This window comes from Paucibacter sp. M5-1, from assembly GCF_027498415.2.
Taxonomy (GTDB): Bacteria; Pseudomonadota; Gammaproteobacteria; order Burkholderiales; family Burkholderiaceae_C; genus Roseateles_E.
Map to the genome: position 1 here is coordinate 2025943 of NZ_JAPZLM020000001.1, position 222356 is coordinate 2248298.

Below are 222356 nucleotides of genomic sequence, written 5' to 3' on the forward strand. Positions count from 1 at the left end.
GCTTGATCATGCGCTCGCCATGCACTTCGAGGATGCGGCTGGAGGCGAAGCCGCCCATCAGCGCCTCGCGCACCTTGGCCGGGTCGGCACCGGCCTTGGAGGCGAACACCAGGGCCTCGCTGACCGCCGCGATATTCAGCGCGACGATGATCTGGTTGGCCACCTTGCAGGTCTGGCCCGCACCGGCGCCGCCGACCAGCGTGATGTTCTTGCCCATCAGCTCGAACAGCGGACGGATGCTGTCGAACACGGCCTGCTGGCCGCCGACCATGATGGTCAGCGTGCCGGCCTTGGCGCCGACCTCGCCGCCGGAGACCGGCGCGTCCAGCCAGGCGCAGCCGGCCGCCTCGATGCGGGCTGCGAAGTCCTTGGTCGCGATCGGGGCGATCGAGCTCATGTCGACGACGGTTTTACCGGCGCTCAATCCCTCGACCACGCCACCGGCGCCGAACAGCACCCGCTCGACATCGGGGGTGTCGGGCAGCATCGTGAAAATGATGTCGGCCGCGCGGGCCGCCTCGGCCGCGCTGGCGCAGACGGTGGCGCCGGTGGCCTTGACCTCCTCGCGCAGCTGGCTGCGGGTATGCACAAACAGCTGATGGCCACCGGCCGCCAGCCGCAGCGCCATCGGCGCGCCCATGATGCCCAGCCCGATGAAACCGATCTTCCTCTGACTCATGCCTTGTACCTTTCCGCCATTGACTGGGTGGACGCCCGCAGGGCGCCCAGATCACTGCCGACCGCCACAAAGGTGGCGCCCAGCTCCATATAACGCCGCGCGTCGGCCTCGACCGGCGCGAGGATGCCGCTGGGCTTGCCGGCCGCCTGGGCCGCCCGCAGGATGGCCTTGATCGCTTCCTGCACCGAGGGATGGTTGGCATTGCCCAGATGGCCCAGCGCCGCAGCCAGGTCCGAGGGGCCGACAAAGATGCTGTCCACGCCCTCGACTGCCGCGATCTCGGCGACGGCGGCCAGGCCGGCGCGGCTTTCGATCTGCACCATCACCGTGATATTTCGATTCACCTGGGCGAAGTAGTCGGGCACCGTGCCGTAGCGGTTGCTGCGCTGCGAGACCGAGACCCCGCGCACGCCCTCGGGCGGATAGCGGGTGGCGGCCACCGCCGCGAGCGCCTGCTCGACGCTGTCCACCATCGGGATCAGGAAGTTGTGGAAGCCGGCATCGAGCAGGCGCTTGATCAGCACCGTGTCGTTGAGCGGCGGCCGCACCACCGGGGCCGAGGGGCTGTCTTTGAGCGCCATCAGCTGCGGGATCAGGCTCAGCACATCGTTGGGCGCATGCTCGGCATCGAGCAGCAGCCAGTCGAAGCCGGCCACGCCCAGCACCTCGGTGGTGATGGGGCTGGCCAGCGAGCACCAGCAGCCGATCAGGCGCTCGCCGGCCAGCAGACGCTGGCGCAGGCTGTTGGGGAAATTGCGGTAGGGCGTGAGCATGGTCGTTCTCGCTTGCTGTGTCATCAATCCAGTTTCAGGCCGCTCTTGGCGACCACGGCGGCCCAGCTCTTGCGCTCGCGCGCGAAGAAGCCGGTGAATTCGGTCGGCGACATCGTGTGCACCTCGGCACCCTGCGAGGCCAGGCGGGCGCGCAGGTCCGGCGAGCGGATGATGCGTATCAGCTCGGCCGAAAGCTTGGCCAGCGCGGCCGGCGGCATGCCGGCGGGCACCAGAATGCCCTGCCAGGTGCCCGACTCGAAGCCGGTCGCGCCCTGCTCGGCCAGGGTCGGCACATTGGGCAGCAGCGGCACGCGGCTGGCCTTGGAGACGCCCAGCACCTTGAGCTTGCCGGCCTGCACCGAGGGCAGGGTCGCCAGCATGCCGTTCATCAAGACCTGGGTCTGGCCGGCAATCGTGTCGCCGATGGCCTGCGAGCCGCCCTTGTAGGGGATGTACTCCCATTTGGCGCCGGTGATCGCGGCGACCGCCATGCCGGCCACATGGGGGGCGCTGCCGACGGCGGTGACCGCGAAATCCATCTTGCTGGCCTTGGACAGCGCCACCAGCTCACCCAGATTGTTGGCCGGCACCGAGGGGTGGACCACCAGCATATGGGGCGAGTAGGCCAGCATCGCCGCGCCCTTCAGGTCCTTGCTCGGGTCGAAGCCCAGCTTGGTATAGACCGAGGGGCTGATTGCCAGCGCGGTCACATCGCACAGCAAGAGGGTGTGGCCGTCATTGGACTTGGCCACCGCGTCGGCGCCCAGATTGCCGCTGGCACCGGCGCGGTTTTCGACGATGACGGTCTGCTTCAGCGCCTCGCCCAGCGGCTGGCTGATCGCGCGGGCGATGATGTCCGAGGTGCCGCCGGGGGTGTAGGGCACGATGATGCGGACGGTGCGATTCGGCCAGTTTTTGGCCTGATCCTGGGCCTGGGCCAGGCCGGCGGCGAACAGACTCGCCAGCAGCGCGAGACGAAGAGATTTCTGGGTCATGCGGGTGTCTCCGGGGTGTTTGCTTCTGGTTCGGTCGATCAGCGCAGCAGGCAGGGCTTCTTCGGATCGAAGGCCCAGCCCGGAATCAGGTATTGCATCGCCATCGCGTCGTTGCGCGCCCCCAGGCCATGCTGCAGATAGAGGGCATGGGCGCGCTCCACGGCGGCCATATCGAGCTGCACGCCCAGGCCCGGCGTGCTCGGCACCCGCACCTCGCCGCCCTGGATCTGCAGCGGCTCAAGGGTCAGGCCTTGCCCGTCCTGCCAGATCCAGTGGGTGTCGATCGCGGTCAGCCGGCCCGGCGCGGCGGCCGCCGCCTGGGTGAACATGGCCAGCGAGATGTCGAAATGGTTGTTCGAGTGCGAGCCCCAGGTCAGGCCATGGTCGCGGCAGGTCTGGGCCACGCGCACCGCACCGCTGAGTGTCCAGAAATGCGGGTCGGCCAGCGGGATGTCGACCGCCTGCAAGGCAATCGCATGGGCCAGCTGGCGCCAGTCGGTGGCCACCATATTGGTGGCGGTCGGCAGTCCGGTGGCGCGGCGGAATTCGGCCATCACCTCGCGGCCCGAGAAACCGTCCTCGGCGCCGCAGGGGTCCTCGGCATAGGCCAGCACGCCGTGCAGATCGCGCAGCAGGCGCACGGCATCCTTCAGCAGCCAGCCGCCGTTCGGGTCCAGCGTGATGCGCGCCTCGGGGAAGCGGGCCTTCAGCGCTTGGATGGCCTCCACCTCGGCCTCGCCGGCCAGCACCCCGCCCTTGAGCTTGAAGTCGGCAAAGCCGTAGCGGGCCTGGGCCGCCTCGGCCTGGGCGACGATGGCCGAGGGCGTCAGCGCCATCTGGTGGCGCTGGTGCAGCCAGCCGCCGCCCGCATCCTCGCGCACATAGGGCAGATCGGTCTTGCCGGCATCGCCGACGAAGAAGAGATAGCCCAGCATCGCCACCGAGTCGCGCTGCTTGCCCTCGCCCAGCAGCTCGCACAGCGGCACCTCCAGATGCTGGCCCAGCAGGTCCAGCAGCGCGCACTCGACGGCGGTCAGCACATGGATGGTGGTGCGCAGATCGAAGGTCTGCAGCCCGCGGCCGCCCGCATCACGGTCGGCGAAGCGCTCGCGCACCTGGCCCAGCAGGGCCTGCCAGCGACCCAGCGGCTGGCCTATGGTCAGCGCCGCGGCCTCTTCCAGCGTCTGGCGAATCGCCTCGCCGCCGGGCACCTCGGCCACGCCGGTGTGGCCGGCGCTGTCCTCCAGCAGCAGCAGATTGCGGGTGAAGAAGGGGGCATGGGCGCCGCTGAGGTTCAGCAGCATGCCGTCGCGGCCGGCCACCGGGATGACGCGGGCGCTTTTGACGAGAGGGGTGCGGCTCATGGTTTGACTTGCTTGCTCAGTCTGCGGTGATCTTGCCGGTCTCGATGACGGTCTTCCAGCGTGCAAACTCGCTCTTCTGGAAGGCGGCGGCCTGCTCCGGCGTGTTGGCCACGGTCTCGATGCCGACCTCGGCCTGCTTCTGCTTCAGCGCCGCATCGTTCAGCGCCGCGACCAGGGCCTGGTGGATCTGGCCACGCAGCGGCGCCGGCAGGCCGCGCGGCGCGGCAATGCCCTGCCAGGAATAGACATCGGCGCCCTTGATGCCGGCCTCGCTCAGGGTCTGCACCTGGGGCAGCACGGTCGAGCGCTTGTCACCGGTGACGGCCAGCGCGCGCAGCTTGCCGCTCTGGATGTGCTGCAGCACCGCGTTGACATTCTGGAACGAGGCATCGACCTGGCCGCCCAGCAGATCGGTGATGGCCGGCGCGCCGCCCTTGTAGGGGATGTGGGAGCCGGAGGTGCCGGTCTGCTGCCAGAACAGCTCGGCGGTCAGATGGTCCGAGGAGCCGTTGCCCGAGGACGCAAAAGTCATTGCACCGGGCTTGGCCTTCAGCTGGGCGATCACATCGGCCATGCTCTTCAGCGGCGAGGCCGCCGGCACGACCAGCACATTGGGCGCCTGCACCGCGACGGTCAGCAGGTCGAGGTCCTTCAGTGCGTCGTACTGCACGGCCTTCAGCAGGTGCGGCGCGATCACATAAGGGCCCAGAGAAGCCACCAGCAAGGTGTAGCCATCGGGCGCGGCCCGCTTGACCATGGCCGAGCCGACGGTGCCGGTGGCGCCGGGCTTGTTGTCGACGACGACGGTCTGGCCCCAGCGCTCCTGCAGCTTGGCGGCCACCGCGCGGGCCAGGGTGTCGGTGGAACCACCGGGCGGGAACGGCACCAGCAGGGTCACAGACTTGTCCGGGAACGCAGCAGCCGTGCCCGCGAGGCCGGTGGCCAGCAGCAGGCCGGCGAGCCAGCGATGCAGGGTCGAAGGTGTCTTCATGCTTGTCTCCATGATTTAGTTGTACGTCATCATACAACTGACCTCTGGAAATTGCATGCGCGTTTGCCCGACACTGTCGTCCGGTCAGCGGTCTGCCGCGTTGGAGCGGCACAAATTGTCATCAGGGGGCACGGCAATGAGACAGGAACACAGGGCCTGGGCGAGGCTCGCCATCTTTTCCTTGATGGTCGGCCTGGGCACCGCAGCCCAGGCCCAGGTCTGGAAATGCAAGCAGCGCGATGGCGGTGTGAGCTTTTCCGATGTGCCGTGCCCGGGCGCCGGCGAGCCGGTCGAGCAGCGCCGGCTGCAAAGCAATGTGGCCGACGCCCCACGCCTGCCGCCGCCCGAGAACAAGCCCGCCGCCAGCGGCCCCGCCCAGCCCCCGGCCAATGACTGCCCGGGCGACCTGGAGCTGCGCAATATGGAGACCCGCGCCAACTCGACCAGCCTGGGCGACCGCGAGCGCGCCTTCATGCAGGACGAGATCCGCCGGGTGCGCCAATGCCGCAAGGGCCAGGGGCGCTACACCGCCGAGGACTGGGCGCTGAGCCGCCAGGCCCAGGAAGCGCAAAGCAGCTCAAACGCGGAAAAGGAGCGCCTGCGCGCCGAGGGCATGCACAGCGCGGCCGACCCGCTGGAAGGCGAGCGCATCGTCCGCCAGCGCGAGAGCGAGGCCCTGGCCGCACGCAACCAGGCGCGGATGGAGCGGCGCCGGGCGCTACAGCCACAGCCGCCGGTCACCCCGCCCTGCCCGGCCAAGCCGGGCTCAGGCCCGGTGGCGCCCTGCCGCTGAGCCAGGGCCACCCCGACGCGCCGTAAGGCGGAAGGGAAACTTTCCACACGGGGCGGGCCAGCGGCCCTCGCTGACAATCTGCCGCAATCCCATTGCCGCCCGATGATCGAGCCCGCCCCCGCTTTCGACGCCCACCGCCCCGACCCGAGCAGCGCCCTGCGGCCCTGGCTCAAGCGCTGGTCGCTGCAGCCTGATGGCCCGGCCTTCGCCACCCATTCCAGTGCCCTGCAGCCGGTGCTGCACCAGGGCCAGCCGGCCATGCTCAAGCGCGCCTACAACGCCGAGGAGCAGCACGGTGGGCGCCTGATGCAATGGTGGGACGGGCGCGGTGCCGCGCGCGTGCTCGAAGGCGACGAGCAAACCATCCTGCTGGAGCGCGCGACGGGCGCCGGGTCGCTGGCACGGATGGCGCAGGACGGCCGCGATGACGAGGCCTGCCTGATCCTCTGCGAAGCGGCCCGCCAGCTGCACAGCCATCGCGGCGAGCCGCCGCCGGGCCTGGTAGATCTGGCCGAATACTTCGTCTCACTGCGGCAGGCCGCCCAGCAGCACGGAGGCCTGTTCGAGCCGGCCTGGCAGATCGCCGCCCGCTTGCTGGCCGGCACTGATGACAAACAGCCGCTGCATGGCGATCTGCACCACGAGAACGTGCTGGACTTCGGCCCGCAGCGCGGCTGGCTGGCGATCGACCCGAAGCGGGTGATTGGCGCCCGTGGCTTCGACTACGCGACCCTGTTCGGCGACCCCCTGGATCTCGGCGCCGAGCTGCCCGGACGGCTGGGCCGCCGGCTCGCCGTCGTCGCGCCGGCCAGTGGCCTGCCGCCAGGCCTGCTGCTGCAATGGATTGCCGCCCAGCAAGGTCTGTCGGCAGCCTGGCATCTGGAGGACGACGAGCACACCGAGGCGCAACTGCCGCTGTCGGTGCTGTCTGCCGCGCTGGCCCTGGGGGCCACCGATCTTTGATCCCGCTTTCCGACCCTGCCATTCAAGGAACCCAGGCATGAGCACGAACGACAAGCCGCAAGGCGGCCCGGCCACTTACTTTCCGTCCATCGAGAAGAAATACGGCCAGCCGATCGCCCATTGGCTGAGCCTGGCCGAGGGCCTGAAGGGCATGAAGCATATGGAGATGGTCGCCTGGTTCAAGACCGAGCACGGCCTGGGCCATGGCCATGCCAACGCCATCGTGGCCTACCAGCTGGCGCGCAAGTAGGCGACTACTCGCCGCCGGCCGCCGCCAGCGCCGCCCGCCTTCGGCGCTCGCGGCTGTTGGCCAGATGGGTGCGCATCGCCGCGCGGGCGGCCTCGGGGTCCTGGGCGCTGATCGCGTCGAGGATGTGCTGGTGCTCGGCATTGACGCGCGTCAGATAGGCCAGGCGCTCGGCCGGGGCCACGCTGTCCAGGCCCGGCAGGCGTGCGCGCGGGATGCTGGGCGCACCCAGCGTGCCCATCAGCTGCTCGAAATGCGGGTTGCCGGTGGCGCGGGCGATCTCCAGATGGAACTGGAAATCGGCCGCCACCGCATCGCGCCCGGCCTCGGCGGCGGCGGCAAACGCGGCCAGCGCCTCCTGCATCGCGGCCAGCTGGGCCGCGCTGCGGCGCTGCGCGGCCAGCGCCGCCGCCTCGGTCTCGACGCCGATGCGCAGCTCCAGCACCGCGACCACGTCGGTGAGCGTGCCCATCTGATCGGGGGCGATGCGAAACGCCGCGCCCTCGCCCAGGCCCAGCACAAAGGTGCCGATGCCGTGCCGCGTCTCGACCAGGCCGGCGGCCTGCAGCTTGGAGATGGCCTCGCGCACCACGGTGCGGCTGACCTCGAACTCGGCCATGATGGCCGCCTCGGTGGGCAGCTTGTCGCCGGCATTGAGCCGGCCTTCGCGGATGCGATCGCCCAACGCCTCCACGAGGCCCAGGGCCAGGGTCTTGGGGCGCCGTCGGCCGGTGATGGCGTTCAAGTTCGGGCGCGCGCGGCCTTGGCCGGCGGGTCGAGCGGGAACTGCGTGCAGCCCAGCCGCGCCGAGATATCGCGGCTGGCACCTTGCAGCATCGCCACCACCTCGCCCTCCTTGGCCTCGTCGTAGCGGAAGGTCGGGAAGGAGACGCTCAGGCCCGCGATCGGCTGGTTCAGCCGGTCGAAGATGGGCACGCCCAGGCAGCGGATATGGTCGTCAAACTCCTCGCGGTCCTCGCCAAAGCCCTGGGCCTTGACGCGGTCCAGTTCGGCCTGGAAGGCGGCCGGCTCGACGATGGTCTTGTCGCGAAAGCGCTTGAACTCGGCGCCCTGCAGGATGCGCTCGCGGCGCTGCGGATGCTCCCAGGCCATCAGCACCTTGCCGATCGCGGTGCAGTGCAGCGGCGCACGCCGGCCGACGCGCGAATACATGCCCAGCATATGGCGCGAGTCGACCTTGTGGACATAGATGATCTCGCTGTCGATCAAGGTGCCCAGGTGGACCGTCTCGCCAGTGGCGTCGGCCAGCATCTGCATATGGTGCTTGGCCAGATCGATCAGCTCCGGATACTGCAGCGCCTTGGTGCCCAGCTCGAAGGCCTTCATCGTCAGGCCGTAACGCTCGCTGTCGGCCTCCTGGCGCACATAGCCCAGGGTCATCATGGTCTGCAGAAAACGGTAGACCGTGGCCTTGGGCATGGCCAGGCGCACCGACAGATCGGAGATGCCGGTCTCGCTGCGTTCGGACAAGGCCTGCAGGATGGCAAATACCTTGAGCACCGCCGCCACCGATTCGGGCTGCTGCTTGCCGTCGTTCAGATCGTCATCCATGCCGTGTTTCGCTTTGTTTGGTCTGGCGTTTCAATTGTGCTGGATTATCGCCGCGCCGGCCCCGGCACGAACCCGTGCCGCGACCGACTCGACCGGATCCAGCGGCCCGTGCAGACGCGGCTGCCAGCCGACATCGCCGCCCAGCTCGGCCCCGGCGGCGCGCAGCGCGGCGCCCAGGTCCAGCGGCCGGTCGTTGTGCAGCGAGTCGCGGTCGCTGAAGACCTGCCCCTTCAGCACCCGGGCCAGCCGCGCCGCCGGGATCTCCGCCGGGGTTTCCCAGACATTGCGCTCGCTGACGATGCGCGAGGCCAGGCCTATGCCTATCGAGTAGCCATAGGGGTAGTCGCCGTCGCTGCGGGCCACAAACAGATTGTTGTAGAGATGGACCTGGCCGTAGCGCACCCGCGGCGTGCGCTCCATCAGCGCCTCCCAGAAGTTGCGATGCAGGCTCACGCGCAGCCGGCCAGCGTCGCCCGTGTGCCTGTCGCTGCCGCCGATCAGGCTGGTCTTGTCGTGGCGCGAGAAATGGTTCCAGGACACGGTCACGAGGTCGGACTGCTGGGTGATGTCCAGCAGCCCGTCATGGTGCTGCAGGGGCCGGCCCAGCGCGACGCGGGCCTGGCGATCGGTGCGCGCCCCGTCGTCGAAGCTGCAATGGTCTATCCACACATGGGTGGCGCCGCGCAGCGCGACGGTGTCGTACTCCGAGTTCCATTCGCCGGCCGCGCCGTCGAGCGGATCCCAGGCCGGGAAGAAGTCGTAGGCATCGGCGAACTGCAGGCCGCGCAGGATGATGTTGTCCACCTTGTCCAGCAGCAGCATGCCGTTGGCAAAACCGGCGCCCGGCGCGGCGCCGACCAGGGTGGTGTTGGACGGGATGCGCAGCACGACGCGCTGGGCCTGGGCCCGCACCGAGCGCTGGCGCGCCTCCTCCAGCGGCCCCTCGGGCGGCTTGCGGCCCCAGACAGCCGGATCGTAGGCGCGCAGATAGGCTTCGAAGTCGAAGCCCGGATCGCGGTAGTCCTCGTAGCCCAGCGGCCGGCCGGCGGCGTCGCTGCTCAGATCGATGCGAGCCAGCAGGTAGATGATCTTGGGCCGTTGACCGGCCGCCAGCGCGGCCTCCAGCTCGGCGCGGCTGCGCACCCGGTAGACATCGGCCGGCGCGGCCGCAGCGCCGCCGGTGGTGCCGCCCTCGGCGGCCGCCCAGCCCTCGTCCAGCGCCAGGATCTCGCGCCCCCAGTCGCGCGGCGCGGCGCGGTTGCGGTACTCGGCCATGCGGTTCTGCGCGGCATCGAAGGGGCGGCGCGAAGTCGAGCGGGACCAGGGTGCCAGATGCGGCCCCAGCTCGCTGTCGCGTATCAGGGCCTGGCCGTTCGGCGAGATGCCGGCCTGCCAGGCGCCGTGCGCAACCCCATGGTCCCAGGCCCGGCCCAGCGAGATGCGACCCGCGCCGACGCCGGGTTCGGCGCGCAGCCGGCTGTCGATGATCAGGAAGCCATGGACCTGGCCCGGCGGCGTGCTGGGCGCCAAGACATGGCCGCCCTCGCCCGGCGCGCGGCGGCCGGCGCGGCTGAGGATCTCGCTGCGCGCGATCACCAGGCGGGCGTCGCCGAAGATGAAGTCCACATCGCCGGCGATCAGACTGTCGCTGACATGGATGCGGCCGCTGCCCGCCGCATAAAAAGTGTCCTGATGACCCAGCAGGCGCAGGCGCTGCAGCTGGATGCGGTCGCCCCGGGCCAGCAGCGCCACGGCCTGTGCACCGCCGGCCTCGCCAGCACCGGCCGGATAGCCCTGGCCCAGGCGCACCGCGTCCATCGCGTCGTTGGCAATCGTCAGATCGGCCAGCTGCAGATCGTCACCGAACAGCATCGCGCTGGCGCTGCCGGCCGTGCCGTAGCTGGCGCCTTCCTGGTGGGGCGTGCAGGTGTTGATCGCCTGGCCGGCCGGCTTGGGCTGGGCGTTGTAATGGCCGGCCACGATGACGGCACCCGGGTCGCCGTACAAGGTCAGCGGCACCTTGTCGCGCAGACAGACCTGCTCGCGGTAGCTGCCGGGCTTGAGCCGGATGTAGTGGCGCCGACCTTCGCGGGGCAAGGCGTCGAGCGCGGCCTGCAACGTGCGGTGCGTGCCGCTGCCGTCCGCAGCGACGATGAAGTCGGGCGTCCAGGCCCGGGGGTCAAGCGGCTGTGGCTGCCAGCCTTGCAGCCAGTCCTCGACGCGCAGCCGCGCCGCCTGGGCGTCATCGAGCTGGGGCCGCATCGACCCCTGGGCCTGCGCTGCCGCCCCCGCCACGGCCAGCAGCAAAGCAGCGAGCCGCTTCACAGATCGGCCAGGTAGAGCGCGGGCTCGCCCGCTTCCTTGTCGCAGCTGAACAGCACCTGCTTCTCATCGGGCGTGAAGCTCGGATGCGGATGGGTGACCTGGCGGCTGTCCTTGTAGACGTCCCAGCTGCTGTCGTGGCGCGCTATACGTCGAGTGCTAGGCCGGGTCGTGCCGGCCTTCAGGTCGAACAGGTGCAGATAAGGGTCGCCGCTCAGCATCTCGTTGCTGGCTGATGAATCACCGCTGGCCTTGCCGCAACCGTCACCGACGATCAGCGTGCCGTCATGGTTGCTCATCAGGTGTGAGCACTGCGGCATCGCGGTCAGCACCCGGTTCTCCAGCGTGACCGGGTCGAGGCTGCAGATCCAGCGCTCGGGCGAGCTGTGGTCGTAGGACACATAGATCATCGCGCTGCCGTCCGGCACCCAGAACTCGTGGGTACAGCTCTCGCCCTCGCTGTGTTCCTTGCCGCAGCGGCGGTTTGTGCCGTCCTCGTTGATGAACCACATGCGGGCATCGATCAGGTCATGCGGGCCCTCGTGGCAATAGGCCACCGTGTTGTCGTCGAAGGGGCGGTACTGCGGGTGGCCCAACCAGCCGCGCTGCTCGAGAATGATGCTGCGCTCGCCAGTCTTCAGGTCCACGCTGAAGAGCCGGCAGCGCGGCTGCTGATGGAACATCTCGTTGAACTTCTGCCAGGTGTTCAGCGGGAACCAGTCATCGGCATGGATCTCGATGCCGACCATCTTGGTACAGGCGCTGTTGCTGACCCAGGTGCCGTAGCCCACCCAGCCCGGCGGCACCGTGTAGACCACGGCCTCGCTCAGATCGTCCAGGGCCAGGCGGATCAGCTGGCGCTCGGCGCGCACGAAATAGAGGTAGCGGTCATCGGGCGACAGAAAGCCGCCAAAGGTGTTCTCGCCGGGCTGGTCGGTCAGCTGCGTGGCGACCTGCGATTGCAGGTCCAGCAGCTGGTAGTTCCATCTGGGTCCGGGGCCGCCAACATCATCGAAACCACCGGCAAACAGCAGCTTGCTGCCATCGTTGCTGAAGCATTTCTGATAGAAATAGTTGCGATGGCAGGTCACGTCCAGCGGCGTGAGCCGGGTCACCCGGGCGCCGGTGTCGGGATCCTGCTGGCTGACGAAGTTCAGCTGTCTTTCGGTGGCTTTCATCTCACTTGATCCGGTTGAGCAGGGCATTGCCCTCTTCGACCAGGCGCCGCGCGGCCTCCTGGTCTGTGGTCTTGCCATAGGCGACGGTCTCGAAAACCTCGCGCATGAATTTGTGGAAGCGCGCATGCTCGAACAGCTTGGAGGGCATCGGCACCCGGCCGGCCTGGCGTTGCGCCTTGACCTGCTCGTGGGCAGCCAGTTCCAGCGCCGGCAGCTTGCCGGCCTTCAGCAGCAGCTCGAAGCTGTTGGCGGCGGCCGGCACGCCGCGGCTGCGGCCCAGGATCTCGGCGGCCTCGGGGTCGGTCAGCAGGAAGTTGACGAAGCGCGCGGCCAGCTCGGGCTGCTTGCTGTTGCGGCCCACCGCATACATCAGCGTGGGCCGGCCGAACATGCCGCTATTGCCGGCGCCGGGCAGGGTCGGGAAGTCGCCCAGCACCAGCTTTTGCTGCTGGTTCAGGGTGCTGGCGCGCAGCGCGATCACCGAGTCCCAGGTGTAGTTGCCGGCCCAGTTGCCGAGCACCCAGTCCTGCTGCTGCTCGGTGGGCTTCTCGGCGCCGCCCAGGCTGGCGCGCAGCGGCAGCGGCACAGCCACATGCTCGGTGATCAGGCGGCGGTAGGTCTGCACCCATTCCAGCGCGGCGGCCGGGCTCATTGCGACGCGCGGCTGGCTTGGATCGACATAGGGCGTGCCATGCTTTTGCTGCACATAGCTCTGCGCCAGCAGCATCATGTCGTAGAGCTCGCCGTCCAGCGGATAGGCCTTGTCGCCGTACTTAGTCTTGAAGACGCGGCCGGCCGCGAACAGCTCGTCCCAGGTCTTGGGCACCGGCAGCCCGGCGCGCGCCAGCGCCGCCTCGTTCCACAACAGCACGCGGGCGCTGTAGGACACCGGCAAGGCATTGAGCTTGCCGGCCACCCGGCCCAGTTCCAGATCGGCGGCGTCGAACTGATGCAGGGCCAGCTGCGAGCGGTAGGCATCCAGATCGGTGAAGCCGTTGCCGCGCTTGGAGAACATGCCCAGCCAGGCCCAGTTGATCTGCATCACATCGGGCTCGGAGCGGCCGGCGATCTGGGTCGTCAGGCGCTCCAGATAGCCGTTGAAACCCATGTACTCGGCCTTGATCTTGAGGCCGGGGTGGCGGCGCTCGAAGGCGGCGATCGCCTTCAGCGTGGCCTCATGCCGGCCCGCGCCGCCCCACCAGGAAAAACGCAGCACGGTGGTGTCCTGGGCCCAGGCCGGCAGGGACAGCACCAGCGCGGCCGCGATGACAACAAGCTTTCTCATCGTCATGTCAGAGCAGCAGGTTGGCGCCGCTGGCGGCGTCGAAGAGATGGGCCTGGTTGAGCTGCAGCCAGAAGGCGTGGGCGGTGCCGCGCGTCTTCTCACCCAGGCCCCCCAGTTGATCGGCCGGCACGCGGGCCGTCATCGGCACCGTGCCGATATCGAAGTGCACGAACACCTCGCTGCCCATATGTTCCATGAAGCGCAGCGTGCTGGGCACCTCGACGCTGCCGGGTCGCGGCAGCGAGGACACATGCTCGGGCCGCAGGCCGAACTTGATGGCCGCGCCCTGGCCCCCGTTGCGCTGAACAAGTTTGGCCGCCTTGACCTCGGGCAGCGGCAAGACCTGGCCCCCGATCGCGATGGCCAAGCCGGCGCCCTGGCTCTGCAGGGTGGCATCGTGGATATTCATCTCGGGCGAGCCGATGAAGCTGGCGACAAAGGCATTGGCCGGGCGGTCGTACAGCGCGGTGGGTGTGTCGACCTGCTGGATCACGCCTTCCTTGAGCACGCAGATGCGCTCGCCCATGGTCATTGCCTCGACCTGGTCGTGGGTCACATAGATGGTGGTGGCCGGCTGGCCCGACTCGCGCAGCGTGCGGTGCAACTCGGTCAGCCGCACCCGCATCGCGGCGCGCAGCTTGGCGTCCAGATTGGACAGCGGCTCGTCGAACAGAAAGACCTCGGGCTTCTTGACGATGGCCCGGCCCACCGCCACGCGCTGGGCCTGGCCGCCGCTGAGCTGCTTGGGGTAGCGGTCCAGCAGGTGCTCCATCTCCAGCAGCTGGGCGGCATGGCGCACACGCTGGTCGAGCTCGGCCTTGGGCGTGCCGGCCAGCTTCAGGCCGAAGGCCAGGTTGTCGTAGACCTTCATATGCGGGTAGAGCGCATAGTTCTGGAACACCATCGCGATGCCGCGCTGCTTGGGTGCCAGCTCGTTGACCCGCTGCTCGCCAATCCGCAGCTCGCCGCCGCTGATGGTCTCCAGGCCGGCGATCATGCGCAGCAGAGTGCTCTTGGCGCAGCCGGAGGGACCGACAAAGACCATGAACTCGCCGTCGCGCACTTCCAGATCGACCCCGTGCACGGCCTTGAAGCCATTGGGGTAGACCTTCTCGATTTTCTTCAGGCTTAGCTGCGCCACTGTCGTCTCCGAATCATTTGTAGTTCTGTGTCAGCCCTTGACGCCGCTCGAGGTGGCGCCTTCGATGAAGTGCTTCTGCGCCGCAAAGAACACCAGCACCGAGGGAATCAGCGCGACGACCGAGATCGCGATGACGTTGGCCCATTCGACCTCCTCGGTCGCGCCTATGCTCATCTTCAGCGCCAGCGAAACCGGGTACTTCTCGACCGAGGCCAGATAGATCAACGGGCCCATGAAGTCGTTCATGGTCCAGATGAACTGGAACACGATGACCGAGATGATGGCGGGCTTGAGCAGCGGCACGATGATGTGCCAGAGCAACTGCCAGGCGTTGCAGCCGTCGATCTGGGCCGCCTCTTCCATATCGCGCGGGATGCCGCGCAGGAACTGCACCAGCAGGAAGACGAAGAAGGTGTCGGTGGCAAAGGCCGAAGGGATGATCAGCGGCAGATAGGAATCGAGCCAGCCGATCTCGCGGAACATCAGGTACTGCGGCAGCCGCAGCACGATCAGCGGCAGCATCATCGTGCCTATCATGATGGAGAACAGCAGCTTCTTGCCCCAGAACTCGAAGCGGGCAAAGGCATAGGCCACCAGCACGCAGGAGATCACGGTCACGATGATGCGGGGGATCGCGATCAAGAAGCTGTTCAGGAAGTAGGTCGCGAAGGTGTATTCGGTGCTGGTCTTCCAGCCCTTGGCATAGGCGCCGAAGTCCAGGCGGCTGGGCCAGAAGCCGGCCTCGGTGAAGATCTCGGCATTGCTCTTGAACGAGGCCCCGATCAGCCACAGCATCGGGTACAGCATCACGAAGGCCACCGCGATCAGCGCCACATAGCGCAGCCAGGGGTTGCCACGGTCGCGGGCGAGCGCTAGCGGCGCCGGGGCCAGCTTGCCGGCTCCGGGCAGGGGTTTGGCGTCGGCGCGGCTCATCGCTTGCTCTCCTTCTCGCCGGAGTAGAAGACCCAGTACTTGGAGCTCCAGAACGACAGTGCCGCCAGACCGCCGACCAGGGCGAACAGCACCCAGGAGAGCGCCGCGCCATAGCCCAGATTGAAGAAGCGGAAGCTCTGGTCGTAGATGTAGAGCGCCAGCACATAGGTCGAGTGCAGCGGGCCGCCCTCGGTGATCGCATAGGGGCCGTTGAACTCCTGGAAGGCGTGCACCATCTGCATGATCATGTTGAAGAAGATCACCGGCGTGATCAGCGGCACCGTGATCTTCCAGAACTGCTGGCTCTTGCTGGCGCCGTCGCATTCGGCCGCCTCGTACAGCGAGACCGAGACGTTCTGCAGCGCCGCCAGGAAGATCACCATGGCCGAGCCGAACTGCCAGGTGAACAGCAGCACGATGGTCCACATCGAGTAGTGCTCGTCGGCCAGCCAGGCGATAGGCTCGATGCCCAGCTTGATCAGCACCAGATTGACCAGGCCGTTCTTCGCGAAGATGAAGCGCCACAGCACCGCCACCGCGATCGAGCCGCCGAGGATGGAGGGGATGTAGAAGGCGGCGCGGAAGAAGTTGATGCCGCGCAGCTTGAAGTTCAGGACATGGGCGATGAACAGCGCGAAGCCCACGCGCAGCGGCACGGCCAGCAGCGCGAACAGCAGGGTCACGCCCAGCGATTTTCGAAACAGCGGATCGTCGCCGGCCAGCTCGCGGTAGTTCTGCAGCCCGACGAACTCGGGCGGGTCGATCAGGTCGTACTGCGTGAAGCTGAGCGCGAAGCTCATCACGAAGGGGAAGAGCTTGAACAAGAGCACGCCTAGCACGAATGGCAGGACGAACAGCAAGCCCAGCTTTTTGTTCTCATACATGCACCGAGTCTCCGGCGGTGACATTCAAACCTTGCTGCGACCGCTGGTCTTCGCCAGCAGAGCCCGCGGATCCGGCTTTGCCGGTCCGCTGGGCTCGCCCCCTGGAGGGGGTGGCGCGCAGCGCCTCGGGGGGGCCTTACCTTGCCAGCCAGCCGCCGTCGACGGCCACGGTGTAGCCGTTGACGTAATCGGACGCCTGCGAGGCCAGGAAGACCACCGGGCCGGCCAGATCATCCGGCACGCCCCAGCGCCCGGCCGGGATGCGATCAAGGATGGCGGCATTGCGGCCCTCGTCGGCGCGCAGCGCGGCGGTGTTGTTGGTGGCCATATAGCCGGGCGCGATCGCATTGACGTTGATGCGCTGCGAGGCCCATTCATTGGCCATCAGCCGCGTGATGCCCATCACGCCGCTCTTGCTGGCCGTGTACGAGGGCACGCGCACGCCGCCCTGGTAGGACAGCATCGAGGCCACATTGATGATCTTGCCGCCGCTGCCCTGGGCGATGTACTGGCGCGCCACGGCCTGCGAGAAGAAGAACACCGTCTTCAGGTTCAGGTCGATGACATCGTCCCAGTCTTTCTCGCTGAACTTGATCGCATCCTCGCGGCGGATGATGCCGGCGTTGTTGACCAGGATATCGACCCGCCCGCCAAAGCTCCTGGCCTCGCCGACCAGGCCTTCCAGACAGCTGATGTCGGACAGATTGGCACGCAGGTCGAGGAAGCGGCGACCCAGTGCCTGGACCTGCTCGCGGGTCTCGTCGGGTTCGGACACGTTGACGCCGACGATGTCGGCGCCGGCCTGGGCCAGCGCCCGGGCCATGCCCTGGCCCAAGCCGGTGTTGCAGCCGGTCACGATGGCGACGCGGCCTTGCAGATGGAAGTTGTCCAGAATCATGTGCTGTCTCGCTGATTTCTGACGCGCTGAACAGGCGTCTCGGCATGCCCCTGGGGGCTCAATGGCCGCTAGCCTAACGCAGCTCGGGACTTTCCCGGAATTATGGTTTCTATTTAGTGAACCGATGTTTCATTTATTTGCGTCAGCGCTATAGTAGCTGCAAATCGATGTTTCAGACATCACACCGCGCCCGGGCTTTCGGGTGGAGACAGCGGAGCCAAGAGATGAGCAGCAGTTACTTCGACAACGACGCCACGCCCTGGACCGAGCTGGGCGAGGGCATACGGCGCAAGATCGTCGGCCACACGCCGGAGCTGATGTCGGTGCTGGTGCAGTTCGACCGGGGCGCCATCGGCACCCCGCACGCCCATGACGCCCATGACCAGATCGCCTATGTGATCGCCGGCTCCTTCGAGGCCGAGGTGGCCGGGGTCAAGCGCATCCTGAAAGTCGGCGACGCTTTCATCGCCCCCCGCCTGCACACCCACGGCGTGGTGGCTCTTGAAGCCGGCAGCACCCTGCTGGACCAGTTCTCCCCCCGCCGCGAGGACTACCTCTAAGTCGCTCGAGGTTCAGCGGTCGCCGCACTGCAGCGCGCGGCCGCCCCGTCAAGAGGCGCCCTGCGCGCGCCGCTGTCATCCCATCTCAGACCGAGCTACGGGCACAGAACCCGCAGCGGTCGGTGAATGCCAAGCCGTGCCCTGCTCGCATCGGGCGAGCCGCGCCAAAAATCAATAGGAGACTAGACCATGCAAACCCGCCACAGGCTCAAGCAGCCGCGACTGTCCAAACTGGCCGCCTGCCTCTTGGGCTCCACCAGCCTGCTTGCCGCTGCCCAGAGCGCCGCGCCTGCCGCCCAGCCGCAGGCGATGGAGACCGTGGTCGTCACCGGCTTGCGCGCCTCGCTGGAGAGTGCCTTGCGTGCCAAGCGCGATGACAAGGGCATCGTCGATGTCATCAAGGCTGAAGACATCGCCAAGTTTCCCGACACCAATCTGGCCGAGTCGCTGCAGCGCGTGCCCGGCGTCGTGATCGATCGCGATGCCGGCGAGGGCCGCAGCATCACGGTGCGCGGCCTGGGCGCCGATTTCACCCGCGTGCGCATCAATGGCATCGAGGCGCTGGCCACTACCGGCGGCACCGACAGCTCGGGCGGTGCCAACCGCTCGCGCGGTTTCGACTTCAACGTCTTCGCCTCCGAACTCTTCAACAGCATCACGGTACGCAAGAGCGCCTCGGCCGATGTCGACGAGGGCTCGCTGGGCGCGACCGTGGATCTGCAGGCGGCGCGCCCCTTCGACTTCAAACCCGGCTTCACCGCGACCGGATCGGCCCAGGGGCGCTACAACGATATGTCCGGCAAGACCACGCCGCGCGTCGCGGGCCTGCTGTCCTATACCGACGAGAACCGTCGCTTCGGCCTGCTGATGTCGGTCGCCTACTCCGAGCGCAAGGTGCTGGAAGAAGGCTTCTCGACGGTGCGCTGGGCCAACGGTGTCAGCAGCCAGGGCCTGTTCGCCGCGGCCGGCTCCGACGCCGCCGCCTTGGCCGCGTCCAACAATGCCGCCAACTTCCACCCACGCCTGCCCCGCTACGGCCGGCTGACGCACGACCAGGACCGTCTCGGCGTCACCAGCGCGATACAGTTCCGGCCCGGCGAGAACACGCTGGTGTCCGCCGACATCATGTATGCCAAGCTGGAAGCGACGCGCCAGGAAGACTTCCTGCAGGCCATCTCCTTCAGCCGCACCGGCACCAACGGCAAGCCGCAGACCAGCGTGCTGGAAGCCAAGTACGACGCCTCGGGAGAGCTGGTGCGCGGCGTCTACAACGGGGTGGACATTCGCTCCGAGTCCCGTTTCGACCGCCTGTTCACCGAGTATGTGCAGCCGACCCTGAGCGTCGATCACGACTTCAGCGACACGCTGCGCCTGAGCGTCAAGATGGGCCAGAGCAAGAGCCGCTTCCGCAACCCGGTGCAGACCACCACCACACTGGACGCGAACAACGTCAATGGCTACACCATCGACTTCAGCGGCAACGACCGCCTGCCGGCCATCAGCTATCCGATCTCCGTCACCTCGCTGACACCCGGCGGCCTGGGTTTCGTCACCGCCGCTGCGGGCGCGGCCACGGTGCCCGGCACCCTGGTCAGCAGCGAGATACGCATCCGTCCGCTCGGCGCCACCAACCGCAGCGACAACGGCCAGGTCGACCTGAGCTGGGATCTGGTGCCCTCCCGCTACACCGCCAAGGCCGGCATCAGCTACAAGCGCTTCTCCTTCGACACCTTCGAGTTCCGTCGCACCAACGAGACGGTGATGTACGCGCCGCCCGCCGGTGTCAGCGCCAGCAGCCTGACCACCATGCTGACCGGCTTCGGCAAGGAGCTGGGCCTGCCCGCTGGCGTGCCGACCGCCTGGCTGATCCCCAACCTCAATGCCATCTCTGCGGCCTACGACATCTACTGCAACTGCCTGAAGAGCGGACCGGCCGGCGGCCCCGGCGACTTCCGCCTGACATCGATCACCAACGGCAGCGCGCGCGGCAACAACTTTGGCGCCACCGAGAAGGACGAGGGTGCCTACCTGATGATGGAGTTCAATGAGAAGGTCTCGAGCTTCCCGGTGCGGGGCAATGTCGGGGTCCGCTATGTGCGCACCGCGCAGACCGCCTCCGGCTACGACTCGGTGGGCGGCGGCACCCCGACCCAGGAATCGCAGAACTACAGCGATGTGCTGCCCTCGCTGAACCTGGCCGTCAACCTGTCCCGTGACGTGATACTGCGTGCGGCGGCGGCCAAGGTCATGGCCCGCCCTCGGCTGAATGACCTGAACCCCGGCATGTCGCTGAACACGGCCAACCAGACCATCACGGCGGGCAACCCCGGCCTCAAGCCCTACCGCGCCAAGACCCTGGACATCAACGGCGAGTGGTACTTCAGCCGCGACGGCTTCCTGGGCCTGGGCCTGTTCTACAAGGACATCGACACCTATATCCAGAGCCTGCGAGGCAGCGCCCGCTACGGCGATACCGGTCTGCCGCTCGCCTCGCTGCCCAACTCGCAATCGGCCGACACGGTCTACGCGATCACGACCCCGATCAATACCGAGGGCGGATCGCTGCAGGGCCTGGAGCTGAACTGGCAACAGCCCTTCAGCTTCCTGCCCGGCATTTGGCGCAATACCGGGATGCAGTTCAACTACACCTACGTCAAGTCGGATGTCACCTATCGCGACAGCGGGGCCAACAACGCCACCATCGTCGACGACCTGATCGGACTGTCACCGCGCTCGGCCAACCTGTCGCTGTACTACGACGACGGCCGCTTCAGCGCCCGCGTCTCCACGTCCTACCGATCCGCCTTCCTGACCCGGGTCCCCGGTCAGAACAACAACGATGTGGAAGGCACCAATGCCGCAGTGAACGTGGACCTCTCGCTCAACTACAAATGGGATGACCGCCTCACACTGACCTTCGAGGGTACCAATCTGAACAACCGGGCGAAGGACCAGTTCGTCAGCCGGGCCCGCAACAGCCCGGTGGTCTACAACATCACCGGCCGCGAGTTCCTGCTGGGCGCTCGCTACAAGTTCTGAGCCAGTGCCAAAACCGGGCCAGGCCCGGTTTTTTTTCGTCCCTGTTCAGGAGCGATACGCGATGAAGAGAACCGCTCTCGTCGGCCTGGCGATGTGCTGGCTGGCATCGATGGCCCAGGCCGAGGGCCTCCTGATCCTGGTCGGCGACTCGACGATGGCGCCGCGCAGCGGCTATGGGGACGCGTTGTGCGCCCGCTTCAAACCCGGGCTGCAATGCCTGAACCTGGCGCGCGGCGGCCGCAGCTCCGGCTCCTTCCGTGCCGAAGGCCTGTGGGAGCAGGTGCTGGAACTGCTGCGCGAGCCGGAGGGCCGGCGCAGCCATGTGCTGATCCAGTTCGGCCACAACGACCAGCCCGGCAAGCCCGGTCGCTCCACCGATCTGGTGCATGACTTCCCGGCCAACCTGGCCCGCTATGTCGACGAGGTGCGCGCCGCCGGTGCCACGCCGGTGTTGCTGACCCCGCTGACCCGGCGCAGCTTTCGCGGCCCCTGGCTGCATGACGACCTCGCGCCCTGGGCCGCCGCCACCCGGCGCGTGGCCGCCGACAAGCAGGTCGCGCTGCTGGACCTGCACGGGCTCAGCCGCGCGGCGGTCCAGGCCATGGGCGAGGCCGAGGCCGACACGCTGGCGATGGCGGCCAAGCCCGCGCCCGGTGCGCCCATCCACCCGGCGACCGCGGCCGAGCGCGCCGGCGCCGCCAATCCCGTGTTCGACCGCACCCATCTGGGCGACAAGGGGGCGCGGCTGTTCGCATCCATGGTCGCCCGGCAGCTGCAAGACCTGGCCCCCGAGCTGGGCGCGCAGCTGCTGCCCTGAGTTCTTCCCCACAACAAGCCGCTCGACGGCATCGGAGACAAAGCGCATGAGACCTCTTCTTCTGAAATGCCTGCTCGCCTGCTTGCTAGCACCGGGCGCCGCCCTGGCCCAGACCACCGTGACCGCGCTGCTCGACGGCCAGCCCAGCCTGCTCGGCTGGGACCAGGGCTACCAGAGCGGCGCCGGCAGCCATATCGCCACGCTCAGCGACAGCGAGCTGGAATACCTCAGCGCCGACAACGCGCTGGCCATCGATCTGTTCAGCAACGGCCTGATCCGCTTCTACGACAACAGCGGCAGCGGCAGCATGGCCGGCGCGACGCTGAGCCTGGACTTCGCCGGACTGGGCGCCGCGATCAGCGGCATCACACTCAGCGAGAGCAGCCAGCTCAGCAGCGGCACCGTCACCGCGACGCTGTTGGGGCTCAGCAGCGTCAGCATCAGCTTCGGCGACCTGGGCTTCACGCACGACGCCTACCCCACTTTCGAGCTGCAGCTGAGTCTGGCCCCGGTGCCGGAGCCGGCCAGCATCGCGCTGCTGGCCGCCGGCCTTGTCGGGCTGGCCGCACTGCGTCGCCGTCAGGGAGGCCAGGCATGAGCAAGAAGCACGTTCTCGCCCTGCTGCCGCTGCTATCCCTGTTCTCGGTGCTGCAGGCCGGCGCGGTTGACATGGCCCAGCAGGCCGCGCCCGCGGACGGCTGGGGCGCCGGCACCGTGGGCGGCGCTGCCGCAACACCCGAGCGCATCTACACGGTCAGCAGCCGCGCCGAGCTGCTGGCCGCGCTGGCCAATGGCGGCAATCTGGCCAAGATCATCAAGGTGGCCGGCACCATAGACATGAGCGAGGGCCGGCCTTTCAGCAACGCCGCCGATCAGAAGGCCCGCGCCCGCATCAAGCTGCCCAGCCACACCACCCTGGTCGGCGAGGGTCCGGGGGCCGGCTTTGTCAACGGCCATATCGACATCAGCGGCGTCAGCCAGGTGATCGTGCGCAATCTGCACATCGTCGCCCCCTGCGATGTGGCGCCCGTCTGGGATCCGAGCGACGGCGCCCTGGGCAACTGGAACTCGGCCTATGACGCAATCGCGATCACAACGGCCACCCAGGTCTGGATCGACCACAACACCATCACCGACGCACCGCTGACCGACGACCAGCTGCCCATAGAAAACGGCAAGCTCAGGCAATGCCATGACGGCGCGATCGACATCACCAAGGGCGCCGACCTAGTCACGCTGTCCTACAACCTCGTCAGCCAGCATGACAAGACCATGCTGATCGGCGGCTCCGACAGCCAGACCAGCGATGCCGGCAAGCTGCGCGTGACGATCGCCAACAATGTGTTCAGCGGCGTCAGCCAGCGCGTGCCGCGCGTGCGCTTCGGCCAGGTCCATCTGTTCAACAACGTCTTCACCGGCAGCAAGAGCGCCAGCCCCTACGCCCACAGCTACAGCGTCGGCATCGGCAAGGCCGCGCAAGTCCTGTCGCACAGCAATGTCTTCGTGATCGAGGGCGCGGCCGGCTGCGACGCGCTGGTCAGCCATCCCAGCGCCGACCGCAGCGGCGGCTTCAAGGACAGCGGCTCCACGCTCAACAACGCGGCGCTGGGCGCCTGCAGCGTGGCCAGCGCGCCGGTCGCCTGGGCGCCGCCCTACGCCTACAAGCCCCGGCCCGCGGTCCTCGCCAAGGCCAATGCGCTGGCCCAGGCCGGCGCCGGCAAGCTGACGACCCAGATCAGCGGCTCTGGCAATGTCGACGATGTGGCCGGCACCCAGGTCCCGGCAGCCCAGGAGACCGGCGTGCCCACCGACACCCGGCTCGCGCTGGCCTTCGATGCGCCGCCGCTGATCGGCAGCAGCGGCCTGATCCAGATCCGCCGCGCCAGCGACGATGCGCTGGTCGACAGCCTGGACCTCTCCACCGCCCCCTCGGCCGGCGACACCCAGACCCTGCTGGCGCGGACCAATCTGGAGATCGATGCGCTGGGCCTGGGCGCGATGCCCGAGAACCCGGCGCTGGCCCGCTGGGTCTGGTACCGGCCGCTCAGCGTGCAGGGCAGCAAGGCCCTGGTCAAGCTGCGCAGCGGCAAGCTGGACTTCAGCACCGCCTACTACGTGACCATGGACGCCGCCGTGCTGAGCGGCACGATCAAGGGCACGCCCTTTGCCGGCATAGCCAAGGCCGATGGCTGGCGCTTCACGACCCGCGCCGCGCCGAGCAGCTACACCCAGGTCCGCGTCGACGACGGCGGCAGCGCGGCCGACTTCCGCACGCTGCAGGGCGCGCTGAACTGGGTCATGAAACACTGCGCCACCGGCAGCCCGGCCGACTACGGCTGCAACACCGTGGCCACGCCCAAGACCATAGAGATCGCCAACGGCCACTATCCTGAATTGGCCGTGCTGCGGCGTGTCCACAACCTGAGCCTGGTCGGCGAGAGCCGCGAAGGCGTGGTGGTCGGCGAGGCCAATTTCGAGTCGCTCAACGCCGGCAGCGGCGCCAGCACTGCGACACCCGGCACGGCGCTGTCCAGCTCGGGCCGCACGGCAGGCCACCGCGTGCTGGGCGGCGGACGCTCGGTGCTGCTGGTCGAGAGCGCTGACCTGCTGAGCCTCATCAACTTCACGCTGAAGAACCCGCACGAGCGCAGCACGCTCTACGACAACCAGGCCGAGGCCCTGTACTTCAACACCAGCACGACGGCCGCTGCCGGCCGCCTGGTCGCCAAGCAGATGAACTTCATCAGCCAGCAGGACACCTTGCAGCTCAAGGGCTACAACTGGATCTACCAGTCCCTGGTCGAGGGCAATGTGGACTTCATCTGGGGCGGTGCGATGGCCAGCCTGTTCGAGGACAGCGAGATCCGCTCGGTGGCCGACCCCGCCAGCAACTCGCCCGGCTACATCCTGCAGGCCCGCGCCACCGCCGGAGACAAGGGCTTTGTGTTCCTGAACAGCCGCCTCACCGCCGGCCCCGGCGTCACACAAGCCTATCTGGCCCGCAGCGGCGGCACCGCGTCGAGCGCCTATGTCGACAATATCGCCTTCGTCAACAGCCGCATCGGCGCCCACATCCTGCCGATCGGCTGGTGTGTCGGCAGCGGCAGCAGCAAGACCGGCCAGGGCACGGGCGGCTGCGGCAGCAATCCGCCCCCCTGGGCCGGCGGCAGCGATGGCGGCGCGAGCGACACGGCGGGCTGGCGCGAGATCGGCAGCCTGGACCTGGATGGCGCGCCGCTGGACCTGAGCGCCAGACTGGGCAGCGCGACCGTCAAGCTCGGCGGCACCGACAAGACGGTGCTGCTGGCCAAGCAGTTGGGCAGCGACGCCGGCCTGAGCAGCCGCGCCGAGATCTTCCACAACTCCACCATCGCGACGGGCGCGCCGGGGGGGTGGGCGCCGCTGCCCTGAGTGGCTCTTGGCCGATGCGGGCCGGGCCTGTGGCGCAGCCAATTGCCGACCAGGCTGATCCGGCCGGTATGGCAGGGCTGGCCGGCCACGGTCACCAAGGGATCGCGGAATCAGTCATGCGGCGAGCGCCATCGATCGATCCTCATGGAATCCCCTAGAATTTCCGAAACAGTGTTTCGATATTCTATGAAGACACTTTCATTTCGGGCACAGGGCTGTCCCTGAAGCCGCATGAGGCCGCATGAACCCAGACGACAAGACGCCATCGACCTGGCTGCTGACCGGCGCCGCAGGCACCCTGGGCAGGGTGCTGCGCGCGCCGCTGGGCCGGGCCTGCCACCGGCTGCGGCTCAGCGACCGCCTGCCGCTGGCCGGCGGCCTGGCCGCGCATGAAGAGCAGCAGCCCTGCGACCTGGCCGACCGCGCTGCGGTGCAGGCCCTGCTGCAGGGTGTCGACGCCGTCGTGCACCTGGGCGGCGTCAGCGTCGAGAGCCCTTATGAGCAGATCGCGCCGGCCAATCTGGACGGGGTCTTCCATCTCTACGAGGCGGCCCGCCTGGCCGGCACGCGCCGCATCGTCTTCGCCAGCTCCAACCATGTGACCGGGGGCTACGAGCGCGGCGCCGCGCTGAGCCCTCAGGACCAGCCACGGCCGGACGGCTATTACGGCCTCAGCAAGCTGTTCGGCGAAGGCATGGCCCGGCTCTACTGGGACCGCTACGGCATCGAGTCGGTCTGCCTGCGCATAGGCACCGCAACGGCCGAGCCGCCCGACGCGCGCGCGCTGTCCACCTGGCTCAGCCATGCCGACCTGCAGCGCCTGGTGCTGGCGGCGCTGCGCGCGCCGGCGGTCGGCTGCCTGACGGTCTATGGCGTCTCGGCCAACCCCGAGCGCTGGTGGAGCGAGGACGGCTGGGCGCAGATCGGCTACCGCCCGCAGGACAGCGCCGAGGCCTGGCGCGCCAGCGTCGGCGCCATCGACTTCCCCGCCGGCACGCCGATGGCGCGGCTGCAGGGCGGCAGCTTTCTGGGCCTGGGCCCCTTTGAAACCCAGCGGGCCAAGCCATGACGCCCGAGCTCTGGTGGCAGGGCGACAGCCAGCTCGCCGAAAGCCCGCTGTGGTCGGCCGAGGCGGCGGCCTTCTTCTGGGTCGACATCAGCGGCCGGCGCCTGTGGCGCCACGACGGCTCGGCCGCAGCGGCACGCAGCTGGGCGCTGCCGCAGCAGATCGGCTGCATCGCGCTGCGCGAGGGCGGCGGGCTGATCGCGGCGCTGCAGGACGGCGTCTATGCGCTCGATCTCGACGACGGCGCTGCCGCCGGGCTGCGCCTGCTCGCCGCCGCGCCGCATGGGGCCGATATGCGCTTCAACGACGGCCGCTGCGACCGCCAGGGCCGCTTCTGGGTCGGCAGCCTGCATATGGCCGGCGGCACGGCCCGCGAAGCCAAGGGCCGCTTGGCGCGCCTGTCCGCGCCGGGCGAGGCAGGCCCCTGGCAACCGGCGCTGCGCGAGGATCTGCTGGTGGCCAATGGCCTGGGCTTCAGCCCCGACGGCGGCACGCTGTACTTCAGCGACTCGCATGCCTCGCAGGCCCGGGTCTGGGCCTGCGACTACGACAGCGAGACCGGCCGCGCCGGCGCGCCGCGCGACTTCATCACCGCGCTGCCGGCGGGCCGCCCCGATGGCGCGGCGGTCGACGCCGAGGGCGGCTACTGGATCTGCGCCAACGACGGCGCGGCGCTGCTGCGCTACACGCCGGCCGGCCGGCTGGACCGCCGCATCGCGCTGCCGGTGGCCAAGCCGACCATGTGCGCCTTCGGCGGGCCGGCGCTGGACCTGCTGGTGATCGCCTCGATGCGCCCCGAAGAGGGCGTCACGACAAACCCGCTGGACGGCGCGCTGTTTGCGCTGCACCCCGGCGTTCAAGGACTTCCGGAAACACCCCACCCCTGCACCGAGATCAAGGAGACAACACCATGAAACAGTACAAGCTGGCCAGCCTGGCCCTCGCCGCGCTCGCGCTGATGGGCAAGGACGCCGCCGCGATCGAGTTCCGCTCGGCCGATGTGCACAACGCCGACGACTACCCCACCGTGGCCGCCGTCAAGTACATGAGCGAGCTGCTGGCCCAGAAGAGCGGCGGCAAGCACAAGATCAAGGTCTTCAACAAGGGCGCGCTGGGCACCGAGAAGGAGACCATAGACCAGGTCAAGATCGGCGCGCTGGAGATGACACGCGTCAACATCAGCCCGATGAATGCGATCTGCGCCAAGACCCAGGTGCCGACCATGCCCTTTCTGTTCCGCTCGGTCGAACATATGCGCAAGAGCCTGGACGGCCCGGTCGGCGAGGAGATCCTGAAGAGCTGCGAGGCCCAGGGCTTTGTCGGCCTGGCCTTCTATGACAGCGGCGCCCGCTCGATCTACGGCCGCAAGCCGGTCAAGAGCGTCGCCGATGCCAAGGGCATGAAGATCCGCGTGCAGCAGAGCGATCTGTGGGTGGCCCTGGTCAGCGCGATGGGCGCGAACGCGACGCCGATGCCGATCGGCGAGGTCTATACCGGGCTGAAGACCGGGCTGATCGATGCGGCCGAGAACAATGTGCCCTCCTACGACGGCTTCAAGCACTACGAGGCGGTCAAGTACTACTCGAAGACCGAACATTCGATGGCGCCCGAGATGCTCTTGATGAGCAAGGCCGTGTTTGACAAGTTGCCCAAGGCCGACCAGGACCTGGTGCGCGCGGCGGCCAAGGAATCGGTGGCCTTCCAGCGCAAGAAGTGGGACGAGCAGGAGGCCAAGAGCCTGGCCGCGGTCAAGGCCGGCGGGGCCGAGATCGTCGAGGTCGACAAGGCCGGCTTCCAGGCCCAGATGGGCCCGGTCTACGCCAAGTTCATGACCACGCCGGATCTGCAGCGCCTGGTCAAGGCGGTGCAGGACACCCAGTGAGCCGCTTCACCAGGCTCTGCGCGGGCCTGTCCAAGCTGGCCCTGATGGCAGCGGTGGCGGGCCTGATCGCGGTGGTGCTGTGCGTGCAATTCCAGGTGGTGGGCCGCTATGTGTTCAACGACACCCCCACCTGGGCCGAGGCGCTGGCGATGCTCTTGATACTCTTCGTGACCGCCTTCGGCGTCGCGGTCGGGGTGCGCGACGCCGGCCATATCGGCCTGGAGTCGCTGGCGGCCCTGCTGCCCGAGAAGCTGCGGCACAAGCTGGAGCTGCTGATCCATGCGCTGGTCGCGCTGTTCGGCGCGCTGATGGCCAAGAGCGGCTGGCTCTGGGCCACGCTGAAGTGGAACGAGCGCAAGCCCATGCTCAATGTGCCCGAGGGCATCGACTATGTGCCCATCGTGATCGCCGGCGTGCTGATCGTGCTGTTTTCAATCGAACATATCGTCGCGCTGCTGAAGGGCGAGACTGTGGAGCCAGCGTGGAATTGACTGTTCTCGGGATTAGTTTCACGGTGCTGCTGCTGCTGGGCGTGCCGGTGGCCTTTGCGATAGGCCTGGCCTCGGTGGCCACCATCATCGCCGCCGGCCTGCCGGTGGCGGTGGTGTTCCAGAAGATGGTCGGCGGCATGCAGGTGTTCTCCTTCCTGGCCATCCCTTTCTTCGTCTTTGCCGGCGAGCTGATGCTGCACGGCGGCATCGCCGACCGCATCGTGCGCTTTGCCAACAGCCTGGTCGGCCATGTGCGCGGCGGTCTGGGCATGAGCAATGTGCTGGGCTGCACCTTGTTCGGCGGCGTGGCCGGCTCGCCGCTGGCCGATGTGTCGGCGATGGGCTCGGTGATGATCCCGCTGATGAAGAAGCAGGGCTATCACGCCGACTACGCGGTCAATGTGACCACCCACGCCTCGCTGGTCGGCGCGCTGATGCCTACCTCGCACAATCTGATCATCTTCACGCTGGCCACCGCCGGCATCGCGGCGGTCAGCGTGTTCGACCTGATCCTGGCGGCGCTGATCCCGGCCGTGCTGCTGACCCTCGCGAACCTGGCCGCCGCCTACGGCGTCGCGGTCAAGCGCGGCTACCCGACCCATGGCGCCTTCCCCGGCTGGACCGCCGTGCTGGCCGCCTTCATCGGCGCGCTGCCGGGCCTGCTGATCGTCGTCATCATCCTGGTGGGCATTCTCAGCGGAGTCTTCACCGCCACCGAGTCGGCAGCCACCGCGGTGTTCTGGGCGCTGCTGATCACGGTCTTCGTCTACCGCTCGCTGAGCTGGCCGCACTTTCTGAAGGCCTGCGCCAAGGCCTGCAAGACCACCGGCGTGGTGCTGCTGCTGATCGGCATTTCCTCGGCCTTCGGTTACTTCATGGCGCTGTACGAGGTGCCGCAGAAGACCGGCGAGCTGATGACCGCCATCACCAGCTCGCCTTGGGTGATCTTCCTGATGGTCAACATCCTGCTGTTCCTGCTCGGCACCTTTCTGGACATGGCGGCCACCATCCTGATCTGCACGCCGATCTTTCTGCCGATCTGCCAGCAGTTCGGCATGAGCCCGGTGCAGTTCGGCATCATGATGCTGATCAACTGCGCGCTGGGGCTGAACACCCCGCCGGTGGGCAGCACCCAGTTCGTCGGCTGCGCGATCGGCGAGATCTCGGTGGGCGAGGTGATGCGATCCATCCTGCCCTTTTACGGCGCGCTGACCGCGACCCTGATGCTGGTGACCTATGTGCCGGCCTTCTCGCTGTGGCTGCCGGGCCTGTTCAGATAGCGCTCGCCAACTGATACGCTCCTGCCTGGGATGGCAAGTCTGCAGGCAGGACATGAGCGAACAGAAAATCGAGTTGTATGAAGGCCCGGCCGGCGGCTGGGGCGCGCTGAGAAGCGTGGCCCGGCAGCTGTTCGAGCAGGACATCGTCGCCAAGGGCGCAAGAACCCTGCTGCACGCCAACCAGCCCGACGGTTTCGACTGCCCTGGCTGCGCCTGGCCCGACCGCAACCATGCGTCCAGCTTCGAGTTCTGCGAGAACGGGGTCAAGGCCGTCGCGGCCGAGGCCACCAGCCGGCGCGCCACGCCCGCCGTGATCGGCGCCAAGACCGTCAGCGAATGGGCGCAGGAGAGCGACTTCGCGCTGGAGGCCACCGGCCGCCTGACCGAACCCATGGTCTACGACGCGGCCAGCGACCGCTACCGCGCCATCGCCTGGGACGATGCCTTTGCGCTGATCGCGCGCGAGCTGCAAGGCCTGGCCGACCCCAACGAGGCGATCTTCTACACCTCGGGCCGCACCAGCAACGAGGCCGCCTTCCTGTACCAGCTCTTCGTGCGCGAGTTCGGCACCAACAACTTCCCCGATTGCTCGAATATGTGCCACGAGCCCAGCGGCTCGGGACTGCGCCCGACCATCGGCGTTGGCAAGGGCACGGTGACCCTGGATGATTTCGAGCAGGCCGATGCGATCTTCATCTTCGGCCAGAACCCCGGCACCAATCACCCGCGCATGCTGGGCGAGCTGCGCGCGGCCGCCAAGCGCGGCGCGAAGATCGTCAGCTTCAATCCGCTGCGCGAGCGCGGCCTGGAGCGCTTTGCCGACCCGCAGAACAAGCTGGAGATGGCCACCTTCGGCTCGACGGCCATCAGCAGCCACTACTTCCAGCTCAAGATCGGCGGCGATCTGGCCCTGCTCAAAGGTATCTGCAAGCGGCTGATCGAGCTGGACGATGCGGCGCCGGTGCTGGACCGCGACTTCATCGCCGCGCACACGGTGGGCGTCGAGGCGCTGATCGCCGATCTGCGCGCCGAGTCCTGGGACCTGATCGTGGCTGAGTCGGGCCTGAGCCAGGCCCAGATCCACCAGGCCGCCGAGCTCTATGCCGGCAGCCAGCGCGTGATCGTCTGCTGGGGCATGGGCATCACCCAGCACCAGCATGCGGTGGCGACGATACAGATGATTGCCAATCTGCTGCTGCTGCGCGGCAATATCGGCCGGCCCGGCGCCGGCGCCTGCCCGGTGCGCGGCCACAGCAATGTGCAGGGCGACCGCACGATGGGCATTTACGAGAAGCCCGCCGCCGCCTTTCTGGACCGCCTGGGCGAGGTGTTCGGCTTCGAGCCGCCGCGCGCGCAGGGTGTCGACACGGTCGGCGCGATCGAGGCCATGCGCGACGGCCAGGCCAAGGTCTTCATCGCGATGGGCGGCAATTTCGCTGCGGCAACACCTGACACCGCCGCCACCTGGGCGGCGCTGCGGCGCTGCGCGCTGACCGTGCATGTGGCGACGAAGTTCAACCGCAGCCATGTGGTCCACGGCCGCCAGGCCCTGCTGCTGCCCTGCCTGGGCCGCACCGAGATCGATATGCAGGCCGGCGGGCCGCAGGGCGTGACGGTGGAAGACTCGATGAGCATGGTCCATCTGTCGGCCGGGCTGAACGCACCGGCCTCGGAGCACTTGCTGTCCGAGCCGATGATCGTCGCCCGCCTGGCCGCCGCCACCTTGCCGGCCAGCCGCACGCCCTGGCTGGCGCTGGCCGGCAACTATGCGGCGATCCGCGACAAGATCGAAGCGGTGTTCCCCGACTTCGCCGGCTTCAACGAGAAGATCAAGACGCCCGGCGGCTTTCGCCTGCGCAACACCGCGTCGGAGCGGGTCTGGGCCACGGCCTCGGGCAAGGCCGAGTTCCGCTGCCACGCCGTGCCCACCGATACCAGCGTGCATCGCGCCCGACGCCGGCAGCAGCAGCAAAAAGACAGCGTCGTGTTCGCGCTCGCGACGGTGCGCTCGCACGATCAGTACAACACGACGATCTACGGCATGGACGACCGCTACCGCGGCGTCTGGGGCCACCGCCGCGTGGTCTTCATCAATGCCGAGGACCTGCGCCAGATCGACATGAAGGCCGGTGACTGGGTGGACATCACCAGCCTCTATGACGACGGGCAAAGCCGCCACGCTGAGCGCTTCCTGCTGGTCGAGTACGACATCCCGCGCGGCTGCCTGGCCAGCTACTACCCGGAGACCAATCCGCTGGTGCCGCTGCAGAGTTTTGCCATCGATGCGCGCACGCCCACTTCCAAATCGATCCCGGTGAAGCTCAGTGTCCACGCTGCTGTCTGAGAACCTGCTGCACACGCTGGCCGAGTTCGATCAGGAGAACGGGGGCCGGGGCGTCGCGCTGACCCGCATCGGCAAGCGCCTGGGCCTCAATGTCAGCCTGCTGATGCGCGAATACACGCTGCTCAGCGACGCCCGGCTGGGCGGCGTCGCCGGCCCGGGCTGGGTGCGGCTGGCCTGCGATGAGGAAGGCAGCGGCCGCTGGCTGGTGCATCTGACCGAGCAGGGGCGCGCGCAATGCCGGTGACGACAGGCGAGACTATCCAGGCCCTGGCGGTGCAGCGCATCAGCGGCGAAGAGCGGCAAGCACAGCTCGACCAGGTCGCGGTGGAGCTGCCGGTGGCCCTGGTCTTCAACGGCATCTCGCAGGCCGTGATGATGGCCACGCCGGCCGATCTGGAGGCCTTCGCGCTGGGCTTCGCGCTGTCGGAAGGCCTGCTGCAGTCGCGCGCCGAATGCTATGGCATCGAGCTGCTGCTGCAGCCGCAAGGCTGCGAGGTGCAGCTGCAGGTGGCGGCCAGCGCCGAGATGCGCTTGAAGGAGCGGCGCCGCACCCTGGTCGGCCGCACCGGCTGCGGCCTGTGCGGCATCGACAGCCTGCGCCAGCTCGACCTGGCCCCGCAGCCGCTGGCCGCCACAGCCCGCCGCGAGATCGCCGCCACCGCCGTGGCCCGCGCCTTCGCACAGCTGCCGGCACTGCAGCCGCTGAACGCGCAGACCGGCGCCCACCACGCTGCCGCCTGGGCCACGCCGGACGGCGACCTGCTGCTGGTGATGGAAGACGTGGGCCGCCACAACGCGCTCGACAAACTGCTGGGCCGGCGCCTGCTCGACGGACAGCGATGCGACGATGGCGGCTTCGTCATCATGTCCAGCCGCGCCAGCTACGAGCTGGTGCTCAAATGCGCCCGCCTGGGCGTGCCCGCACTGGCCACGATCTCGGCCCCGACCACGCTGGCGGTCGACATCGCGCGCCGGACCGGGCTGCAGCTGTATGGCTTTTGTCGGGGGGAGCAGGCGGTGTTGTATACGCTTAATGGGGTAGAGCTTCGCGGACATAGACCTCATCCGCGATCGGCTGAAAGCGGCCGAGGCCTACGTCAAGGAGATGCGATATGGCAGCAAGAATGAAGAAGGCTGATGAAGCCATCGCGATCGAAATGGGATCGGGCAATGTGTTTGCCGATGTCGAATTGCCCGACGCCGAGAAGCTCAGGACCAAGTCCGGCCTGGTGATCGAGATCACCCGTGCGATGCGCCGCCTGAGCCTCAGCCAGGTTGAAGCCGGCCGTCGTATGGGCATCCCTCAGCCCAAGGTCTCCGCCATGCTGCGCGGCGACTTCGCCAGTATGTCCGAGCGCAAGCTGATGAACCGGCTGGCTTACGATATCGAGATCAAGGTCAGACAGTTCGCCAGTGTTTGATTGATCGAAGCCCCCCTATTCGCGGGACTAGCCATACCGCCCCACCATTTGCAGCCGTTGGTATCCTCCCGTCGCCGTACCATATGGCCTGCTACCAAACCACCTCGAAACACAGGGACGATAACGATGCGAATTCGATTGAAATGTTTGACGGCGATTGCATGCGCTTCGCTGGCAGCCAACAGCCATGCCGTCGGCATCGCCGGCCAAGGCACATGGGAAAATACGCTGCAGGCGCGCGATTTGGACGGCAACTCTGCCAACGGCCCAGAGGCCTTTTACGACACCACACTCAACATCACGTGGCTACGCTCCGGTAGCGAACACGAGATGAACTGGAGTGCAGCCAAGTCATGGGCGGAACAGAGTCATTTCGGCATAGGTGGCTGGCGCCTACCCACCATGACCGACACCAACGCCCCAGGATGTGACTACCTAAGAACGGGAGGCACAGACTGCGGCTACAACGTCCAAACCAAAAGCGGCGTTCTCGACAAGTATGAGAGTGATCAGATTGTCTATAGCGAGATCGCCCATCTGTTTCACGTCACTTTAGGCAACAAGTCGTTCTATGAGCCAGGCTCGGGCAGCAGTTCGCAGCCTGGGTGGGATCTAAGAAACACGGGCGACTTTCAGAACTTGCGCAGCACCAACTGGATTGGCGTGGCGAACGCCGCCGAACCTTGGCGGAGATGGGCATTCAATCTGTTCAGTGGGGAACAGTTGACGAGCAATTCAGGCAACAGCGGTTATGGTCTTGCAGTTTATGCTGGAGATGTGCGTCCGGCAGTTCCCGAGCCACATACCTACGCGCTGATGCTTTCCGGCCTTGCCCTTCTCGCAGGTCTCACCAGGCGATTCAGCAATCTTCGCAAGTAAACCTTGGACATAGTTCCGCAACAACGCAGGCTCAAGTAATCGATTTTTGCTGATTTTCACGGAATAGAGAGCCGAGCGGGTGGCGGGGTCAGGTCTTGAAATTGAACTTCAAATTCAAGACCTGACCCCGCCCCTGTGTCCAGGCATCACATGACCGTCCTCTCTCTTCTCTGCGCTGGCCCATCCGAGTACCAAGGTACGGGCGTCAATCACGAGGGGGAGAACTTTGTCGGAACCATTCGAATCCAGAAGCTGCTTGGGGGAGAGGGGCTGATACTCCATTACGAGGCCAAGCTCGCAAGCAACGAAGTCGCGCACGCTGAGTGCACGCTCTTGGCACCAGACATGACCGGAACCTTGACGCTCTGGCCACTGATGTCGGAACTGCCAGGAATCCTGACGCATCGAGCAATCGCGCAAAGCGAGGCGGCAGCCACGTTCGCCAGCGGCAGCCGAGATGACCAGAGCGCATTCAGAGAAGAAATCAGTGCCGCCATTGCGGCGGACGGTTCGCTGACCTATTCACATGCTTGGGGGCTGCCCGACGGCGACTTTGAAGAACGCTCGTCATGCACACTGCGGCCTCTGTGAGGCCGAACCCCGGGGCTTGAGGGTAAGGTCTCGCATCTCCTGCAGCTCGGGAGACCTCACGCGAGCACCCTGCCAGTCCTCGCCCCCTCACCCCGCCTGTATCAACCCCTTCGTACCCGCATCGCTGTCGGTCCAGCTGTCTTCGCCCTTCAGCCGGCGGTCGCCCTGGATGCGGAAAGTGATGGTGCCGGACTTGAACATCAGGCCGCCGTCGCTGCGCTTGGCTTTGACGGGCTTGCCGTTCACCCAGACACGCTCCTTGGCATCGATGCGTATCGTGGCCACCGTGGCGCCCGAGTCCGACTTGGCGACCCATTGACCGGCATAGGGCGTGGCGGCCGACGGGGCGGCGGTCTGAGGCGCGGCGTCCGAGGCGGCGCCGCTGTTGTTGCTGATGATGACGAAGCCGGCCTTGGCGTTTTCGGCCTTGGTCTTGCGGATGTCGCAGCCCTGGGCTTCGCTGACCTGGGTGCAGCCGGAGCGTTCCAGCTGCTGCGCGTATTTGGCGTTGATCGCGTAGGCGCCGGAGTGAAGTGCCAGGGCCGCGATCGCCATCAGCGAGGCGATGGTCACGGGGGCTGTCTGACGTGAGCTTGCGTTCATGGATGGCATCCTTTGCTGCATTCGGAACTGCGGATGGTGCGAGCCGAGGGCCGATTTCGATGGACCGGGCCGCTGTGCTGTAGCGCTCGAACATTGTCTGGCATGGGCCACGAGAACGATGAGCACTGCGCGCCAGCCATCACCGCGCCGAACCCTGCAGCGCGATGCAATTCCCTTCGCTGTCCAGAAACTCCGCGACCCAGCCGGCGCCGGGCACGGCGGTCACCGGATACAGCACCGAGGCCCCGGCCGCGACGGCCACTGCCAACGTGGCCTCGACGCTTTCGACCCCGAAGTAGATCCGCGCGCCGGCCCTGCCCGGCATATAGCTGTCGCCCTTGGCGAGGGCGCCGGATGCGCCCGGCGCGTCGTCCTGCCAGGGAAACAAGGCCATCTCGTTGCCATCGATCTGCGTCCGCTGCAGCTCGACAGCGAACACTTTTTCATAGAAGGCCACGGCTCGATCCAGGTCCAGCACGGGGATCTCGAAGTAGCTGACGAGGTTGATAGGCATGTTTGACTGTCGGCTTGCTTGCTGCGGCATGCCTTACAACAGCCCAAAAAGCGTCGTCACGGTCACCAGATAGAACAGCAGCCCAGCCGCAAACAGACCGGACTTCGTGATCACCCGCTGGCCATCGCGCCGGAAGGACAGCGCTCCGGCCGGTCCATAGATGCGCGACTCGTCGCCTGCGAACTGTTCGCCGCGCCAGCGCCCCAGCGTCAACAGCCGCACCACCGCACGGCCGGTGCCGACCAGCAGCAGTTCAACAAACGACCACGCAAGCAGGTTGAAAACAGATTCCATCAGCCCCTCCCCTGGGACCAGGCCTTTGTGGCCGATGCTGCAGTCTAGACGCTCGAGCCCCTGTAGCCCGCCCCTTCACGCGTCGGTCATTCAATGCATCTGCACGGAGCATTCAGCCCGAACGCCTGTGAACGGCTGGCCGCTTGACTAACTTCTAGGACGACGACCGATCAGAAACCACCAAGAGGTGCCACGATGGAATTGCCCGACACGTCCGGCCTCGGCGCTGATGCTGCACAAGTCCATCACGGAGGCGCCTCTGACGAGAGCGGTCCGGTCGGCGGGCGGTCTTCACGGCGAGCTTTTCTCTCAAGCGCGCTGCTGCTTGCCGCCGGCCCGATCTCGGCATCGCCAGCGGGTTCGTCCGGCAAGCCGAGGATACTGGCCGGCTACTTTGGCGGCGCCATCGAGTCAGGCGGGGCTCTGGAGAAAAGAGTGATCGATGTCCTGTGGCCGCAGGTCGCAACCCAGATCTGCTGGATGCCCTGGGCCCGGGCGATGATCACCGCCGCGCGGGGCAACTGTCTGCTCTTCCCCTTGGCCAGAACGCCGGAACGGGAATCCGCATGGCAATGGCTGACCCCGCTCGCACGCGACCGCCTGGTGCTGGTGCTCTCTCCCGAGGCGGCCCAGCGTGGCCAGGAACTGGCCGACCTCCGAGCGCTGAAGGTAGGGTCGGTGCGAAGCGCATTCGTACTCGGGCGCTTGATGGCGCTGGGACTCAAGAACATCGATGTGGCCCCTGCCGAAATTGCGAACGCCAGAAAGCTGACATTGGGCCGGATTGATGCGTGGGCCACGGTGGCCAGCGTGGCGTCCGCGATGAAACAGAGCCATCGGCTCCCCGCCGGGGTGCAGATCCTTGCGCTTGATTCCACCTCGTTCACGATGTGGCTCGCTGCGAGCGGCGACCTCGATCCCGCGATGCTGGTCAATGCGTCCAAGCAAGCAAGAAGATTCGAGAACGATCTGCTGCCGGAAGCCTTTGATTCAAGAAGCTGAGGCGCCAACACGCCTCGCCTCGCTCAACGAGCGCCCGCCTGCCGCCCCTCGAACCAGCGCCCCAGCAGGGCCCGCTCCTCGTCCGTGATCTGCGTCGCATTGTTCAGCGGCATGATCTTCTGCACGACCGCTTGCTGGTAGATGGCCTGGGCATGCTGCTCGATCAGCGCCGGCGTGTGCAGCTGCATGCCCTTCTGGGCCAGCTGGGCGTTGTGGCACATCGCGCAGCGCTGTTCGATCACGGCCTGCACCTGGGCCAGGGTCGGCGCGGGCGCTGCGGCCGTGGCGCCTGGCTTGGCCGGCGCCATCCAGACGATCAGCGCGGCCAGCAGGGCCAGGGCCGCGACGATCAGGCCCCAGGCGTTGACCCCTTTGTGGCGCTTGACGAACCAGGTCCGCACCAGCACGCCAACCGCCATCAGCAGCACCAGCACCAGCCAGCCCTGGGCATGGCTGTAAAGCATGCCGTAATGGTTGCTGAGCATCGCGATCAGCACCGGCAGCGTGAAATAGGTGTTGTGCACGCTGCGCTGCTTGCCGCGCTGGCCGAACACCGGGTTCACCGGACGGCCGGCGCGCATATCGGCAATCACCTGCTTCTGACCCGGGATGATCCAGAAGAACACATTGGCACTCATCATCGTCGCCAGCATCGCGCCGATGATCAGAAAGGCCGCGCGGCCGGCGAACAGCTGGCCGGCGCCCCAGCTGGCCGCGACGACAAAGACCGCGATCAGGCCCAGCACCAGACCGTCATTGCCGATGCTGCCGTCTTTGGTGTGGCCGAAGCGGCGGCAGATCTGGTCATAGACCAGCCAGCCGGCGGCCAGGAAACCCAGCGCCGCCGTGATCGCTGCTGGCGCGCCCCAATCGAACACCCGCCTGTCGATCAGAAAGCTCTCGGCATTGAAGAGGTAGAGCACGACGAACAGCGCGAAGCCGCTCATCCAGGTCCAGTAGCTCTCCCAGTAGAACCAGTGCAGCTGCTGGGGCAGATCGGGTGGCGCCACCAGGTACTTCTGCGGGTTGTAGAAGCCGCCGCCGTGCACGGCCCACAGCTCGCCGTCGACACCTTTGGCCTTCAGGTCGGTGGCCTGGGGCTTGAGCAGATGGTTGTCCAGCCAGACGAAATAGAAGGAGGCGCCGATCCAGGCGATGCCGACGATGACATGCAGCCACCGCAAGAGCAGATTGGCCCAGTCGAGCAGATAAGTTTCCATGCAGCAGCACCCAGCGGACGATGGGCCGGCCCACCACTGCGGGCGCTGTGAACCGGCGAAGCATCGCGCTGACCGGATGGCTGCACCCGGGCGCCGCGGCGATGTGTGAGCAGAAGTGTATACAGTTTTGCTTCACACCATCGCCGCGCCCCGGCGGCTTTCAGCGCCGCTCAGCGCCGCTCAACGGCGTCTTGCGCGCCAGCCCAGCAGGCCCAGGCCCGCCAGCATCAGCATCACGCTGGCCGGCTCGGGCACCGGGGTCAGCACGATCAGGCGCGAGTTGCCGAAGCCGGAGTCCTCGGCGACCAGGTAGATGATGCCTTTCTCGTCCACCGTCACGCCCTCGATCGCCTGCGGGGTCAGGCCGCTGAGGTCGAGGCTGGAGAGGACCTGGCCGCTGCGGTTGACCTCGACCAGGCGCTGCGATTCCAGGCTCAGTATCAGCAGATGGTCGGCTGCCGCCGTGCCGGCCAGCGCATCGACCGAGGCCAGGGTCTGCACATCGGACAGGCTGGCCAGGCCCAGCAGTGCCGGGTTGAACAACGCGCTCATCGTCGAGGCGCCGGTCGCGAAGTTCAGGCCACCGGCCAGCACGGCCTGCGGGCTGCCCTGCTTGACGGTGACGAAGCTGCCGCCGTTGCGCGGGTCGTAGCTGATGCCCTCGGTGCCCAGATTGCCGGCATTGCCGCCAAAGGACACCGACTGGGCATTCGCCAGATTGATGCTGCCGCCGGCCTGGTAGCTGAAGCGGTGCGCATCCTGCGGCCGCTCGTCGACCACCACCAGCTGGCCATTGCCCAGATAGGCCAGGCCCTCGGCGTCGTGGTGCGTGCTGTTGGCCGGCCAGCCGGAGAAGCGCATGCTGCCCAAAGTCTGGCCGGTCAGCGAGATCTCGACCACGCCCAGGCCCTCGTCGCCGACGAAGAACAGGCTGTTGCGGTCGCGCGCATAGGTCACGGCCGAGGCCTCCAGCCCCATGCCGCCCAGCGTGTCGAGCGCGTAGTTGGCGCCGAGCTGGTAGCGCGACAGATCGAGGCCGGCGGCCGAGGCGCCTAAAGCGCCCACGGACAGGGCCAGCGCCAGCAGGGTTTTCTTGATGCTCATGATCGTGCCCGCCTTTTTGCTTACTTCGCGCGGCGGCGTGCCACGCCGGCCAGCAGGGCCAGGCCACCGATCAGCAGCGCGTAGCTCGAAGGCTCGGGCACGGCCAGCGCGAACTGGCCCGGGTTGCCGATGCCGCCGTCCAGCGACAGGCGCGAGCCGAAGGCATCGCCGTCCGAGGCCAGCACCCAGCGGGTGGGCGTGGTCTGCTGCAGATCGGCCAGGCTCAGCGGGTTGCCGCTGCGCGTGTCGGCGCGCACCGTGCCGCGCGCCTGGTCGCCATAGGTCAGGCGGTCGACCAGCTGGCCGGCACCGTCGAACAGATTGATCTCGTCGGCGCGACCCAGATTGGTGCCGTTATTGCCGATCACCTTGACGCTGGCGGCCAGGCCCCAGGCGGCACGGAAATCGGCCGCATCGGACTCGGCCAGTATCACCGACTCGCCGGCGCCCACCAGGCCGAAGCCCGACAGACTGACGACGCCGGCCAGGCGCGAGTCGTCGTCGAAGGACCAGCCGCTGAAGTCCACGGCCGTGCTGCCCAGATTCGTGAACTCGATGAATTCCGAGGTGTTGTAGAGCCACTCGGTGATCTGCACCTGGGCCTGTGCAGCGAGGCTGCCCAGGCCGAGAGTGGCGGCGATCAGGCCGTTGGAAATCGTCTTGCGCATCATCTTGAGCTCCTGGCTTGCTGGTTGTGACCAAAGTCGGCAAGTTAGGAGGCCTCGATGACAGGCCGGCGACAGCCCGATGACTTCCCCCTCAGATCGGGGGGCCGGTCGCCAGCACGCCAGGTGGCGACAATTCCATGCCCACCACCGCGCGGGCATAGAAGTAATTGTTGCGCGCGCATTCGCTGAGCAGGTCCAGCGCGACGCAGCCCTGGGCATCGCAGGGGAAGGCATAGCCGCGTCCGCGATCGAAGAGACTGGTGAAACGCAGCTCGTAGCGCGGCGCTGCGCTTCGGGGTGATGAATCGAGCATCTGCTGCTCCTCATGACGCCGGAAATGCGCAGCGCCAACTTTGGGGCGAAACCGGCACTTCTTGCGGCTGCGATCGATCGACCCGATCAAGCGCTGGCTCAAAGGCCACCGCCCACAAGCCCAGAGTGCGCCGATGCCGCGGCGGCGTCGGTGCGCTGTCGCACCGAGTCAGCCCCAGCCCTGCAGCAGCTGCGCCACCACCGCGACCGCGATCACCTCGGGCTGCTTGCCACTGATGCCGGCCACGCCGATCGGGCTGGTGACATGAGCCAGCTCGACCTCGGAAAAACCGCGTGCCAGCAGGCGCTGGCGAAAGCTGGCCCATTTACTCTTGCTGCCGATCAGGCCGACATAGGGCAGATCGCCGCGCTCACGCTGGCGCTGCAGGCAGGCGGCGACAACGTCCAGGTCCTCGGCATGGCTGAAGCTCATGATCAGCACCTGGGAGCCGGGGGCCAGGTCTTGCACCGCCGCCTGCACCGGCTCGGAATGCTCGGCGACCACCTTGTCGGGCAGCTCGGCCGGGAAGATCTCGTCGCGGCTGTCCACCCACAGCACCCGGGCCGGCAGCCGGCCCAGCAGCGCGATGATGGCCCGCCCCACATGGCCGCCGCCGAACAGCGCCACCGGCATCAGACGGTCTTCCTGCGCCAGCCGCGCCCGCAGGCCGCCGATATCCGCTGCACCCAGCAGCTCATAGCGCAGATACACGATGCCGCCGCAGCACTGCCCCAGGCTGGGGCCCAGTGCATAACGGCGCAGCGGCTCGGCCACGACGCCGGCCGCCAGCGCGGCGCGCGCCTGGGCGATCGCCTCGAACTCCAGCTGGCCGCCGCCTATGGTGGCGAACAGCCGGTCCGGCGTCAGCGCCATCCAGGCCCCGACCTCGCGCGGGCCGCTGCCTTCGACCCGTTCGACCGTGACCAGTACCGCAGGTTCGCGCGCCAGCGCCCGCTGCAGAAGCTGCCAATCGCGCATGGTCGGTCAACTACCGCGATAGGTGGAATAGCTCCAGGGGCTGGCCAGCAACGGCACATGGTAGTGGCCGGCCACATCGGCGATGCCAAAGTCCAGCGGCACCTCGTCCAGGAAAGCCGGCTCGGGCAAATGCACCCCGCGCGCCTTGAAATAGGCCGCAACGCCGAACACCAGGCGGTAGCGCCCGACCAGCAAGGCCTGACCCTCCAGCAGCGGGCCGTCGGCGCGCCCGTCGGCATTCAGGCTCAGGGTCTTCAGCTCGCGGGCCTCGCGCCCGTCCAGGCGGTACAGGGTCACGGCCATGCCGGCGGCCGGGCTGCCGTGCATGGTGTCCAGCACATGGGTGGTGAGCTTGCCCATCGATTGTTCCTCTGAGTTCAAGCGGCAAAGTGTATACACTTCGGAACACAATGCCCGCCAAACCTCTTGAACCGGTCTCCGACCGGGCCGCCGAGTCCGTCACCGCCACCGACCGGATCGCCGACTCGATCACCCAGGCCATCGTCGAGCGCCGGCTGATGCCCGGCACCAAGCTGGCCGAGCAGCAGATTGCCGACATCTTCCAGGTCTCGCGCACGCTGGTGCGTCAGGCCTTGAACCAGCTCAGCCGCGATAGGCTGGTGACGCTGGAGCCGGCGCGCGGCGCCTTTGTGGCACAGCCCAGTGTCGAGGAGGCGCGCCAGGTTTTCGAGGTGCGCAAGATGCTGGAGGCGGCGATGATCGGCCAGCTGGCCACCTCCATCACCAAGGCCCAGATCGCCCAGCTGCGCGCCCATCTGAAGGCCGAGCGCGAGGCGGTGGCCCATACCGATGTCAGCGGCCGCACCCGGCTGCTGGCCGACTTTCATGTGATCCTCGCGCGCATGCAGGGCAATGAGGTGCTGGCCCAGCTGCTGACCGATCTGCTCTCGCGCAGCTCGCTGATCGCCTTGATGTATCAGAGCAGCCACTCGGCGGCCGAATCGCAGGCCGAACATGAAGCCATCGTCGACGCGCTGGAGCGCGGCGACAAGAAGGCAGCGCTGAAGCTGCTGGAGGCGCATCTGGGCAATGTCGAGGCGAATCTGCGGCTGAATCCGCGTGTCAAGGATTTGAAAAGCGTGCTCTCACCATGAAAACAATGATGCAAACCGGCCGGGGCCCAGCGCCCGGCCGCCCCAAGCGGGCCTCATCCCCTCGGGGGATCGGGCGATGTACTCATCGAACGAGGGGCTGACATGTACCCCAGAGATTTGATCGGCTACGGCGAGAAGCCGCCGCATGCGCAGTGGCCGGGCCAGGCCCGCATCGCCGTGCAGTTCGTCCTGAACTACGAGGAAGGCGGCGAGAACTCGGTGCTGCATGGCGATGCCGGCAGCGAGCAGTTCCTCTCCGAGATGTTCAACCCGCCGGCCTTCCCGGCGCGGCATCTGAGCATGGAAGGCATTTACGAGTACGGCTCGCGGGTGGGGGTCTGGCGCCTCTTGCGCGAGTTCGAGAAGCGCGCGCTGCCGCTGACGGTGTTTGGCGTGGCCATGGCGCTGGAGCGCCATCCCGAGCTGACCAAGGCCCTGGTCGAGCTGAACCACGAGATCGCCTGCCACGGCTGGCGCTGGATCCACTACCAGGGCATGGACGAGGCCACCGAGCGCCAGCATATGGAGATCGGCATGGACCTGCTGCAGCGCCTGACCGGCGAGCGCGCCTCCGGCTGGTACACCGGCCGCGACAGCCCCAACACCCGCCGCCTGGTGGCCGACTATGGCGGCTTCGAGTACGACAGCGACTACTACGGCGACGACCTGCCCTTCTGGCTGCAGGTCAGGAAGAGCGACGGCGCATTGGCCCCGCACCTGGTCGTGCCCTACACCCTGGACTGCAACGATATGCGCTTCGCCCTGCCCCAAGGCTTCAGCCATGGCGACGAGTTCTTCGAGTACCTGCGCGACAGCTTTGATGTGCTCTATGCCGAGGGCGACGAGGCGCCGAAGATGATGAGCATAGGCATGCACTGCCGGCTGCTGGGCAAGCCCGGCCGCATGCGCGCGCTGCAGCGCTTCCTGGACCATATCGAGAAGCATGACCGCGTCTGGGTGTGCCGGCGCGTCGACATCGCGCGGCACTGGCGCGCCACCCATCCCTTCGATGCCAACACCGCTTTTGTCTGGGAGTGAGGCCGCCATGCTGACCCTGACCCGTTTGAACGCCGCCAGCGATGCCGACTTCGTCGCGCTGCTGGACGGCACGTATGAGCACTCGCCCTGGGTGGCCGAGCGGGCCGCCGCCGCCCGCCCCTTCGCGACCCTGGCGCAGCTGAAACTGGCCCTGGCCCGCGCGGTGCGCGAGGCCAGCCGCGAGGAGCAGCTGGCCCTGATACGCGCCCACCCCGAGCTGGCCGGCAAGGCCATGGTGGCGAAGTCGCTGACGGCCGAGTCGAGCAAGGAGCAGAGCAAGGCCGGGCTGACCGCCTGCACGCCCGAGGAGTTCGCCCGCATCCAGCAGCTCAATGCCGACTACAGCGCCAAGTTCGGCTGGCCCTTCATCCTCGCGGTGCGTGGCCCCCGGGGTCAGGGCTTGTCACGCAGCGAGATCATCGCGACCTTGGCGCGCCGGCTCGCCGGCCATCCGGACTTCGAGCGGGCCGAATGCCTGCGCAATATCCACCGCATCGCCGAGATCCGCCTGAACGACAAGTTTGGCGCCAGCCCGACCCTGGGCGAGCAGGTCTGGGACTGGGCCGAGGCCCTGGCCGTGCATTCCGACCCCGGCTTCAAGGAGCGCGGCGAACTCACCGTCACCTATCTGACCGAGGCGCACCGCGCCTGCGCCGCGCAGCTGCAGCAGTGGATGCTGGACGACTGCGGCTTCGACGAAGTCAGCCTCGACGCGGTGGGCAATGTGGTGGGCGTCTATCACGGCGCCGAACCGAATGCGAAACGCCTGCTGACCGGCAGCCACTACGACACGGTGCGCAACGGCGGCAAGTACGACGGCCGGCTGGGCATCTTCGTGCCCATGGCCTGCGTGCGCGAGCTGCGCGCGCAGCGCCGGCGCCTGCCCTTCGGCATCGAGGTGGTCGGCTTTGCCGAGGAGGAAGGCCAGCGCTACAAGGCCACCTTCCTCGGCTCGGGCGCGCTGATCAAGCAGTTCGACCCGCGCTGGCTGGATCAGCTGGACGCCGACGGCATCTCCATGGCCGACGCGATGCGCGCGGCCGGCCTGCCGGCCACCTTGCGGGCCATCGCCTCGCTGCAGCGCGATGCCGCGCAGTACCTGGGCTTTGTCGAGGTGCATATCGAGCAGGGTCCGGTGCTCAACGAGATCGACCTGCCGCTGGGCGTCGTCACCTCGATCAACGGCAGCCTGCGCTACCAGTGCGAGATCGTCGGCATGGCCTCGCATGCCGGCACCACGCCGATGGACCGGCGCCGCGACGCGGCGGCTGCGGCGGCCGAGCTGATCCTGTTTGTCGAGAAGCGTGCCGCCTCGGTGCCCGATGTGGTCGGCACCGTGGGCATGCTGCAGGTGCCGGCCGGCTCGATCAACGTGGTGCCGGGCCGCTGCCTGTTCAGCCTGGATCTGCGCGCCACGACCAACGCCGCGCGCGACGCGCTGGACGCCGATGTGCGCGCCGAGCTGGCCGCCATCTGCGAGCGCCGCGGCCTGAGCTTCTCGCTGGAGCAGACCATGGCGGCCGATGCCGCCCCCAGCGACCCGGCCTGGCAGGCCCGCTGGGAAGCCGCCGTGCGCGCCCAGGGCCTGCCGGTCTACCGCATGCCCTCGGGCGCCGGCCACGACGCGATGAAGCTGCACGAGGCCATGCCGCAGGCCATGCTCTTCCTGCGCGGCGCCAACGCGGGCATCAGCCACAACCCGCTGGAATCCATCAGCGCCGACGACGCGCAGCTCTGCGTCCAGGCCTTTCAAAGCCTCTTGCACAACCTCGCCGAAGAATGCCGCCCATGAACGCTCGCTACGAACAACTCGATCGGTGGATAGACGCGCATTTCGACGAGCAAGTGCGCTATCTGCAGGCCCTGGTCCAGGTGCCCACCGACACCCCGCCCGGCAATAACGCGCCGCATGCCGAACGCACCGCCGAGCTGCTGGCGGCGATGGGCTACACGCCCGAGCTGCATTCGGTGCCCCAGGCCGAGGTCAAGGCCTACGGTCTGCAGTCGATCACCAATCTGATCGTGCGCCGATCCTTCGCCCCCGGCGGCCCGGTCATCGCGCTGAACGCCCATGGCGATGTGGTGCCGCCCGGCGAGGGCTGGACACACGGCCCCTATAGCGGCGAGCTTGTGGACGGCAAGCTTTACGGCCGTGCCGCCGCCGTCAGCAAGAGCGACTTCGCCAGCTACACCTTTGCGCTGCGCGCGCTGGAGTCGCTGAATGCGCCGCTGAAGGGCGGTGTCGAGCTGCACTTCACCTACGACGAAGAGTTCGGCGGCGAGCTGGGCCCGGGCTGGCTCTTGAAACAGGGCCTCACCAAGCCCGATCTGCTGCTGGCCGCCGGCTTCAGCTACCAGGTCGTCACCGCACACAACGGTTGCCTGCAGATGGAAGTCACGGTGCACGGCAAGATGGCCCACGCCGCCATTCCCGACACCGGCGTCGACGCGCTGCAGGGCGCGGTCGCGATCCTGAACGCGCTGTATGCGCAGAACCTCGAGTACAAGAAGGTCACCAGCCGGGTCGAGGGCATCACGCACCCCTATCTGAACGTCGGCCGCATCGAGGGCGGCACCAACACCAATGTCGTGCCCGGCAAGGTCGTGCTGAAACTGGACCGCCGCATGATTCCCGAGGAGGATCCGGTCGCGGTCGAGGCGAATATCCGCGAAGTGATTGCCCAGGCGGCCGCCAGCTATCCCGGCATCACGGTCGAGATCAAACGCCTGCTGCTGGCCCGCGCGCTCCAGCCGCTGCCCGGCAACAAGCCCCTGGTCGAGGCCTTGCAAAAGCACGGCGCGGCGGTCTTCGGCGAAGCGATCCCGACCTCGGGCACGCCGCTCTACACCGATGTGCGCCTCTATGGCGAGCAGGGCATCCCGGCCGCGATCTACGGCGCCGGCCCGCGCACCGTGCTGGAAAGCCATGCCAAGCGGGCCGACGAGCATCTGGTGCTGGAAGACCTGCGGCGCGCGACCAAGGTCGTCGCGCGAAGCTTGTACGACTTGCTGCAGGCCTGAGGTACACAGAAAAAAAGCCAGCCGCTCCGTGATGCTGCCGCTGCTCTACAGCTACCGCCGCTGCCCCTATGCGATGCGGGCCCGCATGGCCCTGCTGCAGGCCGGGCTGCGCTTTCGTGTCCACGAGATCGTGCTGCGCGACAAGCCGGCCGAGCTGCTGGCCCTGTCACCCAAGGGCACGGTGCCGGTGCTGCGGCTGAGCAATGGGCAGGTGCTGGAGCAGAGCTGGGACATCATGCGCTGGGCCCTGGCGCCGGCCGATGCCGACGGCTTCTGGCAGCGTGCCCAGACGGCCGAGAATCTGGCGCTGCTCGGCATCAACGACGGTGAGTTCAAGCACCATCTCGACCGCTACAAATACCCTGACCGCTATCCCGACGAGACGGCTGACCGCGACCGGCATCGCGAGCGTGCCGTGGCCGCGCTGCTGGCACCGCTGCAGCAGCGGCTCCAGGGTCAAGCCTATCTGGGCGGCGCCTCGCCCTGCGCCAGCGATCTGGCGATCTTTCCCTTCGTTCGCCAGTTCGCGGCGGTGGAGCCCGACTGGTTTGGCGATGCGGCGCAGCGCGCGCGGTGGCCGGCGCTGCAGCGCTGGCTGGCGCAGTGGCTCGGCAGCACGCTGTTCGCCGCCTGCATGGTCAAGCTGCCGGTCGGGCAGGCGGTGGAGTTTCCGGGACCGGCCGCGTGATCGGATCGGGCCTGGCGATGACCTCGCAGGTCATCGCCACAAACCACAAACTCGCGCACAGTGGAGCCATCAACAACGGAGCCCACCCTATGCCCGCCTTCGCCATCGCCCATCTCCGCGACGTCCAATTCGGTCCGGACATCGTTCACTACCTGGAGCGCATCGACGCCACGCTGGCGCCCTTCGGCGGCCAGTTCCGCGTGCATGGCGCCAGCGCCGAGGCGATGGAGGGTCAGTGGATCGGCGACATCGTCGTGGTCGAGTTCCCCGACCTGGCACGCGCCCGCGCCTGGTACCGCTCCGAGGACTACCAGGCCATCGTGCCGCTACGCAGCCGCAACTCGATCGGCGAAGTGATCCTCGTTGACGGCGTGGACGGCGGGCACCGGGCGACCGACATCCTGGCGGGCGTGGGGGCCTGAACAGGGGTCAGGTCTTGCCCTGGCGGGGCGGGTCACAATGCCGCCCGGGTATTGATCGATGCATGAATTATCGACGGCCCGCCGGCCCGCTCCTCCCGACACCCACCATGACCCCCTGCCCAGGCGCCAGCGCCCAGCTCATTTCCACCCGCGTGCCGCACCGGGTCCGCACCGCCACCGTGCGCGACGATCTGGTGGGCTGGGTGCTGTCCGGCCGCAAGCGCCTGTCCACGCCCTTCGGCGAGACCCGTTTTGCCACCGGCCAGGTCTTCGTCATCCCGCGTTCGACCCAGTGGGACATGATCAACGAGCCCGCCGCAGGTGGCCACTACGAAGCACGCATGATGAGCTTTGCGCCGCCGCTCATCGAGCGGTTTCACGAGCGCTTTGCCCAGTTCACCGCGACACCGGCCGTGCAGAGCTGCGCCAGCACGGTGGCGGACGAGGCCTTTGCGGCCAGCTTCGACCATGCGACCGCGGCGCTGCTCGATCCCGAGGCCTCGCAAGCCCTGCGCGAACACCGCGCGCTCGAGGTCCTGCTGCTGCTTGCGGAGCGCGGCCTGGTGTTTGCGCCGGCGCGCGAGCTGGGCTGGACCGACCGCGTACACCGCCTCGTCGGCCAGCGCCCCCATGCCGCTTGGACGGTGGACGAGGTCGCCCGCGCATTTCATCTGAGCGCCAGCACCTTGCAGCGCCGGCTGGCCGATGAAGCCACCTCGCTCAGCCGCTGCGTGCGCGAGGTCAGGCTGGAGGCCGCGATGGCCCTGCTGCAGGGTTCAGACCTGCAGGTCTCGGAAATCGCGGCTCGCTGCGGCTACGACTCCCACAGCCGGTTCTCGGCGGCATTCCGCCAGCGCTTCGGCTACGCGCCCTCACATCTGCGACCCTGAGCCGCAGCGCACAGCGAATGACGCCGTCGGGCTAGCGCGGCGCGTTTGATCGCTGCATCATTCGGCCTCCTCTCAACACGGAAGGCCCCATGAAACACACGCTTGTTGCCGGCGCGCTGCTCGTCACCGCCGCCCTGACCCACGCCGCCGGTTTCCAGCTCAGCAGCCCCGACATCAAGTCGGGCGGCACGATCGACCCGCGCTTCGAGTTCAATGGCTTCGGCTGCAGCGGCGAGAACAAATCGCCCGCCCTGCAATGGCGCGGCGCGCCCGCCGGCACCAAGAGCTTTGCGGTCACGGTCTACGACCCGGACGCCCCCACCGGCTCGGGCTGGTGGCACTGGTCCGTCATCAATCTGGGTGCCGATGTCAGCGAACTCAAGCCCGATGCCGGCGCCGTCGGTGGCGCCAATCTGCCCAAGGGCGCCAGCCATGTGCGCATCGACTACGGCGTCGCCGGCTGGGGCGGCACCTGCCCGCCGCAGGGCGACAAGCCGCACCGCTACATCTTCACCGTCTACGCGCTGAAGACCGACAAGCTCGAGCTCCCCGCCGACGCCACCGCCGCGCTGGCCGGCTACATGATCAAGGCCAACGCACTGGGCCAGGCCAGCTTCACCGCGAAGTACGGCCGGGCCAAGGCGAAGCCATGAGCGCGGCAAGGACCGACACCGGCCTATTGCTCAACACGCTGCGGGCACTGGAGGTCGAGCTTCATCGGCCAGAGGTCCGTGGCAACGCGGCGCGGCTGCATGCGCTGCTGCACCCGGATTTCGAGGAAGTGGGGCGGTCCGGTCGCCAATGGGGGCACGCCGACACGGTGGCCGCCTTGCTGTCGGAGTCGGTGCCGGTCGAGGTGGTCTCAGACCAGTACGCCGTGCTGCCACTGGGACCCGATGCTGCCCTCTTGACCTACCGCTCGGCCCATCGCCAGGCCGATGACGGCCTGGGCCGGCACACGCTGCGCGCGTCACTGTGGGTCCGCGTCGATGGCGTCTGGCAGATGCGTTATCACCAGGGGACGCCGGCGGCCGAGATCTGGTAGGGATGCGTATGGGCTTTGACGCACTCAGTCCATGCGCTCGACCAGATGGCTGCGATTCGCCTGGGGCTCGAAGGGATCGGGCCAGTACTCGACCAGCCGGCTGATACGGCCCCGCTCGATGGTGAAGAAGGAAATCGGCTCGGCAGACTGGGTGCCGTCCGTGAGGCTGACCTGGGTCACGACGGCGTCGCCCTGAGACAGCAGGCGGTTGATCCGGAAATGCCAGCGGCCGCTGCTCGGGTACTCGCTGTTCATGCGAGCGAAGTTGTCGGCGCCGCGGATGCGCTCGCGCGATTGCGGCCACTCCAGCACGAAGTCCTGGGACAGGACCTGCTTGACCGAGCCGAAATCGTTGGAGGCCATCAGGCGCCAAAACTCTCGGACGATGGCTTCGGGGGTGGTGTTCATCGGGTGATATCCAAACAAGTGCCGGCGGTCGCATCAGGGCCAGATGCAAAAAGCGCAGGCCCGTCCTCGCTCGCGTCAGGCCTCACTGTACCGATGGCCCGGACCTCCGCACCGGACGCGGACCGTGACGCAGGGTCAGCAAGGTGCCCAGGCTCAGCGCGACGAGCGCGAAGCCGGGGCCGCCCCGCGCGCCGACATGGTCGACCAGCAGGCCGCCGAAGATGGCGCCGCTGGCGATCGCGATCTGGAAGGCCGCGACCAGCAGGCCGCCGGCACCCTCGGCCTGATCGGGCGCGGCCCGCACGATCCAGGTCTGGAAGCCGACCGGGAAGGCGCCGAAGGCAAAGCCCCACAGCGTGACGGCGACGGCGGTGACCAGCACCGAGCTGCCGGCGACCAGCAGACTGGCCGCGAGCACCGCGATCAGCGCGCCGCCGCTGACGATGGCCATACGCTCGCTGCGCTGGGCGATCCAGCCGCCGGCGAAATTGCCGAAGAAACCACCGACGCCGTAGCCCAGCAGCACGGCCGTGATCGCGCCGACCGACAGCTGGGTGACCTGCTCCATCAGCGGGCGGATATAGGTGAAGCCGGCAAAGTGCCCGGAGATCACCAGCAGCACGGCCAGCAGGGCCATGCGCACATTCGGCCGCCTCAGCAGCTCGCCCAGCACGCGCAGATCGGGCTTGTCGCGCGGCGGCAGTGCCGGCAGCGTGAAGAACTGCACCAGCAGCGTGATCACGCTGACCACGCCGGCCGCGACAAAGGCGCTGTGCCAGCCCCATCGATCGCCCATCCAGGCCCCGATGGGCGCGGCGCCGACGGTGGCGACCGAGACGCCGGTCAGTATCAGCGACATCGCGCGGGCAAACAGCGGCTCGGGCACCAGGCGCAGCGCCAGCGCGGCCGACATCGACCAGAAGCCGCCCAGTGCCACGCCCAGCAGCACCCGGGCCGCCAGCAGCAGGACCAGGCTGTCGGCCAGCGCCGTCAGGACGTTGGACAGCAGCAGCAGCAAGGTCAGCGCCAGCATCACGAGCCGGCGGTCCAGCCGGCGCGTCAGCAGCGGTATCGCCGGCGCCGCGACCGCGCCGATCAGAGCGGTCGCCGTGACCGCCTGGCCGGCGGCGCCATCGCTGACGCCCAGGTCGGCCGCCATCGCGGTCAGCAGACTGGCCGGCAGGAATTCGGCCGTGACCAGGCCGAACACACCCAGCGCCAGCGAGAGGACGGCGGGCCAGCGGGCGGCAGCGGGGGCGGCGGCCGCGGGTTCAGGGCTGCCAGGCAAGGCCACGGCGTTCGGAGCGAGGGTCGCGGAGCAGGTCGAGGAAGACACGTTGGGGGCCTGTGTGATGAACTGAGCACCCAGCTTAGAGATAGGATCTCGGCGTTTCAATGCCGGAACAGCCGAAATGCTTGATCTTTTATCCAAGCCTGCCCGCAGCCCCTCGCCCGAGCCGGCCCCGGGCCCGCGCGATATGCTGACCGAGATCCTGCGCGGCCTGCGCCTGGACGGCGTCGAATACGGCCGCTGCCTGCTGCAAGCCCCCTGGGCGGTGGCCTTCCCGGCGCAGCGCGCGGCGCGCTTTCATTTCGTCGGCAGCGGTGGCTGCTGGTTGCGCACACAGACCAGCGAATGGCTGCAGTTGCAGCCGGGCGATGCGGTGCTGCTGCCGCGCGGCAGCTTCCACATCATCGCCAGTGCGCCCGAGGTGCCGGCGGTCGACGTCGACTCGCTGGCCCGCATCGCGGTCTCTGAGAATATCTACCTCGTCGGCGGCGACGCTCACAGTGCCGGCACACCGGCCGCCACCGATCCCGCCGCAACGCCCGACCTGATGTTCTGCGCGGCGCTGCGCTTCAATCTGGACCCGCTGCATCCGCTGGTGGCGATGATGCCCGAGCTGATGCTGGCCGGCGAGCTGGCGCAGCGCGATCCCACCGTGCCGGCGCTGCTGGAGGCGATGGAGCGCGAGGTGACACTGGAGCGTATCGGTGCCTGCGGCCTGCTCGCACGGCTGGCCGATGCGCTGGCGGCCAGCGTGATACGCGCCTGGGTCGAATGCGGCTGTGGCAGCTCGACCGGCTGGGTCGCGGCGGTGCGCTGCCCTCGGATCGGTCAGGTGATCGCGGCCATCCATGCCGACCCCGAGCGCGACTGGAGCGTGCCGGCCCTGGCCGAGCTGATGGGCGCCTCGCGCTCGAGCTTCGCCGAGGCCTTCACCCGCACGATGGGCGAGAGCCCGGCCAAATATGTCGCCAAGGTCAAGATGTTCCAGGCCCGGCGCTGGATCAGCCATGAGGGCATGCGCATTGCGGTGGCCGCCGAGCGCCTGGGCTATGACTCGGAGGCCTCGTTCAGCCGCGCCTTCAAGCGCATCATCGGCCAGCCGCCCAGCAGCGCCCGGGCCGAGCAGCAGCAGGGCCGCAAGGCGCCGCCGGTCAGGTTCTCAAGGCCCTGACCGGCGCGCTCAACGCGAAGCGCTGGTAGCGCGGAGCGAAGCCCTGGCCGTGCGGCGCGGCGGCTTTGCCAGCCGATGCAGCGCCTCCCGCAAGGCCGTCGCCGCGACGCCCAGGCTGCGATCGCTGCGCCGGGCCAGATAGGTCTGCACCTGCGCCACGCCCTGCGGGCCCAGCGCGGTGGCGGCCAGCGGCAACAGCGACTGCTCGGCCAGCTCGCGCTCCACCGTCCACTGCGGCAGCCGGCCCCAGCCGACGCCGGCCAGTATCAGCGCGCGCTTGGCCTCCTGGGTGCCGACCCGCAGCGTCTGCGGCGACAGCACGCCGAAGTCGCGCCCCTCGGACAGCGCCGTCGGGTCCTCCAGCACGATCTGCAGCTGGTCGGCCAGGTCCGCGCTGGTGAGAACCTGGCGGCGCCGGGCCAAGAGGTGCTTGGCAGCGGCCACCGCCACGATGGGCACCGTCTGCAAGGCCTCGGTCTCGATGCGGGGATCGAGAAAGTCTTCACCCGCCATGATGGCCAGGTCGCAGCGCCGCTCGCGCAGCGCCTGCAGCGGCCCGCCCAGCGGCGCCACGCTCAGGCGCAGCCGCACCGCCGGCAGCGCCTCGCGCAGCTCCCCCAGCGCGGCGGCCACCAGGGGCAGCGGATAGAGCGTGTCCACCACCAGGGACAGCTCGATCTCCACACCCTCGCCCAGGCCGCGGGCGCGGGCCCGCATGAAGTCGACCTTGAGCAGCACCGCGCGGGCGTCTTCCAGCAGGGCCGCGCCCGACGCCGTGAGCGTGGGGCGGTGGCCGCTGCGGTCGAACAGGCTCACATCGAGCTGCTGCTCCAGATTGGCAATGGCATGGCTGACGGCCGACTGCGCGCGCAGCAGGCGCGCCGCCCCGGCGCGGAAGCTGCCGGCCTCGGCCACGGTGACAAACATGCGCATCTGATCGAGCGTGAGAGCGTCCAGCATTGATCGATTTCATAGATCAAGAAGCTCTGAATTTTATGGCTTCCGTCGATCAATGGCACTGCCGATACTGGCCTCATTCCACACAGGAGGTTCGGCTCATGAGCAAGGTTCTGGTTCTCTACTACTCGTCCTACGGCCATATCGAGACCATGGCCGCCGCCGTGGCCGAGGGCGTGCGCAGCCATGGCGGCAAGGCGACCGTCAAGCGGGTGCCCGAGCTGGTGCCGGCGTCCGTCGCGGCCGGCTACAAGGTGGCGCTGGACACGCCGGTGGCCAGTGTGGCGGAGCTGCCCGACTACGACGCCATCGTGATCGGCACACCGACGCGCTTCGGCGCTATGGCGGCGCAGATGAAGAACTTCCTCGACCAGGCCGGCAGCCTGTGGGCCCGGGATGCGCTGGTGGGCAAGGTGGGCAGCGTCTTCACCTCCACCGGCAGCCAGCATGGCGGGCAGGAGTCGACGATTCTGTCGACGCACATCGTGCTGCTGCACCTGGGCATGGTGCTGGTGGGCCTGCCTTACAGCTACAAGGGCCAGCTGCGCATGGACGAGATCACGGGCGGCTCGCCCTATGGCGCGTCCACGCTGGCCGACGACGGGCGCGGCGGCGATCGCCAACCCAGCCGCAACGAGATCGAGGCGGCCCGCTACCAGGGCCGCCATGTCGCGCGGATCGCCGGGGCGCTGGCGCTGGCGCCGGCATGAGGCGCGCGGACGCGCCAACGCGCAGCGACTGGCGGGCCGTCTGGCTGGTGGTGGTCGCCGGGGTGGCCTCGGCCTTTCAGCTGGGCAAGGTGGCGATTGCCGCCCCGCAGTTGCAGACCGAGCTCGGCCTGAGCCTGGCGATGCTGGGCGGCCTGGGCGCCACCTTCGCGGTGCTGGGGGCGCTGGGCGGGGTGGCGGCGGGCTCGCTGGTGGCCCGCGCCGGGGATCGCTCCATGCTGCTGCTCGGGCTGCTGGCCACGCTGCTCGGTTCGGTGCTCGCCCTGGCCACCGGCAGCTTTGCGCTGCTGCTGGTCTCGCGGGTGCTCGAGGGCCTGGGCTTTCTGCTGATCACCGTGGCCGGGCCCACGCTGCTGGGCCGGCTGGTGCCTGCGGACGACCGCAACGCCGCGTTGGCGCTGTGGAGCTGCTTCATGCCGGCCGGCATCGCGCTGGCGATGCTGACCGGGCCTTGGTTCGACGACTGGCGCAACCTGTGGGCCGCTGCGGCGCTGGCCACCGGCCTGATCCTGGCCGCCGTGACCTGGGCGGTCCCGCAGCAGCGGGCCCGCGCCGAGGGGCCGAGGCCGCTGGTTCGGATGGCCGAGGTCTGGCGGGCCCTGCCACTGGCCACAAGCTTCCTGCTCTACAGCCTGATGTTCTTCGCGCTCTTCAGCTTTCTGCCGGTGCTGCTGCAGCAACGCCTGCAAGTCGGGCCTGAGACGGTAGGCCTGCTGGCGGCGCTGGCCAGCGCCGCCAATATCGTCGGCAATCTCGCCGCCGGCCTGCTGCTGCGAAGGCTGAGCCGCGCGGCGCTGGGAGGCGGCGCGGCGCTCACGATGGGGCTGTGTGCGCTGGGCATCTTTCTGCCGGTGCTGGACCCGCGGGCGGCCTTCGCGCTGTGCCTGCTGTTCTCGGCGGCGGGCGGCCTGATCCCGGCCAGCCTGCTGTCGGCGGTGCCGCAGCAGTGCGCGACGCCGGCGCAGGCCGCGCTCGCGGTGGGCCTGCTGATGCAGGGCAGCAATCTGGGCCAGGCGCTGGGGCCGCTGCTGGTGGGCCGCGCGGTGGACAGCCATGGCTGGCCGGCCGCAGCGGCCTGGGTGGCTGTGGCGGCCCTGGCCATGGTCGTCACGCTGTTCTGGCGTCCGGGGGCCCGAGCCGCGTAGCCGAAGGCAGCGAGCCCTGCGCTACAGTGCAGCCCTGCCCGCCCGCCGTGCCCCATGCGCCTCCTCCTCCTGCTCCGCGACACCTCGCCCAACGGCATCACCACCTACAACCGCATCCTGGCGCGGGAGCTGGTGGCGCAAGGCCATGAGGTCCATGTCTGGCCGGCCCGCAGCGACTTCGGCGCCGGCCGGGCGCTGCGCCTGCCGCCGGCCCATCCGCTGCTGGAGCCGCTGGCCCGGCCCTGGCTCAAACATGGGCTCAAGCCCGACCTGCTCTTCGTCAACAGCTACACCCAGGCCCGCTTCGCCCACCAACTCAAGGCCAACGCCGGCATCCCGTGGCTGGCCTGCATGCACAACGGCCACAGCCCCGAACGCATGGCCCAGTGGCTGCAGCTGTTCGGCAATGCCGACGGCGTGGTCACGATGTGCGAGACCCTGCGCGCCACCTATGCCCAGCTGATCGCCGATGGCGGCGCCGCCCACCAGCCCCCGGTGCTGGGCAGCCGGCTGCCGATAGCGATGCCGGCGCTGCGCGAGCGCAGCGCCGAGGGGCCGATCACCCTCGGTTACTGCTCGCGCCTGAGCGGCCACAAAGGCCCGCGCTGCGAGGCCTGGCTGGAAGCCATCGCGCGGCTGCCCGGGCGTGGGCGCTACCGTGTGCTGGTGATTGGCGGCGGCAGCCATCTGAAGGCCTTGCAGGCCAAGGCCGCCGCCTTGGGACTGAACGCCGAATTCAGCGGCATGGTGGCCGACCCGGCGCCGCTGCTGGAGCGCATCGATGTGATCACCGGCGCCGGCTATGCGCTGATGGAGGGTCTGATGCGCGGCTGCGCGGCGGTGGGCCTGGGCTTTGGCGGCTGCATCGGCGCGATCACCGAGCAGACGCTGGACGAGGCCTATGCGCTGAACTTCGGCGACCACTGCCCGCGCGCCTACCCCGGCGATGCCGACAGCATCGCGGCCGCGCTGGCCACCGCCATCGCCTCGCTGCAGACTCCGGGCCTGGCCCGGCTGCACCAGCGCGCGCGCGCGTTTTCGGCGCCCGGGCCGGTGGTGCGAGAGCTGGTGGAATTCATGGGTGCCGCGCTGCCGCCCGCACGATGAGCTGGCGCTCGCGCAGCGCCTCGGGCTCGAAGGGGCTCCAGTCGGGGCGCTGCTGCTCATAGAAGCCGTAGAGCCGCTCCAGATTGCCGAGCAGCTGGGCGTTGTCGGGCGCCAGCGCCAGCGCGGCCATCAGCTCGCGCGACAGCCGCGCGGCGCTGTCGGCGGTCAAGGCCGCGGAGCCGGCAGACACCCGCGCCAGCGCCGCCAGCTGGCGCGCGCCGGCATAGGCCGGCAGCTGCGCCTGGGCCTGCTCGAACAGCGCCAGCGCCGGCTCGTAGCGCCCCTGCTCCCAGGCCTGCCAGCCGCGCAGGGCGCTGGCCAGCCCCCAGGCGCCGGGCGCCAGATCGGCCGGCACCGCGCGCTCGTAGCGGCTCAGGCCCTGCTCCATCAAGGCGGCCGTGCGGGTGCGCTGGGCGGCCGTCAGCCCGTCGACCCGCAGCCGCACAAAGGCCGATACCGCATCGATATAGGCCAGCTCGGGCAGCCAGCGCTGCAGCGACCAGGCGGCCGGCTCACCGGGCTGAGTCGCCATCTGCACCCAACCACCGGGGCCGCCCTGCTGCGGCTGCAGCTTCAGCCATTCGCCGCGCGCCTCGCTGACCCAAAAGGCCAGCGCCTGGTGGGGCGAGAACTCGATGGCACGGCCGGCAGCGCCGCGCTCGGGTCGGGGCCGCAAGACCATGGCCTGGCGGAAATCGCGATCCACCTGGGCCAGCTCGGCCCGGCTGATGCGGCGCGGCGCAAAGGCGATGGCCTGGGTCGGCAGGCTGCCGCGCAACTCCAGCGGCCCGTTCTTGAACCACAGCTGTTCAACCCCGCCACTCCCGCCCCCCCCGCCTTCACTGCCCTGGCGCACAAAGCGCAGATAGCTCTGCAGATAGAACTCGCCGGCCTGCTCGAACAAGCGGCCCCAGACCAGCACCGCCCCCTGGCCCGGCCGCAGCGCGCCCGACGCACCAACCCGGGTGATGCGGCCGACGATCACATCGACATCGCAGACCTCGCCGGGTTCGGCCCATAGATGCTTGGCGCCTATCGAGGGGTACTTCAGCAGACCCATCAGCACTTCCAGATGGACCAGGGCCGCGATCTGGCGGCTGGCCAGCTGCAGCTCGGGCGGTGGTGGGCGGCCGTCGCGGGTCTCGGCGTGATAAGGCAGGACCAGGGCATTCAGCGCCGCGCCCGGGAACACCGAGGCATAGCTGCAGGGCTCCATGCCGGCCGCGCGCGCCGGGCCGGCCAGTACCGCCAGCAGGCTCATCGAGACGTAAAAAAGAAAGCGGCGCATCATGGCTTGGCCTCCTCGTCGCAGGGCTTGGCACTCGCTCGCAGGCGCAGCAGGCCGGTCTTCGGATAGGCCGCGTCGGCCTTGGCCTCGCTGATCGCGCGCCCGGCCGATGTCAGCACAAAGGCGCGCAGGCCTTCCAGCTCGCTCTTGGTCCGCCCCTCCAGCGGCCGTTTGGCCAGGGCGGCCAGCAGCACATCGGCGCGGCACAGATTGCGATGCGCCGTGTCAAAGCTGCGCTCGCGCAGCAGCTTGAAGCCGAAGGCGCTGGCGACAAAGGCATCGATATCGCTGGAGCGCGCCACCAGCTGGACCGGGTCACGGATCGGCGCGGCGCCCGGCTCGGGGTAGCTCAGGCGCTGCAAGGCGCCGGCGGCCGCCTCGTTCTGGTTGGCCGCCTGGCGCAGCGGCACCAGCAGATAGCTCAGCTGCGCGCTGGGCTGGCTCGTACCACCGGGCCCGGGTTCGCTGGACAGCTGACCCCAGACCTCCAGCAGCACCCGCCGCGTGTGCAGGCCGTCGACCAGGCGCGGGTTGTGCTCGCGCCCGTCCAGTGCCGGTGCGCGGCCCGGGCAGGCGACGAAGCGCACCGGCGTGTCGGGCAGATTGATCCAGCGGGCATTGCGGTTCTGGTCAAGCTCGAACTGCAGGCGTTCCAGATAGCTCTTCAGCTCGGCCGGCTTCAGCAGCTCGCCGCTCGGCTCGCTGAGCAGGACCGTGAAGCTGCCGGCCTGGGGCTCGCAATCGATGATGACGGCCTGGGCCGCACCGGTGCCCACAGCCAGAAGCCAGCTCAGCCAGTGTTTCCTCATCGGGATCTCCTTCACTCGTCCAGCATCGCCAGCGCCGCGTCGACCGACTTCAGCAGCCGCGGATAGACCTCGCCCGCCCCCTCGGGCTTGACACGCACCAGGGCCTCGAAGCCGGCCGGCCGACCGGCCAGCGCCGCCTCGACCAGGCCGCGATAGCGCCGCAGCGCCGGCCGGGCCTCGCCGCAGCCGTGCTGGCCCAGCATCAGCACGACCTTTTCCTGCGCCTGCCACTCATACTGCTGGCGCAGGCCCAGCACCCGGGGCAAGGCCGCGCAGACCAGCTCCGGCTCGCGCAGCGCCAGCACATTCAGGCCTTCGGCCGCCGCCGCGCCACCCATGCCGCTCTGGCGCAGATGGCTCATCAGCCCCGGCAGCGCCGGCTCGCCATAAGAGGCCAGCAGGGTAGCGGCGCTGCCGAGCTCGGCCTCGCTGCCCTTGCCGCCGAGCTGTATCAGCAGGCCCTGCATCTCCTTGGTGTAGGAGAGGTCGAGCTGGCGCTGCTTGATCGCCAGGTCCACCGAGTCCTTCAGCGCAAAGCCCAGCACCAGCACGACCGCCGCGGCGACCAGCTTGGGCAACTCGGCGCCCATCCAGGCGGCGGCACGGGCCAGCACCGACCGCGCTTCCGATGGGGCCGCTGCCGGCGCTGGCTGGGCCTGCAGCAGTTGCTCGATGCGCGCCAGCCGTTCTTCCACTGTGCCGCTCATGCCTGGGCTCCGCTTGTCGCGATGCCGCAGTCTGGAGCGGCCGCGCCCGGGCGTCAAACCCTAGAACGCCACACAAAGGGGCAGCCCATCCCATCTTGGTGCGGCCGGATTGCATACAGTTTTAATAAAGCCTTGTATGCAGCGCAGAACCGACGCGCCCGGCATCTCCCCGGTTGATGGCATGGAGATTGCTCCGTAGAGTGGATCGCCGGGTCGGCAAGACCTGGCACTTCCTTATTCCTTGCAAGATTCACGGAGACATCCCGATGCTGACAACAAACACCCGCCGCCACTGGCTGGCAGCCGCCACGCTGGCCGCCCTCGGCGCTTTCGCCGCCCCCGCCCAGGCCCAGACCACGCCGCTCAAGTTTCAGCTCGACTGGCGCTTCGAAGGCCCGTCGGCGCTGTTCCTGCAGCCGATTGCCAAGGGCTTGTTCAAGGCCGCCGGCCTCGATGTGACGCTGGACGCCGGCAACGGCTCCGGTGGCGCAGTGACCCGGGTGGCCTCGGGCTCCTATGACCTGGGCTTTGCAGACCTGGCCGCGCTGATGGAGTTCCATGCCAACAATCCCGATGCGCCGAACAAGCCGGTCGCGGTGATGATGGTCTACAACAACACGCCGGCTGCGGTGCTGACGCTGAAGAAGTCCGGCATCAGCAGCGTCGCGCAGCTGAGCGGCAAGAAGCTCGGCGCCCCGGTGTTCGACGCCGGCCGCAAGGGCTTCGCCATCTTTGCCCAAGCCAACAAGATCAGCAATGTGGCCTGGACCAGCATGGACCCGCCGCTGCGCGAGACCATGCTGGTGCGCGGGGACATCGATGCGATCACCGGCTTCTCCTTCACATCGCTGCTGAACCTGGAAGCGCGCGGCATCAAGGCCGCCGATGTGCAGATCTTTCCCTATGCCGAGCACGGCGTGAAGCTCTACGGCAACGCCATCATCGCCAGCCCCAAGCTGCTCAAGGAGAAGCCCGAAGTCGTCAAGGCCTTCCTGCTGGCCTTTGCCAAGGGCGCCAAGGAGGTGATGGCCAATCCGGATGCCTCGATTGCCTATGTGAAGCAGCGCGACGGCATCATCAACGAGGCGCTGGAGAAGCGCCGCCTGCGCCTGGCCATCGACGCGGTGATCGCCAGCCCCGATGCGCGCGCCGAGGGCTTCGGGCAAGTCCTGGCCCCGCGTCTGGCCCTGATGGCCAGCCAGATCTCGGACGCCTATGGCACCAAGACCCGCGTCGTGCCGGAGGCGGTGTGGAATGGCGCCTTCCTGCCCAGCAAGGCCGAGCTGGATGTCTTGCCGCCCAAGCGCTGAGGCGGGCTCATCATGGACAACTTCGTCGACTTCCGGCGGGTCTGGCTCGCCTACAACGATGAGCTCTGGGAACAGGGCAAGTTCGCGGTCGAGGACATCTCGCTGACGCTCAGGCGCGGCGAGTTCGCGGCCATCGTCGGGCCTTCGGGCTGCGGCAAGAGCACCTTCATGAAGCTGGCCACCGGGCTGAAGAAGCCCAGCCGTGGCGAGATCCATGTGGACGGCCAGCCGGTCAACGGCCCGCTGAAGATCAGCGGCATGGCCTTCCAGGCGGCCTCGCTGCTGCCCTGGCGCACGACCTTGCAGAACGTGATGCTGCCGCTGGAGATCGTCGAGCCGCACCGCTCGCAGCTGCGCGCCAGGAAGGCCGAGTACATCGAACGCGCCCGCGCGCTGCTGGCCAGCGTCGGCCTGTCGGGCTATGAGGACAAATTCCCCTGGCAGCTCTCCGGCGGCATGCAGCAGCGCGCCAGCATCTGCCGCGCGCTGATCCACGAACCCCAACTGCTCTTGCTGGACGAGCCCTTCGGCGCGCTCGATGCCTTCACCCGCGAGGAGCTCTGGTGCGCGCTGCGCGATCTGCAGGCGGCCAAGGGCTTCAATGTGATCCTGGTGACGCACGATCTGCGCGAGAGCGTGTTCCTGGCCGACACCGTCTATGTGATGAGCAAGAGCCCGGGCCGGCTGCTGCACCGGCGAGACATTGAGCTGCCACGCCCGCGCGAGCTGGAGCTGACCTACACACCGGCCTTCACCGAAATCGTCCACGAGCTGCGCGGCCATATTGGCGCGCTCAGGAAGAGCGGCGCGGAGGTGGCGCAATGACAGCCAGGAAGAAACCCCATCTGCTGTTCCAGCGCTATGCCTCGTCCCTGCTGCTGCTGGTCATCCTCTTGCTGTGGCAGCTGATCTGCAGCGCGCTGCAGGTCTCGGAGTTCATCTTCCCCAGCCCCTGGGCGATCGCCCAGGCCCTGGCCGACTATCACCAGGTCATCCTCGGCCACGCCTGGCGCACCTTCTGGGTGACCTTGGCGGGCTTCGGCATCGCCATCGTCGTCGGCGTGCTCTTGGGCTTTCTGATGGGCAGCTCGCAGCTGGCCTACAAGGCCATGTACCCGCTGATGACCGGCTTCAACGCGCTGCCCAAGGCGGCCTTCGTGCCGATTCTGGTGGTGTGGTTCGGCATTGGCGTCGGCCCCGCGATCCTGACCGCTTTTCTGATCAGCTTCTTCCCCATCATGGTCAATATCGCCACCGGCCTGGCCACCCTGGAGCCCGAGCTGGAGGATGTGCTGCGGGTGCTGGGGGCCAAGCGCTGGGATGTGCTGGTCAAGGTAGGGCTGCCGCGCTCGCTGCCCTATTTTTTCGCCGCGCTGAAGGTCGCGATCACCTTGGCCTTTGTCGGCACCACGGTGTCCGAGATGACGGCGGCCAACGAGGGCATCGGCTATCTGCTGATCTCGGCCGGCGCCTCGATGCAGATGGGCCTGGCCTTTGCCGGCCTGGTCGTCGTCGGCGCGATGGCGATGCTGATGTACGAGCTGTTCGCGGTGCTGGAGCGTCGCCTGACCGGCTGGGCCCACCGTAGCGACAACCACTGAATTCCCAACCTGAATCAAGGAGCTTCTAGAGTGAACAACAACAAGAAACTGCATCTGCTGGCCGCGGCCGCCCTGCTGCTGGCCACCGGTCTGGCCCAAGCCCAGGTCAGGCTGTATGGTCTGCTCGATATGAGCGCCGGCGCGGCCAAGGCGCCGGGCGGCCAGTCCATCAAGGGGGTCGACAGCGGCAAGATGACGACCAGCTACTTCGGCCTCTCGGGCAGCGAAGACCTGGGGGGCGGCTTGACGGCCTCGTTCACGCTGGACAGCTTTTTGCGCGCCGATGTCGGCAACAACGGCCGCTTCAACGGCGACAACTTCTGGGCCCGCAATGCCTGGGTGGCGCTGAGCAGCAAGGAGCTGGGCACGGTACGCCTGGGCCGCAACACCACGCCGCTGTTCGTGCAGACCCTGGCCTTCAATGCCTTCGGCGACTCTTTCGGCTACTCGCCCAGCATCCGCCAGTACTTCAGTGCCGGCGCCACGGTCAGCGGCACCACGGCCACCGGCGACACCGGCTGGAGCGATTCGGTGCTCTATCTAAGCCCCAAGTTCGGCGGCTTCAGTGCCGGGGCCTTTGTCGCAGCCGGCGAAGGCGCAGGCGGCAGGAACTTCGGCTTCAACGCCAACTACGGCGGCGGGCCATTCGCTGCCGGCTTCACTTACCAGAACGTCAAGAAAGACGGCGCCGCCCCGCTGGCCGACACCAAGACCTGGCAGGCCGCCGCGTCCTATGACTTCGGCGCGGCCAAGCTGTTCGGCCAGTACGGCAAGGTCGACAACACGACGACGGGCCGCGACTACAAGATCGCCGGCATCGGCGCCACCGTGCCTATCGGCGACGGCAAGCTGCTGGCCCAGTACGGCCATCTGGGCGCCTCGGTCGGCCCGGACCGCAAGACCTTCAGCTTCGGCTACGACCACTTTGTCTCCAAGCGCACCGATGTCTATGCGGTGGCGATGAGCGACAAGCTCGACGGCCTGTCGGGCGGCAGCAGCTACTCGGTCGGCATCCGCCACCGCTTCTGATCTCGCTCGCGCCGCGCCCTTTTCTCTCTTGCTAAGCTGCCGCCCATGGCATGGCATGGACATCTGAAGCTGGACTACCGGCGCGACGAGCAGGGGCGCACCACGGCCCTCGATAAACACCACGGTCCGCTGCGCGTGCTGCAGCGGCTCTATCCCGAGGGCCCGGGCGTTTGCCACCATGTGCTGGTGCATCCGCCCGGCGGCATCGTCGGCGGCGACCGGCTCGAGATCGAGATCGATCTGCAGACCGCCAGCCATGCCCTGCTGACCACGCCGGGCGCCACCCGCTTCTACCGCAGCGCCGGCGAGCTGGCCAGCCAGCGCCTGCGCGCCCGGGTCGCCGAGGGCGCGCGGCTGGAATGGCTGCCGCTGGAGACCCTGATCTACGACGGCGCGCTGGCGGAGAACCGCATGGTGTTCGAGCTGGCGCCGGGTGCCGAGATGCTGGGCTGGGATGTGCTGGCGCTGGGCCTGCCGGCCGCCGGCCTGCCCTTCGCGCGCGGCCACTACACCCAGCACCTGGAGCTGCCCGGCCGCTGGCTGGAGCGCGGTCGCCTCGCGGCCGATGACCATGGCCTGCTGGACTCGCCGCTGGGCCTGGCCGGCCACAAGGTGATGGCCAGCCTGTGGTTTGCCGCGGGCCAGGTCTTGCCGAACGCCCGCCGCGAGGCCCTGCTGGAGACCGCCCGCGAGCTCTGCGCGGCCGACGGCTTGCGCGCCACGGCCGGCTGCACCGCACCCGAGCCGGGCGTGGTGGTGCTGCGCGTGCTGGCGCCCAAGGTCGAGCCGGCGATGGCCTTGCTGGCGCGGGTCTGGGCGGCCTGGCGCAGCCAGGCCTGGGGCCTGCAGCCCTGCCCGCCGCGGGTCTGGCGCACCTGAACAAAGCGCTTGCCGGCAAGCACCCAAGCGCGGAAGATGCCCAGCATCCGCCGCCTTGATCGGGGCTTTGGGCGACGGTGAAGCACGGATGATTCAGCCCTGTCACAAGAGCCGTCCGGCTCGACGCAAGGGAGCGCTTCATGCAGGTTCTGAAGAATATGAGCATCGCCGCCAAACTCTCGGCGGCCTTTGCCATCATGCTGGGGCTGTTGGCCATCCTGGCCTTGTTCTCGTTCTCGCGGCTGCAGCTGGTGCAAGCCGAGTCGCGCACCATCAGCGGCAACTGGCTGCCCTCGGTGCAGGCCATCAATGGCCTGAGCGCCGATATCGTCGAGTTCCGCATCGGGCTGATCGTCAATCTGAACGCCACCGATGCCGCGCAATCGGCCTCCTCGGCCAAGTCGATGGAGGACGCGACCGCGGCCGCCCAGAAAAGCATGGCCGCCTATGACAAGCTGATCAGCAGCGACAACGAGCGGCGCGAGTTCGAGCGCTTTGCCGGGCTGTGGAGCAAGTACCAGGCGCTGGCGAAGCAGGTCGTCACCTCGGTGCGCGACGGGCAGATCGACGACGCCCGCAAGCTCGCCGGCGGCGAAGCGCGCCAGACCTTCACCGAGGCCAGTACCTTGCTGCGCCAGCTGGTCGAGCTGAACAACAAGGGCGCCGATGCCTCGGCGGCCCATGGCGAGGATGTCTACCGCTCGGCCGCGCTGTGGCTGCTGATCGTCAGCCTGATCGCCGGCGGCCTGGCCATCGTGATGGCGCTGACCTTGATACGCGCGATCACCCGCCCGCTGGCCCAGGCCGTCAGCGCGGCCGACCGGGTGGCCGGTGGCGATCTGAGCCAGCCCATCCGTTTCGAGGGCAAGGACGAGACCGCGCGGCTGCTGGAGGCGATGCAGCGCATGCAGCACAGCCTGGCCGGCACGGTGGCCAGCGTGCGCGAGGGCGCCGAGTCGGTGTCCACCGCCAGCGCCCAGATCGCCCAGGGCAATGCCGACCTGTCGGCCCGTACCGAGGAGCAGGCCTCCTCGCTGGAGCAAACCTCGGCGACGATGGAAGAGCTCAGCGCCACCGTCCGGCAGAACGCCGACAGCGCCCAGCAGGCCAACCAGCTGGCCCAGAGCGCCAGCGAGGTGGCACGCAGCGGCGGCCAGGTGGTCGGCGAGGTGGTCACGACGATGCGCGGCATCGAGGACAGCTCCAAGCGCATCTCCGACATCATCTCCACCATCGACGGCATCGCCTTCCAGACCAATATCCTGGCGCTGAATGCGGCGGTGGAAGCGGCCCGCGCCGGCGAGCAGGGCCGCGGCTTCGCGGTCGTGGCCTCCGAGGTGCGCAGCCTGGCCCAGCGCAGTGCCGACGCGGCCAAGGAGATCAAGAGCCTGATCAACGACTCGGTCGAACGGGTACAAAGCGGCACCCAACTGGTCGACCGGGCCGGCCAGACCATGCAGGACATCGTCAACTCGGTGCAGCGGGTGGCCGATATCGTCGGCGAGATCAGCAGCGCCAGCGTCGAGCAGAGCGCCGGCATCGCCCAGGTCGGCGAGGCGGTGACCCAGCTGGACCGCGCGACCCAGCAGAATGCCGCCCTGGTGGAGGAAAGCGCAGCCGCCAGCGAGAGTCTCAAGCACCAGGCGGTGCGGCTGCTGGAGTCGGTGGCCAGCTTCAAGCTTGACGGCCATCAAGCCCGCGCCCGCCCGGTCGCAGCACCGGCCCCGAAGGCACCGGCTCACAAGCCTGCCGCTTTCAAATCGGCAACACCCCGCCCGGCGGCCAAGCCGGCCGCCCCTCGCAAACCCCAGCCAGCGGCAGCCGCCGATGGCGACTGGAGCAGCTTCTGACACGGCTGCTTCACCGATAGCGCCCAGGCTGCGTGAACGGCAGGCAAGCCTGCCCTCACGCCCGGCCCTGCGCTACCCGCGCTGACCCCTTTGTTTCCACACCGCAGCCCTACGCCGGATTCGTCCGGTGTCCCGGGCGGTGTCTGCAGCGCTTTTGCCCCATGGCCTCCCGGTCATGGGGCTTTTTTGCTTGCGATCAGATCGAGACGCGCTCGCGCACGCCGTCGCGCTGCATATCCTCGCCGCGCCCGCGAGCGACGAACTCGCCGCGCTCCATCACCAGGTACTGGTCGGCCAGCTCCTCGGCGAAGTCGTAGTACTGCTCGACCAGGATCACCGCCATGCGCTGCTTCTTGCCGGCGATCTCCAGACCTTCATCGGCCAGCTGGCGCAGCACGCGACCGATGTCCTTGATGATGCTGGGCTGGATGCCTTCGGTGGGCTCGTCGAGGATGATGAGCTTGGGGCCGGCCGCCAGCGCGCGGGCAATCGCCAACTGCTGCTGCTGACCGCCGGAGAGATCGCCGCCGCGCCGGTTGATCATGGCCTTCAGCACCGGGAATAGTTCGAACAACTGCGGCGGGATCGGCGTGCTGCCGCTCTTGTAGGCCAGGCCCATGCGCAGATTGTCCTCGACCGTCAACCGGCCGAAGATCTCGCGGCCCTGCGGCACATAGCCGATGCCGCGCCGCACGCGCTCGTAGGAAGTCAGCTTGGCGATGTCCTGCCCGTCCAGGCTCAACCCGCCGCTCTTGATCGGCACCACGCCCATCAAGCTCTTCAGCAGAGTGGTCTTGCCGACGCCGTTGCGCCCGAGGATGACCGTGATCTCGCCGAGCTTGGCCTCGAAGCTGAGGCCGCGCAGGATGTGGGAGCCGCCGTAGGCCTGGTGGATATTGTCGACTTTCAGCATGTGGGCTGCCCTGCTTTGTCTGCATTTGCGACGGGCTGTGCAGGCCGACGCCAGCGGGTATCCGGCTGGCTCCGTGTCCCCCGGGCCTGCGGCCCTCCTCCTTTACCTGCGCCATCCAGACACCCACTGCCATCGTCCCCGAAGCACTGAGGTCTGCGCAAAGTCATCGAGGCAGTGCACGATGCCGGGCGAGCGGCAGTGGGTGCTCGTCGGCCGAAGGTAAAGGAGGAGGGCCGTAGGCCCGGGGGACACGAAGGCCGGCGAGTACCCGCTGGCGATCGACCAGCGAACGCGATCAAATACCTAGCGCCCAAGATAGACCTCCACCACCTTCTCATTCGCCTGCACCTCGGACAACAAGCCCTCGGCAAGCACCGAGCCCTCGTGCAGCACCGTGACCTTCTTCTTGCCTTCGGTCAGCTGGTCGACGAACTTCATATCGTGCTCGACCACCACCAGCGAGTGCTGCCCCTCCAACGAGAGGAAGAGTTCGGCGGTGCGTTCGGTTTCCTCGTCGGTCATGCCGGCCACCGGCTCGTCGAGCAGCAGCAGCTTGGGGTCCTGCATCAGCAGCATGCCGATCTCCAGCCACTGCTTCTGACCATGCGACAAGAGGCCGGCCTGGCGTTGCGCTTCGGGCAGCAGATGGATCAGCTGCAGGATCTCGGCGATGCGATCCAGCTGCACGCCGGACAAGCGCGCGAACAGGCTGGCGCGGGCGCGGCGGTCGGCGCTGAGAGCCAGCTCCAGGTTTTCGAAAACGCTCAGCTGCTCGTAGACGGTCGGCTTCTGGAACTTGCGGCCGACGCCGATCTGGGCGATCTCGTTCTCGCGCAGGCGCAATAGATCGATGTTCTGGCCGAAGCTGACCGTGCCCTGGTCGGGCCGGGTCTTGCCGGTGATGACATCCATCATCGTGGTCTTGCCGGCGCCATTGGGGCCGATGATGCAGCGCAGCTCGCCGACATTGATCGCCAGGCTCAGCTGATTCAAGGCCCTGAAACCATCGAAGGACACCGTGATGTCGTCCAGATACAGGGCCACGCCATGGGCAAAGTCAGGCCTGCCGGCGGTCAGCAGGCGGCCGAACGAGGCCGAGCCGCCAGACGAGCCGGCCTGCAGCGCGGCCAGCTTGCTCACGTGCTCGCTGCGCAGCTTGCTGCCCTCCTCCATCAGCTCGGGCGTCATGCGCGCTCTCCCTGCTTGCCTGTGAGTTTCCTGAACAGGCCGACGATGCCGTTAGGCAGGAATAGCGTCACTGCGATGAAGAGCGCGCCGAGGAAATACAGCCAGAACTCGGGGAAGGCCTGGGTGAACCAGCTCTTGGCGCCATTGACGAAGAAGGCGCCGACGATGGGGCCGATCAGCGTCGCACGGCCGCCGACCGCGGTCCAGATCGCTATCTCGATCGAGGCCGCCGCCGACATCTCGCCGGGGTTGATGATGCCGACCTGGGGCACATAGAGCGCGCCGGCCACCGCGCACATCAGCGCCGACAGCACCCAGATCGCCAGCTTGTAGGCCAGCGGGTTGTAGCCGGTGAACATCACGCGGCTCTCGGCATCGCGTATGGCCTGCAGCACACGGCCGAACTTGCTCTGCACGATCCAGCGCGCCATCAGGAAGAAGGCAATCAGCACCAGGCCGGTGATGACGAAGAGAACCATCCGGGTGGACGGCTGCGCCAGCGGCACGCCGAGGATGCGCTTGAAATCGGTGAAGCCGTTGTTGCCACCGAAGCCGGTCTCGTTGCGGAAGAACAGGAGCATGGCCGCGAAGGTCAAGGCCTGCGTGATGATCGAGAAGTAGACGCCCTTGATGCGCGAACGAAAGGCGAAGTAGCCGAATACAAAGGCCAGCAGTCCCGGCACCAGCAGCACCAGCAGCATCTGCAGCACAAAGGAGTCGCTGAGGGCCCAGTGCCAGGGCAGCGCCTTCCAATCCAGAAAGACCATAAAGTCGGGCAGATCGCTCTGGTAGTTGCCGTCGCGGCCGATCTGGCGCATCAGGTACATGCCCATGCCATAGCCGCCCAGCGCGAAGAACAGGCCGTGGCCCAGGCTCAGGATGCCGGTATAGCCCCAGATCAGGTCCATCGCCAGCGCGCAGATCGCGTAGCACATGATCTTGCCCACCAGGCCCACCGCATAGTCGCTCATATGCAAGACATGACCCTCGGGCAGGGCCAGGTTCAACAGCGGCACGATGATGGCCACCACCAGCAGGCAGATGGCGACGGCCACCCAGCCGCTGGCGGACAGCAGGCCGCGTGAGGGCTGCAGCAGGGTCGTGTTCGGAGTCACAGGTGTGTTCATCATGCTTCCGCGCTCCGGCCCTTCATCGCGAACAGCCCCTGCGGCCGCTTCTGGATGAAGACGACGATGAAGACCAGCACCATGATCTTGGCCAGCACCGCACCGGCCCAGTCCTCCAGCAGCTTGTTCAGGATGCCCAGCCCCAGCGCCGCGATCACGGTGCCGGCCAGCTGGCCGACGCCGCCCAGCACCACCACCATGAAGCTGTCGACGATATAGCTCTGGCCCAGATCCGGGCCGACATTGCCGACCTGGCTCAGCGCGCAGCCGGCCAGGCCGGCGATGCCGGCGCCCAGCGAGAAGGCATAGGTGTCGATGCGGGCGGTGTTGACGCCCATGCAGGCGGCCATGCGGCGATTCTGCGTGACGCCACGCACGAACAGGCCCAGCCGCGTCTTCGCGATCAGCAGCGCCACGCCGGCCAGCACCAGCAAGGCAAAGCCGATGATGGCGATGCGGTTGTAGGGCAGGGTCAGATTGCTCATCAGCGCGAAGCCGCCGGACAGCCAGGCCGGGTTCTCGACCGGCACGTTCTGCGCGCCGAACAGGCTGCGCACCGCCTGCATCAGCACCAGGCTGATGCCCCAGGTGGCCAGCAGGGTCTCCAGCGGCCGACCATAGAGCCAGCGGATGATGCTGCGCTCCAGCACCGCACCGACCAGGGCCGCAGCCAGGAAGGAGGCGGGGATGGCCAGCAGCACGTAGTAGTCAAACGCGCCGGGCAGATAGCTGCGGAACAGGTTCTGCACCACATAGGTCGCATAGGCGCCGATCATCATCAGCTCGCCGTGCGCCATATTGATCACGCCCATCAGCCCGTAGGTAATGGCCAGACCCAGCGCGACCAGCAGCAGGATGGAGCCGAGACTGACGCCGGTGAAGACCAGGCCCAGGCGCTCGCCCCAGGCCAGGCGGCCTTCCAGCTTGGCCAGGGCCTGCGACAGCGCGCTCTTGACCTCGGCGTCCGATTCGGCCGCGATGCGCTCGATCAGCAGGCTGCGCACCGCCGGGTCGCTGGCGCCGGCCAGCTGCTGCGCGGCCTCCAGGCGCCTGGTCTTGTCGGGCGAGGCGATCACCAGGGCTGCACGCATCAGGGTCAGTTGGGTCTTGATGCCCGCGTCGCTCTCGCTGGCCAGGGCCTTGTCCAGCAGCGGCAGCTGGGACTCGTCCAGCGACTGCTTGCCCAGCTCGGCGACGGCCTCGCGGCGCGTCGCCAGCTCGGGAGAAAACAGCTTCAGCGCTGCCAACGCGGCCTGCAGCGCGCCGCGCATGCGGTTGTTGTTCGTCACATCCTCGGCACCCTCGGGCACGGCCTCGTCGCCCGTGATGACCAGCACCTGCTCGGGCGTCAGCTTGACCGCATCGTCCAGCAGGGCCTGCACAAACGTGGCCAGGCCCGGCTCGGCGCCGGCGGCCGCCGCATTGAGCGCGGCGATGCGCGCATCGGTCTCGCCGCTCGCGATGGCGCGGGCTTGTTGCGGGGTCAGGGCGTGGGCAAGAGGCACTTGGCTGGCGACAAACAGCAGCCAAGCACCTGCTCTGAGCAGGCGCTTGATCATCACGGCTCCGTGGCGAGGGGCTGAATTACTTCGCTACCGGCTCGTCTTTCTTGCCCTTGTTTTCCGGGATGTAGGGGCTCCACGGCTGGGCCTTGACCGGGCCGGGCGTCTTCCAGACCACATTGAACTGGCCGTCGGCCTTCACTTCGCCGATGAAGACGGGCTTGTGCAGATGGTGGTTCTTCGGGTCCATCGTGCTGGTGAAGCCGCCCGGGGCCTTGAAGGTCTGGCCGGCCATCGCGGCGATGACCTTGTCGGTATCGGTGCTCTTGGCCTTGGTGACCGCCTGGGCCCACATATTGAAGCCGATATAGGTCGCCTCCATCGGGTCATTGGTCAGCGGCTTGTCCTTGTGGCCGGGGATGTTCTTGGCCTTGGCATAGGCGGCCCACTTCTTCGTGAACTCGGTGTTGGCCGGGTTCTTGATCGACATGAAATAGTTCCAGGCGGCCAGATGGCCCACCAGCGGCTTCGTGTCGACGCCGCGCAGCTCTTCCTCGCCGACCGAGAAGGCCACCACCGGCACATCGGTCGCCTTCAGGCCCTGATTGCCCAGCTCCTTGTAGAAAGGCACATTGGAGTCGCCGTTGATCGTCGATACCACGGCCGTCTTCTTGCCCTCGGCGCTGAACTTCTTGATCTTGGCGATGATGCCTTGGTAGTCGGAGTGACCGAAGGGGGTGTACTCCTCCATGATGTCGGCGTCGGCTACACCCTTGCTCTTCAGGAAGGCGCGCAGGATCTTGTTGGTGGTGCGGGGGTACACATAGTCGGTGCCCAGCAGCACGAAGCGCTTGGCCGAGCCGCCGTCCTTGCTCATCAGGTACTCGACGGCCGGGATGGCCTGCTGATTCGGCGCGGCGCCGGTGTAGAACACGTTCTTGCTCAGCTCCTCGCCCTCGTACTGCACCGGGTAGAACAGCAGGCCGTTGAGCTCCTCGAAGACCGGCAGCACCGACTTGCGCGACACCGAGGTCCAGCAGCCGAACACGGCGGCGACCTTGTCCTGCGAGATCAGCTGCTTGGCCTTTTCGGCGAACAGCGGCCAGTTCGACGCCGGGTCGACCACCACCGGCTCCAGCTTCTTGCCCAGGAGACCGCCCTTGGCATTGATCTCGTCGATGGCCATCAGCACGGTGTCCTTCAACACCGTCTCCGAGATCGCCATCGTGCCGGACAGGCTGTGCAGCACGCCGACCTTGATGGTGTCGGCTGCCATTGCTGAGGACACGGGCAGGCCCAGGCCGGCAATGCCCAAGGCCAGGGCGGACAGGTTCAGGGTGCGGCGCGATACAAGCTTCATGGCGGGGTCTCCAGGAGGGTGGTTGGGATCAGGCTTGGAACTGGACCCAGTCTCACGAGGCGGCGCCGGATCAGGAATACGCCATCTGGCGTAGTTGCTGGCGGCCGACGCGGTAGAGTTCCGCCGATGAACAGACTGCTCACCGAACTGCAGCGCCTCTATGCGCCGACGGCGCCCGACAACGCATCTGCCGAGGGCCAGGTGCGCGCGCTGCTGCTGGAGCTGGCCCGGCCGGCCGACTGGGATGCGCTGGGCGCCGTCTGGCGTGGCGTGCAAGCCGATCTGGAACTGCCCGCCCCTGCCATCGCCGTCAACGGGGTCGACGGCTACCAGCTCTGGTTCTCGCTCGCCGAGCCGGTGCCGACCGCGCAGGCCCTGGACTTTTTGGAGAGGCTGCGCCGGCGCTATCTGGGCGGGATCGCGGCACAGCGGCTGAGGCTGGAGACCGTGGCCCAGGAACTGCCGCCGCGCCAGCTGCCCAGCGGCCTGTGGTCGGCCCTGCTGGCCCCGGACCTGGCGCCGGTCTTTGCCGACGAGCCCTGGCTCGACACCGAGCCCGGCGCCGAGGGCCAGGCGGACCTGCTGTGCCGGCTCCAGCCGATCAAGAGCGCCGACTTTCGCGCCGCGCTGGAGCGGCTGGTGCCGGACACGCCCGCGCCAAGGGTCGACACCGCGTCGGCCGCCCCCGCCCCGTCGGCCGATGCCGGCCAGGACGCGCCGCGCCGCTTTCTGCTGGGCGTGATGAACGACGCCAGCGCCCCACTGCATCTGCGCATCGAGGCGGCCAAAGCACTGCTGTAGCGGCGATAAAAAAGGGCGCTCGTCGCGATGACGGCGCCCTTCCGATCAAGACCGAGGTCTTGATGCCTTACTTGCTGTTCACGGCGTCCTTGAGGGCCTTGCCGGCGGTGAACTTGGGCACCGTGGCGGCGGCGATTTCCAGCGCTTCGCCGGTGGCCGGGTTCTTGCCGGTGCGGGCGGCGCGCTCGCCGACCTTGAAGGTGCCGAAGCCGACCAGGGCCACGGAGTCGCCCGCAACCAGGGCTTCGGTGATCGTGCCCAGGGCGGCGTCCAGCATCGTGGTGGCGGCAGCACGGGTGACGCCGCTCTTGGTGGCGATGCTTTCGATCAGTTCACTTTTGTTCATCAGTTATCCAGTAGATACGGGGAAAGTCCCGGTGAAGGGGTAGCGATTATCGGTCCGCCGGCCGAACAGGGCTGAAACAAGGCGTTCAGGTCACCGGCGCCGGGTTGAAGAGCACCAGTTGGTTGTGCAGCCGCCACTGCTCGGCCCAGGTCTTCTTGCGGCCGCTGGCCACGTCCAGCATCAGGCGGAACATCTCCCAACCGACCTCTTCGATCGTGGCCTCGCCGTCGGCGATGCGGCCGGCGTTGATGTCCATCAGATCGTGCCAGCGCCGCGCCAGCTCGCTGCGCGTCGCCACCTTGATGACCGGGCATTCGGCCAGGCCGTAGGGCGTGCCGCGGCCGGTGGTGAAGACATGCAGGTTCATGCCGGCGGCCAGCTGCAGGGTGCCGCAGATGAAGTCGCTGGCGGGTGTGGCGGCGTAGACCAGGCCGGCGCGGATGCCGCGGTCGCTGAGCTTCTCGCCGGGCGAGAGCACGCCGCTGATCGGCGCGCTGCCGCTCTTGACGATGGAGCCCATGGCCTTCTCGACGATATTGGACAGGCCGCCCTTCTTGTTGCCGGGGGTGGTGTTGGCGCTGCGGTCGGCGCTGCCGCGCTTCAGGTAAGCGTCGTACCAGGCCATCTCGCGGATCATCGCCTCGGCGATCTCGGGGCTGGCGGCGCGCGAGGTCAGCTGATCGATGCCGTCGCGCACCTCGGTGGTCTCGGAGAACATCACGATGGCACCGGCGCGCACCAGCAGGTCGGTGCAGAAACCCACCGCCGGGTTGGCGGTGACGCCGCTGAAGGCATCGCTGCCGCCGCACTGCACGCCCACCACCAGGGCGCTGGCCGGCACGGTCTCGCGCCGACGCGCATCCAGGCGCTTCAGATGCTGCTCGGCGGTGCGCAGAATGGAGTCGATCATGCTCATGAAGCCGACATGGGCGCCGTCCTGCAAGCAGACGACATCGGCGCCAACACCCTCGCCCTTCGCTTGCTCCGTCGTGATCGCAAAGGTGCCCGGCGGCAACAGGCGCTCCGGCTGCAGCTTCTCGCAGCCCAGGCTGACCACCATCACCTCGTTGCCGAAATTCGGGTTCAAGGTGATATTGCGCAGCGTGCGGATCGGCACCACCGCATCCGGCGCGTCGATCGCGACGCCGCAGCCGTAGCCATGCTCCAGCGCCACCACGTCGTCGACGTTCGGGTACTTCGGCAGCAGCTCGCGCTTGATGCGCTCGACCGCGAAGTCCACCACGCCGGACACGCATTGCACGGTCTGCGTGATCGCCAGGATGTTGCGCGTACCGACCGAGCCGTCGGCATTGCGATAGCCCTCGAAGGTATGGCCCTGCAGCGGCGGCAGCACCTCGCGCTGCGCGGTGGCCGCATTGGCGATAGGCAGCCCCTCCAGCGAGCGCGCCTCGGGCATCTCCAGCAGGCGCTCGTGGATCCAGCTGCCGGCCGGCACGGCCTTGAGCATGCGGCCGATCACGACGTTGTAGCGCCGCACCGCCGCGCCGGCGGCCAGGTCCGTCAGCGCCACCTTGTGGCCCTGCGGCACCCGGTCCACCAGGGTCAGCCTGTCGGCGAAACACGCGCCGGCATCGAGCCCGCCCTCGTTGGCCACGATGGCGACGTTGTCGGCTTCGTGCATCTTGATGTAGAGCGGTGCGCTGGAAGCCATGGTCAGTCCGCGGTGATCTTGCCGGTCTCGATCACCTTCTTCCAGCGCGCGAACTCCGCGGCCTGGAAGGCGGTGAACTGCTCGGGCGTGTTGCCGACGATCTCGAAACCCAGCTCCAGCAGCTTGGGCTTGACGGCCGGGTCGTTCAGGCCGGCCACCAGTGCGTCGTGCAGCTTGCCCTTGATGTCGGCCGGGATACCCTTGGGCGCGGCAAAGGCCTGCCAGGAGTAGACGGTCACGCCCTTGTGGCCCAGCTCCTCCATCGTCGGCACGTCCGGCAGCAGCGGCGAGCGCTTGGCGCTGGTGATGGCCAGCGCGCGCAGCTTGCCGGCTTTGATATTGGAGAGGCCGGTGTTGATGTTCATGAAGCTGGCATCGACCTGGCCGCCCAGCAGGTCGGCCATCGCCGGCGCGCCGCCCTTGTAAGGGATATGGCTGGCTTGGGTGCCGGTCTCCTGCCAGAACAGCTCGGCGGTCAGGTGGTCCGAGGTGCCGTTGCCGGCCGAGGCGAAGCTCATCTTGCCCGGATTGGCCTTGATGAAGGCCAGCAGCTCGGCGAAGCTCTTGTGCGGCGAGGCGGCCGGCACGGCCAGCACGTTCGGCGCCTGCACCGCGATGGTCAGGTAGTCAAAGTCCTTCAGCGGGTCGTAGCCGACGTTCTTCAGCAGGTGCGGGCCGATCACGAAGGGACCCAGCGAGGAGACGAAGACGGTGTAGCCGTCCGGCGCGGCGCGCTTGGCCTGCGTGGCACCGACCGTGCCGCCGGCGCCGGCCTTGTTGTCGACGATGAAGCTGCCGCCGAGCTTTTCCTGCAGCTTCGGGCCCAGCGTGCGGGCGATCATGTCGGTGGAGCCGCCCGGCGGGAAGGGCACCAGCAGCGTGACCTGCTGCTTGGCGGGCCAGGCCTGGGCGATGGCGCCGCCGACGGCCAGCAGGCCCAGCGCCAGGGCGGCAATGACCGTCTTGCTCGATGTGTTCTTCATGGCTTGTCTCCGTTGTTGTCTAGGGGGAATCACTGTGGGGATGGGTTCGTCAGGGCCGCTGGCCCAGCTCGCATTGCTCGCGCGTCCAGCTGCGCGCCTGCTCGCTCAGTGAGAGGCCCAGGCCCGGCCGCGTCGGCACCTGCATGCGGCCGTTCTTGATCTCCAGCCGCTCGTTGAACAGCGGCTCCAGCCAGTCGAAATGCTCGACCCAGGGCTCGGTCGGATAGGCCGCCGCGAGGTGCACATGCAGCTCCATCGCGAAATGCGGCGCCAGCATCACCCCGGCCTGCTCGGCCTGCGCGGCGATCTTCAGGAAGGGCGTGATGCCGCCGACGCGCGGCGCGTCGGGCATCAGGTAGTCGGCAGCGCGGTGGCGTATCAGCTCGCCATGCTCCATCGCGCTGGTCAGCATCTCGCCGGTGGCGATCGGCGTGTCGAAGGCGGCGGCCAGCGCGGCATGGCCCTCGTGGTCGTAGGCGTCCAGCGGCTCCTCGATCCAGACCAGGCCATAGGGCTCGAACTGGCGGCACATGCGCTGCGCGGTCGTGCGGTCCCATTGCTGGTTGGCGTCCACCATCAGCGCGACGCCATCACCGAGGTGCTTGCGCACCGCCTCGACGCGCCGGATGTCCAGCGCGCTATCCGGCTGGCCCACCTTCAGCTTGATCCCGCCGATGCCGCGCGCGACCGAGGCCTCGGCGTTCACCAGCAGCTGCTCCAGCGGCGTGTGCAGGAAGCCGCCCGAGGTGTTGTAGCAGGCCACCGAGTCGCGGTAGGCCCCCAGCAGCTTGGACAGGGGCAGCCCGGCGCGGCGCGCCTTCAGGTCGTACAGCGCGACGTCGAAGGCGCCGATGGCCTGGGTCGACAGGCCGCTGCGGCCCACCGAGGCGCCGGCCCAGCAGAGCTTGTTCCAGAGCCTGGCGATGTCGCTCGGGTCCTCGCCGAGCAGGGCCGGCGCAATCTCCTTGGCGTGGGCGAACTGGCCGGGGCCGCCGGCGCGCTTGGCGTAGCTCAGGCCCAGGCCCTGCTGGCCGTCGGCGGTGACGATCTCGGCAAACAGCATCGCGATCTCGGTCATCGGCTTCTGCCGACCTGTCAGCACTTTCGCATCGCTGATGGGCGTGGCCAGCGGCAGATAGCAGGAGGAGAGGCGGATCCAGGCGATCCGGTCGGCACTGGTGGCTTGGCTCATGTGAACGCTATCAGCTGAATGGGGCGAGCACTGGCCAAGCCAGCAACTACAGGCCCACTTTGTCATCTTGTCTCGTTGCAACTAATGATATCGATATCATTTGCATTCCGTCAAACACCCCGCCGCAAAGCCCGGACAATCCCGCCCACCGCCACGAACCCGCCCGCATGCCGCCCGCTTCCCGTCCCAAGTCCGTCACCTTGCAAGATGTCGCCCGCAGCGCCGGGGTCTCGCCGATGACTGCCTCGCGCGCGCTCAGCAGCCCGGAGCTGGTGTCACAGGGCACGATAGAGAAGGTGCGGGCGGCGGTCGAGGCCACCGGCTACATCCCCAATCTGCTGGCCGGCGGGCTCAAATCCAAGCGCAGCATGACGGTGGCGGCCCTGGTGCCGGTGATCTCGGTGCCGCAGTTCCTGCCCACCATTCAGACGCTGACGGAAGAACTGGACCGGGCCGGCTACCAGCTGATCCTGGGCCAGACCGGCTACGACCATGGGCGCGAGGCGGCACTGCTGAACACCATGGTGGGCCGGCGCGTCGACGGCATCGTCGCCGCCGGCCTGCTGCAGCCGGGCGATGCGGCCAAACGGCTGGCCCGGCTGGGCATTCCCGTGGTCGAGACCTGGGACATGACGGACCGGCCGCTGGATACGCTGGTGGGCTTCTCGCACCTCAAGGTCGGCAGCGCGGTGGCGGGCTATTTCCTCAGCAAGGGCTGGCAGCGGGTGGGCCTGGCGACGGCCGACGACCAGCGCGCCGGCCTGCGGCGCGAGGGCTTTGTCTCGACCCTGGGCCGCGAGATCCCCACCGCCACCGTCAAGCCGCCCACCGGTGTGCCGCATGGGCGGCGTGCGCTGACCGAGCTGCTGCACATCGATCCGCAGCTCCGCGCCGTCTTCTGCAGCTCGGACGGGCTGGCCGAGGGCGTGCTCACCGAAGCGCAGGCGCGCGGCATCCGCGTGCCCGAAGACCTGGCGGTGTTCGGCTTCGGCGGCGCCGACTTCTCGGCCCATTTGAATCCCTCGCTGAGCACGGTGCATATCGACGGCGCCGCCATCGGCCTGCATGCGGCCCAGCTGATCATTGCGCGCTGCCGCGGCGAGACCGTTGATCAGCGCATCATCGATGTGGGCTTTCGCATCATCGAGCGCGCCTCGACCAGCAGCCCGCCGCGTTGAAGACCGTCGCCGCGCTCAGACCGGGCAAGCCAGCGCCGCGTCGTCCTGGATCAGGGTTTCCAGGCACTGCTCCCGCAGCCCATAGAAACGCTTGACCTCGGCGATCTGGGCCAGCAGCTCGGGCCGGCGCTTCTCGGCCGCAGCCAGCGCCGCGCCCGACTTCTTGACGGCCAGAATCATCTTGTTCTTGCTGGTGTGCTCCAGCGCGATGAACTCGAAGACCTGGGTCTCATAACCCTGGGCCTCCAGCAGCAGCGCGCGCAAGCTGTCGGTCACCATCTCGGCCTCCTGGCCCAGATGGATGCCGTGCTGCAGCAGCGGGCGCAGCACCGGCGGCGTCTGCATCTGCGGGCGCAGCTGCTTGTGGCAGCAGGGTGAGCACATGATGATGGCAGCGCCGGCCCGCAGCCCGAGATGGATCGCGTAGTCGGTGGCGATGTCGCAGGCATGCAGCGCGATCATCACGTCCAGCCGGGCCGGGGTGTAGGAGCGCACATCGCCCTGATCGAACTTCAGCCCGTCCAAGCCGTGACTGGCCGCCGCCATGCCGCAGAGTTTGACCATATCGTCGCGCAGCTCGACGCCGGTGACCTGGGGCTGCTTGCCCTGGCTGGCCAGCCAGTCGTGCATCGCAAAGGTCAGATAGCCCTTGCCCGAGCCGAAATCGGCCACATGGACATCGGGGCTGTCGGCCAAGGGGCTGCTCTTCAGCGCGGCGCTCATCACCTCGATGAATTTGTTGATCTGCTTCCATTTGCGCGACATCGCCGGCACCAGCTGGCGCTCGCCTTTGACTTCGTGGGTGACACCGAGGTCCACCCAGAAGGGCTTGTCGAGCTCGAGATAGCGCTGCTTTTCCTTGTCGTGGCCGGCCGATGCCACCTCGGCGGTGGTGTCCACCTTGCCGACCCGCAGGCTGGGCTTGCCCTTGCGGCTGAAGGCCAGCTGGATCTCCTGGCCCTGGGTCAGCAGATGGGCGTTCTGGAACTGGCTGCCCAGCAGGCCGGCGATCAGATCCAGGCCCTCGTTCATGTCATGGTTCTTCGTGATGTCCTTGGTCCGGTGGCGCCATAGAAAGGACAGCTGACGCTCGCCGCGCAGCAGCAGCTCGCGCACCGTCAGACGCTCGAGCGTCTCGTCGTCACCGCTGTACTTGCTCAGCAGCAGCTTGACGAAGCGGCCCTCGACCAGGGCCGTCTTCAGCAGCACGGCGAAGCGCTGCGCGGCATCGACGGCCGGTGGCGGGGTGATCAGGTCGGTAAACATCGAGGAGCCACGAGCGGAAAGCCCGATTGTCCGTCATCAAGCCCACGCTAGCATCGGCGCATGAAAGCCTACAGCCTCGTCGCAACTCTGCTGGTACTGCTGCTGCCGCTGGCGGCGGCCGCACAGCCGGCCATCGAACGCAACAGCCTGGGCATGGCTTTCGTCAGGCTGCCGGCCGGCGAATTCCTGATGGGCAGCGAGGAAAACCCCGCCATGCTGGCGCAGGCCTACCCCGCCCTGCCCCGCGAGCGTTTCGACATGCTGCGGGACGAGGGCCCCATTCACCCGGTGCGCATCAGCAAGCCCTTCTGGATGGGCCAGCACGAGCTTACAGTCGGCCAGTTCCGCCGCTTCGTCGAAGCCTCGGGCTACCGACCCGAATCGGAGGCCGATGGCACCGGCGGCTATGGCTGGCGCGCCGACTACGACCCGGCGAGCAGCCAGCGCGGCGATGCCTTCGAGGGGCGTGACCGTCGCTACTCCTGGCGCAATCCCGGCTTTGCCCAGAACGACGATCACCCGGTCACCAATGTCACCTGGAACGACGCGCAGGCGCTGGCGGCCTGGCTCACCAAGACCGAGGGCCGGCGCTACCGCTTGCCCACCGAGGCCGAATGGGAGTACGCCTGCCGAGCCGGCACCCGCACCCGCTACTCATCGGGCGACGATCCGCAAAGCCTCTTGAAGGCCGCCAACACCTTCGACGCCGACAGCGCCAGGCACTGGCCGCGCTGGCAAGACATGGCCCTGAAGGGCAGCGACGGTTTTCCTTTCACCGCCCCGGTCGGCAGCTTTGCGCCGAACGCCTGGGGGCTTCATGACATGCACGGCAATGTCTGGGAGTGGGTGGCGGATTGGCATGAGGACGACTACTACGCGCGCTCGCCGCTGGTGGACCCGCAAGGTCCGGACAAACCGGCCGACGGCGGAGTCAAGGTGCGGCGCGGCGGTTCCTGGCACACCTGGGCCTTCTATGCCCGCGCGTCCTACCGCAACTGGAACGCGCCCGACACCCGCTACACCCTGGTCGGCATCCGCCTCGTCAAAGAGGACTAGGCGTAGCTCGCCAACTCGCGGTACTCCGGCGAGTCCAGATGCGGCAGATTGTTGAAGCTCTGCAGCAGGTGGCGCTTGGGGTTGAAGCTGAACTCGCTCACCGCGCTGTTGCGGATGCGCAGGTTCAGCTCGATGCTGGTCTCGGCGCTGGTGCCCAGCACCTGGCCCACGGCCGTCGCGATCGGCCCGCCGCTGGAGACGATCAGCACCTCGCCCTCGCAGTGCTGCCGCACATGCGCCAGCGCGCCCGCCACGCCGGCCGCGAAGTCCGCATAGCTGGGCATGCCCGCAGGCCGGGTCTCGCCGCGCATCCAGGCCTGCAGGCCACTACGCAGCAGCCGGAAGTGGTGGCGCACCATCTCGGCGTCGACCGGCCTGGGCAGCGGTTCGGGATGGATCGCGTGGATCACCGCCTCGCTGTCGTACTCGTTCAGGCCGGGCCAGATCAGGGGCTCGGGCGCCGCGCCCAGGCCCTCGGCGATGGCCGCGAAGGACTGTGCATGGCGTTTCAGCGAGCCGGTCAGCACCGTGTCGAAGCGCTGGCCGCGTGCGCGCCAGTACTCGCCCAGCAACCGGCACTGGCGCGTACCGAGCTCGCTCAGCTGGTCATAGTCGGCGGCGCCGAAACTGGCCTGGCCGTGGCGCACGAGATATAGCGTTCCCATGCGCCACATCATCGGCTGGCAGCCGGATTCGGGCTGTCGCCCGGGCGACCTGCGGCCTTCGGTTAAAATGCCGGGCTTGATTCGTCTTGGCGCGCCCTTTCGGCCCCCGCCAGTCTTTTTTCCAACGGAGCCATCATGGGCAACAAGATCAAAACCGAAGCCGATCGTCGCGCCACCCCGCGTCCCGCCGGCCTGACCGCTTTCACCCACGGCCGTGGCCAGAAGTCCAGCCTGGAGCGTGGTTCGCACACCCGCAGCAAGAAGAATCCGGGCAAGCGCCCGCACAGCGGCTGACCCCTCGCCCAGGGGTACCTGGTCGGTCCCCCGAGGGGACGCCGATCATTGCCGGGTTTGCCCGCCAATGACATCGGCTCAAGTCAAGCTTGGGGCGGCCCGGCGCTTGACTTGAGGCCAAGACCGAATACACAGGCTCGGCTTCATGCCGGGCCTGTTTCGCTTTGACTCTTGCTTGATCGCTCAACATGATCCGCATCACCGAACTCCGTCTGCCGCTCAACCATGCCGAGCATGAGTTGCGCCCCGCCATCGTTGCCCGTTTGGGGCTGGACGACAGCCAGCTGCTGAACTTCACGGTCTTCAAGCGCAGCTACGACGCGCGCAAGAAGACGGCCATCGTGCTGATTTACACGCTGGACTGCGAGCTCGCCGATGAGGCCGGTGTTTTGGCCCGCTTCGCTGGCGACGCCCACATCAGGCCGACGCCGGATACCGGCTACCACTTCGTCGGCCAGGCGCCGGTGGACTTCTTCACCGCCGAGCGCAAGCGGCCGGTGGTGATCGGCTTCGGCCCCTGCGGCATCTTCGCCGCGCTGATACTGGCCCAGATGGGGCTGCGACCCATCGTGCTGGAGCGCGGCAAGTCGGTACGCGAGCGCACCAAGGACACCTGGGGCCTGTGGCGCGAGAGCCAGCTGCACCCCGAGTCGAATGTGCAGTTCGGCGAGGGCGGCGCCGGCACCTTCTCCGACGGCAAGCTGTGGAGCCAGATCTCGGACCCGCGCTTTCTGACCCGCAAGGTGCTGAGCGAGTTCGTCAAGGCCGGCGCGCCCGAAGAAATCCTCTATGTGAGCAAGCCGCATATCGGCACCTTCCGGCTGGTGTCGATGGTGATCAAGATGCGCGCCGAGATCGAGGCGCTGGGCGGCGAAATCCGCTTCGAGCAGAAGGTCACGGATGTGCTGATCGAGGATGGTCCCGATGGCAAACACATCCGGGGATTGACACTGGAGTCCGGCGAGCAGCTCGCCACCGACCACGTGGTGCTCGCGCTGGGCCATAGCGCGCGCGACAGCTTCACGATGCTGCACCAGCGCGGCGTCTTCATGGAAGCCAAGCCCTTCTCTATCGGTTACCGCATCGAGCATCCGCAAAGCCTGATCGACGCGGCCCGCTTCGGCCCCAATGCCGGCAACGAGATCCTCGGCGCGGCCGACTACAAGCTGGTGCACCACGCCAAGAACGGCCGCTCGGTCTACAGCTTCTGCATGTGCCCCGGCGGCACCGTGGTGGCGGCGACCTCGGAGCCGAACCGTGTCGTCACCAACGGCATGAGCCAGTACTCGCGCAACGAGCGCAATGCCAATGCCGGCATCGTCGTCGGCATCTCGCCGCAGGACTACCGGCAGGACGGCAAGAGCGAAGGCCCGGTCAGCCCGCTGGACGGCATGGCCTTCCAGCGCATCTGGGAGAGCCGCGCCTATGAGCTGGGCGAAGGCGGCTACAGAGCGCCCGGCGCCCTGGTCGGCGACTTCATCAAGCGTCAGCGCAGCAAGGTGCTGGGCAGCGTCGAACCCTCCTACAAGCCCGGCGTCACCTTGACCGATCTGCAGCAGAAGAGCTTCGGCAGCCTGCCCGACTACTGCCTGGACGCGATCCGCGAGGCCCTGCCGGCCTTCGAGCGCCAGATCAAGGGCTTCAGCATGGCCGACGCGGTGCTGACCGGCGTCGAGACCCGCACCTCCTCGCCGCTGCGCATCACCCGCGGCCGCGACTACCAGAGCCTCAACGTCAAGGGCCTGTACCCCGCCGGCGAAGGCGCCGGCTATGCCGGTGGCATCATGTCGGCCGGCGTCGACGGCATCGAGGTGGCAGAAGCGCTGGGGCGCAGCCTGCTGGGCCGGACTGACTGAGGGCGCCCCTCAGCGCCCCGCCTCCAGCCCCCGGACCCGCCCCATCGCCATCGCCGCCGCTGCGGTGCGGGTCTCGACGCCCAGCTTCTCGAACACATGCTCCAGGTGCTTTTGCACCGTGCGCGGGCTGGAGCCGAGGATGTCGCCGATGTCCTGGTTGGTCTTGCCCTTGACCACCCAGTACAGCACCTCGGCCTCGCGCGCGGTCAGCTTGAAGCCGTGGATCAGGCCGTCCATCAGCGCCGCGTCATCGGCCTCGCGCATCACGATCAGCCACTGGCCCTCGCCCAGCGCATCGGGGTCGACCGCATGCAAGGTGAAGGACAGGCGCTTGGCGCCGCGCGTGGCCAGCGCCGCGCCGGTAGCAGGCGGGGCATCGGCGCGCGGCTGCGGCAGCACGGTCAGCACCGAGGGCTCGGCGCCGGCACGGCGGCGCAGCGATTCGCGGTGCAGCCAGACCAGCACCTCGGGCGGCAAGCGGCCGCGCTCGAAATGGCCGCCGCTAAAGTAGTCGGCCATCAGCGAGCGCGCCAGCGCGGTCTGCCAGACGCAGCGGCCATCGGCCTCGTGCACCGCCATGCTGGCGTGGCCGAAGGCGTCCAGCGCATTGCGGGCCTGGCGCTGGGCACGGGCGCTGCGTAGATGGGCGGCGATGCGGGCCAGCACCTCGCGCGGGCGGATGGGTTTGGTCACATAGTCGACGCCGCCGGCCGCGAACGCGGCCTCGACATGCTCGGTGTCGGACAGGCCGGTCATGAAGATGATGGGCGCGGCAGCGGTGGCCGGGTCGGCCTTGAGTCGGCGCGCCACCTCGAAACCGTCCAGCCCCGGCATCATCGCGTCCAACACCACGACATCAGGCGGCATCAGCGCGGCGCTCTCCAGCGCCGCCGCGCCGCTGAAGGCCACCAGCACCGTGTAGCCGGACTCGTCCAGCGCGTCGTGCAGCAGGGCCAGGTTGTCGGGCACGTCGTCGACGATCAGTACCCGCTCGGCATGGCTGGCGACCGGCGGGCTGCTGGGCAAGGCCGCATCGATCTCTTCGTGAGGCGTGGGGAGGGTGGAGGCATTCATGCTGGGTCCTCAGCCTGCAAGGCGCGTGCCACCAGCCGGCTCATCGCCTGCAGCTCGAACTGGCGCGCCATCGCGCGCAGCTGGGTGACGAAATCACTGCAAGACTGATCCTCGCCGGCGATCCGGTCAAGCTGCTGATGGATGCCCTTGACATGGCCCTGGCTGAGCTGCTGCTGCAGGCGCTGCAAGGCCTCGCGCGAGGGCAGCTTCAGCGGCGCCTTGTTCGCGTCAGCCGCTTGGACCGGATCGCGCAGCCGCCAGTCCAGGCCCAGCCGCCGACCCAGCCAGTCCAGCAGGTCATCCACCCGCACCGGCTTGACGATGAAGTCCCGCTCGCTGACACCCAGGCCGTTATCCAGGCCCCGATCAAAGGCATTGGCCGAGATGATGACGGCCGGTGCCTCGCTCAGGCCGCGCACACGGATCTCGGCCAGGGTCTGCCAGCCGTCCAGGCCCGGCATCGCCAGGTCCAGCAGCAAGGCCTCGGGCCGCCAGCCGGGGATCAGCGCCATGGCCTCGATGCCGCTGGCCGCCATCCGCAGCTCGAAACCCAGCGGCTCCAGGATGGCGCGCAAGAGATTGCGGTCGGCCTCCTCGTTGTCGACCACCAGCAGACGCCGCGCCGGCCCCTGGAAGCCGATGCGCGCCGCGCGCCGCGCCTGCGCCGCCATCGCGCCGGCATGCAGGCTGGGCAGGAACAGGCGCAGCTCGAAGCGCGTCCCGTGTTTTCCTGTGACTCCCGGCGTGCTCGCCACCTTCAGCTCGCCGCCCATCAGATCGGTCAGCATCTTCGCGATGGTCAGCCCCAGGCCGGTGCCTGACCCCGAACCCACGGCGGCCGCACCGCGCTCGAAGGGCTCGAACACCCGCTCCAACTCCTCGGCACTCATGCCGGGGCCGCTGTCCTCGATCTCGAAGCGCGCCATCTCGCGGGCGTAGTGCAGTCGCAGGGTCACCTGTCCCAATGGCGTAAATTTGATGGCGTTGCCGAGAATGTTGATCAGGATCTGCTGCACCCGCTTGCCGTCGGCGCGCACCCAGTCCGGCAGGCTGGATGGCGGGGTGTAGACAAAGTCCAGACCCTTGGCGGCGGCCTGCAGCGACAGCAGATGAACCAGATCATTGATGGCCTGGCCGAAAGCCCAGGGCCCGGGCTCCAGCTTGAAGCGGCCCGCCTCGATGCGGGCCAAGTCCAGGCTGCCCTCAATCAGCGACAGCAGGTGCTCGCCGCCGCGCCGTATTACCGTGATGGCCTGCTTGCGGTGGGCGGGCATGCGCTCGTCCTCGTCGAGGATCTGCGCATAGCCGAGGATGGAGTTCAGCGGCGTGCGCAGCTCGTGGCTGATATTGGTGATGTAGCGGGTCTTGGCCTCGTTGGCAGCGTCGGCCTGGACCTTGGCCTGCTGCAGCTGCGCGTCGGTCTGGCGGTGCGACTCGATCTCGGCATGCAAGGCCTGGCTCTGGCGGCGCGATTCCTCCTGCGCGACCTGGCGGCTCTTGTGCGTCAGCACCAGCCACCAGCCGATCACGCCGGACAGCAGCAAGAGGGCCACCAGGGCCTTCGCATAGGACGCCCGCAGATGGGGTGCCATCTGTTCGGCCGCCGCGCCCAGCCGCCCCAGCTCATGCTGGTAAAGCAGGCCGAACAGCAGCAAGAGCACCGGCAGCACCAGGGCCATCAGGCCCAGATACTGGGTCAGGCCGCTGTCCAGCAGGGGCCAGACCTTGCGCGGCAGCAGCTGCTGCAAGAGCGCACGGGCCTGTGTCGCCAAGCGGGCGTCTGGCTTGCAAAGGTCATCGCAGCGGGCGTCCAGCGAGCAGCACAGCGAGCAGATCGGGCCCTGATAGGCGGGGCAGTGCGCCATGTCCGGCCCCTCGTAGGCGCGCTCGCAGATCACGCAGTGCTGCAGGCGTTTGTAGGCACCGCCCTCCCCGCCCTCCTTGCTCTGGCGTGCAATGTAGTAACGCCCGCCGGTGGCCCAGGCGATCAGCGGCGAGCAGACCATGGCCGTCACCAGCGCGATCAGCGCCGAAAAGGCCTGGGCCATAGTCCCGAACAGGCCCAGATGGGCGGCGATGGACAGCAGCGAGGCCATCGCCATCGCGCCGACGCCGACCGGATTGATGTCATAGAGATGGGCGCGCTTGAACTCGATGCCCGGTGGCGACAGCCCCAGCGGCTTGTTGATCACCAGATCGGCCACCACGGTCATGATCCAGGCAATCGCGATATTGGCGTACAGGCCCAGCACCCGGTCCAGCGCCTGGAACAGCTCCATCTCCATCAGGATCAGCGCGATCAAGGTGTTGAACACCACCCAGACCACGCGGCCCGGGTGGCTGTGCGTCAGCCGGGCGAAGAAATTACTCCAGGCCAAGGAGCCCGCATAGGCATTCGTCACATTGATCTTCAGCTGCGAGACGATCACCAGCAAGGCCGTGGCCGCCACCGCCAGTCCGGGCCGGCTGAACACCGTGTCGTAGGCCACCAGATACATCTGGTTCGGGTCCACCGCCCGCTCGGTCGGCACCATCAGCCGCATCGCCAGATAGGCCAGGAGCGCGCCGCCCAGCATCTTGGCCACACCCAGCACCACCCAGCCCGGGCCGCCGACAAAGACCGCCGCCCACCAGCGCCAGCGCCTCTTCGGATTCGCATCGGGCTCGGGCATGAAGCGCAGATAGTCGGCCTGCTCGCCCATCTGCGTGATCAACGCGATGCCCACCGTCATCGCCGCGCCGAACAGCGGCAGGCTGAACTCACCGCCCCGCCCGTCGGCGCCGGCATAGCTTTGCAGCTGGCCGGGCAGCTCCGGATAGCGGATGAAGACATAGACATAGGGGACGATCAGCAGGACAAGCCACAGCGGCTGGGTCCAGACCTGCAGCCGCGCGATCGCGGTCACGCCGTGCGTCACCAAGGGCAGCACCACCAGCGCGCAGATCAGATAGCCCCAGGCCGGCGGGATGTCGAAGGCCAGCTCCAGCGCATAGGCCATGATGGCCGCCTCCAGCGCAAAGAAGATAAAGGTGAAGCTGGCGTAGATCAGGCTGGTCAGCGTCGAGCCGATATAGCCGAAGCCGGCACCCCGGGTCAGCAGGTCCATGTCCACGCCGTAGCGGGCCGCATAGACGCTGATCGGCCAGCCGGCCAAGAGAATGATCAGCCCGGTGGCCAGGATGGCCCAGAAGGCATTGGCAAAACCGTACTCCACCAGCAGGGTCGCCCCGACCGCCTCCAGCACCAGAAAGGAGGCCGCGCCAAAAGCCGTGTTCGCCACCCGGGTGCCGGACCAGCGCCGGAAGCTGTGCGGTGTGAAGCGCAGCGCGTAGTCCTCCAAGGTCTCGCTGGCCACCCAGGCGTTGTAGTCACGACGTATCTTGATGACGCGCTGGACGGGTTCGGCGGTCTGGACGGAGGGCGGCGCGACGGGCATGCCAGTCCCTTATCAAGACCCATGCCCAGTGCCGCGTCCTGGCATAGCTCCTGCAACAGCATCCCCCATGGAACTCACACCGAGTGTTCAGCCGCAGGCTGCTCGGGCTGACTAACAAGGATCGAGCGTAGCGAGATGGAACTCACTCCCAGAGAGAAAGACAAGCTGCTGATCTTCACCGCCGCACTGCTGGCCGAGCGCCGCAAGGCCCGTGGCCTGAAGCTCAACTACCCCGAGGCGGTGGCCCTGATCAGCGCCGCCATCATGGAAGGCGCGCGCGACGGCAAGAGCGTTGCCGAGTTGATGAGCGAGGGCAAGACCGTGCTGGCGCGCACCGATGTGATGGACGGCATCGCCGAGATGATTCCCGAGATCCAGATCGAGGCCACCTTCCCCGACGGCACCAAATTGGTGACCGTGCACCAACCCATTGCCTGAACGACGCACCAAGATGAATAGCAAGCAAGTCCTGACCCTCACCGCCGGCCTCGCCCTCAGCGGCCTGGCCTTCGCCCATGTGGGCCATCACGATATCGGCCACCACGGCTTCGCCGAGGGCTTCAGCCACCCCTTCACCGGCCTGGACCATCTGGCCGCGATGCTGGCCGTTGGCATCTGGAGCGCCGGCACGCCGCGCCGCCAGTGGTTGGCGCCGCTGGTTTTTACCCTGATGCTGCTGGCCGGTGCGCTGCTGGCGCAGAGCGGCCTGCACGTCCCGGCCATCGAGCCGATGATCGCCGGCTCCTTGCTGGTGGTCGGTGCCTTGCTGATGTCGCCGCAACAGCTGCCGGTCGCTGCGGCCGCCTTGGCGATGGGCGGCTTCGCGCTCTTTCATGGTGCGGCCCATGGCCAGGAGCTGAGCGGCACGGGCGCGCTGGCCGGCATGGTGCTGGGCACGGCCCTGCTGCACGGCCTGGGTATTGGGCTGGGCCTGGCGCTGCGCAAGGGCTCGCTGTGGCTGCCGCGCCTGTCGGGCGCTGCGGTGGCGCTGTTCGGCATGGGGCTTTTGACATGAGCCCGGGCGAGTTGCTGATTGACGATGAAAACGCCGTCCATGTTCTCAACCCTGGCCGGCGCACGCTGGCCCTGGTGGTGGAGAACGCCGGCGACCGGCCGATCCAGGTCGGCTCGCACTACCACTTTGCCGAGACCAATGCCGCGCTGCGCTTCGACCGCACGGCCGCGCGCGGCATGCGGCTGAACATCGCCTCCGGTACCGCCGTGCGCTTCGAGCCCGGCCAGCAGCGCAGCGTCGAGCTGGTCGACTATGCCGGTGACCGTCAGGTCTGGGGCTTTCGCGGTCTGGTCCAGGGGGCGCTGTGAACACGCTGACCCTGTTCATGACGGCCTTTGGCCTGGGCCTGGTCTTCAATGCCGCGCCCGGTGCGGTGTTCGCCGAGACCGTGCGTCAAGGCCTGCGCGGCGGCTACCGGCCGGCACTGGCGGTGCAGCTGGGCTCTCTGGTCGGCGATGCCAGCTGGGCGCTGGTGGGCCTGGCCGGCATCGGCTTCGCCTTGCAGTGGGAGGTCTTGCGCTGGCCGGTCGGCCTGGCCGGCGCGGCCTATCTGGGCTATCTGTCCTGGGACAGCTGGCGCGCCGCGCGCACCGTCCATGAACTGGGTGTCGATGCGGCGGCGGGCCACGCGGCCAGGCCGCTGCGCGCCGGCATGCTGCTGTCGCTGACCAATCCGCAGAACCTGGCCTACTGGGCGGCGATGGGCAGCGCGATGGGCGCGATCGGCCTGGCCGAACCGAGGCCGGCCGACTACGGCCTGTTCTTCGCCGGCTTCATGGCCGCCTCGCTGGCCTGGGCCTTCATCTGCGCGGCCCTGGTGGACCGCTTGTTCCGGCGCGTCGGCGCGCGCTGGGCCCGCTTCACCTACCGGCTCTGCGCCGCCGCGCTGCTGGCCATGGCCCTGGGCACGCTGCGCGACCTGGCCTCGCAGACCCCGACCCGCATTGACACCCACAAGGAACCCGTTCTATGGCCCAGATAGGACGACGCGCCTATGCCGAGATGTTCGGCCCCACCGTCGGCGACCGGGTCCGGCTGGCCGACACCGCGCTGATCATCGAGGTCGAGCAAGACCTGACCCTGGGCGCTGGAGGCTATGGCGAAGAGGTCAAATTCGGCGGCGGCAAGACCATACGCGACGGCATGGGCCAGTCGCAGCGCGCCAACGGCCCCGGCCCCGGCGACGCGATGGACTGCGTGATCACCAATGCGCTGATCATCGATCACTGGGGCATCGTCAAGGCCGATATCGGTCTGCGCGGCAAGCGGATTGCCGCCATCGGCAAGGCCGGTAACCCGGATGTGCAGCCCGGCGTCGATATCGTCATCGGCCCCGGCACCGAGATCATTGCGGCCGAGGGGCTCATCGTCACGGCCGGGGCGGTCGACACCCACATCCACTTCATCTGCCCCCAGCAGGTCGAGGAGGCGCTGATGAGTGGCGTCACGACCATGATGGGCGGCGGCACCGGCCCGGCCACCGGCACACTGGCGACCACCTGCACGCCGGGGCCCGAGAACCTCAAACGCATGCTGCTGGCGGCCGATGCCTTCCCTATGAATCTGGGCTTTCTCGGCAAGGGCAATGCCAGCCGGCCGGAGGCGCTGCGCCAGCAGATCGAGGCCGGCGCGATCGGTCTGAAGCTGCACGAGGACTGGGGCACGACGCCGGCCGCGATCGACTGCTGCCTGTCGGTGGCCGACGAGTTCGACGTGCAGGTCTCCATCCACAGCGACACGCTCAACGAGAGCGGCTTCGTCGAGGACACGATGGCCGCGACCCAGGGCCGCACCTTGTGCGCCTTCCACACCGAGGGCGCCGGCGGCGGCCATGCGCCGGACATCATGCGCGTCGTGGGCGAGAACAACTTCCTGCCCTCCTCGACCAATCCCACGATGCCCTACACCGTCAACACGGTGGACGAGCATCTGGACATGCTGATGGTCTGCCACCATCTGGACGCCAGCGTGGCCGAAGACCTGGCCTTCGCCGAGAGCCGCATCCGCCGCGAGACCATCGCGGCCGAGGATGTGCTGCACGATCTGGGTGCGATCTCGATGTTCTCGTCCGACTCCCAGGCCATGGGCCGGGTCGGCGAGATGGTGATGCGCTGCTGGCAGACCGCGCACAAGATGAAGCTGCAGCGCGGGCCGCTAGCGGGCGACACGGAGCGCAACGACAACACCCGCGTCAAGCGCTATATCGCCAAGCTGACGATCAACCCGGCGCTCTCGCATGGCGCGGCGCATGAGATCGGCTCGGTTGAAGTAGGCAAATGGGCCGACCTGGTGTTCTGGCGGCCGGCCTTCTTCGGCGTCAAGCCCAGCCTGATCGTCAAGGGCGGCTTTATCGCCGCCGCCGCGATGGGCGACCCGAACGCCAGCATCCCGACGCCGCAGCCGGTGCACTACCGGCCGATGTTCGGCAGCTTTGGCGGCGCGGTCGCCCAGGGCTCGCTGACCTTTGTCTCGCAGAGCGCGCTGGACTCGGGCGTGGCGGCCGGCTATGGCCTGAAGAAGACCCTGAGCGCCGTGCGTGGCTGCCGCACGGTCAGGAAGACCGACATGATCCACAACGCCTATCTGCCCAAGATGCAGATCGACGCCCAGACCTATGAGGTGCGGGCCGACGGCCAACTGCTCACGTGCGAGCCGGCGCGCGAGCTGCCGATGGCGCAGCGCTACTTTCTGTTCTAGCGCCGCCGGTGCTGGCCAGCACGACCGCCGCCAGCACGCAGGCCAGGCCCGCCCACTGCCAGGGCTGCACCGCCTCGCCCAGAAAAAGCGCCGACAGCAGCAGGGCCGAGACCGGCAGCCAGGCCGTGGCCAGCGAGGCGCGGACGCCGCTGGTGCGCGCGCTGCCCGCATACCAGAGCACGAAGCCACCGACCGTCGGCAGCCAGGCGTAGTAGGCAATGCCCATCAGCGCCGCCGGACTCAGGGTCGAGGGCGTGCTGCGGGCCAGATAGCAGGCCGGCAGCACCGACAGCAGCAGGCCGCCCGCGCACATCAGCGTCGACAGCAGCAGCGGCGGCAGCGGCTGGCGCAGCCGCTTGTTGCCGAGGATGAAGACCGCCTCGCAGGCGATCGCGGCCAGCACCGCGGCAATGCCCAGCAGCCGGGTCGGCTTGGCTGCGGCCGAGTCGGGCGCCAGCGCCAGGGCCATCACGCCCAGCGTCGCAAGCGCGATCGCGCCCAGCAGGCGCAGCCCGGGCCGCTCGCCCAGCATCAGCACGGCCAGCAGCGCCGCCATCGCCGGCAGCGTGCCGGCCACCACGCCGGCATCGGCCGCGCTGGACCACATCACCCCCTGGATCAGCAGCACCGTGTAGCCGACGCTGCCGGCCGCCGCCTGCACCAGCAAGAGCAGCGCGTCGTGGCGGGACAGGCGCGGCATCACGCAGCCGGAGCGCCAGGCCAGCCAGACGAACACCGGCAGCGCCATCGCGTGGCGCAGCGCGGTGGCCAGAAAGGGCTCGATGTCCGCGCCGATGATCTTGCTGACCGCCACCGTGCTGCCCACCAGCAGCATCGCCAGGCTGCACAGCAGCTGGCCCTTCAACGCATCCGACATGCGAGACCCCATCAAGACAAGAAGAAGGCTCGCAGTCTGGCCACGCCGGGCGGCCCGGTCTTGAACGCTATTGCGGCCGCCAGGCCCCGGGCGTGAGGCCGAAGTGGCGGGCAAACACCCGTGTCATATGGCTCTGGTCGGCAAAGCCGGCGGCCGCGGCGGCATCGGCCAGCGCGCTGCCGGAGGCGATCAGGCGCCGTGCCCGCTCGGCCCGCAGTTGCAGCAGCCAGGCATGGGGTGGCAGGCCATGGACCGCCTCGAAACGGCGCAGCAGCTGGTATCTGCTCAGGCCCAGCGGCGCGGCCAGCTCGGCCAGACTGGGCACCACCGCGCCGGCATCGGCGTCGGCCAGGCGCTCGCGCACCGTGGCCATCTCGGCCACCGTCGCCGTCTCGGCGGGCTGTGGCGCCGCCGTCGAGTAGCGCTCCAGCAGCAGGCCCAGCACCCGCAGCAGGGCCTGCTCGCAGGCCAGGGCGGCCAGTGCGGTCGGCCCGGCCTGCCAGGCATCGAGCCGCGCGAACAGCCGCGCCAGCACCAGCCGCAAGCGGGCATCGGCGATCACCGGCCGGGTCAGCTCGGCGGTACCCGAACCTGAAGCCGAACCCGAAGCCATGGCCGCGACCACCTCGGGGTCCAGGTAGAGCATGCGCCAGCGCCGCGAGTCGATGCCCAGCGGGCGGCCGTCGTGCACCTCGCCGGGGTTGCTGGTGATCAGCTCGCCGGCAAAGGCGTCGACACTGCCGCGCCCACTGGCCGAGCGCTGCGCGCCCTGCAGCAGCAGGCCCAGGCCGTAGCTGTCGTGCCAATGGCGGCCGAAGTGGCGGCCGCTGTCGATCAGGCTGCCGTACACGCCGGACCAGGGCGTGGCCAGAACGCGGGATCGGTGCGCGGGCGTGGGCGAGGAAGAGGCCATGGCCGGCATTGTGCCCAAGCCGGCTGGCGCCGGTTTGGGCTGTTTTTTCGGGCCAAGTCGCCCGAACACGGGGCCGGATTTGAGGCACCATGCGCGGGCGGCAGCTTGCCGTGGCGAAGCTCGGAAAGGGCCCATGGATCGATTGGCCGAGCAAGTCGTGGCCTGGCATAACCGCCACCCGCTTGCCAAAAAGATCAGCATTTACGACGTCCACACCATAGGCGTGGTGGCCCTGCCCTTTATGCGCAGCGGCCGCCCGGCTGCGGCCGCGGAACCCATCGAGCCGGTGCTGGGCGAGGAGCTCACCGAGCCGGCCGCAGCGCCGCCCCCGGCCAAGCCTTTCACCAAGAAGCCCTGGTGGCAAGCCCTGACCCCGCTGCTGGCCCGCCTGGGCCGGGTGCGCGGCGCCGATGCGGCCTGGCCGCTGTTCAGCGAGCGCTTCATCCACAACCTGTCGCCGCGCCGCGTGGCCGCCTTCGCGCTGCGCCACGGCCACGCCAACCCGCCCGGCGAGCCCGACTGGCCGCAGCGCGAGGTCGCGATCGACGAAGGCCTGATGGCGCGCGGCGCGGCCCAGGCCGGCGGAGCCTGGCCTTACGAGCTCTATCTGATGAGCGCCGGCATCGACGCCGGCGCCTCGCGCACCCGGGTGCTGCTGGCGCGCGGCGCCGGCGGCCGCATGGAGGTGCTGGGCCGGCGCTGCCTGAACCCGCTGCCGCTGGCCGTGCTGGCCCTGCTGCTGCTGGCTGCACTCGGCCTCGGGGCCTGGTGGCAGTGGGGCGGCGGGCCGGAGGCGGCGGCACCGGCGGCCTCGGCGGCCAGTGCCGTGTCCGCACCGGCCCCTGCACCGGCCCCTGCACCGATCTCCACACCGGCCTCCGCACCGGCCTCTGCCCCAGTGGCTGCCCCGGCCTCCGCAGCGCTCGAGCCTGCAGTCTCTGCGGCATCGGCCGCGTCGGCCGCCGAGCCGGCCCCGGCGCTGCCGGCCTCCGAGGTCCAGGTCGCGGCTTCGGCGCCCGATATCCGTCCGCGCCTGGTGCCGTCGCCGCGTCCCCGCCCGGACGCGCCCAGCGCGGCGCCGGCCGCCACGGCCGCCTCCGATGTGCTGTCCCGCGAGCTGAACCGCCGCCCCGATCCGCCCCAGGCCCTGCCGCAAAGCCGAGGCGAACCCAAACCGATGCCAGCAGGCAAGCAGGTGGCCCTGGTCGGCCCGGCGCAAGCCAGCAAGGCCGAGGCCGAGGCGCACTTGGAGCGCATGCGCGCGATGCTGGGCCAGACCGTGCGCGAGCCCGACAGCTTGCAGGCCCAGGTGTTCCAGACCCATGAGGGCTGGCGCGCCGCGATCTGGCCTTTTGCCAGCCGCGAGCAGGCCCAGCTGATCAATGCCACGCTGATTGCGCGGGGCTTGAGAACCAGGGCCGTCGACTTCTAGTTTCTGCTCCAGAATGTCGGCCATGCTGACCGTCAACAAACTGATCGCCCGCGGCCAGGGCCTGGCCCCGGTCCTGCTCAAGCGCGCCGCCAGCGTCGAGCTGGACTGGGATGTGCGCCAGAAGAGCCGTTTCGACGCCACCGACAGCCAGGGCCGCCACCTCGGCGTGTTCCTGCCGCGCGGCACCGCCGTGCGCGGTGGCGATGTGCTGGTGGCCGAGGACGGCTCGCTGGTGCGCGTGATCGCGGCGCCGCAGGCCGTGCTCGAGGTGCGCGCCTGCGCCGAGCATGGCAGCCCCTTCGACCTGCTGCGCGCCGCCTACCATCTGGGCAACCGCCATGTGCAGCTGGAGCTGCAGCCCGAGCGCCTGCTGCTGGAGCCTGACCATGTGCTGGCCGATATGCTGCGCCAGATGCATCTGATCGTCAGCGAGACCCACAGCGCCTTCGAGCCCGAGGCCGGCGCCTATGCGGCCGAAGGCCATGCTCACCATGATCACGGCCATGCGCACAGCCATGCGGCGCCCGCGCCGGCTCGTGGCAAGCCGATCGGCATCGCCGTCGCTGCAGCGCCCGCGCCGCATGTGCACGGCCCCGGCTGCAAGCACTGAGCGCCGATGCCGCGCGTCCGCCCGGCGCCAGCGCCGCTCACCGCCAGCGCCTGGCTGCAGCTGATGCAGCTGGCCTCGCCGGCCCTGCCGGTGGGCGGCTTCAGCTATTCGGAAGGCCTGGAGGCGGCGGTCGAGTCCGGTCGGGTCACGAACGAGGCCACCGCCACGCGCTGGCTGCTGGACCAGCTGCGCCTGGCTCTGGGCCGCGCCGACCTGCCGGCCTGCGCCAGCGCGATGCGGGCCTGGCTGAGGCAAGACCTGGCACGGGTCAGCGAGCTCAACGACTGGCTGCTGCAGACCCGCGAGACCCAGGAGCTGCGCCTGCAGAGCGAGCAGATGGGGCGCTCGCTGCTGGAGTGGCTGCGCAACAAGGGGCTGGACGATGCGCTGAGCCAGGCCCAGCTCGCCCATCTGGCCGCGCTGCGCCCGGCGCCGAGCTGGCCCATCGCCTTCGCGCTGGCCGCCGCTCAAACGGGGGCGCCGCTGCGTGAGGCCATGCTGGCCCATGCCTTTGGCTGGGCCGAGAACATGGTGGGTGCGGCCATCAAGGCCGTGCCGCTGGGCCAGAGCGCCGGCCAGCGCATGCTGCAGGCGCTGAGCGCCGAAATTCCGGCCAGCGTCGACGCCGCGCTGGCGCTGCCCGACAGCCAGCGCCAGGCCTTCACGCCGATGCTGGCCATTCTCTCGGCCCAGCACGAGGCGCAGTACTCGCGGCTGTTCCGCTCCTGATGCGCGGGCTGGTTGCGCTGCTGCTGCTGGTCGCCTGCCAGGGCGCAGCGGCCGAGGCCTTGCTGGAGCGCTTCTCGCACACCGCCTGGAGCGTCAACGAGGGGGCGCCGGCCGATGTCTGGACCCTGTCGCGCTCGCAGCGCGGCTATCTCTGGCTGGGCACCGGCCTGGGGCTTTACCGTTTCGATGGCGTGCGCTTCGACCGCTACCCGCTGCGCGAGGGCCAGCGCCTGCGCTCGACCAATATCAATGCGCTGATCGAGCTGCCCAACGGCGATGTCTGGATCGGCCTGTATGCCGGCGGCACCGTGCGGCTGCGCGACGGCATCGCCAGCGCCCATGGCGAGGCGCAGGGCATGCCGCCGGGCCGGGTGCTGCGCTTCGCACAGACAGGCGATGGCACGCTGTGGGCCGCCAGCACCGGTGGCCTGGCCCGTTATGTCGACGGGCGCTGGCAGACGGTCGGTGCGGACTGGGCTTACCCGGCAGCGGCGGCCTACTATGTGTTCGTCGACCGTCGCGGCACGCTCTGGGTCGCGGCGCCGGACACGGTGTGGTTCCTGCCGGCCGGCGAGCGCCGCTTCCGCCGCAGCGGCGCCCTGGTCTCGCGCCATGCGGTGCTGGCCGAAGACCCGCAGGGGCGGGTCTGGGTCTCGGACGCCTTGCTGGGCACGCGCCCGCTGGGGGCGGTGCCGGAGCAGCCCCGCCTGGCAGGCCCGGGGGCCGCGCCGGTGGTGCAGGCCAAGCAGCTGCTGTTCGCCGGCGACGGCAGCCTGTGGTTGACCGATGTGCGCGGCGGCGTGCTGCGGCTGCCGGCGCCGCAGCGCATCGCGAGCGGCCAGGCCCTGGCGGCGGCCGATCTGCCGGAGCGCTTCACGCGCCAGCAGGGCCTGCCGGCCGATGTGGCCGTGCCCCTGGTCGAGGACGCCGAGGGTCAGGTCTGGGTCGGCACCAATTACGGCATCAGCAGCTTCAGGCAGCGGCGGCTGCGCGAGGTGCCGGAGTTGGCGCTCAAGCCCCATCACGGCTTCACCATCATGGCCCATGGCGACGGCGTGCTGGCCACCAACTGGGACCAGCCGCTCTATCTGGCCCCGCCCGCGCCGCCGCAGCTGCGCCCACGCCGCGCGCCGGTGCGGGCCGGCACGGCCGCGCCCGACGGCGCCTTGTGGGAAGTCGACAGCGAGGGCATCTGGCGCAGCGGCCCCGACGGGCGCTGCCGCATCGAGCTGGGCGTCGCCCCCCGCGTGCTGGCGCTGGCGCCCGATGCCGGCGGCGGCGCCTGGCTGGCCGTCGACGAGGCCGGCATCTTCCACGCCGACTGCGCCGGCGCGCGCCGCGAGCGCTCGGTCGAGCGCGGCAGCGCGCTACCGACCGCGATCGCCACCAGCGCCGATGGCTCCGTCTGGTTCGGCTACGACGACGAGTTGCTGCACCTGGCCGGCGGCCGCGTGAGCCGCTACACGGCGGCCGACGGCCTGCTGGTGGGCCGGGCCACGACGATAGCGCCGGCCCGCCAGGGCGGCGTCTATATGGCCGGCGAGGCCGGCTTCGCGCGCTTTGACGGCCAGCGTTTCGGGCTCGTCAGCGCTGCGCAGGACGAGGCTTTCGCCCATATCACCGGCATCATCGAGCTGCCCGACGGCGAGCTCTGGCTCAACGGCGGCCGCGGCCTGCTGCGGGTGGCGGCGGCCGATGTGGACGCGCTGTTCGCCGGGCCGCAGGCCCGGCGCAACTACCGCCTGCTCGACTGGCGCGACGGCCTACCCGGCGTGGCCCAGCAGGCCCAGCTGACGCCCACCGCGCTGCGCGATCGCGCGGGCCGCATCTGGGTCGCGACCAATCGCGGCGTGGCCTGGATAGACCCCGCCGATGTGCCGCGCAATGAGCGGCCGCCGCCGGTCGAGATCCAGAGCCTGCGCGCCGGCGACCGGCTGCTGACGCCGCAAGCCGGCATGCGCCTGCCCGAGGGCACGCGCACGCTGGCGATCCGTTTCACGGCGCTGACCCTGGCGGTGTCGGACCGGGCGCGCTTTCGCTACCGGCTCGACGGCATCGACGGCGACTGGCAGGAGGCCGGCCATCGGCGCGAGGCGGTCTATGCCAATCTGGGCCCGGGCCGCTACCGCTTCCGCGTCATCGCCGCCAATGCCGACGGCGTCTGGAATGCCGAGGGCGCGACGCTGACCTTCGAGATTGCGCCGCGCTTCTGGCAGAGCCCGGTGTTCCAGGTCATCGCCGTGCTGGCCGTGCTGGCGCTGGCCTGGGGCCTGTACCTGCTGCGGGCCCGTGCGATCGCGACCCAGGTGCGGCTGCGGCTGGAGGAGCGCCACCGCGAGCGCGAGCGCATCTCGCGCGAGCTGCACGACACCTTGCTGCAGGGCTTCCAGGGGCTGATCCTGTCCTTCCACGCGGCCACGCAGCGCATCCAGGATCTGGAGTTGCGCCAGTGGATCGAACGCGCCATCGAGCGCGCCGAGGCCGCGATGATCGAGGGCCGCGAGCGCATGCGCGAGCTGCGCCATCTGCCCGAGCTCGGGTCCGCGCTGGAGGACGCGCTGGCGCTGGCGGGTGCGGCCCTGGTCGCCGAGGGCTGCGCCTTCCGGGTCAGCGTCAGCGGCGACCGGCGCCGGCTCAGCCCGCTGCTGTGCGACGAGTTGCTGCTGATCGTGCGCGAAGCCTTGAGCAATGCGGCCCGCCACGCGCGCGCCGGCAGCATCGAGGTGGCGCTGATCTTCGAGGACCAGGGCCTGCGTCTGCGCATCAGTGACGATGGCATCGGCATCGCCGCGCCCGTCCTTGCGCGCGGCTACCGCGAGGGGCACTACGGCCTGCAGACGATGCGCGAGCGCGCCCGGCGCCTGGGCGGCACGCTGGCGATCGGCGCCGGCCCGGCCGGTGGCACGCAGGTCGAGATCAGCCTGCCGGCGGCGCTGGTCTTTGCGAAGGGCGGTGGTTGGTGGTCGACGCTGTGGCGGCGCCGCAGGCGGTCTTGACCATCGAGCGCGAGCTCGCGGCCTACGACCGCGTCGCGCCGCGCGATTGCCAGGCCGAGGCGCTCCAGGTGGGCGCAGCCTCCTCGATCAGCCGCAGAATCTCGGCCGGCAGGTCGCCCGCGCCGGTCAGCTGCCGGACCTCCAGAACATCGTCCGCGCCGAAACCGGACGGCGCGCGCAGCGCCCACTGGACTGCCTCGTTGAGCGAGCCCACCTCGATGAGGTAGAAACCGCCGACCAGTTCCTTGGACTCGGCAAAAGGCCCGTCCACCACATAGCGCCGGCCGTTCGCCACCGCGATGCGGGCGCCCGGCGCCACCGGGTTGAGGCCCTCCGAGGCGACCAGCACACCGGCCTGATGCATCTCCTCGTTGAAACGCATATAGGCCTTGAAGAGCTCCGGATCGAAGGCCGGCTGTGCTTGCCCGCCCGCCTTGTCCGCGCTCGCCTGCGCCGTGATGATGAATCGCATGTCCTGGTCTCCGATGAAGCTTGCTTGTTGCCCGGTGAAGCTACGACGCGCGAGGGCCGGGCCGATCGACAAGGGCATTGTCTTGAAGGCACGCTTGTCGTGGAACTGGCGACTGGCGTTCGGGGCGCGCGGCGCCGGTGGAGGCGGAACAACAATATGGCAACGCTCATGCGTTCGCCCGCCCTGCCAGCGAGTCCATCGGACTGCAAACGCCGCCGCCACCGACCTTGAGCACATGGGTGTAGATCATCGTGGTGGCCACATCGGCATGCCCCAAAAGCTCCTGCACCGTCCGGATGTCGTAGCCGGCTTGCAGCAGGTGGGTCGCGAACGAATGCCGCAACGTGTGCGGCGTGGCCGGTTTGTGAATGCCAGCGGCCGTCACCGCCCGTTTGAACACGCGCTGTAAGGTCTGGTCGTAGAGATGGTGACGACGGATCCCCGGGCGTGCGCGGGATCGACGATGGTGCGACCACCTCGCAATGCAAGCCTTGCGCGCTGAGGTGGCGCCAGATGACGAACCCGCAGGGGCCGGCCTCGTAGACGATGTGCAGCGGCTGGCCGCGGCTGACGAGTTTGCGCAGCGACTTGTCCAGCGACGCGAGGTCGCCCTTGATGCTGCCGATATGTCGAATCTCGGCGTCGCGCGGCGCGTCCGCCACGGCGATGTCGATACTGTCCTTATGCACGTCCAGTCCGACATACAAGATGCTAGATTTGCTCATGGCCCGACTCCTCGCAAACTCGCAACGCCCCGGCAGCCCGTCCGCCGGGTGCATTGGTGTAGCTCTGCAGGCCCAGTGCCCGCAACCTACGGCATCGCAGGAGTCGGGCCGCCCGAGTTCACGAAGCCATCTTGTCTAGAGCCCACAAACAACTTCGCATCCTCCTATGTGGCCATTCAAAAACTCCCAGCGCGTTGAGGATCCGGATCGCCTTCGCCGATTCTTAGGCGAACTGAACGGCGTGGATTGGCAATCAAATCAGCAGGGCGCGCTTACTAGTACGTTCAACGCCTTAAACGATCTCATCCACCATGAGGTTCAGTTCTACTATCGAGCCCGAAAGAAGCAGCGGCTCTTCTCCATTCTGACTAGAGGTGCTGCTATCGGACTCGCATCGGTGGGGGTAATGATTCCTCTTCTTGCCGGCGCCGATACAAAGCTGTTCGGAGCGGCGGCGCCATACGGCTACCCACTGCTGGTTGCGGCTGGCGCTGTACTGGCAGTTAACCGCATGTTCGGGGCTACGGGGGGGCACATCCGTTACGTGACCGCACAGCTGGAGCTAGAACGCATCATCACAAAGTTTCGTCTTGCTTGGATTGCGTATGTCGCGCGGCAACCAATCCACTCAACAGGAGTGTCTACCGCGCCAGAAGCGTTCAATCTGATGAACGACTTCGTTGATCAAGCCTACAGAGTCATCCAGTTGGAGACCGAAGTGTGGGGAAAGTCAGTTTCTGAGGCTCTTCAAGAGCAACAAGCCCAACTTCCAAGCAAACCGAAGCCCGAGCCTGGCATCCAGTGAGCCCTCTCAAGTCGCTCGTTCTAACTGATTGATTTGCAATGAACTTTCCGAAGCGACTTTCGGGCGATTTGCGGCCTTGGCCCGATTACTTCGCTAACCCTTCCATCGAGAGGACTCGCCCCGGCAAGCCAGGTCGAGCCTCTCATGTCAAACGTTGGGCGTCGTCAGGAGACCCGCATGACCGATGAATGGAGCCGCTCGGAGAAGAAAATTGCTCGCCGCGTCTTTGATGCGGCGCTGCATCGCGAACTTGCTGCAGTCCTGCAAACCTTCAAGGCCATGGCGGCGAGTGCGAGTGATCCGGAAAGCATGTGGTCTACGGAAGAATTCTTGTCCAAGTCGCGGCGCGAAATTGACAGCAAGTACGACTACAGATATTCGCAGCTTCACGCTGTCTTTGGCCGACTGCTGCGGGAGGGGCGGATATCTGAAGAAGATCTATCTGGTCTTTCGGAAAGCAAGATGAATGTCATCTTGCGAATCGCTGCATTTTGAAGGCCCTGCTGCCAGCAAGAGCAGTCGCCGCCCTCACCCCCAACCCCGCCAGCGCCGCGCCCGCCCCCAGCGCCGACCCCGACCAGCGCCCAGACCAGCCAGGGCAGCACAGCGCCTGACCCGGCGCCGGCTCAGCTGCGGTAGTCGGCGTTGATGCTGACGTAGTCGTGGCTCAGATCGCAGGTCCAGACCGTGGTCTGGGCTGGGCCGCGATGCAGGTTCACGCGCACCGTGATCTCGCTTTGCTTCATCACGCGCTGGCCGTCCTCCTCGCGATAGTCGGGGTGGCGGCCGCCCTTGGTGACCACATGCACATCGTCGAGATGCATCTCGATCAGGGTCTGGTCCAGATCGGCGATGCCGGCATAGCCGACCGCCGCCAGGATGCGGCCCAGGTTCGGGTCGCTGGCGAAGAAGGCGGTCTTGACCAGCGGCGAGTGGGCGATGGCATAGGCGGCCAGCTTGCACTCGGCCTCGTCGCGGCCGCCCTCGATGACGATGCTGATGAACTTGGTCGCACCCTCGCCGTCGCGCACGATGGCCTGGGCCAGCTGCTGCGCGACCGCGATCACCGCCGCGCGCAAGACCTGGCCCTCGGGGCTGCTCAGCGACTCGATGCGGGCGTGAGCGGCCTTGTGGGTGGCGATCAGCACAAAGCTGTCGTTGGTCGAGGTGTCGCCATCGATGGTGATGCGGTTGAAGCTGGCATCGGCCGCCTCGGTCACCAGACTTTGCAGCAGCTCGGGCTGGATATTGGCATCGGTGGCCACATAGCCCAGCATCGTCGCCATATTCGGACGGATCATGCCCGCGCCCTTGGAGATGCCGGTGATGGTGACGGTCTGCCCGCCGATCTGGACCTGGCGCGAGGCGGCCTTGGGCAGGGTGTCGGTGGTCATGATGCCGGCGGCGGCCTCGTCCCAGGCGTCGGTGCGCAAGGCGGCCAGGGCCGCCGGCAGGCCGGCGATGATGCGATCGGCCGGCAGGGTTTCCATGATGACGCCGGTCGAGAACGGCAGGATCTGACTCGCTTGCACGCCCATCAGGCCGGCCAGCGCCGCACAGGTCGAGCGGGCACGGGCCAGGCCGTCCTCGCCGGTGCCGGCATTGGCATTGCCGGTGTTGACCAGGATCGCACGGATGCCCTGGCCACCATCCAGGTGCTCGCGGCAGATCTGCACCGGCGCCGCGCAGAAGCGGTTCTTCGTGAACACGCCGGCCACCGACGACCCCTCGTCCAGCGCGATCACGCTCAGATCGCGGCGATTGGCCTTGCGCACGCCCGCCATGGTCACGCCCAGGCGCACGCCGGGCACGGGATGGAGGGAGGCAGGGTCGGGGGCGTTCAGATTGACGGGCATGAAGGTCTCGCGGGCAAGAAAGGACGGATGGCGCGGATTGTAGGGAGAGATTGCAAAAGCAAAGGGCTCCCGAGGGAGCCCTTCAATGCCGAGGCAGCGAGGATTCAGAGCAGGACGGCTCAGCCGGCACGCTGGCGCCGGCGCGCCACAAAACCGACGAGGCCCAAGCCAGCCAGAAGCATCGCGTAGGTGCCGGGCTCAGGAACTGCCGTGACAGTCACCAAGTCCTGGTAGTCCTGGTGCTGCAGCTTGGTCAGTTGATACTTGGCCGGGCCTTGGTAGCTGTCTGCCGCATCCAGAAAGCCGTTCACCTTGTTCAGGAACGCGGTGTCCTCCTGGGCGGTGCTGTCCGCGTTCAGAAACGCGAACTGGTAACTGCCCTGCGAAGCGTCGAGTTGTGCGCTCTGCTCGTGGGTGATTTCCCAGACTGCCGTCTGGAAAGCCGCGCGGTCCAGATCGGAACTCAACAGACCGTAGCTGGTCGAAAAAAGACCTTGCAACTGGCGCGACTGGGTGGAGCCAAAGCTGCCAGCGGTATAGCTCTGCACACCGGCGAGCGCATAGCTCTGGCCGATCTCCACACAGAAGGCTTCGAAGCTCGCGCCGCCCAGCGCCTTGTACTGCATGCCGCCACTCAGATAGTCTTCACTGACGGCACCGTCGGTGACCATGGTGATCTCGGTGCCCAGGGTCTGGGTGTACTCGATGTCCAGCACCGCAGCGCTGGCGCTGCCGGCAGCCAGGGCCAGGGCGCTTACTAGGATCTTGTTCTTCATGAGGCGTCTCGCTTGGAAGGATCGGCGTGTTCGGTTCAGCGGGCTGCGCGGCGGCGGCGCACCAGCGCCAGGGCGCCCAATGCCGTCACGGCCAGGGCCAGCGAGGCAGGTTCAGGCACAGCCTGCAGCGTGCCGGCCCCAGACAGCGAGCTGTTGAACTTGCTGCTGTAGCTATTCATCTGCACCTTCACATCCCAATCCCCGGCACTCAGCAGCACCGGGCTCAGGGCGTAGCTCCAACCCCAGTGCGTAACGTCAATCTTCTTGCCGGGTGTGACCCAATGGTCACCGGTGACGGACAGGAACTTGTACTCATCGTCCATCAGGTCGAACAGGTACTGTTCGCTGCCCTTGCTCAGAGTGATCGACTGGATGACCACGTTGTCCTTCTTGTTCGAGACGGACTTGAGGTAGCCGTTGAACAGCGATTGCTGGTCAACATGCAGCGTGTAGCTGGCCGACCAGGGCGCCTGTCCATCCAGGACTTTGGAGCCGAAGGTCACCGGCGAGGCCGATGCCAACGGGGCTGCCAAGCCCAGGATCAAGGGAAGAAGAGCAATGTGGGGCTTCATAGACAGGTTCTTGCGCCGGGTATTCTGTTGAAGTTCCGGTGCTGCGGACCTCCCGCACCGTTGAACTTCACTTTAGGGGGATGGCCTTGACATGCGCACCCCCCATCCACGGGCTTGGGCCTTGAAGTGTGCGAACTACGTCACATTCACCCCCGGATAAGGGGGCTGAGCTGACGCAGCCGCCACCTCAATTCAGTTTGCCGTGGCAGGCCTTGTACTTCTTGCCGCTGCCGCAAGGGCAGGGATCGTTGCGACCGACATGGGCGTACTGCGAGCCGGCCGGCGCTGCCGCGTCCTGCGACACCGAACCGTCCTCGTTGGGATGGGTGTAGGTGACGTTGCTGATGTGCTCGGCGCGCTCCTCGATCGCTTCGGCGGCGCGGGCCACCTCTTCCTGCGACTGGATGCGCACATTCAGCAGGGTACGGGTGACTTCCATCTTGACCACGTCCAGCAGCTGGGAGAACAGCTCGAAGGCCTCGCGCTTGTACTCCTGCTTGGGGTTCTTCTGCGCATAGCCGCGCAGATGGATGCCCTGGCGCAGATAGTCCAGCGCCGCCAGATGCTCGCGCCAGTGCTGGTCTATGCTTTGCAGCAGCACCATGCGCATGAAGGGCGAGAACTGCTCGACGCCGACGCGCTCGAGCTTGTCGGCGAACAGCGCGTCGCCGGCGGCCACCACCTTGGCGAGGATGTCCTCATCGGTGATGGAGTCGCTCTTCTCGACCTCGGCGGCCAGGCCCACATCGAGCTGCCACTCGCTCTTCAGCACCCGCTCCAGCCCGGCCAGGTCCCACTGCTCTTCCAGGCTCTCGGCCGGCACATAGGTCCGCACCACGTCTTCCAGCGTGCTGGCGCGCAGATTGCCGATCTGGGCCACCAGGGAGTCGGCCTCGAGGATGTCGTTGCGCTGCTGGTAGATCACCTTGCGCTGGTCGTTCGACACATCGTCGTATTCCAGCAGCTGCTTGCGCACATCGAAGTTGCGCGCCTCGACCTTGCGCTGCGCGCCCTCGATCGAGCGGGTCACGATGCCGGCCTCGATGGCCTCGCCCTCGGGCATCTTCAGCCGGTCCATGATGGCGCGCACGCGGTCGCCGGCGAAGATGCGCATCAGCTGGTCGTCCAGCGACAGATAGAAGCGCGAGGAGCCCGGGTCGCCCTGGCGGCCCGAACGGCCGCGCAGCTGGTTGTCGATGCGGCGGCTCTCGTGGCGCTCGGTCGCGATGATGCGCAGGCCGCCGGCGGCCTTGACCTGCTCGTGCAGGCCGGCCCACTCGTCCTTGAGCTTCTGGATACGCGCGGCCTTCTCGGCCTCGGGGATCGCCGCATCGGCCTCGATGAACTGCACCTGCTTCTCGACATTGCCGCCCAGCACGATGTCGGTGCCGCGGCCGGCCATATTGGTAGCGATCGTGATCACACCGGGCCGGCCGGCCTGGGCCACGATCTCGGCCTCCTTGGCATGCTGCTTGGCATTGAGCACCTGGTGCGGGAGCTTGGCCTTGGTCAGGAGGCTGGAGATCAACTCCGAGTTCTCGATCGAGGTGGTGCCCACCAGCACCGGCTGGCCACGCTCATGGCAGTCGCGGATGTCCTGGGTGACGGCGTCGAACTTTTCCTTGGTGGTCTTGTAGACCAGGTCCAGCTCGTCCTTGCGGATCGTGGGACGGTTCGGCGGGATCACCACGGTCTCCAGACCGTAGATCTCCTGGAACTCATAGGCCTCGGTATCGGCCGTGCCGGTCATGCCGGCGAGCTTGCCGTACATGCGGAAATAGTTCTGGAAGGTGATCGAGGCCAGCGTCTGGTTCTCGCTCTGGATCGCCACGCCTTCCTTGGCCTCGACGGCCTGGTGCAGGCCGTCGCTCCAGCGCCGGCCGCTCATCAGCCGGCCGGTGAATTCGTCGACGATGACGACCTCGCCGTTCTGCACCACGTAATGCTGGTCGCGGTGATAAACATGGTGCGCGCGCAGCGAGGCGTACAGATGGTGCATCAGCGTGATGTTGGCGGAGTCGTACAGGCTCGCGCCCTCGGCCAGCAGACCGGCCTGGCTCAGGTACTTCTCGGCGTTCTCGTGGCCGTCCTCGGTCAGATAGATCTGGTGCGACTTTTCGTCGACCGTGAAGTCGCCGGGCTCGACCACGCCCTCACCAGTGCGCAGATCGAGCTCGCCGATCTGCTTCTTCATCAGCGGCGCGACCTTGTTGATCGCCAGATAGACATCGGTCTGGTCGTCGGCCTGGCCGGAGATGATCAGCGGCGTGCGGGCCTCGTCGATCAGGATCGAGTCGACCTCGTCGACGATGGCATAGGCGGTGCCGCGCTGCACGCGGTCGGCCGTCTCGTAGACCATGTTGTCGCGCAGATAGTCGAAGCCGTACTCGTTGTTGGTGCCGTAGGTGACATCGGCGCGGTAGGCGGCCTGCTTCTCCTCACGCGGCATGTTCGGCAGGTTGATGCCCACCGTCAGGCCGAGGAAGTTGTAGAGCTTGGCCATCCACTCGGCATCGCGCCGGGCCAGATAGTCGTTGACCGTCACCAGGTGCACGCCCTTGCCGGTCAGCGCATTCAGATAGACCGGCAGCGTGGCCATCAAGGTCTTGCCCTCGCCGGTGCGCATTTCGGCCACCTTGCCGGCATGCAGCACCATGCCGCCGATCAGCTGCACATCGAAATGGCGCATCTTCAGCGCGCGCTTGCCGCCTTCGCGCACCACGGCAAAGGCCTCGGGCAGGATCGCGTCCAGGCTCTCGCCGCCAGCCACACGCTGCTTGAATGCCTCGGTCTGGGCGCGCAGCTCATCGTCGCTGAGCGCTTCGAACTTGGGCTCCAGCGCATTGATCTGCTGCACGACGCGGCGGTATTGCTTGAGCAGGCGCTCATTGCGGCTACCGAAAATCTGGGTAAGAAGCTTGGGCAACATGCAGCGTGTCTGTCTTGGACTTGAAGGTAGGCGGACCAGGTCTGAGCCGCTGGCGTGCCCGCTCGGGGGCAACGACGGGCGCGGCAATCAGCCCGTGGAGTTCTGTTCTTGCTTGTTCGACGGTTTCTACAGCTGAGGGCGTCGCGCCGGCTTGCAAGCCGGGTGCCGGCCTCGGCCTGCAGAAAAACCCGCCGAGTTTAGCATCGGCACCCCGCACGCCCGGGCCGGCCAGGCTGCGGGACTACACTGAGGCCATGTCCACGACGACGCGCCCTCTGAGCCCTTATCGCCCGCGCCGCGCCGCCAAGCACGGCGGCCCCTCGGTGCCCGAGCCGATGCCGATCGAGCGGGCGATGAACGGCCATACGGGACTGGCGCGGCTGGGCCTGCTGCTGCAGGAATCGAACCGGCGCATGGCCATCGTCAGCGTCGCGCTGCCGGGCGCACTGACGCGCTTCGTGAAGCCGGGGCCTATCGATGAGGAGGGGTGGACGTTGCTGGCCTCGAACGCCGCCGCGGCGGCCAAGCTGAGGCAGTTGCAGCCGCGGCTGCTGGAGCTGCTGGCCGAACAAGGCATTCCCGCCGCCAAGCTGCGCATCAAGGTGATGCAGCCCGGCTGAGGATGCTGTTGGGCGCAAGAAGAAAAATGGTGCCGGCTATCGGATTCGAACTGATGACCTACCGCTTACAAGGCGGTTGCTCTACCAACTGAGCTAAGCCGGCACGGGCTTGATGCGAGGGCGCATTGTAGGGGCAAAAAACCAGCCCTACCCCGGCCCCCGGCAACTATTTGACGCGCTTGAGCGCCGGGCGACCGCCACCGGATGCCGGGCCGCCGGAATCATCCGGACCGGGCTCGGTGACCGGGTCGGCCGCCTTGGGCTGGTCCTGTGGCTCGGCCGGACCGGGCGCCAGCCGCAGGCCTCGCGCGGGCGGACGCACCGGCGGGCTTGGCACGGCTGCGGCCACCGGCGAGGTGCTGCCGGCCAGGCTCAAAGGCGCGCTCGGCGCATCGGCGCTGGGCGCGGGAAAGGCCATGCCCTGGCCGTTCTCGCGCGCATAGATCGCCACCACATGATCGACCGGCACGACGATCTCGCGCGCCACGCCGCCGAAGCGGGCCTTGAACTGGATGAACTCGTTGCCAAGTTCCAGCCCGCTGGTCGCGTCGAAACCGACGTTCAGCACGATTTCGTTATTGCTGACGTACTCGTTCGGAACCTGCACGAAACGATCCACATGCACCGCGATATAGGGCGTGAAGCCGTTGTCGGTGCACCAGTCGTGCAGGGCCCGTATCAGATACGGCCGGGTCGAGGTGCTGGCGGCCGCGCCGCCATCGGAACTTTGATCCATGGGGTCGCAGTTTACTTGCGCATCACCTTCTCGGACGGCGTCAGCGCCTCGATATAGGCCGGGCGCGAGAAGATGCGCTCGGCGTACTTCAGCAGCGGCAAGGCGTTCTTCGACATATCGATGCCGTAGTAGTCCAGGCGCCACAGCAGCGGTGCGATGGCCACGTCGAGCATCGAGAAGTCGTCGCCCAGCATGTACTTGTTCTTCAGGAAGATAGGCGCGAGCTGGGTCAGGCGGTCGCGGATCTGGGCGCGGGCCTTTTCCAGCTGCTTGTCGGTCGCCTTGACGGCTTGCGAGCGGCCTTCCAGCACATTGACGTGAGCGAACAGCTCCTTCTCGAAATTGAGCAGGAACAGGCGCACGCGGGCGCGGGCCACCGGGTCGCCGGGCATCAGCTGCGGATGCGGGAAGCGCTCGTCGATGTACTCGTTGATGATGTGCGACTCATACAGGATCAGGTCGCGCTCGACGAGGATGGGCACCTCGTTGTAGGGATTCATCAGCGCGATGTCTTCGGGCTTGGCGAACAAGTCCACATCACGGATTTCGAAGTCCATGCCCTTCTCGAACAGCACGAAGCGGCAGCGGTGCGAATAAGGGCAGGTAGTTCCAGAATAAAGCACCATCATGGCGGCAGGCTCCCGAGAAGGTCGGTGGGTGATTCACGGGCTCATGCTGGACGAGCACCGCACAAAATGCAAACGCAGTGGAGGCCGAGGCGCCCCACTGCGGTCAACTCAGGCCCGGCCAAGCTGGGCCTGCAAGGCTTACTTCACGTCTTTCCAGTAAGACGCGTTCAGACGCCAGGCGAACAACGTGAACACGCTGAGGAACAGCAGCACCAGCACGCCCAGACGGAAGCGCTGGGACTGCGCCGGCTCGCCCATCCACTGCAGATAGGCGACCAGGTCGGCCATCGCCTCGTCGAACTGCTGGGGGTTCAGCTTGCCCGGGGTCAGCTGCTCATAGCCCTTGAACACATGGACGGTCTTGCTGGCGTCATGCGGATCGGGTTCGTCAGCGAACTTGGCGGCACGCTGGCCCTGCAGCTCCCACAGCACATGCGGCATGGCCACGCTGGGGAAGGCCATATTGTTCCAGCCGGTGGCCTTGGTGTCGTCGCGGTAGTAGGTGCGCAGATAGGTGTACAGATAGTCCGCACCCGAGCCCTGGCCGGCGGCCGCACGCGAGCGCGCGATCACGGTCAGGTCCGGCGGCGTGGCACCGAAGAAGTCCTTTGCCTGCTTGGGGTCCAGCGAGATCTTCATCGTGTCGCCGACCTTGTCGCTGGCGAACATCAGATTGCTCTTGATCTGCGCCTCGCTCAGGCCGATGTCGGCCAGCCGGTTGTAGCGCATGAAGGCGGCCGAGTGGCAGTTCAGGCAGTAGTTGACGAAGAGCTTGGCGCCGTTTTGCAGCGCGGCCATGTCCGTCATCTTCTCCTTGGGAAACTTGTCCCACTCGATGCCGCCGCCGGCGGCCGAAGCGCCCGACACCAGCCCGGCGCTCAGCGCCAGCGAGGTCAGCAGCGTAGCAATGAATTTTTTCATTCTTGGAACTCCGATGCTCAGTGGGCGTGGAAGGTCACACGGTCAGGCACGGGCTTGGGCGTGCCCAGCTTGCTCCACCAGGGCATCAGCAGGAAGAAGCCGAAATAGAACAGCGTGCCGATCTGCGCGATCAGGGTGCCGATATCGCTGGGCGGCTTGATGCCCAGATAGCCCAGCACCAGGAAGAACACGACAAACACGGCGTACACATACTTGTGCCAGTCGGGGCGATAGCGGATCGACTTGACCGGGCTGTGATCCAGCCAGGGCAGGAAGAACAGGATCACGACCGCGCCGCCCATCACGACCACGCCCCAGAACTTGGCGTCGAAGGTCTTCAGCAAAGCCATCGCGACCAGGGCCACCACGGTGGCGGCAATCTTGCCCTTGGTCGAGAAGCCGCTCTTCAGCCAGGCCAGCACCACCGCCGCGCCGACCAGACCCACCAGCACATTGACCATCGGGTCAGTGGTGGCGCGCAGCATCGAGTAGTAAGGCGTGAAGTACCAGACCGGGGCGATATGCGCCGGTGTCTTCAGCGGGTCGGCCGGGATGAAGTTGTTGTACTCCAGGAAATAGCCGCCCATCTCCGGGGCAAAGAAGATGATGGCGGTGAACACCATCAGGAACAGGCCGACGCCGAAGATGTCGTGCACCGTGTAGTAGGGATGGAAGGCGATGCCGTCCAGCGGCTTGCCCGACGCATCCTTCTTGGCCTTGATCTCGACGCCGTCGGGGTTGTTCGAGCCGACCTCGTGCAGCGCGATGATGTGCGCCACCACCAGGCCCAGCAACACCAGCGGGATCGCAATGACGTGGAAGCTGAAGAAGCGGTTCAGCGTCGCATCGCTGACGACGAAGTCGCCGCGGATCAGCAGGGCCAGGTCTTCACCGACGAAAGGCACGGCGGCGAACAGGTTCACGATCACCTGCGCGCCCCAGTAGGACATCTGGCCCCAGGGCAGCAGATAGCCCATGAAGGCCTCGCCCATCAGGCACAGAAAGATGCCGCAACCGAAGATCCAGACCAGCTCGCGCGGCTTGCGGTAGGAGCCGTAGATCAGGCCGCGGAACATGTGCAGATAGACCACGACGAAGAAGGCCGAGGCCCCGGTCGAGTGCATATAGCGGATCAGCCAGCCCCAGGGCACATCACGCATGATGTACTCGACCGAGGCAAAGGCCAGCGCCGCGTCCGGCTTGTAGTGCATCACCAGGAAGATGCCGGTGACGATCTGGATCACCAGCACCAGCAGGGCCAGCGAGCCGAAGATGTACCACCAGTTGAAGTTCTTCGGTGCGTAGTATTCGGAGAGATGCTCTTTGTAGAGCTTGGATGCTGGGAAACGGTTGTCCACCCAGGTCAGCAGCTTTTCGCCGATCGGAGCACCGGCGGGAGCTTCTTTGAATTCAGCCATGTTGACCTCTGTCCTTTAGCTTCAGGCTTGCTTGTCTTCACCAATCAAGAGCTTGGTGTCGGACAGGTACATGTGGGGCGGCACTTCGAGGTTGTCGGGCGCCGGCTTGTTCTTGAAGACGCGACCGGCCATATCGAAGGTCGAGCCGTGGCAGGGGCACAGGAAGCCGCCATGCCAGTCGTCCGGCAGCGAGGGCTGCGCGCCGGTCTGGAACTTGTCGCTGGGCGAGCAGCCCAGATGCGAGCAGATGCCCACGACCACCAGATACTCCGGCTTGATCGCGCGCGCCTCGTTCTTGGCGTAGGCAGGCGTCGGATAGGCGGTGCGATCCGAGGCCGGATCGGCCAGCTGCGGGTCGATGCCCTTCAGCGCCGCCAGCTGCTCGGGCGTGCGACGCACCACCCAGACCGGCTTGCCGCGCCACTCCACGGTGAGCTTCTCACCCGGCTTCAGGGCGCTGATATCGACTTCAACGGCAGCTCCGGCGGCCTTGGCGCGCTCGGAGGGCGTGAAAGTACTGACAAAGGGCACGGCGGTGGCAACGCCGCCAACGGCGCCGGCACAACCGGTGGCGATGAGCCAGGTGCGCTTGCCTTGGTCCACTTGCTGGTCACTCATGAGGGTCCTCAAACGAGACTTCTGATCGGGGGCAACCGAGGATTCTAACGGACGCCATCGCTTCCAACCATTGGAGACGACGCGAAGCGCGCCTCATGCGCACCACAGAAGCCGTATTCGACCCGATTTCGCGCGCCGCAGCGCGGGCACAATCCCGGCATTGCTACAGAGGAGAGACCCATGGGGTTCATGACGGAGTTCAAGGAGTTTGCGGTCAAGGGCAATGTCGTCGACCTGGCGGTGGGCGTCATCATCGGCGCCGCATTCGGCAAGATTGTCGATTCGGTCGTCAATCATTTGATCATGCCGCTGGTCGGGCGCGTGGTCGGTGGCCTGGACTTTTCCAACTACTTCATCATGCTGGCCGATCCGCCGGCCGACTTCAAAGGCCCGATGAGCTTCGAGGCCCTCAGCAAGGCCGGCGTACCGCTGTTCGCCTATGGCAGCTTCCTGACCGTGTTGCTGAACTTCATCATCCTGGCCTTCATCATTTTCCTGATGGTCAAGCAGATCAACCGCCTCAAGCGCGAGAGCGCCCCCGCGCCGGCGCCGGCCGAACCGGCCCCGACGCCCGAGGACATCCAGCTGCTGCGCGAAATCCGTGACGCCCTGCAGCGCCGCTGAGCAGCAGTAAGCAGCGGTAACAGGTAGCGGCCTGTCAGTTATTTGGCAGCGCCGCGCCGGTGCTCGCACGCCCTCGCCGGCTCGACGCAGGCTTTGGCGCGATACTTGCCGATATAAGCTGTGGCAAATTGGCCACAGGCGGTCCACACGCAGCCATGAACTCGCCCGAACCACGCCTCAATCCGCATCTGGAAGCCGCACTGCAGCGCATACGCACCGCGGCCGAGCAAGCGGCCGAGCGCGGCGCCGAAGGCATGGGCATGGCGGCCCTGTCGGCTGGCCAGATCAAGCGCCGCGACGCCCTGCTGTCGGCCCAGTTCCTGTTCCGCAAGCAGCAGGCCTTGTTCGGCCAACGTTTCTACCAAAGCCTGCGCACCCAGATGGCGGGCGAGCAAAAGCCCAAGGTCGAGCCGGGGGCGCGCAAGAGCACCCAGGCCTGGACCGAGCTCTCGCTGATGGATGACGACGCCGTCGACGCGATGGTGGCGGCCGACCGGATCGGCCTGGCCATCGGCCACCAGAGCGAGTGGGAGCTGCGCGAGGTCGAGTCCTATATGTCGGCACTGGGCAGCGCCCCCGACAGCAAGGAGCAGCGCAACCCGTTGCGCCCCGAACTGGTCGCCCAGGCCTTGCTGGACGCCGTGCATGCGGTCACCGACGATGAGCAGACCCGACAGATCCTGATCGACGAGATGACGCGCGCGCTGGCCCACGAGATGCGCAGCTGCTATGCCGACATCGTCGAGCTGTTCCGCAGCCGCGGCCTGCGACCGCAGGATCTGCGGGTGCGCGGCGTCGATGTCGGCGGTCATTCGGTGCACTCATCGCATTCGGCCCACGCGGCCCATTCCGGCCATTCGCAGTCACCCGGCCAGACCGGCCACAGCCGCATGGGCGAGCTCGGCGGACATGGTGGCGCTTACGCAGGCGGCGGCCATGGCGGCGCCCCTGGCATGAGCAGGCGTGGCGGCAGCCCCGGCACGATGGGCGCGGTCGATGCGCAGATGATGGAGCTGCTGCGCCGCCTGGCCTATCTGCCCAGCGTGCAGGCGCCGCCGGGTGCGAGCACGGCCGGCGGCCCCGTCAGCAACTGGGGCGAGGACTACGGCGACGCGGCCTGGGCCGGTGGCGGCGGCGGCATGCCGATGCCGCCCAATCTGATCCATCTGCACCGCGACGAGCTGCGCCAGGCCGCGACCGGCAACCTCGACCATATGGTGATCGATGTGGTCGGCAGCCTGTTCGACCAGATCCTGTCCGACCCCAAGGTACCGCCGCAGATGGCCCGCCTGCTGGCGCGGCTGCAGCTGCCGGTGCTGCGCGTGGCGCTGGGCGACCGGACCTTCTTCTCCTCGCGCCGCCATCCGGTGCGCCGCTTCATCAACCGCGTCGCCTCGCTGGCCTGCGCCTTCGATGATTTTTCGGAAGACCCGGGCCGCGACTTCCTCAGCCATGTGCGCGAGCTGGTGCAGGAGGTCGCCAATGGCGACTTCGACCGCATGGATGTCTACGAGAGCAAGCTCGACGCGCTCGAACAATTCATCGCCGACCAGACCGCCAAGGCCCTGCAGGCCCAGGGCGACGCCGCCGCGCTGATCGAGCGCAAGGAAACCGATCTGCGTCTGCAGCAGCGCTATATGCAGCAGTTGCAGGCCGCGCTGGGCCCGGTGCCGATGCCGGAGTTCCTGCGCGAGTTCCTGTCCCAGGTCTGGAGCCAGGCCATCGTGCTGGCCAGCCGCGAGGGCAGCACAGAGCGCGCGATGCGCCTGCGCCAGCTGGGCCGCGACCTGGTGATGAGCGTGCAGCCCAAGAGCGGCACGGCCCAGCGCCAGACCTTTCTGAGTCAGCTGCCGGTGCTGATGCGCACCCTCAACGAAGGGCTGGACCTGATCGCCTGGCCCGAGAGCGGCCGCAAGGCCTTCTTCGGCGAGCTGTTGCCGGCCCATGCCGAGTCGCTGAAGGGCCAGGGCCTGTCACCGCTGGACCACAATCTGCTGGTCAAGCAGCTCGAAGGCGTGTTCGGCTGCGCGCCGCCCTCCGAGCAAGACCTGCCCCCGGCCGGCGCACCGGTCTCGGTACCGGGCGATCTGGACCTGGCGCAACGCCTGACCCCCGACGAAGCCAAGCGCCTGGGCCTGATGCAGGAAAGCCGGGTCGACTGGGACGGCCAGATCGACATCGACCTGAGCGCCGAGGCGCCGCTGGCCGCCGTCGACATCAGCATCGACGGCCTGCCCGCCGCCGAGGCGCCCGAGCCCAGCGAGGGCGAGCTGCTGATCGAGCATCTGCAGCTGGGCTTCGCCTACCAGATGAACACCGGCGAGGCCTGGCGCAAGGTGCGCCTGGCCCATATCAGCGCCGGCCACAGCTTCTTCATCTTCACCCAGGGCCACAAGCACCAGGAGACCGTCACGATGACGGCGCGCATGCTGAAGCGCCTGTGCGAGTCCGGCCGGCTCAAGGCCTTCGAGAACGCCCATCTGCTGGAGCGCGCCACCGCGCGCGCGCGCAAGCAGCTGGCCGAGCTGAGCGGCAAGACCTAGCTGATCAGCCGGCGCGCCATGCGAATGGCCGCCCCCATGCTGGACGCATCGGCGCGGCCCGTGCCGGCGATATCGAAGGCCGTGCCGTGGTCGGGGCTGGTGCGCACGAAGGGCAGACCCAGGGTCACGTTGACGCCCTGCTCGACGCCCAGGTACTTGACCGGGATCAGGCCATGGTCGTGCGTCATCGCGACGACCAGATCGAACTCGCCGGGGTGGGTGGGCGTGTTGCGGGCACGCATGAAGATGGTGTCGGGCGCATAGGGGCCGCTGGCGGCGATGCCCTGCTGGCGTGCCAGGCGAATAGCCGGCGCGATGATGTCGATTTCCTCGCGGCCGAACAGCCCGCCCTCGCCGGCATGGGGGTTCAGGCCCGCGACCGCGATGCGCGGTGCTGTGAGCCCGAAGCGGCGCAGCGCGGCATCGCTGATCTGCAGGGTCTGCAGCACCCGCTCGATGTTGAGCATGTCGATGGCCTCGCGCAGCGCCATATGGATGGTCACCAGCACCGTGCGCAGCTCCTCGTTGGCCAGCATCATGCGCACCGGCGGCGGCGCCGCGCCCCCTGGCGCGGCCAGGGCCTGCAGCATCTCGGTATGGCCGGGATAGTCCACCCCGGCTGCATGCAGGGCCTCCTTGTGCAGCGGCGCGGTCACGAGACCTGCCGCCTGGCCGGCCTGGATGGCCGCGACCGCCGCCTCGATGCAGACCGCCGCCGCGCGGCCGGCGCGCGCGTCGATGCGGCCCACCGGGCAGTCCAGCAGATCGGCCGGCAGGCCCTCGGGCTGCCAGACCGGCAGACAGTCGGGCGGCAAGCCCGCCAGCTCGTCCGGCGAGGCCAGCCGTGCCACCGGCAGGCTCAGGCCCTGCCAGGCAACCGCACGGCGCAGCACACCGACATCGCCGACCAGGCACAGATCCTCGCGCCGCGCCTCGGCCGCCCAGGCCGCCACGGCGATCTCGGGGCCGATGCCGCAGGCATCGCCCATGCTGATCAACAGGGTTTTGCTCTCACTCATCGCCTCATTGTTTCATGGGCAAGTCCTGACCCCCAGAGCAGGCGTGCAGTGGCAGACTCGCGCGACCGACAAATCAAGGAGCTTCGCATGGCCTACCTGCCATCCCGCATCCACCGCCACACCCTGGCGACCGTCCTGAGCTTGGCCCTGGGCGGACTGGGGCCCAACGCCAGCTGGGCCAATCCGGCCGCACAAAAGCTGCACGCGCTGTTCGACGAAGCCTGGGAGCAAGGCGCCCGCCAAGCCCCGGAATGGGCCACGGTGCGCGGCGACCACCGCTTCAACGACCGCCTGAGCGACCGCTCGCCGGCCGCCGTCGCGGCCCAGGACGCCTATGCGCGGGAGCTGCTGAAGCGCGCGCAGGCCATCGATGTGGCTGCTTTGGATGAGCGCGACCGCGTGTCGCTGCAGATCTTCATCGACCGCCAGCAAGGCGAGATCGAGTTCCAGGCTTTCGAGGGCTATCGCACACTGAGCCTGGGCTCGCTATGGGGCTTCCAGTCGGGGCTGGCCAATCTGATGCGCGCCACGCCCACCGCCAGCGAGGCCCAGGTCCGGCAGCTGCTGGCCCGGCTGGCCGCCTATCCGCTGCGGGTCGACCAGGAGATCGAGAGCCTGCGCCGCGGCCTGGCGCTGGGCTGGGTCAGCCCGCAGCCGGTGCTGGCGCGCGCGCTGGCCCAGCTGGACGGACAGCTGAGCGAGGATGTGACGCGCAGCCCCTTGTTCGAGCCTTTCGACAAGCTGGGCCCCGGCATCGCCGAGGCCCAGCGCGACGCGCTGCGCCAGCAGGGCCGGCAGGCGCTGCAGCAGCAGGTCTATCCGGCGATGCAGCGTCTGCGCCGCTTCATCAAGGAGGAATACCTGCCCAAGGCCCCGGCCGCCGGCGGGCTCGGTCGCTATCCCGGCGGCGCCCAGGTCTATGCGGCGCTGGTGCGCCGCAACACCACGCTGGACCTGAGCCCGCAACAGGTCCATGACATCGGGCTGCGCCAGGTCGAGCGCCTGCGCGCCGAGATGGAGGCGGTGCGCCGCGAGGTCGGCTTCGCCGGCGACCGCCAGCAGTTCTTCAAATACCTCTACAGCGAACCGAAGTTCTTCCACCCCAATGGCGAGGCCTTGCTGGCGGCCTACCGCGAGATCAGCAAGCGCATCGACCCCGAGCTGCCCAGGCTCTTTGCCGAACTGCCGCGCGCGCCCTATGGGGTGCGGGCGATGCCGGCCCATATGGGCGAGGGCGCGGCCGAGAACTACAACGGCCCCTCGCTGGACGGCAGCACGCCGGGCTGGTTCAACGCCAATGTGCTGGCCTACAAGCGCCGCCCGATCTGGGCGCTGGAGACCCTGGTCGCGCACGAGACCGTGCCCGGTCACCATCTGCAGAACGCCCGCCAGCGCGAGCTCGGCGAGCTGCCGGCCTTCCGGCGCAGCAGCTTCTACACCGCCTATGGCGAGGGTTGGGCCCTGTATGCCGAGACCCTGGGCAAGGACCTGGGCCTGTACCGCGACCCCTACAGCCGCTTCGGCCATCTGCAGGCCCAGATGTTCCGCGCGGCCCGCCTGGTGGTCGACACCGGCATGCATGCGCTGGGTTGGAGCCGCGAGCGGGCGCTGGCCTATATGCTCGAAGAAACCGGCCAGGACCCGGTCTTCATGAATGCCGAGGTCGACCGCTATCTGGCCCAGCCCGGCCAGGCCCTGGCCTATATGACCGGCCAGCTGAAGATTCTGGAGCTGCGCGAACTGGCCCAAGCGCAGCTCGGTGCCCGCTTCGATCTGCGCCGCTTCCATATGGTGTTGCTGGACCAGGGCCAGCTGCCGCTGGGTCTGCTGGAGCAGCGGGTGCGCGCCTGGATCGCCGCGCAGCCGGGCTGAGCGACGCCATCGTTCAGGCGGGATTCGGGATGTCGATGAACTGCTGGCTCAGGCCGAAGTCCGTGGCCAGGCGCTGCGCCAGCGCCTGCACACCATAGCGCTCGGTCGCGTGGTGGCCGGCGGCGATGAAGGCCACGCCGGTCTCGGCGGCGTAATGGGCCTGCGGCTCGGAGATCTCGCCGGTCACGAAGACATCGGCGCCGGCCGCGATCGCGGCCTCGAAATAGCCCTGGGCCCCGCCGGTGCACCAGGCCACGCGGCGCAGCGGCCGGCCGTCGCCGGGCACGGCCAGCACCTCGCGGCCCAGCGCCGCACCCATCTGCCGGCGCAACTCGTCCAGGCTTTGCGGCGCGCTCAGGGGCCCGGCAAAACCCAGCTCCTGATCGCCAAAGCGCTGCTCGGCCTGCCAGCCGAACAGCCGGCCCAGCTGCGCGTTATTGCCCAGCTCGGGGTGGGCATCGAGCGGCAGGTGGTAGGCGAACAGATTGATCTCATGCACCAGCAGCTTGTGCAGGCGCTGCTTCATCCAGCCGGTGACGCGGCCGTCCTGGCCGCGCCAGAACAGGCCGTGGTGTACCAGGATGGCATCGGCGCCGCTGGCAATCGCCGCATCGATCAGGGCCAGGCTGGCGGTAACACCGCAGACGAGATGGCGTATCTCCTCGCGTCCCTCCACCTGCAGACCGTTCGGCCCATAATCTTTGAAACGAGGCACCTCGAGTAACTGGCTGAGGTGGGCATCGAGGGTGTGGCGGTTGGGCATGGCGACAGGAGCGGCGGTGCGCAGAATTTGGCTGATTTTCTCCCAGGCCGTGACGGTGGGCCTGGCGCTGTACTTTGTCGTCGCGACCTTGCGGCCCGAGTGGGTAGAGCGCGGCGAGCCGCTGCGCCCCACGGTGATCCTGGGCCAGGCCACGCCGAGCGCCCGCCCCCCCAGCGATGCGAGCGGTGGTGGGGGTTACCGCCTTGCGGCCCAGCGTGCGGCGCCCGCCGTGGTCAGCGTCACGGCCAGCAAGGCACCGCGCCGCTCGGCGCAGAACGACGAGGCCTGGCGGCGTTTTCACTTCGGCCTGCCGCGGCGCGGCCAGCGCGGCGAGGACGACGGCGACGAGCCCGGCGGGCAGACCGGCCTGGGCTCGGGCGTGATCGTCTCGGCCGACGGCTATCTGCTGACCAACAGCCATGTGGTGGCCGGCGCCTCGGAGATCGAGGTGCAGCTCAGCGACGGCCGGCAGGCCAAGGCGCGCCTGGTCGGCAGCGATCCGGAGACCGATGTCGCGGTGCTGAAGGTCGAGCTCGACGGCCTGCCGGCGATCGCGCTGGGCGACGCCGAGCAGCTGCAGGTCGGCGATGCGGTGCTGGCGATCGGCAACCCCTTCAATGTCGGCCAGACGGTGACCTCGGGCATCGTCAGCGCGCTCAAGCGCACCCAGCTGGGCATCAACACCTTCGAGAACTTCATCCAGACCGATGCCGCGATCAATCCGGGCAACTCGGGCGGCGCCCTGGTCGACGATCAGGGCCGGCTGGTGGGCATCAATACCGCGATCTTCTCGCGCAGCGGCGGCAGCCTGGGCATAGGCTTCGCGATCCCGATCAGCACCGCGCAGCAGGTGATGCAGGCTTTGGTACGGGACGGTCAGGTCGCGCGTGGCTGGATCGGCGTGCAGACCCGCGAGCTGACGCCGGAGTTTGCCGAGGCCTTCAAGCTGACGGTGCGCGAAGGGGTGCTGATCAGCGCGGTAGTCGTCAATGCGCCGGCCGCCAAGGCCGGCATCAAGCCCGGCGATGTCGTGACAAAGGTCGGCGGCACCCAGGTGCTGAGCCCGGCGGACCTGCTGGCGGCGGTGGCGGCGCTGAAGCCGCAGTCCAGCGCCGCGATCGCGGTGCAGCGCGGCGACAAGGCCATGCAGTTCGAGCTGACGGTGGCACAGCGCCCGCTGCCGGGCGCGCGCGACTAGCGCTCAGCTCAGGGCTGATCGGTGGCCGAGTCCGGCGCCTTGGAGTAGCGGATGAAAAAGCCGGATGCCCAGATGCCGACCTCGTAGAGCAGGCACATCGGGATGGCCAAGGCCAGCTGCGACACCACATCGGGCGGCGTGATCACGGCCGCGATGATGAAGGCCACGACGATGAAGTAGCCGCGGAACTCGCGCAGCTTCTCGACCGTGACGATGCCCATGCGGGCCAGCACCACCACCACCACCGGCACCTCGAAGGCCGCGCCGAAGGCGATGAACATGCTCATCACAAAGCTCAGGTAGGCCTCGATATCGGGCGCCGCCGTGATGCTCTTGGGCGCGAAGCTCTGGATGAACTTGAAGACCTGGCCGAACACGAAGAAATAGCAGAACGCCACGCCGACGAAGAACAGCAGCGTGCTGGACACCACCAGCGGCATGACCAGCTTCTTCTCGTGCGAATACAGGCCCGGCGCCACAAAGGCCCAGACCTGGTAGAGCACCACCGGCAGCGCGATCAAAAAGGCCGCCATCAAGGTGATCTTCAGCGGCACCAGAAAGGGCGAGATCACATTGGTGGCGATCATGGTCGAACCCGCCGGCAGGTTCGCGATCATCGGCGCGGCCAGCAGGTCGTACAGCATCGACGGCCCCGGATAGAGGGCCAGCACGCCAAAGCACACCGCCACCGCGATGGCGGCGCGCACCAGGCGGTCGCGCAGCTCGATCAGGTGCGAGACAAAAGGCTGCTCGGTGCCGGCGAGTTCATCGTCGGGCTTGTGGGAATCGGTCATGTAGGTCTGCGGGGCGGGCGAAAGCGCGCCACGCGGGCGGCGCCGGATTGGGCATGCTGGCGCACGCCCTGGCGCTGCTTGTACCACTGCGGCGTGGCACCGCGCTTGAGGCGCCAGTTCTTCTTCGGGCGCTGATAGCCGGGCGGCGGCATCAGGGTCTGGTAGCCGTGATCGGTGCTGCCGCCATCCAGGCCGGCACTGGCTTCATGCCAGTTCTGCTCGAAGGCCTGATTGGCCTCGTTGATCTCTTTGCTGACCGATTGCTCGACATCGCGCGCCGCATCCTCGATGCCGCTTTTCATCTTCTTGAGCTCTTCGAGCTCGATGGAGCGGTTCACCTCGGCCTTGACGTCCGACACATAGCGCTGCGCCTTGCCCAGCAGATGGCCCACCGTGCGTGCCACCCGCGGCAGCCGCTCGGGGCCGATCACGATCAGCGCGACGGCGCCGATCAGGGCCAGTTTGTCAAAGCCGAAGTCAATCATGCAGTCTCAATCAGGACTTGGTCTTGGCCTCGACGTCGACGGTATTGCTGTCGGCCGTCTTCTGGCTGGTCACCTGCTGGGTCGGCTGGGCGGCATCGCTGCTGCCACCGTCCTTCATGCCGTCCTTGAAACCCTTGACGGCCGAGCCCAGGTCCGAACCCATGTTCTTGAGCTTTTTCGTGCCGAACACCAGCACCACAATCACCAGCACGACGAGCCAGTGCCAAATGCTGAACGAACCCATAGTTATCTCCTGGAAACGAAGCGGCCATTCTAGTTGGCGCGCATGACAAATCAGCGGGGATGGCTATTGCCGCCCTGACGCGGCTCAGCCCTTGAGCCAGGGGCGGGGACCACCCATCGCATGCATATGCAGGTGATAGACCTCCTGGCCGCCGTCGGGGCCGGTGTTGATCACGGTGCGGAATCCGTTGCTCACACCAAGCTCGCGCATCAGCCGCGGCACCAGAGCCGTCATATGGCCCAGCAGCGCCGCATGCTCGGGCCCCACCTCGGCCATGCTGGCGATATGCAGCTTGGGGATCAGCAGGATATGAACCGGCGCCCAGGGATGGATGTCGTGAAACACCAGCACCTGCTCGTCCTCGTAGACCTTTTTCGACGGAATCTGGCCGGCAACAATCTTGCAGAAAAGGCAGTTGGGATCGTGAGTCATCGCGGCATCGCTTGATTGGCATTCATCGTGGTCCAGCCACGCACAATGCGGTAGAGGAACCAGATCGAGATCAGGGCCCAGGCGATCCAGCCCGGGATCAGGAACAGAAACCACAGCGGCAGGGTCAGCGCATACAGCACGCCGGCCCAGACCACGCTGCGCAGGCGCCAGCTGAAGTGCGAGGCCTGCCAGGTGCCGGCGGCCTCGTCGCGCTTGACCAGGTCGATGATGACTGCCACGATCAGCAGCAGCACGCTGGCCTGCACACCGGGCAGCACCGCGCCGACCGCGACAATGGTGTGCAGGATGTAGCTGACGATGCCGATGCTGCGCAGGCTTTGCGCGCGCGCCGGGTCCAGCACCACCGTCTCGACCGTCTGGTTCATGACTCAGCCCTTCCCTGTGCGTTGTGCAAATTCCTGCAGGCCCGACAGGCCCTCACGCCGCTCCAGCTCGGCCAGCACATCGGCCGGTTTGAGCCCGAACTGGGCCAGCGCAATCATCGAGTGAAACCACAGATCGGCGGTCTCGTAGACGATCTTCTGCGCATCGCCGTCCTTGGCCGCCATCACCAGCTCGGTGGCCTCTTCGCCGATCTTCTTCAGGATCGCGTCGGTGCCCTTGTCGAAGAGTTTGGCCACATAGCTGGCGCCGGGGTCGCCCCCGTTGGCCGGCTTGCGGGACTCGATCACCGCCGCGAGTTTGGCCAGGCTGTCGCTATCGCTCATTGGTAGATGCTCTCCGGATCCTTCAGCACCGGCTCGACGCTGTGCCAGACGCCGTCCTGATAGCGCTGGAAAAAGCAGCTGTGGCGGCCGGTGTGGCAGGCGATGCCGGGCTCATGCCCTTGCTGGGTGATCTTCAGCAGCAGCACGTCGTTGTCGCAGTCCATGCGCAGCTCATGGACGATCTGCAGATGGCCGGACTCCTCGCCCTTGTGCCAGAGCCTGTTGCGCGAGCGGCTCCAGTAGACCGCCTGGCCCAGCTCGGCGGTGCGCTGCAAGGCCTCGCGGTTCATCCAGGCGAACATCAGCACATCGCCGCTGTCCTTCTCCTGGGCGATCACCGGCACCAGACCGGCGGCGTCCCACTTGATTTGATCCAACCAGTTCATGGTCACAGTGTACTCAGCCCAGATGGGTGGGGCCCTCGTGGCCGCGCTCGGCGGCGAACCATTGCAGCACCGGGATCGTGCCCGGCAGCACCGGCTGCATCTGCACCGGCAGCGCCTGCCAGGCCATCGCCTGCTGCTCGCGCATCTCGAACTCGCCGCTCCAGTCGAACACCTTGCAGAAATGCAGGCGCACGCGGGCATGGGGATAGTCCATCAGCTCGATCTTCCAGGGGTGGGCCGCGCCTATCGTGATGCCCAGTTCCTCGTGCAGCTCGCGCTTGAGCGCCTGCTCGACGCTCTCGCCGGCCTCCAGCTTGCCGCCCGGAAACTCCCAGTAGCCGGCATAGACCTTGCCCTCGGGCCGCGAGGTCAGCAAAAAGCGCCCTTCCCGGCCCGCCGCATCGCGCTCGAGCAGCACGCCGACGGCCACATCCACAGCAACCCGCTCAGACATCGTCCAGACCCTCCGGTGCATCGCCATGGATGGTGCTGGACGGCAGGCTCTCGAGCTGCCCCCGCCCGGCCAGATCACGCGCGAACTGATAGGCCACCCGGCCCGAGCGCGAGCCGCGCTCCAGCGCCCAGACCAGCGCGCTCTGGCGGCTGGCCGCGATCTGCGCCTCGTCCATGCCGTGGTAGCGCTGCCACTGGGCACAGATCTCCAGATATTCCTGCTGGCTGAAGGGATAGAAGCTGACCCACAGGCCGAAGCGCTCGGACAGCGAGATCTTCTCCTCGATCGCCTCGCCGGGATGCAGCTCGCCGTTCTCGTCGTACTTGACCGCCAGGTTGTCCTTCATCTGCTCGGGCAGCAGATGGCGGCGGTTGCTGGTCGCGTAGATCAGCACGTTGTCGCCGGCCACCGAGATCGAGCCGTCCAGCATGGACTTCAGCGCCTTGTAGCCCAGCTCGCCCTCGTCGAACGACAGGTCGTCGCAGAAGATCACGAAACGCTCGGGCCGCTCGGCCACCAGATCGACCAGATCCGGCAGCTCGACCAGATCGCTCTTGTCGACCTCGATCAGGCGCAGCCCCCGGTCCGCGAATTCATTCAGGCAGGCCTTGATCAGCGAGCTTTTTCCGGTGCCGCGGGCGCCGGTCAGCAGCACATTGTTGGCGGGCCGGCCGGCGACGAACTGCTCGGTATTGCGCAGCAGCTTCTCCTTCTGCGCCTCGACCTCTTTCAGGTCCTGCAGGCGGATAGGGGCAACATGGCGCACCGGCTCCAGCTGCGGGCGGCCATTGCGCTTGCGATAGCGAAACGCCACCGACGCCGCCCAGTCGGGCGCCATCAGGGGCTGGGGCAAGACGGCTTCGAGCCGGCCAAGCAGCGCCTCGGCGCGCGCGATCAGGTGTTCGACTGCAGACATAGGCCCGCAGTTTACTGGGGCAGCCGGCGGGCCGCCGGGCAGCTCAGCCGGCCAGCATGCGCAGCGCCGCTTCCAGCTGCTCGCTGGGCGCGCGCTTGAAGCCCGAGCGCGCATAGCGCTGCAGCCGGCCGATGATGAAGCTGACCAGCACCGAGGCCTGGGCATTGGCCTGCACGGTTGGGGTGCTGGAGCCGGCCGCCTCGGCGGCGGCCCGCAGGCATTGGCGCAGCGAGGACTCGATGCGGTCGAAGAACTGGTTCATGCGCGCCACCAGGCGCTCGTTCTCATAGACCAGCGCATCGCCCACCATCACCCGGGTCATGCCGGGGTTGCGCTCGCCGAACTGCAGCAGCACCGAGACGATCTTCTGCGCCTGTGCAAGACCTGACCCTTCGCGCTCGGTGATCTGCGTGACCAGCGTGAACACGCTGCTCTCGATGAACTCGATCAGGCCCTCGAACATCTGCGCCTTGCTGGCGAAATGCCGGTACAGCGCGGCCTCGCTGACCTCCAGCTTGGCGGCCAGCGCGGCGGTGGTGATGCGCTCGGAGCCGGGCTGCTCCAGCATGCCGGCCAGGGTCTGCAGGATCTGCACACGGCGCTCGCCGGGACGCGGCCGCTTGCGCGGACTGGCCGGCTCGCCATGGCCCAGGCCTGCGGCGCCGGGCGCGGGATCCGTCATGTCGGTAGGGGATGCGTGCATCGAGCGGTGCGGGCGGGAGGTTTGCGCCGATTCTGGCACAGGCCGCGCGCGCGCCGGCTAGTCGCGCAGCCAGCCCAGCCGGCGGGCTTCGTAAATGGCTTCCACCTTGGAGCGCACCTGCAGCTTGCGGTAGATGCGCTTCACATAAGTCATCACCGTGTGCGGCGAGACCTGCATGAACTGGGCGATCTCGTCAAAGGTGAAACCCTTGGCCGCCAGATGCAGCACGCGCGACTCCTGCTCGGACAGCGCCACCGCCGACTCGTCCTCCAGCAGCGGCACGGCCGGTGCCGAGCCGGCGCCGGGCGCCAGGCGCAGCAGCAGGCGCCGCGCGATCACCGGGCTGATCGGGCTGCCGCCGGAGCGCAGCGTGCGCAGCTGGCCGGCCAGGTCCAGCGCCAGCGAGTCCTTCAGCAGATAGCCGGTGGCGCCGGCCTCGATGCTGGACAGCACATGCTGCTCGTCGCCGAACACCGAGATCACCATCACATCGCATTGCGGCCGGGTCTGCGCCGCATGGCGTATCAGCTCGATGCCGCTGCCGCCGGGCAGGTCCAGGTCGACCAGCAGCACGTCGGGCTGGGTCTGGTCAAAAAGTTTGCGGCCCTGAGGCAGGTCGGGCGCGATGCCCAGCAGTTCGATATCGGGAACACTGGCCAGGGCGAGCTGGAAGGCATCGCGGAATCTGGCCTGATCTTCCACAATCAGCACGGAGAAGTCGGGCATATCTGGCTCAGGCAAATGACCGGGCCATTCTGCGGCCCAGACCCAGCAGCCGCAAGCCGCAACTTACCCCCAATGCGGGGGTGATCGTGTCGCCGGAACAGCAAGATTCTGGGGATTGCCAAGAGGCGTTCAGCGCAGCAACTTGCCAAGCTGGCCGATCCGGCGCCCCACATAGGCCGGCCGGCGCCGCATCCGCGCGCTGGCTTCGGGGCCATGCAGGGCCTGGCGCGCCCAGCGCTGCATCCAGACCGTCTGCATGCCGACCGAGCGGGCCGACTTCTGATGGATCAAGGTGTCCTCGACCAGCACACAGTCGGCCAGGCGCAGGCGGTGCCGGGCGGCGATATGGCGGAACATCCGCGCATCGGGCTTGGGCCGGTGCTCGCCGAACATGCGCATCTCCTCGAAGCCGATGACCCGCTCGAAACAGCGCTGCAGACCCAGCGCCGCCAGCACCCGCCGCGCATAGGCGGCCGGCGCATTGGTCAGCAGGATCTTGCGGCCCGGCAGGCGCCTGAGCGCGGCCAAGTCATGGGCATGGCTGTGGACCAGGCCCTCCAGCCCCGGCAGGGCATGGGTTTCGGCCAGGAAATGCGGCACGCTGACGCCATGATGGCGCACCAGGCCCAGCAGGGTCGCCCCATAGCGAGACCAGTAGAGCGCACGCAGCCGATTCGCCTCGGCGCGCTCGACGCCGACATGGCTCTCGATGTAGTCGGTCATCGCCACATTGAGCGCCCCGAACACATGGTGCGAGGCATTGTGGACCGTGTTGTCGAGGTCGAACAGCCAGACCGGCCGGCGCTTGCCGCTCACCTCAGTGGGACCGGATCATCGTTCCATAAGCCTGATCGGACAGGATCTCCAGCAGCATCGCATGCGGCACCCGCCCGTCGATGATGTGGACCGCGTTGACCCCGCTCTTGGCCGCGTCCAGCGCCGAGGCGATCTTGGGCAGCATGCCGCCGGACAGGGTGCCGTCGGCGAACAGCGCGTCGATCTCGCGCGCACTCAGGTCGGTCAGCAGATTGCCGGCCTTGTCGAGCACGCCCGGCGTGTTGGTCAGCAGCACCAGCTTCTCGGCCTTCAGCACCTCGGCCAGCTTGCCGGCCACGACATCGGCGTTGATGTTGTAGCTCTCGTTCTCCTCGCCGAAGCCGATCGGGCTGATCACCGGGATGAACTGGTCGTCCTGCAGTGCCTTCACGACGCTGGGGTCGATCGCGACGATGTCGCCGACCTGGCCGACATCGTGCTCCTTGCTCGGGTCGTCCTTGTCCACCATCTTCAGCTTGCGGGCGCGGATCATGCCGCCGTCGCGGCCGGTCAGGCCCACGGCCTTGCCACCGGCCACATTGATCAGGCCGACGATGTCCTGCTGCACCTGGCCGGCCAGCACCCACTCGACCACCTCCATGGTCTCTTCGTCGGTGACTCGCATGCCCTGGATGAACTGGCCCTTCTTGCCCAGACGGCTCAGCGCGCCCTCGATCTGCGGGCCGCCGCCATGCACGACCACCGGATTCAGGCCCACCAGCTTCAGCAGCACCACATCCTCGGCGAAGTCCTGCTGCAGGGCCGGATCGGTCATTGCATTGCCGCCGTACTTGATGACGATGGTCTTGCCATGGAATTTGCGGATGTACGGCAGGGCCTGGGACAGGATCTCGGCCTTGTCGCGCGGGGCGATATGCGAAACATCGGCAAACTGGTGCGCCGGCAGAGCGGCAGCAGGGGGCTCGGTCTTCATGGTGTCGGTTGTCGCTGCAAGTTGAGGAGCGAATTCATTGTAGGGGCCGGGCTCGGCCCAGCCGCGACAATGCCTGCATGCAAGTCAGCGCCTATTTGAAGCTCTCGGTGGCGGTGGCCCTGGCCACCATCATCTTGAAGACCGCCGCCTGGTGGTGGACCGGCTCGGTCAGCCTGGCCGCCGATGCGCTGGAGTCCCTGGTCAATCTGGCCGGCGCCCTGTTCGCGCTGGCGATGGTGACGATCGCGGCGCGCCCGCCCGATGCCGACCACCCCTACGGCCACCACAAGGCCGAGTACTTCTCCAGCGGCTTCGAGGGTGTGCTGATTCTTGCCGCCGGCCTGGGCATTGCCTGGGCGGCGCTGCAGCGGCTGCTGGACCCGCAGCCGGTCGAGGCCATAGGCCTGGGTGTGGCGCTGGCCGTGCTCAGCTCGGCGCTCAATGGAGGACTGGCCTGGGCCATGCTCAAGAAGGCGCGCCAGCACCGCTCGGCCGCGCTGGAGGCCGACGCCCGCCATCTGTTCACCGATGTCTGGACCTCGGCCGGCGTCGTGCTGGGCCTGATCGGCGTGCTGCTGACGGGCTGGCTGTGGCTGGACCCGCTGCTGGCCCTGTTGGTGGCGGGCAATATCCTGCGCGAGGGCTATCGCCTGGTGCGTGACTCGAGTTCCGGCCTGATGGACGAGGCGTTGGACGCCGAGGTCCAGGCCAGCATCCGCCAGGTGCTGGACGGCTATGCCGACGCGACGGTGCGCTTCGACCATGTAGCCACCCGGGCCGCCGGCCAGCGCCGTTTTGTCGATCTGCATATGCACATGCCCCCGTCCTGGACCCTGGGTCGGGCGGCCGAGCTGCGCAACGCAGTCGAGCAGGCGCTGATGGCGGCGGTGCCGGGGCTGCGCGCCAGCATCCAGCTGCTGCCGCTGGATGTCGAAGCCCATTTTGAAAATCAGAAGGAGTGAGCGTGATCGCGGTATTGCAAAGAGTCAGTGAGGCCCGGGTCGATGTGGCCGGCCAGACCGTCGGCCGGATCGGCCCCGGCATTCTGCTGCTGGTCTGCGCCGAGCCCGAGGACAGCGAAGCGCTGGCCGAAAAGCTGATTGCCAAGGTGCTGAAGCTGCGCATCTTCGGCGATGCCGCCGGCAAGATGAATCTGAGCCTGCAGGACGTCGGCGGCGGCCTGCTGATCGTCTCGCAGTTCACGCTGGCGGCGGACGCCAGCGGCGGCAACCGCCCCAGCTTCAGCGGCGCGGCCCGGCCCGAGCTCGGACGACGGCTTTACGAGCATTGCCTGAGTTACGCTCGCAGCCAGCATGCGGAGGTGGCCGGCGGCGAGTTCGGCGCGGACATGCAGGTCAGCCTGCTCAACGACGGCCCGGTGACCATCCCGCTGCGCATCCAGTGAGCGACAAACCGTCAAGGAGGACCCCGATGATCAGCTACGCCACCTTGGGCACCGCCGACCCCGGTCGTGCCGCCCTGTTCTACGACGCCGTGCTGGCCCCGCTGGGTCAGCAGCGCAGCTATGCCGACGAGAATATGGTCGGCTACAAATCGGCCGCGCAGCCCGAGGCCAATTCGACCTTGTGGATCTGCAAGCCCTTCGACGGCCGGCCGGCCACGGTAGGCAATGGCTGCATGCTGGCCCTGGCCGCCGAGACCCGCGAGCAGGTGCAGGCCGTGCACGCCGCCGCGCTGGCGGCCGGAGGCGCCAACGAGGGCGCGCCGGGTCTGCGCGAGGTCTACGGCCCCGATATCTATCTGGCCTACTTCCGCGATCTGGACGGCAACAAGCTGGCGGTGATCTGCCGCGCCAAGGGCTGAAATGAAAAAACCCGCCGAGCGGAGGGTTTCCTGATGCGAGGCCAGCCTCGATCAATCAATCAGCATACTGACCTGCGGCCTTGATGACCGGGCCCCATTTATTGATCTCGGCCTCGACAAACTTCTTGTGCTCGGCGCCGTTGAGACGCCCGTCGGTGATGACGACGGCGCCCAGGGCTTCCTGACGCTTGACGAACTCGGCATCCTTCAGTGCCAGCTTCAGCGCCGCGTTGATCTTGTCGACGATGGCCTTGGGCGTGCCCTTGGGTGCGTAAACGCCGTGCCAGATCGACACATTGAAGCCCTTCAGCCCTGACTCGTCCAGCGTCGGCAGCTTGGACAGCGCCGGCGTGCTCAGGCGCTTGGTGGTCGTGACGGCGAAGGCCTTGACCTTGCCCGACTCGATCTGGCTGGTGGTGTTGGTGGTCTGGTCGCACATGATGTCGACCTGGCCGCCCAGCAGATCGGTCATCGCCGGGCCCGTGCCCTTGTAGGGCACCGTGGTCATGTCGAGCTTGATGGCGCTCTGGAACAGCAGGCCGCACAGATGCGAGGCGGCGCCCAGGCCGGCATTGGCCAGATTGACCTTGCCCTTGTTGGCCTCCAGCCACTTGGTCAGCTCGGCATAGTTGTTGGCCGGCAGACCAGGCTTGCCGATCAGGGTCATCGGCACTTCATTGACCATGCCCAGGTACTCGAAGTCGTCCAGGGTCTTGTACTGCATATTGCGGTACAGGGCCGGCGAGGTGGCCATGCTGATGTGGTGCAGCAGCAGGGTGTAGCCGTCCGGTGCGGCCTTGGCCACCTTGGTGGCACCCAGCGTGCCGCCGGCACCGCCGACGTTCTCGATCACGATGGTGGCGCCCAGCGGCTTGCGCAGCGCTTCGGCCAGATCACGCGCCACCTTGTCGGTGGGGCCGCCGGCCGAGAACGGCACCACGATGTTGACGGGTTTCTCGGGATACTCGGCCCAGACAGCACCGGCAGCAACGGTGGCCAGACCAGCCAGCATGAACTTCTTCATCGTCATCCTCGTTGTGTAGTAGGTTCAGGCCTGCAATGCTAGGGGTCGCTTGTGCGCATGGCGTAGCGGGAAATACGTAAGTGCCGCCGAGGTCCATATATCGACATCGAATATTGATCCTGCGAATCTGTATTGGACCGAATAAGCCTCGGCTTCTAGAGTGCGGGCATGAAGATCGCCACCACCGCCCGCCGCCTGCCCGCTTTCGCCGCCGCGTTGCTGCTGCTGGCCTCGGGTCTGGCCCGGGCCGAGGTCGTCTCGGCCCCTGCAGCGGCACAGCGCCTGCAAGAGGGGGCACAGGCCTGGGATGTGCGCGCGTCCGGACCAGGCCAGGTCTTGCCCGGCGCGGTGCAGCTCGATGCCCAGGCCTGCCTGCAATGGCTGGCCTCGGGGAATGTGCAGGCACTCAGCGCGGCGGTGTCGGCCGCCGGCATCGACCTGTCCCGCGATGTGGTGATTTACGGCAGCGCAGGCGACGCCAGTGCCCAGGCGCTTTACACCGCGCTGCAGACGGTGGCGACCGGCCGTGTGCTGTGGTTCGTCGGCGGCATTGCCGAGTGGCAACTCAGCGGCCGCGCCACCGTGGCGCAGCCGAGCCCGCGTCTGCCGGTGCCCCAGCATCTGGTGGCACAGAGCGCCGAGGCCACGCCCCGCATGGCGGCAGCCAGCCTGCGCGACCCGGCCACACCGCCCGCACTGCTGGCGGCACGCTGAGCCGATCCCGGCTCAGCCGTCCGACTCAGTCATATTTGCGCGCGTCCTCGATCACCCGCCCGTCATTGGGCAGGGTGCCGGGTGCCAGCAACAGCACCTCGGCGCGCAGCTTGGTGATGTCGCGCACCACGCCGGCCACCTGCTCGGCCAGGCCTTCGGCCGGCTCGGCCACCTCCAGCTTCAAAGTCATGCGGTCCTGGGCCATCTCGCCCTCGACCACCAGCCGTGCCCGCAGCACCGCCGGGAAGCGCTTGGCAATCTCGGCCACCTGGGCGGCATGGACAAACATGCCGCGCACCTTGGCGCTCTGGTCGGCCCGGCCCATCCAGCCCTTGATGCGGGTGTTGGTGCGGCCGGTCGGGCAAGCCCCCGGAAGCACGGCCGACAAGTCGCCGGTGCCGAAGCGTATCAGCGGGTAGTCGGCATTCAGGGTCGTGACGACCAGCTCGCCGACCTCGCCGTCCGGCACCGGATCGCCGCTGCCTGGGCGCACGATCTCGACGATCACACCCTCATCCAGCACCAGGCCCTCGCGGGCCGCCGTCTCATAGGCGATCAGGCCGAGGTCGGCGGTGGCATAGCACTGGTAGCCCTGCACGCCGCGCGCGATCAGCCAGTCGCGCAGCGAGGGCGGGAAAGCCTCGCCGCTGACCAGGGCCTTGGTGAGGGACAGGGTCTGGCCGGCCTCGGCCGCCTTGTCGAGCAGGATCTTCAGAAAGCTGGGCGTGCCGACATAGGCATCGGGCCGCAGCTCGGCAATGGCCTGCAGCTGCAGCTCGGTATTGCCGACGCCGCCCGGGAACACCGTGCAACCCAGCGCATGGGCGCCGGTTTCCATCATCGAGCCGGCCGGGGTCAGGTGGTAGCTGAAGCTGTTGTGCACCAGCTCGCCGGCCGCGAAGCCGGCCGCATGCAGGGCGCGGGCGACCCGCCAGTAGTCGCCGGCCCGGCCCTCGGGCTCGTAAATCGTGCCGGGCGACTGGAACACGCGCCGGGCCGTACCCCAGCCAATCGCCGCGAAACCGCCAAAGGGCTGGCCCGGGCGCTGCGCCTGCTGGCGCTCCAGCAGCTGCTGCTTGCGCGTCACCGGCAGGCGGGCGAGCGCTGCGCGGCTGCTGATGGTGCTGGCGTCGACGCCGGCCAGCAGCTCGGCGAAGGCCGGCGCCCGGCTTTGCGCATGGGCAATCTGGCCGGCCAGCGCGGCCATCAAGGCCTGCTCACGCTGCGCCGGGTCGCGGGTTTCGAGGGCGTCGTGGAAAGCCGTGCTGCTACTCATTTTTGTCATCCGTCCAGCGCGCCAGGCGCTTCTTGATCTCATCCTGCAGCGCACGCACATCGGCGCTGCTCTTGCAGGTCTTGCTGTCCCATTCGGGGCTGCGCGCCGGCCGCCGGGCCAGCCGGGCCGTCAGCTGGGTCGCATCGATGCTCAGCTCGATCACGCTCAGGCCTTGCAAGGTGAAGCCGTTGCCGCGCTCGCTGAGCTGGCGCAGCTCGCGCAAGGCGCGCTTGAGCTGGATCAGGGCCAGGTCGGGCTTGAAGGCCGGCGGGGCAAAGAAGTCCTGGGGTTCGTCGTCGCTCATCGCAGGCGCTCCCGGTTCAGGCCAACCAGCGCTTGCGGCGCTTGTAGCTCTTGACGTCCTTGAAGCTCTTGCGGTCGCCGCCGCCCATGCCCAGATAGAACTCCTTGACGTCCTCGTTCTCGCGCAAGGCCTTGGCCTCGCCGTCCATCACGACGCGACCGTTCTCCAGGATGTAGCCGTAGTCGGCATAGCGCAGCGCCATATTGGTGTTCTGCTCGGCCAGGAAGAAGGTCGTGCCTTCCTTGCTGTTCAGGTCCTTGACGATCTCGAACACCTCTTCGACGATCTGCGGCGCCAGGCCCATCGAGGGCTCGTCGAGCAGCACCATCTTCGGGTTGGCCATCAGCGCGCGGCCGATCGCGCACATCTGCTGCTCGCCACCCGAGGTGTAGGCAGCCTGCGAGCCGCGCCGCGTCTTCAGGCGAGGGAAGTAGTTGTAGACCTTCTCCAGGGTCTCGGCCACCGCCGCCTTGCCGTCCTTGCGGGTGTAGGCGCCGGTCATCAGGTTTTCCTCGATGCTGAGGTGGGCAAAGCAATGCCGGCCCTCCATCACCTGGATAACGCCGCGATCCACCATCGCCGAGGTGCTGAGCTTCTCGATGCGCTCGCCGCGCAGCTCGATGCTGCCCTTGGTGACCTCGCCGCGCTCGCCGGCCAGCAGGTTAGAAACCGCCCGCAAGGTGGTGGTCTTGCCAGCGCCGTTGCCGCCCAGCAAGGCCACGACCGCGCCCTCCTTGACCTGCAGGGACACGCCCTTGAGCACCAGGATCACATGGTTGTAGATGACCTCGATGCCGTTGACGTTCAGAAGAATATTGCTCATGGTCTCAGCCTCGTTGACTCGTCACAACGCCGCGCGCGGCGCTGTGACAAGGGCTCCTCGGGGAGCCCCCGCGCCCCGGGCGGGGCGCGAGAGGGGTGGAATCAGGATTGGCAATCTGCGGGAGTGCGACGGTCCAGCTTCTTCTCCGCGGCGTACTTGTCGGCCGCCTGCTTGACCATGGGCTTCATGATCATTTCGTCGGCCTGGTACCAGTCGGAGCTGAAGGCCCACTTCTTGCCGTCCCAGGTCTGCATGCGCGCCCAGGCCGAGCCCATATGGTCGACGCAGGAGGTCGAGACCGGGCGCATCACGCCGGCAAAGCCCAGGCCGTCAAGCTTCTTCTGGTCCAGCGCCAGGTTCTCCAGACCCCAGCGGACCTGCTCGCCCGTCATGACCTTGCCCTTGCCGAAGCGCTCCTGGGCGCGCTTGACGCCCTCGACCGCCAGCATCGCCGAGATCATGCCGCGCATGTAGAGCACCTGGCCGACCTCGTCCTTCGGTCCGGTGCCCTGGCCCTTGGCATGGACCTGGCTCAGGATGGCCTGGGTGACCTTGGCATCCGGGTGCACGCCATGTTGCATGGTCAGCGCGTTATAGCCCTTGGCACCATCGGCCACATCCTTGACGTCCGGCTCCGCGCCCGCCCACCAGACGCCGTACATCTTGTCGCGCGGATAGCCGGTCGCCTGCGCTTCCTTCAGCGAGGTGGTGTTCATCACGCCCCAGCCCCACAGCAGCACATAGTCGGGACGCTGCTGGCGGATCTGCAGCCAGGCCGACTTCTGCTCGACGCCCGGGTGTGTCACCGGGATCGAGTTGAACTCGAAGCCGTGCATCTTGGCGCGCTCCTGCAGCAGCGGGATCGGCTCCTTGCCATAGGGGCTGTCGTGATAGACCAGGGTGATCTTCTTGCCCTTGAGCTTGTCCAGCCCGCCCTCCTTCTTGCCCAGATGCTGGATCAGCACATCGGCGGCCATCCAGTAGGTGCCGATCAGCGGGAAGTTCCACTTGAACACGCCGCCGTCCTGGCTTTCGCTGCGGCCGTAGCCGGCCGTGATCAGCGGGATCTTGTCGGCCGGGGCCTTCTCGGTCAGCGCGAAGGTCACGCCGGTGGACAGCGGCTGGAACACGGTGGCGCCGCCGTTCTTGCCCTTCAGGCGCTCATAGCATTCGACGCCGCGGTCGGTCGCATAGCCGAACTCGCACTCCTCGAAGGAGATCTTGACGCCGTTCATGCCGCCCTGGGCATTGACCAGCTTCAGGTAGTCGACATAGCCATTGGCCCAGGGCGTGCCATTGGGGCCATAGGCGCCGGTGCGGTAGACCAGCACCGGGAAGAACTGCTCCTTGGCCTGGGCGAAGGCCGGGGCCGTGACCAGCGAGGCCAGGCCGGCACCGGCCAGGGTGGCCGCTAGCGCGAAGCGCCTGATATTCAACGTCGTCATGCTTGTCTCCTAGAAAAAAGCACTCTTGGGTGCCGGGTTGGTATTCAGTGCGGGAAAGGCCAGAGTCTGAGCTTCTCCTTGGCGGTGGACCAGAGCTTGGCCAGGCCGTGGGGCTCGACGATCAGGAAGAACACGATCAGCGCGCCGAACACCATCGCCTCGGTGTGGCTGACCAGGGCGGTGTCGACATTGATGCCGAACAGGCTGCCCAGCGCCGGCAGCGCCTGGTTCAGGAAGATCGGCAGGATCACGATGAAGGCGGCGCCGAAGAAACTGCCCATGATGGAGCCCAGCCCGCCGATGATGACCATGAAGAGCAGCTGGAAGCTGCGGTCGATCGAGAAAGCCGCCGGCTCCCAGGAGCCCAGGTGGACAAAGCCCCACAGCCCGCCGGCCACGCCGACGATGAAGCTGCTGACCGCGAAGGCGCTGAGCTTGGCCTGCACCGGCCGGATGCCGATCACGCTGGCCGCCACATCCATGTCCCGCATCGCCATCCAGGAGCGGCCGATATGGCCGCGCACCAGGTTCTTGGCCAACCAGGCAAACACGATCACAAAGAGCAGGCAGAACAGATACTTCTGCAGCGGCGTGTTGATCGGCAGGCCCAGCACCTGCAGGCCCGAGACGCTGACCGAGCCGGAGGCCGAGTCGTTGGTGAACCACTTGATGCGCAGGAAAGCCCAGTCGGTGAAGAACTGCGCGGCCAGGGTCGCGACCGCCAGATACAGGCCCTTGATGCGCAGCGAGGGAATGCCGAAGAAGACGCCGACCACGGTCGCGCACAGCCCGCCCAGCAGCAGGGCCGGGATCAGCGGCATTCCGGGAATGCGGACAAAGAAGTTGTAGGCCGCATAAGCGCCCACCGCCATGAAGGCGCCGGTGCCCAGCGAGATCTGGCCGCAGTAGCCGACCAGGATATTGAGCCCGATGGCGGCCAGCGACAGGATCAGGAAGGGGATGAAGATGGCCCGCAGCATGTACTCGTCGGCCAGGGCAGGCACCAGCAGCAGGGCTGCGGCAATGATCAGGCCGATGACAAAGCGGTCCTGCGCGATCGGGAAGATCTGCTGGTCGGCCCGGTACGAGGTCTTGAACTGGCCGTTCTCACGATAGAGCATGGTCTGTGTCTCCTGGGCTCAGACGCGGTCAATGATTTTTTCGCCGAACAGACCCTGAGGCCTGAAGAGCAGGAACACCAGCGCCAAGACATAGGCAAACCAGATCTCGATGCCGCCGCCCAGCATCGGCCCGATATAGGCCTCGGACAGCTTCTCGCCGACGCCGATCAGGAGGCCGCCGATGATGGCGCCCGGCACCGAGGTCAGGCCGCCCAAGATCACCACCGGCAGCGCCTTCAGCGCCACCAGCGACAGCGAGAACTGCACGCCCAGCTTGGAGCCCCAGATGATGCCGGCCACCAGCGCGACGAAACCGGCCACGCTCCAGACGATGACCCAGATGCGCTTGAGCGGAATGCCGATCGACTGGGCGGCCTGGTGGTCATCAGCCACCGCGCGCAGCGCCCGGCCCGTCGAGGTGTACTGGAAGAACAGCGCCAGCGCGCCGACCAGGGCGGCGGCCACGACGGTCGCGATCAGGTCTTCCTGGCCCACCAGGATGCCGCCCTGGAATACGCTCTCGAACAGGAACAGCGGATCCTTGGGCATGCCGACATCGATCTTGTAGATGTCCGAGCCGAAGATGGTCTGGCCGAAGCCGTCGATGAAATAGGTGATGCCCAGCGTCGCCATCAGGAGCGTGATGCCCTCCTGATTGACCAGCTTGCCCAGCACCAGGCGCTCGATGCACCAGGCCAGCGCGATCATGATGGCCATCGCGACGGCGAAGGCCAGCACATTGACGACCAGCTTGCTCTCGATGCCGGTCCACTGCGGGATCCATTCGGAGAAGCGCGCCATCGCCAGCGCGGCGAACAGCACCATCGCGCCCTGCGCGAAGTTGAAGACGCCGCTGGCCTTGAAGATCAGCACAAAGCCCAGCGCGATCAGCGAGTACAGCATGCCGGCCATCAGGCCGCCAATCAGGGTTTCGAGAAACGGTCCCATGTTCTTGTCCTCAGTGGCTGGTGCCGAGATAGGCGCTGATCACGTCTTCGTTGGCGCGCACCTCGTCGGGCGCGCCATCGCCGATCTTCTTGCCGTAGTCCAGCACGACGACGCGGTCCGAGATGTCCATCACCACGCCCATGTCATGCTCGATCAGCACGATGGTGGTGCCGAACTCGTCGTTGACATCGAGGATGAAGCGGCACATGTCCTGCTTCTCCTCGACATTCATGCCTGCCATCGGCTCGTCCAGCAAGAGCACCTGCGGCTCCATCGCCAGCGCGCGGCCCAGGTCGACGCGCTTTTGCAGGCCGTAGGGCAGGCGGCCGACCGGGGTCTTGCGATAGGCCGGGATCTCGAGGAAATCGATGATGCGCTCGACCTTCTCGCGCTGCGCGATCTCCTCGCGCTCGGCCGCGCCCCAGCGGATCGCCTGCTGGAAGAGATTGGTCTTCATGCGCAGATTGCGGCCGGTCATGATGTTGTCCAGCACGCTCATGCCCTTGAACAGGGCCAGGTTCTGGAAGGTGCGCGCCACGCCCATCTCCGCCACCTGGCGCGAGTTCATGTGCTTGAAGGTCTGGCCCTTGAAGGTGATCGAACCTTGCTGCGGCTGATAGACGCCGTTGATGCAGTTCAGCATCGAGCTCTTGCCGGCACCGTTGGGGCCGATGATGGCGCGGATCTCGTGCTCGCGCACATTGAACGAGATGTCGGTCAACGCCTTCACGCCGCCAAAGGCCAGCGAGATGTTCTGCACGTCGAGGATGACCTCGCCGATCTTCTTGCTCGCCATCAGGCCGCCCTCCGCACTGCGGGAAATGTTTTGACATCGACGATCTTCAGATCGGCCGACACGCTGCCGCTGCGCCCGTCCTCGAACTTCACTGCGGTCTCGATGAACTGCGAGCTCTTGCCGCCATACAGCGCGTCAATGAGCACCGCGTACTTGTCGGCCACCGCGCCGCGCCGCACCTTGCGCGTACGGGTCAGCTCGCCGTCATCGGCATCGAGTTCCTTGTGCAGTATCAGGAAGCGGCTGATCTGGCTGCCGGCCAGCAGCTCGTCCTGGGCCAGGTCGGCATTGACCTGTTCGACGCAGTCGCGTATCAGCTCATAGACCTCGGGCTTTTGCGCCAGATCGGTATAGCCGGCATAGGGCAGGTTGCGGCGCTCGGCCCAGTTGCCCACCGCTTCGAAATCGATATTGATGAAGGCGCAGCAGCGCTCGCGCTTGTCGCCGAAGGCCACCGCCTCCTTGATATGGGCGAAGAACTTCAGCTTGTTCTCGACATACTTGGGCGCGAACATCGCGCCGTCATTGGGGCCGCCGGCGATGCGGCCGACATCCTTGGCGCGGTCGATGATCTTGAGGTGGCCGCTGGCATCGATGAAGCCGGCATCGCCGGTGTGGTACCAACCTTCGGCCGTCAACACCTCGGCCGTCGCGGCCTCGTTCTTGTAATAGCCCTTCAACAGCCCCGGCGACTTGACGAGGATTTCGCCCGAAGGCGCCAGCTTGATCTCGACACCGTCAATCGGCACGCCGACCGTGTCCGAGCGCGCCTGGTTGTCGGGCTGCAGGCAGACGAACACGGCCGTCTCGGTCGAGCCATAGAGCTGCTTCAGATTGATGCCTATGCTGCGGTAGAAGCTGAACAGATCGGGGCCTATGGCCTCGCCGGCCGTGTAGGCCACGCGCACCCGCGAGAGCCCCAGCGTGTTGCGCAGCGGGCCGTAGATCAGCAGATTGCCCAAGGCATACAGCAGCTTGTCGCTGCCGCTCACCGGCTTGCCATCCATCAGCGCCGGCCCGACGCGGCGCGCCAGGCTCATGCAGCGCGCGAACAGCCAGCGCTTGATCGCGCCGGCATCCTCCATGCGGATCATCACGCTGGTCAGCAGGCCTTCGAAGACCCGCGGCGGCGCGAAGTAATAGGTCGGGCCGATCTCCTTCAGATCGATGGAGACGGTGCTGGTCGACTCGGGGCAGTTGACCACATAGCCGCAGGCCAGCCACTGCGCATAGCTGAAGATGTTCTGGCCTATCCAGGCCGGCGGCAGATAGGCCAGCACCTCTTCGCTGCTGCTCAGATTGTCAAAGCGCGCGCCAGCCTGGGCGCGGTCGATCAGGCTGGTGTGGGTATGGACCACGCCCTTGGGGTTGCCGGTCGTGCCCGAGGTGAAGAACATCGCCGCCACATCGCCGGGCTCGCTGAGCTGGACCTGGGCATCGTAGAAAGCCGGGTGGGCGTTGGCATGCTGGCGGCCGCGTGCGCACAAATCATCCAGCGAGCCCAGGCCCGGCTCGGCATAGTTGCGCAGGCCGCGCGGGTCGTCGAACCAGATGTGCTGCAGCTGCGGGCATTGCTCGCGGATCTCCAGCAGCTTGTCGACCTGCTCCTGGTCCTCGACCACCGCGAAGGCGATCTCGGCGTTGTTGATCGGGAAGACGAACTCGGCGCTGACCGCGTCCTGATACAGCGGCACCGGAATCGCGCCCAGCGACTGGGCCGCCAGCATGCTGGCATACAGCCGCGGCCGGTTCTCGCCGACCACCACCAGATGCTGGCCGCGCTTGAGCCCGGCCTGGGCCAGGCCATGGGCCAGCTCGCGCACCAGCAGGGCCAGCTGCGCCCATGTCAGCGTCTGCCAGATGCCGTATTCCTTCTCGCGCAAGGCAGCGGCATCGGGCCGCCGCGCCGCGTGGTCGATCAAGAGCCTGGGGAAAGTCGTCGCCACCATCTGTCTCCTGTGCTGTCCGCACCGCCGGGCGGTGCTGGTGCATGGCGCCCTTCTGCGGGGCTTGCATGCCTTCAGTGGGTGCAATACTAGGCCTGACTTTGACGCCAGGCTGTCGTTGCGACGACATTCCTAGGGACACCCCGGGGGCGTGCTTTCCCGGGGGTCGACAACGGGTGCTTGTAAGCCTGCTGTCAAGCTGCACGATAAAGACTGCGCCATGACCGTCTCTGCCTTCTCCAGCCCCAGCGGCGCCCCCTTGCGCCAGCGCGCCCGCGCCGCCACCCGCAGCGAGCTCGACGCCATTCCCTGGCTGGCCGTGCTGGAGCCGGCGCAGCGCGAGCAGGCGGTGGCCGAGTTGCAGGTGGCCGATGCCGAGGTCGGCGAGCGGGTCTGCCGCATCGGCCGGCAGGCCAATTTCTGGTTCGGCGTCGTCGATGGCCTGTTAAAGATGAGCAATGACGACTCGACCGGCCAGGCCATCACCTTCACCGGCGTGCCGCCGGGCGGCTGGTTCGGCGAGGGGACGCTGCTCAAGCGCGAGGTCTACCGCTACAACATCCAGGTGCTGCGCAAGAGCGTGGTGGCCGGCCTGCCGATCGACACTTTTCACGAGCTGCTGGAGCACAGCATCGGCTTCAACCGCTTTGTGCTGAACCAGCTCAACGAGCGCCTGGGCCAGTTCATCGCGGCGCGCGAAACCGACCGCATCGGCAACCCCGATGTGCGCGTGGCCCGCAACCTCGCCGCGCTATTCCACCCGCAGCTCTACCCCGGTGTCGGCAGCATGCTGCGCATCACCCAGCAGGAGCTGGGCTATCTGGTCGGCCTGTCGCGCCAGCGCGTCAACGAGGCCTTGAAGCGCCTGCACGAGCAGCAGCTGATCAGCGTCGAGTACGGCGGGCTGCGGGTGCTGGATCTGCAGGGGCTGCGCAGCTTTCCGATGCGCGCCACCTGAGCGAGGTCAGCGGCGACGCCGCGTCAGACGGCCCAGGGCAAACAAGCCGGCCAACATCAGGGCCCAGCTGCCGGGCTCGGGCACGGCGCTGACTTCCAGCGCGATGAACTGGGTGAACTGAGTGCCCGAGAAATTGTTGTCCGAAACCAGGATCAAGGTTTGCTTGCCGTTGACGACCGGTCCCAGGGTCAGACCTTCGATATTGTCGGTGGCCAGAAAACTGCCGTCATCGTTTTGCAGCGTGGACAGGTCCGCAAGCAAGGTCTTCTCGGCGGGGGTGTAGCTGGCGCCGCTCAGATCGCCGATGCCGGAGATGTCGGTCGCCGCACGCGCATCCACATGGAACAGGCGGATGGTGTTGCCGGTGACCGGAGTGCCCGGCGTCACCGCACCGGCGGCGAAGGAGCGTTCGATGGCAATGAACTGGCGGTCGCCGATGGCCAGCAGGTCGGTCAGGCCGTTGGTGGCGAAGCCGTTGGCCGGATTCGGCGCCATGACCACCGGCGCCACCTGGTAGGCATACTGCGCAGCGGCCGCGCCGGAAGCGACATCGAAGGCCAGGAGGCGCGCCGTCGAGCCGTTGGCAAGCGCTGACGGCGGGCTGTCCTGGGCCAGCCCGTTCTCGGTGGCGGTGTAGAGCGTCTTGCCGTCGGTGGACAGCGTCAGGCTCTCGAAGGCCAGATTGTTGTGGACGCCCCTGTCGCCCGCGGCCAGGCCCGAGTTGCTGCCCACCGGATTGAAGTCGCCGGGCACGCTGAAGCTGCGCACATGGCTGCCGTCGAGATTCATCTCGCGCACGCTGGGGTTCTGGAAACCCGCCGCCGAACGTTGGCCTTCGTTGCTCCAGTACAGGGTGCCGGTGCCGGCGTTGTAGCGAAGCCCCTCCGGATCCACGGTGTTGAGTCCGAACGCGCCGCCCTCGGGGCGCTGCAAGGTGGTGACGCTGCTGAAGTCAACGCCCGCCATGCCGGGCGTGGCCGAGCGGCTGAACCGAGTGATATCCAGATTGAGCGTGTAAAAGCGCGCGGGGTTCAGGCCCGAGCGGTCATCGCTGATGGCGAAATAGCGCTGCTTGGCGGCGTCGAAATCGATGCCGGACAGTCCGCCCACCGTGGTGCCGGCGTACTGGGTTCCGCTGGGCACGATCTGCTGGCCCAGATAGCTCAGGCTGATAGGTGCGTCGGCATGGGCCGACAAGGTCAGCAGGCCCAGGGTCAGGGCGAGGGTCAGGGGCTTGAGCGATTGCATGCGAGTCCTTCGGGCAGAAGCCCTGATCGCTCAGGGCTGTCGTGGAGGGGCGAGACCGGCGGCCGCGACGCCGGCCTTGCCGGGCGCACAGTGGTCGGAGTCTGCGCTCAGGCCTGCTATGTTCCAGCTTCAGCGTGACTTTTTGACGGCCGGGCGAGCCCCTGCCATGGTCTGTTCGGACCAGCCGGCCGAGTCAGCCCTGCCCAGGCCCCGAGCTTCGGCGCAAGGCCCGCCCGGCCCGTACCAGCACCGCTGTGCCGCCGTCATAGGCCTGCCGCCCGTTGACGAAAACCGCGTCTATGCCTTGCGAGCGCAGCAGCGGCGCCTCGAAGCTGGCCAGGTCCTGCACCCGCTCGGGGTCGAACACGACGACATCGGCGGCCCAGCCGGGGCGCAGCTCGCCGCGCTCTTGCAGGCGGAACTGGCGCGCCGACAGGCCGGTCATCTTGTGCACCGCCTGCTCCAAGGTGAACAGGCCGCGCTCGCGCCAGTAGCGCGCCAGCACCCGCGGGAACGCGCCCCACAGCCGCGGATGCGGATGGCGGTCGTGCGGCAGGCCGTCGGAACCTATCATCGTCAGCCGGTGCGCGAGCACCCGCTCGACATCGTCCTCATGCATCTGGAAGTAGCAGGCGCCGCCGGGCTGCAGGCGCCGGCAGGCTTCTTTCTGGTCGACGCCCCACTCGGCCGCGATATCGGCCAGGCTGCGCCCGCCCAGCTCGGGATAGGGCTCGCTCCAGGTCAGCAGCACCTCGATGACGCCATCGACCAGGTCCTCGCGCAGCACGGTGGAGCCGGCCAGATAGGGGTAGACGTCCAGGCCCACGCCCTGGCGTGCGGCGAAACGATCGATCAGCGGCAAGGTCTCTTGCGTGCGGCCCCAGTTGGCCGGGCCGGCGCATTTGTGGTGCGAGAAGATCAGCGGCACGCCGGCCTCGAAGGCGGTGTCGGCGGCCTCGTGCATGGCCTCCAGGATCGCCGCCATCTCGTCGCGCAGATGGCTCGCATAGACGCCGCCATGGCGGGCCACGATGCGGGCCAGGGCCAGCACCTCGGCGGCCGGCGCGGCGGCGGCCGGCTGGTAGAACAGGCCCGAGGACAGGCCTTGCGCGCCCTCGGCCAGCGCCGCGTCCAGCAGCGCCTCCATGCGGGCCAGCTCGGCCGGCGACGCGGGCCGTGTCACATCGCCCATCGTCGCGTAGCGCAGCGCCGTGTGGCCGATCAGCGAGACCACGTTGACCGCCGGCAGCGCCGCATTGACGGCCTCCTGATAGGCCGCGAAGCTGGCGAAGCGAAAGCCGGTGCGGCCCAGAAGATTCAAGGGCGGCTGCGGTGCCTCGGTCAGCAACGGCACCAGCGAGATGCCGCAGTTGCCGGCCACCACGGTGGTGATGCCTTGCGAGATCTTGGGCAGGCAATCGGGCTGCTCCAGCACCAGCGCGTCGTCATGGGTGTGCACATCGATGAAGCCCGGCGCGATCACCTTGCCGGCGCAGTCGAGGCGGCGCGCGCTGGCGCTCGTCAGCCCCTCGCCCATCGCCACGATGCGCTCGCCCTGCAGCAGTACATCGCCGCGCCAGGCCGGCGTCGCGCCCGAGCCGTCGACGATCAGCCCGCCTTGCAGCAGCCAGGACTCACTCATGGGGCACCTGCCAGTTCAGCAGCGGATGGTCGTGCGTGTCGATGCCGTGGCGCTGCAGCACCTCGCGCACGCTTTGCAGGCGATAGACCGCCGGCTCGCCGATCACCTTGGCGATCAGCACGGTCAACACCTCGATGGCGGTCAGATGGGCCAGATAGGCCTCGGTGCCCACATGCATCACCGCGTCCTCCGGCACCTTCAGGCCCAGCACGATGTCGGCATTGGCAGCCAGCTTGGTGCCCGGCTGGGTCAGCGCGATCACGGTCGCCCCCTGGGCCCGCGCCACGGCCACCGCCTCCAGCAGCAGCGGCATGCCGCCGACATGAGAGATCGCGACGACCACACCGCCCGGTCCCTGCGTGGCCGCGGCCAGCAGCTGCGAATGGAAGTCCGACCAGGCGTTGGACACCAGGCCCAGGCGGAACAGCCGCGCATGCAGATCGGCGGCCATGAAGTTGGAGGTCGCGCCGGCCGCCAGCGCATCGATGCGGGTCGCGTGGGCGATCGCGTGGGCGGCCGCGTCCAGGGCCTGGGCGTCGAGCTGGCTGCTCAGGCCGGCGATGGTGCCGGCAGCCCCGCGCGTGATCTTGTGGGCCACCTGCTCGGTGGTGTCCTGCAGCTGCACGCGGCGGTGCAGCGGCGAGCCGCCGACCGCCATCTCCTGCGCCAGCGCCAGCTTGAACTCGCGCAGCCCGGCAAAGCCCAGATCGCGGCAGGCCCGCATGATGGTGGGCACCGAGGCGCCGCTGCGCGCCGCCAGCGCCTCGAAGCTCTCGTCCAGCACCCGCTCCGGGTCCTCCAACATCAGCGCGAAGATCGCGCGGCGCGCGGCCGGCGCTTTCTGCTGCGCCTCGGCGATCGCGGCCATCAGGCCTTTGTGATTGCTGCTATGGCTCATCTTAGAAATGGGTCAGCACCGCGTCGCTGACGCGGTAGTCGTTCTCGACGATGGGCAGCCAGGTCCATTTGTCGAAGGTCGTGCAGGGATGCGAAATGCCCAGGCCCAGCCGGTCGCCGACCTGCGGGCCCAGCGCGGCGGCCGGGTCCCAGCGCAGATAGGCGTGCTGGTCATTGAGCCCGGTGATGCGCCAGGTGGCCGGTGCGGCCAGCGGCGCGCGCGAGTCCAGCGGCGCATGCCAGACGGGGGTGGGCAGATCGATGTCGAAGGAGATGTCGCGCCGGCCCACGGCCAGGATGGCCAGGCCCGGCTCCGGGCAGGACTGCACCAGGGCCCAGACCTCGAGTGCGCTTTGCAGGCCGTCGACATGCCGGCAGCGCTGGTCCAGCACGCTGACCAGGCGTTTGTAGTGGCCATGGTCATGGGTGATGTAGCAGCCCGAGCGCAAGAGGCCCAGCACCGGCCTGCCCAGGCGCGGCCGCAGCGCGCCGGCCACCAGATCGAAGATGCCCGAGCCGCCGGCCGAGACGATGATCTCGTCGGCCGCGTCGAACCAGCCGCGCTCGGCACAGCTGCGGGCCACCGCCTGCACCCGCGCCATCAGCGCGTCGGCATAGGCGGTGTCGACCGCGCTGTCGCCGGTGGCACCCAGGCCCTCATAGCATTCGATGCCCGCCAGCCGGAACACCGGGCTGGCGTGCAGATGCGCGGCCAGCGCCAGCGCCTCGGCCTCGTCGCGCGTGCCGCTGCGGCCGCCGACCAGGCCGATCTCCAGCAGCACCTCGAAAACAGGTGCCAGGTCTTGCCTCTGGTGCCAGCGCTCGATCAGCGCGCATTGGGCCAGCGAGTCGACCAGGAAGACCACGCGCAGATCGGCGTGCTGCGCGAGCAGCGCCGCCAGACCCGCCAGGTCGGCCTCGCTGCAGACCTGGTTGGCGATCACCGCGCGGCGAACGCCGCTGGCGACGCCGACCGCCAGCTGCTTGATGGTCGCAAAGCTGAGACCCCAGGCGCCGGCATCGAGCTGGCGCTGGAACAGCTGCGGGCTCATCGTCGTCTTGCCATGCGGCGCCAGCGCCAGGCCTTGGCTCTGCGCATAGGCCTGCATCCAGCGGACGTTGTGCTCCAGCGCCTCGCGCTTGATCACCGCCAGCGGCAGCGGCAGATCGCCGGCCAGCACATGCCATTGCTTGGCGGCCAACTCGGCCAGCGGCAGCGGCGGCTCGGTCAGCGGGAAGCCCTTCAGCGCGGCACTCAGGACAACAGGCGTGGTCATACGAAAAGCTCCTGGCGCCAGCAGGCCGAGAAACGGCCGGGACGCACTTCGGTCAAGGGGGGAATCGCCTCGGCGCAGCGCGCCTGGGCCTGGGGGCAGCGGGTGCGGAACACGCAGCCCGAGGGCGGATTCATCGGGCTGGGGATGTCGCCCTGCAGCGGCACCGGGCGGTGCGGCGCCTCGGGGTCGGGCTGGGGCGAGGCGGCCAGCAGCGCGCGAGTGTAGGGGTGCAGCGGCTGCGCGTAGAGCGCCTCGGTCTCGGCCACCTCCATCACGCGGCCCAGATACAGCACGACGACGCGATCGCACAGGTACTCGACGACATCGAGGTCATGCGAGATGAAGAGCATCGTCAGCTTGAAGCGCTCGCGCAGATCGCACAGCAGGTTGACGACCTGGGACTGGATAGACACATCGAGCGCCGACAGCGGCTCGTCGGCGACGATGAACTCCGGCTCGACCGCTAGCGCGCGCGCGACGCCGATGCGCTGGCGCTGGCCGCCGCTGAATTCATGCGGGAAGCGCGTGCCATGCTCGGGCCGCAGGCCCACCAGGTCCAGCAGCTCGGCGATGCGCGCCGCCCGCGCCTCGCGGCCCTTGGCCAGGCCATGGGTGTCCAGCGCTTCGCCTAGGATGTCGGCGATGCGCATCTTCGGATTCAGGCTGGCATAGGGATCCTGGAAGATGATCTGCAGCTTGCGGCGCAGCTCGCGCATGCGGCCGCTGCCGGCCCGGGTGATGTCCTCGCCGCGATACAGCACCTGGCCGGCGCTGGGATCGATCAGCCGCAAGAGGCTGCGGCCCAGCGTGCTCTTGCCCGAACCCGATTCGCCGACCAGGCCCAGGGTCTCGCCGGGCTGTATCGTGAAGCTGACATCGTCGACCGCGCGCACCGGCTTCCTGGCATCGCCGAAATAGCGCTTCAGCTGGCGTACCTCGATCAGCGGCTGTTGTTGTTCTTCTTGATGCATCAGACCCACTCCTCGACATGGATGCAGCGCGCCTGGCGCTCGGCGGAAGCCTGCGCCAGCAGGGCCGGCATGGCCTCGCGGCAGCGCGCCTCGGCGCGGTCGCAGCGCGGCTCGAAGGCGCAGCCGGGCGGCGGCGCCAGCGGACTGGCCACCTGGCCGCGGATCGCGAACAGGCGCTTGGGTCGCGGCTCGCCAGGCTTGCGCGCCTTGGCCGGCAGGCAGTTCAGCAGGCCCTGGGTATAGGGGTGTTGCGGTGCGGCGAACAGCGGCCGCACCGGCGCGCTCTCGACGACCCGGCCGGCATACATCACGACCACCTGATCGGCATGGTGGGCGACGACGCCGAGGTTGTGCGTGATGAAGAGCATGCTCATGCCGGTCTCGCGCTGCAGCCGGCCCATCAGCGCCAGGATCTGCGCCTGTATCGTCACGTCCAGCGCGGTGGTCGGCTCGTCGGCGATCAAGAGGCGTGGCTCGCAGGCCATCGCCAAGGCGATCATCACGCGCTGGCGCATGCCGCCGGAGAGCTGGTGCGGGTATTCATGCAGGCGCTGACCGGCGGCCGGAATCTCGACCAGCTCCAGCATGCGCTTGGCGGCGGCCAGCGCGGCCGCGCGGTCCAGGCCCTTGTGCAGGCGCAGGCTCTCGGCGATCTGCTCGCCGATGGTCAGCACCGGGTTCAGGCTGGTCATCGGCTCCTGGAAGATCATCGCGATCTCGTTGCCGCGCAGCGCCCGGGCCTGCTTGGGCGGCAGGCTCAGCAGATCGACCTGGCGGCCGTCGCGACACCGGAACTCGGCGCGGCCGCTGATCTGCGCCCCGCAGTCCTTGGGCAGCAGGCCCATCAGGGTCAGGCTGGTGACCGATTTGCCCGAACCCGATTCGCCGACCAGGGCGGTGGTGCGGCCCGGCAGCACCTCGAAGCTGACATCGGCGACCGCCCGCACCAGGCCATCATGGGTCGGGAAGGCAGTGCCCAGGCCCTGGACACTCAGCAGAGGCTCGTGACGGCTACTACTCATCGCATCGACTTCTTCAGTTTCGGGTCCAGCAGATCGCGCACGCCGTCGCCGACCAGTTGCAGCGACAAGGCCGTGAAGATGATGGCCAGTCCCGGGAACAGCACGACCCAGAAGGCCTGGTGCGCATAGCTCTGGCTGCCGGCCACCATCGTGCCCCAGGTCGGGATGTCGGGCGGCACGCCAACGCCCAGGAAGGACAGGCCGGCCTCGGCCAGGATGGCGTAGGCGAAGATGAAGCTCAGCTGCACCAGCACCGGCGACAGCAGGTTCGGCAAGATGTGGCGCCACAGGATGCGCCCCGTGCCGACGCCGACCGCCCGCGCCGCCTCGACGAACAGCAGCTCGCGCAAGACCAGGGTCGAGGCCCGCACCACCCGCGCGACGCGCGGCGTGTAGACCAGCACCAGGGCCAGCACGACATTGAACATCGAGGGCCCGAGGATGGCCACCAGCGCGATCGCCAGCAGGATGTCGGGGAAGGACATCATCGCGTCGACCAGGCGCATCAGCGGCCCGTCCAGGCGCTTGAAGAAGCCGGCCACCAGGCCCAGCAAGGTGCCCATCAGCACGGCGCCGAGCGCGGTGCTGGCGGCGATCATCAGCGAGTAGCGGCCGCCATGAACGATGCGGGCATAGACATCGCGGCCCAGCTCGTCGGTGCCCAGCCAGTGCGCGGCGCCGGGGCCGCGCAGACGCTCCATGATGGCGGTGTCGTTCGGGTCGAAGCGGCCGAAGGCCTCGGCGCCCAGCGCCAGCACCGAGATCAGCGTGAGGACAATCATCGCGACCAGCACGATGCGGCGGCGCACCAGCTGTTTGAGCGCAAGGGGCATCTTCATACTTTGACTCGCGGATCGACCAGCATGTACAGCAGGTCGATGAAGAAATTGATCAGCACATAGATGGCCGCGATCACCAGCAGCGCGCCCTGGATCACCGGGTAGTCGCGCCGCAGCACCGCGTTGACGACCAGATTGCCGACGCCGGGCAGGCCGAACACCGTCTCGGTGATCACCGCGCCGCCAATCATCAGCGCAACGGTGAGCCCAAGCACCGTGACGATGGGCACCAGCGCATTGCGCAGCGCATGCTTGAACACCACCACCCCCTCGGGCAGGCCCTTGGAGCGGGCGGTGCGCACATAGTCCTCGCCCAGCACGTCCAGCATCGAGGCCCGTGTGAAGCGGATGATCAGCGCCGAGTTCAGAAGGCCCAGCACCAGGGCCGGCAGCACCAGCGTGTGCAGGCGCGCCAGCAAGGGCGCGCCGGGCTCGCCATAGCCCGAGACCGGAAACCAGCCCATGCCCACCGCGAAGATCTGGATCAGCACCAGCCCCATCCAGAAGCTCGGGATGCTGGCGCCCAGCATCGCCAGGCCGGTGAAGAACTGGTCGATGAAGCGGCCACGGAACACCGCCGACAGCACGCCGCAGGGCACGCCGATCAGCGCCGCGATGGCCACCGCCAGCAGGGCCAGCAAAAAGGTCGGCTCGGCGCGCTCCCACAGCGCCTGCGTGACCGGGCGCTGCAGAAAGATCGAGTCGCCCAGATTGCCCTGGGCCAGTTCGCGCAGCCAGTAGCCGAACTGCAGCAGCAGCGGCTGGTCCAACCCGTACTGCACGCGCACCCGGGCGATGTCGGCCGGCGTGGCCTGGTCGCCCAGCAGCACGGCCACCGGATCGCCGGGCGCGGCGCGCGTCAGCAGGAACACCAGCACCGCGACGATGGCCATCACCAGCGCCATGCCGCCCAGGCGCGAAAGCAGGTACTTCAGCATGGGAGTCAAGGGAGCCAGGGGTCAGTTCTTGACCGTGACGTTCCAGAAGAAGGGCCAGGCGGCCGGCTGGTAGTTCGAAAGCAGAGGGCTGCGCGCCGACAGGCTGGCGAACTTGCCGACGTTGACATAAGGCACTTCGTCGTAGACCACCTGTTGCACCTTGCCCCACAGCGCGCCGCGCTTGGCGGGGTCGGCCTCGCGGTTGAAAGCCTCCAGTGCGGCGGTCTTGGCCGGACTGCTCCACCAGCCCGGTGCGCCCTCGCCCAGTTGCGGCGGCGACAGCATCGGCTCGGGGAACTGACCCGAGTGCGTGATGTAGAGATCCCACAGCTTGGCTTCGCCGCGGCGCTGCACCAGGGTGGCCCAGTCGACCACATTGAGCTCCACCTTCAGGCCGGCGCGCTTGAACTGCTCGGCCATCAAGAGGGCCATGTTGTAGTGAAAATCGTACTGGCGGCTGGTCAGCACACGGAGGGTCTCGCCCTTGTAGCCGGCCTTCTCGGCCATGGCCTTGGCTTTTGCGGCATTGCGCTGGTTGTACTGCTCGGCGCCGGCGCTCGAATAGAACGGCGAGCCCTTGGGGAAGTGATTCGCCTCGGCGCTGAAGAAGCGCGTGTCGCCGAAACCGGCGGCCAGCATCTCGCCGCTGCCCATCGCGGTCTGCACCGCCTGGCGCAGCGCCTGGCTGGCCAGCGGGCCTTCCTTGGTATTGAAGACGATGTAGGGGAAGCCGAACGAAGGCGTCATCAGGGCCACGGTCTTGCCCTGGGCCTTGTCCAGCCGCGCCATCGCCTCGACCGGCAGCAGGTCGGCATAGTGGTACTGACCGGCCAGCGCACCCTCGACCCGGGTGTTGGCATTGGGCACCGGCACGAAGCGCAGCTCGGCGATCAGCGCCTCGCGCTTGCCGCCATAGCCGTTGGCCGGCTCCTTGCGGGCGCTGTACTGATCGAAGCGGCTCAAGAGCACATATTGATCGGGGCGGCGCTCCTTGAAGCGGTAAGGCCCGGTGCCGACAAACTCCTTCAGCGGCAGCGCGATCGCCTCCTTGGCCATGATGGCGGCCATGCCGGTGGGCAGGGCCAGCTGGGCCACCAGCGGCGCATAGGGATTCTTCAGCGTCAGCTCGATCTCCAGCGGGCCTAGCGCCTTCATGCCGGCCAGCTCCCTGGCCACGGCCTTGCCGCGCGGCGCGTTGTCCATCCAGCGCTGCAGGCTGGCGAGCACATCCTCGGCATTCAGATCGCGGCCCGAATGCAGCTTGACACCTTTGCGCAGCGCGATGCGGTAGGTCTTGCCGTCGGCCGAGACCTTGGGCATGGCCTCGGCCAGCATGGGCACCAGCTGCCACTTGGCATCGAAGGTGTAGAGCGGCTCGAACACATGCTGCATGATGGTGCCGACCAGATCGGCGGTGGAGGCCATCGGGTCCAGTGTCTGCGGCTCGGCCACCATGGCCAGCGTCGCATGGCCGGTGGCCGCGCCCTGAGCCAACGCAGGCTGCAAGCCGCCCAGCAGGACGGCACCCGCCAGGCCAGCGAGGACGCGGCGTCGCGCAAACAAGAAGGGGATGGCTGCTCGCATAGATGGCTCTCCGTCATGAAAATTAATTTCAATGTAGAGAACGATATCCAGGTTTAAGCCGATTAAACCTAGAGAAAACCCGCTGTTCAGCGAATGATGTTGAAATACACTTTCATTCATCCATCCTGAAAGCCAAGCATGCCATTGGAATACCTGGGCGCCCCGCCCGTCGCCTCCGACCAACAAGCCCGCCCCTTCTCGCCCGCCGTGCGGGCCGGCGATTTCATCTATGTGTCGGGCCAGGTGCCGGCCAATGCGGCCGGCGAGATCATCAGCGGCGGCATCGAAGCCCAGACCCACCAGGTGATGGCTAATCTGAAGGCCGTGCTGGCGCTGGCCGGCTGCACGCTGGACGATGTCTGCAAGAGCACCGTGTGGCTGGACGATGCGCGCGACTTCGGCGCCTTCAACCGCGTCTATATGAGCTACTTCCCGAACGGCAAACCGGCCCGCTCGACCACCGAGGCCCGCCTGATGGTGGACGCCAAGGTCGAGATCGACGTGGTGGCCTACAAGCCCAGCTGATCCGGCAAGACCCCGTCACCTGAGCTTTGAGACGCCGCCAGGCGGTCAAAGCAGATTTGGGGGCACTTGTGCGATGTCAGCGGCCTGGGCCGAACCCTTGGCGCAGCGCCTTTGCAGCCGCTCTTCCATGCGGGCCAGCAGCGCGGGCGGTACGCCTTGCTGCGCCAGACCGTCATGGGCATCACGGAGCAGCCGAGGCAAGATCCCGCTCAAGGCCCTGAGGCGTGCGGCGAGGTGCCGGGGTGCGAGCCGGCACTGCGCGGCCATGCTGGCCCACTCGAACGGCGTGAGTTCCTCGGGGCTGAAGGCGTCGCCGATGCCCATGGCAAAGCTGGTGCTCATATGCTCGTGGGCAACAGCTTCGACGTCGACGAGATCGTAGGCAGGCGCGAGGGTGAGCAGACCGGCCTGTGGGCCCACGAAGAACGACCAGTTTTTGCCATGGGCGTCGGAGTTGCCGATCAGGACATTGAAGAGCAGGCGGTCCAGCAACTGCGTGCGCATGGCCAAGGGCGCGGGGCTGAGGTCGGCGAGACCGAAGAGGCCGGGCAAGGTTGCGCCGTCGCGCAGGTGCTTCACGGCGTCCTGGTCGCCGTAGGCACGTTCGTACTTGAGCTCGGGAGCCAGCCCCAAGGCCTGGCAGGCGTCGATGATGTGCAGGCGCTCGATGCCACCGTCGCCGCTGCGCCGCCGATCGAACCGTTCGACGAGCAGGACCGGCTCGGGAACATGCAACAGCCGGGTCCTGGCCGTCGCTATGCCGGCTGCGGCGGCCAGGCGCATGCAGCTGTGCTCGATGGCCGGCAGCTCAGCCAAGCGGGCGTTGGCGGGCGCGGGCTTGAGGATGACGGTGGAGGCGATGCCGTCGCCGTTGGCGAGGAAGAGCTTGCCGCCGTCCTCATAGACGGCGATCTTGTCCTGCAGGCCGGCGATGGAGAGGCGCACCTTGCCGTCCCAGATGGAGAACGGTTGCTCGGGGCGACTGCGGATGCGCTCGCTCAGTTCGGCGAGCGGCAGGGGGCGAAGAGCTGGTGCTGCGGGCGATGGCGTGTCATCGAGCAGCGTCACGCGCAGGGCGCCCGCCGTCTCGGCGCCGAGGGCCGCGAGCAGCCCGGCCAGGTTGCCGCGCGCGAGGCCGTTGGCCTGGGCGGCGACTTCGAGCGCCTGGCCTTCAGGCAGCAGATTCTGGAAGAAGGCGCGGGCGATGGCCGAGCGCGTCTGCGCCGGCAGTTCGCCGAAGGCAGGGGTGCCCGCAGCATGGGCGGCGGTGAACAGCGGCATCTGCGGACTCAGCGGGAAACTGCGAGGCCCTTGCTGCCAAGCCTCGGCGTAGCTGAAGTCGAACAGATTGCTCGGCCCGTCGTGGGACAGCGTGCCGACGCGATCATGACCTGCCCAGATGGCGAGCTGGATCATGCGGTGTGCCCGCGTTCACGCGCCGGTTTCGCGGGGTCCGATGGGGCTGCGCTGGGGCCACCCCAGGGGCCCGGTTCGGTTTTCCGCAGGGTCTGCAAGGCCGTGGCGGCCTCGAATTGCGCCGCGAGGGGCGTGGCGAACACGGCCACGCCGAGCTCTCGCGCCACGCGCAAGGCGGTGCCGAGCGCGACGGTGCCCGAGCCCCCTTCCAGGGATCCTAGCGTCGCCTTGCTGATTCCCAGGGCCTGGGCGGCGGCTTCCAGGCTGATGCCCGCAGCGGTGCGCGCGGCGCGCACCGCCTGCCCGAATGCAGCGGCATCGCGGATCAGCGGGTCGGGAAAGGGCTCGGCCACCACTTTGCGCATCATTTCTCCTGCTTTGACAGGACTATAAGCGCTGCTTGCGCTTTACATGCGTTTTCGGATGGTTTGGCAGGTGGTTTGAGATGTTTCTGGCCGATGTCTCCAAAACACCTGCCTTGGCAGGCGCTAAGCCCCGAACGGCGTCGGCTCCGGCGGCGTCTTCGGCAGCGTGGCCCAGCGCGCCGCCGTGATCTCGTAGACCAGGCTGGGCGCCTGGCCCGGCACATCGGCCAGCGAGCCCTTCAGCAGCATGCCGATGCGCTCCAGCGTCTTGCGCGAGGGGGTGTTGGCCGGCTGCACCACCGCCTGCACGGCGGGGGCATGCAGGATGTCGAAGGCCTGGGCCAGCGCTGCCTGGGCCATCTCCGAGGCATAGCCGCGACCCCAGGCATGGGGCCGGAAACGGAAATACAGATAAAGGCCCGGCTGGCCGCCGATAGGCCTGTTCATGATGCCGCCGCAGCCCAGCAACTGCTCCGGGTGCTCGCGCTCGGCAATCACCCAGTAGCCGAAGCCCTGGCTCTGCCAGTGAGCCAGCCAGCCTTGCAGCAAGCTGGCAGCGGCCTCGGCGGAGTGCAGCGGGCCGCCGGGGCTGAAGCGGTTGGTGACCGGATCGGCATGCAGGCCGTAGATCTCGTCCAGGTCCTGTTCGCGAGGGGCTCGCAGCAGCAGGCGAGCCGTTTCCAGCGGCATCGACATCTCTTCTCGCGAACTCATGAGCGGCAACCTCCCGATACGCGCCGATACAAGTCGGCGCACCCCAGGGTTTTAACCGATATGGCGAGACCGGCGCGGGTTGTTACCCCCTTGCTCGAGCGGTAGCAGCACAGCGAGGCCAAAAACTGCACACCGCAGCCGCTACATCTGCCGGCCATATACTGTATAAACATACAGTTATTGAATCATTGCAGTCCCCATGCACGCCCCCCTCTCCCTGCTCGAAGGCCCGCTGCGCCAGTCGCTCTGGCGCGGCTCCGAGCTGGCCCATGGCAGCAGCCCGGGCCTGCCCAGCGGCTTCGCCGCGCTGGACGCCGCCCTGCCCGGCGGCGGTTGGCCAGGCCGCAGCCTCAGCGAGATCCTGCAGCCGCGCCCGGGGGTCTGCGAGTTCCGGCTGCTGGGACCGGCACTGGCGGCAGCCCAGGCCGGCGGGCGCAGCCTGTTGCTGATCAACCCGCCCTTCACACCGCATCTGCCCGGCCTGGCGGCCTGGGGCCTGAACAGCAGGCAGCTCGTCTGGCTGGCCCCCGCCACGCCGATCCAGATCCTGTGGACGCTGGAGCAGGTGCTCAAGGCCAATGCCGCCGGCGCCGTGCTGGCCTGGCTGCCGGCCTCGACGCGGCCCGAGCAGCTGCGCCGGCTGCAGGCCTGCGCGCTGGGGGCGCAGGCGCCCTGCTTTGTGTTCCGGCCCGAGCCGGCGGCGGCGCAATCCTCGGCCGCGCCACTGCGCCTCGTGCTGCAGCCCCAGGAAGCCTGGGGCCTGGAGCTGCGTCTGATCAAGCGCCGCGGCCCAGCGCTGGCAGCGCCGCTGCGCCTGCAGGCCGTGCCGCCGGCGCTGGCTCCGGTGCTGGCGGCACGGCTGCTGAACGCCTCGCGGCCGGCCCCGCTGGCCCCCAACAGATCGCCACAGGAGTTGCGCGATGCACTGGCTCGCCCTGCGCGCATCGTCGCCCTCGACGCCTGAGGGCCCGTCCACCGAGGCGGATCTGCGCGCCCTGGGCTGGTGGGCGCTGCAGTTCACGCCACGGGTGGCACGGCTGGAGGAGGCCGTGGTGCTGGAGGTCGGTGCCAGCCTGCGCCTGTTCGGCGGCGCGCAGCGCCTGCACCGGCGGCTGTGGCGCGAGGCTAGGGATCTGGGCCTGGCCGGCATGGCTTGGGCACCGACCAGCCTGGGCGCGTTGGCGCTGGCGCGTGTCGGTCAGCACGACGGCCTGAGCACGCCGCTGGACGAGTTGCTGGACGCCCTGCCGCTGGGCACGCTGAGCGCCGCCCGCGCCCATGAGGCCATGCTGCTGCGCCTGGGCTGCCGGCGCCTGGGCCAGCTGCGCACGCTGCCGCGCCGCGCCGTCGGCCGGCGTTTCGGCGATGGCCTGCTGCTGGCCCTGGACCGTGCCTACGGCCACAGCCAGGAGGCCCACGCCTGGCTGCAGGCACCGGAGCGTTTCGAGGCACGGCTGGAACTGCCGTTTCGCATCGAGCACGCCCCGGCCCTGGTGCATTACGCCGAAGCCCTGCTGCGCCAGCTGTGCGGCTGGCTGGCCGCACGCCAGGCCGGCGTCAAGCAGCTGACCCTGGCCTGGCAGCACGATGCGATGCGCGGCCGCGATGTGGCGCTGGACGGCGCGCTGCAGTTCGGCACTGCCGATCCGAGCCGCGATCTGCGCCATCTGAGCCGGCTGCTGACCGAGCATCTGGCGCGGCTGGAGCTGGCCGCGCCGGTCGGCGAGCTGAGCCTGCGCGCCGATGAGGTGATGCTGCGCCCCGAGCAGGCAGCCAGCCTGCTGCCCCTCTCTTCCGGTTCCGGGCCCGACGAGGCCACCGAACCGCTGCCGCGCCTGCTGGAGCGCCTGGCCGTGCGCCTGGGGCCCGAGCGGGTGCGCGCCGGCCAGCTGCTGGAAGACCACCGGATGGAAGGCATGCAGCGCTGGGAGCCCTGGCCCGGCCCGGCTCGCCCTGCAGCAGCGCGCGCGCCGCTGGTGCCGCAGCCCGCCTGGCTGCTGGAGCCGCCGCAGCGGCTGGAGGTGCGCGCCAGCCAGCCGAGCCATCTGGGCGAGCCGCTGCAGCTGCTGACCCGGCCGCAGCGCATCGAAGGCGGCTGGTGGCAGCAAGGCGCGGGGCCGGGCGTGGTGCAGCGCGACTATGTGCTGGCGCTGAGTCCGCAGGCCGGGCTCTTGTGGATCTACCAGCAAAGGCTCTCCAAGGACGAGGCTGGCTGGTTTCTGCATGGGGTGTTCGCATGAGCGGCCGTTCGCCGGGCCGCCCCAAGAACGGCCAGGCCCCCTCGGGGGGCCGACCGCGTGCCTGCGGGCGGGGGGCTACATGATCCCCGAGTACGCGGAACTGCATTGCCTCAGCAATTTCAGCTTTCTGCGCGGCGCCTCCAATCCCGAGGAGCTGGTCGAGCGCGCACACCGGCTGGGCTATGCCGGCCTCGCGATCACCGACGAATGCTCGCTGGCCGGCGTGGTGCGGGCCTATACCCAGCTCAAGCGTCTGCGCGAGGCCGAGCCGCAGGCCGCCCTGCCTCGCTTGCTGATCGGCGCGGAGTTCCTGGTGCGTGACGACGCGGCAGGTGATCCGGAGTTCAAGATCGTCGCCATTGCCCGCCATCTGGAGGGCTACGGCAACCTCTGCCAGTTCATCACGATGCTGCGGCGCGAGAGCGCGAGCAAGGGCCAGTACCGGCTGCACCGCGCCCAGCTGCAGCCCGGGCGGCTCGCCGGCTGCCAGCTGATCCTGCTGCCGCGTCGAGAGGCGGACGACGACGCTCTGCTGGCACCAGCGCTGTGGCTCTTGCGCCATCACCCGGGCCAGGCCTGGATCGGCGTCGAGCTCTTGCGCGAGATCGGCGACGAGCTGTGGCTGCAGCGCCTGCGCGCGGTGGCCGAGACCACCGCGCTGCCGCTCGTGGCCTGCGGCGATGTGCATATGCATCTGCGCTCGCGCAAGCCGCTGCAGGATGTGATGACCGCCACCCGGCTGGGCAGGCCGGTGCGTGACTGCGGCCTGGACCTGCAGCCCAATGCCGAACGCCATCTGCGCAGCCGGCTGCGGCTGGCCCAGCTCTATCCGGCCGACCTGCTGGCGCAGACCCTGGTCTTGATGGCGGGCTGCAGTTTCTCGCTGGACGAGATCCGCTACCAGTACCCCAGCGAGGTGGTGCCGGTCGGCGAGACGCCGGCCAGCCATCTGCGCCGGCTGACCTATGCGGGCATGCAGAGTCGCTGGCCGGACGGCGTGCCCGACCAGTGGCGCGAGCGCATCGATTACGAGCTGGCCCTGATCGAAGATCTGAAGTACGAGCACTATTTCCTGACCGTGGCCGACATCGTCGCCCATGCGCGTCACCTCGGCATCCTCTGCCAGGGCCGCGGCTCGGCGGCCAATAGCGTGGTCTGCTACTGCCTGAAGATCACCTCGGTCGACCCGGGCCGCAGCACCCTGCTGTTCGAACGCTTCATCAGCAAGGAGCGCAACGAGCCGCCCGATATCGATGTGGACTTCGAGCATGAGCGGCGCGAGGAGGTGATCCAGTACCTCTACCGCAAATACGGCCGCGAGCGCGCCGCGCTGGCCGCCACCGTGATCAGCTACCGCGCCAAAAGCGCGATCCGCGATGTGGGCAAGGCGCTGGCCATGGACGAGCCGCTGCTGGAGCGGCTGGCGCTGGACCACCATGGCTGGTCCGAGGAGTCGCTGCCCGACGAGCGCCTGAGCCAGCTCTGCGCCGAGCTCGATCTGGACCCCGGCGGGCAGCCGCTGCGCCAGCTGGTGCAGCTCTCACGCCAGCTGATGGGCATGCCGCGCCATCTGAGCCAGCATGTCGGCGGCTTCGTGCTGACCCAGGGCCCGCTGGACCGGCTGGTGCCGATCGAGAACGCGGCGATGAAAGACCGCACGGTGATCGAGTGGGACAAGGACGATCTGGACAGCGTCGGGTTGATGAAGGTGGACGTGCTGGCCTTGGGCATGCTGAGCTGTCTGCGGCGCTGCTTCGACTTCTACCGCCAGTGGCGCGGCAAGGATTACGACCTGGCCAGCATCCCCGAGGGCGACCCGCCGACCTACGAGATGATCTGCAAGGCCGACACCGTCGGCGTGTTCCAGATCGAGAGCCGTGCGCAGATGTCGATGCTGCCGCGGCTGCGGCCACAGAACTATTACGACCTGGTGGTCGAGGTGGCCATCGTGCGGCCCGGGCCTATCGAGGGCGGTATGGTGCACCCCTATCTGAAGAACCGCGCCGAGCACCGTGCCGGCCGCCAGATCGACTACCCCCAGGGCCTGAAGCCGGCACTGGAACGCACCTTCGGCGTGCCGATTTTCCAGGAGCAGGTGATGCAGGTCGCGATGATCGCCGCCGACTTCACGGCCGGCGAGGCGGACCAGCTGCGCCGCGCGATGGCGGCCTGGAAGCGGCCCGGCGATCTGCAGCAGTTCTACGAGAAGATCATCGGCAATATGCGCCGCAACGGCTACGAAGACGAATACGCCGAGCGCATCTTCAAGCAGATCAAGGGCTTCGCCTCCTATGGTTTTCCGGAGTCCCACGCTGCCAGCTTCGCGCTGCTGACCTATGTGTCCTGCTGGCTCAAATGCCATGAGCCCGCGATCTTTCTTTGCGCGCTCTTGAACTCGCAGCCGCTGGGTTTCTACACGCCGAGCCAGCTGGTGCAGGACGCGCGGCGCCACGGCGTCGAGGTGCGGCCGGCCGATGTCAGCCTCAGCGCGATCGACAGCAGCCTGGAGCCTGCGCCCGATGCCAAACAAGACCTGGCCGTGCGCCTGGGCCTGCGCCTGGTGTCCGGCCTGTCGGCCGAGGCGGCCCAACGCATCGTCGCGGCGCGTGCCGAGGCGCCGTTTGCCGATGCGCAAGACCTGGCCCTGCGTGCAAGACTGGAGCAGCGCGAAATGCAGCAGCTGGCCGCCGCCGACGCGCTGCTATCGCTGGCCGGGCACCGTCGCCAGCAGGTCTGGCAGGCGACGGCCTGGCACAGGCTGCCACCGCTGCTGCGCGAGGCCGGGGCGCAGGAGGCCGAGGGCGAGGCCCAGCTGGCGCTGCCCGCCGCCGCCGAGGGCGAGGAGGTGCGCTGGGACTATGCGGCCACCGGCCTGACCCTGCGCAGCCACCCGCTGGCCATCCTGCGGCCGCAGCTGAGCCAGCGCGGCCTGCTCAGCTCGACCGAGCTGCTCGGCTGGCCCAACGGCCGCAGCGCCCGCACCTGCGGCATCGTCACCGTGCGCCAGCGCCCGCAGACCGCCAAGGGCACGATCTTCGTCTCGCTGGAGGACGAGGGCGGCAATGTGCAGGTCATCGTCTGGGCCGATGTCTACGCCAAGCACCGCTCCACCATCATCGGCGCCCGCCTGCTGGCCGTGCGAGGCCGCTGGCAGAAGGAAAAAAACGGCGTGGCCCATCTGCTGGCCCAGGACTTCAGGGACCTCTCGCACCTGCTGGGGCCCATCCTGATGCCCAGCCGGGATTTCCATTGAGGCGGGCCTTGCCGTGGTCGTTGCTGAAACGCGAATGCTTTTTTGCGGCCCGGCTGGTTTTTCTGCCGACCCGGCCCTTTTATCGTTGAGTCCACCAATCACCAATGACCAGGAGCTGAGCATGAAACAACCGACCCGCCACCTGTTGGGACCAAAACCGCACCATTACGTCACGGCCGTCAACACCGATATCCGCCGCACCTTCCGGCGCTTCCGCCTGCTGGCACGCCTGCAACAGAAGCTGCAGGCGCCGCCAGACCCGATCCCGCAGGCCGCCTGAGGATGGACATCGCGAGTGACAGTGCGGTCGGAGCAGACGCTATCCTGAGGGTCTCCCATCTCACCCGCGTTGAATCACAAGGATGATTTCGATGAAGACCCGACTTTGTCTGACCCTGCTGAGCGTCATGCTGAGTGCTTGCGCCACCCCGGCTGCCGTCCCCCCGCCGCCGAGCGCGAACCCGCCGGCCCCCCCCGCATCCGCAGCAAAACCCGACCCCCTGCTGATCGCCGAGGGCCGCGAATGGCGGCTGGTGGAGCTGATGGGCCAGCCGGTCAAGCCCGACGCGGGCGGGCGCGTGCCGACGCTGAGCTTCAAGCTCGACGGCCAAAGCCTGCGCGTCAGCGGCCACAACGGCTGCAACGGTTTCTTCGGCCAGGCCGAGCAAGGCGCGCCGCTGCGCCTGCGCTTCGACAAGCTGGCCAGCACGCTGCGCGCCTGCCCCGACATGAGCCTGGAGCAGCAATTCATGCAGGCGCTGGAGCGCACCGACAGCTACCACGCCGACACCAAGCAGCTGCAGCTGCACCGCGCCCGGATGGCGCCGCTGGCGCGCTTCGAGCCGGTGACGCCGTGAGCACCAAGCACCCACTGTTGTTTCGCGTCGATGAGCTCGTCGCGGCACGCCGCTTCGACCCCGCCGACGCGCCGCTGCTGCAGGCCTTTCTCGAGGCCAACCCCGAGTATTTCGAGCGCATCGGTGGCGCGCCGCCCAAGCCCGACGAGGCCGCCACCGAGCTGGCCGAGCGGCCGCCGGCAGAGCTGAGCTGGCGCGAGCACTTCAATATCGGGCTGTGGCGCGAAGCGCCGGACACCGCGCCGGCGCTGATCGGCATCGCCATCGTCGACAGCGATCTGGTGATCGAGGGCTGCTGGCATGTAGCGCTGTTCATCATCGCCACGGCCCTGCATGGCCAGGGCATCGCGCCGCGCTGCTACCGGGCGCTGGAGCAATGGGCGGCGGCTCAGGGCGCGCGCTGGATGCGGCTGGGCGTGGTGCTGGGCAACGCCAGGGCGGAGGCTTTCTGGCGGCAGCTGGGCTTTGTCGAGCTGCGCCGCCGCGAGGGTGTGCCGGCCAACGACAGGCTCAACACGGTGCGCGTGCTGCTCAAGCCCCTGCGCGAGCCCGATGTGGCGCCCTATCTGGCCCAGGTTGCGCGCGACCGGCCCGAATGAGGGCGGGCGCTGCTATCCTCGGCCGCAAACCCAACAGCCCAGAAAGCGCCCACCATGAACACCGTTCGGATCGCCGCCATCGCCCTGATCATCGCCGGCGTGCTGGGTTTGCTCTACGGCAACTTCAGCTACACCAAGGAAACCCATGATGTGAAGCTGGGCCCGATCGAGCTGTCGGTCAAGGAGAAGCAGACCGTCAATGTGCCGGGTTGGGCCGGCGCGGCCGCGATCGCGCTGGGCGTGGTGCTGCTGGTGGTCGGCGGCCGCAAGCCCTAGGCCCGCGCCTCGCCCTCAAGCCCGCGGGTTGGCGAAGAAGAAGCGCAGCATCTCGGCGCTGGCGTCCGGTCCCTGCGGGTCGGTGTAGGACCCGCCGGCACGGCCGCCCGACCAGGCATGGCCGGCGCCATGCACCAGCCAATGCTCGGCACGCGGGCGGCCCTGTGCATCGCGGTAGATGTCGCGGGTGTAGGCCCGTCCCTGCGAGCCGCGCTCGCGCTCAGGGGCCGCCATGCCGGCGGCGGCGATCTGCTCGCCGTTGCGCGGATGGACGGTGGCGTCCCGGTCGCCGTGGAAAACAATGGTCGGCGGGCTGTCGGGCGCTGACGCGGGACGGTCGCCGGCGCCGCCGCGCATCGCCGCCAACGCCGAGGGCAGATCGCTCGCCGCCCCCGCCGGCAGGCCGGAATGCACGCCCACAGCCGCGAACAGCTCCGGGTAGCAGGAGCCCAAGATTGCCGCCATCGCGCCGCCGGCCGACAGCCCGGCCACATAGACGCGCCGTGCATCGATGCCGTATTGCTGCATCACCTGCCGGGTCATGCCGGCCAGCAGTGCCGGCTCGCCGCTGCCACGACGCTGATGGTTGTGCTTGAACCAGTTCCAGCAACCGGAGCTGTTGGCGTGCTTCGTCTGCGCCGGATAGAGGACCAGGAAACCCTGCGCCCGCGCGGCCTCGTTCATGCCGGTGCCGCGCGCGAAATCATCGGGATCCTGGCTGCAGCCATGCAGCATCAGCACCAGGGGCAAGGACTGACCCTGGTGATAGCCGGGCGGCACATAGAGCTTGTAGGCCCGGGTGCCGGCCGCCCCGGTATGGCTGCCGGGGAGAAACTGTTCGCCAGCGGCGGGCTCGGCGGGCTCGGCGTGCGGGACCTCGCGCGCCTCGACGTCGATGACATCGCCCTGATCCGCGTGCGCGGTCGCGCCGGTTGGCGATGGCGTGGCGGCACCCAGCGCCGACTGGATCAGCGCGGTGGCGGCCCGCAGATCGCCGGCCTGGGTCAGGCGCGTGGCCTCGGTCATCAGATGGCCGAACGATGAGTTCATGGGGAGGGTCTCGGTAAGGTCAGCGGATACGGTCGGCCAACGCCGCCTTGACCGCCGGGCTGGCATGCAAAGCGCCCAGCACGGTGATGGATTCGATGGCCGCCAGCGCGAGTTCCGGGCTGACGTCCGTCGCGATGCTGGCCAGGCCGAGCACGCGAATCTGCAAGGTCTGGCCGGCGGCCTGCAGCGCGCGGAAGTCGTCAGCGCTGAAGTGCTGGATACCCAGCACCAGGGTCTTGCGCGCCACCGACTGCCGGACGGCCTCGGCATGCGTGGCCAGCTGGTTGCGGATTGCTGCCCGGATCAGATCGCTGCGGTTGGCATAAAAGCCTTCCTGCACCAGCAGGTCGATCTGACCCAGGTCGACAAAGCCGAGATTGATGGTGATCTTCTCGTCGACAGGTCGACCGGGAGCCAGGGAGGAGGTGCTGCGTGCGGGCATAAGTCCATATTAGCACCATCCACTTGGATGGAAAGATGAAATTTCTAGCGCAGGCGGATCTCGCCGCTCTCGCCCAGCGAGGTGGGCGGCTTGCCGGTGACCACCGCCTTGGCCATGGTGTAGAGCTGGGTGAGCTTGCTTTCCTTCATGTCCCAGTAGTGGGCGTGGATGATCTTGACCTCGACCAGGGCCAGATCCGGGTCATCGACCCCGCCGGGGAACCAGGCCTTGGCCAGCGGCGACCAGAGCTCGCAGGCCTTGGCCATATCGCTGACCACTCTGGCGCTGCCCGAGACCGAGACATAGCGGTCCTGATCGGGGTCGGCATAGGCCAGGTTGACCATGGCCTCGGCGGCCAGCTCGTCGACCGGCTCGCCGCTGCGCGACATGAAGAACCACAGGCAGTCATCGTCCTCCAGCTTCTGGTTCTGCGTGGTCATCGGCCGCGAGTGCAGATGGCTGTTGTCATGCAGGGTGGTGAACATCGCGAAGCGGATGTCCTTGATCAGGTCCCACAGCTGTTGGCGGGGTGTGGTGCTCATGGGCGCTCTTTCGCTGGGTTTGGGTGCATCGTCTTCAATCCCAGTAGCCGGGCCGGCCATGGGCTTGGTGCAGCCGCTCCTCGAACTCGCGGTTCAGCAGCACGCTGTCGTCGTATTCGGGGCTGTTCTTGATCTGCTCGCGCGTCAGCTGGGTGTAGACAGTTTTCTCGCTCCACTCGATGCGGTCGATCCAGTGCGTGGCGATCAGCACCTTCTTGCCGCCCGGCCACCAGTTGCGCGTGTCGACCACCAGATAGCGGATCGCCCAGGAGGCCTCGTCGAAGATGAAGTCCTTGACATGGCCGAGGCTGCCGTCGAGCGCATGGATGTCGTAGCCGCTGACATTGGCGCTGCTGCGCAGATGCACATCCTCGGGGGCCAGGTCTTGCTCGGCGCGCTCGATTTCGGCCTGGCTCTGCAGGCCGGTCGGCGGCAGCACCGGCAGGGCCTCCATCGCCCACAGACCGACACCGCCCCAGTACTGCGGATAGTTGTAATAGTCCAGATAGACCCGCTCATGGCGGCGCGAGACCGGCTTGTGGGTGTCGATGCCCGGGCTTTTCTCGACCTGCTCGCGGCTGAGTCCGACCTGGATCTCCTTGACCCGGCCCAGCGGCGGCTGCACCGCATAGGGCGAGATCAGCACCTCGCGCCCGGCCAGCCAGGAGCCGGTATCGACCACCAGATAGCGGATAGTCCAGGCCTGATCATCGAAATAGGCTTCCTTGACCTCACCGACCTCGCCATCGCTCGCGCTGAGCGTGGATCCGCTGAGTTGGCTGATGCTGTTCAACATGGCAAGACTCCTTGGGCTCTCACTGCAATGCCGACAGCTTGCCCTGCATCCTCGCCGCTGCCTGTAGGACAGCCGGCCCTTGCCATGCCGGAAAACCACGCTAGGCCAGATGCGTCGCCAGATGTTCGACCAGCAGCCGCAGCCGCTGCGGCATGAAGCGCTGGCTGGGCATCACCGCATGCAGCGGCAGCTCGTCGCCGATCCAGTCCGGGAACAGCTCGACCAGGGCGCCGCTGGCCAGGCTGGCGCGCACATCGAGCTCGCTCTTGTAGATCACGCCGCGGCCCTCCAGCGCCCAGCGATGGGCCAGCGCGCCGTCGTCGCAGCTGCGCCGCCCACGCACCCGCAGCAGCAGCGGCGTCGCCTCGGGCTGTTCACGCGGGCGCAAGCGCCATTCCTGCTCGATGCGGTTGCGTATCTTCATCGTCAGGCAGTCATGCGTGGCCAACTCGCTGGGATGCGCCGGCCGGCCGGCACGGGCCAGATAGGCCGGTGCGGCCACCACGCAGCGCCGCACCGCGCACAGGCGCCGCGCCACCAGACGCGAGTCGGCCAGCTCGCCATAGCGCAGCGCCAGGTCGACATCGTCACGCACCACATCGAGCAGCGAGTCGCTGACGCTGAGCTGCAGTTCCAGACCCGGATGCTGATCGAGGAAGGCATCCAGCAGCGGCAGCAAGACCTGGCGCGTCAGATCGCTGGAGGCGCTGACGCGCAGCCGGCCGCGCAGCAGCGTGCGCGAAGCCGCGCCGGGGCCGCCCTCATCGAGCAGGGCCACGCCCTCGTCGAGCAGTTCCAAGGCCCGCTGGCCGTAATCGCGCAGCCGCTCGCCGGCGGCGCTCAGGCGCAGCGCCCGCGTGCTGCGCTCGACCAGGCGCACGCCCAGCCGGGTTTCGAGCTTCTTCAGCATCGCGCTGGCGGCCGCCGGCGTGATCTGCAACGCGCGCGAGGCGGCCGTCAGGCTGCCGCCGCGTGCGCATTCGATGAGCAGGCGCAGCTCGTCTGTATTTTCAATTTTCATTTGAAACTGAATCATATTAAAGCGGCTTTTTAAGAAAGCCGGCAAGCCTCACCATAACAGCCATCGCAATGTTTCCCGAAGGAGTTCCCCATGCAAGCCATCGGCTATTTCAAGGCCCAGCCCATCACCGCCGACGAGTCCCTGCTCGATCTCGAACTGCCCGCACCGACGCCCGGCCCGCTCGATCTGCTGGTCGAGATCTGCGCCATCGCGGTCAACCCGGTCGACGCCAAGGTGCGCGCCAGCCGCAACAGCGCCGACGGCCACACGCCGGTGCTGCTGGGCTGGGACGCGGTGGGCATCGTGCGCGGCCTGGGTCCAGCGGTGCAGGGTTTCGCCCTCGGCGACCGCGTCTGGTATGCCGGCGACATCACCCGCGCCGGCAGCTATGCGCAGTTCCAGACGGTGGACCATCGCATCGCCGCGCTGGCCCCGCGCAGCGCCAGCGACGCCGAGGCCGCCGCGCTGCCGCTGACCGGCATCACCGCCTGGGAGCTGCTGTTTGATCGGCTGGAAGTGCAGGCCCGGCCCGAGCGGCCGGTCAGCCTGCTGGTGACCGGCGCGGCCGGCGGCGTTGGCTCCATCCTCGTGCAGCTGGCGCGCGCGCTGCCGCACCTGACCGTGATCGCGACGGCCTCGCGGCCCGAGTCCGCCGCCTGGCTGCGCGAGCTGGGCGCCCATCACGTGATCGACCACAGCCAGCCGCTGGCCGCGCAGATCGCCGCGCTGGGCGCCGCGCCGCTGCGCTATGTGGCCAGCCTGACCCACACGCCGCAGCACTTCGGCCAGCTGGTCGAGGCCCTGGAGCCGCAGGGCCGGCTGGCCTTGATCGACGACTTCGCGCCGGAGCAGCTCAATGTGATGGCACTGAAGGGCAAGAGCCTGTCGCTGCACTGGGAGATGATGTTCACCCGCTCGATGCACACCACCTACGACATCGCCGAGCAGGGCCGGCTGCTGGCCGAGCTGGCCCGCCGCATCGACGCCGGCGAGCTGCGCAGCACCCTGGGCCAGGTGCTCGGCACGATCAATGCTGCGAACCTGAAAAAGGCCCATGCGCTGATCGAGAGCCAGCGCAGCATCGGCAAGCTGGTGCTGGCCGGTTTCTAAACGCCGCTAAACCTCGCTCAGCGCCGCCACCTGATCGCGGATCAGGTGGCCGGCGATCGAGAAGCGCGGCGGGATGCCGGGCAAGCCGTCGAGCGGGAACCAGCGTGCATCCTCGATCTCGCCGGCCTGCGGCACGATCTCGCCGTCCACCCACTCGGCCGTGTAGGCCACCATCAGGCTGTGCGGAAAGGGCCAGCTCTGGCTGCCGTAGTAGCGCAGATTCGTGACCCGCACGCCGACCTCCTCGGCCACCTCGCGGTGCACACAGTCCTCCAGCGATTCGCCGGCCTCGACAAAGCCGGCCAGCGCGCTGTAGAAGCCCGGCGCATAGCCGGGCGAGCGCGCCAGCAGCAGCTCGGGGCCGGCGGCCGTGCGGCGCCACACCAGGGCCATCATCGCCGGGCTCAGCCGTGGGTAGCAGACCTGGCCGCAAGCCGGGCAGCGCCGCGCCCTCTCATGCGCCAGCGCTTCGGTCGCCGTGCCGCAGACGCCGCAAAAGCGATGGGTCCGCTCCCACTCCAGCACCTGGGCCGCACGCCCGGCCAGCTGCATCAGCGGCTCGGGCAGTGTCATCATCGCGGCGCGCAGCGGCAGCGCCTCGAAGCCCGGCGGCGCCTCGGCCAGTTGCAGCGCCCAGCAATCGCGCTCGTCCAGCCGGCCGAGATAGTGGCGGCGCCCCTGCACCGGCTCGAACAGGGCCGGCGGCTGCGGGCTCAAGACCTGCTCGCGCAGCAGCAGGCGGCCTCCGACAAAGACGAAGTGCCAGGCCTCTGCGGTGCTGGCTGCGGGGTCGGCGGACGAGGCGGCAGGAAAAACGGCGGCGTGGAATTGCATGGGGGTGGACTTTATGCCGAAGCCGTTAAAGTCGTTGGCTGTCGTCGTAGCCAGCTTCGCAGCCTCTCACAGTCATCTTGACGCGACCTTTTCCCCCTTCCATGCAGCTGACCGGCCAGCCCCACCAACTCCCCTGCCCCCAATGTGCCGCGCCGATGGCGCATCTGAACCTGGCCAGCCATGGCAGCGCGAGCGTGCCGGTGGACCATTGCGCGCCTTGCCGGCTGGTCTGGTTCGACCGGCTGGAGTCGGTGCAATTGGCAGGCCTGGGCTGGATCGCGCTGCTGCGCGAGTTGCAGGAGCCGCAGGGGCCGAGCGCGCCGCTGCCGGCGCCGCGTGCGGCCAAGCTGGCCTGCCCGGTTTGCCGCGTCACGCTCAAGCCGGTGCAGAACAGCACCCGCTTCGGCCGCTTCCCGGCGCTGGAGTGCCCGAGCTGCGGCGGCCATCTGCACAGCCACGCCGGTGTGCTGGCCGAGCGCGGCCTGGTGCGACCGCTGCTGCCGGCCGACCGCCGGGTGCTGCAGGACGAGCGCCGCGCGCTTTGCTGCCTGAACTGCGGCGCGCCCGCCGAGGGGCGCGAGGAGGCCTGCCGATATTGCGAGAGCCCGCTGTTGATGTTGGACCTGCCGCGCCTGACCCAGGCGCTGCGGCTGGGGCCAGGCCGTGACCCACAGACCGGCGAGCGCCAACGCCCCGCCGCGCTGTGGGCCTGGGCCTGCCACGGCTGCGGCGCGGCGCTGGACCCGAGCCGCCACACCGCCTGCACCCAATGCGGCCATGCGGTGCTGGCGCCCTCGCTGCTGGACCTGACACCGCTGCTGGACAAGGTGGAGGCCGAGTGGCGCGCCGATATCGCGGCCAGAGCCGCACGAAGGCAGTCTCAGACCGCGTCGGCGCTGCGCCCCAACAAGCGGACCCGCGACTGGCGGGACACCACAATGGCCCGTATGTTGGACCAACTCAGGGGAGACGCTGACGACGATGCCCCGACCGGGGCCGCGCTGCTCACCGTGCTGTGTGGAATCTTGCTGTTTCTGCTGCTTCGATGGTGGCTGGGCGGCTGACCAGACTCAGAAGTGAATGCCCTTCATCATCTGCTGCAGCGCAATCGCTTCGGCAGAGAGCTGGGGCTTGCCGCCCTTCTCGCCCTTGGCCGCATCGCTGTCCGGGAACATGCGGAAGCTGGTGTTCATCGCGATCTGCGCCACCCGCGGCGCCAGCGCATGCATCAGCTGGCCGGTGATGCCCAGCCGGGTCGCGATGCGCACCGGCTTGGCGATGCAGGCCTGGGCAATCATGTCGGCGGCCTCCTCGGGCGCCAGGGTCGGCACATTGTTGTAGATCTTGGTCGGCGCAATCATCGGCGTGCGCACCAGCGGCATATTGATGGTGGTGAAGGTGATGCCCTGGTCGGCGAACTCGCTGGAGGCGCAGCGGGTCCAGGCGTCCAGCGCGGCCTTGCTGGCCACATAGGCCGAGAAGCGCGGCGCATTGGTCAGCACGCCGATGCTGGAGATATTGACCACATGGCCCTTCTTCTTGGCCACCATGCCGGGCAGCAGGCCCATGGTCACGCGCAGGCAGCCGAAGTAGTTCAGCTGCATCGTGCGCTCGTAGTCGTGGAAGCGCTCGTAGCTGCCCTCGATGGCGCGGCGGATTGAGCGGCCGGCGTTGTTGATCAGGAAGTCGACACCGCCAAAATTCGTGCTGATCCAGGCCATCAGCTCGGCGCAACTCTGCTCGTTGGCAATATCGGCCGAGAAGCTGTGCACCTGGGCCTTGGGGCCGGCGAAGCTGCGGATCTCCTGCTCGGCCTCGGCCAGCTTGGCAGCGTCGCGCGCGCAGATCAGCGTGATCGCGCCGGCCTCGGCAAACTTCATCGCTGCCGCCAGGCCGATGCCCGAGGAGCCGCCGGTCACCAGCACCACCTTGCCGGCGGTCGCCCCCTTCAGGCTGCGGTCGATGAAGAGGTCGGGGTCGAGATGACGCTCCCAGTAGTCCCACAGCCGCCAGGCGTAGTCCTTCAGGTTCGGGCAGGCAATACCTGACCCTTTCAGCACGGCCGCGGTCTCGCGGCAGTCGAAGCGGGTCGGGTAGTTGATGAAGGTCAGCATGTCCTCGGGCAGGCCCAGGTCCTTCATCACCGCATGGCGGATGCGCCGCACCGGCGCCAGCGCCATCAAGCCCTTCTTGACGCTCTTGGGGATGAAGCCCAGCAGCGCGGCGTTGACGAACAGATTCATCTTCGGCGCGTGGGCGGCCTTGGAGAAGATGTCCAGCACATCGCCGACGCGGTAGCCCACCGGGTCGACCAGATGGAAGCAGGCGCCGCTCTTCCTGGCCTGCTGATGGCTGATGTGGTCCAGCGCGTTGACGACGAAGTCCACCGGCACGATGTTGACCCGCCCGCCCTCCAGGCCCACCGAGGGCATCCAGGGCGGCAGGATCTGGCGCAGGCGCTGGATCAGCTTGAAGAAGTAGTAGGGGCCGTCGATCTTGTCGGCCTCACCGGTGGCCGAGTCGCCCACCACCATGGCCGGCCGGTAGACGGTCCAGGGCCTCTTGCACTCCTTGCGCACGATCTTCTCGCTCTCGTGCTTGGTCATGAAGTAAGGGTGATCGAGGCCCTCGGCCTCCTCGAACATGTCCTCGCGGAACACGCCCTCATACAGACCGGCCGCCGCGATCGACGAGACATGGTGGACATGGCCGGCCTCGATGGCCTGGGCGAACTCGACCAGCGCGCGGGTGCCGTCGATATTGGCCCGCACCTGCTCGTCCTCAGGCGCGGCGAGGTCGTAGATCGCGGCGAGGTGGTAGACATGGTCGACCTTGCCCTTCAGCGCCTTGATCTGATCGGCCGCCACGCCCAGCTTCTTCGCATTCAGATCGCCGAACACCGGCAGCGCGCGCGTCTTGCCGACGCCCCAGAACTCCAGCAGGGCCGGCACCTTGTCGCGACTCTCCTCGCGCAGCAGGAAATGGACCGTGCTGCCGCGCCGCGCCAGCAGTTTCTTGACCAGGCGTTTGCCGATGAAGCCGGTGGCGCCGGTGACGAAATACTGCATGCTGTGTCTCCATTGGGATGTTTGCGGCCATTCTTGACCAACTGCGCCGGGCCGCCGCTGCGCGCTTTCCCGAAGCTGGCGCTTTCCCGGAGGTGGGCGATAGAGCGCACTCACTAGGATTGACCGCTGCGGCCGCCTGTTGCGGCCCTATAGTGAAGCCACCCTCCACAGACATAGGACCGCAGACCATGGTCAAGAAGCTTCAGAAGATGGCCGCCAAGAACAAGGCCGGCTCCAACGGCGCTATCCCTGGCATCCCGGCCGGCCTGCTGGACAGCCAGCTGGCCCAGTCCGTCAAGGACTCGGCCCAGCAGATCTGGGCCGCCGGCCTGGGCGCGTTCGCCAAGGCCCAGGGCGAAGGCGGCAAGGTCTTCGAGGCCCTGGTCAAGGAAGGCCTGACCCTGCAGAAGAAAACCCAGAGCGCGGCCGAAGAGAAGCTCGGCGCCGTCACCAGCAAGATGAGCGGCATGGCCGGCGAGGTCGGCGCCAAGGCCGGCCAGCAGTGGGACAAGCTGGAGTCGATCTTCGAGGAGCGGGTAGCCAGCGCGCTCAAGCGCCTGGGCGTGCCTACCGCCAAGGACATCGACGCGCTGATTGCCCGCATCGACGCGCTGAGCGCCGCGACCGGTGTCAAGCCGGCGGCCCGCAAGGCTGCGGCCAAGCCGGCAGCGAAACCGGCGGCCAAGGCCGTCACCAAGCCCGCACCCAAGGCCGCAGCGAAGACAGCCACCAAGAAGCCTGCCGCCAAGAAGGCCGCCGCGCCCAAGGCAACACCTGTCCCCAAGGCCGCCCCGCGCAAGCGCGCCGCCAAGCCGGCCGCCGCCGCGCAGGCCTGAGCGCGCTAGTCGCCACTCACTGATCCATGCCCGCATCGAAGCGCCGCGCCCCCCGGCGCGGCCCCGCACGCATAGGCCTGGCCCTGGCCGGCGGCGGGCCGCTGGGCGCCATCTACGAAATCGGCGCGCTGTGCGCACTCGAAGAAGCGATTGACGGGCTGGACTTCAGCGCCTGCGATGGCTATATCGGCGTCAGCGCCGGGGGCTTCATCGCGGCCGGCCTGGTCAACGGGCTGACGCCGCGCGAGCTCTGCGCCGCATTTATCGAAAACGATGCCGAGGCGCCGGTCAGCTTCGAGCCCAGCCTGCTGCTGCGCCCCGCCTGGGACGAGTATCTGGCGCGGCTGGGCAGCCTGCCGGGCCTGCTGGGCCAGGCGCTGTGGCAGACCGCCGTGCAGGGCCGCTCGCTGCTGGCCGCCTTCGAGCGACTGGGGCGCGCGCTGCCGACCGGGCTGCTGAGCGGCGACGTGATGGCCGAGCAACTGCGCCAGCAGTTCAGCCGGCCAGGCCGCAGCGACGACTTCCGGCAGCTGCGGCGCCCGCTGGTACTGGTGGCCACCGATCTGGACAGCGGCGAGGCCGTGCCCTTCGGCACGCCGGGCCATGACCATGTGCCGATCTCGCGGGCGGTGCAGGCCAGCGCGGCGCTGCCGGGGCTGTTCCCGCCGGTCGAGATCGAGGGCCGCCATTTCGTCGATGGCGCGCTGAAGAAGACCATCCATGCCTCGGTGCTGCTGGACCGGGGGCTGGACCTGCTGATCTGCCTGAACCCGCTGGTGCCCTACCAGGCCGGCTTCGACGAGCATGCGCGCATCCCGCGCATCGCCGATGGCGGCCTGCCGCTGGTGCTGAGCCAGACCCTGCGCGCGCTGATCCATTCGCGCCTGGAGCTGGGGCTCAAGCGCTACGAGCTGAGCCACCCGGACACCGACATCCTGCTGTTCGAGCCCGATCCGCGCGACGCCGAGATGTTCCTGGCCAACACCTTCAGCTATGCCCAGCGCCGTCATCTGGCCGAGCATGCCTACCAGGCCACCCGCGGCGCGCTGCTGCAGCGCTACGCCGAACTGGCCCCCAAGCTGGCCCGGCAAGGCCTGACCCTCAGCCGCTCGGTGCTGCAGGACCGCCAGCGCCGCCTGCTGGCGCCAAGCCGCCTGACGCCCACCGAGGCGGCGCTGCAGCGCCTGCGCGACACGCTGGGCCGGCTCGAAGAACGCGCCTCGGCGTGATCTGCATCACGACCGGGGGCTGAACCCCCTGCGCGCAGGGGGATGGCAGGGGCCGAGCCGGCTGCAACACTGCATGCCATGCGCTGCCAACCAGCAGCAAGCCTTCCACCCTTCGGAGAACTCATGCGCAAAGCCCTCATCGCCGCCCTGCTCGCCAGCCCCCTGCTGGCCCTGGCATCGCCGGTCAATCTGGTCAACAACGGCAGCTTCGAAGCCGAGATCAAGGCCAACGGCCAATGGTCGAACTACAGCAGCCTGACCGGCTGGAGCGCCGGCGCCCGCGGCGTCGAGCTGCGCAACAACATCGCCGGCAGCGCGCTGGACGGCAGCAACTTTGTCGAGCTCGACACCACCGGCAACAGCTGGATCAGCCAGACCATCGCCACGGTGGCCGGCCAGTGGTATTCGCTGGAGTTTGCCTACTCGAACCGCGCCGGCGTAGCCGCCGCCAGCAATGGCCTGGCCTGGAGCTTCGGCGACGCCTCGGGCACCGCCGATGCGCAGGCCCTGATCAGCGGCAACCATCAATGGCAGACCGGCAGTGCCCTGGTGCAGGCCAGCGGCTCCAGCATGGTGCTGCGCTTCGAAGCCCTGGGCACCAGCGACTCGCTGGGCAGCTCGCTGGACCGCGTCTCGGTCACCAGCGCCGTGCCCGAGCCCGAGAGCTATGCGCTGATGCTGGCCGGCCTGGGCGCGATGGCCCTGGTGGCTCGCCGCCGCCGCGCGCAACAGTAAGATTTTTTGGTGGGACGCGCTGCGGGGTAGAGACCACAGCGCCTTCTCAAAAACAAGGGCGCCTCGGCGCCCTTGTGCGTTTCAGCCCGGACCTCAGCCCGGACCTCAGCCCAGATAGCGCGACTCGAGATGGGCCTTGAAATGGGCCGGATTCAAGGTCTCGCCGCTGGCGCGCCTCACCAGCTCGGGCGTCTCCCAGCGGCTGCCCTGGCTCCAGATATGGGTGTTGAGCCAGTCGAACACCGGGACCAGGTCGCCGGCAGCGATGCGGGTGTCGAGCTCGGGCATGGCGCGGCGCATGGTCGCGAACCATTGCGCCGCATACATCGCGCCCAGCGTGTAGCAGGGGAAGTAGCCGAACAGGCCGGCGCCCCAGTGCACATCCTGCATCGGCCCGTTGCGGTAGTTGCCGCGCGTGTCCAGACCCAGCAGTTCCATCATCTTGGCGTCCCACAGCGCCGGGATGTCCTCGCACTCGATCTGCCCTTCGATCAGCGCGCGCTCGATCTCGTAGCGCAGGATGATGTGGGCCGGGTAGGTGACCTCGTCGGCATCGACGCGGATATAGCCCGGCGCGACCCGCGTCATCAGCCGGTTCAGGTTCTGCGGCGCGAAGGCCGGCTGCTCACCCAGATGGCGGCTCACCAGCGGGCTCAACAGGCCGGCAAAAGCCGGGTGGCTGCCCAGCTGCATCTCGAAGGACAGGCTCTGGCTTTCATGCAAGCCCATCGAGCGCGCCCGCGCCACCGGCTGGCCCAGCCACTCGCGCGGCAGGTTCTGCTCGTAGCGGCCGTGGCCGGTCTCGTGAATGGTGCCGGTCAGGCTGGGCAGAAAGCTGTCCTCGCGGTAGCGCGTGGTCATACGCACATCCTCGGGCACACCGCCGCAAAAGGGATGGGCGCTCTCGTCGAGCCGGCCGGCCTCGAAGTCAAAGCCCATCAGCCGCATCGCGTCCTGGCCCAGCGCACGCTGGGCTGCGGTCGGGAACGGGCCCTGGGCCTGCAGCACGGTCTCGCCGGCCTGTTTGGCCTGCACCGCGCGGATCAGGCCCGGCAGCCATTGGCGCAGCTCGCCGAACACGCGGTCCACCTCGGCCGCGCGCATGCCCGGCTCGTACTGGTCCATCAAGGCGTCGTAGCGGCTCAGGCCGGTGCTGTCGGCCAGCAGCTGCGCTTCCTGGCGGGCCAGGCGCACGACCTCGCGCAGATTCTCCAAATAGCCGGACCAGTCATTGGCCGGGCGCTGGCTGCGCCAGGCATGCTCGCAGCGCGAGATCGCCAGGCTCTTGGCCTCGACCAGGGACTGGGGCAAGGCGTTCGAGCTCATCCAGGCGCGCCGCATCTCGCGCAGATTGGCGCGCTGCAGCTCGTCCAGCGACTCGGTGGCCGCCGCATCCAGCAGGCTTTTGAGCGCCGGCTCAGTGGCCAACTGGTGCATCAGCCCGCCCATCTCGGCCAGCGCCAGCGAACGGGCCTCATTGCCCTTGGCCGGCATATTGGCCGACTGGTCCCAGGAGGCGATGGCTTGCAGGTGAGCCAGGTGGTGCAGGCGCTGGTGGCGCTGGCGCAGATCGTCGTAGGCGGTGGTGCTCATGATGTTGAGTGGGGCTGGTGGGTCGAGATGGTGCGAATAGGGGCCGGTGGGCGCCGCTGGCATTGTCAGGGAAACACCCAGAGCAGGGCCGCCGTCATGATGAAGTAGCGGCCGAACTTGCCGATCGCCATATAGAACACGCAGGGCCAGAACGGCAGCCGCAGCCAGCCGGCCACCGCGCACAGCGGGTCGCCGACCAGAGGCAACCAGCTCAGCAGGCAGGCCTTGGCGCCGAAGCGTTCCAGCCATTGCAGCGCGCGGGCTCGCGCCGGCGGGTGGTGCGCGGCCCGTTCGTAAAGCCGCTCGGCCCCAAAGCCCATCCACCAGCTGATCGCGCCGCCGACGGTGTTGCCGGCGGTGGCCACTAGCACGGCAGGCCAGAACATCTCGGGGTTGAGCTTGACCAGGCCGAACACCGCCGGCTCCGAGCCCATCGGCAGCAAGGTGGCTGAGACCAGTGCGATGATGAAGATCGCCGCCAGGCCGACCCTGGGCAGGGCCAGCGCCGCCAGTAAGGCGGCCATCAGCTCATGCATCCAGGTTTCCATGCAGCGATTATCCAGGGCGCCCAGCGCACCGATGCATACAAACGGGGGTAATCGTCGGCTTGCGGGATAGTGGCGGCCATTGCAGACTCGCGGCAGGGATGCCGTCCGCGCGTCTGTGATAGAAAGGTCGACAAGACCCGACCCGCCCGCCGATGCGGGCAGCGCAGCGGATCATGTTGTCGAGGATCGATGAAGGCCAAGTTCTCCACCCTGCCGCGTGCATTCGATACCCGCCACCGGCGGATGTCGATGCTGCTGCTTGCCCTTGTGACGGCCTTGTTCAGCCCGCGCGAGGTCAATGCTAACGAGACCTGCAAGCAGCTGCTGGCCTCCGGGAATCCGCAATACCCGCCCTATCTCTGGCGCGACCCGGAGGATGAGTCGCGCCTGATCGGCGCCAACACCGAGCTGATGCAGATGCTGGGCAAGGAGTTGGGCCTGCCCATCGAGGTGCGCTATATCGGCCCCTGGGGCCGGGTGCAGGAAGAGTCGCGGGCCGGGCGCATAGATCTGATCGCCGGCGCTTTCTTCACGCTGCCGCGCACCGAGTACATGGACTATTTCTACCCGGCCTTCCGCGAGACCCGCTCGGTGGTCTGGACCCGCGAGGCCAGCCGGCTGAACTATCGGCGCTGGAGCGATCTGGCCGCGCTGCAGGGCGTGACCGTGATTAACAACAGCTTCGGCGAGGAGTTCGACCGCTATGCCAAGGAGAGCCTGAAGATCAGCCAGGTGGCCAGCCTGGAGCAGGCCATCCAGATGCTGCAGCGCTCGCGGGCCGACTACCTGGTATACGAGGACGCCCCGGCCGCCGCCTATCTGGCCAAGATGAACATCGCCGACATGAAGGCGCTGACGCCGGCGGTGGCCAACGAGAACCTCTACCTTACCCTGTCGCATCGCTCTGCCTGCAATAGCGGCGAGATGCGCGGGCGGATTGCGCGCGCGATGTACAAGCTAGCCCGCCAGGGTGTGATGAATGCCCTGGTCGAGAAGAATATCCAGCTCTGGCGGCGCCAGAATCAGTAGTGCTGGTCGCGCTGGCCGGTCATGGCACGGGCGGCGGAGGTATACTTCTGCCTCTTTTTTGAGCAGAACCCTCCCTCATCTTTTATGCACATCGGCCCTTACGCCTTGCCGAACAAGCTGTTCGTCGCGCCGATGGCAGGCGTCACCGACCGGCCGTTTCGCCAGCTCTGCCGCCGCCTGGGCGCGGGCTATGCGGTCAGCGAGATGGTGACCTCGCGCAAGGATTTGTGGAACAGCCTGAAGACCTCGCGCCGCGCCAATCATGAGGGCGAGGCCGCGCCGATCGCGGTGCAGATCGCCGGCACCGATGCGGCGATGATGGCCGAGGCCACGGCCTACAACATCGATCGCGGCGCCCAGATCATCGACATCAATATGGGCTGCCCGGCCAAGAAGGTCTGCAACAAATGGGCCGGCTCGGCGCTGATGCAGGACGAGGCGCTGGCGCTCCAGATCATCAGCGCGGTGGTGGCCGCTGCGGCGCCGCAGGGCGTGCCGGTGACCTTGAAGATGCGCACCGGCTGGTGCGCCAGCGAGCGCAATGCCTTGAGCATCGCCCGCGCCGCCGAGAGCGCCGGCGTCGCGATGGTGACCGTGCACGGCCGCACCCGCGAGCAGGGCTACAAGGGCCTGGCCGAGTACGACACGATTGCCGCCGTCAAGGCCGCCCTGCGCATCCCGGTGGTCGCCAACGGCGATATCGACTCGCCGCAAAAGGCCAAGCAGGTGCTGGCCTACACCGGTGCCGACGCGCTGATGATCGGCCGCGCGGCCCAGGGCCGGCCCTGGATCTTCCGCGAGATCGCCCACTACCTGGCCACTGGCGAGGAGCTGCCGGCGCCCGAGGTACTGCAGGCCCGCGACTGGCTGCTGGAGCATCTGCAGGACCACTACAGTCTTTACGGCGAGCTGACCGGCATGCGCACCGCGCGCAAGCACATCGGTTGGGCCCTGCGCGGCCTGCCCGGCGGCGAAGCGTTCCGCCAAGAAATGAATCTCCTGGAGAGCTGCGAAGCCCAGGTCAGCGCCCTTGGCGACTGGCTTGGCGAGCTCGCCACCCGCTATGACAGGCTGCCCGTGCTCGCCATCGAGGCTGCCAACGACGAACAAGAACTGAGGCTGCAGGCATGACCCCGAAACCGATTGACGCCTGCGTGCGCGAGAACCTGGAAGTCTATTTCCGCGATCTGGATGGCGAGACCCCGCACTCGATGTACGAGATGCTGATCGGCCTGGTCGAGAAGCCACTGCTGGACGTCGTGATGAAACAGGCCGATGGCAACCAGAGCAAGGCCGCCGAATGGCTGGGCATCAACCGCAACACGCTGCGCCGCAAGCTGACCGAGCACAAGCTCCTCTAATTTCCCCTCCCGAGCCTCACCATGACCCATCTGACCGCCCTGATCTCGGTGTCCGACAAGACCGGCATCCTGGAATTCGCCCAAGCGCTGCATGCCTTGAACGTCAAGCTGCTGTCCACCGGCGGCACCGCCAAACTGCTGGCCGATGCGGGCCTGCCCGTCACCGAGGTGGCCGAGCACACTGGCTTCCCCGAGATGCTGGACGGCCGGGTCAAGACCCTGCACCCGAAGATCCACGGCGGTTTGCTGGCGCGCCGCGACCTGCCCGAGCATGTCGCCGCGATTCAAGCGCACGGCATTGACACCATCGACATCCTGGCCGTCAATCTCTACCCGTTTGAGGCCACGGTCGCCAAGCCCGGCTGCACGCTGGAAGACGCGATCGAGAACATCGACATCGGCGGCCCGGCCATGGTGCGCAGCGCAGCCAAGAACTGGAAGGACGTCACGGTGCTGACCGACGCCTCGCAGTATGCGGGCGTGCTGGCCGAACTCAAGGCCGAGGGCAAGACCAGCGACAAGACCCGCTTTGCCTGCTCGGTTGCCGCCTTCAACCGCATTGCCCAGTACGACGCCGCGATCAGCAACTACCTGAGCGCGATCAAGGAAGACGGCAGCCACCATGCCTTCCCCGGCCAGATGAACAGCAGCTTCATCAAGGTGCAGGATCTGCGCTACGGCGAGAACTCGCACCAGAGCGCCGCGCTCTACCGCGACCTTTATCCTGCACCCGGCTCGCTGGTGACGGGCAAGCAGCTGCAGGGCAAGGAGCTCTCGTACAACAATATCGCCGACGCCGACGCGGCCTGGGAGTGCGTGAAGAGCTTCGAGCTGCCCGCTTGCGTGATCGTCAAGCATGCCAACCCCTGCGGCGTGGCCGTCGCGGCCACGGCCGCCGAGGCCTATGCCAAGGCTTTCAAGACCGACCCGACCAGCGCCTTCGGCGGCATCATTGCCTTCAATCAGGTGGTCGATAAGGCGGCGGCCGAACTGGTCGTCAAGCAGTTCGTCGAGGTGCTGATGGCGCCCGGCTTCACCGAGGAAGCGCTGGCGATCTTTGCGCCCAAGGCCAATGTGCGCCTGCTGCAGATCGCGCTGCCCACCGGTGGCACCACGCCCTGGAGCCAAGGCCGCAACGCGATGGACAGCAAGCGGGTCGGCTCCGGCATCCTGATCCAGAGCGCCGACAACCATTTCCTGAAGAAGGCCGACCTGAAGGTCGTCACGACCCTGCAGCCGACGGCCCAACAGCTCGATGACCTGATGTTCGCCTGGACCGTGGGCCAGTACGTCAAGAGCAATGCCATCGTGTTCTGCGCCGGCGGCATGACCCTGGGCGTTGGTGCCGGCCAGATGAGCCGCATCGACAGCGCCCGCATCGCAGCGATCAAGGCCGAGAACGCCGGCCTGTCGCTGAAGGGCTCGGTGGTCGCCAGCGACGCCTTCTTCCCCTTCCGCGATGGCCTCGATGTGCTGGCCGATGCCGGCGCCTCCTGCGTGATCCAGCCGGGCGGCAGCATGCGCGACGAGGAAGTGATCGCCGCCGCCAATGAGCGCGGCGTTGCGATGGTGTTCACGGGCGTGCGCCACTTCCGGCACTGACTGATGTCCACCCCCAAGCGCTGCGCGCTTCGGGGGTAGTCAATCCACCGGCAGCGCCGTCTCGTACTTGACCTCGCGCAGCACCACATTGCTGCGCACGCTGGCCACACCTGGCACCTTGAAGATCTGCGACTGCAGGAACTGGTCGTAGGCCTTCATGTCCGGCACCACGACCTTGATCACATAGTCGGCCTCGCCGGTGATGCCGTGGCATTCGATGATCTCGCGGCTGGCACGCACCAGGCGCTCGAAGTTCTCGACCGCGCCCTCGCTGTGCCGCACCAGGCTGACATTGGCCAGCACGCAGATATTGAGCCCGAGCTTCTCGCGGTCCACCAGGGCCACATGGCGGCGTATCACGCCGCTGTCCTCCAGCTCCTTGACCCGCCGCCACACCGGCGTGGCCGACAAGCCCACCTTCTCCGCCAGTTGCTGGGTGCTCTGCCGGCCATCGGCCTGCAGCGCCTCGAGAATCTGCTTTGTCGCTCGATCGAAACGTTCAATTTCCATTTCAGCCACCTTTGAGTTGAATTCTCTCATTGGCCGGCTTGACAGTAGCAAAGAGAGGAACAAACACTTGGGCCGCTGACCAAGAATCTCCCCCCAAGCCTCAAAGTACCAGAGCCGCCAGGAGACAGAGACCATGCCCAGCACCGACCTCATTGCGCCATCACCGGCGCTGCGCGACTACAAGCTCTCCGACAATCTCGGCGCCAAGAGCGGCCAGGTCTTCATGACCGGCACCCAGGCCCTGGTGCGGCTGCTGCTGGCGCAGAAAGCGCTGGACGAGCGTGCCGGGCTGAAGACGGCCGGCTTCGTCTCAGGCTACCGCGGCAGCCCGCTGGGCATGGTGGACCAGCAGCTCTGGAAGGCCAAGAAATTTCTTGATGCCGCGCAGGTCAACTTCCTGCCCGCGATCAACGAAGACCTGGCCGCCACCGCCTGCCTCGGCGTGCAGCGCGTCGCGCTGGACCCCAAGCGCACGGTCGATGGCGTGTTCGCGATGTGGTACGGCAAGGGGCCAGGTGTCGATCGCTCCGGCGACGCGCTCAAGCATGGCAATGTCTACGGCAGCTCCAGCCAGGGCGGTGTGCTGGTGGTCTGCGGCGACGACCATGGCTGCGTCTCGTCCAGCACCCCGCACCAGAGCGATCTGGCCCTGCAGGCCTGGAGCATGCCGCTGGTGCATCCGGCCAATGTGGCCGAGTACCTGGAGTTCGGCCTCTACGGTTGGGCGCTCTCCCGCTTCTCCGGCGCCTGGGTCGGCTTCAAGGCCATCTCCGAGGTGGTCGAGTCCGGCATGACCGTCGATCTGGACAGCGTGCCGCTGGACTTCGAGCTGCCCGTCGATCACCAGCCGGCGACGAACCTGCACATCCGTAGCGTCGACCTGCCCTCGCTGGAGCTGGAGTCGCGCCTGGAGCACAAGCTGGCCGCAGTGCGCGCCTTCAGCAAGCTGAACTCCATCGACAAGCACATCGTCTCCAGCCCCAGCGCGACACTGGGCATCGTCACGGTGGGCAAGGCCCACTACGACTTCATGGAGGTGCTGCGCCGGCTGGATCTGGACCCGAATGCGCTGGCCGCGGCCGGCGTGCGGGTCTACAAGGTGGGCCTGGTCTACCCGCTGGAGACCACGCGCATGGCCGAGTTCGCCCAGGGGCTGACCGACATGCTGGTGATCGAGGAAAAGGCCCCGGTGGTCGAGCGCCAGATCAAGGAGCTGCTCTACCACCTGCCCGATGCGCAGCGCCCCCATGTGATCGGCAAGACCGACGAGCATGGCGCGGCCGTGCTCTCCAGCCTCGGCGAGCTGCGGCCCTCGCGCATCATGTCCACCGTCGCCGAATGGCTGGCGCGGCTGAACCCGGCGCTGGACCGCCGCCATCTGGTGGTCGATTTCCTGACCCCCTGCCTGCTCAGCAATGCGGCCGACGGCGTGCGGCGCCAGCCTTATTTCTGCTCCGGCTGCCCGCACAACACCAGCACCAAACTGCCAGAAGGCTCCCGGGCTCTCGCCGGCATCGGCTGCCACTTCATGGCCAGCTGGATGGAGCGCGGCACCTCGGGCCTGATACAGATGGGCGCCGAGGGCGTCGACTGGGCGGCAGCCTCGCGCTTCACCAGCGAGAAGCATGTGTTCCAGAACCTCGGCGACGGCACCTACTACCACTCCGGCTATCTGGCGATCCGCCAGGCCATCGCCGCCAAGACCAATATCACCTACAAGATCCTCTACAACGATGCGGTCGCGATGACCGGCGGCCAGCCGGTCGACGGCCAGACCAGCGTGCCGCAGATCGCGCGCCAGGTCGAGGCCGAGGGCGTCAAGCGCCTAGTCGTCGTCTCCGACGAGATCGGCAAATACGAGGGTCATCACGGGCTGTTCCCGGCAGGCACCAGCTTCTTCGATCGCAGCGAGCTGGACAAGGTCCAGCGCGAGCTTCGAGACATAGAGGGCGTCACGGTGCTGATCTACGACCAAACCTGTGCCGCCGAGAAGCGCCGCCGCCGCAAGAAGAAGGAATTCCCCGATCCGCCGAAGCGCATCTTCATCAACGAGCAGGTCTGCGAGGGCTGCGGCGACTGCGGCCAGGCCTCGAACTGCCTGTCGGTCGTGCCGGTCGAGACCGACTTCGGCCGCAAGCGCGCGATCGAGCAATCGAGCTGCAACAAGGACTTTTCCTGCGTCAACGGCTTTTGCCCCAGCTTTGTCTCGGTGCATGGCGCGCAGCTGAAGAAGAAGGTCGGCGCTGGATACACGGCGCAAGACCTGGCCCGCGAGATCGCCGCCATCGGCACGCCCGCCGCCTGGGACTGGACCGGGCCCTTCGACCTGCTGGTCACCGGCGTCGGCGGCACCGGCGTCGTCACGGTCGGGGCGCTGGTCAGCATGGCGGCCCATCTGGAAGGCAAGCAGGCCTCGGTGCTGGACTTCATGGGTTTCGCGCAAAAGGGCGGCTCGGTGCTGAGCTTCGTGCGCCTGGCGCCGACCCAGGATCTGCTGAACCAGGTTCGCATCGACACCCAGCAGGCCGATGTGCTCTTGGCCTGCGATATGGTGGTCGGCGCCAGCCCCGACGCGCTGGGCACCGTCAAGCCGGGCCGCACCGTGATCCTGGCCAACACGCACGAGCTGCCGACCGCGGCCTTTGTGCGCAACCCCGATGCGAATCTGCAGGGCGAGTCCTTGCTGGCCAAGATGCGCCATGCCGTCAATGACGACGCGCTCTTGTCCACCATCGACGCCCAGGCCATCGCGCAGCAGCTGATGGGCGACACCATGCCCAGCAACATCATCATGCTGGGCGCCTGCTACCAGCGCGGCCTGATCCCGCTCAGCGAAGCGGCGCTGATGCGCGCGATCGAGCTGAACGGTGTCGCGGTCGAAGGCAACAAGACCGCCTTCGCGCTGGGCCGTCTGGCCATCGCCGCGCCGGACGCAATCAAGCGCCTGGGCGGCGAGCGCGCCCAGCCGGTGCAGCTGCTGCTGGGCCAGGACAAGCTCGATGGCCCCGAAGGCCTGATCGCACGCCGCGTCGCCCATCTGACGGCCTACCAGGACGCCGCCTATGCGCAGCGCTATCTGGCCCTGGTCGACAAGGTCCGCGCGGCCGAAGCCCTGCTGGGTGACGCCGGCAAGGCCGAGCGTTTAACCAAGGCCGTCGCCCGCTACTACGCCAAGCTGCTGGCCATCAAGGACGAGTGGGAGGTGGCCCGCCTCTACACCGACGGCAGGTTCGAGGCCAGCATGCGCGCGCAGTTCGACAACTGGGAGCGTCTGTCCTTCCATATGGCGCCGCCGCTGCTGTCAAAACCTGGCCCCGACGGAAGGGCCAAGAAGGTCGAGCTGGGCTCGTGGACCTTCAAGGCCTTGAAGGTGATGGCCAAGCTCAAGGGCCTGCGCGGCACGCCGCTGGATGTTTTCGGCAAGACCGAGGAACGCCGCCTGGAACGCCAGCTGATCAGCGACTATGAGGCCTTGATCGATGAGCTGTTGGCCAAGCTCAGTGCCGACAAGCTGGAGCTGGCCGTCAAGCTGGCCCGGCTGCCGGAATCCATCCGCGGCTACGGCCATGTCAAGCTGGCCAATATCGTGACGGTGCGGGCCCAGCAGAAGGAGCTGCTGGACCGCTTCCACGGCCGGGTCACTGCGGCTCCGGTGCAGATCGTCTCGAACAAGCCGGTGGAACGGGTGAAGGGCGTGGCGGAGCTGTGACCTCGCTCAGCGCAGCATGCTCGACATCGCCGACAGGCTGTTGAGCATGCGCACCGCAGCTTCCACCGTCGGGGCCTCGAAGACCAGTTCGTCGCCGGCCAGGCGGCGCAGCGTCGGCCATTGGCAGAACAGATCGGCCAGCGCCGCGCTCTGGGTCTGCAGGCGCACTGTGACGGGGCCGCTGATCACGAAGGGCTTGGCTCGGGGCTGCGCCAGCGCGCTCTTGACGCCCTCGCGTATCGCCGCGCAGGCCGCGCTGGGCGACAGGCTGACACCCGTGCTGAAGCCGTGGGCACGCTTGGTCTGCACGAAGACCGTGTCGGGGAATAGCGCGCGGTGCTCGGCGACGAAGACATCATCGCCGCTGGCCATCGCGACCGGCACGCCGTACTCGCCGGCCAGCGCGCCGTAGATGCCCATCTCACCAAGCTCTTGCTCGTTGAAGAACACGCGGGCAAAGGCGAAGCTGTTGATCGTGTGGGCCAGCACGCCCGGGCCTTGCGCGCGGCCGTGATAGCCGATCATGCAGACCCCCGTGATGCCCGCCTCCTCGACCCCGGCCACCATGCTCAGATAGCGGGGCTTGCCCAGCACCGCCTGCGCGCGCGCATCGAGCAGATCGGGCAGCAGGTTGCGGAAACCGCCGTGCGAATCATTGACCAGCACCTCGGTAGCACCCGCCTCGAAAGCGCCGGCGATAGCCGCATTGGCCTCGTCCGTCATCAGGCGGCGGGCGCGCTCGTACTCGGTATTGCCGGCGCGGGTCTGCTCGGGATGGAAGACGCCGGCGACGCCCTCGATGTCGGTGGAGATCAGGATTTTCATGGGCGTGTCTTCAGCAGATCGGACAGGGCCGCGCGGTGATGACCGGCGCGGCCGGTGACGGCCTCGGCGCGAAACAGCGCATGCAGGATGGCTTGCTCGGTGCTGTCAGCCGCCGCCTGGAACAGCTCGTCCAGGCGCGCATCGTGCAACAGGGCCACGGCGGGCATGGGCCGCAGCGGGTCTTGCGGCAGGGTGTAGGCGGTCGAGAAGGCCAGCGCGATATCGCCGCTGCCATGGCCGAACACCGAACCGCTGCGGGCCAGGCCGGCGCCGGCGCGCAGCGCCAGACGGCGGAGCTGGCGCGCATCCAGCGGCGCATCGGTGGCCAGCAGCATGATGATGGAGCCCTTCTCGGGGCCGCTATCAGCCTGAGTCTGGGCACGGGCCTGCAAGTCGCCAAGGACTTGGCCGGCCACGGTCAGTTGCTCGGGCCGACCGTAGTTGGCCAGCACCAGCGCGCCGACCCGGTACTTGCCGCAGCAGCGCGAGGCACTGCCGATGCCGCCCTTCAGGCCGAAGCTGGACATGCCGCGCCCGGCACCGACGGCACCCTGCTCGAAGCGCGCATCGGCTGCCGCCAGTGCCTGTAGATAGTGTTGCTCGCTGATGGCCAGGCACTGGATGTCGTTCAGATAGCCGTCGTTGCACTCGAACACCAGCGGGTTGACGGTGGGCAGGCAGCGGCCGGTTTCGGGATTGGCGGCGATGCAGGCGCGGATCTGCGCCTGCGCCACCGCCGCGACCGAGAAGGTATTGGTCAGCGCGATTGGCGTCTCCAGCACACCGAGCTCCTCGAGCTGGACCAAGCCTATGCTCTTGCCGAAGCCGTTGATCACCGCTGCCGCAGCAGGCACGCGATCGCGGAAGGGGTCACTCTGATGCGGTCGCACGACGGTGACGCCGGTCTGCAGATCACCGTCCGCCAGCGTGCAATGGCCGACCGTGACGCCGGCCACATCGCTGATCGCGTCCAGCGGGCCGGACGGCAGGCTGCCGATGCGGGGCGCTTGCTTCATATCACTTGCGGTCGATCTTCGGGTCGAGTGCGTCACGCAGGCCGTCGCCCAGCAGATTGAAGGCCAGCACGGTCAGGAAGATCGCCAGGCTGGGGAAGAGCGCGACGTGCGGCGCGTTGACCATGTCGGCGCGCGCCTCGTTGAGCATCGCGCCCCATTCCGGCGTCGGCGGTTGCGCGCCCATGCCGAGAAAGGACAGGCTGGCGGCGGTGATGATGGAGGTGCCCAAGCGCATCGTGAAGTACACGACGATGGACGAGATCGTGCCCGGCAGGATGTGGCGCACGATGATAGTCCAGTCGTTGGCGCCAATGCTACGTACCGCCTCGACATAAGTCATCTGCTTGAGCACCAGCGTGTTGCCGCGCACCAGGCGGGCAAAGGCCGGCACGCTGAACACTGAGACCGCGACGACAACGTTGATCATGCTGCTGCCCAGGATCGCGACCACGCCCAGCGCCAGCAGGATGCCGGGGAAGGCAAACAGCACGTCCGAGATGCGCATCACGATGCGGTCCCACCAGCCCTCGTAATAGCCGGCGAGCAGGCCCAGGGCCGTGCCGATCAGGCCGCCGATCGCGACTGACAGAAAGCCGGTGGCCAGCGAGATGCGCGCGCCCAGCAGGATGCGGCTGAAGATGTCGCGGCCCAGCGGGTCGACGCCCAGCCAGTGCACGGCCGACGGGCCTTCGTTGAGCCGGTCGTAGTCGAAGAAGTTCTCGGCGTCGTAGGGCGCGATCCAGGGTGCGAACAGCGCCACCAGGATCAAGAGCGCGACGAAGACCAGCGCGGCCATCGCTACATGCTGCTTGCGGAACTTGCGCCAGAACTCGGTCCAGGGCGTGCGCACGCCTTCGGCGCTGGGGATGGAGGTCGTGGTGCTCATATCACTTGTAGCGGATGGTCGGATTGATATAGCCATAGAGCAAATCCACGATCAGATTGATCAGGATGAATTCCAGAGAGAACAGCAGCACCAGGGTTTGAATCACCGGGTAGTCGCGCTGCGTCACCGAGTCGACCAGCAGACGGCCCAGGCCCGGCCAGTTGAAGACGGCCTCGACGACGATGGAGCCGCCCAGCAGAAAACCGAACTGCAGGCCCATCATCGTGACCACCGGGATCAGCGCGTTGCGCAGGCAATGCTTGGCGATGACCTTGCGCTCGTTCAGGCCCTTGGCCCGCGCGGTGCGTACAAAGTCTTCCTGGATCACCTCGACGAAGGAGGCGCGGGTGAAGCGGGCCATCACCGCCGCCACTGCCGCGCCCAGGGTCAGCGAGGGCAGGATGTAGTGCTTCCAGCTGTCGGCGCCCACCGTCGGCAGCCAGCCCAGCTGGACCGAGAAGATCTGCATCAAGAGCATGCCCAGGGCGAAGGCCGGGAAGGAGATGCCCGAGACCGCGATGGTCATGCCCAGCCGGTCCGGCCACTGATTGCGATAGACGGCCGAGACGATGCCTATGGTCATGCCGAAGATGACGGCCCAGGCCATGCTACTGACGGTCAGCAACAGCGTGGGCATGAAGCGCTCGGCGATCTCGGTGGCGACCGGGCGGCGCGTGCGCATCGAGGTGCCGAACTCGCCGGTCAGCATATGGCCGAAGTAGCTGACGAACTGCTCGTGCAGCGGCTTGTCCAGGCCCAGCTCCTGGCGCACCAGGGCCACGGTCTGCTCGTCGGCATCCTGGCCGGCCGCCAGCCGCGCCGGGTCGCCGGGCAGCATGTGCACGAACAGGAAGACCAGCACCGCGACGATCAGCAAGGTGGGGATCAGCCCCAGCAGCCGTTTGAGAAAATAGTTCAGCATGATGGCAAAGGCCAGTCAGAGAGAAGGCCCGCGCCGCCTCGGACGAGGGGCGCGGGCGGGCACGACCATTACTCGGAGATTTACTCGGAGACCGCGATCTCGGTCGAGTTGATGTTGCCGTCAGGCATCACGAAGATGCCGGACAGGCGCTTGGCCGTCGCGTACAGGTTCTTCTCGGTGACCAGGGGCGCCCACGGCGCGTCCTTCACCAGCTGTTCCTGGGCCGTGCGGTAGAGCTGCGCCTTCTCGCCATCGTCCACCGACTTCAGCGCCTTGGCGATCGCATCGTCCACCACTGGGCTGCTGTAGTAGGAGGCGTTATTCAGCTTCGGCGGCCAGGCTTCGGTAGACAGCAGCGGACGCAGCGCCCAGTCGGCCTCGCCGGTCGACGAGGACCAGCCGGCGTAATACATGCGCACCTTGGCGGTCTTCGGGTCCGGCGCGTTCTGCACCCACTCGACGCGCTGGCCGGGCTCCAGCGCCTGGACCTGCACCTTGATGCCGACCTGGGCCAGCTGCTGCTGCAGGAACTGGATGGTCTTCTGCGCGGTGGTGGTCGTGTAGGCGCTCCAGATCACCGACTCGAAACCGTTCGGATAGCCGGCTTCCTTCAGCAGTTCGCGGGCCTTCTTCGGGTCATAGGGCCAGGGGGCCATCTTGTGGGCGTACAGCACGCCATTGGGCACATAGCCCTCGGCCGGCACCGCATAGCCGTTGAACGCGACCTTGGCCAGCGCTTCCTTGTTGATCGCGTAGTTGATAGCCTGGCGAACCTTCAGATTGTCGAAGGGCTTTTGCAGCATATTGAAGCTGAGGTAGCGCGTGATGATGGACGGCGCTGTCGTCACCTTCAGCTTGGCGTTCTTCTCCAGCGCGGCGGCCTGCTCGTAGGGCAGCGGCGAGGCGAAGTCGGCCTCGCCGGTCTGCAGCATCGCGGCGCGGGTGTTGTTCTCCAGCACCGGCTTCCAGGTGATGCTGTCCACCTTCGGATAGCCCTTGTTCCAGTAGCCGTCGAACTTCTTGCCCTTGACGAAGTCGGTCTGCTTCCACTCGACGAAGACAAATGGACCGGTACCGACCGGGTTGAAGGCAATGTCCTTGTTGCCGTACTTCTTCAGCGCGGTGGGCGAGATCATCGCGGCCGAAGCATGGGCCAGCGAGTTGATGAAGGGGCCGAAGGGCTCCTTCAGGGTGATGCGCACGGCGAGCGGGCTGGTGGCCTCGACCTTGTCAATGCGGTTGAACTGGTTGAAACGGGCCAGCTTGTTCTCAGGGTTCATCACCCGGTCCAAGGTGATCTTGACTGCCTCGGCATTGAAGTCGGTGCCGTCGTGGAACTTGACGCCGGGGCGCAGCTTAAATTCATAGACCAGACCGTCCTTGGAGACGGTGTGGCTCAGCGCCAGCACATTGCGCACCTTCAGGTCCTTGTCGAACTCGAACAGGCCCTGGTAGAAGGACTTGGTGACCGCCGTGGTCAGCGTGGTGTTGGTCTGGTAGGGATCCAGGGTCTCGGGCTGGCCGCCGATGGCCAGCACCACATCCTTGGCGGCCAGGGCCGAGGCGCCGGCGCTCAACAGGCCGGCGGCGAGGAAGCAGCGGCCGAGCGCGCTCATACGGGAGATATTCGTCATCAAGGCAAGACTCCTGTGGGGTAGAGGGGAAGGAAAGTCGATTCGATTCAGTACACGCCGACGCTGTGGCGCGCGACGAAATGGCCGGGCGAGACCTCGATCAGCGGCGCCACCACCGGCTCGTCGCCGACCTGGCGCACCGGGCTGGGGATCTCGCCGCTGAGCAGCTCGCGGCTGCGGCTGCGCCGCGTCGGGTCGGCCACAGGTACCGCCGCCATCAGCTTGCGGGTGTAGGGGTGCTGCGGGTTCTCGAAGATCGCACGACGCGGCCCGATCTCGACGATCTGGCCCAGATACATCACCGCGACCCGGTGGCTGACCCGCTCAACCACGGCCATGTCATGCGAGATAAAGAGGAAGGCGATGCCCAGCTCGCGCTGCAGATCCAGCATCAGATTGACGATCTGCGCCTGGATGGACACATCCAGCGCCGACACCGCCTCATCGGCGATCACCACCTTTGGATTCAGCGCCAGCGCGCGCGCAATCGCGATGCGCTGGCGCTGACCGCCGGAGAACTCGTGAGGGTAGCGCTGCGCCTGCTCGGGCGTCAGGCCGACCTTCTGCATCAGCCAGTCGACCCGGGCCTGGGCCTTTGCGCCCGAGGCGATCTTGTGCACCAGCAGCGGTTCCATGATCGAAAAGCCGACCGTGACGCGCGGGTCCAGCGAGGCGAACGGATCCTGGAAGATGAACTGGATATTGCGGCGCAGGGTTTGCAGCGCGGCGGTGGGCAGCTCGCGGATATTCTGGCCGCCGAACTCGATCGCGCCACTCTGGCTCTCGACCAGGCGCAGCAGCGAGCGGCCGGTGGTCGACTTGCCGCAGCCCGACTCGCCAACCAGGGCCAGGGTCTCGCCGGGGCGCAGATCAAAGCTGACCTGCTCGACCGCGTGGACGCGGCGCGTCACCCGGCTCATCAGGCCGCTGCGCATATCGAAGCGGGTCACGAGATTTTTCACGCGCAGAATCGGTTCGGCCTGGGCGTTGACCGTGTCCTGCGGCTGCGCCGGCTCGACCGGCGCGCTGTCATCGGTGCGCAGCAGCTCGAACTTCAGTGGCAGCTCCAGCCCTTGCATCGCACCAAGGCGTGGCACAGCCGACAGCAGGGCTTTCGTGTAGCGATGCTGCGGTGCGGCGAACAAGGCCTCGGAGGCGCCCTCCTCGACCTTGTCTCCCCGGTACATCACCAACACCCGATCGGCCACCTCGGCGACCACGCCCATATCGTGGGTGATGAAGACCACGCCCATCTGCATTTCCTGCTGCAGCTCGCGGATCAGCTGAAGGATCTGCGCCTGGATGGTCACGTCCAGCGCGGTGGTCGGCTCGTCAGCGATCAGCAGCGCTGGCTTGCAGGAGAGCGCCATCGCGATCATCACCCGCTGGCGCATGCCGCCAGAGAGCTGGTGCGGGTAGCGGTCCAAGACATTGCGGGCCTCGGGGATGCGCACCAGCTCCAGCATGCGCAGCGCCTCCGCGCGCGAGGCGGCGGCGCTCTTGCCCTGGTGCTCCTGGATGGCCTCGGCGATCTGGTCGCCGGCGGTGAACACCGGGTTCAGCGAGGTCATCGGCTCCTGGAAGATCATCGCGATATCGGCGCCGCGGATGCTGCGCATCGTCGCGTCGCGCGCCGTCGCCAGGTCCAGGATCTCGCCGTTGCGGCGCCGGAAGGCCATTGCCCCATTGACGATGCGGCCGCCGCCATGCTCGACCAGGCGCATCAGCGCCAGCGAGGTGACCGACTTGCCCGAACCCGATTCGCCGACGATGGCCAGGGTCTCGCCACGGTCCACATGGAAGCTGAGGTTCTTGACCGCATCGACGCTGCGCTCGGAGGTCGAGAAGCGCACCGACAGATCATTGACGGAGACGACGCGCTGCTCGGGCAGGATCAGGGCGCTGGACTTGGCGGGAGCTTCGAGCACGGAGGTGGACATAGCAGAAGACTGACTCGAAAAGGTTCAGCGGAAGATCGCTGTTTGCGGCGCGGCATCGCCGACCCGCATCTGGCCGCGGTACATGCCCTCGGTGTTGAAAGGCAGGCTGACATTGCCCTGCGCATCGACGGCGATCAGGCCGCCACGGCCTTCGATGGCCGACAGCGACTGCATCACTGCGGCTTGCGCGGCTGCTTCCAGCGACTGGCCGCCATAGGCCATGCGGGCGCAGAGCTCGTAGGCGGTGGCGGCGCGGATGAACATCTCGCCGGTGCCGGTGCAGGACACGGCGGCCGTGCGGTTGTCGGCATAGGTGCCGGCGCCGATCAGCGGCGAATCGCCGACGCGGCCGGGCCGCTTGTTGGTCATGCCGCCGGTCGAGGTGGCGGCGGCCAGGTTGCCGTGCGTATCCAGGGCGACGGCGCCGACGGTGCCGAACTTGCGGCTCTCGTCCAGCGGCGCGGTGCTGTTCGCGGCGCCATCATGGTCCAGCACGGTCACCGAACTGGCTTTCGCGCGGTGCAGCTGCTCGCGGCGCGCCTCGGTCGAGAAATAGTCGGGGCTGACCATCTCCATCCCCAGGCCCTGGGCAAAGGCCTCGGCGCCGGCGCCGACCAGCAGCACATGCTCGCTGTGCTCCATCACCGCGCGGGCGGCACGCAGCGGGCGCTTGATATGGCTGACGCAGGCGATGGCGCCGGCTTTCAGCGTGGCGCCGTCCATCACGGCGGCGTCCAGCTCATGGGTCTCGGCACTGGTGAACACCGCGCCGTGGCCGGCATTGAACAGCGGGCAGTCTTCCAGCAGGTCGACCGCCAGGCTGACCGCGTCCAGCGCCGTGCCGCCCTCGGCCAGCACTTGCTGGCCGGCGCGCAGGATGGTGGCCAGGGCCTCGTGATAGGCCGCCTCTTGCGCGGGGCTGATGTTGTTGCGGCTCAGGGTGCCGGCGCCGCCATGGATGGCGATGGTGGCTTTCGGGCTCATGGATGCGGTGCTCACTTGGCGGCTTTCTTCTTTGTCTTGATGGGGGCGGTGGCGCGCAGCTTGCTGGCATGGCTGCCTTCCAGCCAGGGCAGCACCGATTCGGTCAGCTGGGTGGCGGCCTGCAGCGAGCCCTTGGCGCTGTGCGCGACGGCGCTGCACAAGGCCTCGATCAGCACCAGCACGCCAGCCTCGGAGTTGGCGAAATACTGGCTGTGGGTCTGGGCATACAGGGCCACCGAGGCCAGCGGTGCCAGCGGCGAGGCCGGGCTGTCGGTCAGCGCCAGCAACGGCACACCAGCGGCGCGGACCCGGCCAGCCAGCATCACGGTGTCGGAGAAATAGCGCGGGAAGCTGATCGCGATCACCAGGTCCTCGCTCGTCAGCCGGCCCAGCCGCCGCGCCGCATAGGACGAGCTTTCGATACTGGCCAGCAGCTGCACGTTGTCACAGTACAGCTCCAGGCTGCGCTGCAGCAGGCCGCCCAGCCAGCTGCTGGCGCCGTAGCCGATGATGGCGATGCGGCGCGCCTTCAGGATCGCATCGACCGCCTGGGTGCAGCTCTGCACATCGAGGGCCGCGCGTGTGGCCTCGATATTGCCGGCCATATCGGCCAGCGCGCTGTCGAACACATCGGCCACCGTGGCCGGGCTCTCCAGCTTGCTGCGCAGCTTCTCGACCGGCGCCAGCGCGGTCTCGAAGCCCAGCACCAGCGCGGCCCGGAACTGCGGATAGCCCTCGAAGGCCAGCGCCCGCGCGAAGCGGTTGGCGGTGGCCACCGACACGCCGACGGTCTCGGCCAGCTCGTCGATGGGCATCGTCGCGACCTTCAGCGGATGGGCCAGCACGTACTCGGCCACCTGCTGATGCGAACGCGTCAGCGAGGGCATCGCCCGCGCAATGCGCTGGGCCATCGAGGGATTGCCGGGGAAGGTCGCCATCTGCCTGCCTGGGAGTCGGGTGGAAGGATCACGGATGAATGCATCACGATTGATCGTGAATTTTCATTCATCGCGATCATAGCGACATTTTTTGATCAAACGCAATCGCGTGAAGACTTGATGACGGCGGACGTCGCGGAGCGCACAAGACGTAAAAAACCGGCCTTCGGGCCGGTTGCAAATCGGTCATGCCCCTCCCGCAATGCGGGTCGATCCATCCGCTACACGTCCAGTTGTTGCTCCGTGATGCCCATTGCCTTGGCGATCTTTTCGCGCGAGGACTTGCGCAGCTTGGAGCTGGCTTCGAGCTGTGCATAGGCGCTCTGGCTGATACCCATGCGTTCGCCCATGGCGCCCTGTGTCAGCTTCAGATGGGTGCGCCAGGCCTTGACCGGTGTCAGGCCCTGCTCGATGACCAGTTCAACGACAGCATGCGGCACCAGATCACCCGCCTGCTCGAATCGGCTGACGAACTCTGCATAGGGCACCACCACAAAGGCTGGGGAGCCGTCCGCGCCGAGAATCGTCTGGAAGCTAATAGCTTTGTTCATCGCGCTTTCTCACTTCCTCGACAACAACGATGCGCACGGCACCGTCGAACTCAAAAAACACCCGGTAGTTGCCGACCCGCAGACGGTAGCCACAGGCGTGATCGACCAGTTTCTTCACATTGCAGGCCTGGGACAGGTCAGACAACTCGGCCTTCACTGCGGCCGTGATGCTCTTGGCGGCCTCAGCCGGCAGCTTGCGCAGCTGCTTGAAGGCTTTGGGCCGCCACTGAATCGAATTCATCGCCAAATAATAAGATAAATATTAGACAAATACAAAATACCTAATTTATCTTCTGGCGATTCCAGCGCACGCGGCGCCTCTCGACGAAAAAAAGCCAGTCAGCGTGAACTGACTGGCATCGGGCCCTCGGGCCGGTCTGTCGCGGGCCTGTGCAGCGCTCAGCGCAGCAGCACCTCGACGCGGCGCGCCTGGCGCGGGCTGCCGCTGCCGGTGGCCAGCTCCGGCTTGCTCAGCTCGATGCGGCCCTCGGCCACGCCCAGGCTCAGCAGAGCCTCGCGCACGGCCAGCGCGCGCTGCTTGGCCAGCTCGGCATTCAGCGCCGCGTCGCCACTGGCGTCGTGGTAGCCGCTGACCACCAGCGTCTTTTCACCTTCAGCCAGTGCCTGGGTCAGCTGAACCAGGGCCTCGTTGGCGCCACCGGCCAGCTCGGCGCTGGCGCTGGCGAAGAAGAACTTGACGACACCGTTCTCGACCAGGATCGCGGCCACATCCTCTTCGACCAGCACGGCCGCCGGCTGTGGTGCCGGCTTGGCCATGCTGCGGCTCTTGTGCACGCCGAAGCCGATGAGCAGCGCCACCACCAGGGCCACGATGATGCCTACCAGGCGCAGGGCCACGCCCTCGTTCTCGTCAAAAAGCGCGTTCGTCGTCATGGATCTTCCTCACCGAATGAAGCGAGGATTCTAGACGCCTGACCATGACAAGTCCTGACCCCGCAGCGGCAGGCTGCGGATGCGCTTGCCGCAGGCCGCGAAGATGGCATTGCACAGCGCCGGCGGCAGCGGCGGCAGGGCCGGCTCGCCCAGGCCGGTGGGCGGGATGTCGCGCTCGATGAAGTGCACCTCGATGCGCTCGGGTACCTCGGGCATGCGGATCTGCGGGTTGTCGTCGAAATTGCCCTGCACCACCGCCCCCGCCTCCAGTGTGATGCGCTGGTGCAGGGTGCTGGAGAGCGCATCGATCACCGAGCCCTGCACCTGCTGCTCGGCGCCGCTGCGGTTGACGATGGGCCCGACGTCGACCGCCGAGACCACGCGCAGCACCTTCAGCTCGCCGGCCGGGCTGACCGCGACCTCGACCACATGGGCAACATAGCCCCGATTCGCCCAGTAGGCAGCGATCCCCATGCCCCGACCCTTTGGCAAGACCTGGCCCCAGCCAGCCTTCTCGGCGGCCAGCCGCAGCACCGCCTTGATGCGGCCGACATCGAAGTCCGGCGCCTTCAGCTCGCGGTCCTCGCCCCATAGCGCCAATCGAAAGGCCAGCGGGTCCTGCTGGGCCGCATGGGCCAGCTCGTCGACAAAACTCTCGGTCACGAAGGCCAGGCTGTTGGCGCCCGGCGAGCGGTAGGGGCCGTCGGGCACATGGCTGTCCACCACGGCCGCCTCGACCCGGTAGTTCGGCACGAAGCGGGCCGGAAACAGGCTGGCGCGCAGCTTGGGCGTGACCGGGTCGCGGAAGGCATGGCGCAGGCTGTAGGTCTCCCAGGCCGTGACGCGGCCCTGGGCATCAAGCCCGGCCCGCATGCGCTGCCAGCCGTGCGGCCGGTAGAAGTCATGCCGCATATCGTCCTCGCGGCTGTAGAACAGCTTGATGGGCTTGCCCACGCGCAGCGCGATCGCTGCGGCCTCCAGCACGAAGTCCAGCTCGAAGCGCCGGCCGAAACCGCCGCCCAGGCGCGGAATCGTCACCCGTATCTTGTCGACAGGCACGCCCAGCACCCTGTGCAGCGCCACCGGCACCAGGTCGGGAAACTGGCTGGGCGTGGTCAGCGCCAGGCCGCCATCCGGCAGCGGCTCGGCCAGGCAGCTCATGGGCTCCATCGTGCAGTGGGCCAGCAAGGGGAATTCGTAGAAGGCTTCGACCCGCCGGGCCGCCTGGGCGAGGGCGGCCGTGCTGTCGCCATCATTGCGCCAGACTTCGCCGGGCCGCTGCAGCGCGGCCAGCGCCTGCTCGCGGTAGCCGGCGCTGCCGTGCTGTCCATAAGCGCCGGTATCCCAATCGACCTTGAGCGCACGGCGCGCCTTGATGACCGCCCAGCTGCTGCTCGCGACGATGGCCACAAAAGGCTGCAGCCCGTGGTGACTGCGGTCCGCACTGCGGCGCAGCGGCTCGGCACTGCCCTCGACGATGAAGGCATCCCGCACGCCGGGCAGGCGCCTGATCTCCGCCAGATTGGCGCTGCGCGCCGTACCGCCGAACACCGGGCATTTCTCCACCATCGCATAGAGCTGGCCGGCTCGCTGTTGATCCATGCAGAACAGCGGCGCGCCGCGCGCGAAGCCCGCGCCGTCCACATTCGCATGGCGCTGGCCCAGCAGCTTGAACTCGGAGCGCGGCTTGAGCTTGATGCTGTCGAGCGCCGGCAGCGGCAGGCGCGCCGCCGCATCGGCCAGCTCGCCATAACCGGCACGCCGCCCGCTGGCTTCATGCAAGACCTGACCCCGTTCGGTGCGCAGCTCGGCCGCCGGCACCGCCCAGCGCCGCGCAGCTGCGTCGATCAGCACCAGCCGGGCGGCGGCGCCGGCGCGGCGCAGCGGCTCCCAAGCATTCGGGATGGACTCGCTGCCGCCCGAGCCCTGATCGGCCATGCGGGCGTCGTAGCCAGCCTGTGCGATGCGCACCTGGTCCAGGCCCACATCCAGCTCCTCGGCCAGCAACATCGGCAGGCTGGTCTTGACGCCCTGGCCCATGTCGGGATTCTTGGCCATCAGCGTGATCAGCCCGGCCGGCGTGATCGTGATGAAGGCATTCGGGGCGAAGCTGTGCGGCGTGGCCGCCTCGGCCTGATCGGAGGCAAAGCCCAGCATCAGCCCCCCGCCGGCCATCGTCGTCAGGCGCAGAAAGCCGCGCCGGTCCAGCAACGGCGCCGCCTCTACTGGGCAACCTCCGTGCTTTGCACTGCGGTGCGAGCCCTCCTTCGGGGCGGCCGTGCGGGGGCTCATGCCACCCTCCCGGCCACCGACTTGATCGCCGCGCGGATGCGCAGCTGGGTGCCGCAACGGCACAGATTGCCGGCCATGGCGGCGTCGATCTCGGCGTCGCTGGGGCGGGGATTGGCCTTCAGCAGGGCCGCAGCCTGCATGATCTGGCCGGCCTGGCAGTAGCCGCACTGGGCCACATCATGGGCCACCCAGGCCTGCTGCAGCGGGTGCTGGCCACGGGCATCGAGGCCCTCTATCGTGGTGATCTTGCGGCCGGCAAGACCTGACACCGGCAGCTGGCAGCTGCGCGTGGCCTGGCCATCCACATGGACGGTACAGGCGCCGCACAGGCCCTTGCCGCAGCCGTACTTGCTGCCGCAGAGCTGAAGCTCGTCGCGCAGCACCCAGAGCAAGGGGGTGTCGGCGTGATCGACATCGATGCGCCGGTTCTTGCCGTTGATCGTGAGCTGGTGGCGGGGCATGGTGTCTCCTGGCTGGTTTCGAGCTGGGGCGCAGCATAGAAACCGCGCTCCTGGCTGTCACAAGCCGTCGGACGAAACAGCCGGGGCGATGGACGAAACAGGATCCGTACCGACGACCTCGCCGCCCGCTTCATCGCCGCCCGCTTCAGCCGCCGCGACTGCGGGCGCGGTGATGCAGGGCCAGGGCGGCCTGCTCCATGCCGTCGATATGCTCGCGCATCTGGCGCAACCCCCGGTCGGCAGCGCCGCCTTGCCCCAGCGCACGCTCGCGCTGCTTCAGGCGCTCGGCCAGCTGGCGAGCCTTGGCCCGCAGTCGGGCCCGCTGGCGCTCCAGCTCGCCCTGGCTCAGGCGATTCCATTGCGGTCTTTTCTCGGCCATATCGCTGTCACTCCTTGGTGGCCACTGTGCGGTGGCACGCCGAGTCGAGACAGCGCGATGCGACGAACTGCCAGAAACGCGGCATGGAAACGCCTGCGTAGCCCCTGCGAGCGATCAGCGCTCAGCGCCGCCAGAAGCCCCGGTGCACCTCGGCCGCCTCATCGCCCAACAGCGGACCGAGGCATTCGATCGCATGGGGCGAGGCGGCGAACACATCGCGGCAGGACAGCTCGGCGTCGCGCTGCTCGGCCACCTCGCCACGAAACGCGCGCAGCGCCACCGCGTCGATGCCGAACACGACGCGGCGGATGCCGGACCAGAAGATCGCGCCAGCGCACATCACGCAGGGCTCGGCCGAGGAGTACAGCGTCGCCGCCGCCAGGCGCTCGCGCGCGTGCAGCGGGCTGGCCCGGCGCAGCGCGTTGACCTCGGCATGGCCGGTGCAGTCTCCGCTTTCCGAGCTGTCGCACCAGGCCTCGGCCAGCAGCGCGCCGTCCGCCGCGACGATGAGGGCGCCGAAGGGCCGGTTGCCACGCTCGCGGCCGAGTGCCGAAAGCCGGATCGCCTGGCGCAGGTAGAGAGCATCGTCGAGCGTGCTGCTCATGCCCTGACCTCGCGCTCGCGCTTGGGCGGCAGGAAGCCCAGGTGGTAGAGCGCATCGGCGCTGGTCGTGTTCTTCAGGCCGTAGACGCCGACCACCTCGTCGACCTGGCGTTCGACCAGCAGCTTGCGCACATCGCCCAGGCCATGGCCGCGCGTGTCGGCCGCCGCCACATAGCCGGCCGTGATGCGCCAGCGCGCCAGCTCGGCGCGCTCATCGATCATCGGCTCGCGCTGCTTGACGGCGGCAATCGCCGGCAGCGGGTCGGCCAGGGTCTCGACGATGGCGCGGTTGCAGGCCCGCACAAAGCCGGCCACCAGCTGCGGCCGCTCGATGATCAGCCGGCTTGATGCCAGCACGGCATTGCCATAGAGATCGACCCCGGCCTGCGCATAGGACAGCACCGACAGCTGCTCGGCCGGCATGCGCTGGAACAGCGACACGGCCGAGTCGTGGAAGTAGGTGGCGCCATCGGCGTCACCGCGCACGATGACGTTGTCGCGCTGGCTGAAGTCGGTCGTGACCCAGTCGAACAACTCGTTCTTGACGCCCAGCTTGCGCGCGGCCATCGGCCAGGCGCGGCGCGTGGCCTCGACCGCCGCCGCGGCGATGCGCTTGCCGGCCAGGCTGCGGAAGTCGCTGGTGATGCCGCGGTCCTTGCGGCCGACGATCACGAAGGGCGCGCGGTTGTAGTACTGGTAGACCGCCTGCACCAGCGGCGTGCCGGGGTTGTTGGCATTGAACTCGATCAGCGCGCTGATGTCGCCGAAGCCCAGGTCGTAGGCACCGCTGGCCACGCGGGTGATCGAGGCCACCGAGCCGGCGCCGACATCGATCTGCACATCCAGGCCCTCGTCGCGGAAGTAGCCCTTGCTCTGCGCGAGGAAGAAGGGCGCGGTCTGGCCGCTGATACGGAAATCCAGCGTGAACTTGAGCCGGGTCAGCGGCCGGTTCTGGGCACGCACAAACGATGTGGCCAGCGCGCCGGCGCCAAGGCTCAGCAGGGAGCGTCTTTGCATCATGGTGATTCCTCTCAAGCGGGGTGGATGGGAATGGCGCCGCGATGGATTTCCTGCTCGCCGTGGCGGCTCAGCAGTTCCATCAGCTTCTTGCGTATCAGCATGCCGGGGCGGTCGGACTCCATCGAGTACTCGATGCCGCGCCGGCGCGTGTCGACCAGCGCGTCGGGATCGGTCGATTCGAGGATGTCCTTGTCCTCGCGGGTGATCTCGGCGTCGAAGTCGATCAGCAGCTGGGCCGGGCAGTCGGCCTCGCTGTCATTGCGGAACAGCCACTGGCACAGCTGGATGTGGCCGTCGTCGATCGGTGTGAAGCTATTGATGATGATGTGGCGGATGCCCGAGGGGTACTCGATGTCCAGACGCCGCGCGAAAGGCAGGAAATAGGCATTGCGCATATGGCGCGTCGTCACCGCGTCGGCCACGCCGCTGATGCGCCGGAAGCGCTCCGGGTTAGCGGCCGGGATCACGGTCTCGGCATAGAAGCCGGTCTCGGTGTCGACCAGCTCGTAGCGGCTGGGCCTGGGCTGATCGGCGACGCCGAAGGTGGCGCGGTGCACAAAGGAGAAGTGCGAGTTGTCGAAGGAGTTTTCCAGCGCCCGCAGCGGGCTGGTGGCCCAGCGCTCATGGAACTGGAAGATGGTGCGGTAGGCCGGGTCCTCGAACTCCGGCACGGCCGGAATCTCGGCAATCGGGTCCTCCAGCGCCACCCAGGCATAGCCATAGCGGGCCGTGCAGTAGTAGGCCGGTGTGCAATAGTCGGCCGGGATGGTCTTGTCGGCCGGGTACTGCGGGATGCGCACGACGCGGCCGCTGCGGTCGTAGACCCAGCCGTGGTAGCCGCACTGCAGATGGCCCTCGGGCGTGCACCAGCCCTTGCTGAGCCTGGCCGTGCGGTGGCAGCAGCGGTCCTTCAGCGCGGCCGGGCGGCCCTGCGCGTCGACGAAGAGAACGATGTTTTCGCCCAGCAGCGTGAAGGGCCGGGGGCCGTCCTGCAGCTCGGACAGCGGCATGCAGGCATGCCAGAAACGGCGGAAGACCGCCTGACGGGTGGTGAGCACAAGCGCCTCGCAACTCGAAGTGACAAACCTCCCCTCGGCGCACGGCCTTGGGGCACTTCGAGAGCAATTTCCGGCCGCTGTGCACCAGGGATGCGCAGGCGGTGAACGCTTCTACTCTCTATGACATGGATCAAGCAGCTTACGTGCCAGCGGCGGCAGCCGGGTTTCGCGGCCAGGGGTGTAAGGTAGGCGCCTCTACGCACAAAGGAGCCTAGCGGTGAGCCACTTCCGTATCGAGAAAGACAGCATGGGCGAGATGCAGGTGCCTGCCGACGCCCTCTACGGCGCGCAGACCCAGCGCGCGGTGCAGAACTTCCAGATCAGCGGGCCGATGCCGGCGCGCTTCATCGCGGCGCTGCTGCAGGTCAAGCTGGCCGCCGCGCGCGCCAATGTCGCGCTGGGCCAGTTGCCGGCCGAGATCGGCGAGGCGATCGAGATGTCGGGCGTCGAGCTGCTGGCCGACGCCGACTTGATGCGCCATTTCCCGGTCGATGTGTTCCAGACCGGCTCGGGCACCAGCAGCAATATGAACGCCAACGAGGTGTTGGCCACGCTTGCCGGGCGCAAGCTCGGCAAAGCGGTCAGCGCGAACGACCACGTCAACGCCGGCCAGAGCAGCAATGACTCGATTCCCTCGGCCCTGCACATCAGCGCCGCGCTGGCGCTGCACAATGAGTTGCTGCCGGCGCTGACCGGCCTGCTCGAAGCACTGCGCGCCAAGAGCGCCAGCGACGGGCACCATATCAAGACCGGCCGCACCCATCTGATGGATGCGATGCCGGTGCGCCTGTCCCAGGTGCTGGACGGCTGGGCCGCGCAGATCGAGGCGCAGATCGCCCAGCTGCAAGGCCTGCAGCCGCGTGTTCAGGCGCTGGCCCAGGGCGGCACGGCGGTGGGCACCGGCATCAACGCCCATCCCGACTTCGCCGCTCGCTTCTGCACCGAGCTCAGCAGCCTCACCGGCCTGGGCTTCACAACCGCGCCCGACTTCTTCGCCGCGATGGGCTCGCAGGACACGGCCGTGGCTCTCTCCGGCGCGCTCAAAGGCCTGGCCGTCAGCCTGATGAAGATCGCCAATGACCTGCGCTGGATGAACTCCGGCCCGCTGGCCGGCCTGGCCGAGATCGAGCTGGAGGCCCTGCAGCCCGGCTCGTCCATCATGCCCGGCAAGGTCAACCCGGTGATCCCGGAGGCGGTCGCGATGGCGGCGGCCCAGGTGATCGGCCATGACGCGGCGATCACCATCGCCGGCCAGAGCGGCAACTTCGAGCTCAATGTGATGCTGCCGCTGGTGGCCCACAACCTGCTGGACAGCCTGCATCTGCTGGCCAAGACCAGCGCGCTGCTGGGCGAGCGCGCGATCGCCAGCTTCAAGGTCAATGCCCCGGGCCTGCAGCAGGCGCTGTCGCGCAACCCCATCCTGGTCACCGCGCTGAACCCGGTGATCGGCTATCTGAAGGCCGCCGAGATCGCCAAGCAGGCCTACAAACAGGGCCGGCCGGTCATCGATGTGGCGGCCGAGCTGACCGAGCTGTCTCGCGCCGAGCTGGAGCAGTTGCTGGATCCGGCCAAGCTCACGCAGGGCGGGCTCTAGCAGTCTGCGGCCAGCAGCGGGGTCGCCGCCTCCAATGGCGCCAGCAGCCGCGGCCAGATGCGCGGCCCGAGTTCGCGGCGGAAGGCGGCGAAATGGCCCAGGCTTTCCAGGCCCACATCGGCCGGCGCCAGCGTGTGGCGCTGAACCTGGGCGGTGCTGAAACGAGCGGCCAAGGCATCGACCGCCGGGGCCGGGCCGAACACCGGGTCGTCGCTGATGTTCCACAGATGCACCGGCCCGGTGAAGCGGTGATAGCCCAGCTCGGCCTGCAGGCTGGGGTCGCTGAACATGAAGCCGCGCCGCCGGCCCCAGGCCGCCCACTCCAGCGCCGCCCCCTTGGGCAGGCCCTCGGCGCGCCGCGCTCCCATCAGCCAGCCGGGCGCGTGGCCCAGCAGATGGCCGGCGGCCGGCAACATCGCGTGGAAGAACAGCCAGACCTTGGCCTTGTGGATGCCGCTCCAGAAGCGCCAGTCGGCCGCCTGCGCCGCCACGCCCAGGATGGCATCGGCCTGCTCGTAGTCGGGCGCCAGCCCGATCGCATTGCCGCCGAAGGAATGGCCCACCAGCAGCAGGCCCAGCGCACGGCCCTGGGCCTCCTGCTCCATCAGACGGCGGCGCTGCACCGCGCGCAGCGCCGCGCCCATGTCCAGCTGGGCCCAGTCGCGCAGCCGGGCGCGCTCCTGGCGCAGCGGTCCCTGCAGCGAGTCGCCGATGCCGCGGTAGTCATAGCTGAGCACGGCATAGCCGCGCTGTGCGAGCCACTCGCCGAAGCCGCGATAGAAGCCGCGCGCCACCGCAGTGGCCGGGCTGATCAGCGCGATCGCGCGCGGCACGCCGGCCGGCTCGAACCAGGTGGCGGCCAGCAAACGGCCATCGGCGCAGCGCAGCTGCAGCGTGCGTTGGCGCACCGAGGGCTCGGCAGCGGGGGTGGCGGCGGCCAGCGCGGGGGTGTGGAGCGTGAGGGTTTGAGGCATGGATTGAGTCTAGGTTGGCAATAATTCATTGACTAGATCAGCGTGACTCATCACATTGCTTCCATGAAGTTGACAAAAGACCGCAACCCCACCTCGATGCGCAAGCCCGGGCGCGAGAGCGCGCTGGATGCCAATGCGCTGGAGCTGTTCGCCCGCATCGTCCAGGCCGGCAGCTTTGCCGAGGCCGCGCGCCAGCTGGGCCTGACGCGGGCGGCGGTCAGCCGCCGGGTCGCGGCGATCGAGGCGGCGGTGGGCGTCGCGTTGTTTGTGCGCAGCACGCGCAGCCTGGCGCTGACCGATTCCGGCCGGCGCCTGCATGCGCGGGCCAAGGCCGTTCGCGAGGCCGCCGAAGCCGCGCGCATGGCGCTCAAGCATCAGCGCGGCCAGTTGGGCGGCACCCTGCGCATCAGCGCCACCACCAGCTTCGGCCGCCATCTGCTGGCGCCGCTGCTGGCCCGTTTCCAGGCCCTGCATCCGGCACTGCGCTACGAGTTGCTGTTCACCGACCGGCGCGTCGACCTCTTGCGCGAGGGGCTGGACCTGGCTTTTCGCATCACCGACCGCCCGCCCGAGGACTGGGTGGCGCAGCCGCTGCTGCGCTTTGCGGTGCGGCTCTACGGCCTGCCGCATCTGCGGCTCGAGACGCCCGAGCAGATCGCCGCCCTGCCCTGCCTGCTGCTGGGCCAGCATGAAGACCCGCGCGCCAGCCTGTGGCTGGGGCCGCAGGGCCAGCGCTGCGAGCCGATGCTGCAGGCCAGTGCCTGGGGCTCGGACATAGAGTCGCTGCTGGCGCTGGCCCGCCATGGTGCCGGCGTCGTGCCGGCACCGGACTTCTGCGTGCCGGCCGGCGACGCGCTGGTCGACCTGCTGCCGGGCTGGCGCCTGCTGGTGCCCGAGGGCGAATGGGTGCAGGCGCTGAGCCTGCCGGCGCCCGGTGCGTCGGAGACTGCAAGGGCGTTGGTGGCCTTTGTCAGGGCGCAGATGGCGAACGCCGGCGACTCTTGAAACGCGGCAAGCCGTTCCTATTTCGGGTATCGACCGGCCATCGCTGGTTTTCCGGCCGGTGCACACCACTGAATGGAGGACATGCCATGTATGAATCGATGATGTCGAACTACCCGGGCTCGCTGTTCGGCCCGTTCGAGCGGCTGCGTCGCGAGCTCGACGATGTGTTTGGCGCGCCAGGCCTGCCCAGCAGCATCCGCGCCGTCGCACAGGGCAGCGTGCCGGCGGTGAATATGGGACGCACCCCGAACAGCTTCGAGATCTACGCCTTCGCGCCCGGCCTGGCCGCCGACAAGATCGAGGTCACGGTGGACCGCGGCGTGCTGCGCATCGCCGGCGAACGGTCTTCGGACATCCCCGCCGGCAGTGCCAAGCTCAATGTCTACACGCATGAGCGCGCCAGCGGCCGCTTCAGCCGCGCCGTGGCCCTGCCCGACGATGCCGACCCGGCGCATGTCAGCGCCAGCTATCGAGACGGTGTGCTGCAGATCAGCATCGCGCGCCGCGAATCGGCGCAGGCCCGCCGCATCACCGTGCAGTAAGCAGACACAGGAGCCCCCATCATGAGCAAGAACAACACCCCAAGCAGCGCCTCTTCCCAGGAGCAGGAACGCGCGGTGCAACCGGCGGTCGATGTCTTCGAGGACGAGGCCGGCATCACCTTGCTGGCCGATATGCCGGGCGTGCCGCGCGAGCGGCTCGAGATCCGGGTCGAGGGCGACGCGCTGCTGATCGAAGGCAGCGTGCAGCCGGCCACGCCCGAGGGCCTGGAAGCCGTCTACGCCGAGCTGCGCGTCCCGCGCTACCGGCGCAGCTTCACGCTGAGCCGCGAGCTCGACAGCGCCAAGATCGACGCCAGCATCAAGGACGGCGTGCTGACGCTGCGCATCCCCAAGCAGGCCCATGCGCAGCCGCGGCGCATCGAGGTCAACGCGGGCTGAGCACGGCCCTCAATCGGCCATCAGCACCCGGTCGCGGCCCGCACGTTTGGCACGGTACAGGGCCGCGTCGGCCGCCTCGATCAGCGCGGCCGACGCCTGTCCATGGCGGGGGAACAGGGCCAGGCCCAGCGAGGCGCTGATCGGGCCCAGCAGCCCCCCGCCGTGCTCGATCTGCAGGGTCCGTACCGCCGCGATCAGCTGCTCGGCACGCTGCAGAACTTGCTCGGTGTCGATATCGCACAGCAGCACGACGAACTCCTCGCCGCCGAAACGGCACACCACATCGCTGCCGCGCACCTGGGCCTCCAGCACCCGCGCCACCGCGCACAGCACCAGATCGCCGGCATCATGGCCATGGCGGTCGTTGAACTGCTTGAAGTGATCGACATCGAGCAGAGCCAAGGCATGGGTGACGCCCTTGCGCCGCGCCCGCGCCAGCTCGCGGCGCAAGGCCTCGTCGAGAAAGCGGCGGTTGTAGAGCCCGGTCAGGGGATCGCGGATCGACTGCAGGCGCAGCGTCTCGCGCAGCCGGATATTGGCCAGCGCCAGGCCCGTCTGCTCGGCCAGGGCCACGGCCAGGCGCTGGCGCATATCGGATTGCTCCGCCTCGACCGGCGACCCGCGGTGCAGGATGGCGAGCAGGCCGAAGGTGTCGCCCTGTGCCACCAGCGGCAAGCAGGCGCTGCCGATCGAGTCGCCGCCAAGATGCAGATGCGGGCAGGCCAGCGACTGGCCATCACCATTCAGATGATGGGGCCGGCCGCGACGCAGTGCCCAGCAGTCGTGGCTGCCGAAGCTGGCCTCGGCCTCCTCCAGCGGGCCCCAACCCATCTGCTCCTCCAGCAACTCACTGCCCGGCATCAGCAGATAGAGCGCGCCGCCGCTGGACGGGAACAGCCGCGGCCCATACCGGCGCAGGCAGTCGTAGGCCTCCTCGGGCGTCGCGCAAGCCTGCAGGAAGCTGGACAGCTCGCTGAGCAGGCTGACCTCGCGATAGGTCTGGCCGACCATCGCCAGGCTGCGCTCCAGCTTCTCGTTCGCCGCGCGCAAGGCCGCTTCGGCCGCTTTGCGCGCGCTGATGTCGTGCGAGACCCAGAGCGTGCCCTTGGACGGATCGCGCGGGTCCATGGCCTTGCTGTGGCTGCTGACCTCGATCAGCCGGCCATCCTTGCAGCGCAGCTGGGTTTCGCCGATCCAGACCTCGCCGCGATTCAAGGTTTCATAGGCCTCGCGGCCCAGTGCCTCATAAGCCGCCTCCGACGCGAACATCAATCGCGTCGAATGCCCCGTCAGCTCGCCCGGCGCATAGCCCAGCATCTGTTCGATGCCACGATTGCAGCGCATCGTGTGGCGGTCGCGCACCAGCATGATGCCGGCATTGGTGTTGTCGAAGATGGCCTGCAGCTCGAACAGCGCCTGCTGCAGGGCCTGATCGGCTTCCTGGCGGTCGCTGATGTCCTCGGTGATGAAGATCGTGCCCTTGCTGGCATCGCTGGGATCGATCGCCTTGGCCAGCATGCGGCAGCCGAACAGCGAACCGTCGCGCCGCTTCATCTGCAGCTCCACATCCAGCCGCTGCCCGGCCCCCAGCACCGGCACGGCCCGACGGCTCAGGGCCTCGTAGGCGGCCTCGTCCGGATACACCAGCCGGGTCGACCGACCGACCAGCTCCTGGGCCGGCCAGCCGAACATCTCGCCGAAGCGCTCATTGCAGTGCAAGAAAGTCTGGTCGCGCGTGAAGGTAATGCCCAGCGAGGCGTTGTCGAGAATGGCCTTGTATTCGAGCAGCAGCTGTTGGCGCAGCGCCTCGGCCTGGTGACGCTCGGTGATCTCGATGCCGACCCAGATCGTGCCCTTGCCGAGATCCTGCGGGTCGATCGCCTTGCCATGGCTGTTGGCCCAGATCGTCGAGCCGTCCTTGCGCACCACCACGGTGTCGCAAGAGTAGCCCTGACCCGAGGCAATGCAGGGCAGGGCGACTCGGCCGAAGTCCTGCCATTGCTGATCGGAGCTGAAATAGACCCGGGTCGACAGGCCGATCAGCTCGCCCGGCCCATAGCCCAGCAGTTCCTCGATGCGGCGGTTGGCGCGCCGGATGATGCGGTCCTTGTCGACCACCAGGATGCCGACGGTGGCGTTGTCGAAGATGGCCCGCTGCTCCATCAGCGTGCGCTCCAGCTCGGCGGTGCGCTGTTCCACCAGGGCCTCGAGCCGGGACTGGTAGCGTTGCAGCTCGTCCTGCTTGCGCTGGCGCTCGATCGCGATACCGGCCAACTGGGTCGCGAGGGCCAGCAGTTCCAGTTCGGCGCTGCCGGGCGAGCGCACCTGCTTGTAGTACATCGCGAAGGAGCCCAGCACCCGACGGTCGGTCGCGACAATCGGTGTGGACCAGCAGGCCCGGAAGCCCTCGCCCTCGAGCAGGGATTTGTAGGCCGCCCAGCGCGGGTCGCTGCCGATGTCGGTGACCACCACGGTCTGGCTCAGCGCCATCGCACTGCCGCAGGAGCCCGCCTCGGGGCCAATCGGATAGCCGTCTAGCGCCTGCAGATAGGCCGGCGGCAGGCGCGGCCCGACGCCGGGCCGCACATGGATGCCGTCCTCGTCCAGCAGCAGCACCGAACAGTAAAGCCCCTTGGACTGGGCCTCGATCAGCAGGGCCAGGCGCTGCAAGGTCTCGGCCAGCGGCGCACCGCGGGCGATCAATTCCAGCAGCTGTCCCTGCCCGGCATAGAACGACATCGGCGCCAGCGACATGCCCGACCCTCCCAATGGCTTTTGCTTCAGCGGCGGGCCATCTTAGGCGGGGCCATGCCCCGGGGCAATCGCGGCAAACCGCAGCGGCTCAGCCTAGCGCGCGCCCGATCAGTATCTTCTGCACCTCGGACGTGCCCTCGTAGATCTGGCAGACCCGCACATCGCGGTAGATGCGCTCGACCGGGAAGTCGCTGACGTAGCCATAGCCGCCATGCACCTGGATCGCGTCGGAGCAGACCCGCTCGGCCATCTCGGTGGCGAAGAGCTTGGCCATCGCCGCCTCCTTCAGGCAGGGCTGGCCGGCATCCTTCAGGCTGGCGGCATGCCAGATCAGCTGGCGCGCGGCCTCGATCTGGGTGGCCATATCGGCCAGCTTGAACTGGATGGCCTGGTGGTTGAAGATGGGCTGACCGAAAGAGACACGGTCCTTGCTGTACTTCAGCGCGGCCTCGAAGGCGGCACGCGCCATGCCCACCGCCTGGCTGGCGATGCCGATACGGCCGCCCTCCAGGCCCGACAGCGCGATCTTCAGGCCCTGGCCCTCCTCGCCCAGCCGGTTGGCGGCCGGCACGCGGCAGTTCTCGAACAGGATCTGCGTGGTATCGCTGGCGTGCTGACCCATCTTGTCTTCGATGCGGGCCACCGTGTAGCCGGGCGTGATGGTCGGCACCAGAAAGGCGCTGATGCCCTTCTTGCCGGCGGCCTTGTCGGTGACCGCCATCACGATGGCCACATCGCCGTTCTTGCCGCTGGTGATGAACTGCTTGACGCCGTTCAGCACATAGTCGTCGCCGTCGCGGACCGCCGTGGTCTTCAGCCCGCCGGCCTCCGAGCCGACATGCGGCTCGGTCAGGCAGAAGGCGCCCAGCATCGCGCCGCGCGCCAGCGGCTTCAGGAAGCGCTGCTTCTGATCCTCGTTGCCAAAGCCCATCAGGATGGAGCAGACCGGGCAGTTGTTGACGCTGACCACGGTCGAGGTCGCACCGTCACCGGCGCCTATCTCCTCCAGGATGATGGACAGCGCCAGATAGTCCAGGCCGGCGCCGTCGTACTCGGTCGGCACGGCCACGCCGTAGCAGCCCAGCTCGGCCAGGCCCTTCAGCTCGGCGGCCGGGAAGTGATGGCTCTTGTCCCATTCGGCCGCCTTGGGCGCGATCTGGTCTTGCACAAAGGCGCGCACGGCGTCCTGCACGGCACGGTGGTCGTCGGAGAGGATCATGGGGGTCACCAGGCCAGAGGCTGGCCGTCGTAGTTGAAGAAGCTGCCGCTGCCTTGCGACTGCAGGCCGGCCAGCACCGCGCGCATGCCGGCCACGCTGGTGGCGGCATCGATGTCCGCGCCCTCGCCGCCCATCTCGGTGCGCACCCAGCCGGGATGGAAGCTGCACAGCGTGGCCTTGCCAGTCAGCGCCAGCGAGGCGTCCTTCATCACCGAGTTCAGTGCCGCCTTCGAGGCCCGGTAAAGCCAGCCGGCATGCGCGGTACGCAGGCCGATCGAGCCCATGCGCGAGGACAGGAAGCCGATGCGGGCGCCGGGCGCCAGCGCGTCCTGCAGCTGCGGCAGCACCCGCATCGCGCCCAGCACATTGGTGTGCATCACCGTGTCGAAATCGGCCTCGCTCGGTGTGTCCAGGCCCAGCTGGCGCGGGCCGTAGACACCGGCATTGAGCACCACGGTGTCGAACTGGTGGCCGTCGATCTGCCAGGCCAGGCCCGAGGCGCTGGCCGTGTCGGCCACATCAAGCTTCAGCGCGGTGGCGCCCAGCTCGCGCAAGGCGGCCAGCGCCTCCTCGCTGCGCGCGGTGGCCACCACCCGATCACCGGCGGCGCGGTACTGACGGACGAACTCCAGGCCGATGCCGCGCGAGGCCCCGATGATCAGGATCTGCGCCATGGCTTAGATCAGCTCTACGCCGACGGCCGTCGCTTCACCGCCGCCGATGCACAGCGCCGCGACGCCGCGCTTGAGGCCACGATGGCGCAGCGCGCCCAGCAGCGTGACGATGATGCGGGCACCGGAGGCGCCGATCGGGTGGCCCAGCGCGCAGGCGCCGCCGTTGACGTTGACGATCTCGTGCGGCAGCTTGAACTCGGCCATCGCGGCCATCGTGACGGCGGCAAAGGCCTCGTTGACCTCCCACAGATCGACGCTCTTGGCGTCCCAGCCGTTCTTGACCAGCAGCTTCTGGATCGCGCCGACCGGCGCGGTGGTGAACCACTCGGGCGCATTGGCATGCACGGCGGTGCCGACGATGCGGGCCACCGGCTTGACGCCCAGGCGGCTGGCGGTGCTCTCGCGCATCAGCACCAGCGCGGCGGCGCCGTCGGAGATCGACGAGGAGGTGGCGGCGGTGATGGTGCCGTCCTTCTTGAACGCGGGCTTGAGGCCGGCGATCTTGTCGAGCTTGGCCTTGAAGGGCTGCTCGTCGCGGTTGATCACGGTGTCGCCACCCCGGCCGGCCACCGTCACCGGCGCGATTTCCCAGGCGAAGCTGCCGTCCTCGTTGGCGCGCTTGGCGCGCTCGGTCGAGGCGATCGCGAAGGCGTCCTGGGCCTCGCGGGTGAAGGCATATTTGTCGACGCACTGCTCGGCGAACACACCCATGGCCTTGCCGCGCTGGTAGGCGTCTTCCAGGCCGTCCAGCGCCATATGGTCATACATCTGGGCGGCACCGTACTTGACGCCCTTGCGCGCGAACATCAGATGCGGCGCGTTGGTCATCGATTCCATGCCGCCGGCGATCAGGATGTCGGCGCTCTCGGCCTTCAGCGTGTCGTGGGCGAACATCGTGGCGCGCATGCCGGCGCCGCACATCTTGGACAGCGTGACCGCGCCGACCGACTGCGGCAGCCCAGCCTTCAGCACCGCCTGGCGCGCCGGCGCCTGGCCCTGGCCGGCCATCAGGCAGTTGCCGATGAAGGCCTCGTTGATCGCGTCGCCGGGCACGCCGGCCCGCTCGACTGCGGCCTGGATCGCGACGGCCGCCAGCTCCCAGGCCTGCAGCGAGGCGAAATCACCCAGCAGGCCACCGATGGGCGTGCGGGCGGCGGAAACGATGACGATGGGATCGGACATGGTGGGTCTCCTTTACTGAACGGGAAGATCGTGATGGGCGTCGGCCATCAGCGCGGCGCCATCGACGGGGTGAAGCGGGGTGGATGAGGCGGCACGGGCATAGAAGCGCTTGTGGGCCTCGTAGGGAAAGACGTCATGCACATGGCCGGCCTGGATGCGGGCCTTGTGCTGCTGCCAGAACTCGGCGTCCAGCAGATCGGCATGGTGGCGCATGAAATGCTCGCGCACACCGGGGTGGCCCAGCAGAAAGGGGCCGAAGGTCTCGGGGAAGACATCGCGCGGGCCGACGGAGTACCAGACCTCGCCGGACATCTCTTCCTCCTCATTGCGTGGCGCCGGCACGGAGCGGAAGTTGCAATCGCTGAGGTATTCGATCTCGTCGTAGTCATAGAACACGACCTTGCCGTGGCGGGTCACACCGAAGTTCTTCCACAGCATGTCGCCAGGGAAGATATTGGCGGCCACCAGGTCCTTGATCGCATGGCCATACTCGATCACCGCATGCTCCAGCTGGGCCGGCGTGGCCTCCTGCAGATAGATATTCAGCGGCACCATGCGGCGCTCGATATAGACATGGCGCAGCACCAGGTCCTCGCCGCTCTCTTCGATCAGGCTGGGGCAGAAATGCTTCAACTCCTTGAGCAGCTCGTCGTCGAAGCGCTGACGCGGGAAGGCGACGTTGGAGTATTCCAAGGTGTCGGCCATGCGGCCAACCCGGTCGTGGGTCTTCACCAGCAGGTATTTGTGCTGGATCAGCTCACGGCTGGTGTTCTCCTTCTGCGGCGGGAAGAAATCCTTGATCAGCTTGAAGACAAAGGGGTAGCTGGGCAGGTCGAACACCAGCATCACCATGCCCTTGATGCCGGGCGCGATGCGGAACTTGTCGCTGGAGTGGCGCAGGTGGTAGAGGAAGTCGCGGTAGAACAGGTTCTTGCCGTGCTTTTGCAGGCCCAGCGCGCTGTAGATCTCGGCGCGCGGCTTCCTGGGCATCATCGAGCGCAGGAATTGCACATAGGCGCTGGGCACTTCCATGTCGACCATGAAATAGGCGCGGGCAAAGCTGAACAGCATCAGCAAATCGTCCTCGCCGAACAGCGCCGCGTCGATATAGAGCAGGCCCGACCGCCCTTCCTTGTGCAGGATGGGCAGCGCGAACGGTGTCTCGGTGAAGCCGTTGATGATCTTGCCGACCAGGTAAGCGCCCTTGTTGCGATAGAACAGGGAGCTCAGCACCTGGATCTGAAAATTGGTGCGCCAGCGGAACTCGCCCAGCTCGCGCTGCATTGCGCGCAGGACCCAGTCGATGTCGCGGCCCAGGTCCTCGAACTCCAGATCGAGCTGGAAGTTGGTGACCACCCGGCACAGGGTCTCGTGCAGCGTCGGCTTGCTCGGGTAGTAGGCGCGGTAGGTCGGCTTGGCGGCCGGCTCCTCGTTCTCGATGTACTCGGTCGAGACGGCCGGCCGCACGAAGATGAAGTCGTTGTGGAAGTAGGCGTGGTGCAGGATGCGGGTGCAGACCGAGTTGAAGAAGGTCTCGGCCAGCTCCGGCTGGTGATGGTCGGTCAGCAGGCCGATGTAGTGCAGCTTGACCTGCTGCCAGACCTCCATCGGCAGCGCGCTGGCCTTGAAGCGCTCCTCCAGCAGGCCCACCGCCTCGTCGACCCGCTTGTCATAGAACTCGATGCGCTCGCGCTGGGCACGCTGCTGGCCATGCCAGTCAGCGCGCTCGAAACGCTGCTTGGCCGTGGCGCTGGTGGCGCGGAACAGCCGGTAATGTCGGTTGAAGCCGCCCAACAAGGCCTGCGCGATCTCGAACGCGCGGGAGTCGGTCAGCTTCTGCGGGAACATCGGGCCGCCGCCTAGGCCTGGCTGTAGCGCTGCTTGACCGCAGCCAGCGCGCGCTTGTAGGCCGGACCGACATCGTCGTGATGGGCGGCCGTGATCTGCAGATCCTCCAGCAGGCCGTTGTGCAGGCCATAGACCCAGCCATGGACGACGATCTCCTGGCCGCGGGCCCAGGCATCCTGCACCACCGTGGTCTGGCAGGCATTGCGCGCCTGCGCCAGCACGTTCAGCTCGCACAGCGCGTCGACGCGGCGGGCCTCGGGCAGGCTGTCTATCCACTCCTGGTGATCGTTGCGCACATCCTGCACATGGCGTATCCAGTTGGACACCAGGCCCACGCGTGCATCGATCAGTGCGGCCTTGACGCCGCCGCAGTTGCTGTGGCCCACCACGATGATGTGCTTGACCTTCAGATGGTCCACCGCGAACTGCATCACCGACAGGCAGTTCAGGTCCGAGTGCACGACGACATTGGCGACATTGCGATGCACGAAGAGCTCGCCGGGCAGCAGGTCGACCAGCTCATTGGCCGGCACCCGGCTGTCGGCGCAGCCTATCCACAGGTATTGCGGCGTCTGCTGCTTCAGCAGCCGCGAGAAAAAGCCCGGTTCGCGCTGTTCCGTCTCGGCGGCCCAGCGCTTGTTATTGCCCAGCAGGTCTTGCAGATCGTTGTTCATGCCGATATTGTCCACGCCTGCAGCTTCTCGAGGCTGACGGCCACGCCGCCACAGACTTCCACCAGGGGTCTCTTGAAACGGGCGAACAGCTCGGGGTGCACATCCACCGCCGCCAGCGCCGCACCGCAGGCCGGCTCCACCATCACGCGCATCTGCTCGGCCAGCCGCGCCGCCGCGCCGCAGGCCTGGGCATCGCTGACCAGCAGGCTGTGGGTGGGATGCAGCTGGGCCAGGCGCAGCGCCTCGTCGGCGACGCGGCGCGCGCCCAGCGAGGTGGCGATCGAAGTGATGGCCGGCAGGGTCACGGCCTGGCCGGCCTTCAGGCTCTCGTGCAGGCTGGCCGCGCCCTCGGTTTCCACCGCGATCACCGGGATGTCGTTCAGGCCGTGGCGGCGCAGGCCCTGGACGATGCCGGCGAACAGGCCGCCGCCGCCCACCGCGGTGACCACCGCGTCGAAGTCCAGGCCTTGGTCCAGCACCTCGTCGATCAGGCTGGCATGGCCCTCCCACAGCAGCGGGTGGTCGAAGGGATGGACATAGGTGGCGCCACGCTCGGCCGCCAGCGCCTGGGCAAACTCATTGCTCGCATCCCAGACCGCGCCATGGCGCAGCACCGTCGCGCCGCGCGCCTCGATCAGGCTCTGCACCGCAGCGCTGCTGGTCTCAGGCAGCACGATGGTGACGGTCAGCCCCAAGGCCTGGCCGGCATAGGCGGCCGCGAAGCCGGCATTGCCGCCCGAGGCACAGACGATTTCCTTGGCACCGTCCTGCGCCGCCTTGCGCACCAGCCGCCCCACCCCGCGCAGCTTGAAGCTGCCGCTGGGCTGCAGCGCATCCATCTTCAGCCAGACCTCCGGATGGGAGAACTGGCCGGGCGCGGCGCGCAGCAGCGGCGTATTCAGGTGCAAAGGCTTCATTTACATCGTCTCCGCGAACAGCTCGCGCCCAATCAGCATGCGGCGGATCTCGGAGGTGCCGGCACCGATCTCGTAGAGCTTGGCATCGCGCCACAGCCGGCCCAGCGGGTACTCGTTGATATAGCCATTACCGCCGAAGATCTGCACGCCCTCGCCGGCCATCCAGGTCGCCTTCTCGGCGGTCCACAGAATCACCGAGGCGCAGTCCTTGCGGACCTGGCGCACATGCTCGGCGCCCAAGAGGTCGAGGTTCTTGGCCACCGTGTAGGCGAAAGAACGAGCGGCCTGCAAGACCGTGTACATATCTGCGACCTTGCCCTGAATCAGCTGGAACTCGCCGATACTCTGGCCGAACTGCTTGCGGTCGTGGATATAGGGGATCACGTTGTCCATCACGCTTTGCATGATGCCCAGCGGGCCGCCGGTCAGCACCGCGCGCTCATAGTCCAGGCCCGACATCAGCACCTTGGCGCCGCCGTTGACCGCGCCCAGCACGTTTTCTGCAGGCACCTCCACGTTCTGGAACACCAGCTCGCCGGTGTGGCTGCCGCGCATGCCCAGCTTGTCGAGCTTCTGCGCGATCGAGAAGCCAGGCATGCCCTTCTCGATCAGGAAGGCGGTCACGCCGCGCGCGCCCAGCTCGGGCTCGCTCTTGGCGTAGACCACCAGGGTGTCGGCATCGGGCCCGTTGGTGATCCACATCTTGTTGCCGTTGAGCAGGTAGTAGCCGCCTTTGTCCTCGGCTTTCAACTTCATGCTCAGCACGTCGGAGCCGGCGCCCGGCTCGCTCATCGCCAGCGCACCGACATGCTCGCCGCTGATCAGCTTGGGCAGGTATTTGGCCTTCTGCGCCGCATTGCCGTTGCGCTTGATCTGGTTGACACACAGATTGCTGTGCGCGCCATAGGACAGGCCCACCGAGGCGCTGGCGCGGCTGATCTCTTCCATCGCGATCATGTGGGCCAGATAGCCCATGTTCGCGCCGCCGTACTCCTCGCCGACGGTGATGCCCAGCACGCCCAGATCGCCCATCTTGCGCCACAGGTCCATCGGAAACTGGTCCGAATGGTCGATCTCGGCGGCACGCGGAGCGATCTCGGCTTGGGCAAAGTCGCGCACCGCGTCGCGCAGCGCGTCGATGTCCTCGCCGAGTTGGAAATTCAGGCCGGGCAGATTCGTCATGGAGGTCTCCTTGGTTTTTCAGTGCTTCGGACCATCAAGCCTGCTGATGGTACGGCCGGCCTTGCAGACCCGGCTTAGGTTACGTTTACGTAAACGTCAATTCTAGTGAGAATCGGCGCGGCTTGCCCTGTTGCAGCTTTACCTAGGTGCTTACCCTTGGCGCGCTGGATGCATCAGCGCGATGAAGCGCCGCGCGCCCAGGCCCAGCGGCCGGTCGCGGCGCCAGACCACATCGACCCAGAGCCGCACCTCGTTGCTCATGTTCTCGAACTCGATCTGCAACAGGCTGCCGGCCGCCAGCAGCGGATCCACCATGCGCTGCGGCAAGAAGGCCCAGCCCAGGCCCGCCTGCACCAGGCTCAGCGTGGCCAGATGGCTGTCGGTGCGCCAGAGCCGGCGCGAGACCAGCACCCGCGGGTCGTCGGCCGCGCCGGCATCACGCCGGGCCACCGCGATCTGGCGCAGCTCGGCCCATTGGTCCTGGCGCAGGCGCTGGCCGGCCAGCGGATGCTGCGGCGCCATCACCGCGACCAGCCGCTCGCTGCCCAGCTCCTGGAAGCTCTCGCGCTCGTCGAAGCCGACCCGCTCGAACACCAGGGCCAGATCGATCTCGCCGGCGTGCAGCATGCGCAGCACCGCCGCCTGCGGCGCCGACAGCACGTCCACCTCCAGCGCCGGAAACTCCTCGGCCAGCCGGGCCAGGGCCTCGCTCCAGGCCGCCGACAGCAGTTCGGGCGCGATCGCCAGGGTCAGGCGCCGCTCCAGGCCCTGGTGCAGGGCCAGCGCATGGGCCTGCAGCTGCGCCAGCCGGGCGACCAGCTGGCGCGCCTGTGGCTCCAGCGCCCTGGCTTCCTCGGTGGGCCGCAGCTCGCGGGTGCTGCGCTCGAACAGGCGCAGGTCCAGCTCGGCCTCCATCTGGGCCACCGCCATGCTGACCGCCGACGGCACCCGGCCCAGCGCCCGCGCCGCCGCCGAAAACGAACCCTGGTCCAGCACGGCCAGGAAGAGCAGCAGGTTGTCGCTATGCAGAGCCATGGCCGCAATTTGTCAGAAAATCTGACAGCCGTCGACTTTGTCTATCAGATCTCATTCCATACGATGCCGGCAATCCCCGCTTCAAAACAGGATTTTTCATGCAAGGCATCAAGCGCCGGCTGGTCTATGTGTCGCTCTACGAGCTGTTTGCGGTCGGCCTGACCAGCGCCGGCCTGGCCCTGCTGGCCGGCAGCGCGCTGGCCCATGCCGGCATCGCCGCGCTCGCCTCCTCGGCCATCGCGCTGGCCTGGAACCTGGCCTACACCCATCTGTTCGAGGCCTGGGAGGCCCGCCAGACCCGGCGCGGCCGCAGCCTGGCGCGGCGCATCGCCCATGCCCTGGGCTTCGAGGCCGGCCTGATCGTGATGCTGGTGCCGCTGTTCGCCTGGTGGCTGGAGATCTCGCTGTGGCAGGCCCTGCTGCTGGACTTCGGCCTGATCGTCTTCTTCCTGATCTACACCTTCGTCTTCAACCTGGCCTTCGACCGCGTCTTCGGTCTGCCGGCCTCGGCCGCCTGATCAGAGGAAGCGCTCCAGCATCCGTCTGGAGCCCCGGTCCAGCGCGAAGCGGTCCGGCACCAGGAACTGGATGCCGTGGCTGCTGGCGATCAGCAGCCGGCCCTCGTCGAGGCGGCGGATGTCCTCCTCGGTCTTCAGGATGAACTGGGTCTGACCACGCTCGGTCTGCACCGTCCACTGGCTGGGGGTCGAGAAGGTCGAAACCGCAATGATGGCCTGCACCGTCGGCATGAACTCGCGGCCGGCGAACTCGGCCTCCAGCAGTTCGCGCTCGGGCGCCGGCAGCGCCGAAAGCCGGTCAATCCAGGCCAGTTCGTGGCCATCGGCGCCCAGCAGCGACACGCCTTCGTCGGGCGCCGAGATCGGGTGGGCGCGCACCGGGTTGACGCCGATGTGCTCGACGCCCTCGGCATCGATCAGCACCAGGCGCCCGAAGGCATTGCGAAAGAGTTGGCGGTAGCGGCTCATGCTTGCACCGTGTGGGCGTTGGGGTTGGGCAGCAAGGCCGGCTGCTCGTCATCCGCATCGACGCGGCGCGCCTGGGCCTCGTAGAGACGCCAGTAATAGCCCTGCTTGGCCATCAGCTCCTCATGCGGCCCGACCTCGACCACCTGGCCACGGTCCATCACGACCAGCCGGTCGGCCTTGCGCAGGGTCGAGAGCCGGTGGGCGATGGCGATCGTCGTGCGGCCCTGCACCAGATTGTCCAGCGCCTTCTGGATCTCCTTCTCGGTCTCGGTATCGACCGAGGAGGTGGCCTCGTCGAGGATCAGGATGCGCGGGTTGATCAACAGCGCGCGGGCAATCGAGATGCGCTGGCGCTCGCCGCCCGACAGGCCCTGACCCCGCTCGCCGACCAGCGAGTCGTAGCCCTGAGCCAGGCGCAGGATGAACTCGTGCGCATGGGCGGCGCGGGCGGCCGCGACGATCTCTTCGCGGCTCGCATCGGGCTTGCCGTAGGCGATGTTCTCGGCGATGGTGCCGAAGAACAGAAAGGGTTCCTGCAGCACCAGGCCGATATGGCGGCGGTAATCGGCCACGCCGATGCGGCGCAGATCGGTGCCGTCGACCTTGATCGCCCCTTCGGTGACATCGTAGAAGCGGCAGATCAGGTTCACCAAGGTGCTCTTGCCCGAGCCGCTGTGGCCGACCAGACCGATCATCTCGCCGGGCTTGATGTCCAGGCTCAGGCCGCGGATCACCGCACGGTTGCCGTAACGAAAGCCGATGTCCTCGATCTGGATGCCGCCCTTGACCGCGCCGAGCGGCTGCGGGTTGGTGGGCTCGGGCACGTTGGACTGATGGTCGATGATGTCGAAGATGCGCTTGGCGCCGGCGGCGGCCTTCTGCGTCACCGAGACGATGCGGCTCATCGAGTCCATGCGGCCGTAGAAGCGGCCGATATAGGCAATGAAGGCGGTCAGCACCCCCACCGTGATGTCGCCGCCGGCCACCAGATAGATGCCGAAGCCCCAGACCACCAGCAGGCCGATCTCGGTCAGCAGCGAGACGGTCGGGGTGAACAGGCTCCAGGTCTTGTTGAGCTTGTCATTGACGGCCAGATTGTGGGCATTGGCCTGGTGGAAGCGCTGGGCCTCGCGCTTTTCCTGCGCGAAGGCCTTGACGACGCGGATGCCGGGAATGGTGTCGGCCAGCACGCTGGTGACCTCGCCCCAGACCCGGTCGATCTTCTCGAAGCCGGTGCGCAGCCGGTCGCGCACCAGATGGATCATCCAGGCGATGAAGGGCAGCGGAAGCAGGGTCGCCAGCGCCAGCCAGGGGTTGATCGAGAACAGGATGCTGGCCGTCATCACCAGCATCAGCACATCGGTGATGAAGTCCAGCGCATGCAGGGACAGGAAGACGCTGAGCCGGTCGGTCTCGCTGCCGATGCGGCTCATCAGGTCGCCGGTGCGCTTGTTGCCGAAGTACTCCAGCGACAGGCTCAGCAGGTGGTCGAAGGTGGTGGTGCGCAGGTCGGCGGCGATGCGCTCGGACACCAGGGCCAGGATATAGGTCTTGGCCCAGCCCAGCAGCCAGGACACCAGGCCGGCGCCCAGCAGGCCGCTTAGATAGAGGCCGACCACCCAGGGGTCGATGCGCTGGCCCTGCTGGAAGGGGATCAGCACCTTGTCCATCAGCGGCATGGTCAGATAGGGGGCCACCAGGGTCGCGGCGGTCGAGCCCAGCATCAGCGCAAACCCGAGCAAGAGCTGACCCTGGTAGGGCTTGGCGAAACGCCACAGCCGCAGCAGCACCCAGGTCGACGGGGGGGTGTGCAGCTCACGCGCGCAGGTCGGGCACTCTTCACTCTCGGGCGGCAGCGGCGCCTTGCAGCTGGGGCAGAAGCTCAGCTCCTCGGCGTCCGGCCGGGCCGGCTCATCGCGGCGCTCGAAAGCCTCGTGCCAGCGCTGCGCCTGCAGATTGATCTGCAGCGTGAAGCGCCACAGCGCCAGGCGCTGGCTGCCGTCCACCAATTCCAGGCTGCCGACGCCGGCATGGTCGGAGATGCGCATCGCCAGATCCGGCCGCAGCGCCCATTCGCTCCAGGCTGCCGTGGCCGGATCCCAGGCCAGCAGGCGACGGTCTGTCAGGACCAACAGACCCCGGTTGAAGCGCCCGGCGGAGTCCAGGTCAACCTCCAGCACTGCCGCCGCGTTCTCAGCGTCTGAAAGACGCGCCTGCAAGGCGGCCCATTGGGGGTGCTCGGGGGCGTCGGCGGGATGATGATGCTGCATTGTGATGTTTTTCGAGAAGCGCTCTTGAGGCGGCCCGCGCGCTGTATTGAACCCCGAATTCTCGCCGAAAGACAACTGCCGGCATGAAACCCGGTGCTGGCTGCACGCCACACCGTCCGGTGCGCGCCGGGCGCACAATCTCGCATCGTCACACCCCAGCTACCGCTTTTGGCCGGCCTCGGCCCCGCCCTTATGAGTCCTAAATCCGATATCAAGCTCCTGCGCGTCAACTATCTGCGCGGCCCGAATATGTGGACCTACCGCCCGGTCCTGGAGGTCTGGCTGGACCTGGGCGAGCTGGAAGACTACCCCTCCAATCTGCTGCCCGGCTTCACCGAGCGGCTCACCGAGCGGCTGCCGGCCCTGATCGAACACCACTGCGGCGTCGGCGAGCGCGGCGGCTTTCTGCAGCGCCTGACCGAGGGCACCTGGATGGGCCATGTGCTGGAGCACATCGTCATCGAGCTGCTGAACCTGTCCGGCATGCCCACCGGCTTCGGCCAGACCCGCAGCACCTCCAAGACCGGGGTCTACCGCATGGTGTTCCGGGCCCGCGACGAGCAGGTCGCCCGCGCCGCGCTGGCCGAGGGTCATGCCTTGCTGATGGCCACCATCAACGAGCAGCCCTTCGAGGTGCCGGCCGCCGTGGCCCGGGTACGCGACAAGCTGGACGACTGCTATCTGGGCCCGTCGACCGCCGCCATCGTCGCGGCCGCCACCGACCGCCGCATCCCGCACATCCGCCTCAACGAGGGCAATCTGGTGCAGCTGGGCCATGGCGCGCGCCAGCGCCGCATCTGGACCGCCGAGACCGACATGACCAGCGCGATCGCCGAAGGCATCGCCGGCGACAAGGACCTGACCAAGACCCTGCTGAAGGCGGTGGGCGTGCCGGTGCCCGAGGGCGCCACCGTCAAGAGCGCCGAGGCCGCCTGGGAAGCGGCCCAGGACATCGGTTTCCCGGTCGTCGTCAAGCCCTCGGACGGCAACCATGGCCGGGGCGTGACCCTGGACCTGCGCGAGCGCGCCGACATCGAGGCGGCCTTCCATGTCGCCGACAAGGAAGGCTCGGAGGTGCTGGTCGAGCCCTATATCCGCGGCATGGAGCACCGCCTGCTGGTGGTCGGCGGCCAGGTGGTCGCGGCCGCGCGCGGCGAGGAGGCCTGGATCAGCGGCGACGGCCAGCACACGGTGGTCGAGCTGATCGATCTGCAGATCAATACCGACCCGCGCCGCGGCCTGACCGAGGACTTCCCGCTCAACCGCATCGACATCGGCGACGACCCGGTCGTGCTGCTGGACCTGCAGCGCCAGGGCGTCTCGCCCGAGGCGGTGCCGGCGGCCGGCCAGCGGGTGCTGATACAGCGCAACGGCAATGTCGCGATCGACTGCACGGCCGAGGTCCATCCCGAGGTGGCCCATGCCGTCTCGCTGGCGGCCCGCACCATAGGCCTGGACATCGCCGGCGTCGATCTGGTGACCGAGGACATCGCCAAGCCGCTGGCCGAGACCGGCGGCGCCATCGTCGAGGTCAATGCCGGCCCGGGCCTGCTGATGCATCTGAAGCCGGCCTCGGGCAGCCCGCAGCCGGTCGGCCAGGCCATCATCGACCATCTGTTCGCGGCCGAAGAGAACGGCCGCATCCCCATCATCGGCGTGGCCGGCTCGCGCGGTGGCGCCCAGATCGCCCGGCTGGTGGCCTGGCTGCTGCACCTGAACGGACGCTCGGTCGGCCTGGCCTGCGGCCAGGGCCTGTTCCTCGGCAACCGCCGCGTCGAGAAGTCCGACTCGGCCCATTGGAGCGCCGCCCACCGCCTGCTGATGAACCGCGGCGTCGACGCGGTGGTGATCGAGAACAATGCCGCCGCCATCCTGCGCGACGGTCTGGCCTATGACCGCTGCCAGGTCGGCCTGGTCACCGATATGGGCGGCCTGGGCAGCCTCGACGACTTCGATGTGCGCGACGAGGACCAGCTCTTCAAGGTGCTGCGCACCCAGGTCGATGTGGTGCTGTCCGACGGCGTCGCGGTGCTCAATGCCGACGAGCCCAGGCTGCTCGACATGGCCCGCCTCAGCGACGGCGATGTGCTGTTCTATGCGCTGGACGCCACCACGCTGGCCGAGCAGCGCGCCGCCGGCAGCCGCACCGTGTTCCTGCGCGACGGCGCCGCGATGCTGGCCCAAGGCCTGTCGGAAACCGCCGGCGCCAATGTCGAGGCCTTGCTGGCGCGCTTTGCGGCCGCCGGCCAGCCGCTGGACGCGGCCACCGCGCTGGCCGCCGTCGCCACCGCCTGGGCGCTGAACATCTCGCCCGAACTGATCTCGGCCGGCCTGGACACTTTCGTGCCCGAGTCGGTCTAACAGCACTCCAGAAGCAAGAAGCCCCCTATGGAAGTCTCTCGCATCCGCGCCCTGCGCGGCCCGAATATGTGGAGCCGTCACACGGCCATCGAAGCCGTGGTCAGCTGCGGCGACGCCGAACGGCAGATCGCCGACCAGGCCGGCTTCGAGGCGCGCCTGCGCGCCCTGTTCCCCGGTATCGGCGCGCTGCGCTCGCGCGGCGCGCCCGAGCTGCCGCTGCCGCTGGCCCAGCTGCTGGAGCAGGCGGCGCTGGCGCTGCAGGCCCAGGCCGGCTGCCCGGTGACCTTCAGCCACACCCACGCCACCGGCGAGCCCGGCACCTACCAGGTGGTGGTCGAGTACAGCGAGGAGGATGTCGGCCGCATGGCTTTTGACGCCGCCGTCCGGCTGCTGCAGGCCGCGCTGGCCAACACCGGCTTTGACATCGACGCGACGCTGGCCCAGTTGCGCGAGCTCGACGAGGATGTGCGCCTGGGCCCGTCGACCGGCTCCATCGTCGATGCGGCGGTGGCCCGTGGCATCCCCTACCGCCGCCTGACCCAGGGCAGCCTGGTGCAGTTCGGCTGGGGCGCCAAGCAGCGCCGCATCTGGGC

At 67.9% G+C, this 222356-nt stretch carries 219 protein-coding genes, 1 tRNA gene and 1 pseudogene (2 of these 221 only partly in view); 90 read left to right on the forward strand and 131 right to left on the reverse strand.

The window, feature by feature from the left end; genetic code table 11:
• The 5 genes in view from glxR to O5M90_RS09415 are tightly spaced (at most 38 nt apart) and all read right to left on the reverse strand, a layout consistent with a single transcriptional unit that may run on beyond the window.
• Positions 1-679, reverse strand: the 5' portion of a protein-coding gene (gene glxR, locus O5M90_RS09395; protein ID WP_269838767.1) for a 2-hydroxy-3-oxopropionate reductase. The gene continues 218 nt to the left of window position 1, outside the view; the window shows 679 of its 897 coding nt (coding positions 1-679); its start codon is at positions 677-679; the stop codon falls past the left edge of the window.
• A complete protein-coding gene (gene garL, locus O5M90_RS09400) occupies positions 676-1452 on the reverse strand; it encodes a 2-dehydro-3-deoxyglucarate aldolase (RefSeq protein ID WP_269838766.1) in 777 nt (258 codons plus the stop codon). The genes glxR and garL overlap by 4 nt, the downstream gene beginning before the upstream one ends.
• A 23-nt stretch (positions 1453-1475) precedes the next feature.
• Entirely contained in the window at positions 1476-2447 is a 972-nt protein-coding gene (locus tag O5M90_RS09405) for a Bug family tripartite tricarboxylate transporter substrate binding protein (protein ID WP_269838765.1), read from the reverse strand.
• A gap of 38 nt (positions 2448-2485) precedes the next feature.
• Positions 2486-3811: an enolase C-terminal domain-like protein gene (locus O5M90_RS09410; RefSeq protein ID WP_269838764.1), complete on the reverse strand. Its 1326-nt coding sequence runs from the start codon at positions 3809-3811 to the stop codon at positions 2486-2488.
• Between the two features lie 16 nt (positions 3812-3827).
• Complete coding sequence (locus O5M90_RS09415) at positions 3828-4802, reverse strand: Bug family tripartite tricarboxylate transporter substrate binding protein (RefSeq protein ID WP_269838763.1); 975 nt, start codon at positions 4800-4802, stop codon at positions 3828-3830.
• Between the two features lie 136 nt (positions 4803-4938).
• Here O5M90_RS09415 and O5M90_RS09420 point away from each other — a divergent pair, with 136 nt between their 5' ends.
• From O5M90_RS09420 to O5M90_RS09430, 3 genes are all read left to right on the forward strand, one after another.
• On the forward strand, positions 4939-5595 hold the full coding sequence (locus tag O5M90_RS09420) for a DUF4124 domain-containing protein (protein WP_269838762.1): 657 nt from the start codon (positions 4939-4941) through the stop codon (positions 5593-5595).
• A 102-nt stretch (positions 5596-5697) separates the two neighbouring features.
• Positions 5698-6558, forward strand: coding sequence for an aminoglycoside phosphotransferase family protein (locus O5M90_RS09425; protein WP_440401989.1), 861 nt, complete (start codon positions 5698-5700; stop codon positions 6556-6558).
• Positions 6559-6595: 37 nt separating this feature from the next.
• Positions 6596-6808, forward strand: a complete 213-nt coding sequence (locus tag O5M90_RS09430) for a DUF4287 domain-containing protein (protein WP_137940975.1) — start codon at positions 6596-6598, stop codon at positions 6806-6808.
• Positions 6809-6812: 4 nt separating this feature from the next.
• Here O5M90_RS09430 and O5M90_RS09435 read toward each other — a convergent pair whose 3' ends face one another.
• From O5M90_RS09435 to kduD, 9 genes are all read right to left on the reverse strand, one after another.
• Positions 6813-7550, reverse strand: a complete 738-nt coding sequence (locus O5M90_RS09435) for a FadR/GntR family transcriptional regulator (RefSeq protein ID WP_262969891.1) — start codon at positions 7548-7550, stop codon at positions 6813-6815.
• Positions 7547-8377, reverse strand: a complete 831-nt coding sequence (gene kdgR, locus O5M90_RS09440) for a DNA-binding transcriptional regulator KdgR (protein WP_137940976.1) — start codon at positions 8375-8377, stop codon at positions 7547-7549. Before kdgR ends, O5M90_RS09435 begins: the two co-directional genes overlap by 4 nt.
• Positions 8378-8407: 30 nt before the next feature.
• Positions 8408-10702 carry a pectinesterase family protein gene (locus O5M90_RS09445; RefSeq protein ID WP_269838761.1) on the reverse strand — a complete coding sequence of 765 codons (2295 nt, stop codon included), beginning with the start codon at positions 10700-10702 and terminating at the stop codon, positions 8408-8410.
• The gene (locus O5M90_RS09450) at positions 10699-11877 is read right to left on the reverse strand and encodes an oligogalacturonate lyase family protein (RefSeq protein WP_269838760.1); all 1179 of its coding nucleotides are present in this window, start codon (positions 11875-11877) and stop codon (positions 10699-10701) included. The genes O5M90_RS09445 and O5M90_RS09450 overlap by 4 nt, the downstream gene beginning before the upstream one ends.
• 1 nt (position 11878) lies before the next feature.
• Positions 11879-13162, reverse strand: coding sequence for an ABC transporter substrate-binding protein (locus O5M90_RS09455; RefSeq protein ID WP_269838759.1), 1284 nt, complete (start codon positions 13160-13162; stop codon positions 11879-11881).
• A 7-nt stretch (positions 13163-13169) separates the two neighbouring features.
• A complete protein-coding gene (locus O5M90_RS09460) occupies positions 13170-14303 on the reverse strand; it encodes an ABC transporter ATP-binding protein (RefSeq protein WP_269838758.1) in 1134 nt (377 codons plus the stop codon).
• 30 nt (positions 14304-14333) lie between these two features.
• Positions 14334-15236 carry a carbohydrate ABC transporter permease gene (locus O5M90_RS09465; RefSeq protein ID WP_137940981.1) on the reverse strand — a complete coding sequence of 301 codons (903 nt, stop codon included), beginning with the start codon at positions 15234-15236 and terminating at the stop codon, positions 14334-14336.
• Complete coding sequence (locus tag O5M90_RS09470; RefSeq protein ID WP_137940982.1) at positions 15233-16120, reverse strand: carbohydrate ABC transporter permease; 888 nt, start codon at positions 16118-16120, stop codon at positions 15233-15235. The genes O5M90_RS09465 and O5M90_RS09470 overlap by 4 nt, the downstream gene beginning before the upstream one ends.
• Positions 16121-16256: 136 nt before the next feature.
• Positions 16257-17018 (reverse strand): 2-dehydro-3-deoxy-D-gluconate 5-dehydrogenase KduD, encoded by a 762-nt coding sequence (gene kduD / locus O5M90_RS09475; protein WP_137940983.1) that lies wholly within the window; start codon positions 17016-17018, stop codon positions 16257-16259.
• Positions 17019-17242: 224 nt separating this feature from the next.
• On the opposite strand from kduD, the gene O5M90_RS09480 reads away from it, so the two are divergent.
• The 16 genes from O5M90_RS09480 to O5M90_RS09555 all read left to right on the forward strand — a co-directional run bounded on the left by O5M90_RS09480 (position 17243) and on the right by O5M90_RS09555 (position 34799).
• The gene (locus O5M90_RS09480; RefSeq protein WP_137940984.1) at positions 17243-17578 is read left to right on the forward strand and encodes a cupin domain-containing protein; all 336 of its coding nucleotides are present in this window, start codon (positions 17243-17245) and stop codon (positions 17576-17578) included.
• A 189-nt stretch (positions 17579-17767) separates the two neighbouring features.
• Positions 17768-20617 carry a TonB-dependent receptor gene (locus O5M90_RS09485; protein ID WP_269838757.1) on the forward strand — a complete coding sequence of 950 codons (2850 nt, stop codon included), beginning with the start codon at positions 17768-17770 and terminating at the stop codon, positions 20615-20617.
• Positions 20618-20678: 61 nt separating this feature from the next.
• Positions 20679-21434, forward strand: a complete 756-nt coding sequence (locus tag O5M90_RS09490; protein WP_269838756.1) for a rhamnogalacturonan acetylesterase — start codon at positions 20679-20681, stop codon at positions 21432-21434.
• Positions 21435-21480: 46 nt separating this feature from the next.
• A complete protein-coding gene (locus O5M90_RS09495) occupies positions 21481-22032 on the forward strand; it encodes a PEP-CTERM sorting domain-containing protein (RefSeq protein WP_269838755.1) in 552 nt (183 codons plus the stop codon).
• Entirely contained in the window at positions 22029-24845 is a 2817-nt protein-coding gene (locus O5M90_RS09500) for a pectate lyase family protein (RefSeq protein ID WP_440401990.1), read from the forward strand. Before O5M90_RS09495 ends, O5M90_RS09500 begins: the two co-directional genes overlap by 4 nt.
• Positions 24846-25086: 241 nt before the next feature.
• A complete protein-coding gene (locus O5M90_RS09505) occupies positions 25087-25914 on the forward strand; it encodes an NAD-dependent epimerase/dehydratase family protein (protein WP_269838753.1) in 828 nt (275 codons plus the stop codon).
• Positions 25911-26825 (forward strand): SMP-30/gluconolactonase/LRE family protein, encoded by a 915-nt coding sequence (locus tag O5M90_RS09510; protein ID WP_269838752.1) that lies wholly within the window; start codon positions 25911-25913, stop codon positions 26823-26825. The genes O5M90_RS09505 and O5M90_RS09510 overlap by 4 nt, the downstream gene beginning before the upstream one ends.
• The gene (locus tag O5M90_RS09515) at positions 26822-27793 is read left to right on the forward strand and encodes a TRAP transporter substrate-binding protein (RefSeq protein WP_269838751.1); all 972 of its coding nucleotides are present in this window, start codon (positions 26822-26824) and stop codon (positions 27791-27793) included. The genes O5M90_RS09510 and O5M90_RS09515 overlap by 4 nt, the downstream gene beginning before the upstream one ends.
• Before the next feature lie 44 nt (positions 27794-27837).
• A complete protein-coding gene (locus O5M90_RS09520; protein ID WP_269838896.1) occupies positions 27838-28284 on the forward strand; it encodes a TRAP transporter small permease in 447 nt (148 codons plus the stop codon).
• Positions 28275-29564 carry a TRAP transporter large permease gene (locus tag O5M90_RS09525; RefSeq protein ID WP_269838750.1) on the forward strand — a complete coding sequence of 430 codons (1290 nt, stop codon included), beginning with the start codon at positions 28275-28277 and terminating at the stop codon, positions 29562-29564. Before O5M90_RS09520 ends, O5M90_RS09525 begins: the two co-directional genes overlap by 10 nt.
• Before the next feature lie 52 nt (positions 29565-29616).
• Positions 29617-31908, forward strand: coding sequence for an FdhF/YdeP family oxidoreductase (locus O5M90_RS09530; RefSeq protein ID WP_269838749.1), 2292 nt, complete (start codon positions 29617-29619; stop codon positions 31906-31908).
• Positions 31889-32152 carry a hypothetical protein gene (locus tag O5M90_RS09535; protein ID WP_269838748.1) on the forward strand — a complete coding sequence of 88 codons (264 nt, stop codon included), beginning with the start codon at positions 31889-31891 and terminating at the stop codon, positions 32150-32152. Before O5M90_RS09530 ends, O5M90_RS09535 begins: the two co-directional genes overlap by 20 nt.
• Entirely contained in the window at positions 32143-33036 is an 894-nt protein-coding gene (gene fdhD, locus O5M90_RS09540; RefSeq protein WP_269838747.1) for a formate dehydrogenase accessory sulfurtransferase FdhD, read from the forward strand. Before O5M90_RS09535 ends, fdhD begins: the two co-directional genes overlap by 10 nt.
• Complete coding sequence (locus O5M90_RS09545) at positions 33021-33329, forward strand: helix-turn-helix domain-containing protein (protein WP_269838746.1); 309 nt, start codon at positions 33021-33023, stop codon at positions 33327-33329. Before fdhD ends, O5M90_RS09545 begins: the two co-directional genes overlap by 16 nt.
• A gap of 126 nt (positions 33330-33455) precedes the next feature.
• Positions 33456-34208: a PEP-CTERM sorting domain-containing protein gene (locus O5M90_RS09550; protein WP_269838745.1), complete on the forward strand. Its 753-nt coding sequence runs from the start codon at positions 33456-33458 to the stop codon at positions 34206-34208.
• Positions 34209-34358: 150 nt separating this feature from the next.
• Positions 34359-34799 (forward strand): hypothetical protein, encoded by a 441-nt coding sequence (locus O5M90_RS09555; protein WP_269838744.1) that lies wholly within the window; start codon positions 34359-34361, stop codon positions 34797-34799.
• Between the two features lie 87 nt (positions 34800-34886).
• Here the strand turns inward: O5M90_RS09555 and O5M90_RS09560 are convergent, their stop codons facing one another.
• From O5M90_RS09560 to O5M90_RS09570, 3 genes are all read right to left on the reverse strand, one after another.
• Positions 34887-35402 (reverse strand): hypothetical protein, encoded by a 516-nt coding sequence (locus tag O5M90_RS09560; RefSeq protein WP_269838743.1) that lies wholly within the window; start codon positions 35400-35402, stop codon positions 34887-34889.
• Positions 35403-35541: 139 nt separating this feature from the next.
• Complete coding sequence (locus O5M90_RS09565; RefSeq protein ID WP_269838742.1) at positions 35542-35916, reverse strand: VOC family protein; 375 nt, start codon at positions 35914-35916, stop codon at positions 35542-35544.
• A 33-nt stretch (positions 35917-35949) separates the two neighbouring features.
• Complete coding sequence (locus O5M90_RS09570; RefSeq protein ID WP_269838741.1) at positions 35950-36210, reverse strand: hypothetical protein; 261 nt, start codon at positions 36208-36210, stop codon at positions 35950-35952.
• A 195-nt stretch (positions 36211-36405) separates the two neighbouring features.
• Between O5M90_RS09570 and O5M90_RS09575 the strand changes: the two genes are divergently transcribed.
• Positions 36406-37212 (forward strand): hypothetical protein, encoded by an 807-nt coding sequence (locus tag O5M90_RS09575; protein ID WP_269838740.1) that lies wholly within the window; start codon positions 36406-36408, stop codon positions 37210-37212.
• A 23-nt stretch (positions 37213-37235) separates the two neighbouring features.
• On the opposite strand, the gene O5M90_RS09580 is transcribed toward O5M90_RS09575, so the two are convergent.
• The 6 genes from O5M90_RS09580 to uraH form a co-directional block, all read right to left on the reverse strand.
• Positions 37236-38432, reverse strand: a complete 1197-nt coding sequence (locus O5M90_RS09580; protein ID WP_269838739.1) for a urate hydroxylase PuuD — start codon at positions 38430-38432, stop codon at positions 37236-37238.
• A gap of 180 nt (positions 38433-38612) precedes the next feature.
• A complete protein-coding gene (locus O5M90_RS09585) occupies positions 38613-39536 on the reverse strand; it encodes an SdiA-regulated domain-containing protein (protein WP_269838738.1) in 924 nt (307 codons plus the stop codon).
• Between the two features lie 20 nt (positions 39537-39556).
• A complete protein-coding gene (locus O5M90_RS09590; RefSeq protein ID WP_269838737.1) occupies positions 39557-40207 on the reverse strand; it encodes a lamin tail domain-containing protein in 651 nt (216 codons plus the stop codon).
• An 88-nt stretch (positions 40208-40295) separates the two neighbouring features.
• Positions 40296-40607: a hypothetical protein gene (locus O5M90_RS09595; protein ID WP_332909460.1), complete on the reverse strand. Its 312-nt coding sequence runs from the start codon at positions 40605-40607 to the stop codon at positions 40296-40298.
• Positions 40608-40685: 78 nt separating this feature from the next.
• The gene (gene xdhC / locus O5M90_RS09600) at positions 40686-41495 is read right to left on the reverse strand and encodes a xanthine dehydrogenase accessory protein XdhC (RefSeq protein WP_269838736.1); all 810 of its coding nucleotides are present in this window, start codon (positions 41493-41495) and stop codon (positions 40686-40688) included.
• Between the two features lie 6 nt (positions 41496-41501).
• The gene (gene uraH, locus O5M90_RS09605; RefSeq protein ID WP_269838735.1) at positions 41502-41855 is read right to left on the reverse strand and encodes a hydroxyisourate hydrolase; all 354 of its coding nucleotides are present in this window, start codon (positions 41853-41855) and stop codon (positions 41502-41504) included.
• A gap of 50 nt (positions 41856-41905) precedes the next feature.
• Here uraH and O5M90_RS09610 point away from each other — a divergent pair, with 50 nt between their 5' ends.
• From O5M90_RS09610 to O5M90_RS09650, 9 genes are all read left to right on the forward strand, one after another.
• Positions 41906-42610, forward strand: coding sequence for a GntR family transcriptional regulator (locus tag O5M90_RS09610; RefSeq protein WP_269838734.1), 705 nt, complete (start codon positions 41906-41908; stop codon positions 42608-42610).
• A gap of 102 nt (positions 42611-42712) precedes the next feature.
• Positions 42713-43648, forward strand: a complete 936-nt coding sequence (gene puuE / locus O5M90_RS09615) for an allantoinase PuuE (RefSeq protein ID WP_269838733.1) — start codon at positions 42713-42715, stop codon at positions 43646-43648.
• 7 nt (positions 43649-43655) lie between these two features.
• The gene (gene uraD / locus O5M90_RS09620) at positions 43656-45440 is read left to right on the forward strand and encodes a 2-oxo-4-hydroxy-4-carboxy-5-ureidoimidazoline decarboxylase (RefSeq protein ID WP_269838732.1); all 1785 of its coding nucleotides are present in this window, start codon (positions 43656-43658) and stop codon (positions 45438-45440) included.
• Positions 45437-46669: a M20 family metallopeptidase gene (locus O5M90_RS09625; RefSeq protein WP_269838731.1), complete on the forward strand. Its 1233-nt coding sequence runs from the start codon at positions 45437-45439 to the stop codon at positions 46667-46669. Before uraD ends, O5M90_RS09625 begins: the two co-directional genes overlap by 4 nt.
• 31 nt (positions 46670-46700) lie before the next feature.
• A complete protein-coding gene (locus tag O5M90_RS09630) occupies positions 46701-47357 on the forward strand; it encodes a glutathione S-transferase (RefSeq protein ID WP_269838730.1) in 657 nt (218 codons plus the stop codon).
• 89 nt (positions 47358-47446) lie between these two features.
• The gene (locus O5M90_RS09635) at positions 47447-47779 is read left to right on the forward strand and encodes a DUF1330 domain-containing protein (RefSeq protein ID WP_137941013.1); all 333 of its coding nucleotides are present in this window, start codon (positions 47447-47449) and stop codon (positions 47777-47779) included.
• Positions 47780-47886: 107 nt separating this feature from the next.
• Positions 47887-48669, forward strand: a complete 783-nt coding sequence (locus tag O5M90_RS09640) for a helix-turn-helix transcriptional regulator (RefSeq protein WP_269838729.1) — start codon at positions 47887-47889, stop codon at positions 48667-48669.
• Between the two features lie 89 nt (positions 48670-48758).
• Positions 48759-49322 carry a YbhB/YbcL family Raf kinase inhibitor-like protein gene (locus O5M90_RS09645; protein WP_269838728.1) on the forward strand — a complete coding sequence of 188 codons (564 nt, stop codon included), beginning with the start codon at positions 48759-48761 and terminating at the stop codon, positions 49320-49322.
• Positions 49319-49714 carry a nuclear transport factor 2 family protein gene (locus tag O5M90_RS09650; protein WP_269838727.1) on the forward strand — a complete coding sequence of 132 codons (396 nt, stop codon included), beginning with the start codon at positions 49319-49321 and terminating at the stop codon, positions 49712-49714. The genes O5M90_RS09645 and O5M90_RS09650 overlap by 4 nt, the downstream gene beginning before the upstream one ends.
• A gap of 24 nt (positions 49715-49738) precedes the next feature.
• Here O5M90_RS09650 and O5M90_RS09655 read toward each other — a convergent pair whose 3' ends face one another.
• Together O5M90_RS09655 and O5M90_RS09660 are read right to left on the reverse strand one after the other, a co-directional pair.
• Complete coding sequence (locus tag O5M90_RS09655; protein ID WP_269838726.1) at positions 49739-50122, reverse strand: nuclear transport factor 2 family protein; 384 nt, start codon at positions 50120-50122, stop codon at positions 49739-49741.
• A gap of 82 nt (positions 50123-50204) precedes the next feature.
• A complete protein-coding gene (locus tag O5M90_RS09660) occupies positions 50205-51410 on the reverse strand; it encodes an MFS transporter (RefSeq protein ID WP_440402512.1) in 1206 nt (401 codons plus the stop codon).
• A gap of 124 nt (positions 51411-51534) precedes the next feature.
• Here O5M90_RS09660 and O5M90_RS09665 point away from each other — a divergent pair, with 124 nt between their 5' ends.
• A complete protein-coding gene (locus O5M90_RS09665; RefSeq protein ID WP_269838724.1) occupies positions 51535-52584 on the forward strand; it encodes an AraC family transcriptional regulator in 1050 nt (349 codons plus the stop codon).
• A gap of 9 nt (positions 52585-52593) precedes the next feature.
• On the opposite strand, the gene O5M90_RS09670 is transcribed toward O5M90_RS09665, so the two are convergent.
• Positions 52594-53544, reverse strand: a complete 951-nt coding sequence (locus O5M90_RS09670; protein WP_269838723.1) for a LysR family transcriptional regulator — start codon at positions 53542-53544, stop codon at positions 52594-52596.
• A gap of 98 nt (positions 53545-53642) precedes the next feature.
• On the opposite strand from O5M90_RS09670, the gene wrbA reads away from it, so the two are divergent.
• From wrbA to O5M90_RS09685, 3 genes are read left to right on the forward strand one after another with little or no spacing between them, the layout of a single operon-like run.
• Complete coding sequence (gene wrbA, locus O5M90_RS09675; RefSeq protein ID WP_269838722.1) at positions 53643-54251, forward strand: NAD(P)H:quinone oxidoreductase; 609 nt, start codon at positions 53643-53645, stop codon at positions 54249-54251.
• Entirely contained in the window at positions 54248-55414 is a 1167-nt protein-coding gene (locus O5M90_RS09680) for an MFS transporter (RefSeq protein ID WP_269838721.1), read from the forward strand. The genes wrbA and O5M90_RS09680 overlap by 4 nt, the downstream gene beginning before the upstream one ends.
• A 54-nt stretch (positions 55415-55468) precedes the next feature.
• A complete protein-coding gene (locus O5M90_RS09685; RefSeq protein WP_269838720.1) occupies positions 55469-56521 on the forward strand; it encodes a glycosyltransferase family 4 protein in 1053 nt (350 codons plus the stop codon).
• Here O5M90_RS09685 and O5M90_RS09690 read toward each other — a convergent pair.
• From O5M90_RS09690 to O5M90_RS09700, 3 genes are read right to left on the reverse strand one after another with little or no spacing between them, the layout of a single operon-like run.
• Positions 56490-57812 carry a hypothetical protein gene (locus O5M90_RS09690; protein WP_440401994.1) on the reverse strand — a complete coding sequence of 441 codons (1323 nt, stop codon included), beginning with the start codon at positions 57810-57812 and terminating at the stop codon, positions 56490-56492. The genes O5M90_RS09685 and O5M90_RS09690 overlap by 32 nt on opposite strands.
• Positions 57809-58618, reverse strand: coding sequence for a hypothetical protein (locus O5M90_RS09695; RefSeq protein ID WP_137941027.1), 810 nt, complete (start codon positions 58616-58618; stop codon positions 57809-57811). The genes O5M90_RS09690 and O5M90_RS09695 overlap by 4 nt, the downstream gene beginning before the upstream one ends.
• A gap of 11 nt (positions 58619-58629) precedes the next feature.
• Entirely contained in the window at positions 58630-59325 is a 696-nt protein-coding gene (locus O5M90_RS09700; RefSeq protein WP_269838718.1) for a hypothetical protein, read from the reverse strand.
• Between the two features lie 266 nt (positions 59326-59591).
• On the opposite strand from O5M90_RS09700, the gene O5M90_RS09705 reads away from it, so the two are divergent.
• The 6 genes from O5M90_RS09705 (at position 59592) to O5M90_RS09730 (ending at position 65994) form a co-directional block, all read left to right on the forward strand.
• Positions 59592-60635 (forward strand): ABC transporter substrate-binding protein, encoded by a 1044-nt coding sequence (locus O5M90_RS09705; RefSeq protein WP_269838717.1) that lies wholly within the window; start codon positions 59592-59594, stop codon positions 60633-60635.
• 12 nt (positions 60636-60647) lie between these two features.
• Positions 60648-61460: an ABC transporter ATP-binding protein gene (locus O5M90_RS09710; RefSeq protein ID WP_262969943.1), complete on the forward strand. Its 813-nt coding sequence runs from the start codon at positions 60648-60650 to the stop codon at positions 61458-61460.
• Positions 61457-62236: an ABC transporter permease gene (locus O5M90_RS09715; protein ID WP_262969944.1), complete on the forward strand. Its 780-nt coding sequence runs from the start codon at positions 61457-61459 to the stop codon at positions 62234-62236. Before O5M90_RS09710 ends, O5M90_RS09715 begins: the two co-directional genes overlap by 4 nt.
• Before the next feature lie 30 nt (positions 62237-62266).
• Positions 62267-63265, forward strand: a complete 999-nt coding sequence (locus O5M90_RS09720; RefSeq protein ID WP_269838716.1) for a porin — start codon at positions 62267-62269, stop codon at positions 63263-63265.
• 45 nt (positions 63266-63310) lie between these two features.
• Positions 63311-64144, forward strand: a complete 834-nt coding sequence (locus O5M90_RS09725; protein ID WP_269838715.1) for an urease accessory protein UreD — start codon at positions 63311-63313, stop codon at positions 64142-64144.
• A gap of 140 nt (positions 64145-64284) precedes the next feature.
• Positions 64285-65994 (forward strand): methyl-accepting chemotaxis protein, encoded by a 1710-nt coding sequence (locus O5M90_RS09730; RefSeq protein ID WP_137941034.1) that lies wholly within the window; start codon positions 64285-64287, stop codon positions 65992-65994.
• Positions 65995-66190: 196 nt separating this feature from the next.
• Here O5M90_RS09730 and urtE read toward each other — a convergent pair whose 3' ends face one another.
• The 5 genes from urtE to urtA all read right to left on the reverse strand — a co-directional run bounded on the left by urtE (position 66191) and on the right by urtA (position 72084).
• On the reverse strand, positions 66191-66907 hold the full coding sequence (gene urtE / locus O5M90_RS09735; RefSeq protein ID WP_269838714.1) for an urea ABC transporter ATP-binding subunit UrtE: 717 nt from the start codon (positions 66905-66907) through the stop codon (positions 66191-66193).
• Positions 66908-67210: 303 nt separating this feature from the next.
• Positions 67211-68095, reverse strand: coding sequence for an urea ABC transporter ATP-binding protein UrtD (gene urtD, locus O5M90_RS09740; protein WP_269838713.1), 885 nt, complete (start codon positions 68093-68095; stop codon positions 67211-67213).
• Positions 68092-69222 (reverse strand): urea ABC transporter permease subunit UrtC, encoded by a 1131-nt coding sequence (urtC, locus tag O5M90_RS09745; RefSeq protein WP_269838895.1) that lies wholly within the window; start codon positions 69220-69222, stop codon positions 68092-68094. Before urtC ends, urtD begins: the two co-directional genes overlap by 4 nt.
• Entirely contained in the window at positions 69222-70781 is a 1560-nt protein-coding gene (gene urtB, locus O5M90_RS09750) for an urea ABC transporter permease subunit UrtB (protein WP_269838712.1), read from the reverse strand. Before urtB ends, urtC begins: the two co-directional genes overlap by 1 nt.
• Before the next feature lie 25 nt (positions 70782-70806).
• Positions 70807-72084 carry an urea ABC transporter substrate-binding protein gene (urtA, locus tag O5M90_RS09755; protein ID WP_269838711.1) on the reverse strand — a complete coding sequence of 426 codons (1278 nt, stop codon included), beginning with the start codon at positions 72082-72084 and terminating at the stop codon, positions 70807-70809.
• 126 nt (positions 72085-72210) lie between these two features.
• Between urtA and O5M90_RS09760 the strand changes: the two genes are divergently transcribed.
• Positions 72211-72885 (forward strand): hypothetical protein, encoded by a 675-nt coding sequence (locus O5M90_RS09760; RefSeq protein WP_269838710.1) that lies wholly within the window; start codon positions 72211-72213, stop codon positions 72883-72885.
• A 67-nt stretch (positions 72886-72952) separates the two neighbouring features.
• On the opposite strand, the gene O5M90_RS09765 is transcribed toward O5M90_RS09760, so the two are convergent.
• The 4 genes from O5M90_RS09765 to O5M90_RS09780 form a co-directional block, all read right to left on the reverse strand.
• The gene (locus tag O5M90_RS09765; protein ID WP_137941041.1) at positions 72953-73231 is read right to left on the reverse strand and encodes an HU family DNA-binding protein; all 279 of its coding nucleotides are present in this window, start codon (positions 73229-73231) and stop codon (positions 72953-72955) included.
• 85 nt (positions 73232-73316) lie between these two features.
• Positions 73317-74903 (reverse strand): galactarate dehydratase, encoded by a 1587-nt coding sequence (gene garD / locus O5M90_RS09770; protein ID WP_269838709.1) that lies wholly within the window; start codon positions 74901-74903, stop codon positions 73317-73319.
• Positions 74904-74905: 2 nt separating this feature from the next.
• Positions 74906-75886: a Bug family tripartite tricarboxylate transporter substrate binding protein gene (locus O5M90_RS09775; protein ID WP_269838708.1), complete on the reverse strand. Its 981-nt coding sequence runs from the start codon at positions 75884-75886 to the stop codon at positions 74906-74908.
• A gap of 49 nt (positions 75887-75935) precedes the next feature.
• Positions 75936-77078, reverse strand: a complete 1143-nt coding sequence (locus O5M90_RS09780) for an L-talarate/galactarate dehydratase (protein WP_269838707.1) — start codon at positions 77076-77078, stop codon at positions 75936-75938.
• A gap of 167 nt (positions 77079-77245) precedes the next feature.
• Here O5M90_RS09780 and O5M90_RS09785 point away from each other — a divergent pair, with 167 nt between their 5' ends.
• Positions 77246-78256, forward strand: coding sequence for a LacI family DNA-binding transcriptional regulator (locus tag O5M90_RS09785; protein ID WP_269838706.1), 1011 nt, complete (start codon positions 77246-77248; stop codon positions 78254-78256).
• A 15-nt stretch (positions 78257-78271) separates the two neighbouring features.
• On the opposite strand, the gene O5M90_RS09790 is transcribed toward O5M90_RS09785, so the two are convergent.
• Positions 78272-79522 (reverse strand): class I SAM-dependent methyltransferase, encoded by a 1251-nt coding sequence (locus tag O5M90_RS09790; RefSeq protein ID WP_269838705.1) that lies wholly within the window; start codon positions 79520-79522, stop codon positions 78272-78274.
• A gap of 60 nt (positions 79523-79582) precedes the next feature.
• On the opposite strand from O5M90_RS09790, the gene O5M90_RS09795 reads away from it, so the two are divergent.
• Complete coding sequence (locus O5M90_RS09795) at positions 79583-80578, forward strand: formylglycine-generating enzyme family protein (protein ID WP_269838704.1); 996 nt, start codon at positions 79583-79585, stop codon at positions 80576-80578.
• Here the strand turns inward: O5M90_RS09795 and O5M90_RS09800 are convergent.
• A complete protein-coding gene (locus O5M90_RS09800; protein ID WP_269838703.1) occupies positions 80575-81243 on the reverse strand; it encodes a histidine phosphatase family protein in 669 nt (222 codons plus the stop codon). The two genes, O5M90_RS09795 and O5M90_RS09800, sit on opposite strands and share 4 nt — an antisense overlap.
• A gap of 135 nt (positions 81244-81378) precedes the next feature.
• Here O5M90_RS09800 and O5M90_RS09805 point away from each other — a divergent pair, with 135 nt between their 5' ends.
• A complete protein-coding gene (locus O5M90_RS09805; RefSeq protein ID WP_171018102.1) occupies positions 81379-81537 on the forward strand; it encodes a hypothetical protein in 159 nt (52 codons plus the stop codon).
• 188 nt (positions 81538-81725) lie between these two features.
• Positions 81726-83393 (forward strand): NAD(P)/FAD-dependent oxidoreductase, encoded by a 1668-nt coding sequence (locus O5M90_RS09810; RefSeq protein WP_269838702.1) that lies wholly within the window; start codon positions 81726-81728, stop codon positions 83391-83393.
• Positions 83394-83402: 9 nt separating this feature from the next.
• On the opposite strand, the gene O5M90_RS09815 is transcribed toward O5M90_RS09810, so the two are convergent.
• Positions 83403-84467: a response regulator gene (locus O5M90_RS09815; RefSeq protein ID WP_137941050.1), complete on the reverse strand. Its 1065-nt coding sequence runs from the start codon at positions 84465-84467 to the stop codon at positions 83403-83405.
• Entirely contained in the window at positions 84464-87904 is a 3441-nt protein-coding gene (locus O5M90_RS09820) for a hybrid sensor histidine kinase/response regulator (RefSeq protein WP_269838701.1), read from the reverse strand. The genes O5M90_RS09815 and O5M90_RS09820 overlap by 4 nt, the downstream gene beginning before the upstream one ends.
• A gap of 135 nt (positions 87905-88039) precedes the next feature.
• Here O5M90_RS09820 and ureA point away from each other — a divergent pair, with 135 nt between their 5' ends.
• From ureA to ureC, 5 genes are read left to right on the forward strand one after another with little or no spacing between them, the layout of a single operon-like run.
• On the forward strand, positions 88040-88342 hold the full coding sequence (gene ureA, locus O5M90_RS09825) for an urease subunit gamma (RefSeq protein WP_137941052.1): 303 nt from the start codon (positions 88040-88042) through the stop codon (positions 88340-88342).
• Positions 88343-88355: 13 nt separating this feature from the next.
• Entirely contained in the window at positions 88356-88919 is a 564-nt protein-coding gene (locus O5M90_RS09830) for a HupE/UreJ family protein (RefSeq protein ID WP_269838700.1), read from the forward strand.
• Positions 88916-89227 carry an urease subunit beta gene (locus tag O5M90_RS09835; protein ID WP_269838699.1) on the forward strand — a complete coding sequence of 104 codons (312 nt, stop codon included), beginning with the start codon at positions 88916-88918 and terminating at the stop codon, positions 89225-89227. The genes O5M90_RS09830 and O5M90_RS09835 overlap by 4 nt, the downstream gene beginning before the upstream one ends.
• Positions 89228-89244: 17 nt before the next feature.
• Complete coding sequence (locus tag O5M90_RS09840; protein ID WP_332909463.1) at positions 89245-89901, forward strand: LysE family transporter; 657 nt, start codon at positions 89245-89247, stop codon at positions 89899-89901.
• On the forward strand, positions 89889-91616 hold the full coding sequence (gene ureC / locus O5M90_RS09845; RefSeq protein ID WP_269838697.1) for an urease subunit alpha: 1728 nt from the start codon (positions 89889-89891) through the stop codon (positions 91614-91616). The genes O5M90_RS09840 and ureC overlap by 13 nt, the downstream gene beginning before the upstream one ends.
• Here the strand turns inward: ureC and O5M90_RS09850 are convergent.
• The gene (locus O5M90_RS09850; protein ID WP_269838696.1) at positions 91561-92493 is read right to left on the reverse strand and encodes a DMT family transporter; all 933 of its coding nucleotides are present in this window, start codon (positions 92491-92493) and stop codon (positions 91561-91563) included. The two genes, ureC and O5M90_RS09850, sit on opposite strands and share 56 nt — an antisense overlap.
• A 67-nt stretch (positions 92494-92560) precedes the next feature.
• A complete protein-coding gene (locus tag O5M90_RS09855; RefSeq protein WP_269838695.1) occupies positions 92561-93406 on the reverse strand; it encodes an AraC family transcriptional regulator in 846 nt (281 codons plus the stop codon).
• A 133-nt stretch (positions 93407-93539) separates the two neighbouring features.
• Here O5M90_RS09855 and O5M90_RS09860 point away from each other — a divergent pair, with 133 nt between their 5' ends.
• The 4 genes from O5M90_RS09860 to O5M90_RS09875 are packed head-to-tail and all read left to right on the forward strand — an operon-like array spanning position 93540 to position 99173.
• Complete coding sequence (locus tag O5M90_RS09860; protein ID WP_269838694.1) at positions 93540-94838, forward strand: hypothetical protein; 1299 nt, start codon at positions 93540-93542, stop codon at positions 94836-94838.
• A 22-nt stretch (positions 94839-94860) separates the two neighbouring features.
• Positions 94861-95448 (forward strand): urease accessory protein UreE, encoded by a 588-nt coding sequence (gene ureE, locus O5M90_RS09865; protein WP_262969968.1) that lies wholly within the window; start codon positions 94861-94863, stop codon positions 95446-95448.
• A 6-nt stretch (positions 95449-95454) separates the two neighbouring features.
• Positions 95455-96177: an urease accessory protein UreF gene (locus tag O5M90_RS09870; protein WP_269838693.1), complete on the forward strand. Its 723-nt coding sequence runs from the start codon at positions 95455-95457 to the stop codon at positions 96175-96177.
• A complete protein-coding gene (locus O5M90_RS09875) occupies positions 96177-99173 on the forward strand; it encodes a sensor histidine kinase (protein ID WP_269838692.1) in 2997 nt (998 codons plus the stop codon). The genes O5M90_RS09870 and O5M90_RS09875 overlap by 1 nt, the downstream gene beginning before the upstream one ends.
• Before the next feature lie 22 nt (positions 99174-99195).
• Here O5M90_RS09875 and O5M90_RS09880 read toward each other — a convergent pair whose 3' ends face one another.
• Both O5M90_RS09880 and O5M90_RS09885 read right to left on the reverse strand, forming a co-directional pair.
• Complete coding sequence (locus tag O5M90_RS09880) at positions 99196-99645, reverse strand: YciI family protein (RefSeq protein ID WP_440401995.1); 450 nt, start codon at positions 99643-99645, stop codon at positions 99196-99198.
• Positions 99646-99811: 166 nt separating this feature from the next.
• A pseudogene (locus tag O5M90_RS09885) lies at positions 99812-100087 on the reverse strand (tyrosine-type recombinase/integrase); the annotation flags it as partial.
• A 449-nt stretch (positions 100088-100536) separates the two neighbouring features.
• Here O5M90_RS09885 and O5M90_RS09890 point away from each other — a divergent pair.
• A complete protein-coding gene (locus O5M90_RS09890) occupies positions 100537-101175 on the forward strand; it encodes an SLATT domain-containing protein (RefSeq protein WP_269838689.1) in 639 nt (212 codons plus the stop codon).
• A 177-nt stretch (positions 101176-101352) separates the two neighbouring features.
• Positions 101353-101670 (forward strand): hypothetical protein, encoded by a 318-nt coding sequence (locus tag O5M90_RS09895; RefSeq protein ID WP_269838688.1) that lies wholly within the window; start codon positions 101353-101355, stop codon positions 101668-101670.
• Between the two features lie 131 nt (positions 101671-101801).
• Here the strand turns inward: O5M90_RS09895 and argJ are convergent, their stop codons facing one another.
• The 4 genes from argJ to secA all read right to left on the reverse strand — a co-directional run bounded on the left by argJ (position 101802) and on the right by secA (position 107308).
• The gene (gene argJ / locus O5M90_RS09900; protein WP_269838687.1) at positions 101802-103031 is read right to left on the reverse strand and encodes a bifunctional glutamate N-acetyltransferase/amino-acid acetyltransferase ArgJ; all 1230 of its coding nucleotides are present in this window, start codon (positions 103029-103031) and stop codon (positions 101802-101804) included.
• A gap of 119 nt (positions 103032-103150) precedes the next feature.
• A complete protein-coding gene (locus O5M90_RS09905; RefSeq protein WP_269838686.1) occupies positions 103151-103807 on the reverse strand; it encodes an FxDxF family PEP-CTERM protein in 657 nt (218 codons plus the stop codon).
• 35 nt (positions 103808-103842) lie between these two features.
• Positions 103843-104379: a PEP-CTERM sorting domain-containing protein gene (locus O5M90_RS09910; protein ID WP_269838685.1), complete on the reverse strand. Its 537-nt coding sequence runs from the start codon at positions 104377-104379 to the stop codon at positions 103843-103845.
• Between the two features lie 187 nt (positions 104380-104566).
• Positions 104567-107308 (reverse strand): preprotein translocase subunit SecA, encoded by a 2742-nt coding sequence (gene secA, locus O5M90_RS09915; RefSeq protein ID WP_137941066.1) that lies wholly within the window; start codon positions 107306-107308, stop codon positions 104567-104569.
• 254 nt (positions 107309-107562) lie between these two features.
• Between secA and O5M90_RS09920 the strand changes: the two genes are divergently transcribed.
• Entirely contained in the window at positions 107563-107928 is a 366-nt protein-coding gene (locus tag O5M90_RS09920) for a hypothetical protein (RefSeq protein WP_269838684.1), read from the forward strand.
• Positions 107929-107955: 27 nt separating this feature from the next.
• On the opposite strand, the gene O5M90_RS09925 is transcribed toward O5M90_RS09920, so the two are convergent.
• The 6 genes from O5M90_RS09925 to petA all read right to left on the reverse strand — a co-directional run bounded on the left by O5M90_RS09925 (position 107956) and on the right by petA (position 112250).
• A tRNA-Thr gene (locus O5M90_RS09925) sits at positions 107956-108031 on the reverse strand.
• Positions 108032-108094: 63 nt separating this feature from the next.
• Complete coding sequence (locus O5M90_RS09930) at positions 108095-108664, reverse strand: ClpXP protease specificity-enhancing factor (RefSeq protein ID WP_262969980.1); 570 nt, start codon at positions 108662-108664, stop codon at positions 108095-108097.
• Between the two features lie 11 nt (positions 108665-108675).
• Positions 108676-109293 (reverse strand): glutathione S-transferase N-terminal domain-containing protein, encoded by a 618-nt coding sequence (locus O5M90_RS09935; protein ID WP_137941068.1) that lies wholly within the window; start codon positions 109291-109293, stop codon positions 108676-108678.
• Between the two features lie 138 nt (positions 109294-109431).
• A complete protein-coding gene (locus O5M90_RS09940; protein WP_269838683.1) occupies positions 109432-110214 on the reverse strand; it encodes a cytochrome c1 in 783 nt (260 codons plus the stop codon).
• Positions 110215-110231: 17 nt separating this feature from the next.
• On the reverse strand, positions 110232-111632 hold the full coding sequence (locus O5M90_RS09945) for a cytochrome b (protein WP_137941070.1): 1401 nt from the start codon (positions 111630-111632) through the stop codon (positions 110232-110234).
• A gap of 21 nt (positions 111633-111653) precedes the next feature.
• Positions 111654-112250, reverse strand: a complete 597-nt coding sequence (petA, locus tag O5M90_RS09950; protein WP_137941071.1) for a ubiquinol-cytochrome c reductase iron-sulfur subunit — start codon at positions 112248-112250, stop codon at positions 111654-111656.
• Between the two features lie 180 nt (positions 112251-112430).
• On the opposite strand from petA, the gene mscL reads away from it, so the two are divergent.
• Positions 112431-112874, forward strand: a complete 444-nt coding sequence (mscL, locus tag O5M90_RS09955; RefSeq protein ID WP_269838682.1) for a large conductance mechanosensitive channel protein MscL — start codon at positions 112431-112433, stop codon at positions 112872-112874.
• A 155-nt stretch (positions 112875-113029) separates the two neighbouring features.
• On the forward strand, positions 113030-115417 hold the full coding sequence (locus O5M90_RS09960) for a DUF1631 family protein (protein WP_269838681.1): 2388 nt from the start codon (positions 113030-113032) through the stop codon (positions 115415-115417).
• On the opposite strand, the gene pdxA is transcribed toward O5M90_RS09960, so the two are convergent.
• The gene (pdxA, locus tag O5M90_RS09965) at positions 115414-116436 is read right to left on the reverse strand and encodes a 4-hydroxythreonine-4-phosphate dehydrogenase PdxA (protein WP_440401996.1); all 1023 of its coding nucleotides are present in this window, start codon (positions 116434-116436) and stop codon (positions 115414-115416) included. The two genes, O5M90_RS09960 and pdxA, sit on opposite strands and share 4 nt — an antisense overlap.
• Positions 116437-116523: 87 nt before the next feature.
• Here pdxA and O5M90_RS09970 point away from each other — a divergent pair, with 87 nt between their 5' ends.
• Positions 116524-118308, forward strand: coding sequence for a DUF885 domain-containing protein (locus tag O5M90_RS09970; protein ID WP_269838680.1), 1785 nt, complete (start codon positions 116524-116526; stop codon positions 118306-118308).
• 13 nt (positions 118309-118321) lie between these two features.
• Here the strand turns inward: O5M90_RS09970 and O5M90_RS09975 are convergent, their stop codons facing one another.
• Positions 118322-119071 carry a Nif3-like dinuclear metal center hexameric protein gene (locus tag O5M90_RS09975; protein WP_137941075.1) on the reverse strand — a complete coding sequence of 250 codons (750 nt, stop codon included), beginning with the start codon at positions 119069-119071 and terminating at the stop codon, positions 118322-118324.
• A 16-nt stretch (positions 119072-119087) separates the two neighbouring features.
• Between O5M90_RS09975 and O5M90_RS09980 the strand changes: the two genes are divergently transcribed.
• Positions 119088-120269: a S1C family serine protease gene (locus O5M90_RS09980; protein ID WP_440401998.1), complete on the forward strand. Its 1182-nt coding sequence runs from the start codon at positions 119088-119090 to the stop codon at positions 120267-120269.
• A gap of 8 nt (positions 120270-120277) precedes the next feature.
• Here the strand turns inward: O5M90_RS09980 and tatC are convergent, their stop codons facing one another.
• The 13 genes from tatC to argB all read right to left on the reverse strand — a co-directional run bounded on the left by tatC (position 120278) and on the right by argB (position 127887).
• The gene (tatC, locus tag O5M90_RS09985) at positions 120278-121063 is read right to left on the reverse strand and encodes a twin-arginine translocase subunit TatC (protein ID WP_137941077.1); all 786 of its coding nucleotides are present in this window, start codon (positions 121061-121063) and stop codon (positions 120278-120280) included.
• Complete coding sequence (gene tatB / locus O5M90_RS09990; RefSeq protein ID WP_266006591.1) at positions 121060-121548, reverse strand: Sec-independent protein translocase protein TatB; 489 nt, start codon at positions 121546-121548, stop codon at positions 121060-121062. Before tatB ends, tatC begins: the two co-directional genes overlap by 4 nt.
• A 10-nt stretch (positions 121549-121558) precedes the next feature.
• Complete coding sequence (gene tatA / locus O5M90_RS09995) at positions 121559-121792, reverse strand: Sec-independent protein translocase subunit TatA (RefSeq protein WP_137941079.1); 234 nt, start codon at positions 121790-121792, stop codon at positions 121559-121561.
• 84 nt (positions 121793-121876) lie between these two features.
• Positions 121877-122224, reverse strand: a complete 348-nt coding sequence (locus tag O5M90_RS10000; RefSeq protein ID WP_269838679.1) for a histidine triad nucleotide-binding protein — start codon at positions 122222-122224, stop codon at positions 121877-121879.
• Entirely contained in the window at positions 122221-122610 is a 390-nt protein-coding gene (locus tag O5M90_RS10005; protein ID WP_262969992.1) for a DUF4870 family protein, read from the reverse strand. The genes O5M90_RS10000 and O5M90_RS10005 overlap by 4 nt, the downstream gene beginning before the upstream one ends.
• A gap of 3 nt (positions 122611-122613) precedes the next feature.
• The gene (locus tag O5M90_RS10010; protein WP_137941082.1) at positions 122614-122952 is read right to left on the reverse strand and encodes a phosphoribosyl-ATP diphosphatase; all 339 of its coding nucleotides are present in this window, start codon (positions 122950-122952) and stop codon (positions 122614-122616) included.
• Positions 122949-123338, reverse strand: coding sequence for a phosphoribosyl-AMP cyclohydrolase (gene hisI, locus O5M90_RS10015; RefSeq protein WP_137941083.1), 390 nt, complete (start codon positions 123336-123338; stop codon positions 122949-122951). The genes O5M90_RS10010 and hisI overlap by 4 nt, the downstream gene beginning before the upstream one ends.
• Positions 123339-123351: 13 nt before the next feature.
• Entirely contained in the window at positions 123352-123792 is a 441-nt protein-coding gene (locus O5M90_RS10020; protein ID WP_269838678.1) for an NUDIX domain-containing protein, read from the reverse strand.
• On the reverse strand, positions 123785-124708 hold the full coding sequence (locus O5M90_RS10025) for an ATP-binding protein (RefSeq protein WP_269838677.1): 924 nt from the start codon (positions 124706-124708) through the stop codon (positions 123785-123787). Before O5M90_RS10025 ends, O5M90_RS10020 begins: the two co-directional genes overlap by 8 nt.
• 43 nt (positions 124709-124751) lie before the next feature.
• Positions 124752-125390: a nucleoid occlusion factor SlmA gene (slmA, locus tag O5M90_RS10030; protein WP_137941086.1), complete on the reverse strand. Its 639-nt coding sequence runs from the start codon at positions 125388-125390 to the stop codon at positions 124752-124754.
• A 78-nt stretch (positions 125391-125468) separates the two neighbouring features.
• Entirely contained in the window at positions 125469-126137 is a 669-nt protein-coding gene (locus O5M90_RS10035) for a response regulator transcription factor (protein WP_137941087.1), read from the reverse strand.
• Between the two features lie 129 nt (positions 126138-126266).
• Positions 126267-126953 (reverse strand): HAD-IA family hydrolase, encoded by a 687-nt coding sequence (locus tag O5M90_RS10040; protein ID WP_269838676.1) that lies wholly within the window; start codon positions 126951-126953, stop codon positions 126267-126269.
• Between the two features lies 1 nt (position 126954).
• A complete protein-coding gene (gene argB / locus O5M90_RS10045) occupies positions 126955-127887 on the reverse strand; it encodes an acetylglutamate kinase (RefSeq protein WP_137941089.1) in 933 nt (310 codons plus the stop codon).
• 77 nt (positions 127888-127964) lie between these two features.
• Between argB and O5M90_RS10050 the strand changes: the two genes are divergently transcribed.
• The 3 genes from O5M90_RS10050 to O5M90_RS10060 are packed head-to-tail and all read left to right on the forward strand — an operon-like array spanning position 127965 to position 129711.
• Positions 127965-128849: a cation diffusion facilitator family transporter gene (locus tag O5M90_RS10050; RefSeq protein WP_137941090.1), complete on the forward strand. Its 885-nt coding sequence runs from the start codon at positions 127965-127967 to the stop codon at positions 128847-128849.
• Positions 128850-128851: 2 nt separating this feature from the next.
• Positions 128852-129292, forward strand: coding sequence for a D-aminoacyl-tRNA deacylase (dtd, locus tag O5M90_RS10055; protein ID WP_269838675.1), 441 nt, complete (start codon positions 128852-128854; stop codon positions 129290-129292).
• Between the two features lie 26 nt (positions 129293-129318).
• Positions 129319-129711 carry a VOC family protein gene (locus O5M90_RS10060; RefSeq protein WP_137941092.1) on the forward strand — a complete coding sequence of 131 codons (393 nt, stop codon included), beginning with the start codon at positions 129319-129321 and terminating at the stop codon, positions 129709-129711.
• A gap of 55 nt (positions 129712-129766) precedes the next feature.
• Here O5M90_RS10060 and O5M90_RS10065 read toward each other — a convergent pair whose 3' ends face one another.
• Entirely contained in the window at positions 129767-130735 is a 969-nt protein-coding gene (locus tag O5M90_RS10065; RefSeq protein WP_269838674.1) for a tripartite tricarboxylate transporter substrate-binding protein, read from the reverse strand.
• 168 nt (positions 130736-130903) lie between these two features.
• Between O5M90_RS10065 and O5M90_RS10070 the strand changes: the two genes are divergently transcribed.
• Positions 130904-131449 carry a rhodanese-like domain-containing protein gene (locus O5M90_RS10070; protein ID WP_262969999.1) on the forward strand — a complete coding sequence of 182 codons (546 nt, stop codon included), beginning with the start codon at positions 130904-130906 and terminating at the stop codon, positions 131447-131449.
• Positions 131450-131474: 25 nt separating this feature from the next.
• Here O5M90_RS10070 and O5M90_RS10075 read toward each other — a convergent pair whose 3' ends face one another.
• From O5M90_RS10075 to O5M90_RS10110, 8 genes are all read right to left on the reverse strand, one after another.
• A complete protein-coding gene (locus O5M90_RS10075) occupies positions 131475-132725 on the reverse strand; it encodes a phenylacetate--CoA ligase family protein (RefSeq protein ID WP_269838673.1) in 1251 nt (416 codons plus the stop codon).
• Positions 132718-133029, reverse strand: a complete 312-nt coding sequence (locus O5M90_RS10080) for a hypothetical protein (protein WP_262970001.1) — start codon at positions 133027-133029, stop codon at positions 132718-132720. Before O5M90_RS10080 ends, O5M90_RS10075 begins: the two co-directional genes overlap by 8 nt.
• 16 nt (positions 133030-133045) lie before the next feature.
• Positions 133046-133852, reverse strand: a complete 807-nt coding sequence (locus O5M90_RS10085; protein ID WP_137941096.1) for an ABC transporter ATP-binding protein — start codon at positions 133850-133852, stop codon at positions 133046-133048.
• Between the two features lie 101 nt (positions 133853-133953).
• Positions 133954-135297: an ABC transporter substrate-binding protein gene (locus tag O5M90_RS10090; protein WP_269838672.1), complete on the reverse strand. Its 1344-nt coding sequence runs from the start codon at positions 135295-135297 to the stop codon at positions 133954-133956.
• 44 nt (positions 135298-135341) lie between these two features.
• Positions 135342-136418 (reverse strand): branched-chain amino acid ABC transporter permease, encoded by a 1077-nt coding sequence (locus O5M90_RS10095; protein ID WP_262970002.1) that lies wholly within the window; start codon positions 136416-136418, stop codon positions 135342-135344.
• Positions 136419-136436: 18 nt separating this feature from the next.
• Positions 136437-137366 carry a branched-chain amino acid ABC transporter permease gene (locus O5M90_RS10100; RefSeq protein WP_262970003.1) on the reverse strand — a complete coding sequence of 310 codons (930 nt, stop codon included), beginning with the start codon at positions 137364-137366 and terminating at the stop codon, positions 136437-136439.
• Positions 137367-137376: 10 nt separating this feature from the next.
• Complete coding sequence (locus O5M90_RS10105; RefSeq protein WP_137941099.1) at positions 137377-138162, reverse strand: ABC transporter ATP-binding protein; 786 nt, start codon at positions 138160-138162, stop codon at positions 137377-137379.
• Positions 138162-140108: an AMP-dependent synthetase/ligase gene (locus O5M90_RS10110; protein ID WP_269838671.1), complete on the reverse strand. Its 1947-nt coding sequence runs from the start codon at positions 140106-140108 to the stop codon at positions 138162-138164. The genes O5M90_RS10105 and O5M90_RS10110 overlap by 1 nt, the downstream gene beginning before the upstream one ends.
• Positions 140109-140328: 220 nt before the next feature.
• Between O5M90_RS10110 and O5M90_RS10115 the strand changes: the two genes are divergently transcribed.
• A complete protein-coding gene (locus O5M90_RS10115; RefSeq protein ID WP_137941101.1) occupies positions 140329-141066 on the forward strand; it encodes a Crp/Fnr family transcriptional regulator in 738 nt (245 codons plus the stop codon).
• Between the two features lie 6 nt (positions 141067-141072).
• On the opposite strand, the gene O5M90_RS10120 is transcribed toward O5M90_RS10115, so the two are convergent.
• The 9 genes from O5M90_RS10120 to O5M90_RS10160 all read right to left on the reverse strand — a co-directional run bounded on the left by O5M90_RS10120 (position 141073) and on the right by O5M90_RS10160 (position 151484).
• Positions 141073-142314 (reverse strand): esterase-like activity of phytase family protein, encoded by a 1242-nt coding sequence (locus O5M90_RS10120; protein WP_269838670.1) that lies wholly within the window; start codon positions 142312-142314, stop codon positions 141073-141075.
• Positions 142315-142507: 193 nt separating this feature from the next.
• Positions 142508-143956: an N-acyl-D-amino-acid deacylase family protein gene (locus tag O5M90_RS10125; protein WP_269838669.1), complete on the reverse strand. Its 1449-nt coding sequence runs from the start codon at positions 143954-143956 to the stop codon at positions 142508-142510.
• Positions 143949-144854, reverse strand: a complete 906-nt coding sequence (locus O5M90_RS10130) for a MurR/RpiR family transcriptional regulator (RefSeq protein ID WP_269838668.1) — start codon at positions 144852-144854, stop codon at positions 143949-143951. The genes O5M90_RS10125 and O5M90_RS10130 overlap by 8 nt, the downstream gene beginning before the upstream one ends.
• Before the next feature lies 1 nt (position 144855).
• The gene (locus O5M90_RS10135; RefSeq protein ID WP_269838667.1) at positions 144856-146130 is read right to left on the reverse strand and encodes an alanine racemase; all 1275 of its coding nucleotides are present in this window, start codon (positions 146128-146130) and stop codon (positions 144856-144858) included.
• On the reverse strand, positions 146127-147101 hold the full coding sequence (locus O5M90_RS10140; protein WP_269838666.1) for an ABC transporter ATP-binding protein: 975 nt from the start codon (positions 147099-147101) through the stop codon (positions 146127-146129). Before O5M90_RS10140 ends, O5M90_RS10135 begins: the two co-directional genes overlap by 4 nt.
• A complete protein-coding gene (locus O5M90_RS10145; protein WP_269838665.1) occupies positions 147101-148123 on the reverse strand; it encodes an ABC transporter ATP-binding protein in 1023 nt (340 codons plus the stop codon). The genes O5M90_RS10140 and O5M90_RS10145 overlap by 1 nt, the downstream gene beginning before the upstream one ends.
• Entirely contained in the window at positions 148120-148962 is an 843-nt protein-coding gene (locus O5M90_RS10150) for an ABC transporter permease (RefSeq protein WP_269838664.1), read from the reverse strand. Before O5M90_RS10150 ends, O5M90_RS10145 begins: the two co-directional genes overlap by 4 nt.
• Positions 148959-149900: an ABC transporter permease gene (locus O5M90_RS10155; RefSeq protein WP_269838663.1), complete on the reverse strand. Its 942-nt coding sequence runs from the start codon at positions 149898-149900 to the stop codon at positions 148959-148961. The genes O5M90_RS10150 and O5M90_RS10155 overlap by 4 nt, the downstream gene beginning before the upstream one ends.
• A gap of 21 nt (positions 149901-149921) precedes the next feature.
• The gene (locus O5M90_RS10160; protein WP_137941110.1) at positions 149922-151484 is read right to left on the reverse strand and encodes an ABC transporter substrate-binding protein; all 1563 of its coding nucleotides are present in this window, start codon (positions 151482-151484) and stop codon (positions 149922-149924) included.
• A 138-nt stretch (positions 151485-151622) separates the two neighbouring features.
• On the opposite strand from O5M90_RS10160, the gene O5M90_RS10165 reads away from it, so the two are divergent.
• Positions 151623-152009: a RidA family protein gene (locus O5M90_RS10165; RefSeq protein ID WP_269838662.1), complete on the forward strand. Its 387-nt coding sequence runs from the start codon at positions 151623-151625 to the stop codon at positions 152007-152009.
• 45 nt (positions 152010-152054) lie between these two features.
• Here the strand turns inward: O5M90_RS10165 and O5M90_RS10170 are convergent, their stop codons facing one another.
• The 3 genes from O5M90_RS10170 to O5M90_RS10180 form a co-directional block, all read right to left on the reverse strand.
• Positions 152055-153425, reverse strand: coding sequence for a HipA domain-containing protein (locus O5M90_RS10170; protein ID WP_269838661.1), 1371 nt, complete (start codon positions 153423-153425; stop codon positions 152055-152057).
• The gene (locus O5M90_RS10175) at positions 153422-153793 is read right to left on the reverse strand and encodes a helix-turn-helix domain-containing protein (RefSeq protein ID WP_269838660.1); all 372 of its coding nucleotides are present in this window, start codon (positions 153791-153793) and stop codon (positions 153422-153424) included. Before O5M90_RS10175 ends, O5M90_RS10170 begins: the two co-directional genes overlap by 4 nt.
• A gap of 120 nt (positions 153794-153913) precedes the next feature.
• Positions 153914-154504, reverse strand: coding sequence for a GNAT family N-acetyltransferase (locus tag O5M90_RS10180; protein ID WP_262970017.1), 591 nt, complete (start codon positions 154502-154504; stop codon positions 153914-153916).
• Between the two features lie 199 nt (positions 154505-154703).
• Here O5M90_RS10180 and imuA point away from each other — a divergent pair, with 199 nt between their 5' ends.
• From imuA to O5M90_RS10215, 7 genes are all read left to right on the forward strand, one after another.
• Positions 154704-155468: a translesion DNA synthesis-associated protein ImuA gene (gene imuA, locus O5M90_RS10185; RefSeq protein ID WP_440402001.1), complete on the forward strand. Its 765-nt coding sequence runs from the start codon at positions 154704-154706 to the stop codon at positions 155466-155468.
• The gene (locus O5M90_RS10190) at positions 155425-156744 is read left to right on the forward strand and encodes a Y-family DNA polymerase (RefSeq protein ID WP_440402002.1); all 1320 of its coding nucleotides are present in this window, start codon (positions 155425-155427) and stop codon (positions 156742-156744) included. The genes imuA and O5M90_RS10190 overlap by 44 nt, the downstream gene beginning before the upstream one ends.
• Before the next feature lie 79 nt (positions 156745-156823).
• Positions 156824-159997: an error-prone DNA polymerase gene (locus tag O5M90_RS10195; protein WP_440402003.1), complete on the forward strand. Its 3174-nt coding sequence runs from the start codon at positions 156824-156826 to the stop codon at positions 159995-159997.
• 121 nt (positions 159998-160118) lie between these two features.
• A complete protein-coding gene (locus O5M90_RS10200) occupies positions 160119-160277 on the forward strand; it encodes a hypothetical protein (RefSeq protein ID WP_171018104.1) in 159 nt (52 codons plus the stop codon).
• 91 nt (positions 160278-160368) lie between these two features.
• Positions 160369-160854: an META domain-containing protein gene (locus O5M90_RS10205; protein WP_440402004.1), complete on the forward strand. Its 486-nt coding sequence runs from the start codon at positions 160369-160371 to the stop codon at positions 160852-160854.
• Positions 160851-161453 carry a GNAT family N-acetyltransferase gene (locus O5M90_RS10210; protein ID WP_269838655.1) on the forward strand — a complete coding sequence of 201 codons (603 nt, stop codon included), beginning with the start codon at positions 160851-160853 and terminating at the stop codon, positions 161451-161453. The genes O5M90_RS10205 and O5M90_RS10210 overlap by 4 nt, the downstream gene beginning before the upstream one ends.
• Before the next feature lie 54 nt (positions 161454-161507).
• Positions 161508-161729, forward strand: coding sequence for a hypothetical protein (locus O5M90_RS10215; protein WP_137941120.1), 222 nt, complete (start codon positions 161508-161510; stop codon positions 161727-161729).
• Between the two features lie 15 nt (positions 161730-161744).
• Here the strand turns inward: O5M90_RS10215 and O5M90_RS10220 are convergent, their stop codons facing one another.
• From O5M90_RS10220 to O5M90_RS10240, 5 genes are all read right to left on the reverse strand, one after another.
• Positions 161745-162779 carry an extracellular catalytic domain type 1 short-chain-length polyhydroxyalkanoate depolymerase gene (locus O5M90_RS10220; protein ID WP_137941121.1) on the reverse strand — a complete coding sequence of 345 codons (1035 nt, stop codon included), beginning with the start codon at positions 162777-162779 and terminating at the stop codon, positions 161745-161747.
• A 19-nt stretch (positions 162780-162798) separates the two neighbouring features.
• Positions 162799-163221, reverse strand: a complete 423-nt coding sequence (locus O5M90_RS10225; RefSeq protein WP_269838654.1) for a CopG family transcriptional regulator — start codon at positions 163219-163221, stop codon at positions 162799-162801.
• Positions 163222-163265: 44 nt separating this feature from the next.
• On the reverse strand, positions 163266-163763 hold the full coding sequence (locus O5M90_RS10230; RefSeq protein WP_137941123.1) for a pyridoxamine 5'-phosphate oxidase family protein: 498 nt from the start codon (positions 163761-163763) through the stop codon (positions 163266-163268).
• 34 nt (positions 163764-163797) lie between these two features.
• Positions 163798-164559, reverse strand: a complete 762-nt coding sequence (locus O5M90_RS10235) for a PRC-barrel domain-containing protein (RefSeq protein WP_137941124.1) — start codon at positions 164557-164559, stop codon at positions 163798-163800.
• Positions 164560-164659: 100 nt separating this feature from the next.
• Entirely contained in the window at positions 164660-165580 is a 921-nt protein-coding gene (locus O5M90_RS10240) for a LysR family transcriptional regulator (RefSeq protein ID WP_269838653.1), read from the reverse strand.
• Between the two features lie 90 nt (positions 165581-165670).
• Here O5M90_RS10240 and O5M90_RS10245 point away from each other — a divergent pair, with 90 nt between their 5' ends.
• Positions 165671-166690, forward strand: a complete 1020-nt coding sequence (locus O5M90_RS10245; protein ID WP_269838652.1) for a zinc-binding alcohol dehydrogenase family protein — start codon at positions 165671-165673, stop codon at positions 166688-166690.
• A gap of 6 nt (positions 166691-166696) precedes the next feature.
• Here O5M90_RS10245 and nudC read toward each other — a convergent pair whose 3' ends face one another.
• Entirely contained in the window at positions 166697-167524 is an 828-nt protein-coding gene (gene nudC / locus O5M90_RS10250; RefSeq protein ID WP_269838651.1) for an NAD(+) diphosphatase, read from the reverse strand.
• Between the two features lie 101 nt (positions 167525-167625).
• Between nudC and O5M90_RS10255 the strand changes: the two genes are divergently transcribed.
• Positions 167626-168588 carry a TFIIB-type zinc ribbon-containing protein gene (locus O5M90_RS10255; RefSeq protein WP_269838650.1) on the forward strand — a complete coding sequence of 321 codons (963 nt, stop codon included), beginning with the start codon at positions 167626-167628 and terminating at the stop codon, positions 168586-168588.
• A gap of 6 nt (positions 168589-168594) precedes the next feature.
• On the opposite strand, the gene O5M90_RS10260 is transcribed toward O5M90_RS10255, so the two are convergent.
• Entirely contained in the window at positions 168595-170592 is a 1998-nt protein-coding gene (locus O5M90_RS10260; protein ID WP_269838649.1) for an SDR family oxidoreductase, read from the reverse strand.
• A gap of 188 nt (positions 170593-170780) precedes the next feature.
• Between O5M90_RS10260 and O5M90_RS10265 the strand changes: the two genes are divergently transcribed.
• The 3 genes from O5M90_RS10265 to O5M90_RS10275 all read left to right on the forward strand — a co-directional run bounded on the left by O5M90_RS10265 (position 170781) and on the right by O5M90_RS10275 (position 173392).
• Positions 170781-171428: a phasin family protein gene (locus tag O5M90_RS10265; RefSeq protein WP_269838648.1), complete on the forward strand. Its 648-nt coding sequence runs from the start codon at positions 170781-170783 to the stop codon at positions 171426-171428.
• Positions 171429-171454: 26 nt separating this feature from the next.
• Positions 171455-172657 (forward strand): patatin-like phospholipase family protein, encoded by a 1203-nt coding sequence (locus O5M90_RS10270; protein ID WP_440402006.1) that lies wholly within the window; start codon positions 171455-171457, stop codon positions 172655-172657.
• A 123-nt stretch (positions 172658-172780) separates the two neighbouring features.
• Positions 172781-173392 (forward strand): PEP-CTERM sorting domain-containing protein, encoded by a 612-nt coding sequence (locus O5M90_RS10275; protein WP_262970031.1) that lies wholly within the window; start codon positions 172781-172783, stop codon positions 173390-173392.
• Between the two features lie 105 nt (positions 173393-173497).
• Here O5M90_RS10275 and O5M90_RS10280 read toward each other — a convergent pair whose 3' ends face one another.
• The gene (locus O5M90_RS10280) at positions 173498-174985 is read right to left on the reverse strand and encodes a carboxypeptidase M32 (protein ID WP_269838647.1); all 1488 of its coding nucleotides are present in this window, start codon (positions 174983-174985) and stop codon (positions 173498-173500) included.
• A 65-nt stretch (positions 174986-175050) separates the two neighbouring features.
• On the reverse strand, positions 175051-175533 hold the full coding sequence (locus O5M90_RS10285; RefSeq protein ID WP_269838646.1) for a YqaA family protein: 483 nt from the start codon (positions 175531-175533) through the stop codon (positions 175051-175053).
• Between the two features lie 249 nt (positions 175534-175782).
• Here O5M90_RS10285 and O5M90_RS10290 point away from each other — a divergent pair, with 249 nt between their 5' ends.
• The 4 genes from O5M90_RS10290 to purH all read left to right on the forward strand — a co-directional run bounded on the left by O5M90_RS10290 (position 175783) and on the right by purH (position 179525).
• A complete protein-coding gene (locus O5M90_RS10290; protein ID WP_269838645.1) occupies positions 175783-176562 on the forward strand; it encodes a substrate-binding periplasmic protein in 780 nt (259 codons plus the stop codon).
• 84 nt (positions 176563-176646) lie between these two features.
• Positions 176647-177693, forward strand: a complete 1047-nt coding sequence (dusB, locus tag O5M90_RS10295; RefSeq protein WP_269838644.1) for a tRNA dihydrouridine synthase DusB — start codon at positions 176647-176649, stop codon at positions 177691-177693.
• Positions 177690-177923: a Fis family transcriptional regulator gene (locus O5M90_RS10300; protein ID WP_137941139.1), complete on the forward strand. Its 234-nt coding sequence runs from the start codon at positions 177690-177692 to the stop codon at positions 177921-177923. Before dusB ends, O5M90_RS10300 begins: the two co-directional genes overlap by 4 nt.
• Before the next feature lie 21 nt (positions 177924-177944).
• Positions 177945-179525 (forward strand): bifunctional phosphoribosylaminoimidazolecarboxamide formyltransferase/IMP cyclohydrolase, encoded by a 1581-nt coding sequence (gene purH, locus O5M90_RS10305; protein ID WP_269838643.1) that lies wholly within the window; start codon positions 177945-177947, stop codon positions 179523-179525.
• A gap of 39 nt (positions 179526-179564) precedes the next feature.
• On the opposite strand, the gene O5M90_RS10310 is transcribed toward purH, so the two are convergent.
• The gene (locus tag O5M90_RS10310) at positions 179565-180035 is read right to left on the reverse strand and encodes an Lrp/AsnC family transcriptional regulator (RefSeq protein WP_137941140.1); all 471 of its coding nucleotides are present in this window, start codon (positions 180033-180035) and stop codon (positions 179565-179567) included.
• A 133-nt stretch (positions 180036-180168) separates the two neighbouring features.
• On the opposite strand from O5M90_RS10310, the gene O5M90_RS10315 reads away from it, so the two are divergent.
• Positions 180169-183744 (forward strand): indolepyruvate ferredoxin oxidoreductase family protein, encoded by a 3576-nt coding sequence (locus tag O5M90_RS10315; protein WP_269838642.1) that lies wholly within the window; start codon positions 180169-180171, stop codon positions 183742-183744.
• A gap of 6 nt (positions 183745-183750) precedes the next feature.
• On the opposite strand, the gene O5M90_RS10320 is transcribed toward O5M90_RS10315, so the two are convergent.
• From O5M90_RS10320 to O5M90_RS10400, 17 genes are all read right to left on the reverse strand, one after another.
• On the reverse strand, positions 183751-184569 hold the full coding sequence (locus O5M90_RS10320; protein WP_269838641.1) for a M55 family metallopeptidase: 819 nt from the start codon (positions 184567-184569) through the stop codon (positions 183751-183753).
• Positions 184566-185585: a DmpA family aminopeptidase gene (locus O5M90_RS10325; protein WP_269838640.1), complete on the reverse strand. Its 1020-nt coding sequence runs from the start codon at positions 185583-185585 to the stop codon at positions 184566-184568. The genes O5M90_RS10320 and O5M90_RS10325 overlap by 4 nt, the downstream gene beginning before the upstream one ends.
• 1 nt (position 185586) lies before the next feature.
• Entirely contained in the window at positions 185587-186507 is a 921-nt protein-coding gene (gene gsiD / locus O5M90_RS10330; protein ID WP_269838639.1) for a glutathione ABC transporter permease GsiD, read from the reverse strand.
• Complete coding sequence (gene gsiC, locus O5M90_RS10335; protein ID WP_137941145.1) at positions 186473-187393, reverse strand: glutathione ABC transporter permease GsiC; 921 nt, start codon at positions 187391-187393, stop codon at positions 186473-186475. The genes gsiD and gsiC overlap by 35 nt, the downstream gene beginning before the upstream one ends.
• Before the next feature lie 80 nt (positions 187394-187473).
• Positions 187474-189009, reverse strand: coding sequence for a glutathione ABC transporter substrate-binding protein GsiB (gsiB, locus tag O5M90_RS10340; RefSeq protein ID WP_269838893.1), 1536 nt, complete (start codon positions 189007-189009; stop codon positions 187474-187476).
• Between the two features lie 65 nt (positions 189010-189074).
• Entirely contained in the window at positions 189075-190967 is a 1893-nt protein-coding gene (locus tag O5M90_RS10345) for a dipeptide ABC transporter ATP-binding protein (protein WP_269838638.1), read from the reverse strand.
• A gap of 24 nt (positions 190968-190991) precedes the next feature.
• Positions 190992-191951 carry an isoaspartyl peptidase/L-asparaginase family protein gene (locus tag O5M90_RS10350; RefSeq protein WP_269838637.1) on the reverse strand — a complete coding sequence of 320 codons (960 nt, stop codon included), beginning with the start codon at positions 191949-191951 and terminating at the stop codon, positions 190992-190994.
• Between the two features lie 11 nt (positions 191952-191962).
• Complete coding sequence (locus O5M90_RS10355) at positions 191963-192889, reverse strand: MurR/RpiR family transcriptional regulator (RefSeq protein ID WP_269838636.1); 927 nt, start codon at positions 192887-192889, stop codon at positions 191963-191965.
• A 221-nt stretch (positions 192890-193110) separates the two neighbouring features.
• Complete coding sequence (locus O5M90_RS10360) at positions 193111-193440, reverse strand: helix-turn-helix domain-containing protein (RefSeq protein ID WP_262970043.1); 330 nt, start codon at positions 193438-193440, stop codon at positions 193111-193113.
• Positions 193424-193681, reverse strand: a complete 258-nt coding sequence (locus O5M90_RS10365; RefSeq protein WP_269838635.1) for a type II toxin-antitoxin system RelE family toxin — start codon at positions 193679-193681, stop codon at positions 193424-193426. The genes O5M90_RS10360 and O5M90_RS10365 overlap by 17 nt, the downstream gene beginning before the upstream one ends.
• 158 nt (positions 193682-193839) lie before the next feature.
• On the reverse strand, positions 193840-194334 hold the full coding sequence (locus tag O5M90_RS10370) for an OmpA family protein (RefSeq protein WP_269838634.1): 495 nt from the start codon (positions 194332-194334) through the stop codon (positions 193840-193842).
• 30 nt (positions 194335-194364) lie between these two features.
• Positions 194365-196626 carry a xanthine dehydrogenase family protein molybdopterin-binding subunit gene (locus tag O5M90_RS10375; RefSeq protein WP_269838633.1) on the reverse strand — a complete coding sequence of 754 codons (2262 nt, stop codon included), beginning with the start codon at positions 196624-196626 and terminating at the stop codon, positions 194365-194367.
• On the reverse strand, positions 196623-197087 hold the full coding sequence (locus tag O5M90_RS10380) for a (2Fe-2S)-binding protein (protein ID WP_269838632.1): 465 nt from the start codon (positions 197085-197087) through the stop codon (positions 196623-196625). Before O5M90_RS10380 ends, O5M90_RS10375 begins: the two co-directional genes overlap by 4 nt.
• Before the next feature lie 145 nt (positions 197088-197232).
• Positions 197233-197466: a hypothetical protein gene (locus O5M90_RS10385; RefSeq protein WP_269838631.1), complete on the reverse strand. Its 234-nt coding sequence runs from the start codon at positions 197464-197466 to the stop codon at positions 197233-197235.
• A 121-nt stretch (positions 197467-197587) separates the two neighbouring features.
• A complete protein-coding gene (locus tag O5M90_RS10390) occupies positions 197588-198070 on the reverse strand; it encodes a nucleoside deaminase (RefSeq protein ID WP_269838630.1) in 483 nt (160 codons plus the stop codon).
• The gene (locus O5M90_RS10395; RefSeq protein WP_269838892.1) at positions 198067-199086 is read right to left on the reverse strand and encodes an ABC transporter substrate-binding protein; all 1020 of its coding nucleotides are present in this window, start codon (positions 199084-199086) and stop codon (positions 198067-198069) included. Before O5M90_RS10395 ends, O5M90_RS10390 begins: the two co-directional genes overlap by 4 nt.
• Before the next feature lie 14 nt (positions 199087-199100).
• Positions 199101-200147, reverse strand: coding sequence for an aromatic ring-hydroxylating dioxygenase subunit alpha (locus O5M90_RS10400; protein WP_269838629.1), 1047 nt, complete (start codon positions 200145-200147; stop codon positions 199101-199103).
• Between the two features lie 217 nt (positions 200148-200364).
• Between O5M90_RS10400 and O5M90_RS10405 the strand changes: the two genes are divergently transcribed.
• The gene (locus O5M90_RS10405; RefSeq protein ID WP_269838628.1) at positions 200365-201741 is read left to right on the forward strand and encodes a class II fumarate hydratase; all 1377 of its coding nucleotides are present in this window, start codon (positions 200365-200367) and stop codon (positions 201739-201741) included.
• Here O5M90_RS10405 and O5M90_RS10410 read toward each other — a convergent pair.
• The gene (locus O5M90_RS10410) at positions 201738-202715 is read right to left on the reverse strand and encodes an alpha/beta hydrolase family protein (protein WP_269838627.1); all 978 of its coding nucleotides are present in this window, start codon (positions 202713-202715) and stop codon (positions 201738-201740) included. The two genes, O5M90_RS10405 and O5M90_RS10410, sit on opposite strands and share 4 nt — an antisense overlap.
• Positions 202716-202778: 63 nt before the next feature.
• Here O5M90_RS10410 and O5M90_RS10415 point away from each other — a divergent pair, with 63 nt between their 5' ends.
• The 3 genes from O5M90_RS10415 (at position 202779) to O5M90_RS10425 (ending at position 204661) form a co-directional block, all read left to right on the forward strand.
• Positions 202779-203720 (forward strand): LysR family transcriptional regulator, encoded by a 942-nt coding sequence (locus tag O5M90_RS10415; protein ID WP_269838626.1) that lies wholly within the window; start codon positions 202779-202781, stop codon positions 203718-203720.
• Positions 203721-203806: 86 nt separating this feature from the next.
• Positions 203807-204262, forward strand: a complete 456-nt coding sequence (locus O5M90_RS10420) for an Hsp20/alpha crystallin family protein (protein ID WP_262970054.1) — start codon at positions 203807-203809, stop codon at positions 204260-204262.
• Between the two features lie 21 nt (positions 204263-204283).
• Positions 204284-204661 carry an Hsp20/alpha crystallin family protein gene (locus O5M90_RS10425; RefSeq protein ID WP_269838625.1) on the forward strand — a complete coding sequence of 126 codons (378 nt, stop codon included), beginning with the start codon at positions 204284-204286 and terminating at the stop codon, positions 204659-204661.
• Between the two features lie 9 nt (positions 204662-204670).
• On the opposite strand, the gene O5M90_RS10430 is transcribed toward O5M90_RS10425, so the two are convergent.
• The 9 genes from O5M90_RS10430 to O5M90_RS10470 all read right to left on the reverse strand — a co-directional run bounded on the left by O5M90_RS10430 (position 204671) and on the right by O5M90_RS10470 (position 216146).
• Positions 204671-207415 carry a diguanylate cyclase gene (locus O5M90_RS10430; RefSeq protein WP_269838624.1) on the reverse strand — a complete coding sequence of 915 codons (2745 nt, stop codon included), beginning with the start codon at positions 207413-207415 and terminating at the stop codon, positions 204671-204673.
• A gap of 88 nt (positions 207416-207503) precedes the next feature.
• Positions 207504-208634 carry an acyl-CoA dehydrogenase family protein gene (locus O5M90_RS10435; RefSeq protein WP_269838623.1) on the reverse strand — a complete coding sequence of 377 codons (1131 nt, stop codon included), beginning with the start codon at positions 208632-208634 and terminating at the stop codon, positions 207504-207506.
• Between the two features lie 5 nt (positions 208635-208639).
• Positions 208640-209308: an SDR family oxidoreductase gene (locus tag O5M90_RS10440; protein ID WP_269838622.1), complete on the reverse strand. Its 669-nt coding sequence runs from the start codon at positions 209306-209308 to the stop codon at positions 208640-208642.
• Between the two features lie 3 nt (positions 209309-209311).
• Positions 209312-210490 carry an acetyl-CoA C-acyltransferase gene (locus tag O5M90_RS10445; protein ID WP_269838621.1) on the reverse strand — a complete coding sequence of 393 codons (1179 nt, stop codon included), beginning with the start codon at positions 210488-210490 and terminating at the stop codon, positions 209312-209314.
• A 12-nt stretch (positions 210491-210502) separates the two neighbouring features.
• Complete coding sequence (gene aceK, locus O5M90_RS10450; protein ID WP_269838620.1) at positions 210503-212338, reverse strand: bifunctional isocitrate dehydrogenase kinase/phosphatase; 1836 nt, start codon at positions 212336-212338, stop codon at positions 210503-210505.
• An 11-nt stretch (positions 212339-212349) separates the two neighbouring features.
• Positions 212350-213012 carry a carbonate dehydratase gene (can, locus tag O5M90_RS10455; protein ID WP_137941170.1) on the reverse strand — a complete coding sequence of 221 codons (663 nt, stop codon included), beginning with the start codon at positions 213010-213012 and terminating at the stop codon, positions 212350-212352.
• Positions 213009-213929 carry a pyridoxal-phosphate dependent enzyme gene (locus tag O5M90_RS10460; RefSeq protein WP_262970060.1) on the reverse strand — a complete coding sequence of 307 codons (921 nt, stop codon included), beginning with the start codon at positions 213927-213929 and terminating at the stop codon, positions 213009-213011. Before O5M90_RS10460 ends, can begins: the two co-directional genes overlap by 4 nt.
• The gene (locus O5M90_RS10465) at positions 213930-215111 is read right to left on the reverse strand and encodes an isovaleryl-CoA dehydrogenase (RefSeq protein WP_269838619.1); all 1182 of its coding nucleotides are present in this window, start codon (positions 215109-215111) and stop codon (positions 213930-213932) included. It abuts the gene before it with no gap.
• A 150-nt stretch (positions 215112-215261) separates the two neighbouring features.
• On the reverse strand, positions 215262-216146 hold the full coding sequence (locus tag O5M90_RS10470) for a LysR family transcriptional regulator (protein WP_137941173.1): 885 nt from the start codon (positions 216144-216146) through the stop codon (positions 215262-215264).
• Between the two features lie 98 nt (positions 216147-216244).
• Between O5M90_RS10470 and O5M90_RS10475 the strand changes: the two genes are divergently transcribed.
• The gene (locus O5M90_RS10475) at positions 216245-216664 is read left to right on the forward strand and encodes a PACE efflux transporter (protein ID WP_269838618.1); all 420 of its coding nucleotides are present in this window, start codon (positions 216245-216247) and stop codon (positions 216662-216664) included.
• Here the strand turns inward: O5M90_RS10475 and O5M90_RS10480 are convergent, their stop codons facing one another.
• The gene (locus tag O5M90_RS10480) at positions 216665-217132 is read right to left on the reverse strand and encodes a cyanophycin metabolism-associated DUF1854 family protein (protein WP_269838617.1); all 468 of its coding nucleotides are present in this window, start codon (positions 217130-217132) and stop codon (positions 216665-216667) included.
• Positions 217129-219402, reverse strand: coding sequence for a cyanophycin metabolism-associated ABC transporter (locus tag O5M90_RS10485; protein ID WP_440402011.1), 2274 nt, complete (start codon positions 219400-219402; stop codon positions 217129-217131). The genes O5M90_RS10480 and O5M90_RS10485 overlap by 4 nt, the downstream gene beginning before the upstream one ends.
• Positions 219403-219594: 192 nt before the next feature.
• On the opposite strand from O5M90_RS10485, the gene O5M90_RS10490 reads away from it, so the two are divergent.
• Positions 219595-221763: a cyanophycin synthetase gene (locus tag O5M90_RS10490; RefSeq protein WP_269838616.1), complete on the forward strand. Its 2169-nt coding sequence runs from the start codon at positions 219595-219597 to the stop codon at positions 221761-221763.
• 27 nt (positions 221764-221790) lie between these two features.
• Positions 221791-222356 carry the 5' portion of a cyanophycin synthetase gene (gene cphA / locus O5M90_RS10495; RefSeq protein WP_262970064.1) on the forward strand. Its footprint extends 2014 nt past the window's final position, so the window shows 566 of its 2580 coding nt (coding positions 1-566); it begins with the start codon at positions 221791-221793; its stop codon lies beyond the right edge, outside the window.

What these genes read in the sequence shown, in the direction of transcription:
- O5M90_RS10365 (WP_269838635.1), bottom strand. Translation starts at nt 193,681, where the DNA reads ATGAATTCGATTCAGTGGCGGCCCAAAGCCTTCAAGCAGCTGCGCAAG.
- tatB (WP_266006591.1), bottom strand. Translation starts at nt 121,548, where the DNA reads ATGATTGACTTCGGCTTTGACAAACTGGCCCTGATCGGCGCCGTCGCG.
- O5M90_RS09665 (WP_269838724.1), top strand. Translation starts at nt 51,535, where the DNA reads ATGCTTGATCTTTTATCCAAGCCTGCCCGCAGCCCCTCGCCCGAGCCG.
- O5M90_RS10255 (WP_269838650.1), top strand. Translation starts at nt 167,626, where the DNA reads ATGCAGCTGACCGGCCAGCCCCACCAACTCCCCTGCCCCCAATGTGCC.
- O5M90_RS09960 (WP_269838681.1), top strand. Translation starts at nt 113,030, where the DNA reads ATGAACTCGCCCGAACCACGCCTCAATCCGCATCTGGAAGCCGCACTG.
- O5M90_RS10050 (WP_137941090.1), top strand. Translation starts at nt 127,965, where the DNA reads ATGCAAGTCAGCGCCTATTTGAAGCTCTCGGTGGCGGTGGCCCTGGCC.
- O5M90_RS09800 (WP_269838703.1), bottom strand. Translation starts at nt 81,243, where the DNA reads ATGGGAACGCTATATCTCGTGCGCCACGGCCAGGCCAGTTTCGGCGCC.
- O5M90_RS09465 (WP_137940981.1), bottom strand. Translation starts at nt 15,236, where the DNA reads ATGAGCCGCGCCGACGCCAAACCCCTGCCCGGAGCCGGCAAGCTGGCC.
- O5M90_RS09930 (WP_262969980.1), bottom strand. Translation starts at nt 108,664, where the DNA reads ATGGATCAAAGTTCCGATGGCGGCGCGGCCGCCAGCACCTCGACCCGG.
- O5M90_RS10020 (WP_269838678.1), bottom strand. Translation starts at nt 123,792, where the DNA reads ATGTCTGAGCGGGTTGCTGTGGATGTGGCCGTCGGCGTGCTGCTCGAG.
- O5M90_RS09820 (WP_269838701.1), bottom strand. Translation starts at nt 87,904, where the DNA reads ATGCCCGTCGCGCCGCCCTCCGTCCAGACCGCCGAACCCGTCCAGCGC.
- ureA (WP_137941052.1), top strand. Translation starts at nt 88,040, where the DNA reads ATGGAACTCACTCCCAGAGAGAAAGACAAGCTGCTGATCTTCACCGCC.
- O5M90_RS10235 (WP_137941124.1), bottom strand. Translation starts at nt 164,559, where the DNA reads ATGTTGAACAGCATCAGCCAACTCAGCGGATCCACGCTCAGCGCGAGC.
- O5M90_RS09680 (WP_269838721.1), top strand. Translation starts at nt 54,248, where the DNA reads ATGAGGCGCGCGGACGCGCCAACGCGCAGCGACTGGCGGGCCGTCTGG.
- O5M90_RS09560 (WP_269838743.1), bottom strand. Translation starts at nt 35,402, where the DNA reads ATGAACGCAAGCTCACGTCAGACAGCCCCCGTGACCATCGCCTCGCTG.
- O5M90_RS10440 (WP_269838622.1), bottom strand. Translation starts at nt 209,308, where the DNA reads ATGGCGCAGATCCTGATCATCGGGGCCTCGCGCGGCATCGGCCTGGAG.
- O5M90_RS10070 (WP_262969999.1), top strand. Translation starts at nt 130,904, where the DNA reads ATGAAGATCGCCACCACCGCCCGCCGCCTGCCCGCTTTCGCCGCCGCG.
- O5M90_RS10285 (WP_269838646.1), bottom strand. Translation starts at nt 175,533, where the DNA reads ATGGAAACCTGGATGCATGAGCTGATGGCCGCCTTACTGGCGGCGCTG.
- O5M90_RS09850 (WP_269838696.1), bottom strand. Translation starts at nt 92,493, where the DNA reads ATGTCGGATGCGTTGAAGGGCCAGCTGCTGTGCAGCCTGGCGATGCTG.
- O5M90_RS10360 (WP_262970043.1), bottom strand. Translation starts at nt 193,440, where the DNA reads ATGAACAAAGCTATTAGCTTCCAGACGATTCTCGGCGCGGACGGCTCC.
- gsiB (WP_269838893.1), bottom strand. Translation starts at nt 189,009, where the DNA reads ATGAGCGCGCTCGGCCGCTGCTTCCTCGCCGCCGGCCTGTTGAGCGCC.
- O5M90_RS09715 (WP_262969944.1), top strand. Translation starts at nt 61,457, where the DNA reads ATGACAGCCAGGAAGAAACCCCATCTGCTGTTCCAGCGCTATGCCTCG.
- nudC (WP_269838651.1), bottom strand. Translation starts at nt 167,524, where the DNA reads ATGCAATTCCACGCCGCCGTTTTTCCTGCCGCCTCGTCCGCCGACCCC.
- O5M90_RS09870 (WP_269838693.1), top strand. Translation starts at nt 95,455, where the DNA reads ATGCCGCGCGTCCGCCCGGCGCCAGCGCCGCTCACCGCCAGCGCCTGG.
- O5M90_RS10435 (WP_269838623.1), bottom strand. Translation starts at nt 208,634, where the DNA reads ATGATCCTCTCCGACGACCACCGTGCCGTGCAGGACGCCGTGCGCGCC.
- O5M90_RS09890 (WP_269838689.1), top strand. Translation starts at nt 100,537, where the DNA reads ATGTGGCCATTCAAAAACTCCCAGCGCGTTGAGGATCCGGATCGCCTT.
- O5M90_RS10150 (WP_269838664.1), bottom strand. Translation starts at nt 148,962, where the DNA reads ATGAAGATGCCCCTTGCGCTCAAACAGCTGGTGCGCCGCCGCATCGTG.
- O5M90_RS09690 (WP_440401994.1), bottom strand. Translation starts at nt 57,812, where the DNA reads ATGATGCGCCGCTTTCTTTTTTACGTCTCGATGAGCCTGCTGGCGGTA.
- O5M90_RS09970 (WP_269838680.1), top strand. Translation starts at nt 116,524, where the DNA reads ATGGCCTACCTGCCATCCCGCATCCACCGCCACACCCTGGCGACCGTC.
- O5M90_RS10445 (WP_269838621.1), bottom strand. Translation starts at nt 210,490, where the DNA reads ATGTCCGATCCCATCGTCATCGTTTCCGCCGCCCGCACGCCCATCGGT.
- O5M90_RS09480 (WP_137940984.1), top strand. Translation starts at nt 17,243, where the DNA reads ATGAGCAGCAGTTACTTCGACAACGACGCCACGCCCTGGACCGAGCTG.
- O5M90_RS10080 (WP_262970001.1), bottom strand. Translation starts at nt 133,029, where the DNA reads ATGAGCGACGACGAACCCCAGGACTTCTTTGCCCCGCCGGCCTTCAAG.
- O5M90_RS09760 (WP_269838710.1), top strand. Translation starts at nt 72,211, where the DNA reads ATGAACAGACTGCTCACCGAACTGCAGCGCCTCTATGCGCCGACGGCG.
- O5M90_RS09860 (WP_269838694.1), top strand. Translation starts at nt 93,540, where the DNA reads ATGGATCGATTGGCCGAGCAAGTCGTGGCCTGGCATAACCGCCACCCG.
- imuA (WP_440402001.1), top strand. Translation starts at nt 154,704, where the DNA reads ATGCACGCCCCCCTCTCCCTGCTCGAAGGCCCGCTGCGCCAGTCGCTC.
- O5M90_RS09610 (WP_269838734.1), top strand. Translation starts at nt 41,906, where the DNA reads ATGCCCGCCAAACCTCTTGAACCGGTCTCCGACCGGGCCGCCGAGTCC.
- gsiC (WP_137941145.1), bottom strand. Translation starts at nt 187,393, where the DNA reads ATGCTGAACTATTTTCTCAAACGGCTGCTGGGGCTGATCCCCACCTTG.
- O5M90_RS10485 (WP_440402011.1), bottom strand. Translation starts at nt 219,402, where the DNA reads ATGCAGCATCATCATCCCGCCGACGCCCCCGAGCACCCCCAATGGGCC.
- O5M90_RS09945 (WP_137941070.1), bottom strand. Translation starts at nt 111,632, where the DNA reads ATGGCTGAATTCAAAGAAGCTCCCGCCGGTGCTCCGATCGGCGAAAAG.
- xdhC (WP_269838736.1), bottom strand. Translation starts at nt 41,495, where the DNA reads ATGCGCGATTGGCAGCTTCTGCAGCGGGCGCTGGCGCGCGAACCTGCG.
- O5M90_RS10275 (WP_262970031.1), top strand. Translation starts at nt 172,781, where the DNA reads ATGCGCAAAGCCCTCATCGCCGCCCTGCTCGCCAGCCCCCTGCTGGCC.
- O5M90_RS10425 (WP_269838625.1), top strand. Translation starts at nt 204,284, where the DNA reads ATGAGCAAGAACAACACCCCAAGCAGCGCCTCTTCCCAGGAGCAGGAA.
- O5M90_RS09805 (WP_171018102.1), top strand. Translation starts at nt 81,379, where the DNA reads ATGGGCAACAAGATCAAAACCGAAGCCGATCGTCGCGCCACCCCGCGT.
- O5M90_RS10420 (WP_262970054.1), top strand. Translation starts at nt 203,807, where the DNA reads ATGTATGAATCGATGATGTCGAACTACCCGGGCTCGCTGTTCGGCCCG.
- O5M90_RS10205 (WP_440402004.1), top strand. Translation starts at nt 160,369, where the DNA reads ATGAAGACCCGACTTTGTCTGACCCTGCTGAGCGTCATGCTGAGTGCT.
- O5M90_RS09425 (WP_440401989.1), top strand. Translation starts at nt 5,698, where the DNA reads ATGATCGAGCCCGCCCCCGCTTTCGACGCCCACCGCCCCGACCCGAGC.
- O5M90_RS09775 (WP_269838708.1), bottom strand. Translation starts at nt 75,886, where the DNA reads ATGAAGAACACATCGAGCAAGACGGTCATTGCCGCCCTGGCGCTGGGC.
- O5M90_RS09655 (WP_269838726.1), bottom strand. Translation starts at nt 50,122, where the DNA reads ATGAACACCACCCCCGAAGCCATCGTCCGAGAGTTTTGGCGCCTGATG.
- O5M90_RS10410 (WP_269838627.1), bottom strand. Translation starts at nt 202,715, where the DNA reads ATGCCTCAAACCCTCACGCTCCACACCCCCGCGCTGGCCGCCGCCACC.
- argB (WP_137941089.1), bottom strand. Translation starts at nt 127,887, where the DNA reads ATGAAGACCGAGCCCCCTGCTGCCGCTCTGCCGGCGCACCAGTTTGCC.
- O5M90_RS10115 (WP_137941101.1), top strand. Translation starts at nt 140,329, where the DNA reads ATGACCGTCTCTGCCTTCTCCAGCCCCAGCGGCGCCCCCTTGCGCCAG.
- O5M90_RS10280 (WP_269838647.1), bottom strand. Translation starts at nt 174,985, where the DNA reads ATGAGCACCACCGCCTACGACGATCTGCGCCAGCGCCACCAGCGCCTG.
- O5M90_RS09780 (WP_269838707.1), bottom strand. Translation starts at nt 77,078, where the DNA reads ATGAGCCAAGCCACCAGTGCCGACCGGATCGCCTGGATCCGCCTCTCC.
- O5M90_RS10245 (WP_269838652.1), top strand. Translation starts at nt 165,671, where the DNA reads ATGCAAGCCATCGGCTATTTCAAGGCCCAGCCCATCACCGCCGACGAG.
- O5M90_RS10190 (WP_440402002.1), top strand. Translation starts at nt 155,425, where the DNA reads ATGCACTGGCTCGCCCTGCGCGCATCGTCGCCCTCGACGCCTGAGGGC.
- O5M90_RS10415 (WP_269838626.1), top strand. Translation starts at nt 202,779, where the DNA reads ATGAAGTTGACAAAAGACCGCAACCCCACCTCGATGCGCAAGCCCGGG.
- O5M90_RS10135 (WP_269838667.1), bottom strand. Translation starts at nt 146,130, where the DNA reads ATGACCACGCCTGTTGTCCTGAGTGCCGCGCTGAAGGGCTTCCCGCTG.
- O5M90_RS10270 (WP_440402006.1), top strand. Translation starts at nt 171,455, where the DNA reads ATGCCCGCATCGAAGCGCCGCGCCCCCCGGCGCGGCCCCGCACGCATA.
- fdhD (WP_269838747.1), top strand. Translation starts at nt 32,143, where the DNA reads ATGCCGGTGACGACAGGCGAGACTATCCAGGCCCTGGCGGTGCAGCGC.
- O5M90_RS10430 (WP_269838624.1), bottom strand. Translation starts at nt 207,415, where the DNA reads ATGTCGCTGGCGCCGATGTCGTTCTATGCCGGGCAGGGACAGCTGCTG.
- O5M90_RS09635 (WP_137941013.1), top strand. Translation starts at nt 47,447, where the DNA reads ATGCCCGCCTTCGCCATCGCCCATCTCCGCGACGTCCAATTCGGTCCG.
- O5M90_RS10465 (WP_269838619.1), bottom strand. Translation starts at nt 215,111, where the DNA reads ATGACGAATCTGCCCGGCCTGAATTTCCAACTCGGCGAGGACATCGAC.
- O5M90_RS09625 (WP_269838731.1), top strand. Translation starts at nt 45,437, where the DNA reads ATGAACGCTCGCTACGAACAACTCGATCGGTGGATAGACGCGCATTTC.
- O5M90_RS10120 (WP_269838670.1), bottom strand. Translation starts at nt 142,314, where the DNA reads ATGCAATCGCTCAAGCCCCTGACCCTCGCCCTGACCCTGGGCCTGCTG.
- hisI (WP_137941083.1), bottom strand. Translation starts at nt 123,338, where the DNA reads ATGAACTGGTTGGATCAAATCAAGTGGGACGCCGCCGGTCTGGTGCCG.
- O5M90_RS10260 (WP_269838649.1), bottom strand. Translation starts at nt 170,592, where the DNA reads ATGCAGTATTTCGTCACCGGCGCCACCGGCTTCATCGGCAAACGCCTG.
- O5M90_RS10240 (WP_269838653.1), bottom strand. Translation starts at nt 165,580, where the DNA reads ATGAAAATTGAAAATACAGACGAGCTGCGCCTGCTCATCGAATGCGCA.
- O5M90_RS10005 (WP_262969992.1), bottom strand. Translation starts at nt 122,610, where the DNA reads ATGAACCAGACGGTCGAGACGGTGGTGCTGGACCCGGCGCGCGCGCAA.
- O5M90_RS09520 (WP_269838896.1), top strand. Translation starts at nt 27,838, where the DNA reads ATGGCAGCGGTGGCGGGCCTGATCGCGGTGGTGCTGTGCGTGCAATTC.
- uraH (WP_269838735.1), bottom strand. Translation starts at nt 41,855, where the DNA reads ATGGGCAAGCTCACCACCCATGTGCTGGACACCATGCACGGCAGCCCG.
- O5M90_RS10200 (WP_171018104.1), top strand. Translation starts at nt 160,119, where the DNA reads ATGAAACAACCGACCCGCCACCTGTTGGGACCAAAACCGCACCATTAC.
- garL (WP_269838766.1), bottom strand. Translation starts at nt 1,452, where the DNA reads ATGCTCACGCCCTACCGCAATTTCCCCAACAGCCTGCGCCAGCGTCTG.
- O5M90_RS09700 (WP_269838718.1), bottom strand. Translation starts at nt 59,325, where the DNA reads ATGAGCGGCACAGTGGAAGAACGGCTGGCGCGCATCGAGCAACTGCTG.
- O5M90_RS10100 (WP_262970003.1), bottom strand. Translation starts at nt 137,366, where the DNA reads ATGGGACCGTTTCTCGAAACCCTGATTGGCGGCCTGATGGCCGGCATG.
- aceK (WP_269838620.1), bottom strand. Translation starts at nt 212,338, where the DNA reads ATGTTCCCGCAGAAGCTGACCGACTCCCGCGCGTTCGAGATCGCGCAG.
- O5M90_RS10155 (WP_269838663.1), bottom strand. Translation starts at nt 149,900, where the DNA reads ATGCTGAAGTACCTGCTTTCGCGCCTGGGCGGCATGGCGCTGGTGATG.
- O5M90_RS09485 (WP_269838757.1), top strand. Translation starts at nt 17,768, where the DNA reads ATGCAAACCCGCCACAGGCTCAAGCAGCCGCGACTGTCCAAACTGGCC.
- O5M90_RS09530 (WP_269838749.1), top strand. Translation starts at nt 29,617, where the DNA reads ATGAGCGAACAGAAAATCGAGTTGTATGAAGGCCCGGCCGGCGGCTGG.
- O5M90_RS09895 (WP_269838688.1), top strand. Translation starts at nt 101,353, where the DNA reads ATGACCGATGAATGGAGCCGCTCGGAGAAGAAAATTGCTCGCCGCGTC.
- O5M90_RS09975 (WP_137941075.1), bottom strand. Translation starts at nt 119,071, where the DNA reads ATGCCCAACCGCCACACCCTCGATGCCCACCTCAGCCAGTTACTCGAG.
- O5M90_RS10130 (WP_269838668.1), bottom strand. Translation starts at nt 144,854, where the DNA reads ATGAGCCATAGCAGCAATCACAAAGGCCTGATGGCCGCGATCGCCGAG.
- O5M90_RS10195 (WP_440402003.1), top strand. Translation starts at nt 156,824, where the DNA reads ATGATCCCCGAGTACGCGGAACTGCATTGCCTCAGCAATTTCAGCTTT.
- slmA (WP_137941086.1), bottom strand. Translation starts at nt 125,390, where the DNA reads ATGACGGATCCCGCGCCCGGCGCCGCAGGCCTGGGCCATGGCGAGCCG.
- O5M90_RS09405 (WP_269838765.1), bottom strand. Translation starts at nt 2,447, where the DNA reads ATGACCCAGAAATCTCTTCGTCTCGCGCTGCTGGCGAGTCTGTTCGCC.
- O5M90_RS10390 (WP_269838630.1), bottom strand. Translation starts at nt 198,070, where the DNA reads ATGAGCAGCACGCTCGACGATGCTCTCTACCTGCGCCAGGCGATCCGG.
- O5M90_RS10160 (WP_137941110.1), bottom strand. Translation starts at nt 151,484, where the DNA reads ATGCGAGCAGCCATCCCCTTCTTGTTTGCGCGACGCCGCGTCCTCGCT.
- wrbA (WP_269838722.1), top strand. Translation starts at nt 53,643, where the DNA reads ATGAGCAAGGTTCTGGTTCTCTACTACTCGTCCTACGGCCATATCGAG.
- O5M90_RS10375 (WP_269838633.1), bottom strand. Translation starts at nt 196,626, where the DNA reads ATGAGCCCCCGCACGGCCGCCCCGAAGGAGGGCTCGCACCGCAGTGCA.
- O5M90_RS09905 (WP_269838686.1), bottom strand. Translation starts at nt 103,807, where the DNA reads ATGAAGAACAAGATCCTAGTAAGCGCCCTGGCCCTGGCTGCCGGCAGC.
- O5M90_RS09470 (WP_137940982.1), bottom strand. Translation starts at nt 16,120, where the DNA reads ATGTATGAGAACAAAAAGCTGGGCTTGCTGTTCGTCCTGCCATTCGTG.
- ureE (WP_262969968.1), top strand. Translation starts at nt 94,861, where the DNA reads ATGCTGACCGTCAACAAACTGATCGCCCGCGGCCAGGGCCTGGCCCCG.
- O5M90_RS09630 (WP_269838730.1), top strand. Translation starts at nt 46,701, where the DNA reads ATGCTGCCGCTGCTCTACAGCTACCGCCGCTGCCCCTATGCGATGCGG.
- urtC (WP_269838895.1), bottom strand. Translation starts at nt 69,222, where the DNA reads ATGAACACACCTGTGACTCCGAACACGACCCTGCTGCAGCCCTCACGC.
- O5M90_RS10145 (WP_269838665.1), bottom strand. Translation starts at nt 148,123, where the DNA reads ATGAGTAGTAGCCGTCACGAGCCTCTGCTGAGTGTCCAGGGCCTGGGC.
- O5M90_RS09920 (WP_269838684.1), top strand. Translation starts at nt 107,563, where the DNA reads ATGTCCACGACGACGCGCCCTCTGAGCCCTTATCGCCCGCGCCGCGCC.
- O5M90_RS10095 (WP_262970002.1), bottom strand. Translation starts at nt 136,418, where the DNA reads ATGCTCTATCGTGAGAACGGCCAGTTCAAGACCTCGTACCGGGCCGAC.
- O5M90_RS09855 (WP_269838695.1), bottom strand. Translation starts at nt 93,406, where the DNA reads ATGGCCTCTTCCTCGCCCACGCCCGCGCACCGATCCCGCGTTCTGGCC.
- O5M90_RS10470 (WP_137941173.1), bottom strand. Translation starts at nt 216,146, where the DNA reads ATGGCTCTGCATAGCGACAACCTGCTGCTCTTCCTGGCCGTGCTGGAC.
- O5M90_RS10065 (WP_269838674.1), bottom strand. Translation starts at nt 130,735, where the DNA reads ATGAAGAAGTTCATGCTGGCTGGTCTGGCCACCGTTGCTGCCGGTGCT.
- O5M90_RS10350 (WP_269838637.1), bottom strand. Translation starts at nt 191,951, where the DNA reads ATGAGCCCGAAAGCCACCATCGCCATCCATGGCGGCGCCGGCACCCTG.
- pdxA (WP_440401996.1), bottom strand. Translation starts at nt 116,436, where the DNA reads ATGAGTGAGAGCAAAACCCTGTTGATCAGCATGGGCGATGCCTGCGGC.
- O5M90_RS10460 (WP_262970060.1), bottom strand. Translation starts at nt 213,929, where the DNA reads ATGAAGCCTTTGCACCTGAATACGCCGCTGCTGCGCGCCGCGCCCGGC.
- O5M90_RS10310 (WP_137941140.1), bottom strand. Translation starts at nt 180,035, where the DNA reads ATGGAAATTGAACGTTTCGATCGAGCGACAAAGCAGATTCTCGAGGCG.
- O5M90_RS09790 (WP_269838705.1), bottom strand. Translation starts at nt 79,522, where the DNA reads ATGTTTACCGACCTGATCACCCCGCCACCGGCCGTCGATGCCGCGCAG.
- O5M90_RS10140 (WP_269838666.1), bottom strand. Translation starts at nt 147,101, where the DNA reads ATGCATCAAGAAGAACAACAACAGCCGCTGATCGAGGTACGCCAGCTG.
- O5M90_RS09495 (WP_269838755.1), top strand. Translation starts at nt 21,481, where the DNA reads ATGAGACCTCTTCTTCTGAAATGCCTGCTCGCCTGCTTGCTAGCACCG.
- O5M90_RS09705 (WP_269838717.1), top strand. Translation starts at nt 59,592, where the DNA reads ATGCTGACAACAAACACCCGCCGCCACTGGCTGGCAGCCGCCACGCTG.
- tatC (WP_137941077.1), bottom strand. Translation starts at nt 121,063, where the DNA reads ATGACCGATTCCCACAAGCCCGACGATGAACTCGCCGGCACCGAGCAG.
- O5M90_RS10345 (WP_269838638.1), bottom strand. Translation starts at nt 190,967, where the DNA reads ATGTCCACCTCCGTGCTCGAAGCTCCCGCCAAGTCCAGCGCCCTGATC.
- O5M90_RS10355 (WP_269838636.1), bottom strand. Translation starts at nt 192,889, where the DNA reads ATGGCGACCTTCCCCGGCAATCCCTCGATGGCCCAGCGCATTGCGCGG.
- O5M90_RS09695 (WP_137941027.1), bottom strand. Translation starts at nt 58,618, where the DNA reads ATGAGGAAACACTGGCTGAGCTGGCTTCTGGCTGTGGGCACCGGTGCG.
- kdgR (WP_137940976.1), bottom strand. Translation starts at nt 8,377, where the DNA reads ATGGATGACGATCTGAACGACGGCAAGCAGCAGCCCGAATCGGTGGCG.
- uraD (WP_269838732.1), top strand. Translation starts at nt 43,656, where the DNA reads ATGCTGACCCTGACCCGTTTGAACGCCGCCAGCGATGCCGACTTCGTC.
- O5M90_RS10225 (WP_269838654.1), bottom strand. Translation starts at nt 163,221, where the DNA reads ATGCCCGCACGCAGCACCTCCTCCCTGGCTCCCGGTCGACCTGTCGAC.
- O5M90_RS10000 (WP_269838679.1), bottom strand. Translation starts at nt 122,224, where the DNA reads ATGACTCACGATCCCAACTGCCTTTTCTGCAAGATTGTTGCCGGCCAG.
- puuE (WP_269838733.1), top strand. Translation starts at nt 42,713, where the DNA reads ATGTACCCCAGAGATTTGATCGGCTACGGCGAGAAGCCGCCGCATGCG.
- O5M90_RS09650 (WP_269838727.1), top strand. Translation starts at nt 49,319, where the DNA reads ATGAGCGCGGCAAGGACCGACACCGGCCTATTGCTCAACACGCTGCGG.
- O5M90_RS10165 (WP_269838662.1), top strand. Translation starts at nt 151,623, where the DNA reads ATGCCATTGGAATACCTGGGCGCCCCGCCCGTCGCCTCCGACCAACAA.
- O5M90_RS10385 (WP_269838631.1), bottom strand. Translation starts at nt 197,466, where the DNA reads ATGGCCGAGAAAAGACCGCAATGGAATCGCCTGAGCCAGGGCGAGCTG.
- O5M90_RS09875 (WP_269838692.1), top strand. Translation starts at nt 96,177, where the DNA reads ATGCGCGGGCTGGTTGCGCTGCTGCTGCTGGTCGCCTGCCAGGGCGCA.
- O5M90_RS09725 (WP_269838715.1), top strand. Translation starts at nt 63,311, where the DNA reads ATGGCATGGCATGGACATCTGAAGCTGGACTACCGGCGCGACGAGCAG.
- O5M90_RS10315 (WP_269838642.1), top strand. Translation starts at nt 180,169, where the DNA reads ATGCCCAGCACCGACCTCATTGCGCCATCACCGGCGCTGCGCGACTAC.
- O5M90_RS10220 (WP_137941121.1), bottom strand. Translation starts at nt 162,779, where the DNA reads ATGAACTCATCGTTCGGCCATCTGATGACCGAGGCCACGCGCCTGACC.
- O5M90_RS10180 (WP_262970017.1), bottom strand. Translation starts at nt 154,504, where the DNA reads ATGAGTTCGCGAGAAGAGATGTCGATGCCGCTGGAAACGGCTCGCCTG.
- O5M90_RS10370 (WP_269838634.1), bottom strand. Translation starts at nt 194,334, where the DNA reads ATGACGACGAACGCGCTTTTTGACGAGAACGAGGGCGTGGCCCTGCGC.
- O5M90_RS09500 (WP_440401990.1), top strand. Translation starts at nt 22,029, where the DNA reads ATGAGCAAGAAGCACGTTCTCGCCCTGCTGCCGCTGCTATCCCTGTTC.
- O5M90_RS10395 (WP_269838892.1), bottom strand. Translation starts at nt 199,086, where the DNA reads ATGCAAAGACGCTCCCTGCTGAGCCTTGGCGCCGGCGCGCTGGCCACA.
- O5M90_RS10090 (WP_269838672.1), bottom strand. Translation starts at nt 135,297, where the DNA reads ATGACGACGTTGAATATCAGGCGCTTCGCGCTAGCGGCCACCCTGGCC.
- O5M90_RS10105 (WP_137941099.1), bottom strand. Translation starts at nt 138,162, where the DNA reads ATGGCGAGCAAGAAGATCGGCGAGGTCATCCTCGACGTGCAGAACATC.
- kduD (WP_137940983.1), bottom strand. Translation starts at nt 17,018, where the DNA reads ATGATTCTGGACAACTTCCATCTGCAAGGCCGCGTCGCCATCGTGACC.
- O5M90_RS09590 (WP_269838737.1), bottom strand. Translation starts at nt 40,207, where the DNA reads ATGATGCGCAAGACGATTTCCAACGGCCTGATCGCCGCCACTCTCGGC.
- dusB (WP_269838644.1), top strand. Translation starts at nt 176,647, where the DNA reads ATGCACATCGGCCCTTACGCCTTGCCGAACAAGCTGTTCGTCGCGCCG.
- O5M90_RS09450 (WP_269838760.1), bottom strand. Translation starts at nt 11,877, where the DNA reads ATGAAAGCCACCGAAAGACAGCTGAACTTCGTCAGCCAGCAGGATCCC.
- O5M90_RS09570 (WP_269838741.1), bottom strand. Translation starts at nt 36,210, where the DNA reads ATGGAATCTGTTTTCAACCTGCTTGCGTGGTCGTTTGTTGAACTGCTG.
- O5M90_RS09515 (WP_269838751.1), top strand. Translation starts at nt 26,822, where the DNA reads ATGAAACAGTACAAGCTGGCCAGCCTGGCCCTCGCCGCGCTCGCGCTG.
- O5M90_RS10380 (WP_269838632.1), bottom strand. Translation starts at nt 197,087, where the DNA reads ATGCCCCGCCACCAGCTCACGATCAACGGCAAGAACCGGCGCATCGAT.
- can (WP_137941170.1), bottom strand. Translation starts at nt 213,012, where the DNA reads ATGAACAACGATCTGCAAGACCTGCTGGGCAATAACAAGCGCTGGGCC.
- O5M90_RS10025 (WP_269838677.1), bottom strand. Translation starts at nt 124,708, where the DNA reads ATGTCTGCAGTCGAACACCTGATCGCGCGCGCCGAGGCGCTGCTTGGC.
- O5M90_RS09670 (WP_269838723.1), bottom strand. Translation starts at nt 53,544, where the DNA reads ATGCTGGACGCTCTCACGCTCGATCAGATGCGCATGTTTGTCACCGTG.
- O5M90_RS10230 (WP_137941123.1), bottom strand. Translation starts at nt 163,763, where the DNA reads ATGAGCACCACACCCCGCCAACAGCTGTGGGACCTGATCAAGGACATC.
- mscL (WP_269838682.1), top strand. Translation starts at nt 112,431, where the DNA reads ATGGGGTTCATGACGGAGTTCAAGGAGTTTGCGGTCAAGGGCAATGTC.
- O5M90_RS09645 (WP_269838728.1), top strand. Translation starts at nt 48,759, where the DNA reads ATGAAACACACGCTTGTTGCCGGCGCGCTGCTCGTCACCGCCGCCCTG.
- O5M90_RS09545 (WP_269838746.1), top strand. Translation starts at nt 33,021, where the DNA reads ATGGCAGCAAGAATGAAGAAGGCTGATGAAGCCATCGCGATCGAAATG.
- O5M90_RS09810 (WP_269838702.1), top strand. Translation starts at nt 81,726, where the DNA reads ATGATCCGCATCACCGAACTCCGTCTGCCGCTCAACCATGCCGAGCAT.
- O5M90_RS10215 (WP_137941120.1), top strand. Translation starts at nt 161,508, where the DNA reads ATGAACACCGTTCGGATCGCCGCCATCGCCCTGATCATCGCCGGCGTG.
- O5M90_RS09415 (WP_269838763.1), bottom strand. Translation starts at nt 4,802, where the DNA reads ATGAAGACACCTTCGACCCTGCATCGCTGGCTCGCCGGCCTGCTGCTG.
- urtA (WP_269838711.1), bottom strand. Translation starts at nt 72,084, where the DNA reads ATGAAGCTTGTATCGCGCCGCACCCTGAACCTGTCCGCCCTGGCCTTG.
- O5M90_RS09505 (WP_269838753.1), top strand. Translation starts at nt 25,087, where the DNA reads ATGAACCCAGACGACAAGACGCCATCGACCTGGCTGCTGACCGGCGCC.
- O5M90_RS10010 (WP_137941082.1), bottom strand. Translation starts at nt 122,952, where the DNA reads ATGAGCGATAGCGACAGCCTGGCCAAACTCGCGGCGGTGATCGAGTCC.
- O5M90_RS10320 (WP_269838641.1), bottom strand. Translation starts at nt 184,569, where the DNA reads ATGAAAATCCTGATCTCCACCGACATCGAGGGCGTCGCCGGCGTCTTC.
- garD (WP_269838709.1), bottom strand. Translation starts at nt 74,903, where the DNA reads ATGGCTTCCAGCGCACCGCTCTACATCAAGATGCACGAAGCCGACAAC.
- O5M90_RS10125 (WP_269838669.1), bottom strand. Translation starts at nt 143,956, where the DNA reads ATGAGTGAGTCCTGGCTGCTGCAAGGCGGGCTGATCGTCGACGGCTCG.
- O5M90_RS10475 (WP_269838618.1), top strand. Translation starts at nt 216,245, where the DNA reads ATGCAAGGCATCAAGCGCCGGCTGGTCTATGTGTCGCTCTACGAGCTG.
- secA (WP_137941066.1), bottom strand. Translation starts at nt 107,308, where the DNA reads ATGTTGCCCAAGCTTCTTACCCAGATTTTCGGTAGCCGCAATGAGCGC.
- O5M90_RS09880 (WP_440401995.1), bottom strand. Translation starts at nt 99,645, where the DNA reads ATGCGATTCATCATCACGGCGCAGGCGAGCGCGGACAAGGCGGGCGGG.
- O5M90_RS09730 (WP_137941034.1), top strand. Translation starts at nt 64,285, where the DNA reads ATGCAGGTTCTGAAGAATATGAGCATCGCCGCCAAACTCTCGGCGGCC.
- O5M90_RS10265 (WP_269838648.1), top strand. Translation starts at nt 170,781, where the DNA reads ATGGTCAAGAAGCTTCAGAAGATGGCCGCCAAGAACAAGGCCGGCTCC.
- O5M90_RS09555 (WP_269838744.1), top strand. Translation starts at nt 34,359, where the DNA reads ATGACCGTCCTCTCTCTTCTCTGCGCTGGCCCATCCGAGTACCAAGGT.
- O5M90_RS09490 (WP_269838756.1), top strand. Translation starts at nt 20,679, where the DNA reads ATGAAGAGAACCGCTCTCGTCGGCCTGGCGATGTGCTGGCTGGCATCG.
- urtD (WP_269838713.1), bottom strand. Translation starts at nt 68,095, where the DNA reads ATGACGCCCGAGCTGATGGAGGAGGGCAGCAAGCTGCGCAGCGAGCAC.
- O5M90_RS09710 (WP_262969943.1), top strand. Translation starts at nt 60,648, where the DNA reads ATGGACAACTTCGTCGACTTCCGGCGGGTCTGGCTCGCCTACAACGAT.
- purH (WP_269838643.1), top strand. Translation starts at nt 177,945, where the DNA reads ATGACCCATCTGACCGCCCTGATCTCGGTGTCCGACAAGACCGGCATC.
- ureC (WP_269838697.1), top strand. Translation starts at nt 89,889, where the DNA reads ATGGCCCAGATAGGACGACGCGCCTATGCCGAGATGTTCGGCCCCACC.
- O5M90_RS10480 (WP_269838617.1), bottom strand. Translation starts at nt 217,132, where the DNA reads ATGAGCCGCTACCGCCAACTCTTTCGCAATGCCTTCGGGCGCCTGGTG.
- argJ (WP_269838687.1), bottom strand. Translation starts at nt 103,031, where the DNA reads ATGCCCGTCAATCTGAACGCCCCCGACCCTGCCTCCCTCCATCCCGTG.
- O5M90_RS09785 (WP_269838706.1), top strand. Translation starts at nt 77,246, where the DNA reads ATGCCGCCCGCTTCCCGTCCCAAGTCCGTCACCTTGCAAGATGTCGCC.
- O5M90_RS09575 (WP_269838740.1), top strand. Translation starts at nt 36,406, where the DNA reads ATGGAATTGCCCGACACGTCCGGCCTCGGCGCTGATGCTGCACAAGTC.
- O5M90_RS09765 (WP_137941041.1), bottom strand. Translation starts at nt 73,231, where the DNA reads ATGAACAAAAGTGAACTGATCGAAAGCATCGCCACCAAGAGCGGCGTC.
- O5M90_RS10085 (WP_137941096.1), bottom strand. Translation starts at nt 133,852, where the DNA reads ATGAGCAATATTCTTCTGAACGTCAACGGCATCGAGGTCATCTACAAC.
- gsiD (WP_269838639.1), bottom strand. Translation starts at nt 186,507, where the DNA reads ATGGCTATATCAATCCGACCATCCGCTACAAGTGATATGAGCACCACG.
- O5M90_RS09840 (WP_332909463.1), top strand. Translation starts at nt 89,245, where the DNA reads ATGACGGCCTTTGGCCTGGGCCTGGTCTTCAATGCCGCGCCCGGTGCG.
- O5M90_RS09830 (WP_269838700.1), top strand. Translation starts at nt 88,356, where the DNA reads ATGAATAGCAAGCAAGTCCTGACCCTCACCGCCGGCCTCGCCCTCAGC.
- O5M90_RS09940 (WP_269838683.1), bottom strand. Translation starts at nt 110,214, where the DNA reads ATGAAAAAATTCATTGCTACGCTGCTGACCTCGCTGGCGCTGAGCGCC.
- O5M90_RS09935 (WP_137941068.1), bottom strand. Translation starts at nt 109,293, where the DNA reads ATGATGGTGCTTTATTCTGGAACTACCTGCCCTTATTCGCACCGCTGC.
- O5M90_RS09580 (WP_269838739.1), bottom strand. Translation starts at nt 38,432, where the DNA reads ATGGAAACTTATCTGCTCGACTGGGCCAATCTGCTCTTGCGGTGGCTG.
- O5M90_RS09510 (WP_269838752.1), top strand. Translation starts at nt 25,911, where the DNA reads ATGACGCCCGAGCTCTGGTGGCAGGGCGACAGCCAGCTCGCCGAAAGC.
- O5M90_RS09585 (WP_269838738.1), bottom strand. Translation starts at nt 39,536, where the DNA reads ATGAGCATCAAGAAAACCCTGCTGGCGCTGGCCCTGTCCGTGGGCGCT.
- O5M90_RS09420 (WP_269838762.1), top strand. Translation starts at nt 4,939, where the DNA reads ATGAGACAGGAACACAGGGCCTGGGCGAGGCTCGCCATCTTTTCCTTG.
- O5M90_RS09550 (WP_269838745.1), top strand. Translation starts at nt 33,456, where the DNA reads ATGCGAATTCGATTGAAATGTTTGACGGCGATTGCATGCGCTTCGCTG.
- O5M90_RS09430 (WP_137940975.1), top strand. Translation starts at nt 6,596, where the DNA reads ATGAGCACGAACGACAAGCCGCAAGGCGGCCCGGCCACTTACTTTCCG.
- O5M90_RS09815 (WP_137941050.1), bottom strand. Translation starts at nt 84,467, where the DNA reads ATGAATGCCTCCACCCTCCCCACGCCTCACGAAGAGATCGATGCGGCC.
- O5M90_RS10060 (WP_137941092.1), top strand. Translation starts at nt 129,319, where the DNA reads ATGATCAGCTACGCCACCTTGGGCACCGCCGACCCCGGTCGTGCCGCC.
- O5M90_RS10325 (WP_269838640.1), bottom strand. Translation starts at nt 185,585, where the DNA reads ATGAAGCAAGCGCCCCGCATCGGCAGCCTGCCGTCCGGCCCGCTGGAC.
- urtB (WP_269838712.1), bottom strand. Translation starts at nt 70,781, where the DNA reads ATGATCAAGCGCCTGCTCAGAGCAGGTGCTTGGCTGCTGTTTGTCGCC.
- urtE (WP_269838714.1), bottom strand. Translation starts at nt 66,907, where the DNA reads ATGCTGAAAGTCGACAATATCCACCAGGCCTACGGCGGCTCCCACATC.
- tatA (WP_137941079.1), bottom strand. Translation starts at nt 121,792, where the DNA reads ATGGGTTCGTTCAGCATTTGGCACTGGCTCGTCGTGCTGGTGATTGTG.
- O5M90_RS09685 (WP_269838720.1), top strand. Translation starts at nt 55,469, where the DNA reads ATGCGCCTCCTCCTCCTGCTCCGCGACACCTCGCCCAACGGCATCACC.
- O5M90_RS10035 (WP_137941087.1), bottom strand. Translation starts at nt 126,137, where the DNA reads ATGCCCGACTTCTCCGTGCTGATTGTGGAAGATCAGGCCAGATTCCGC.
- O5M90_RS10290 (WP_269838645.1), top strand. Translation starts at nt 175,783, where the DNA reads ATGCTGCTGCTTGCCCTTGTGACGGCCTTGTTCAGCCCGCGCGAGGTC.
- O5M90_RS10075 (WP_269838673.1), bottom strand. Translation starts at nt 132,725, where the DNA reads ATGAGTAGCAGCACGGCTTTCCACGACGCCCTCGAAACCCGCGACCCG.
- O5M90_RS09455 (WP_269838759.1), bottom strand. Translation starts at nt 13,162, where the DNA reads ATGAGAAAGCTTGTTGTCATCGCGGCCGCGCTGGTGCTGTCCCTGCCG.
- O5M90_RS10175 (WP_269838660.1), bottom strand. Translation starts at nt 153,793, where the DNA reads ATGATGCGCAAAGTGGTGGCCGAGCCCTTTCCCGACCCGCTGATCCGC.
- O5M90_RS10170 (WP_269838661.1), bottom strand. Translation starts at nt 153,425, where the DNA reads ATGATCCAGCTCGCCATCTGGGCAGGTCATGATCGCGTCGGCACGCTG.
- O5M90_RS09410 (WP_269838764.1), bottom strand. Translation starts at nt 3,811, where the DNA reads ATGAGCCGCACCCCTCTCGTCAAAAGCGCCCGCGTCATCCCGGTGGCC.
- O5M90_RS09835 (WP_269838699.1), top strand. Translation starts at nt 88,916, where the DNA reads ATGAGCCCGGGCGAGTTGCTGATTGACGATGAAAACGCCGTCCATGTT.
- O5M90_RS10490 (WP_269838616.1), top strand. Translation starts at nt 219,595, where the DNA reads ATGAGTCCTAAATCCGATATCAAGCTCCTGCGCGTCAACTATCTGCGC.
- O5M90_RS09565 (WP_269838742.1), bottom strand. Translation starts at nt 35,916, where the DNA reads ATGCCTATCAACCTCGTCAGCTACTTCGAGATCCCCGTGCTGGACCTG.
- petA (WP_137941071.1), bottom strand. Translation starts at nt 112,250, where the DNA reads ATGAGTGACCAGCAAGTGGACCAAGGCAAGCGCACCTGGCTCATCGCC.
- O5M90_RS10300 (WP_137941139.1), top strand. Translation starts at nt 177,690, where the DNA reads ATGACCCCGAAACCGATTGACGCCTGCGTGCGCGAGAACCTGGAAGTC.
- O5M90_RS09795 (WP_269838704.1), top strand. Translation starts at nt 79,583, where the DNA reads ATGAAAGCCTACAGCCTCGTCGCAACTCTGCTGGTACTGCTGCTGCCG.
- O5M90_RS09910 (WP_269838685.1), bottom strand. Translation starts at nt 104,379, where the DNA reads ATGAAGCCCCACATTGCTCTTCTTCCCTTGATCCTGGGCTTGGCAGCC.
- O5M90_RS09640 (WP_269838729.1), top strand. Translation starts at nt 47,887, where the DNA reads ATGACCCCCTGCCCAGGCGCCAGCGCCCAGCTCATTTCCACCCGCGTG.